The organism is Pontibacter sp. FD36, assembly GCF_015686655.1.
Classification (GTDB): domain Bacteria; phylum Bacteroidota; class Bacteroidia; order Cytophagales; family Hymenobacteraceae; genus Pontibacter.
Map to the genome: position 1 here is coordinate 1 of NZ_JADPMP010000002.1, position 230,686 is coordinate 230,686.

Sequence of the window (230,686 nt, forward strand, 5' to 3'; positions counted from 1 at the left end):
TTTTCGGCGCTCCACTGTTTGAGCGTTCAGCGAGTTTGGAGCGTCTTGATTTTTTTGCTTACTTTTTTCATCAAGGAAAAAAGTAAGGCCCGCCCAGCCAGGGCATAAGGTGCCCGCCGCACAGGCGAAGCTATGAAACAAATCAGGTTGCTATACCTGCAACAGCCACTGCTATACCTATACCTATACCTATACTTGGGCCAGAGGCCCCACCATAGTAGACACGAGTGTCGACGCTCGCGCCATAATCGCTTAACTAGCACAAGCCATAAAACAAAACGGCCCGTTACTTTGATGTAACGGGCCGTTCTCTTATTGTATCACTACGAAATTATCTATTCTCGATATCTACATAGTTACGCTCTGTTTCACCAGTGTAGATCTGACGCGGACGGCCAATCGGCTCTTTCTGCTCGCGCATCTCTTTCCACTGTGCGATCCAACCTGGCAGACGGCCCAGGGCGAACATCACCGTAAACATGTCGGTTGGGATACCAAGCGCACGGTAGATAATGCCTGAGTAGAAGTCTACGTTAGGGTACAGCTTACGCTCTACGAAATACGGATCGTTCAGGGCAGCTTCTTCCAGTTCCATCGCAATGGTCAGGATCGGGTCATTGATGCCAAGGGCAGTCAATACTTCGTCAGCCGCTTTCTTGATGATGCGGGCACGTGGGTCGAAGTTTTTGTACACACGGTGACCGAAGCCCATCAGACGGAAAGGATCGTCTTTGTCTTTAGCTTTCGCAATGTATTTTTTCGAGTCGCCTCCGTCAGCCTTAATGGCTTCGAGCATCTCAATTACAGCTTGGTTGGCACCACCGTGCAGCGGACCCCACAGGGCACTGATACCGGCAGATACAGAAGAGTACAAGCTTGCATTAGCTGAACCTACCAGACGCACAGTAGATGTAGAGCAGTTCTGCTCATGGTCAGCATGTAGGATAAGCAGCTTGTTGATCGCATCCACTACCACAGGGTTGATTTCGTAATCTTCCGTAGGGAAGGCGAACATCATGTGCAGGAAGTTAGAGCAGTAGTCCAGCTTGTTCTTAGGGTAGTTCACCGGATGACCTACAGAATTTTTGTAAGACCATGCAGCTATTGTAGAAATCTTAGCCATCAAACGGATGATAGAAAGATCCATCTCCTCTTTTGTCTGGTTCGGGTTAAGTGACTCCGGATAAAAAGCTGTCAGGGAGCTGATCATAGCAGACAGGATGCCCATCGGGTGCGCTGCAGACGGGAAGCCGTCTAGTATTTTGCGCATGTCCTCGTTCACGAGGGTGTGCATCTTGATCTTGCCGCTGAAATCATCGAGTTCCTGCTTTGTTGGCAGGGCACCGTAGATCAGCAGGTAAGCCACTTCAATGAAGTTTGACTTCTCAGCCAGTTGCTCAATCGGATAACCTCTGTAGTGCAGAATGCCCTGCTCTCCATCAAGGAAAGTGATCGCACTCTTGGTAGCACCTGTATTTTTATAACCTGAGTCCAGGGTGATGTAGCCTGACTCCGAGCGCAAAGCAGCTATATCAATTGCTTTCTCATTCTCAGTACCAGTTACAACCGGGAACTTGTAGGACTTCCCCTCTAAAATTATTTCAGCGTGTTCTGACATGCCTGTATTTTTTATGTGTCCGTGAATAGTCTCTTATCGAAGCGAAATTATGTAAAAATGTAATTAAAATGAAATGGAATAACGGGATATATGGTAAATTAACAATGTTTTAACCCGCAGACCATACTAACCATTGTATAAACGACAATCCGGTAAAAAGTTTGGCTCATTTGTACGTTATCTTATATATCTTCCGCCATTTTCATTACCAGGGACTGGAATTGTCTTCCTCCTCAGATGATCCGCCAAAACCGTAGCGCGGTGTATAGGGAGTGCCCCGGCCTTCCAGGTGGTTTTGCATATCGAGGTGCAGCTTGATGCGGTCCAGTCTTATAAACTCCGCCCACAGTTCCTGGTCACTTTCTGACATCCGGTCGATCAGGTCTCCCAACTGCAGACCACCTTCCGCTTTCTGAAGTTCCCGGATGTAAGGGTCAGAGTCAACCATGCCCTGTATTTTTATTCTGAAATAGGTATTCAGTTCTATATACCTCGCTTCATCCCAGCTTTCCATTTCCTGCTTCATGATCGCCCTCTTTTTTGGTTTATACTCATTCCTGTGCCATATGGCTGCATGCACTTCCTAAAAGCCGTCCAGTCCCCCATCCGGATCCGGGTCATCAGGCTGTACACCGGGCGGGTTGAACAGGCCCCAACGGTCCACGGCATAGTTCCAGGCGTCAAAGGTTTTCACCCATTCTATAAATAGCAGGCGGTACTCCTCCAGCGCTTCTTTGATTAGGTGCAGATAGTGAATGTGTTCAAAGCCAAACATGGTCAGCGTGTTGCAGTGGTTCTGCAGGTCGCGGGCTGCTTTACGGATCAGGGTAGCGCATTCCATCCGGATATCATACAGGTCAGTACCCTCAGCGCCTGCCACTTTTACGCTCAGCATAGCGGCATCCTCCAGCATAAAAGCTTTACTGCTGGCTAGGCGGCGGTCATCTTCAGGTATAAGGTCACTGATTTTTTGTGTCAGGTCATAGATCTCGCGTCCCTTCTGGAAAAGCGGCATCTGGCGTGGGTTCAGGTGTTCTTCGTGCATAGGTGTTGTATTGTTCTGCCATGCCTGGCCTGCAACAACAGGTATAGGGATAGACAAATTTGTACAAAATACGTATAGATGTGAAGTTATAAAATATTACCGATTTTGAATTTAAAATGAAAGTGTGCTGTTCTGCAAATAAAGAGGGGCCGCACCTAACCGCAAGGAGGTAAAATTCTTCGTATAACATAACATAGGGCACAGGGGACAGCCCATTTTGTCGCCAAGCCACTCTTCCCCTGTTCCGGGCAACGGAAAGCAGCGCCCTGCTTCATGCGTACGTGTACGCATTTCCTGCCCGCATACCTGTGCATAAGCACATAGCCTCATAATATCAAAGGCCTGGCCGATGCGCGGGTACCGGATATACAAACAAGCAAAGTGGCATTCTTTTAAGGGATGCAGACCATAACATACTCAAATGATGACACATTCAGCTGACAGGCAGTAAACGGGCTCTTCTTTTCGGTGCCACTGCTTATTGCTCTCAGGTATAAATGATTCTCTAAAAATACGCCCTATGAATATTTTAGAAAAGATCAAGACCAATTACAGTGCCTCCATGAACGAGATGACAGTAGCTGCCTATCTTGAGGAGTGCCGGAAAGACCCCAAAATGTACGCCAAGCCCGCTGAGCGTATTCTCGATGCCATCGGGGAGCCCGAGATGCTCGATACGCGTCAGGACCCTAAACTGAGCCGCATCTTCTCCAACAAAAAAATCAAGATCTACCCCGCCTTCCGCGATTTCTACGGGATGGAAAGCACCATCGAGCAGATCGTGTCGTACTTCCGCCACTCAGCGCAGGGCTTGGAGGAAAAGAAGCAGATCTTATACCTGATGGGTCCGGTTGGGGGCGGTAAAAGCTCCCTGGCTGAAAAGCTGAAGCACCTCATGCAACAGCACCCCATCTACGTGCTCAAAGCCGGTGAGCAGATCAGCCCGGTATTTGAGAGTCCGCTGGGGCTGTTTGCCGACTATGCCGAAGAGTTGGAAGAGGAGTATGGTATACCTGCCCGCTACATTCCGGGCTGCATGAGTCCCTGGGCCTCCAAGCGACTGCGGGAGTTCGACGGCGACATCAATCGCTTTAAAGTAGTTCGGCTGTTTCCTTCCATACAGGAGCAGATTGCTATTTCTAAAACGGAGCCAGGCGACGAAAACAACCAGGATATCTCAACATTGGTAGGTAAAGTGGACATCCGGAAACTGGCGGAGTACCAGCAAAGCGACCCGGATGCTTATTCTTATACCGGTGGACTTTGCCTTGCCAACCAGGGTTTGCTGGAATTTGTGGAGATGTTCAAAGCGCCGATCAAGGTGCTGAACCCGCTGCTCACGGCTACCCAGGAGAAGAACTACAAAGGCACCGAACCCATCGGCGCTATACCTTTCGACGGCATCATTCTGGCGCACTCCAACGAGTCAGAGTGGGCCAAATTCCTCAACGATAAAAAGAACGAAGCCTTCCTCGACCGCATTTACAAAGTGCAGGTTCCTTACTGCCTGCGCGTGAGCGAAGAGATCAAGATCTACGAAAAGCTGATCCGTGAAAGTTCTCTGAAGGAAGCGCCATGCGCACCAAAGACGATCGAGCTACTGGCTGAGTTTTCTGTGATGTCGCGCCTGAAGGAGCCGGAGAACTCCAGCATCTACTCCAAGATGCGGGTTTACAACGGCGAGACACTGCGCGAAACTGACCCGAATGCCAAGTCCATACAGGAGTACCGCGACGATGCCGGCATCAACGAAGGTATGCAGGGTATATCGACCCGATTTGCGTTCAAGATCCTGTCCAAGGTGTTCAACTTCGACAGCGAAGAGATTGCTGCCAACCCGGTGCACTTACTCTATGTGTTGGAGCAGGAGGTGATCAAGATGATGCTGCCGCCGGAGACAGAGAGCAAGTATTTACACCTTATCAAATCGGTACTGGCCAGCAAGTATGCCGAGTTTATATCTGACGAAATCCAGAAGGCCTACATCGAATCCTACAGCTCCTATGGGCAGAACATTTTCGAGAAGTATGTGGTGTACGCTGATCACTGGATGCAGAATAACGACTATCGCGATCCGGACTCAGGCGAGATCTTCGACCGTAGCATTCTGAACGATGAACTGGAGAAAATTGAGAAGCCCGCAGGTATAGCCAACCCGAAAGACTTCCGCTCTGAGGTAACGAACTTCTTTTTGCGTCACAAAGCCAACCACGGCGGTAAGAGCCCACGTTGGGATTCTTATGAGAAGATCAAGAATGTGATCGAGAAGAAGATATTCACCAACACCGAAGACCTGCTGCCGGTGGTATCCTTCAATGTCAAGACAAACGAGGAAGACGAGAAGAAGCACCGCGACTTCACCCGTCGCATGCGCGACCGCGGCTACACCGACAAGCAGATCCGCATCCTGGTAGACTGGTTCATGCGCGTGCGCAAGACAATGGCATAGGAGGGAAGCATGAGCCACATCATCGACAGACGGAAGAATGACAAGGGGAAGTCTACTGGCAACCGGCAGAAGTTTCTGAAGCGGGTGGAGAGCCAGATCAAGAAGGCTATACCTGACATCATCTCGCAGGAGAGCATCAAGGACAGCAGTACCGGCGGTAGTGTGAAGGTGCCTGTGCGCGGACTCGAGGAGCCGACTTTCCACCATGATCCCAAAACCGGTAAAAAGCAGACCGTGCGGCCCGGCAACGATAAGTATAGGGAAGGCGACCGCGTGCCCAAACCCAAGGGGGGAGGAGCCGGCTCGGGCAGTGGACGGGGCAAGGGCTCTAACAGTCCGGAGGTGACCGAGGACGAGTTTACCGTGGTGTTATCACGGGAGGAGTTTCTGAAGTACTTTTTTGATGACCTGGCGCTGCCCAACATGGTGAAGAAACTGATGGACAGCACCGAGAATTTTGAGATGCGACGAGCCGGTTATACCCGCGACAGCGTTCCTTCGCGCCTCAACATCAAGTCCAGCTACCAACAGTCGCTTGGGCGTCGACTGGCCCTTAAGGGCGTACTGGACAAGAAGTTGGCGCTGCTGGAGGAGCAGCTGTCGCTGGCGACCGACCCCGCAGAGAAGGCCGCCCTTGCTGAAGAGGTTGAGAAGGTACGGCGACAGGCCAATACCTTGCCTTTTTTCGAGGACATCGACCTGCGCTATAACAATTTTGAGCGGGTGCCTATACCTGTTACTTCAGCTGTGATGTTCTGCATCATGGACGTGTCGGCTTCGATGGGTCAGCATGAAAAGGACATTGCCAAGCGCTTTTTCACCTTGCTCTATATCTTCCTCACTCGGCAGTACAAGAACGTGGAGCTGGTCTTTATCCGGCACCATACCGAGGCCAAGGAGGTGAACGAAGATGAGTTTTTCAACTCGCGGGAGAGTGGGGGAACCGTGGTGGCTCCATCTCTTAAACTGATGGAGCAGATTATGCGCACGCGCTACGACGACAGTTGGAATGTGTACTGCTGCCAGGCCTCTGACGGGGATGTGTGGTCGAAGCAGGATGCCACCGAGTGTAAGCGACTTTTGCTCGAGGATATTCTGCCTTCCATCCAGTACATGGCCTACATCGAGATCAGCAACAATCCGCGCGAGAGTGACCTATGGCAAGCCTACAGCCGCATCAGCGATGATGACTCTTTCTCGATCCGGCAGGTATACGAACCCTTCGAGATCTGGCCTGTTTTCCAGGGGTTATTCCGAAAGCGGAGTGCCGTCTGAATCAGGATTTACAGGATTAAAGGATTTACAGGATTCAGATTGCACGAAATTAACTTTTAAGGACTTTTAGGGTTTCTGTGTCATTTCGAATGCAATGAGAAATCTGAAATACTGCGAATCTCAAAAATTGAACCTACTCTCCAACGCGCTTTTGCACTGCAAATCCGAAAGAGTAGATATTTTGAATTTAAATAGTCGAGTGAATTTTCTCTCCAGAAATCCTGAAAATCCTAAAATCCTGTAAATTCTTGGGGAAGGGGCCCTATAAAAAGATCCATGACAGAAAAAGAGAAATACCGGGCGATGTTTTGTGATCCGAACTGGGATTATGAAACGCTGCAGGCGGCCGATGAGGTGATCAGCCGGATAGGGAAGGAGTACCTCAAGCTGAAGACCTACCCGAATCAGATTGAGGTGGTGACCTCGGAGCAGATGCTCGATGCCTATGCGCTCACGGGATTGCCTACCTCTTACCCGCACTGGAAGTTTGGCAAGGACTTCGTGCTGAACCAGAACAACTATACCAAGGGCCGCATGGGGCTTTCGTACGAGCTGGTGATTAACTCCAACCCCTGCATCAGCTACAACATGGAGAACAACTCCACCTGCATGATGCTGCTCGTGATTGCCCATGCCTGCCAGGGCCACAATGCTTTTTTCGCGAACAACTACATGTTCCTCGACTGGACCTCAGCCGACTCTATCGTAGACTACATGGCCTTTGCGCGGGAGTATATCCTGAAGTGTGAGGAAGAGTATGGAGAGGAGGAAGTGGAGCGAGTACTCGATGCAGCACATGCGCTGATGAACTATGGCGTAGACAAGTATAAGAAGCCTACTAAACTATCGGCGCTGGAGGAGAACGAGCGCCTGAAGAAACTCACTGCCATCCGACACGAAAACTACAACGAGCTCTGGCGTACCTTGCCCCAGGGAACTGATGAACCAGATTTACTCACTTCAGAAGAAGGCCGCTTTCCGAAAGAACCCGAAGAGAATATCCTGTACTTTATAGAGAAGTATGCCCCCGCCATGCCACAATGGAAGCGTGAGATCGTGCGCATTGTCCGCAAAGTGTCGCAGTACTTCTACCCGCAGGGAGCTACCAAGGTCATGAACGAGGGCTTTGCCACCTTCGTGCACTACCACATCATCAACAAGATGTTCGAAGAGGGCTATCTCAACGATGGTTTCATGTTGGAGTTCATCAAAAGCCACAGCAGTGTGCTCTTTCAGCCGGAGTACAACAGCAAGTTTTATTCTGGGCTCAATCCCTATACCCTGGGCTTCAACATTTTCATGGACATCAAACGCATCTGCCAGGAGCCGACCGAAGAGGATCAGGCCTGGTTCCCCGACCTGATCGGCAAGGACTGGCTGGAGCAGGTGCTGTATGTGATGGAGAATTTCCGGGATGATAGTTTTATTCTGCAATACCTCTCCCCGAAGGTGATCCGCGACATGAAGCTCTTTACGATCATCGACAACGAAGGAGAGTCGGAGTTCCAGATCGGGGCCATCCACAACGAACGCGGCTACCGTCGGGTGCGGGAGCAGCTTGCCTCACAGTACGACCGCTCCAGCTACATCCCCAACATCCAGGTTACCCGCGTAGATCGCCACCAGACCAGCAAGCTATACCTGACGCACTACATGCAGAAGGATCGCAAGCTCGAGACCAAGAGCGCCCGTCAGACAATGGCGCATCTGCGCTACCTGTGGGGCTTTCCGGTGGAGCTGCACTCCAAGAATAAGCTGGGGATTAATGAGAGCTCTTTCGAAGTGAAGTAAGGGTAAATTTATCTCTTCACTTTCGTTTGAATAAACTCCTGCAAGCCCTGCTCAAACAGCGCCACTTCCTCCATGGTATTATAAGGTGCCAGCCCGATGCGCACCCAACCGCCCATTGGATTTACACCGAGTTTTTCGGCCATAGTCGAGGCGTAAAAATGGCCATCGGCGATGCACATGTTGTAGTGCTCGGCAAACCAGCTGGTTACTTCGCGGGCTTTTATGCCGGGGATTGTGAAAGCAAAAGTTGGGGTTTTGTATATACCTGCTGCTGCACGGTACAACTTCAGTTCCGGTGTCTGGCGCAGAAAACCGTCAAGCCGAGCAGTCAACCCCTGCTCGTGCTCCTCAACGCGCTGCATACCTGATGCAATTCGCGCTCGTCGGCTATCTCCTTCGCCCAATTGCTCTATAAATGTAATGGCACCGATCAGACCTGCAATCGCTTCGTGGTTTTGCGTGCCCGTCTCGAGCTTGTCTGGTATCTGCTGTGGGGCAGGGGCCAGCTTGTATACCTGCAGTTTCTCAAACAGCGAAGCAGCGATCACAGCAATGCCGATGTGCGGACCGAAAAACTTGTAGGCAGAACAAAACAGGATGTCGCAGCCCAGTTCCTGAAAGTCGATGGGCAGGTGCGGCGCGGCATGCACGGCATCAACCACCACGATCGCATTTACTTCCTTTGCTCTGGCAATCACCCGCCTTACATTCGTCACAGTACCCGTCACGTTCGACGACATGCCCACTGCCACCAGTTTTGTCTTCTCGGTGATCAGCTCTTCCAGCTTATCCAGATTCAGGGTATAGATATCCTGATTCAGTTCTATAAACCGAACTGTAGCGCCTTTGTCCTTGGCCAGCGTCACCCAGGGATCTACGTTGGCGCGGTGGTCCATCTCAGTCACGACCACTTCGTCATCGGAAGAGATAAAACTGCCCAGACTACGGGCGACGCTGAAAGCCAGGGTCGTCATGTTCTGCCCGAAAGCCACTTCCTCGGGAGCGCAGTGCAGCAAATCCGCTACCGCTTTACGACCTTCCAGCAGCAGGTTGTCGGTGCTCACACTGGTCGGGAAGGCACCGTGCAGGTTGGCCATACCACCCGTGATATAGGCCATCATGCCATCAATGGACTGCTGCGCCATCTGGGTGCCGCCAGGGCCGTCGAAATAGATGAACGGTTTTTTACCACCTGCTTCCTGTAAGGCTGGGAAGGCTGCGCGGAGCTTTTCTACTGCGAACTGACTCATAAGCTGTTTGTCTGGATGGCCTGCTGAAAGGCCGGTTAGTCGTTAAAATGATACAGGAACGTCACGATCCCATTATAAGCCGGTTTACGGCTGTTCTCGATTTCGAGGGTAACTTCGATCTGTGTTTTGGCGATGCCGCGCAGGTTTTTAACCGAAAGCATTTTGGCGCGCAGGCGTACCCGGCTGTTTACGGCTACTGCCTGGTTGAAGCGCAGACTTTCGATCTCGTAGTTTACCTGCATCTTCACATTCCCGATTTTTACGATCTGGCCCCACAGGTATGGCAGCAGCGACACCGTGAGGTAACCGTGCGCGATGGTTGATCTGAATGGCGTTTCGATGGTCGCGCGGTTCTCGTCGAGGTGGATCCACTGGTGATCGAGGGTCGCATCAGCAAAGTTTTTGATCTGCTCCTGCGTGATGGTGTGGTAATCGGATACGCCCAGTTCCTTGCCCTGGTATGATTCCAGTTCTTCGAGGCTGTTGATCGTGATTTGGCTCATGTTAGGTTTCGTGTTTGTGTTGGAGGTATAAACTTACGTTTTATTCTGGAAAATTAGTTGTTTCCTATGTTTAAGAATGTGGTGGTAGTGGTGTATTGTGTAAGTGTTGTCTGTAGTGAGGGCTTCTATTTGGTATAAGGTATAATCGGTTTTTAGGTATAGCTGGTGTCTTGTTGCATAGGGTGCCTTGGCCGGGTGGGATGCTTTTTCGCCTGTGCGGCGGGCAGGGTATGCCCTGGCCGGGCGGGCCTTACTTTTTGTCTTGACACAAAAAGTAAGCAAAAAGGTCAAGACTCCCCAAACTCGCTGAACGCTCGAACAGTGGGGAGTCATTTTGCGCACCTGGCACTGTGGTCTTTTTCATTGCCAGCGTGCGAGTTAGTCTTGCTATACCTGCCAGTGTTACGTGACAGATGCTACAAGACTTATACCTTTGAATTGTCAGTAGCAGAAGCCCCCCGCCTGGGGGTAGGGGCCCTCTTAAAGGATAAGGAGGGGCAGGGGTGGTTGGACTCGGTATAGCAATAGAACCACTTTATGTACGATACTTATACCTTCGAACTGGCAGTTACTCAAGTCCCCCTTCGAAGGGGGCAGGGGGATGTCAATCATTCCCAATCCCCCTCTGGGTGTAGTGCTTTTCATTCTGCTTTTTTGTCATCCCGTAGGGATCTTGGTGAAGAGGTCTCCCGCCCCCGCCAGTAGCAGCGGCTTATTACCCATACAACCAAGTTTCTTAACAGAATGACAGTGATACTGGGACAAGTTTTTGTGGAATGAAACGACCTTACTCTCAAGAGGGGCTGGGGGAGATGTAGTTCTCTCTTTTGTCGCGCCCTGTCCGAATCATGCACAACGTTACTATTTAACCAGAGCTCAACCTTCTCCCCCAAAGCACGCTATAGCAGATAAACCATGCATAACCCGACTACCATGAACTACAATCTACTCGGAAAATCTGACCTTCGCATCAGTGAGATCGCCTTTGGATGCATGTCGCTGGGCAGCGACCATACTGCCAATGCAAAACTCCTGCACCGGGCATTGGAGCAGGGGATAAACTTCTTCGATACGGCTGATCTCTATGACAAGGGAACAAACGAGGAAACAGTGGGGAAGGCTTTTGCAGGTATGCGAGAGCGGGTGATCATCGCGACGAAAGTCGGTAACCAGTGGCGACCGGATGGGAGTGGCTGGGACTGGAATCCAACAAAGAGCTACATCCTGCAGGCGGTGGAAGAAAGCCTCCGACGTTTGCAGACTGACTACATTGACCTGTACCAACTGCATGGCGGCACCATCGACGATCCGATTGACCAGACCATCGAGGCCTTTGAACTGCTCAAGCAACAGGGCAAGATCCGGCACTATGGCATTTCCTCTATCCGGCCCAATGTGATACGGGAGTATGTGAAGCGCTCCAATATTGCCAGCGTGATGCTGCAGTACAGTTTGCTCGACCGCAGACCCGAGGAAGAAGTGCTGGACCTGCTGCAGTCGCAAGGTATAGGGGTGCTGGCTCGTGGCAGTCTGGCGCAGGGGTTGCTGGCCGGAAAACCCGCCAAGCCTTACCTCGGCTATACCCTGGAGGAGGTGCAGCAGGCAGCTGAGGCGATACAGTCCGTGGCTGGCTCAGAACGCCCGGCAGCTGAAGTGGCGGTGCGCTATACCTTGCACCAACCGGCTGTCAGTGCGGCGGTGCTGGGAATCCGTACATACGAGCAGCTCGACGAGGCACTGCAGACCGGGAAGGTTGCATCCTTAACGACTGAAGAGATCAAGGCACTGCAGCAAACCCTGCAGGCTAATAGGTATGAGCAGCACCGTTGAGCGTCTACCGACTGATCGGAAAAGAAACGGATAGGTTTAGGCGAATACCGTTCCAGCTAGGTTCCAATTTATCGTTGTCACTGTTGCGCACCAGGTATTGGTCCGGTTCGCCAGGTACATGGAATGCACGGCTGCCACTGGCTAGGTAACCGAATGTCAGACGGGCAGGAATGGTCAGGATTGGGTACTGTAACCCAATAAAAGGTTTTAAACCAACGCCTTTGGAGCTAAAGGTGTCGCTGCTGGAATCGGATTCATTGTAAAGGCGACCGTAGGTTTCGATTCTGAGCCTGCTGATAAAAGCACTGGCTTCTATACCCGCCACAAAGCTTAACTGGCTGTTGAGGATGGGTTCGTGGGTATACAGCATGGCGCCCAGTGCCGTGTAGTTTACGGGGGTGTCGTAGCGAAGCTCACCGGAGTAATCCTCGTAGGCCACACGGCCACCTGTAGAACTACGCTCCACAAACAGGCCAACCCGGGTCTGCTCGTCCAGATCCATTACCGCATTAAGCCCCAACTGAAAGTATGGCCCGAAACTATCGGTGGCTTTCGCATTTACGTTCGATCGTGAGATCAGTGTCTGCTGGAACTCTTTCATCGATTTCATCCGGAAGGTGCCCAGCCCCAGCCTTGGCTCCAGGTATATCTTTTTCTGTGCTGCTACAGATCCTGCGGCCAGCAGGAGCACGGCCAACAGTGTTATTTTAAGTTTTCGCATGGCTTATAGGGAGATGTAGCGGTCAGGTGAAAATATTCTTTCCTTGAAAACAAAGGCCCCGGTATTTTTGGCGAGCTTCAGCTTCCGGACAAGCTGCCCGTTTGCGATGTTGTAGACATAGAATATATTGCCGTTATAGCCAAACAGGTTGCCCGATTCAGGATCTATCTCAGTTTCAAAAAGCTCCGTTTCCGTTTGCAGTGATTTCTCCAGTGCGTCAGTGGCAATAGAATAGAAGTAAATACCCTGCCCCCGCTTCACATAATACCAGGGATTGCTGGGGTGAAACGCCAGCGTGGTAACCTCCTGAGACGGTACAGACTGCAGCTGCCAGCTACCGTCGTTCTGCTCTTTGTATAATTCAGAGCTGATCCGCAATGCTTTGCCGTTGGCGCTGATAGTGACCTGACGCGGGAACACATTTGAGCTTTTTCGCTGCAGAATTTTTTTCTGCTCCATGTCAAAAACAAATACCGAGTCGCGGTAACTCCAGGTATTGTTACTGGCAATGACTAACCTGTTGCTGTTGCTTACGCCCTGCAGACTTATCGACCTGTGGCCATCCCCGGGGAGCACTTGCCCAAACGGGAAAGTTTCCAGTGTCTGGAGATTGGCAGGATTCAGCTTATGAATATTTTGATTGATGATCGCATAAACATGACGACCGTCTTCTGACGCTACATGGGTGTTGTACATAAAGCCATTGTACTGGATCTCCCGCTGGTGCTGTACCTGCAGTGTGGTGGCATCTATCGCTTTCAGCACATAGTTACTCAAAGCATAAATTCTGTTTACCTGCGGTCTCCGGAGCATCCCATGTAGTGCAAACGGCCCCCAGGAAGTACCATAGCCTTCAACCGTCACCTCCGAATACATCTCCCGCTCATACACATTAGGATAATAATTGAGTGGGTAGGCGACCAGCTTCAGGTTAAAATCGTTCCCAAAACCGGGGTTCGGGAAGGTGACAACGGTATCTGTCCTTTCGGCACTTTGGTAATAGAGGCCTTCGGGCGCCTGCAGCACGTACTCTTTAAAGTTTTTGTAAAACGGTGTAGCGCTGAAAGTTACGATCAGGTCTTTGGCCTCGTTAAAAGAACTGCTCAGGATTTGTGCAATCGGATAATGATAGCGCATGACAGGGCCAGCTGCTCCATTATAGAAACCATCTGTGAAAGTGCTAACATAATAGCGAACTGGCCCGCCCACGTATACATCGTCTGTCTAGGAGGTGGAGGTGATTTCCTGGAACGTGGCTACCCGTTCGTGTCCGCCTTCGCCGAGCACCCTGTATAGCTCATACCTATGGAAGCCCGGCCTTTTGTACTGCTGCCATTCCACTCTGAGCTGGCCTTTTACTGGCACTATGCTGGTGATGGCAACAGGCGATGGACCAGCGTTGTCGATCAGGATGACCCAGGTGCGATTAATCTCGAGCAGCTCGGCACCGTGTTTATCTGCCAGACTACCGGTACCGGAGTTGCTTACGGCCGAGAACTTCAAGGTATGATAGCCATCACGATACTGGGCTGACCGAAACAGCACACTTCCGGGATTGTTTCCTTCCGCTATTACCTGATTCCCGAGCTTGAGCTGAAAGCCATGATAAACCCTGCCGGGCAGCGACACACTGAAGTGCAGATTTTTGTTTCCACGGATCAGGATGGTGTCCTGGTGCTCGTGCAGCGTAATGTCCGCAACCACCTCCGGATTTGGATTTAAATCTTCATAGTGACTCCCCGAAGGGCTGTAGTCGCAGGCAAGAAAAAGGCACGGGATGATCCCGAGCAGTAGGCGTAAAAGTTGCTTCATAGGCTGGTAAGTACTAAAAATGGGCTGTTATCAGAAAGTCGCAAATATACAGGTTGTCTGACACTTACAGGTATAAAATCACATAATAATATACCTGATGTTAAGATTGATGAAGTGCATAGAATGACTCCCGTACCCGGAACAAAACAAAAAAAGCAGCAACCGCTGGGGCTGCTGCTTTTCCAAAATTCGTATGCTATACCTGCCGGCTGGGGCAGGGCATTTACGCTAATCGTAGCTTTTCTTTTTCTTTTCAAGTTTAGCCGCCTGCTTTTCCTTTGGAGTTTTGGCTGGCTTTTTCTTTACGTCCTTTTTTGCGTCTTGTGACTTTGCCATAGGTATAAGGTTAAGGTATAGCTAAAGGTACGTTATTTTTCTATTCGAAGTGCACCTCCAGCTCATCTTCTGCCAGACCAAAGGCAATGCCCCGCATCAGGATCTGGGCGTTGGGGTGGGAGAGGTCCTGCAGGTCCTGTTCTATCTCCCGGATGCTGACGCCCGCTGTATCACCTCCAAAAATGCGGATGCGCAGCGTCTGGACTACAAAATCGTCTTCTTCGCTTTCATCCCCGGCATCCGCCTGCAGCTGCAGTTCCATTTCCTGCAAACGCCCGATCAGGGTGTCGCGATCTATTTCCTGGTCCAGGAACTGGCCGAACAACTGCCGGGCCATAGGAGAGTAGTGAGGTTGGTGGGACATAGGAGTATGTTGTGCTAAGCGTAATTAAACGCAAGATAAGGGAAATGTATCTGAAATGCCGCAGCTATCTGCAGCGGTGCAGCAGCTAGCCCATGCTGATCAGGCCAGTTCCGATACTGCTTTTTTCAGATTTCCGGAGATGGTATGCAGCCACTTCAACTGATCCGAGATCAGGCGGGCCTCCTTCAGGTTCTTCAGAAAACCAGGGGCGATGGGCTTGTACGTGGCTCCTGCCAGTTCGCGGGTACGGATGGCTACCAACTCGTTATACCTGCCTTCCAGGTGATCGTAGGCCTCCACCAACTCTTCCCGGGCCACCGTTTCGGCCTGTGGTGTCTCCTCCTGCAGGGTTTGCAGGGCCTGTGCCAGGTTGGCGTCTATCGATTTGATGATCAGGTGCAGGTCTTCCGAGGCGGCCTCTGTCTTATTGTCCCGGATAAAGGTGCCCAGCGCAGCCGCAGCCGCCAGAAAGGTATGGTTCAGGCCGACGATCTCGTAAATCTCCATCAGTTGCTGCTGCGTGGACTTCGGCTCCTGGCTCATCCGCTGGAAAGCCGCGTTCAGGTTGCCCATCTGCAGAAAGGCTTCTTTTCGGGCGAGTTTGTAGTCCGTGGTATTCTGCGATGTGTGCTGGCTATACCTATCTATCTCGGCCAGGTAGCTGCGGTTGGCGTGAAGGGCCTTCACAATGTTGCCTTTAATGCTCAGCGACTCCCACGAAGGCCACAGAAAAGAAATAGCCCCCAGGGCAATGGCTGCTCCGGTCAGGGTATCGATCACCCGGAACTGGATCGCGTCGAAGGCATCCGGCGTGATGAGGGCATAGATAAAGATGACGCCGGTGGTCACAAAAATAGAGGAGGTGCGGTAGTTGCGCTGGATAAAAGCGAAGGAAAGGATCAGCGACACCAGGGCCAGCACGCCATACAGGTATACGTTCTGCACCAGGAGCACTACCAGTCCCGCAATCACGGCACCCAGCAAGGTACCGTACAGCCTGTGTTTCGACCGCTCCTTGGTCAGGGTATAGCCGGGCCGCATGATCACCACGATCGTGAGCAGAATCCAGTAAGCATTCTGTATCGGGAAGATGATGCCCAGCACGTAGCCCAATAACATCGCAAAAGTCAACCTGCCGGCATGTTTAAAAATGGGCGACTCCGGTGAGAAGCTATCCCGCAGGATCCGTACATCGTAATCCTGCTGGGTGATAAACTGCCGGCTCTCCCTGCTTTGCAAACCAATACTCTGCTGCTCTTCCAGGTTCAGGTATACCCGCTCGATGGAGGTGATTTTCTGCAGCAGCTTTTCCTCGTAATCCAGCAAATTGTGTAGCAAAAGCGCACCTTCGCGGGCCTGGGGCAGTTTCAGTTCTTCCACGTACTGCCGGATGCTGTCGTTACATTTCTGCAGCAGGGGCTCCAGGTCTTTTTCCGCTGAAAGGGCATGTCCCTGCTCCATACTGTCAGCCAGATCGTCCAGCTTGGCCGACAGCTCAAAGACCAGCTTGATGAAAGGCAGCAGCACCCTGACGGACTGCCCGAACAGTGCCCGGGCACGTTCATAATTGGCCGGGTTGGCAAGCGATAATTCCAGGATGTCGATCAACTCGATAAAGATCAGAAGCTGCTTGCGGCTGTAGTTGGAAGTGCCGGAGCTTTGCCTTTCGTGCAGGAGCACTTCGCGCAGGGCCTCGTGCGTCTCGTTCAGCTTCACCTGCAGGTTGTAGAGTTCTTTCTGGAGCGCCTCCTGTTCCGGGCTTTCCGTTGTGAGTTTCCCGCGCAAATGGATGTAGCGGGCCGTCTGGCGCAAACAGTTGATCAGGAGCGTCTCAGCTTGGCGTCTTTGCAGCAGCGAATGGAAAACAAGCGAAAGCAGCAGCGCCCACAAGCCCCCAGCCCCCAGCAGCAGGCCGTGTATAAAAATATCGGCTCCTGTGTGTGCGTGTATAAAGCTCAGCACGATGGCCATCAGTCCGGCAAAAGATACCAGCGAAGCCCGGAAGCCATACACAGAAATAAAGGAGATGCCGAACACCAGCACAGCCAGTACCGGCAGTAATAGATATAGACTGCCCGATGCCAGGCCAATGGCGATACTGGCCAGCATGGCGATGGCAGCCGATACGAGGATGCCGATGGTTTTATGCTGTCTGCTACCCGGCACATCACTCCCCGAAGCCAGCACCACACCCATCGCGACGCTCAGAAAGTAAGGCACCTGCCCGAGCCATAGCCCCAGCGAAACAGGCACAGCGGCACCAAAGGTGATCACCAGCGCTTTTACAAAGTCGGTACTCCTGAAAAATTGTCTCAGCTCCTGCAGCATACCGCAAATGTACGGGAAGTGTGGGAGGGAAGCTGTGTGTGGAGGGAAGTTTTAGAAACTGGTATAGCTTACCGGATAAGCTTCCGTTCTTTCAGCCAGTCGAAGATGATCTGGTCGACGGGTGATACGGCCTCTCTGTCCTGATAGGTTAGCCACACTACTTCTTCAATTTCACTGGCCGCGGCGATGGTGCCGGTGTAGGAGCCGGTATAGCAGGTCATTTGCACCTGCACCCCATCCGGATGGCTGTCGGCCTGCGCCTGAAATACACCTAGGAATCGGGTACTGTCCTCGATCAGGGAAATACTGAGCTCTTCGTTTATCTCCCTCGATAAAGCTTCAAAATCACTTTCTCCCAATTCCCGCTTTCCACCTGGAAAATAGTATTTGGTTCTGCCCTTGCTGCGGGTGCTCAGTATTTTACCGTCCTGGATTTCGATCCAGGCTAGTTTGTCGATCAGCTTCAAGACTATGATATTATTAAGTTTGGTTTAGAAAAATTACCCCACAGCCATTTTAGCTACGCCCTTCCATAAGAAGGCAGGCATTGGTTCTTGTAACTCCCAATTTATACTCATAGGTTTTGAGCCTTTATGAGAGATATAATCTACAGAGCCTAAGAAGTAATATGGACTTGTAAATCCATGATTATCTTTCTTCTCTTCACGCACAAAAAGCAGCAAGTTTTTATTGATTTCTCTGTGTTTGATGTAGGATATACCTATAGAGCTTTCAGGGGCTGTTTTGTTCTGAGACTGCCAGTGGAATATCTTTTCGCTAATTGCATAATCTTCATACTGTGTGCTAGGAGAGAAGTCTTTGTCTGATTTGTTTAAGGTAACGAGTAGTAACTCTGTATTTAGTTTGGGAATATTGATAACTCCTTCTTGAGAAGGAAATGGTCTTTCGGGAGTTGTTTTACCGAAGGCACACAAAATTTCATCTCTCGAATAGCGCGCATGTACTTCCAGCGCTAAGGGGAATTCTAAATCAACCGCCTTAGTAGTATGCTCAATTCGGCTTTGCAAATGTGAGATGATCTCGTGCAGTTCTTCCTTGAGCACCGGATACTTTGCTAGTTCCTTCAGTCCCTGTTGTATACTTGTAAAGCCATATTCCCTGATGCCTTTTTGCCAGATGTCATAATAGAACATCAGCGCAAACTGTTCATCTAATGTATTCGTGCAGGCATAATTAAAATCATGCGCCATAAGTTTTGCGATGAAGGCAAGATAAGAGGGAGAGTCGATTTGAACTATTCGCTTCAGGCCCTTTGCTATCTGGGCATGTAAGCCCTTAGCTTCATATATTACAAGCCCTGCATCCTGCTTCAATTCAGACCAGGTACTGGTACTGTATATGGTGCGGATATCTAATTGATGAAACTGCAGGAAGTTTGTAAGCGTCAGTTGCTGATGAGCAATATGTTGAAAATTAGTTACCTCTCTTCGGAGTCTACGGAGGTTGAAAACGGCATTCTTGATATTTTCGAGTATATACTCTTTCGCTTGTTTCTCCATGCGGATGTTACAACCAGCGGGGAGATGGGGGAAGTTGTTTTCAATTTCTTTCTGAATACTAAATCTGGACTTGCCAGCGAGTGCTCTAAACTTATCGGAGAAGTTATAGTTAACATGTGCCTGGCTTACAAAATCGAGTACAGTCAGGCATTCCTTGCCTTCAGAAATTCTAAGTCCGCGGCCAAGTTGCTGCAGAAATATTGTTAAACTCTCGGTAGGGCGCAGGAACAGGACGGTATCAATCTCAGGGATGTCTACTCCTTCGTTGAATATGTCGACCACGAAAACAAAGTTGACTTCGCCCTTTATCAGCCGTTGCCTGATGGTCGTTCGTTCGGTGTCATTGCCATTGCCGCTAACTAAAGAAACAGCTTTGTAGCCAGCCGCATTAAAGGCATCGCTCATGAACTGGGCATGCGCCTTTGAGGTACAGAACCCCAGCGTTTTCGATTCGAAAGGATCTGTCAAGTAGTGCTCTACTGATTCTATAATCAAAGCCGCTCTTTGCCTGGTAGATAGTATCGCTGTCAGATCAGTAGTATTATACCTTCCGGCTTCCCACTTAACGTTCTTCAGGTTAACACTTTTTTCATCAGAGATACAGAAGTACTGGAATGGGCTGAGCAGTTTTAAGGTAAGCGCATCTGCTAATCTTATCTCAGCCGATATTTTGTTATTGAAATCTGGCAGCAGACTTTTGCCGTCCATTCGCTCCGGAGTGGCTGTAAGTCCGAGCAGAATTTTTGGCTCGAACAGCTCAAAGATGCTACGGTATGTATCGGCTTGGCTGTGGTGTGCTTCGTCTATGACTATATAATCATAATAATCTTTCGAGAACCTTTCCTGAAAGAGCTCTTTCTGTGAATTAAAAGTTTGAATGGAAACAAAGAGGTGCTTTAAATCCCCATCCTGAGGGGTGTAGTTCCCTACCCAGAGCTGTCCAAAATCATTGAACCCTGATCCGAGCACTGCTCTGAAAGAGGCAATAGCCTGCTCCAAAATCTCCTTTCGGTGCGCTATAAAAAGCAGGTTGGCTTTGCCCTTCTTCGACAGGAAAAATCGTTGGTAATCGAAGGCGGAAATAATGGTTTTACCCGTGCCTGTGGCTGCTACCACAAGATTTCGGGAGTTGTTGTACAACTCCCGTTCTACCTGCAGTTTTTCCAGCACTTCCTTCTGAAATGGGAAGGGGTTAATTTTAAAATAGTCCGTTAGGGAAACTACATTTTCACGTTGTTTTTCTTGCTGTATGGCTTCTTTAAATTTAGCTATACCACCGATGGTTAGATCCTCAAAATCGATGCTGTTCCAGTAATGATCGAAAGTGGCTTTCGCCTTTTCTATGATGTGAGGATTCTCCTGGCTGGTTACGCGCAAATTCCACTCCAGGCCTTTTGTTAAAGCCGATTTAGATAAGTTGGATGAACCAATAAACGCAGTATTGAAATTGGTATTTCTTTCAAAGATGTATGCTTTGGCGTGCAGTCGCTCGATCTTGGTCTGGTATGAGATCTTGATGTGCGTATTTGGAAGCTTTGATAAAAAATCCAACGCTCTTGCCTCTGTAGCACCCATATAAGAAGTTGTGATAATCCGAAGCTCGGCACCTTCACGGGCTGTAAATTCTCTCAGGGCACGTTCAAAAATTCGCAGGCCAGACCATCTGATAAAGGAGACGATCCAATAGATTTTGTCCGCCGATACTATGTCGCGTTCGATTTCCGTATCAATTGAAATATCCGAGTTACTTCCTGTAAATAGACTGCTAACGGATAAGCCAGTTTGAGGAATTTTCCGGTTCAGATCATCCTGTAGTTGTTTGTCCGTTTTACCAATCTTAGACAAAACAGCTGTCAGAATTTGGCCTTCATAGTAAATTAGACTATCGCTAGCCTCTAGGTTTAGCCTTTCATCCACAAATTGAATGATCTCATTGCAGAATTTAACCTGTTGCTGAATGTTCTCTTTCTTAAGCTCTCTTAAAGCTAATTGAAGCAGATTTATCAGATAGTCAGAAAGAATACTGGCAGCTTCCTCTTTATCAATCTGGGCTTGCGCTATGAAGAACTTGTCTGAAGGAATACTATTGATCTTGTCTTTCAGCGAAGCTGTGATTAACTGTTCATAGATTCCTTCTTTGAGCATGAAGTAGTGATATGGCTGACTAAATTAAGAAGAATTTTTTAACTCGTTTAGCCTTTAAATACATGTTCCCGATGCCAAGCTAGATTAAATGTGTTCGGAGGATGTCAATCAGTTTGCAGGCAATGCGTTTATTACCTCAACACCTATTTTTTTAGCGCCTTTAATACCGTAGGACTTTAGCTTATACTTTACTTTGGCGCCCGGTCTGAAATAGTCATAAACGGTCTGCCGCTCAGTGCCCAAAAGTGTCTCAGTTTTGCTGTAATAACTGATCGCAAGCTCCACATCCTTGTAGGTGGCAACACTGGCTGTACTTTTTACAGTCCCTTCCATAACCCATTCCCCAAGCAGGTTTTTACGATGCGTACCGTCTGTTGATAAAAAATTGGAAGGGTACATTCTTTCCTGTTCTTCCAGTGTAAGCTTAGCCTCTTCGTAAGAAGTATGACTATTGGAGTAGCCGGAATCGCAGCCGCTAAGGCTACTTAGTAAAACAGGGGAGAAAGTCAGTAGGAATAAAAGTTTTGTTCTCATAAGGTAAGTTAAATTCACACAATACATCCATAGCACAATACACTTATCAATGCCGCTATGGAAGTTTACTAGGTAATAATAGGGATCTTTTGCTTTATTTCAAAAATAGTATATATTTAAATAAAAATATTCAAATGGCTGATATGTTAATAAAACAAGCGTTACTGGTTCTATTCCTGCTCTTTACAGTAGTGTGTCAGGCACAGACGGTTTACAAAACAAGAACGGGTGCCAAGTACCACGTTCAGACCTGCCGTTACCTCAAAAGCTCTTTCGAAACTACGGTAGCAGAGGCTAAGGCCGAGGGGCTAGTGGCCTGTAGTGTGTGCAAGCCTTCGGCAGGTTCAGCTGGGAATGCAATTGCCCCCTCATCGTTTCAAAGTACCCGTGATAGCAATAGTAGTTCCTCGTCAGGCAGTAGGCAATGCTCCGGTACTACCAAGGCAGGAGCGAGGTGCAAGCGCATGACGACTAGTGCGAATGGGAGGTGTTATCAGCATTAAGAAAATATATGAAACATAAAGACAAGCATACGGATGCTCTGATTCTCCCAAGCGGAGAAGGACGAGTTTATAACTGTGGCAATATGACAGCTATATTTAAAGCCGATGAAAATGAAACGAATGAGAAATACAGTATTTCGGAATGGTGATTAGAGCCTAACTCTAATAGTCCTGGTCAGCACCAACACGAAGATAATGACAAAGTATTTTATGTACTGGAAGGAACAGCCTCAATATTCATTGGCGACAAATGGATTGACGCTGATAGAGGAGCTTTTATCAGAATTCCGTCAAAGACAGTGCACGGCTTTAAAAACCAAACAGACAAGCGAATAGGCCTGCTGAATTTCTTTATCCCTGGTGGATTTGAAAGAAACATGCCCTCTATTGTGAAATGGTTTGAAGAGAATGAATAAATCAGTTTACAATGGATAGTATAGGCAAATACATAGCGCAATTTAAATCTGAGCCCATTATGGCATATTACTCGGCTACTAAATTATACTTGCGCAATTAATAATAAGGGTTAATTTCATGAAGTATATACTTCTTTTCTTCTTGCTCACTCAATCGGTACTGGGTTATTCTCAATTCTTCGTCGGCGACTCAAGAGAGTTTGCAAAAACTGTTTTGAAGAAGAAAGAGATCAAGTTTACGGAAGACATTGTAACAGACACCACAAGTCGAATATCGTGGATAATTGAAAACGAATACCAAATGATTTTGGTATTAAATCCTAATGGTGTTGTAATTCAACAGACACTAATTCCAGAAAAAGAAAATGGAGTTAATGAATTTGTTAGGTGGTTTAATGAGGATTTTGTCAGGATATCAGATACTGAATGGAGAAACGATACAGACGGAAGAATCTATAAAATCGAGTTAAAACATATACTTCGCGAACCATTCTTTTCAATTACCCTTGCTGCTGAGTCTAAATAAATGACAAGCTACCTACTCGATCTAGTCAAAAAGAACTGAAGTAAGCTATGTGCAGGAGCAAAGTGCGATAGGTAAAAAAGTCATTTTACAAACTCATTTAATACGGCTTAATATATCTTCCAAGTCTTTTATGACTGAGTGAAAAGACTGCATTTTAACTCTGCATTCTACTAGTTCCAGAATATCGCCATGGTTACCACCAACATTGATATAGATGTTATCGCTATTGATGACATCTAATTTTGTTTTAATAATCGTTTCGTTCAGATGAATGTAGTGCTTGTATCGGCTAATCAATTCCTCTAATTCCTGTCTTGTAATATTTTCCATAGTTAATCAAAATGCTCTCCCCAACTTGTCAAGAATTAGATAAAATAAAAAATGGAGGAAACAATCGAGAAAAGCATACGCCAACTAAAACAATAAGATATGTAAATTTCTTTTGCAAACTCTCCGCTCAGGCATTTATTGCTACTCTAAGCCTATTAAGTGATAACTTGTAACCAGTTAATTTCGGTTTGCTTAAAGGTGAACCCGCTCTTGAGTACTGGCAGCGTTTAAAGTTGAAAGCGACTCTTTTAGCTACTTCTTAAACACATGTTCCCGATGCCAGGCCAGGTTGTAGGCATTTGGGAAATGCTTCTCTCCAAAGGGCAGGGTGAGCGGCTTGCCTCTTAGATGTAAGAGTGCATAGGCATTTGTCAGGTCTTCTGCTATTGCGTCTGATACTAGCACTTTGAGCTTTTCATCTACGGAAATCAGACCACGATCAAAGGCTCGGTGAAGGTTGGGGCAGAGAGCCAATCCATTGTTGATTTTGTCATCCTTACTTAAACTGAATGGCACAATATGGCAAGCATCGATCATAGAAAATCCGTGGTTTGACACAAGCCGCATACCAGAAATGCAACAGGTATGGTTGTATACCTGCGGCACAAGTTTTTTGAACATTCCACTCCGGATAAATTGCTCTTCCTCGTCTGTTTCGTTCAAAGCCAAGGTATAGCTTGCCGGACTTTCGTTGAGTAGGTAGCTCTGCAGGTTCTGGATGTAGCCTCCTTGTTTAGTTTTAACGAATTCAGCCTTTGTATCTGGGAAATAATGGTCAAGCAGTGCGGTTTTTAAAATACTACGGGACTCTGAGTCTAGTAGAAGTTGATAGAGCTCGTCAGAAAAATAACCGAAGTCAACCACTTCACTCAATGTATGAATGCTTCTGATATGGACCTGTAGAGGGGGACCTAGCTTTGTTTTTACATGCCAAAAACCTTCTGCTGCTAAATGGTAAAAAGGTAAGGAAAAGTCAGAAGTATGAGCCGTTCTCACAAGCAGAGCAAAGGTCTCTTTAAACTGCGCTACCAGTTCCGGTGATATGTAGACCTTGTTATCAGTCAGTCCAGCTTTTTCAAATAGTTCGATGAGCGTGAGTAGTAGAACTGGCTTATGAGGTGCTTTGCCATACCTGGTTACACCCTGACGTAATTTAATAAATCTCTTCAGGTATGCGGGAAGGGTAGAAGGTATACTGGCAGAACTTCTCTTTTTCATACCGACAATATAGTGATTTCCTTATTTATCTGAATTCTTTAGGTTGTCAATTTTCGCATACATATAGTAAACAGACAATCATAAAGCTTGCTTTTGAAACATCACTAAATTCAAACTATTTCGTTTTCACCCTCCCACACCAACAACCAAAAACTTAATTTCATACTTTTATTTTCATAGTCGGGCAACGCTTCTGAAACACCTCCTGTCTTACCCACAGAAGCTAATAATGACTCTATGAAAAACGATATGAATCTCCGCAAAACCTTTTCGCTGGTGCTGGTTGCTGGCCTGTTGTCGCTTTGGGGTTGTGAGCAGGTATACGAGGACGTGGCGCCCATTTCCTTTACCAATTTCAAGCTCAACGACGATTTGCTGTATGTCTATAACACCAAAGACAGCAGGGTGTATAGCGCCGTGAATGATACTGTAGTCGTTTATGATAAGATAACCTACAACCAGCCCGTGCACGGCGAGCTTTATCCTAACTATGCCAACGACAATCCGGATATCATGGGTTATAAGCCCAAGCCAGGGTATGTGGGGCTGGACAGTGCTACTTATGAAGTTTGCAGTGGAGGCGTTTGTAAAACCGCTACCATACGGTTTGTCGTCGAGGCCCCGCAGTTCAGCGACCCCAATGACTGCGAGACAATACTAGTGGAAGATGTACTGGAGACCACAGTAAACACCCCGAAAGAAATCCGGATTTTTCTGAATGATGTTATTTGCTATTACCCCAACGAAAACTGGACTGTCAAGTTTTGGGGTCCTAACAACGGTACCATGCAGGTGATGAATTATTGGGAAGGCGTGAAGAATGACGTCCTCATCTACCGCCCGAATAAGAATTTTGTAGGAGAAGACATCTATACCTATCGGGTGTATCCGCGAGGCGACGTTGGCATTCATGCTGATGATTACCAAGAGGTGAATGTGAAGATAACAGTAAAGTCCAGATAGAGCCGCTTGGGTTCTAAGAGGATAATGTGCTTGATAATAAATAGTGTACCATTGTATTGAAGCAAATTTTACGTGCTGTCAGAAGAGGAAATCATAGCTGGGTGCAAGCAGGGCAAGGCATCGTCGCAGGAGAAGCTGTACCAGCTTTACTCCCGACGGATGATGGCCGTATGCATGCGCTATACCAGTTCCCGGTTTGAGGCAGAAGATATCTTTCATGAGGCCTTCGTGAAGGTATTCAAGCACATGGATTCGTATAGTGGCGGCTCTTTTGAAGGGTGGGTGAGGCGCATCTTCGTGAACACGGCTATCAACCATTACCACAAAAACCGCAAGTACCTGGAGCAGCTGGACTATAGCTCCATCGAAGAGAGCACACCTTCTTCCGAAGACATCATCAGCCAGATTTCGGGGCAGGAATTACTGGCGCTCATCAACCAGTTGCCGGAAGGGTACAGGTTGGTGTTTAATCTCCACGTGATAGAGGGCTTCAACCATCTCGAAATAGCCGAGGCGCTCAACATCGCAGAGGGCACGTCGAAGTCGCAGCTGGCAAAGGCGAAAAGCTCGCTTAAAAAGATCCTTTTGAAACAGAAAATCTCAGAGGCATGCTAACAGAAAAAGAACTTGAAGAGATAAGGCGCAAAATGCTGGAGCTCGAAGAGGAGCCTCCTGTAGGAAGCTGGAAGAGTATACAAGCCGAAGTAAAACCAAAGCAGGACTGGTCGTGGCTGAAGTGGTTGTTACCGCTACTGCTGCTGGTAGGTATAGGTACGCATCAGCTAAAACAAACTGAGCCATCCGGCAGCCAGGTTGAGCAAAGCGCCCATGCCACCACAAAAACGCAAGATGCTGCCATGATACCTGTGCCTGATAGTCAACCTGGAGAGCAGCAGAATCAAAATAAAGCAGAAGCAAAGCTACCAACAGAGCAGCCAGGTCAACAAAACAGCACACGTCTGCCTGCCAGCGTTTCTGTAGCGAAAGCCACACTGCCTGCACCGTCAGGTATAGCGCATCGTCCTGAGGCAGAAGCTATACCTTTCCTATCTTCCAATACACCACATATCACCACTTGGGCTGATAGCGCAGAAAGAAATCACCGTTACCTGGCCAAAAAGCGCTTAGCTCCTGTTGCGCTTCAGCTTCCGGTAGCAGCGAAGCGAAAAAGGGTGGATCATGAGACTGCCACAGGTATAGCCAAGGTGCTGGCAGGAGAAGCGGCTACTTCTGAAAAAGAAGGAGCAGAGGTTAATGCAGAAGAGGAAAAGCCTGAAAAAGCAGCTATACCTGAAAAAAAACTGGACGAGCAACCAAAACCAGCGAAGCCTGCTCCGCAGGAAAAGCAACAAGCCAGCAGAAACGAATGGACGGCAGGTGTATACTTTGCCCCACGCTATGCTTTCCGGAAATTTTTACCCAATGCTACGGATGATGTGCTTATTACAAAGGTGAGCAGTGCCAATCAGCTGGACCCGGAGCGGATGGGCTTTGAGTTTGGCGCAAATTATAGCCGGGTATTAACGCCCAGGCTTTTTGGCGAAGCAGGTCTGAGCTGGATGCAGCTGAAGGAAAACGTTGCCTATACCTTGACCACAGGTGAACTGGAAAATACGAATGTAAGAGAGTCAGGCAGCGGGCAGATCGTAGTGGAGTCAACACTCAAAACAGAAGAGCGCCAGCTAATCAGTTCCTATGCCTATGCCGGGCTTCGGTTGGGCACTACGTATTACTTTATGGAGCGTGGAAAAAGCAGGCTGAACATAACGGTGGGAGGTGGCGCCAATTTGCTGGTGAAAGGCAGAACCCAACGCTACAGCAACGGTGTTTGGACCGAGACAGTGGAGTTTCCGTCTGTAGAGAACATTCTGGAGCAGTCTAACTATAATCTGCAGCTCGGGGTTGGCTACAATTCAACAATGTTGGAGAACTATGAAGTAACGCTGATGCCGGCCATCAATTACTTCCTGGGTTCCACTTTTAAAGAGCGGGAGCCACTGGGGCTCAAGCCATATTCGCTGGGGCTGACCCTTCAGCTAAAGAAGCGCTTTAACCGGTAAGTTGTTCGGTTGGACTGGTAGTAACCTGAGCCTATACCTGCCCATGTGTAGCAGCTGCCTTGCTGCTAGTCAGGTATTAGGATTGTCCCAAAAGGAATAAGAAGAGGGGGTAGCTGACGCTATTCCCTCTTTTGTTTTTATGCACGTTCAGTGGTTTCCATTCAGTACCGGAGCAAATAAATAATCTGCGAAATTATTATAATATTTTTTAACGGCAGGCAACGGTCGGGTGGTGCCGCTTGTCTTATGACTAAATAAAACTATACAGAATACCGTCATGAAATCAAATCATTTAGTGCTGTTGGCTGGGCTGGTTGTGTCCACCTTCATGTTCTCTTCCTGCGAAGAAGAGACGATCTTACCTGCGCCGACAGGCAAACCTTCGACAGGTACACCAACCACTACGCCGCCTACGACCACACCGCCCAACAACCAGGGCCAGCCGCCCGTGACGACCAACAGTTTGCTGAAGCAGCTTGGTACCCGTGTGTTCCGTTACGATGCGCAAAACAGGTTGGTAGAGTTGAGCTATACCGATCAGCATTGGCATGGCTATACCGTGATCTGGGAGGGAAACAAGCCGGTGCGACTCAACTTCAAGGGAGGGGAGCATTACCTGCTCTATACCTATGAGGGCGACAAGGTGATCGAAGCCATCACTTATTCCCGCGATCAGCAGCCGATCTACCACTATACCTATGCCTACGAGGGCGACAGGCTGGTAAAGGAGGTCAACATCAGCTATGCGACTTCAGCGGAAGGCAGGCTCCATGTGACCGACTATAAGTATGACGGGAATGGCAACCTGACCGAGCTGGTGCAGGCCTGGTCGACCGACAGCAAAGCTGAAAACCTGGGCAGACCTGTGACTATCGCATGGGGAGCTTACGACGACAAGCCGAACCCGCTGCCTTATGTTCAGAGCACCATGTTTTTGCCTGGCGTGAAATTGTTCCAAAATAACCCGGGCTTCCGGGACGAAGAGCTCTATACCTACAGCTACCACGAGTCCGGTATGCCAAAGCAGCGCTTCTCCAAACTGAAGGCCTACCCGCACGTGCCGGCTATCAGCGAAAGCTATCAATACGAGTAACATACAGTCAAGCTATGAAAGTAAAAGAGCCGCCTTTCCGAGTGGAAGGAGCGGCTCTTTTTGCTATATACACAGGCCTCCTCTTGCTGTGTTATTCTGAGAAAGCTAATGAATTAGCTTTTCGTAAATGACCTGAGTTTTATACTGGGCGAGAAGTCCTTGTCCGATTTGTGATGGTAACGAGTAGCGGATCTATGTTTAGCACAGGTCTAGCGATAACCCATTCTTAAGAGTAAGTTCAAAAAATGATAGAGCTATTCTCTAATTACTATGGCTCCCCCTTCAAAAATATCCCAAAGTCCTTCCTCCCGTAAAACAAGGCACTGGCATCCGGTTATGCCTTTCACCTTTTCCCCGAATAGAAACGATTTATGTCAGAACCAGCTACGCCCGGCAAGGGCCGGAAAGCCTTGAGAATTACAGCTATCGTGCTTGTGAGTTTCGCGGGTTTGCTGCTGCTGGCGCTCTTTGTCCTCTTCCTTTTTGCCGAACCCCTGGTGGAGCGATTTCTCAAAAAGCAGGTAGCTGAGCAAACACAGGGGCTTTATCAACTCGAGCTGGACGAATTGGATCTGAGTCTGCGCAACTGGGGCCTTACCGTGCATGGGCTGCAACTGACCCCTGATACCGCTGTGCACCGACAGCAAAAGGAGAAGGGGCAGGCCAGTCCCAGTTTGTTCGAAGTGAAAAGCCCGAAGCTGGAAATCACGGGTATCAACCTCCGTGCGCTCATCTTCAACGACCGCTTAGCGTTGGGCAAGGTCACGGCAGAACGACCAGAGATCACACACCTGCACGATGCGTCTGTCACGAAGAAGGGCCAGCAGGACTCCCAAGGAAACGGCGGTCTGGAGGAGTTGCGCATCCGTGAAATAGACCTGCAGGAGGGGAGTTACCGCTACCAGCTGCTGGGGGGGCAGGGGAGGCCGCAGCATGACATCCCGGAACTGTCGCTGCAGGTGCAAGAGCTGCAACTGGATCTGCAGGCGCAAGGTGATATCAGCCGTATGGTGCAGGCAGATGCCCTTGACCTCGACATCCGGCGCTATACCTACCAGGCACCCGACAGCGTGTACACCATCCGTGTTGGGCAGTTTACCTACGCTTCGGGACAACAGGAACTGAAAGCGCAGCACATTGCCGTGCAGCCAAACCTGCAGGCCAATGCCGCACTCCCCCAAGAACAGGCCAATCGCAGCCTGTACCAGTTCAGTTCGCCACTGCTCGAAATAAATGGACTGGATGTGGCTACAGCCTGGGAAACAAAAGACCTACAGCTCGACCAGCTGCTTTTAGAGAGCGGGAGTCTGCAAATACACGAAAACTCCAACGTGCCTGAAGACCCGGAAAGCCCCAGTCTGGAAGAGCAGTATGCGCAGCTGTCGCCTTACCTGCGGGCGCTGGGAATAAAAGAGCTTCGCCTGAGAAATGGCAGTTTTTCTTATCACCTGGGAGCAGATACGGCGCAGTCCATTCATCGCCTGACCGAGGCTAACCTGCACCTGGAAGACCTGCAGCTCGACTCGGTTTCGCTATTTGCCCCCAATGAAAAAGCCTTTGCAGATGCGGTCAGTATCACGACGGGCCGTTATACCTACAACCCTGTACAGAGTCCCTATACCTTGCAGGCAGGCGGCATGCAGCTGTCCACCCGCGACAAGCTGCTCGAGGCAAAGGCCCTGCACCTGGCCGGCGACTGGAACAAAAACGACAGGTTGAAAAGTAAGGACCTGGCAAAGCACACGCTATTCGACGTCCGGCTGCCGCAGCTGCGTTTTGAGGAAATGGACTTACTGGAGGCGATCCAAACCTCACGCCTAACGATTGGCAGTATAAAAGTTGAACAGCCACTGATCGATGTGCGCACCGACCAGCGTGTGCCGAAGTCAGACGAAGGGCCTGATCTGCAGGAGCTGTACGGGCAGGTGTCGGATGTGGTGAGCAGCCTGCAGGTAGGGGAGATCCGCATACGCGATGCCGCCCTTACACAGCACAGCAAGAATAGAAACATACAGCGCCTGCAGTATCTGGAACATGCTTCACTTTTGGCCACTGGCCTGGAACTCGATTCTGCCTTTGTTTTCAGCTCCGATACTACCATCCCTCTGCAGGACCTGGTGGTGTCGGCCCGGAACTACCGCTACCGAATGCCCGACAATACCTATACCTTCACCCTGGGCGGACTTCGCTATTCTACCCGGCAGCAGGAGTTCACGGCCCGGTCCATTGACGTAAACTCGAACCTGCAGGCCAATGACCGGCAGAAGCGATACAATAATGCCAGCCGCAAGCTGATGGACCTGTCGGCACATGCCTTGCAGATCACCGGACTGGACCTGATCAGAGCGGTGAACACCAGGCGGCTGGAGGCAGACCAGCTTGTGCTCCGGCAACCGGAAGTGGCCATGCTGCTCGACCGGCAGGTGGCAGAGTCTTCCAGTTCAGGGCAGCAGGACGCGGGAAAGGCGCTTTTTGAGAGGCTCGATCTGATTTCGGTGAACACCATCCGGCTGGAGGACGGCTCCTTTACCTTCAGCGAAAAACTCCGGCGGGTAATGCGCACCCATCAGTTGGAGCATGCCACTACCACCATATCCGGTTTTCAGCTCACCCCGGAAAGTTTTGCCAACCTGAATGACACACTGCCGATGGAAGAACTGACCCTGCTGGCAACAGACTATACCTACCGCTCCACTGACAGCCTGTATACCTTCTACCTGGACAGTCTGCACTACTCCAGCAGGCAGCAGGAGCTGGTAGCCCGTACCCTGCAGGTGAATGCCGACAGGGAGGTGAACGAGCGCCTGAAAGTCTCCGAGCCGGATCTGGCCAGCCACAACCTGATCAACATTTCCGCCCGAAGATCGCGCATTTCAGGCTTTAACCTGATTCATGCCTATGCCACGGGTCAGTACCACATGGATAGGCTGCTGCTTGCCGGCCCTGAGGTGAACATACTGCAGAACCAGGATGTGCCCACTGGAGGGAGCTTTGCCCTGGCCGAGCAGGATACTGCCTCCGACAACGGCGCTGCTGAGCAGGTTGAAGAACTGGTCTCTACTTTGCGGATAGGGCGGATAGATGTGACAGACGGAGAATTTGACTTTGGAATATTACGGGACGATACCATCCGAAGCAGCCATACCATGGCCCATGTGGCGCTGGGCATCGATCAGCTTCGGCTTGTGTCGCTGGAGGAAAACGACCCACTGGATATCTTTGATGTCGACGATATTGAGGTGCTGATAAAAGGCTATTCCTACTACATGCCCGACAGCCTGTATGCGCTGGAGATCAATGAAATCACGGCTTCAATGCAGCATCATTCTCTGCTGGTTGACAGCCTTCGGTTGCGGCCTCTTTTCAGCAAAGAAGAATATGCCGACCTGTTTGAATATGCCCGCGACCGCGTGGACCTGGCCGTACCTGAAATTGAGTTGGTGAACGTCAGTTTGCGTGCCCTGTTCAACAGCCAGGATCTGATCGCGCACAAAATGCTCATCCGCAACCCGGATGTGGAGGTCTATCGCGACAACAGCATCGGCCTCGATCCGGACCAAAAGCCACCGACCCTGCAACAAATGCTGCGCGATGCGGAGCTCTACATCCGGCTCGACACGGTCATCGTAGACAGGAAAGACCTCGTACATCCGGTGATCGCCATCAATGCAGACAAACCGGGTGTGTTCCGGTTGGAAGATGTCCATTTAGAGCTGTTCAACGTCACGAACGACTCGACATTCATTAGCCATAACAACATCATTACAGCAGACGTGTCGGCCCAATTGATGGGGGCAAGCACCCTGCAGGGGCGCTATAAATTTGAGATGAATCATCCGGATGACCGCTATACCTACGAGGGCACCCTGGACCCGATGGATTTTACGGCGCTGAACCCTTTGTTTGAGAACATGATGTTTCTCCGGATCAGCAGCGGGCAGATCGGCAAGGCCACTTTTTCGATTGAGTCGACGGCAACGGCATCCACAGGGCAAATGCATTTTCCGTATTCCAACCTGAAGATACAGCTCCTGAGCAAAGACGATCCGGAGAACCCCGGCCTGCTGCTACGGGTCGGCAACCGGCTCATCAATACGCTGATCGTGAAGACCAACAACCCCTCCACGCTGGGTAAATTCAGAAAGGGAGAAGTGGAAGAAGAGCGGGACATGCAGCGGGCAGTTACCCATCATATGGGCCAGTCCCTGCTCGATGGTGTTACCACCAGCCTGATGGTTGGCTGGGTGGAGCGGATCGTTTCAATTTTCGTGGATCTGTAAAAGTCAACTGTTGCCTTTTGCCACGAGTGGACAGCTCCTGTCCACTCGTGAACACTCTACTTCACTTCCCATACGCTAACCCCATCTTTTACCAGCACTTTTCTGCCTTTAGCCCGAAATATTAGCCTTTGCTAATTTTTGGCATATATCTTGATATCGGTATTTTAAATATACCACTAATAAAACTATGAAAAGTTCTAGCGTAAAACCCCGTTTACTCTTGCTGTTGGCCGGATTTGGATTTTCCCTGCTAACGCTCACTTCCTGCGATAAAGAGGAAGTCCTGCCTGCCGCACCAACCAAACCTTCGACAGGTACCCCGACCACCACGCCGCCTACGACTACACCACCTGTCACGGCGAATAGCCTGCTGCAGCAATTTGAGACACAGCGCTATAAGTATGATGCACAAAACAGGTTGATCGAGTTAAGCTTCACAAACCAAGGGGACATAGGCTATACCGTAGCTTATGAAAATGATAAACCTGTTCGACTGAACTACAGGAATGGTAATCATCTGTTGTATACCTATGCAGGTGAAAAGGTAGTGGAGGCAGTGCAGTACACCCCGGACAACAAGGTTCTTTTTCGCTTCCTGTTTGAGTACAGCGGCGATAAGCTTGTAAAAGAAACGACTTTGACTTACCTGTCAAATGAAACAGAACACCTGAGCATAAAAGACTATGTATATGATGCGAACAGCAATCTAACGGATATCGTGATTACCTGGTCGCCGAGTAATAGCCCGGATGATATGCGTGGTCCGGGGGTTGTGAAGTTTGGCAACTATGACAATAAGATTAATCCTGAACCTTATGCGAACATGTTCTTTTACTTGCCAAACGTAAAGCTGTACAGAAACAATCCGGGTTTCAGAGACCCTGGTATTAATAAGACACTGTATACCTACACCTATCATGCCTCAGGTATGCCAGTGAAACGCTCTACCCAGATACAGGATTATCCGGAGTTGCCTCCCGCCGTAGAGGAGTATACCTACTAGCAATAACTTCAGTCTCAAATTAAAAAGAGCCGCCTTCCTGAAAAGAAAAAGCGGCTCTTTTGATTCTAGGATCCGGTTTCGCACATTTCCTTTATTTTCTGTAGTGCCTTAGGCCAGGTCTCTGAAAAGAAGGATTCGAACTCCTGATTCGAATCCACATCAACGCTCAGCTGTGTTTTTCCCTGCGCTTCGGTAAAGGTATAGTTCTCCAGGGCGCCGGCCCAGCCAGCTACTTCCGGACCGCTCGTGATTTCGTTGCCGTCCTGCACCAGGCCCAGGTGCTCGATGCTGATAAACTGGTTCGGAACATTCTCTTTTATCCGGCTCACCATGCCGCCCACTTTGCCGTCTTCCTCTATTCCCAAAAACTGGATTTTGGCGCCTTTTTCCCAGGAACCTTTGTAGTGTGAAGTCGGGTGAAACACAGCGGTCCAGGCTTTGTACTGTTCCGGGTCGAGCATGGTGCGGTATACCTTGTCGGCGGGAGCTTCAATGCTGATGTCGTAGTGCAGGGTAACGGGTTTTGAAGATTCCTCCACGTACTTTTTGAAGTTGTCCAGAATGGCCTGCCAGCCCGCCTGCTGCATTTCTGCCGAGTGGCTGGAGTCTGCTTCAAAAGATTCTGTGACACGGGTTTCATCGCCTTCGGACTCAAATCTGATCTCTACTTTGCGGCCATCCTCCAGGGTATAGGCAATGCGCTTGTGCTCCTGCACATCGGTGTAAGTGCCGTTGAAGTCGAAGCCCATGCTGCCGTCTTTGGCTTCCATGCGGGAGTTGAACTTGCCACCTACCTGGAGGTCGTTTTCTGCCTGTGGGGTATGCCAGTCATCGGAGGCATTATTCCACTTGGTGATGTGTTGGGGCTCGGTCCAGAACTGCCATACTTTTTCAACCGGCGCCTGTATGCTGGTACCGATTGTGATGGGGCTTGTTTTTGCTGTGTTTTCCATAGTAATGCGTTTATTTAAAGATGATTATGTTCTGATGTGTACAAGTAAGCGCTCGTATGAAATTACATATAAATTCGTTTGAGCGTATTACTTCTTTGTTAACTTTTATTTAAAAATAGGCAATCGAACGCCACAAGCTAGAGCGGGAGTAAATAGGTCAAAAGGAGGTGGATTTTCGGCAAAAGAATGAGCTTAGGACTTGCCGTGGGTTGGCTTGTAGATAATGCCTTTCTACGTTCTCTGTTTATAAAGGCAAAGCTAAACTGTTGTCATTCAAAGCTTTTTGGCGTAATTTAAGTATTCTGCAACTACGCTATATCTACTATGATAAAAGTCTACTCCATTATTATCTTCCTGGCCATACTCAACTTTTCGTCGCAGGCCCAGACCATCACACGGCTCGACGGCAGCAAGACCTCTGCAAAAGCCATGGACCAACAGATACAGCAGTTGATGCAGGCAGCCGACGTGCATGGGCTGGCGGTGACGATCTTTAACAAGCGGCAGCCTGTTTATCAAAAGACCTTTGGCTACAAACGGCTTGACACCAAAGCGCCCATCCGTGCCAGCACCAACTTTTATGGGGCTTCCCTGAGCAAAGCGGTGTTTGCAGTTCTGGTGATGAAGCTGGTAGAGGAGGGAACGCTCGATCTGGACAAGCCGCTGCAGGAGTATCTGCCCAAACCCATCTATACCTATACACCACAAACCAAGTGGCACGACAACTTCAGCGACCTGAAAGAGGATACGCTCTACCAGCGCATCACGGCCCGCATGTGCCTGGCACATACGTCTGGATTCCCGAACTGGCGCTGGTTTGAAGAAGATAAAATGCTGCGGGTAAAGTTTGAGCCCGGCACCAGGTACAGCTACTCCGGCGAAGGGCTGGTATACCTGCAGGTGGTGCTCGAAAAGATGACCGGCAAATCCCTCGAAACGATGATGCAGGAAAAGATCTTCCGGCCCTTGGGCATGAAAAACTCTTCCTATACCTGGCAACCGGCTTTTGAGCAGGATTATGTGCTGGGCCACAAAACAGACGGCAGCCTTTACGAAAAAGATAAAGACAACGAAGCCCGTTCGGCCAGCACCCTCGAAACCACCCTCGACGACTATACCTTGTTTCTGAGAGCGGTGCTGCAAAACAAGTTGCTGCAGCCAGCTACTACCCGTGAGATGTTCAGTCCTCAGATCCGTATCCGATCTGAGGCGCAGTTCGGTCCGCTCAGCCAGCGTGAGACCACCGTCAACGATGACATTGAACTGAGCTACGGACTGGGCTGGGGGCTGCTGACTTCGCCTTATGGCCGGGGTGCTTTCAAGGAGGGGCATGGCGACGGATTTCAGCACTATTCGATCATTTTCCCGGAGCAGGGCACCGGTATTCTTATCCTCAGCAACAGCGACAATGCCGAGAGCATTTTCAAGGAATTGCTCGAGATCACGATCGGCGATATCTATACCCCCTGGGAGTGGGAAAACTATATACCGTATGATCAGGTGAAAGAGTAAATGGTACCCGATCAGGTCTGATTACTCAAAAATACACTATCTTCAGCAGAGCTAAAAAATTTCAGAGCCTATGACCACGCACAACACCCTGCGAGCTGATACCAACCTGGAAGCCTTCTCCACCCTGGTGGGTACGCGCTATGAAATGTATAACAGCCTGTTCTCTTCGCTGCCCTTCCACCGGGTGGAGAAAACGGGTGTGCTGCTCTCGCTACTGGTACTGCACTGTGAGGACGGCTACCAGCGTCAGCAGAGTCCGGAGGAGATCATCCAAAGCTTCTTTGCGCAGTATACCCACTACCGCACCGAGCAGGAGCAGCACGATCTGCTGTTTCGTTTTGTGCAATATGCCGAGCGGCAGGTGGTGCTGTTCGATGCCCTGGAAGAGGCCGCTTTCCGCGACACCCACGACATGCACGGGGCCGGCACCCTGAACCAGCTCAGCATTGCGGTGCTGCACGAGCAGGCGCAGGAGCAGCTGGCCCGTAAGCTGCAGGACTTTGCCGTGCGCATGGTCCTCACGGCGCACCCCACGCAGTTCTACCCGAGCAACGTACTGGGCATTATTAATGACCTGTCACAGGCCCTGGCAACAGACAACACGTCGCAGGCGCACTCATACCTGCGGCAGCTGGGCAAGACGCCTTTTTTCAAGAAAGAAAAACCCACACCCTACGAAGAGGCCATCAGCCTGATCTGGTTTCTGGAAAATGTGTTTTACCGCGCTGCCGGTGACATCATCTCGTACCTGGACGCGCAGTTTCCGGGTGTGATCCGGCCAAGTTTTAAACTGATCCGGATGGGTTTCTGGCCGGGAGGAGACCGCGACGGCAATCCGTTTGTAAAAGCAGACACCACCCTGCAGGTGGCCGATGCGTTGCGGGTTGCGGCCATACGGGCCTACTACGCCGACGTGCGCAGGCTCAGGCGCCGCCTGACTTTCAGGGGCGTGGAAGATCTGCTCAAGGAGTTGGAGGCAAAACTTTACAATCACCTGTTTGTGCCCGGCTATACCCTGGACCTGAAGCAAGAGACGATACTGGAATCGTTGCGGGAGATTGGCAGGCTGCTGCTGCAGGAGCACAACAGTTTGTTTTTAAAACAGGTGGCGGCGCTGATTACCAAAGTGGAGCTTTTTGGCCTGTTCTTCGCCACACTCGACATCCGGCAGGACTCCTCGGTACACACCCATCTTTATGAAGAATTGGCACAAAAAACCGACCTGCTGCCAAAAGACTATGCGCAGCTCCCGGAGGAGAAGAAAATAGATGCCCTGACAGGTATAGCAGGCAGCTTGAAAGACACCGATTTGTTTGCGGACGATGAGCTGCTTCATGACACCCTACAGACGGTAGCCGCGATCCGAACCATACAGGAGCGCAACGGGGAGGAGGGATGCCATCGCTACATCATCAGCCACTGCACCAGCGCCCTCAATGTGCTGGAGGTCTATACCTTATTCCGCCTGCATGGCTGGCAGCCCGAAGCACTAACCGTGGACATTGTACCGCTTTTCGAGACGATCACGGACCTGCGGCAGGCGGCTGCTGTGATGCGGCAGCTCTACGAGCACCCGGTGTACCGGGAGCACCTGCAGCGGCGGAGCAACACCCAGACCATTATGCTCGGCTTTTCGGACGGCACCAAAGACGGTGGCTACCTGATGGCCAACTGGAGCATCTACAAAGCTAAGGAAGCACTGACGCAGGTAAGCCGGGAGTATGGCATAGAAGTGATTTTCTTCGACGGGCGGGGAGGTCCGCCGGCACGTGGAGGCGGCAAGACGCAGCAGTTCTATGCTTCCATGGGCAACAACATCGCCAACAAAGAGATCCAGCTGACCATACAGGGACAGACGGTGAGCTCCAACTTCGGCTCCGTGGATGCGGCCCGTTTCAACCTGGAGCAGCTCCTTCACGCCGGCATCAGTAACAGTCTCTTCGACCGCAGGAAACCCACCCTGAGCCAGGAAGATGATCAGCTGTTGCAGGAGTTGGCAGAGGTAAGCTTTGCAGCCTATGCCGAGTTGAAGAACAACCCGGTTTTCCTGGAGTACCTGACGTATGTGAGCCCGCTGCGCTACTATGGGGAGGCAAACATAGGCAGTCGTCCTTCCAAGCGCAAAGCCGGCAAGCTGAACCTGGATGACCTGCGGGCCGTGCCTTATGTGGGTGCCTGGAGTCAACTGAAGCAGAACCTGCCGGGTTACTATGGCGTGGGCAAAGCACTAGAGGCGCTGCATGCCAAAGGCGACTGGCCGAAGCTGCAGCAGCTTTACAAGCACTCGCTCTTCTTCAAGACCCTGCTCGATAACTGCGAGATGGCCATGAAGAAATGCTTTTTCCCGGTCACGGCCTACCTGGCGGAACATCCCACCTATGGAGAACTTTGGAAGCAGATCTACGATGAATTTGAGCGAACTAAAAAGTATGTGCTCATGCTGGCGGGAGCCGACACGCTGATGGCCGACAAACCAATGGACGAACTCTCGATTCAGCTGCGGCAGCGCATCGAGCTGCCCCTGATCACGATACAGCAGTACGCCCTGGCCCGCATCCGCACCTTGGAAGAGCAGGACCCGCAGCAGCAGGCAAAACAGGTATATGAGAAGCTGGTAGTGCGCTGCTCATTCGGTATCATTAATGCTGAACGGAACTCCGCCTAAATTTAAAGTCACTTTTAACACAAAATAAACGTACAAAGACTACCAGATTTTTTTCGAACAAAAACACTTTGGTGATGGTAGTCAGCAATTACCGTCCCACCCACACGGCCAGTAGAGAGAATAAAAAGCGTGGGACCATCCTCAAATGGATGCTCTTTGGCACCACACTCATCATAATTGGAGTTGTCGTCGCGGCCGTGCTTTATGAAACCCGTACATCCCGTTTGCAGTCGCGCGAATTAGCGCGTTATGCCGCCACATTGACCTATCAGGTGGAACCTGGCCGGAGCGATGCGATCGTATACCCCAAACCCGGTCCATTTGACAGACGCCTCGGCTACGCCCACTTGCCTCAGCTGCTCGACCGGGCAGAAGAGCGGGGGATGGAAGTAGTGCAGCAGGCGCGTTTTTCAGATGCCTTGATGCAGTATACCTCCCGGGGCTACTTTGCACCTTATCCCGAAAAAACACAGGCCGGACTGCGCATCGTCGATTTCCAGGGCAGACCGGTGTATGATTTCAAATACCCGCGCCGCCTGTATGCCAGTTACGAGGCCATCCCTTCCCTGATCACCTCATCGCTTTTATTTATCGAGAACCGGGAGCTGTTGAACCCCGAGAAGCCTTACATGAATCCGGCGGTGGACTGGCTGCGCTTTACAAAAGCTGGTCTGCACCTGGCGGCCAGCCGCGTGGGATTGGAGTACCAGACCATGGGAGCCAGTACCCTCGCCACCCAGCTTGAAAAATTCCGACACTCCCCGGCAGGCATCACGGTGAGTCCGCGTGCCAAGCTGCAGCAGATGGTTTCGGCCAGCGTACGCGCTTACCAGTCAGGACCCGAGACCATGCCGGCCCGGCAGGCCCTGGTGCTGTCGTACCTGAACAACTTGCCACTTTATGGAGCACCGGGCTATGGCGAAGTGCACGGTCTGGGCGATGGCTTGTGGGTTTGGTTTGGAAGCGATCCGGAGAAAGTCAACCGCCTGCTGAGTTTACCGGCGGCAGCGGGCGATAGTCTGCAGGCACAGGGACAGGCGCTGCGGCAGGTACTGTCGCTGTTCATTGCCCAGCGCCGCCCTGCCTACTACCTGAACGAAGGCGGACGCCAGGCGCTGAACGAGCTCACCAGCAGTTACCTTCGGCTGCTCGCTGACAACGGGCACATCAGTGCCGAGCTGCGGGACGCAGGTCTTTCACAGGATGTCGCCTTCCGGGATTTCAGCGCAGAGCCGATCACGGTGCCAGCCGAAACAAACAAAGGGTCGCTGATGGTGCGTACCCACCTGGCAGGTATGCTGGGCAAAACCCTCTACGACCTCGACCGCATGGATGTAGGTGCCACCACCACACTGGAGCACGCCTTGCAGTGCGAGGTAAGCACCTACCTGCAGCGCCTGAGCGATCCTGCTTTTGCCCGGAGCGTAGGCCTGTATGGCAAGCGACTGCTCAGTCCTAAACAGGCAGCTGAAATCAGGTATAGCTTTACGCTGTATGAACGCAGTCCGCAGGGAAACCTGGTGCGTGTGCAAACCGACAACACCGACCAGCCGCTGGACCTGAACGAAGGCAGCAAACTGGAGTTGGGCTCCACGGCCAAGCTTCGCATGCTCGTCACATACCTCGATATGATCGAAGCGCTGCATACCCGCTATGCCGGGGAGTCGGCAGGGGAACTGCGCCATGCGCTGGCAGCTTCGCAGGACAACCTGAGCCGCTGGGTGCTGCGCTACCTGCTGCAGGCCAAAGACAAAAGCCTGGCCGCCACCCTCGAAGCCGCCATGGAACGCCGCTATTCGGCGAGTCCGCATGAGCGCTTCTACACTGGCGGTGGCATGCATACCTTCCACAACTTCAGCGATACTGACAATGGCCGCAACCCGACCGTACGGGAAGCCTTCCTCAAATCCATTAACATGCCTTTTGTCAGGCTGACACGGGACGTGGTGCGGCACAGCATACAGCAGCAGACAGGAGGCAGCGGCAGTCTGCTCGGCAGCGATGCCGATCCGCGCCGCAAGGAATATCTCACCCGCTTTGCCAATCGGGAAGGGGAAACCTATTTGCTTCGCTACTGGCACAAGTACAAGGGCAAAACAGAAGAAGAGCGTTTTGAAGTGCTACTCAAAGGTATGCGCCTCAACTCCGTCCGACTGGCGACTGTGCACCGCTTCTTTTATCCGGATACCGACTCCCTCAGCTTCACCCGTATGATGCGGGAGCGGCTGCCATGGGAGAAGAAGCTTAAAAACAAGCGCATCATGGAGCTCTACCACCAGTTCGGACCGGAAGCTTTCGACCTGAACGACCAGGGCTACATTTCGCGGGTGCATCCGCTGGAACTGTGGCTGCTGCAATACCTGCAGCAGCACCCCGAGGCTACTTGGCCGGAAGTGGCGGAGGCGAGTATGGACACCCGGCAGGAGGTATACAAGTGGTTGTTCCGCTCGCGCCACAAGAGCGCCCGCGACTCCCGCATCCGCACCATGCTCGAGCTTGATGCCTTCGCCGACCTGCAGCAACGCTGGCAGAAGCTGGGCTATCCGTTTCAGCAACTCGTGCCTTCCCTGGCGACGGCTCTCGGCTCTTCCAGTGACCGCCCCGAAGCGCTGGCGGAGCTAATGGGCATCATCCTGAACGATGGCGTGCGCCACCGCACCCGCCGCATTGAGGAACTGCACTTTGCCCGACAGACACCTTACGAAACCGGCCTGAAATGGCAGGAGGGAGAAGGAGAGCAAGTGCTGGCGCCGGAAGTAGCTGCGCTCGTGCGGGAAACTTTGCTGGACGTGGTGGATACCGGCACTGCCCGCCGTTTGCAGGGCGGTATACCGGGTACGGACGGTAACAGTCTCCGGCTCGGCGGCAAAACCGGCACTGGCGACAACCGGGTGGTGACCATGAACAAAAGAGGACAGCGGCTGTCTTCCCGCAGCGTCAACCGCACGGCCACTTTCGTGTTCTTCATCGGCGATAACCATTTTGGTACACTGACCGCTTTTGTGCCTGGTCGTGAGGCGGCAGGTTTTCATTTCACCTCCTCGCTGCCTGTGCAGGTGCTTCGGGGAATGGCCCCGATTCTAGCGCCCTACCTGGAGCAAAACAATAGCATAGAGCAGCCTACTCCTCCAGATTCCGTTTTTATGTCGACCAATATACCTGAAAATCAGTATACTGTACATTAGGCTTTAAACGATGAACCGTCCGGTTCCTAAGCCCTGACATTGTGTACAGGGCTTGACAGATATAGCCGGGCAGGATAATTGACGAGAGATGAGATATTCTTACCGGAGAGGTTTTTCCTGGCTGTTACTATTTACTATACTTGCCCTGGTGCCGCTGGGCCTTGCCCTGGTAGGGCCTATACCTGCCGTCCGTGATTTCTGGACAGAACTGGGCGTAGCCCTGGGTTTCATTGTACTCGCCATTTTCGGTTTGCAGTTCCTGTTCTCTGGCCGCTTTCGCTGGGTCGCGCCTACTTTCGGCATGGACAATATCGTGCACTTTCACCGTAAGATGGGACTGGTCGCATTCTTTTTCATCCTGGCGCATCCCGTCATCCTGATCCTGAACAACACAGAATTTCTTTCTTACTTCGACCCGGGTGTTAACCTGCTGCGGGCCATTGCGCTTTCCTACGTGTCGGTGGCGCTGATCGCCATTACCGTCACGAGCATTTGGCGACTGGCTTTCAAACTGAGTTATGAAAAGTGGCGGTTGCTCCATGGTTTTCTGGCACTCTCGATCGTGTTTGTGGGGGTAGTGCACTCCATACAGGTGTCGCATTACCTGGACCCGCTCTGGAAAAAGATCACTCTCGGGCTGCTGCTGGGCGCCTGCATGTACCTGGTGCTGCATACCCGCCTTGTGCGGCCCTGGCTCAACCGCAAAAAGCCATACCGGGTGACAGAGGTAAAAGACGAACGTGACGAGTGCTGGACGCTCACCCTCCAACCTGAGTCTGGAAAAAAGATGCAATTCAGGCCCGGGCAGTTTGCCTGGATCACCGTGAACGATAGCCCCTTCACCTTGCAGCAGCATCCCTTCTCCTTTGCCTCCAGCGCTCGCGACAGCACAATCAGCTTTACAGCCAAGGAGTCAGGCGATTTCACTTCCACTTTCAAAGACATACCCAAGGGCGTTCAGGTATACCTGGAGGGGCCATTCGGTTCTTTTACACCGGAGCCGGACAGTCATTTGTTTTTGGTGATGGGCGGCATCGGCATCACCCCCGGCATGAGTATGCTGCGTACCATGCGCGACGACAAGGATCCCCGCAAAGCCATCCTGCTTTATGCCAGCAAGAAATGGAAAGACGTGACCTTTCGGGAGGAGCTCACCGAGATCAGCAAAGTGATCGACCTGCGCATCATTCATGTGATTGAAGATGTGCCGGACGAGGAGGATCTGCCCGAGGACATCGACGGGGAAGGTGGTCGGATCGATGAGGAGATGCTGGCCAAATACCTGCCCGACAAGCCGGAAACTTTCATGTACTTCATCTGCGGTCCGGGTCCCTTAATGGATGTGGTTGAGATCGGGCTGCACAATCTGGGCGTAGACTGGCGGCGTATCTATTCGGAGCGCTTCGAAATTGTGTAATCAAGCTGAAAGCCGATGCAAGACAAATACAAAAAACTACTTTACAAGATCATCAGCCGACTGGGCGAACTGGTAGGACTTGTGCTGCTGCTGGCAGCAGTGTTGTTTGCCGCACGGGCATGGTGATCGATTTGTTTAACCTATAACACAAGGCAAGATGATAAAGAAGATAGACATTGGCCACGACCAGGTACTGGCCTTCCGGGTAGAGGGGGAACTGGATGTGCAGGACATGAAAGCCTCGCAAAAAGTCATCAAACCGGAACTGGAGTCTGCGGCACCTTTTAACTTATACCTGGAGATGGCCGCTACGGAAGGAGTGGAGCCTGCCGCTGTACAGGAGCGGGTAAGCTTTATCTTATCTAACTTCAGTGACGTGCTGGATAAGGTGAAGAAGATTGCACTCGTCACGGACAAAGACTGGCTGCAGCACCTGATGTCCGGCGTGTTCACAATGGTGCCTTCCATTGAGCAGCGGTCTTTCTCATTTGACGAAAAAGAAGCAGCCCGCCGGTGGGTTGCTTAGACAGGAACCTGTTGCAGAACTGTAGCTCTTGTTACGGCTTAAACCCGGGCGATCTTACAGCCCATCCGCGCATCAAACTCCTCTTCGGAGCTTGTGCCTGTCAGAGCGAGCGCTTTCAGCGATAACCTGGCACAGGCATCGGCATCGGAGGCAGCCCGGTGGTGCAGAAAATCAATGCGGTGCATGTTACAGAGCGTTTTGAGGTCATACTTGTGCATGCCCTTCCATATATTCTTCGAGAATTTGAGGCTGCAGGTATAGCGGGCCTCCGGAAGCGGGATATTATAAGTTGCCAGCGTTTTGCGGAGCACGCTCATATCAAAACTGGCATTGTGGGCGATTAGCAGCTGTCCTTCCAGGTATGGCTTTAACTCCGGCCACAACTCAGCAAAATCAGGCTGGTTTTTTACGTCAGCAGGCCGGATGCCATGCACGGCTATATTAAAAGAATTGAAATGAGGGTAGTACAAAGGCTTGATCAGCCAGGATTTTGTTTCTACAATCTTCCTTTCCCGCACCACGGTTATTCCTATCTCACAAGGGCTGTCACGCTGTGGCGTGGCCGTTTCGAAATCAAGGGCAATAAAATTCATAAGAAGGGGTGTTTAAATGCAGGGAATACCAATCAATTAAGGTGCAATTTAGTCAATTTGCTGCGAAAACTTCCGAATGCTTCTGCTGACAGGTTAAAGACAGGTTTTTTCAGTTTAAGAAGGTGAATTTCATTGCCTGCAACAGGTAGCTGATTGAAAGCTATGTTTTTAAAAATAAGCTTTAACTTTAAGCTATCCTTAAAATCCGATTCTCCACAAACAGCTCGCCTTATGAGAAGTATCGCCCTATCAGTTTTATTGCTTATACCTTGCCTGACTTTTGCTCAAAAGAAGGCAGCACCTGACCTGGTTAAGTACGTCAACCCGATGATCGGCACTGCCAAAATGGGCCATACCTATCCGGGTGCCACTGTGCCTTTTGGCATGGTGCAGCTGAGTCCCGATACCGATACCATCCCTTACGAGGTGAACGGCAAGTACAACAAGGACGTGTACAAGTACTGCGCCGGCTACCAGTACGACGACAAAACGATTGTCGGCTTCAGCCATACCCACTTCAGTGGCACCGGCCACTCCGACCTGGGCGACTTCCTGATTGCGCCGACCACCGGCAGACTGCAACTGAATCCTGGTACGGCTGACAAACCCGAAAGTGGTTACCGCTCTGCTTTTTCACATCAAAACGAAGTAGCCGAACCGGCCTATTACAAAGTAAAGCTCGATGACCACAACATCATGGCGGAGCTCACGGCCAGTAATCGCGTGGGTATGCACCAGTACACCTTCCCGAAGTCAGACGAGGCGCACATCATCCTGGATTTGATGTCAGGGATTTACAACTACGACGGCAAAACTACCTGGACTTTTGTGCGGGTGGAGAATGATACGTTGATTACCGGTTACCGCCAGACCAACGGTTGGGCCCGCACCCGCACAGTCTACTTTGCCATGTCCTTTAGCAAGCCTTTCCACCAATATGGCAACCAGGATTACTCGGAGGCACAGGCATACAAAGGCTTCTGGCGCAAGTTCGACCAGACCAAAAACTTCCCGGAGTTTGCTGGTAAAAAGATCCGTGCTTACTTCGATTTCAAAACAGAAGAAGGAGAGAAGATCAAGATCAAATTTGCCTTGTCACCGGTTAGTACGGAGGGTGCACTGGCTAACATGAAGGCCGAAATTCCGCACTGGGACTTTGAGCAGGTAAAGCGCGAAGGACAAGCCGCCTGGAACAAAGAACTGGGCAAAGTAGTAGTCGACGCAGGCAAGGATGATCTCGTGAATTTCTATACAGCCATGTACCATTCCTTCCTTGGACCGACTACTTATATGGATGTGGACGGCAGGTATAGAGGGCTGGATATGAACGTGCATCAGGCCGATGGTTTTACGAACTACACCAGCTTTTCGCTCTGGGATACCTACCGGGCGCTGCACCCGCTGTTCAACATCCTGCAGCCAACCCGCAACAACGACATGATCAAATCCATGCTGGCGCACTACGACCAGAGCGTGCACAAGATGCTGCCGGTGTGGTCGCATTATGCGAACGAAAACTGGTGCATGATTGGCTACCATTCTGTGCCAGTGATCGCCGACGCGGTGCTGAAAGGCAACAGTAATTTCGATGCAAACCGCGCCCTGGATGCCTGTGTGCAGACCGCCCGCACCCGCTATTACGATGGACTGGAATACTACATGGACATGGGTTATGTGCCGGAGGACAAGAACGGTTCGTCTGTATCGAAAACGCTGGAGTACGCCTACGACGATTGGTGTATCGCGCAGATGGCAAAAAAGTTGAACCGGCAGGACATCTACGAGGAGTTCAGCAAGCGAGCCCAGAATTATAAGAACGTGTTCGATGCCAAGTCTGGCTTTATGCGCCCTAAGTTGAGCGACCGTACCTGGAAAAAAGAGTTTGACCCGCTGGACACGCACGGTCAGGGCTTTATCGAAGGCAATTCCTGGAATTACAGTCTCTACGTTCCCCACGATCCGGCCCAAATGATCGCGATGATGGGAGGGAAGACCCGCTTCGCTCAACACCTGGACTCGCTCTTCACCATGGAGCTGCCGGACAAGTACTTTGAGAACACCGAAGACATTTCCCGGGAGGGCATCATCGGGAACTACGTGCACGGCAACGAGCCTTCGCACCACGTGCCTTTCCTCTACAACTGGACCGACCAGCCCTGGAAAACACAGGAGCGCACCCGCATGGTACTCAAAGCCATGTACAAACCTACAGTTGATGGTTTAGGCGGTAACGATGACTTTGGGCAGATGAGTGCCTGGTACATTTTCAGCGCCCTGGGCTTTTACCCGGTAGCGCCTGGTTCTGACCAGTACGCTATTACCAGCCCGGCTGTGAAATCAGCTACGATCAATCTGGAGAATGGCAAGAGCTTTTCGATTGACGTGAAAGGGCAGAGTGACAAGAATGTCTATGTGCAGAAAATGGAGCTGAACGGGAAGCCGCTTCAGCGCACTTACCTGACGCATGACGAGATTATGAAGGGCGGGAAGATTACTTTCTACTTGGGAAGCAGGCCGAATAAGAAGCTTTTTGCTATGGCACCTTGATCAGGTGTAGAAAATTACTGTTTCGTGAGTTTTAGTTTGTGATATAGCTATTGGAGGTATAACAACTAGTACTGTTTCATTGCTTCGCCTGTGCGGCGGGCACTGTTTGCCCTGGCCGGGCGGGCCTTACTTTTTTCCTTGATGAAAAAAGTAATCAAAAAAATCAAGACTCCCCAAACTCGCTGAACGCTCGAACAGTGGGTAGTCATTTGGGCGCACCTGGCACCAGTGTTTGCTGCGTAGGTTAAGTGCAAATTAGTTTTGCTATACCTGCCAGTGTTACGTGACAGTAGCCACAAAGCTTATACCTGTGGACTGGCAGCTACAGAAGAGTCCCCCTTGGAAGGGGGCAGGGGGATGTCAATCAATCACGACAACTCTCGCTATAACACTTTTACCTGACAACAGCAATACCTAATTCCCCTCTGGGGGTAGGGGCCGTATTTAAAGGGAGGGGCAGAGGTGGGTTAATCGTACCTGAAAATCCTTGGGAAAAGGGACTCTTTATAAAGATTCAGCCAAAAAAAGACCGTAGGTAAGCCTACGGTCTTTTTTCAATATACGTCAGTCCAGCAACTATACCTAAACCTGCCTCACTCTATACCCCACAAAGCCATAATAAACGATATAGGCGTAGCAGATCATCGGGATGATAAAGGAGAGTTGCAGGTCACCACTCAGGTCGGCAAATAGACCCTGCAGCGGCGGCACGATGGCACCGCCCACAATTGCCATGACCAACAGCGATGAGCCTTGACTGGTGTGGCGGCCGAGTCCCTTTATCGCCAGGTCAAAGATTGTTGGGAACATGATGGAGTTGAACAGGCCGATGGCGATGATGGCCCACATGGCTAGTGAACCCTCAGCCAGCACACCGATCAATAGCAGTCCGATTACAGCCATGGCAAACAGACCCACAGTGCGGTTAGGTATAAAACGTGCCAGGAGCAATACGACCACGTTCAGTGCGATCAGACCCAAAATGATCAGTGCCTGGTTAAGGTCATAAAGCACGTATACCGTTAGAAAAGTAATAAGTGCTATAAGTGCAATTACAGCAAATTTGCCCGTGCGCTTGAAGGTGCTCAGCGCCACTGCACCGAAAAAGCGACCGATCATGGCTCCACCCCAATAGAAAGCCAGGTAATGCTTCGCCTCTGACTCTGACAATCCTGTGATCTGCGGAAGTTTGATGTAGTTAATCAAGGCACTGCCAATACTCACCTCGCCACCTACATACATGAAAATACAGATGATACCCAGTACTAGGTGCGGATACTTTGTGGCCCCAGCACCCCGTTCAATTTTACCGCCTCCTTCCAAACGCGGCAGCTTCGCCACTTTAATTAGAACGGCCAGTAACAACAGCAAAGCAGCCAGCCCCAGGTAGGGGAGTTTGACAGAATCTGCAGTATCTATCTCAGCAGATGCCACCTGGTCGAAAATGAGGTAGCCACCGATGATGGGAGCGATCGTAGTACCAAAGGAGTTAAGCGCCTGCGACAGGTTCATGCGGCTGGAAGACGTTTCAGGCGAACCCAGAATAGCTACATAAGGGTTGGCTGTGATCTGCAGCACTGTAATGCCGGATGCCAGCACAAACAAAGCCATCAGGAAGAAGCCGTAGCTATGAAACACGGCCGCCGGGTAAAACAAGGTACAGCCCAGTGCCGCCACGATCAAACCGATGATGATGCCATTTTTATATCCGATTTTCTGAATAGGGTCTCCTTTGCTGACTGAAAGCAAGAAGTAGAGGAACGAAACAATGAAATAAGCACCAAAGAAGGCAGTTTGTATCAGCATAGCCTGCCAGAGCTGCAGCGTGAATACCTCCTGCAGCTTAGGTATCAAGATGTCGTTCATGCAGGTGATGAAGCCCCACATGAAAAACAGGAGGGTTACGACAATAAGCGGAGAGGTATAGTTCTTATAGTCCCGCGAAGACTCTTTTGGCTGAGAAGCTACTTCTTCAGTTGCAATAGGCGTGATGGATGGCATCAGGTATAGTTTAATGTTTATAAGGTTTTATTTCAGGTGCTGCGTTGCAGTTTTGTCGTTGGTGAAAGAATAGGGTGCTGCACTTTCCTGGGTGCCACGGCTCGTGTCAGGCTTAGCTCCCATCTCAAATTTAAGTTTGCCGCCCTTCAGGATGTCTTCGTGGGAGATCCAGTTCTGCTCGTGCTTTTTTCCGTTGAGGGTGGCCTTCTGCACATACAGATTTTCCCTGCTGTTAGACGGAGCTTCAATCACGAACGTTTTGCCATTTTCGAGTTTTATCGTTGTTTTTTTGAACAAGGGCGCACCGATCACATACTGGTTCACGGCTGGGGTAACCGGATAGAAGCCCATGGCTGAGAACACATACCAGGCAGAGGTCTGTCCGTTGTCTTCATCGCCGCAGTAGCCGTCGGGAGTGGGTTGGTACATGCGATTCATGGTCTCGCGTACCCAATACTGCGCCTTCCAGGGTGCTCCGGCATAGTTGTAGAGGTAGATCATGTGCTGGATGGGCTGGTTGCCATGAGCATACTGTCCCATGTTAACGATCTGCATTTCGCGTATTTCGTGAATCACACTGCCATAGTAGCTCTCGTCGTAGACCGGTGGTAGCGTGAACACCGAGTCAAGTTTGGCTACGAAGTGTTGCCGGCCACCCATGAGGTCAATCAGCCCCTGCACATCATGGAACACGGACCAGCTGTAGTGCCAGCTGTTTCCCTCGGTAAAAGCATCACCCCACTTGAAGGGGTTGAAGGGAGACTGAAACGTGCCGTCCTGATTCTTGCCGCGTATGAGTCCGGTGGCAGGATCGAACAGATTCCGGTAGTTCTGGCTTCGCTTCGCATAGAGGTTGATTTCTTCCTGTGGCCTGTTGAGCGCTTTGGCGAGTTGATAGATGGCAAAGTCATCGTAGGCATACTCCAGGGTACGGGCCGCATTCTCGTTTATCTTTACATCGTAAGGCACATAACCCAGTTTGTTGTAGTATGGTGCACCAGCGCGACCGATGGCCGTGATCGGTCCCTCGTTGTTGGCACCGTGCAGCAGCGCTTCGTACAGTTTATCGATGTCATAGCCACGCAGGCCTTTCAAATAAGCATCGGCCACCACAGAGGCGGAGTTATTACCGATCATGATGTTGGCATATCCCGGGCTGGACCATTCCGGCAGCCAGCCGCCTTCTTTGTAGTCGTTTACCAGACCAGCCTGCATCTCTTTGTTGATGCTCGGATAAGCCAGGTTCAGGAAAGGGTAAAGAGCCCGGAAGGTGTCCCAAAAGCCGGTGCCCGCAAAGCGATAACCCGGGTATACCTTACCGTCATAAGGACTGTAGTGCACCGGGTTGCCGCTAGCATCGAGCTCGTACATTTTGTGCGGGAAGAACAGCGTACGATAAAGGCAACTGTAGAAAGTGCGCATCTGCTCGTCCGTGCCACCCTCTACCGTGATGCGGCTCATGGCTTCGTTCCAAAGTGATTTGGCTTTCCGTTTGGTCGCTTCAAAGTTGTCGTTAGCGAGTTCACGCTTCAGGTTCAATTCAGCTTGCTCCAGACTGATAAAGGAAGAAGCTACCCGCAGGTTCACCTGCTCGCCTTTCACTGTTTTGAACCCTACAATAGCACCCGCATGATTGGCGTTCATCTCCAGTTTGTCTTTCACCAGTGTTGAGTCGTGCCAGGTATAAGCTATTGTAAAAGGCTTATCGGCATAGATGACAAAGTGGTTCTTGAAATCAACCGGATTGCTGCGGGCATTCTTAGTGGTATAGCCCACAATTTTGTTTTCACCAGGTATAACCTTCACATAAGAGCCTTTGTCTAGCGCATCGATCACGATAAAGGAGCTGTCAGATTTGGGATAGGTGATGCGGAACTGGGCGGCACGCTCCGTAGGCGTAAACTCAGTGGTGACGTCGTGGTCGGCTAGGTATACGCTGTAATAGTAAGGCTTGGCTACCTCCGATTTGTGTGAGAACCAACTGGCCCGTGCATCCTGATCGAAGCGCAATTTGCCTGTCACCGGCATGATCACAAACTGACCGTAGTCGTTCATCCAGGGCGAAGGTTGGTGCGTCTGTTTGAATCCCCGAATCTTGTCCGCATCATAGGTATAGGCCCAGCCGTTTCCTATCTTGCCGGTTTGTGGCGTCCACAGGTTCATGCCCCAGGGCACAGCCACGGCAGGGTAGGTGTTGCCATTCGACAGGCTTACCTTGGAGTCGGTGCCCATCAGCGGATTGGCCAGCTCTTCGGGCTCAAACTTCTGCTTTGCTTGTTGCGCTAGTAGCGTAAAAGGTGAGCAGAGCAGAATAACCAGAACAATGGAGCGTATTCGTTTTTTCATAAAGATGCGATGCTGGTTTAGTAGCCAGTTAGTTGACTGAAACAATTTACAGGTTGTGCTTTCAGCTAGTAATTGATCAAGACTCCCAATATAGTAAAATATAGAATGTGTGTTGGTGCTACCATGGCTGGTTGTAACAGTATAATGCACAGGCTTTTTTGTTGATGTGTTATCAGGAAGAAATGAAGGTATAGAAAGTGTTGGACGGCCTAGGGCGAAATCTGGTCTTTCCCAGATTATAATAGCTGAAAATTTTCCTATATTAGAGTTAGTGTAAAGTGAAGCTATTAAGCCCTAAGAGCGTATACTTACTGCAGTAGGTGGGCTTATGCATGTATTTTCTAATGCAGACCAATCATATTTTGGGAGAATACAAAGAATAATTGAAGATGAAATCTATGAGTAGTGAGGAAAAGGAAAATCAGGGTTCAGTACTATTCTATCATGGTACGAAAGCTAACCTGAAGTCAGGAGATTTGATCGAATCCGGTTTCAATTCGAACTACGGGAAGAGGAAGAAAGCAGCTTATGTTTACCTGACTGCCACCATGGATGCCGCTATTTGGGGAGCTGAACTTTCCTATGGAGATGGCCCCGGTAGAATTTATACCGTGGAACCGACCGGTACGATAGAAGACGACCCCAACTTAACGGACAAGAAATATCCTGGAAATCCGACCAAATCATACCGCTCCCGTAGTCCGCTTCGGGTAACTGGAGAAGTGACGGAATGGCAGGGGCATCCCGCTGAGCAACTAAAGGCAATGAAAGACCTCCTGGAGCAACTAAAGCAACAAGGTATAGAAGCCATAGAAGATTGATTTGCTGCAGCCTATAGAAACTTCACGGTGATATAACTATCCGTGTTCCTTCCCTGGTCATCGGTGCAGGAGATCTTATACCTGCCGGCCTTTTGCGGCTCAAAAAATACCTTTTCGTTGGCGGCTGTGGCTTTGAGAAATTTGTCGTTGATGTACCAGTATACCTGTTTCACCTCATTGTGGGGATTGCTGTGCAGCATCAGTTGCTGACGCTCTTCCTGTTCCAATAAGTACTCCATACCAGCGGTGGGAGAGGTGATAAGGGGGGCAAACTCTTTGAAAACACGGCTGCAGTGTGGGTTGTGTGCCGGAATTGGCATGTAGGGAATCCGCTCTGCATCGAAAAAGGTAAGCAGTTCTGGAGCATGGTTCGGGTATAACTGCTGCACAAAACCTGTTGCTGGCTGGCAGCTTGTGCAATAGCTATGACTTTTGTCTGCAGAAACAGCAATGCGTTTCAGGTGGTTGCACTTTTGGGTAGAGGAGATACCGGGGATGAACGTATCCAGCACCTGGTTTCGGCAGAAACTGTTGGCAGGACTGCCGCTTTCGGCACACACCGCTCTTAAACCAATGCCTTTGGGTTGCTGAAACCATCCGTCAGTGGAGTTATAGTCGATGCTGTTGAAGATGTCGAAAAGCAGGGGAGTAGCCGAGTCGGTGCCGTTGAGTTCAGGTACACCTTCACCGGAGAAATTACCGACCCACACACCCACCGTGTAGTTCTTGTTGTAGCCGATGCTCCAGGCATCTTTGCGGCCATACGAGGTACCGGTTTTCCATGCGATCTTGGGTAGGTTCGGGCTGTTATGCGCATTGTGTGGTAGGTCGGGGCGAGTAAGCTGGGTCAGGATCTGATTCGTCATGTAAGCTGCTCCCGGCGAAAGCAGCTGTGTTTCCTGTTCTGTCGTGTCCTGTTGCAGCCATCGGATGGGGCTATACCTGCCCTGGTTGGCAAAAGCGGAATAGAGTAGCGTCAACTCCTCCAGTTTCACATCACAGCCACCTAAAATCATCGACAGACCGAGCTGATTGCCCTTGCGCTTCATCTCCGAAAATTCTGCCTGCTTGAGCTTCTGCACAAAGGTATAAACGCCCAACTGGTCGAGCACCTTTACTGCCGGCACGTTGAGCGAAGTAGCCAGTGCATGCGCTATGGTCACATTGCCATTGTAGTTGCCAAAGTAGTTCTGCGGACGGTACCCTGCATAGTCTACAGGCACATCGGTGATGACCGTTTTAGGTGTAAGCAGGCCTTTGTCGAAAGCCGCGGCGTAGAGGAAAGGCTTTAAGGTACTGCCCGGGGAACGAACAGCTCGCACGCCATCCACCTGCCCGTGGTGTGCAAAGTCATTGAAATCGGCAGACCCCAGGTAGGCCTCTACAGCCCGGGTCTGGTTGTTAATCACCAGTACGGCTGCATTGTGAATATTCTGGTGACGCAGCCGCTGTATGTAGTTGTAAGCCAGTTGCTCTACTTTTTCCTGTACCTGCCGGTTGAGTGTAGTTTTGATGATCGGCTGGTTTTTATACCTGCGGAACATGCGGTAGGCAAAGTGTGGGGCCACCTTGGGAGCCTGTTGCCTGCGAGCTTCCAGTGGCTCCAACAAAGCATCCTCAATTTCCGCTACCGGGAAAGCCTCCTGTTCCTGGTAGAAGCGTAACCATTTGTTTCGGAACTCCACGATTTGTTCGTTCTGCTCGCCTATGCGCAGCGAGGAAGGTTTGTTCGGAATCACCGTCAGCGTGACCGCCTGCGCCAGACTCAGCTGCCTGGGCGACTGCTGAAAATAAAGCACAGATGCTGCCTTCACGCCTTCAATGTTTCCACCGAATGGCACCAGATTCAGGTATAGCTGCAGGATCTCGTCTTTGCTGTAATACCATTCTAACTGCAGTGCCCGAAACATCTCGTACAGCTTGTTGACATAGGTGCGTTTTTGCGGGTAAAGCAGCCGTGCAACCTGCATGGTAATGGTGGAAGCGCCGGAGGTCTTTTTATTTTGCAGCAGATTATTGGCAAAGGCTCTGCTAATGGCAAAGGGGTTGATGCCGGGGTGGTAGTAAAAATACCTGTCCTCCTTCAGCAGCACCGCTTTTTTCAGAACTGGGCTTATTTCATCCGCCTCCAGCTGCATCCGCCACTTGTCATCCCGGCTCAAAAAGGCGTTGATCACGCTGCCGTCGGAAGCGGTAATTATGGGGGAGTAGGAGATGTTTACTTTGAGTGGGTAGAGGTAGTTGAGGAGGGTGAAGGTCAGGCATAGTAGCAACACAAGGGATAAAGTATACCTTAGCCAGGGCTTGCTGTAAGTGAGCAGCCTGCGGCTTGGGTTATAAGTTGATTTTGGTGCCTGCATTTTAGTTTGTGAATTTATTCAGACAACTTTTTGTAGGTTGAATAATAAATTACGACTGATGATATTTCACAATTACTTTATATACATTCTAACTAATCCGAAGAAAACTACTTTATACATCGGTGTAACGAATGATATAGCCCGTCGACTGGAGGAGCATTCTGAAAATGCAGGTAATCCTGCGACATTTGCCGGAAAATACTTTTGCCACCTCCTGATGTATTACGAACGTTTCAGCTCCATTGAGCACGCAATAGCACGTGAAAAAGAGTTGAAAAAATGGAGTAGAGATAAGAAAGAAGCTTTGATAAAAACAATAAATCCACATTGGTTACCACTTAATACAGAAGTTCAGGAAGAATGACTACCCATATTGTCATTTCGAACGCAGTGAGAAATCTGGAGTAGTTCATGACCCCCAACTATTTCAGATTTCTCACTGCGTTCGAAATGACAGTAGAATTACTTACCTTACCTTCACAACACCACCGCCCGAGTAGCTATGATACTCCGCATTATACATGGCATCAGCCCCAATCGGGCCTAACTGAAACGTACCCTTTGATACCGCTCTTACCTGATAGAAGAAATACTGCTGCTCCGGTTTTGCTGTGGCGTAGAGGTTAATCCTATCATCGCGGATATCAATATGATCCGGCGTAGCGGGCTTCTGCGCTTCTATCCAGCCGAACTCACGGGCGGTCATCAGGCGTGGGTTTTCTATTTCGAAGCCGGCTGGTAGCATGTCGGTAATGGCCACATTCGGTATACTTCTGCCGTCCAATGCTTGCAGCTCTACCCGCACGACTACCAGGTCATTTTGCCGGAAGGTATTGTCAGTGATCTCCCTGCCGTTCCGGTCAAAGAAGGTTTTGCGCACCTTCAGGTAGTTATCTTCTTTTTTCACATCGCCGCTCTGGCTGATGCCTTCCAGCTCCCAGAAATAGTAGAGCGTGCCTGTTCCTTTGCCTCGAATACTGATCGGGCCGCTACCGATGTTGTTGGTGAGCGTCAGGTCGTTACCAGAGAAGGTGTCGATCTGCTTTCCGTTCTGGTATACCTGCGCCGTTTGGTTGCCCTGGTTTCTGCTCGAAAGCTTGCCCAAAGCCATTAAAGCAAAGGCACGTTCCTGGGTGTTGTACCAGCGTTTGGAGCGCAGTTCATCGGATAAATGCCGTGCCAGCGTACCGATCTGTGGGTTATCGGGGTCGGCTTCAATCAAACTGTTCAGCGAAATGGCCATGTCGCGTATCGGGGAGTAGAAGCTGCCACCGAGGGCACGGACTGATGTTTCGCCGGAAAAGGAGCGGGGCAGAATCTGGTTGAAGCTCTCGCGGCTGCCGTTCATCGCATAGGTGCTGGCCAGCAGATAGCGGGCATCAATGGAGAGCAGCTCCGGCTTGGCCTTGTAGTAGTTCATGGTTGACCAATCTACTGTGCCGGCAATGCTGAGCACGTAGAGTGAGTAAGTGGTTTCGCGGGCAGCGATGTATTTGCTTTGCACCTGGCGGCTGGCATCGTAGTAGCGGTACTCTTCCATGGCCTTGCCTTTTACTTTTTGCTGCAGGTAGCGCACGGCTTTATCCAGCACCTCCTGCGTTACCGGGAAACCGGCTTTCTTGGCTTCCAGCAAAAAGTGAGTGGCGTAGGTGCTGCTCCACCAGTCGGTGTAGGTGGCCCCTGGCCAGTAAGTAAAGCCACCGTCGTACTGTTGCATCAGCTCAATTTTGGTGATAGCCTCCTGCACGAGGTAGTTCGGGTTAAAGCTGCGGCTCTTGTTGTCCTGCTGCAGCGAACGGGCCAGGTCGGTATAGTATAGCAGCGGGAAGGCCGTGGAAGTGGTTTGCTCCAGGCATCCGTGCGGGTAGCGCAGCAGGAAGGTAATGTCATCCGTAAACTGGGCCAACGGCGAACGGCTCACCACCAGCTTCGCCGACACAGACGAAGGTATAAAGTCGTTGGCCAGTTTGATGTCAGCGGTAGCTCCATCTTTTACACTGCCGGCCTCTGTCACTTTGGTCAACGGTGCGATCGGGCGTACCGTGATATCGGTGTTGCTGACAAAAGACTCGTTCAGCGCATTAACCGTCACCTTTACCGTTGCCTGCCCAATGGCAGGTGTGGCCACAAGCTTATAAGTTACCTGCGCCTCTGTGTTCGGATTTATACCTGCTGATTTCCTGGTTTCGCCCACTACACGCAAAGGACCTGTCACCGAAATAGTACTGGCTGCTGTAGCTTTGGTAGTGGTCGTATTGCTGAGTGTTACTGGCACCAGTAGCGTATCCCTTGGACTCACAAAACGAGGCAACGCTGTACTGATCACGACCGGATCTGAGACACGCATCATCTTTTCAGAAGAGCCAAAGGCATTGTCTTTATAAGCCACGGCCATAATGCGCACGGCACCTGAGAACTCAGGTATACGCACGTTTACGATTGCTTCGCCGCTCGCATTTGCCTTTAACTGCCCGCTCCATAGCGATACCAGTTTTACCCGTTTGTTGGTCAGCGGATTGATTCGCTTCGCCAGATCGTAGCCGTCGCCACCAGTGCTGGAGCGTGCACCCAGTTCCGGGAACAGGAAAGGATACAGGTCATAGCCCGTTACCTCCAGCGCCCGCTTTTGGTAGAAAAAACCGTGCGGGTCCGGGGTCTGGTAATCCTTGATCTGCAGGATACCTTCGTCTACCACAGCCAGCGTCACTTCTGCATTTGGAGCAGTTTTTACCTTCACCTGCTGCACTCTGCTGGAGCGGGATGCCTCGGGTGCCTGTATGGCGACAGCTAGCTGTGTGCTCATTTTCGTCACCGTCATTGGCTTAAACCCGCGGGCAATGGTCAGTGGCATCTGGCTATCTTTTACCTGGCGCAATGCAATAGCGGTGATGTAAGCCGTTGGCAGGTGCTCGTCTTTGATCGGGAGTGTCAGCGAAGCAGCTTTCTTGTCTGTTTTGAGGTAGTAGTAGCTCAGTACTTTGTTCTGCTCCACCGTCACCAGAATCTTCCCGGCAAAAGGAGACTTGAACAAAACCCTGGCTTGGTCACCTACTTCGTACTTTTCTTTGTCCAAGGAGATATCTACTTCTCCCTCGGTATTCACGGCAAAAGAGGTGCTTTCAGTATCGCCCCAGCCGTAGGCATAGAACTCCTGTGCCACGTAGTTGTAGGCTCCCGGACGCATCACACGAATTTCATACTGACCAGAAGTAACAGGCGTGAAGTTGAAAACAGCACCACTTGCAGGTATTTGCATATCCTGATTAATGATTACCTGCTCTCTGCGCTGCGATCTGTAGCTGTACTCGTCGCTATGACGTGCAATCACCGATTCGTAGGTATAGCGCACGAGTTGCACTCTAGCCGTAGTCGTAATCGGTGATCCAGTGCGATCGAGGGCGATAAGCGGAATGTTAAGTGAGCTGCGGGTGCTCACATAGTCATCAAAGTTCCGGATACCGAAAAAAGCCTGCTGTGTGCTCACGTCAAACTTACTGAGGCGGTTAACCGGTCGGCCGGTTTCATCAAAAACAGTAGTGTAAAGTGAGCCGTCCAGTAAGCCGATGTCTTTGAAATTTTCCAGTTCAAAAGTTTCCTGTCCTTTGCCCTGCGCATCCGTCTGCCCCTGGCGGGTACTGGTCTGGATGTTGATGGAGCCGGAAGTATGGATATCAAAGGTGTAGTCGGGGAAGCGTTTGGCCTCGAAGCTTTTCTTTTTGAGGCTGAGCTGGGTTTCGTAATTGCGGTTAGCGGCCGGCGGACCGAACAGGTTCTGCGCCGTGAGGTTCAGTATTAGTTTTTCACCAGCATTGTATGTTTTCTTGTTCAGTTCAGCCGTCACCTTCAGGCGGTCGGGCATAAACTCTTCTACACCTATTTTCCTTGAGTTCAGCAACACATCGTTACCAGAGTACACCTCCAGAGTATAGGTACCCGTGACAGCGGCTCCGTTCAGGATGAAGCTGGTTTCGCTGGCGCCTTGGTTATTCAGTTTGCCTTTGGTGCTGCGGTACTCTTTGCCATTGGGTAGCAGTAGTTTCGTTTTGATCGGTAACCCAGCCACCGTTTTCCAGTCCGGCGTTCGCACCACCGTGTTGACATGAATGGTGTCGCCGGGGCGGTAGAGGTCACGGTCGCCGTAGATGAAGGCATCGTAGTTAAGGTCTGTCAGGCGTTTGCCACCCACTTCGAAACGGGAGGTATTCACCTGTGTCTGGCTGTAAGGCATGTAGTTAAAGTCGTCGCCTTTCTGGGCCGTGATCATGCCGATCTTGAAGTCCGGTGCTGCTGTGCCGGTGTTGCTGAACCGGGCCACACCGTCCTTGTCAGTCGTAGCCTTGTGCACCACCTGGTTGTTGGTGCTGATAAAGCGAATTTCAACCCCGTCCAAGGTGCTGGCCTCGCGAATAGAATTGGCAAAGACCACCACTTCGTCCTTACCCTGCTTGGCGATCAAACCGATATCCGACACCGACACGATTTTGGAATCCTTCAGCCAGTTTTTGTCGGTGCTGGCAACGGTGATGACATACAGGCCTTTGAACTGACTATCGAAGTCCAGGTCGTGCAGATTAAGATTGAGCAGGTGAGAGCTGCCTTGCTTACGGAGGCTTTCGGTGTTGAACTCGCGCTCGAAAAGCGTATTGCCGTTGGTTTCGTTCACATCGTAGTAGGAGCTGGAGTAATATTCTTCCGTTTCCTCGTCGTAGTAGCCGTCGTACATTTTGCCCTCACGCAGGTAGTGTAGAATGTTGTTTTCGTATACCTTGCTGATGCTTACTTTTATGCGCGGTACGTTGCTCAGGTTGAGGGCGATGTTGCGGGCACCCTGGCTGCTGAGGTATATACTCTTTCCGTTGGCAAAACTGATGCTTGGTTGTGTTGTGGCAAAGGTCACACTGTGGCGATAAGGCTGGCCCATCGGCTTTCCGGCCATACCTACCAGATCACCGGAGAGGGAGAGGGTATAGGTGCTATTCTGGTTGAAGTTTCCTTTCAGTACCAAACCGTTTTGCAGTCGCTCCACCGTATACTCCCGACGAGGGCTAACTTCGATCAGGTTGCTGATGTTGCTATTAGTAACAGGCTGCGTGGTAAGGATATAAATGCGCTCCTGGCCTTCTTCCAATGCGGTCACCACCTCAGCTACCATCATACGCTGGCGGCTTGGCAGCAAAATATCCCGCTCTATGGTCTGGTCAGTCTGAGAGGTGCTTCCTGCTACACTTAGGCCCTTGGCGATGTGCAGTCGCAGCGGGATTTCTTTATCCTCTTGTCCTGCCACATTTTTAACCCGGATGGTGACGTTGTCCCGGTTACCGCTGGCCAGCTCTATGGGCAGTTCTTTATTTCCTGCATATACCTTTAGATGCTCCCGCAATTCCTGGAAAAGCACCGGATAGTTAAAGTCCAGCTGTAAACTGGCCTCGAGCTGATTCGGGTTGTTCTCGTTTGCCACCCAATAGCTTTTTACCTGCTGCAGCCGGAGGTAGGGAGTATGGAAAGTAAGGCCCTGACCGGCGGGTATCTTATACTTTACAGTCGTGTGCCGTAGCAGATTTTCGGTTAGCTCCGCTTTGTAATTGGTAGTAGGGGCAAAGGGATTGTCTGGAGAGAAGACAAGTTCGTTCGGAGCCGTCCATTTATACTTGCCGGCCACCCTTGGCGTGATAGCCAGGTATGGAATTGTATCCCACTGGTTCAAAAGCGAATCGCCCACCAGGTCTTTGTCAAATTGGAATACCAGGTTTTGCTCCCGCGCAATTTCCTGCTCAAAATTCTTGCTTTGTAGCCGCAACTCATCGCTTTTGCTGCGGCAACTGAACATGCAAAGTATACATAGACAAATACTCAGCTGAAACAGGTGCTGAAGTGGTGTGGAATGGGGGTATCTTCTATTCATAGCATAGGTAAAAGAAGGGCAAAACCAGGGTAGTTGGAATACACCTTTAAAAAGGCTCCTTGTGCATTGATTTTAAAGAAAAAATGCTACGTAATGATATGAATTTTTGCACTATAAGCAAAGCAAGCTATACCTAAATTAGCATGTTTCGGATGGTTAAAAAGAATCTATACCCTTTAGCGTTTTTCTTAAGTTTGCCGTTCTGCCATGTGAGCTAGTAAATGACAGGCCAGGTAGCTTGAAAGACTGAATCGTTGAAATAAAAATGCCTGATTAGCAGCTGTAATCAGGCATTCATGGATTGGTGAAAATATTTCTATTATGTTGGCGAACGGCTATTTAATTATGATTTCAGCATCACAGGAAACACTAGTCTTTAGAATCTCGCAATACTTTGTAGAAAGCATCTGCATATGTACTACTAATCGGGATAATTTGATCAGCAATATTTATCCTGTTTTTTTCAATGTGGTCAATTTTATCGATCGCGACCATAAAGGATTTATGCACACGGGGAAATTTCTTGTCAGGAAGCAGTTCCTGTAACTTAGCGAAACTCATCAAGGTCATCACCTTTTCTTTGTTGGTATGGATTCGGAGATAATCTTTCATTCCCTCAACGAATAAAATGTCACGGATAGCAACCTTTTGAATACGGGTACCTGCTTTTATAAAAACGTATTCCTGTTCGCTTTTTTGCGTCGCGGTTGCTTCTATTTGCTCTGGTTGGTGCTGGGGGTTTAACTCCTGGTAGATGCGTAGTACTCCTTTATAAAAGCGTTCAAAAGAAATGGGCTTTAACAGGTAATCTTTCACTTCCAGATCAAAGGCTTTAAGGGCATACTGATCATAGGCAGTAGTCAGGATGATCATCGGCTTGGGATTTAGCATGGGAATAAAACTCAGTCCATCCAGGTCAGGCATATTTATGTCTAGAAACAGCAGGTCAGGCTTGTCTTCGTCCATTCGGTCAACTGCATCCAGCGGACTCTCAAAGCTTCCTTTCAGCTCCAGAAAGGAAACTTTTGCTACATACTTTTCCAGTATTCTCTGAGCCAGGTGCTCATCATCAATTATATAACAACTGAGCTTTTTTCTCATGGATCTGTGTGTGAAGATTCGTGATTTTTAATTCTGCTGTGAAAATTTCATCATTTTTATTGATTGCCAGGCTATGCTGATTCGGGTAAAGTAATTGCAGGCGTTTTTGAATATTCGAGAACCCAATGCCACCTGGTTCTTCCAGTAAGGAACCTGATTTTTTTCCGATCGGATTCTGGAAAGTGGCAGTAAGTTGATTCTCTTTTACCGCTATCCTCACCTTTATGGAGCCTGGTTTTAATCGGGACGGACTATGTTTGTAGGTATTCTCCAGGAGATGAATGAATAACAGCGGTGCAACCTGGAAGGTATCTGTATTTCCCTCCACCTGAAAGTCTACAATGGGGGATGCCTTGTACCGTAGCTGCTGCAGGCTTATGTAGTCTTTTAGATAATCTATTTCTATGGAAAGAGGGACAGTAGACGCATTGGATTCATAGATCATATAGCGCATTAGGGACGACAGACGCATCATGGCCTCCGGTGCTGCGGGATCCTGCGTGTAAACTAAGGTATGAATGTTATTGAGTGTGTTGAACAGGAAATGCGGATTGATCTGTGACTTCAAATAAACAAGTTCGCTATTGATGACCTGTTTCTCCAGCTGCTCTTTTTTTACTGTATTGATAATAAGGTTCTGAATAATTCCGACAATAGTGCTGGCAACTATAAAGATAATAACGATCGATAAAGAGTCACCATAGTAATTCAGAAAACCCATCCAAGTGTTAAACTTTCCACCTATTAAGAAAGCAAACAGTAAAAAGGGAAGGGGGCCCGTCAAAAAGATCAAGGTCAGGTGCCAGAGATAGGTTTTAAACTTCCTCTTATTCAGGCATTTTGTAAAGGTGTATAGATGGGCATAAAAAACATAGAGTCCTATCAAAAGTGCCTGCGGCCTGAAGGGCCTGTCATTCACCAAGACCTCCAAGGTAAAATTTACCAAGATGAAAGTCCAGATAATGACATGAGCAAGCGCTAAAACTTTTTTGATTCTATTCATAAGACAAAGATATTTTATCCTGCCATTCATCTCTCGTCTAATCGACCAGCGCCAGTTATAATCTACAAAATCAGCCTTTCCATCTGCAAGTGATTTGGCAGAAGTATAAGATCTGTTTGTCGACTTTTCCCAGCATTAGTATATCGCATTTTGCTTTCTGCGTCGGTACCTGCTCCTTTGTTCTGTCATCAAGGTACTTAGAATTATGAAAGATCAAATTTCTTTAAGTATACGGAACGTGTCTAAATCCTATGCTAATGGTGTAAAGGCGCTTCAGAATATCTCACTCACGATACCACCTGGCATGTATGGCTTGCTGGGTCCAAATGGTGCTGGTAAATCTACCCTGATGCGAACCTTGGCTACCCTGCAGGATCCTGATGAAGGGACTATTCATTTTGGTGACATCGATGTAGTGAAGCAGAAAGAGCGGGTGCAACAAACGCTGGGGTATCTTCCACAGGAATTTGGGCTACATCCTAAAGCAAGAGCAGAAGAACTACTAAACTATTTTGCCGTGCTCAAAGGGATAAAGGAAAAAAAGGCCAGGAGAGAAGTGGTAAAGGCACTACTTCGGCAAACCAATTTGTGGGATGTGCGCAATCAGAAGCTTGGAGGCTTCTCAGGAGGGATGCGACAACGCTTTGGTGTGGCTGTTGCTATGCTGGGAAACCCAAAGTTGATCATTGTAGACGAACCGACAGCGGGGCTTGACCCCGCCGAGCGGGTACGGTTTCTCAATCTGCTCAGTGAAATGGGGGAGAACAGCGTTGTCATTCTCTCTACGCACATCGTGGAGGATGTCTCGGAACTTTGCACGCGCATGGCCGTGATCAATAAAGGACAGATATTGCTGGAAGGTGAACCCCAGCAGGCAATTGAAGACTTAAAGGGGAAAGTATGGTGGCGGGTGATAGAAAGGAGGGAACTGCCAGAGCTAGAGCAAGCGCATCATATCATTTCCACAAAACTGCTTGGTGGGCGGACTGTGGTACATATCTTTAGCGAAACATGCCCTGGCAGCGACTTCGAATCTATAACCCCCGATCTGGAGGATGTCTATTTTACCGTAATCGCTCAGGACTTCCGAAAGAACCTGGTTCAAGAGACAAAGGAGGTGCTGGTATGAAACTTTGGGAAACTTTTCGCTACGAGGTTGCTTATCAGTTGCGCAGCATCTCGACCTGGTTCTTTTTCCTGCTTCTGCTCGTAGTTTCTTTCTTTATGGCTCGTGACATCTTTATCGAAGAGATGCTCATTGGTGGCTATACCCGAAATTCACCTTATTTTATTTCCAAGATTACCGTGATAGGCTTCATTTTGGGGGTTTGGATCCTGGCTCCACTTGCTGGCAATGCAGCGGCCAGGGACCTTGCAACTAGGATGCATCCGCTGCTTTATGCCGCACCTGTCAGCAAGCTAGTATACCTGGGAGGCCGTTACCTCGCCGCCTTTGCCCTTGGCGCATTCGTCATGACCGCCATACCGCTTGGCCTATTGGTAGCTTCTTTTCTTCCTAGTGAGCATGTGGGACTTCCAGGACCATTTAATCCAGCCGCTTATATCAGTGCTTATGTGTTACTTCTGCTGCCAACCACTTTTGTTGCCGTAGCACTCATGTTTGCTGTGGCTGTTTTGAGCCGACGAGGTATTTCAAGCTTCCTTGTGGGAATATTTATGGTGTTTACAGCGCTTGCCACCTGGCAGTTACTGGCCGTGGAGCTGAAGAATTGGAATCTCGCGAAGCTGATGGATCCACTGGGAATCACTTTAATTCAGGAGCTCAAGAGTTTATGGACACCATTAGAGAAGAACACGCGCATGCCAGCTACACAAACCTGGACGCTACTAAACCGCCTTTTATGGTGCGCAGTCGCGTTGGGTTTTCTTACGCTCACCTATTTCCGTTTTACTGTTCAGCCTGCCTTTAAGGCTGATAAGAAAAATCGCCCATGGCACCGCTTATTTTCCTTCTTTACGATTGCTGAGAACCAACAGCGTGCGCAAAATGCGCCTGTTGTAGTGCCGCAGGCTAAACGAACTTTTGGGTATGCAACCCGCATACTACAGGTTCTAACTATCACCCAGGAGTCGTTTAAAGTAATAATGGATAGGGGATGGATCATTTTTGTCTGCTTCTCCATTTTTGTGGTGGTCACCAGCCCTTCCTGGTTCAATGAATATCACTTCGTACCCGAATTACCTGTTACAGGGCATCTTTCAATTCTATTGGAAAACATTCAATACAATGCCATGTGGTTTTTGGTCCCGCTCCTCATCCTGTACTATGCGGGGGAGCTCGTGTGGCGGGAGCGGGAGACAAGGCTGAACGAAATTGTCGGAGCGGCACCCATGCCGGTGTGGATTTTATTCGCAGGCAAATTCGCTGGTCTCTCCATAGCACTGGTTGTGTTGCAGTTACTCATGATATTTTCAGGGATGGTGGTCCAGATGCGATTGGGGTACTACAACTTTGAGGTAGGCCTATACCTGAAAATTTTGTTCGGGATTCGGTTTGTTGAATATGTCTTACTGGCGCTACTCTCATTTGCGATCCATATAATAGTCAACCAGAAGTACATAGCTCACCTGATCACACTAGTGTTTCTTATAGTTCTATATTTTGGACCTGCCATAGGTATAGAACCTGGATTGCTTGTGTATGGGTCTGACCCAGGCTGGACTTATTCAGAAATACGAGGACTAGAGCCATACCTGGGTCCCTTGCTTCTTTTTAAGCTTTATTGGGCGGCCTGGGCGCTGCTATTAGCTGTAGTTGCAACACTTCTTTGGCCACGAGGCGCAGAAAGTGGTCTGAGGCAGAGAATTCTCGAAGGGAGTCGCCGCCTGACGCGTCCAACAAAAGCAATTGCTGCTTTCGCTGGGTTACTTGTTCTAATCCTGGGGGGTGTCATCTTTTATAACACCAGTATCCTGTACCCACTGACTGCTGCTCCCAAAGGAGAGGCGTGGAAAGCAGCATACGAGAAGTTATATAGGAAGTATATGAATAGCCCACAGCCTTGGTTGACCGCAACAAATCTTCATGTAGAGATTTATCCTGAAAGTCGGGCAGTAGAGATGCGCGGTAGTTCTCATTTTGTAAACAGGACCACCTCCATGATTGATACGATACATTTGGCGACTGCGCCAGGTATAGAAAGTCATGCGTTACACTTCAATCCAGCGGCCAGAGCAGTGTTGGTGGACAGTAAGCTTGGTCATCATATTTATGTGCTGCAACAGCCTCTTGCTCCCGGGGAGTCGTTGCAACTAGACTTCCAAGTGCGGGTTAGCCCTAAGGGCTTCCCGAACTATGGTATTGATGCTTCACTCGTGGAGAATGGCTCATACTTCGACAATGCCTGGATCCCCTCCATTGGCTATCGAAGAGAACGGGAAATTGACGATCCAATAGAACGAGCCGTGCAAGGACTCGAAGCACATCAAGGTTTCTGGCTAAATGATGATGAAGCACGCAAGGGCATACCCGGACAGGAACGTATTCATTTTGAAGCTGTGGTGGGCACAGAAAAAGGGCAGATTGCAGTGACCCAGGGAAAACTGCAGGGGAGCTGGGTGGAAAACGGGCGTAGTTATTTTCACTATGCCGCTGAGACACCCATCACGAATAGGTATGCTTTTTTCTCGGCCGAATATGAAGTGCTCAAAGGGCAATGGAAACACCCGGATTCTTCCCAGACGGTCAATATAGAAATTCTCTATCACCCTGGCCACTCGCAAAACACTGAACGGATGATGCGTGGCGTACAGGCATCCTTAAGCTATCTTAGTCAACATTTGGGTCCTTATCCGCACAGTGAAATTCGTTTCATAGAAAATTCGGGTTACAACAAAGGGATGTATGCGCATCCAACTAATGTTTGGTACAGGACAGGCATCGCGCTGCTTAACCCTGAGGAGGATCCACGGGAGATTGACCTGATCTTTTCCATTGTCGCACATGAAGTAGCGCACCAATGGTGGGCACATCAACTGTTCCCAGCCTTTGTTAAAGGGAAGGGATTGCTGACTGAATCGCTCGCCTGGTTTTACGCTCTGGAGATCATAGAGGAGGTCGAGGGGAAGGAAAAGTTCCTCGGGTTTTTGCGCATGATTCAGCAAGAATACTTTAGCCCACAATCAAGAGCTGTTCAACCCTTGTTGCTGGCAAGCGATCATGATCTGATCTACCAAAAGGCACCCTTAGCGCTATATGCCCTGCGTGAATATGTTGGGAAGGAGCAAATAGGTATGGCGCTGCGAAAACTATTCAGGGAAAATGCTTCTGGGGCTCCTCCACTTCCTACCCCCCAGGATCTTTACAGCGAGCTTCAACATGTTACCCCGGATTCCATGCAATATCTTTTACACGATCTATTCGCAGCCAACACATTCTGGGATCTGAAAACAGAAAAATCTACAGCCAGAAAAAACAGAGCAGGCAACTGGGAGGTGAGCCTGGATTTGCAGGCAAGAAAATACACCGTGGATACATTGGGTGTAGAAGCAAATGTGCCAATGGGTGACTGGATTCAAATAGGCGTTTATAAACCTGCTGACGGGCAGAAGGAAGAACGAGAAATGCTCTACTTAAAATGGCACCGCATTCGCTCGGGGAAGCAGACTATTGTGGTGGAGTTGCCCCACAAGCCCGCTTATGCCGGTATTGATCCAAATCATCTGCTAATGGACCAGAAAAGGATGGATAATAGCAAGGAGGTGAGCCTTCAGAAGCAAGAATAATGAAAAAAAGGATGGAATGTATTGAAGCAGCTTTTAGTAGCTGCTGCCAATTGAAACAGAAATACTTAAGACTATGAAATACATAAATCTTTTATCGATTTGCTCGCTGCTAATCATCTTTACCAATTGCTCTTCCAACAGTGAATCTGAAGTTGATCATGACACAGTCAGATTATCAGTTGGTGACACTGTGCGCGATTACAAATTGGAGAAAGTGATCAAATTTTCAGAGCTCCAGGAATATATGGTGACACGAACTGACACGAAAGTAAAGGTTATCAATTTCTGGGCTACCTGGTGTCAGCCTTGTGTGAAGGAGTTGCCTTTCATAGATTCTCTGCGCTTTGCATATGACCCAGATAAAATTGAGGTACTGCTAGTGAACCTTGATTTTCCAGATGAACGAACCAAGGTTAACGCGTTCCTTCAGCGCAAAAAAATAGGCGCTCCCGTTTGGTTATTGGACGAATCTGACCCCAATCTTTTTATTGATCAGGTGGATCCTTCTTGGTCTGGAGCCATCCCTGCAACCCTCCTTATCCAAAATGCAACTGCTCAAAGGGTATTACTTGAAGGAGAACTCACAAAAGCTGAGCTTGAAGAACATATTAATAAACTCTTAAAAGATTAATTCTATGAAAAATGTAAACCTAATGGCGATCTTATTGCTGCTCATCTTTTTTGCCTGTTCATCTTCTGAAGCAGATAATGAATATGGAGGCGTTACCGGCGGATATGCAGTTGGTGACACTGCACGTGACTTCCGGTTAAAAAATGTGAATGGACAAATGGTATCATTGGCCGATTACCAGGAAGCTAAAGGATACATCGTTATTTTCACCTGCAATACATGCCCTTTTTCAAAAATGTACGAGGATCGGATTAAAGCACTGCATACCAAATTCGCAGCTAAAGGCTATCCTGTGATTGCTATTAATCCCAATGACGCTCGGAAAAAGTGGGGCGATTCATTTGACAATATGATTGAACGTGCCCAAGAAAAGGGGTTTAAATTCCCTTACGTACAAGATAAGACACAGGAAATTGCCAGGGCATATGGCGCTACAAATACGCCTCATGTTTATGTGTTAAATAAGGATCGCGAGGTCGTATATATTGGCTCTATTGATAATAACGCCAGGGATGCGGCAAGTGCGGATAAGCTTTATGTAGAGGATGCCATTGAGGTACTCGAGAACAACAAATCACCGGAGATCACTAAAACTAAAGCGATCGGCTGCACAATTAAATGGGCATCCTAAAACTCTAATTTTTTTGTAAAAAACATTTTAAAAGATGGCCTATACTATCTCAGAACAGGTAAATAAGATAATTTAGTAAAGAAGTGAAAAGGCATCTACCAGATAGTATGGTAGATGCCTTTTTATAAAGTTAAGCCATGCATTAAGTTTACTTATCTCAAAATATGGTTTCCTTATTTTGAAACTTTATACAGTCAACTCACAGACATATTTTACTTGCCGATGCAGAAAGTAATATACCATTGATTGTCAGATATTTATATTGTTTCGTAACAGGAATAATAACAAATTTATCTTTTGTGTTCAGCCTAAATTTATCTAAATTCTGTTGTTTGTCAAAGTTTATAAGCTGACGATTCACTATTTAAAAAATTAGTATTTTTCAAAGTTTATTACTTTCCATCCAGAAAAGTAACAGTTCATCACCATCATTTTAAACCAGTAGGGGCTGTATATAAGCAAGTCTGAGTGCTTTATAAATGGAAAAACAGATAGCCATTTTATAGCTATCTGTTCTAACTTCATTTAAGCACATTACCTGAGATTTAAAACTGTATTTACTTGACCTCTACTTTAGGAGATGGTAAACATAATTTAGCAAAGGTATCTTCTATCAAATACGTAAACAAAGACGTATCGCAGGGCTTTACATAAAAAGCATCATGAACCGTTATAAACGGTGCTGCACCTTGCTGAATGGCTTCTAACGCTACCATATCCAGGTAAATCCTGCTTTCCAGAGTTTGCAAAATTTTTGGCAGTGTATATCTTCCATGTGTATTTATAGTTTCGCATAACTCCACTACATTTGGGTAGAACCACATTAGCTTCTCCTTGCTCTTCACGCATTGCTCTTCCGCACTGAAAAGTGCTTTGAAACAAAGGTCTTTGACGAACTTCTTTTTCTTACTGTACTGGCACATCATTACCTGGTAAATTGAGTTATCCGCAGAAGCATCCAAGAATGTTCTTACGTCTTCATACCTGTCATAGAAGTCCTGTATTAGACTCAAAGTTTTTTCTAAGGATAGATTATCCTTGCCTGGATTAGCTGCTGTCAGACCTTTCAAAATAGGCTTAACCTCGTTGCTGTGACTACGCAACAGACTGAACAGAAAGAACTGGCTGTTCTTGATGTCTATTTCTATCGCTGGCTCCCCATCTATGCGTATGAAGTTCCTGACACACCTTCTTCTGTAGGTAAAAGGGGAGTGGAACCTGCCAGAGTAATCGTCACACGGATTGATGGTGAAAATTCCCTGTTTCATCTGCTCCACCGTTACAACCATTCTGTTCGCTTCCTCTAATCCATTTTTTTTCTTAGTCTTAAATTTTTTAGGATTAGACAAAGCCCAAGTAGTGAATGCATCTGATGCCAATTGTTCAGTGATTTTATAAACATTTTCTACCAGTTCTGTTCTTACCTGTTGTTGAAGTAACGTCAGCTTATAGTTCTGCTTATAGCTAAACACCTTAACAAGCATTTTAGATGTCGTATAGGGAACCTTGTAGAACATCCTGGCATCTCCATCTTTTTTTAGCCTGTAATCTGCAATCTTGTACATGCATGGCATCTGACCATGGATGAAGGACTTAGTGTCTAACGCTGTCCTAAACGTCCTTATGTATACCCTATCCTCTAAGAATTGAAGGTAGTCAGGGTATTTGTGATGGTCAACCCACTTTCGGAAATCATCAGAGTGAATTCCCACATAGCCTTCACCAAAGTAGTAATTCTGCTTCTTCAACTCTGCTAATTTGCACCGTTTTACAATAATTAGGGTAAAGACTGCTACCGCTTTGTCTATATCAAAGGGGTGAGTATAGTTCCAGTATTGAGCAGCATCTGCCACTAAGTCATTTATATCTACTTGGATGGGTAGCCAGCCGAAACTTCTGTAGGAGTTTGGGTTTGTTTGTTTAATGATATTCAGTTTCCTATCGTAAGTACTTCCTTTTGCTTTTCCTTTGGCTGTTTCTCGAAGTCTTTTTACCCATTTTCCTGTTTTGCTATTCCATGACTTACCAGTTATTAAATCTTTTTGTGTATGTGTAATCATCTTGTTTTAGTTTAATTTTTAATCTATCAGATGTTTATTATACACTGCAAAATGAATAAGTTTAAGAATTGGACAAAAAAATGTGAGAGTATATTGATAGTATAATGTATGTATATGATATGTAATTGATTAAGGTTTTTTTGTTGTTTATATAAATTATAAATAATTAAAAAATATAAAAAATATTTAAACTAATTCATTTTTGAATCTATAATGATTGAAACTAAAGAATAATTAAAATGAAAAATTTATTAAAATATCATTATAAGATAAGAAAGAATAGAAACGATAAGCACAAGAGCATAACCTTGTATTACAACTACACGATTGATAAAACTTGTAACAATGGAATAGGAAGTTATACCAATCATGAACCTATCGCTATCACAGGTGACAGATTAGCACTTGTTACTTTTGAAGATGAAATGTTTACTTATGATTTGGTGTACACCTACGCTATCTATGATATCAATGAAAATGGAGAGTATATACTTAATGAGAAGGAAGAACTCAGAATCGAACATGAACTTGCAACTGGTAAACGTGTTGGTATTTTGATTAGACCAACAGTAACTACGGCTGTGATTAAAAGGGAGGTGGCAGAAATGCTGAAGGATACATATCGGGGGGTATATCCATGGGATTATTCCTATTACCATACTTCAAAGTAATAGCAAGTTCAAAAGGGTGTATCAGTACAACAAAAGGCGTATCACATTAGATGCGCCTTTTTTATTTTGTTTAACAACATGCTCATCATTTACTGCTCTTTTGAATTCCTAATGAGTAATACCATGGAAGTATGGAAGCAGCATTCCCACTTCCATACTTCCACTTCCGTTATAAAAGTTCTACTGTTCAGCACCGTTCAAAGACACCAGTTCCACTTCCACTGTATAGCTGTAGAGAAAGTGTATCGCAGTATCAAACATTACTGTTGTGTCAAACACAGTTACTTTTAAATCCAGGTTATCTAAATGCTGAGGTTCTTTACATTGGTCAAGCGTTGAAAGCACTTCTGTTACGAGGTCTTTTTTTGCGCACAATACGCAGCATCGTGTGAATATTTTAGGCTCTGTTCTGAATGTTAGCTGATATGTTGCTATTTGATTTTTGTACTCATATACTTCACCTTCTAATAGGATTTCACCTTTAAGCTTTTCATTTATTTCCATCTGTTTACTCCTGATTGTTTAAAGTATATATCAAGTAGATGGGTTCTCAGAGAAACTTTGATTTGTGATGAATATAAGAGGTTATGATATATACCTTTAAATTAGAATAGAAGACATTATGCCCAAATTTAGCGAAGAAGAAGTAGAGAAATACCTGGATGATTTCTTCCACTCACTACCAGACAATCAAAAGTACCAGCAAAGAGAAGTTGGTGCTGTTTATTTTGCGCTGCTGGACGACCAGTTTAGACAAGAGATTGCAGAGCAGATGGAAGACGTTAAACAAATACTGAAGCAAGCGGAAGAGTTTATAACTCTAAAAATCCAAGGGAATAAGATTTAAAATTACTTTGAAAAAAGTGTTTTGACAACTGTTACTCCCTGACTTAATTTCTTTTCGTTGATTAAGCTGATAAAATCTCTTTTGTTAGAAGTTATTAATCTATTTATTAACTCAATTTTTCTAACGTCATAGATAGCAGAAACATCTGATGCTGTGTATCTGCATAGAAGATTGCCATGTGTAGCAAAATCATCTGATAAACAGTTGTGTAGCTTTCTTCCCCTAATCTTTCTGTCTTCATCTTCAGTGACTATAACCGCTCTGGCATATTTTGATATAGTTTCAGCTATGGCGTCTGGCTTATCTTTTATTATCTGTACAATCAAGTTTATCGGCATTGAATGCTCATGCCTAAGACTCTTGAAGCGGCTCGGGAAGTCAAACAGCTTCTTTTCGAGATAAAGTAGTATGGCAGCTTCCGACCAGTATGGCTGACCAACATATTTATTCGAAGAGCCTTCATCAGAGTACTCAGTAGCATTCCATATAAACTGCCTAAGCAGCTTGTTTAATGTCTTATTGAGTTTTTCATCCCCATTATTACCTATTTCTATCAATGGTTTCAGCAACTTGGCAATTCTCGCCTGTTCTTCGGCATTGAATGCTACATCGTCTTTCAAGGTAGACAATGGCGTGGATTCCTTTAATGTTTGTTTGATGTTGGGGATGAATTTACTCATAAGTTGTAAAGTGTTGTACCTCTCTGCTTTGAAAGTCTAAACACAGAATTATTGTCCTGCCACCCACAATATCCCAAATTTCATTTAATATTCTAAATCTTATATTTTATCTTGTGAGACAAAGACAAGCGAGATTAAGAATAACAAATCATGATAAATTTTAGAGAGTACGCCAACTTCATCTGGTCGGTGGCTGATTTGCTACGTGGAGACTACAAGCAGGCGGAGTATGGCAAAGTGATTCTGCCATTCACCATTTTGAGGAGACTGGACTGTGTGCTGGATAAGACCAAGCCGAATGTGCTGAGCAGATACGAGTCGTTAAAGCACTCGAACATCCAGAATATTGACCCTATCCTCAATACTGAGGCTGGTCTTAGTTTCCATAATCGCAGCAAGTATGATTTTGAAAAGCTGATAGCTGACCCGAACAACCTGGCGGCTAACCTACGAAATTACATCAACGGCTTCTCCGAGGGCGCACGGGAGATAATGGAGTACTTCAAGTTCGAAGAGCAGGTGAACCGACTGGAAGAAGCTGACCTGCTGTTTCTGGTGGTGAAGCGTTTCCAGGAGATAAATTTGCACCCGAGCAAAATCAGCAGCATGGAGATGGGCTACATCTTCGAAGAGTTGATTCGAAAGTTCGCTGAAATCTCGAACGAAACCGCAGGGGAGCATTTCACCCCTCGTGAGGTTATCAAACTGATGGTGAATCTGCTGTTCCTGAATGATAGGCAAATCCTAACACAGGAAGGTATCGTGAAGACCTTGTACGATGTATGCGCAGGTACAGGCGGTATGTTATCGGTGGCAGAAGAATACCTGAAAGAACTTAACCCGAAGGCGAGGTTGGAAGTGTTCGGTCAGGAGTTAAACCCTGAGTCCTATGCCATCTGCCGAGCCGACATGCTCATTAAAAGCCAGAACCCGACCAACATCAAATTTGGTAACTCGCTGTCTAACGATGGGCTTGATAATCATCATTTTGATTATTGTCTCACCAATCCACCTTTTGGTGTGGAATGGAAAAAAGCTGAAAAGGTAGTTAAAGACGAACACCAGAAGAAAGGTTTTGGTGGTCGCTTTGGTGCTGGTCTGCCACGTATTTCGGATGGCTCCTTGCTGTTCCTGCAACACTTGGTCAGCAAGATGAAGCAGAATGAAGAAGGAAGCCGCATTGGTATCGTGTTCAACGGTTCTCCGCTGTTCTCGGGTAGTGCTGGCTCTGGCGAGTCCGAAATCCGCAAATGGATTATCGAGAATGACATGCTCGAAGCTATCATTGCGCTTCCAGACCAGTTGTTCTACAACACAGGTATCTACACTTACATCTGGATGCTCACTAACCGCAAGACAAAAGAGCGTAAGGGCAAGGTGCAGCTTATTAATGCTGTTGATTTCTCCGAGAAAATGTCAAAGAGCCTTGGCAACAAGCGCAACGAGATTAGCCCTAAACAGATTGAAAATATCACCAAAATATACGGTGAGTTCGTAGCTGATGACTACTGCAAGATATTCAACAACGAAGATTTCGGGTACAGTCGAATCACAATTGAAAGACCGCTGCGTGACGAGAACGGCAAGATTATAACCGACAAGAAAGGAAATCCGAAAGCGGATGCATCGCTGCGTGACAACGAGAACGTGCCTTTAACAGAGGATATAGAAGCTTATTTTGAGCGTGAGGTGCTTCCGCATGTACCAGACGCCTGGATAGACCATAGCAAAACCAAAGTGGGCTATGAAATCAACTTTACCAAGTACTTCTACCAGTACAAGCCTCTGCGCTCACTGGACGAAATACGTGCCGACATCATGAAGTTGGAAGAAGAGGTGTATGACGAGGTAGCTAATGTTATTTCTTAAACCAGAGTAATATGATGAAGAGATACGATAGCTATAAGGACTCTGGTGTAGAGTGGATTGGAGAGGTGCCAGAGCATTGGGGGCAGCAGAAATTAAAGTATGTAGCAAGAGTTCAACCAAGTAATGTAGATAAGAAATCTTACGATAACGAACAGCCTACTCTTCTTTGTAATTATGTAGATGTTTATAAAAATGAATTCATAGTTGCAGACATGAACTTCATGGAAGCGACTGCTACACCAGATGAAATAAAGAAGTTTAGGGTTGACGAAGGAGATGTATTAGTAACAAAAGACTCAGAATCCGCAGATGATATAGCTGTTCCTGCTTATGTGAAAGAAAGTTTAGAAGGAGTTACGTGCGGATACCATTTAACCCAAATAAAACCAGATAAAAAGAATTTGTTGGGAGGATATCTTTTCCGATTGTTACAAACGCCAAGATATAACAACCAGTTTAAGGTCTTTGCAAATGGCGTTACAAGGTATGGATTAAGTATTTACTACTTTGAGAATGCAGTGATTCCTTTACCATCTGTTGATGAACAGAAAGTCATTGCTAATTTCTTAGACGACAAAACCTTCCAAATCGATATCCTAATCCAGAAGAAGCAGCAGATGATTGCTTTGCTGGAAGAGGAAAAGACAGCGGTTATCAACGAGGTTGTTACCAAAGGTCTGAACCCTGATGTTCCGATGAAAGAAAGTGGCATCGAGTGGTTGGGTGTGGTGCCAGCGCATTGGGAGGTGAAGAAACTGAAGTATCTGGTAAAAGACCGTTTAATGTACGGTGCAAATGAATCTGCAGAACTTGAAGACAGGAGCCTACCAAGGTACATTAGGATTACCGATTTCGGGAACAATGGTAGATTGAGAGAAGAAACATTTAAATCTTTGCCACAAGAAGTTGCAGAGAATTACCTGCTATCAGAAAGCGATATTCTTTTCGCAAGAAGCGGTGCTACTGTTGGAAAGACATTTCAATTCAAGGGTTTTGAAGGTATAGCTTGTTTTGCTGGCTACTTAATTAAGGCTAAACCAGATACAGATAAGATTCTGTCTGATTTGCTGTACTTCTATACAAAGTCAGCAGCATATGAAGCTTGGAAGGATAGCATATTTATTCAGGCTACTATCCAAAACATAGGAGCAGATAAGTATAACCAACTAATGGTTCCAGTACCTCCAATGACTGAACAGGATGAAATTGTAAGTTTTATAACAAAGCTGAATAACAATACTGAAAGGTTAAATACGAGAATACAACAAGAAATAGACCTTCTTCAAGAATATCGCACAGCCCTTATCTCCGAAGCGGTAACGGGCAAGATAGACGTGCGAGATTACCAACCAGAACCCATCATTTCCACAGCGTTAGCATAACCACAGACCAGCTATGGCAACAGGCATACACACCGAGCAGACCTTCGAAGAAGCCATCGAAGACTTCCTGATAGAAGAAGGTGGTTACACCAAAGGCGACAGGCACAACTTCAACAAAGACCTGGCTCTTGACGAGTCGGTAGTCCTATCTTTCCTGCAAACTACGCAGCCCAAAGAATGGGCGAAGCTGAGCCAGATGCACGGTGCGGAAATGGAGAAGAAGCTGCTCCAACGACTATATAAGGAGCTGGAACTACGGGGAACGCTGGATGTGCTGCGCAACGGCATCACCGATTTGGGTGTGAAGTTCAGGATGGCATACTTCAAGCCCGAGAGCAGCCTGAATCCTGAGGCAGAAGCACTGTATGACCTGAACCAGCTAACGGTAACACGGCAGGTGAAGTACAGCAACCACAACGAGAACTCGCTTGACCTGGTGCTGAGCGTAAACGGTCTGCCTGTGGCTACGGCTGAACTCAAAAACCAATTCACTAACCAAACGGTGGAGCATGCAAAGCACCAGTACATGCATGACCGTGACCCGAAGGAACTGCTGTTTCAGGGGAAGAGGCGTGCGCTGGTGCATTTTGCCGTTGATAAGGACGAAGCATACATGACCACGAAACTGGATGGCAAAAGCACACGCTTCCTTCCATTTAACTTAGGCTATAATAATGGAGCTGGAAATCCGCATAATCCTGATGGTTATAAAACCGCCTATCTATGGGAAGAGGTATGGAGGAAGGATAGCTGGATGGACATACTTGGCAAGTTTGTTCACTTACAAATAGAAGAGTTCGAGAATAACGGCAAGAAGTATAAAAAGGAAACAATCATCTTCCCACGCTACCACCAGTTGGATGTGGTGCGCAAAGTAGCCAAACATGCAAGGGAGCATGGCGCAGGCAAGAACTACCTGATACAGCACTCAGCTGGCTCAGGCAAGTCTAATTCCATCGCATGGCTTGCCTACCGACTATCCAGCTTACACAACACCAACGATGAAAGGGTATTTGACTCTGTGATTGTAATTACAGACCGCAAGGTACTTGACCAGCAGTTGCAGAACACTATCTTCCAGTTCGAGCATAAGCAGGGCGTGGTGCAGAAGATAGACAAGAACTCGGCTCAGTTGGCGGATGCGCTCAACGCTGGCTCCAACATCATCATCACGACCTTACAGAAGTTTCCTTTCATACTGGACAAGGTGGCTGAACTGCCAGCCCGCAGGTATGCCATCATACAGGACGAGGCGCATAGTTCAGCGCACGGTGAATCATCCAAGAAGATAAAAGAGATACTGGCAGCAAAGTCATTGGAAGAAGCGGAGAAAAGCGAAGACGACACAGACGATGATAACGATGCCGAGGATGCTATCCGCAAATCCATGCTGGCTCGTGGCATGCAGCCGAACCTCAGCTTCTTTGCCTTTACCGCTACACCAAAGGAGAAGACACTGAAAGTTTTCGGTCAGGTGGATGTTGATGGTAAACCGAAGCCTTTCCACCTCTACTCGATGCGACAGGCGATACAGGAGGGCTTTATCCATGACGTGCTAAAGAACTACACTACATACAAGACTTTCTTCCAGCTTACCAAAGCCATAGAGGACGACCCTGCCCTGAACAAGAAGAAAGCGAACAAAGCAATTGGCAAGTACGTGTCGCTGCACCCTCATAATCTGGCTCAGAAGTCCGAGATAATGATAGAACATTTCCGCCAGGTGACGAGCAAGAAGATAGGTGGCTTAGCCAAGGCGATGGTAGTAACAGGCTCACGTCTTCATGCAGTTCGCTACTACATGGAGTTCCAACGCTACATTAAAGACAAGGGCTATACAGATATCAAAGCACTGGTGGCGTTTTCGGGAAAGGTGCTGGACAACGGCAGCGAGTACACCGAAGAGCAGTTAACAGGATTTAAGGAAAAGGAACTACCAGAGAAATTCAATACCACCGACTATCAGGTTCTGCTGGTGGCGGATAAGTACCAGACAGGTTTCGACCAGCCGTTGCTGCATACCATGTACGTGGACAAGAAGCTGTCGGGCGTAAAAGCGGTCCAGACCCTATCAAGACTGAACAGAACCGCCAAAGGCAAGGAAGATACATTCGTGCTGGACTTTGCCAACGAGCAGGACGATATCCTCAACTCGTTCCAGCCCTACTACGAACTGACTACGGTAGACACGCCTACAGACCCGAACCTACTCTCTGACCTGAAATACAAGTTAGAGTCAGCGCAGATAATCTGGAAGTCCGAAGTGGATGCCTTCTGCGAGGTATACTTCAAGTCAACCGATAGGGTAAACGCCAAACTACAGAAAAAGCTGGATGCTGCCATTGACCCTGCCGTGCAGCGTTTCAAGTGCATGCCAAACGAAGAAGAGAAGGAAGATTTCAAGCACACGCTTATCACTTACATTCGACTGTATTCGTTCCTGACGCAGATTATGCCTTTTCACGACATGGAAATGGAGAAGTTGTTTGCCTACGGTAGACTGCTGTACAACAAACTACCACGAGAAAGAGGTGGCGGTAACATCCATCTGGATGACGAGGTTGCGTTGGAATATTACCGAATCCAGAAGATAAGCGAAGGAAGTATCGTGCTGGAAGAGCAAGGTGAATACGGATTAACGGGTACTACCCAAGCTGGTATGCGTGGCGGAAAGGAAGAGCAAGCGCAGCTATCGGAAATCATCAAGGTGCTGAACGATAGGTTTGGTACGGACTTCACCGAAGCGGATAAGCTATTCTTCGACCAGATAGAAGCTGAATTGATGCAGGATGAGGAACTGTCTCTACAAGCCAGAAGCAACTCAATGGAGAACTTCAAGTACGGCTTCGAAGACAGGTTTTTAACCAAGGTTATCCAGCGTATGGAGTTGAACCAAGATATCTTCACCAAGATTATGGACAACGATGAGTTCTCCCAACTGGTGAAAAACTGGATGCTCAAGAAAGTCTATAAGAAGCTGAATGAGTAACATTTATCAAGCTTAGATAATGAAGCCTAAAAAAATTTGGTCCTTCAAAGAAGAGTTGCTAATCAAATCACGAGAGGCAATGCTATGTGCTGTTCAGATATTCAACAACCCAAACATGAAGTTTAAATCAGAAAGCTTCATTGTATTGTCGAACATTGCATGGATGTACCTATTACACGCTTACTACAAAGAAAAAAAAGTAGAATACAGATATCATAAAGTAGTAAATGGTAAAAGAAGGTTTGATAGAACAAAGAAAGGGGCATATAAGTGTTGGGAACTTGAGAGATGTTTAGATGACGATGCTTGCCCAATCGACCCTATTGCAAAATCTAACCTTAAATTCTTGATAGGTCTTCGACATGAGATAGAGCATCAAATGAGCCGAAGGATAGATGATTATCTAAGTGCGAGATTCCAAGCATGTTGCTTAAACTATAACACACACATTAAAAATTTATTTGCTGAAAGCTATGGCATTGATAAGTATCTCTCATTTTCATTGCAGTTTTCAACTATAAATGAAGACCATGCGACACAGCTTCGTCAGTTTTCAGACCTGCCAAAAAACATAGCATCATATATCAATGCATTCGATGAGTCATTATCAGATGAAGAATACAATGATATTAGGTTTTCATATAGAGTTCTATATGTACCTAAGTTAGTAAATCATAAAGGGCAAGCAGATAAAGTAATTGAATTTATAAAGGCAGATTCACCCGAAGCAGAGTCCTTGAACAAAGAGTATGTAGTAATCAAAGAAAGGGAGAGAAAGAAGTATTTACCAGCAGAAGTATGGTCTCTGATGCAAAGCAAAGGGTTTCCTAAATTTGGGCAGCACCAGCATACTATGCTATGGAAAGAACTGGATGCTAAAGCAAGTGGGAAAAATTATGGTAGCATGGTTGCTAAACATTGGTACTGGTATGACACTTGGTTAGAAGAAGTAGAACGCCATTGTAATTCTGAAGGAGACCGCTACAAAAGAGTTTAAATTGTAGTAAGTGTAGTAACTACAGTTTCAATCCCTTACTACAAGATATCTATCTCTATTAGCTGTAAATGCATATTGTAGTAAGTAGTAAGTGTAGTAGTTAAATCTATAGAGATAGAAAAGTATATTTGATAGTAGGTACATGATAGATGTACATTGTATAGTTTATGAAATCTTACCTACTACACCTACTACTTACTGCCATTCATCGAAAAACCTGTTCTATTGCCTCTAAATCGGCTTTTCGATGTAGTAAGCTGAATTATATCAGCCACTACATGAAACGACACCCTACTACAATCGTGATAGTAGGGTATGATTTCAATAGGCGACTTACCTGGTAGAAGTGAATCATGTTACTTCCCACTACTTATTATAGGGAAAATCGTCAAATCCAAGCACTATCCTGTCTTTTGATATATCCATCAGAATAGAGGTATCGATGAAGTCAATTTTAACAGCGTAAAGAGTAAGTTGCACGGCTACATTGCCATCCAAATACTCGTAAACACACACATTTAGATTGTACTTATGTTCTCCTTTGAGCAGTTCATAGGAGTCGATAGTCCATCTAAGCTGCTGCTCAACCTCTGCTGCTTCCCACTTATAGTCAAACAACAGATTACTTGTAGCATCGCTTTTAGTCAGCGTGATTCTGTAAGTGTTATCTCGGGTATCATACTCGTAAATGGTTTTATCCGAAGATAGGCTTACAGTTTTGAAGTTAAGAGTGTTAAAGATGCTGCCAGCCTCGCAGATGGTGCAGTCCAAAATAGTGCCATCATCTAAGCAATTGCACTTAGAATTGGCAGGAACGCAACAAGCCCAAAGCCACTTATCCTTTTGCAACATTGGCTCTTCTTCCAATTCCAGGTTTATCCAGACAAATTCGTTATCAGCTTTTATTGCAGGAGCCAGTTCATCTGGTGTGTAAGGGAAGATGTGAAGGTAATTAGCTGCTAATCTTTTGCCATCTGAACAGTACAATCCATACCTATCAGATGTCTTGTCATAGGTCTTCTTTATCTCTAAGCTATTGCTTCTAAATAGCACCTCATTATTTAGTAAAATTTCCATCATTTTAGTTTTTAAAGTATATATCTGAAAAGTCTTTTCTGGTAGAGGAGTAGAGAAGTCCCGTTTTTTGATATATATTCTAAAAGTTAAGAATCGTGAAAACAGTCAAAATAAGTGAAGCAGTAAACTATGAGTTAGATGTGTTAAAAGTACTGACATCGAGGAAGTATAAAACCCATTTTACCAAAGGCAAATTGATTGCGATTGCACTCAAGAACCTTCATAAAATTATGAGTGAGAAAGATGAACAGTAGCAGCTATCAAAACCCGATGCTTTTCAACCTGGATAAAGATGTATATGAGTTAGACATTCCTGCTCCCCTCAGAGTCCATACTAATGATGGAGTCTATGAAATTGTTCCAGTGGGTATAATTGAAGATAATAAAAATCTCTTCAATTGTATTACCAGCTTCGAGGACTTCGACTACGTTGTAGAGCAGTACGTGAAGAATCAAATGAACATCTTCTCTTCTTCAATAAAAGTATTGGTGCTGTACTATGACCAAGAACTGGCTTTGTACTCCACTTTGCCATTGAGGGTGCATATCGACAGACTTGAGGAAAAAGCATCTCGTCATGGCGTATCCTATACTGTAAATAGGAGGGTTCAGGCATATTATGACTGGTTGATGGAAAAGTGAGATAGATATATGGAAAGCAGTAAAGTGGAAAGTGAAAGTTTTGCTCGGGAATTCTTGAGTGTAATATCAGAGACGTTTTTCTTGGAAAGTGGAAAGTGGAAAGTAGGAGGCACAATTTCCTACTTTCCACTTTCCTGAGTTACCAAAGGTATTTCTAACTTCCATAAGTTGTAAGGCTTGTTAGACAAACAATCAAAACGACCTGCTCCTTAGCCTCCCATCTTTATCTTGGCTATTGTTTTAGATGAAACACCAAAGGCAGCTTCAATCTCCTTGTAGCGGATGTTTTGTTTCAGCATGTCAAGGATTTCTTCTTTGTATGGATGCTGCACTTTCTGTTTACCATTGGCTATTGTTTGTTGTACCACCATTGCGTTCAATTTATAGTGTTCGGTAAGCTGAATCGCCCCCTTAACTGCTCGCATGCCGATTTCATCCTTGCCTTCTTCCTGCGCTGCCCAATAGAGTAGCTGCAAAATAAGCGCAAACCTTAGACTGTAGTTTTCCAGCTTCTTCACGATGCTTTCCTCAGCACTGTCGCCTGGTGTGAAGCTTTTTTTGAAAGAAGTCCTCCACGTCTGGTAGTATGTGCTTGCTTCAAGGTTTAGGTGCAACACCTGTGGCGTTCTCCTGTTAAGGCTATCTACCTCTACATCTAAGGACATTAGCCTGTCAATGATACTGTTATAATTGTCCAGCAATATGCTATCTATCTTCTTGATAGTATTATACTGAGGCTCGTCATAGTTGGCAAAAAGAAACCTGTAGATGAAGCCGTTTTGGTTCCTGTTCCCCTGTGAGAAGTTTGGCAGCACGGATGGCTGAATACCTCCAAGGATATTCAGGAAAGGCTTGTTCACGAATTCGTGACCACGGCTCCTTGTTTTGTACTTAATGTCTTTGTTATCCCATGTCGTAATCAGCCTCTTTTCTATTCGTGTCTGCAAGCCAGTCACTATTCCTATTAACTCGTCTTGTTCGAAAACCAGTGACTTATGGTTGTTGGCAAGCGAGTCAATCAAACCCTCGGATGTGATATCTTCGAGTATTATCTCAGCGAATTTCGGCTTAGGCGGTTCGTTATGTGGTCCTCTTTCTCTTGCGGGCAACTGCTTCCATTCTGCCAACTCTAAATGGTATTCCTGCAACCGAGCAGCATAGTCATCTTGGTTCAGCTTCTCCTGATGATAGACTTGCCCCATCGCCAGGTTGATGGCAGGCGACTTACCACTGCTGGAATTACCTACCAGTCCAGCGTAGATAATGGGGGCGACCCTGATAATTTCATCCACGTTATAGGAGTTGCCTATGGCGGTAGAAGATGCGGACAGAATTGTGAGACCTAAGAAGTTCTTAGAGATATCTTGCTTCTCGGCAGCTTCCATTAACTGCTGTATACCCTTAGGATATACGGCAGTCGGGAATAGGTTAGAGGGTGCTTGGTTTACATTTGCAGCTACTGAGCCGCTGGTCGTGTTTGTGTTTGCGTTTTGCATCATTTTATATTTTTGTTTTAAAAATTTGATGATGCAAAGATGGGGAGCCAGGAGCAGGAAATTAAGTCGAGCAAGGTAGCTACCTCTGATTATCAATTACCTATCACTTCTGTCTTCTACCTCAGCAGTGCTTATATCTTCTTTTATTTGTCTGGCGAGTACGTCTGCATCTACATCACGTCTTCTCAATTTGCTTAACGTTGTGGAGACTGCCTTCATCTTTTTGTAGGTAATTTCCCCATCACTTCCTTTTTCCTGCCACAGCACATATTTCTCAAGAAACCATTCCATTGGCTTTGACCCAATATTATTTTCTAATAAACCTGCGCCTTCCAAAAGCATGAAGAGTGTTATGACATCTTGCTTAGGCATATTGAACTTCAGTTGAAATCCATCACCGCTTTCCTTATCAGGATTAACTTCCCACAGCATATCATCTATGTAGTCTGCGGTTCTTTTGATAAACTTCTTTTGCTGTTCAGCCATTGTCTGAAAGAAGCTTACCTTGCTGGTGGGCATGGTAGGATGTGCGTTCAGGTTTTTTTCTTCTTTTTCCCGATTAGAGTTGAATAGGCTCTCAGCCTCATCGAACTTCCGCTTCAGGTTTCTCATGTAGATTATAGGATTCGGCTTATCATTCAAATCCCTCTCCACTTCATTAGTGAACAGTCTGTACTGTTTTTCCAGAGAAGCTTCGGATTCGCCTTCTTGACCAGGGTAATAGTCGTCATAGTAAAGTTCTGATACTTCATCATCTATGAAAGCGTGCTTCTGTATATTAATATTGAGAGTAGCCAGTGTCTTGAAGAAGTTTTCTGTTGCTGATTTTTTGCTCATTGTAAATGTTGGTTGTAGTAGTTAAGAAAAGTAAATTATAATCTATTATACTTAATGATTCTAATCAGGAAAGTGGAAAGCGGAAAGTGCAAACATACTTTCCGCTTTCCACTTTCCTGATTTTGTAGAAGTGCTTTTAACCAGTTATAACTTCTTATGAGATGTCCATTGCTTTATTTAGTCTCACAATAGTAGACGCCCCCTTTGTCATAGCACTTCCAGTTGCTAAGTTACTTACATTATCCCAATCATTTTACTCCCGTTAAAAGGTTACTCCCAAAATATCGCCAGAGCCTGGTATATGTAGGAAATTAGATATAGATTTACTCTTGTTATAACACTTGCTATTTTAGGAGTGCTAAGTATAATAAGACATATACTATGAAAGCGGTTATCTATACACGAGTAAGCACACAGGAGCAATCGACACTACGCCAGGTGAACGACCTGAAAAAAGTTGAGGGCTTTGAAGTAGTTAAAGTCTTTTCCGAAAAAATATCAGGATTTTCGAAGAAGATGGAAGAGCGAAAACAGTTGCAGGCAATGTTGAAGTATGTAGCAGAGAGTGATGCCGAAGCTATCATGGTAAGCGAACTGTCCAGGGTGGGAAGAAATACCCATGAAACGCTGACCTTACTAAAGCAACTGGAAGAACAGCGGATAAAACTATACATTCACAATCTGAACATCACCCTCAATGCAGGCGACCCCAAGGACGATATTTTTTCGAAGTTGATTGTAACGATTGTGAGTGACTTGGCACGTCTGGAATCTGAACAACTATCGAGCAGAATAAAAAGTGGCATCCAGGAGCGGAAGAGGCAAGGCTTTCACACTGGAAGGCTGGTCGGCACGGTGGAGAGCAGAGAGAAGTTTCTGGCTAAGCACAAAGACATCCAGAAGTACTTAAAGCAGGGGATGAGTTACAGCGAAATCAAAAGGCTGTGTCGTTGCGGTATGTCTACGATTAGTAAAGTAAAGGAGTATGTCAGTAGCGTAGACTAACTAATTTATATTTCTGGTATTGTCGATATTTCAGGTATTTATTGGTGACATTTAGCTAATTACGTGGATGTCTAACGCACTTACCACGAAGCATCTGAATTTTAACTAAGGTCATATTATTTGTACATATAGTGAACCGAATGACGAATAAGAACAACCTGATAATGACTCTTACCAGGTTGTTCTTAAGCCTATTTCGCCAATTTAAGTATCCTGAACGCTCCCCTGATAACGATTACAAAGACAACAGCACCTACAATCAGGTCAGGTAAGGCTGAATCCGTTAACAGAACCAGTACACCAGCCAGGATAACGCCACCGTTGATGATGATGTCATTCGATGTGAAAATCATGGAAGCCTGCATGTGCGCTTCTTTGCTCTTGCCTTTTTGCAACAGGTAAAGGCAGAACGCATTTGCAGCAAGAGCAAGAATGGACACCACTATCATAGTACCGAAGTCTGGCATCGGTTCATCTCCGATTACCCTGCGCACTACCTCTATAAACCCGACCGCAGCCAGCGTAAGCTGAAAGTAACCGCTTGCCTTTGCTATGCCTTTCTTCCTGGTGACAGTACTGCCTACCGCAAACAGGCTCAACCCGTACACCAGTGCATCTGCAAGCATGTCCAGGCTATCAGCGACCAGCCCCATGGATTTGGAGATGATACCCGTGGTCATTTCCACTACGAAGAACCCGAAGTTAATCAGCAGTACAGTCCACAGAAGCTTCCTCTGACCCTGTGCATCCTCTGCCACAAAATCCTCTTCTGTGCTTTCGGTTGAGAGCAGGGAAGAGCCTAAGCCGAGTTCATTGATATGGGCTTCTATGGTTTCAAGTTCACCAGAATGAAAAATGGTTACCTCTCGCTTCTGCAAGTCGAAGTCCATGCTTTTAACTGCGGTTACGCCATCAAGCTTCATGCGCACCATGTTCTCTTCGGAGGCGCAGTCCATGTGCTGTATTTTAAAAGTAGATTTTTCCATAGCGGTAACTATAAAATGTTCAGTTTAATGCCACCGTTTATTACCCTGCCATCCACGGGCGCATAAATTTCATTGAAATCAGGGTTTCTCATGCTGCCAGTATAGATGCTGCCGAACCTGCTTTGCCTGGTGTCGAAGATGTTTTCGAAATTGAGGAACAGGGAAAACCTCTCGAACATTTTCTCTATCATCACTCCGTTTATCCAGTAATCACGCCCTCTGCTGCCATCTGTCAACCGCTGTGGGGAGAAGTAGTAGGCTTCCAGACCGATGCGGAAGTTGTCCTCCTTTTCCAGCATCAGCACCGTGTTCACCCGATGCTTGGGCGTAAGCGGCATGTCATTCACTTCTCCGTTGTAGTGCTGTCTGGCATCGGTGTAGGTGTAGCCAAGGAACAGCTTCGCCCACTCGTAGCCGAACTTCATGTTGGTCTCCACGCCTTTGGTGTCCACGTACCCGTTGGCGTTCTGAAACTCATACAGGTTGTCTGGTCGCAGCGTGAGGATGAGCGGACTGTTCAGATAAGTATAAAAGAACATGTGGTTGATGCTGAAGGTGACCTCTTCCCCGATGAAGGTGTTGAAGTTGATGTCAGCGTTACCACCTATGGAGGTTTCAGCCTCTGTCTGGCTGATGTTCAGCGGAAGAATATTGCGGAAGGTAACATCCTCTGCCTCCTGCGTAAATATGGTTGGTGTCTTATAGCCCATGCCACCACCGATACGGGAGGTAAGCCTGTCGCTTAGCTTGAACAGAGCCGAAACCCGTGGCAGCACAAAAAGCCCCCTGGTCTTGTTGGCTGGCGAAGGGGTGACATAGTCGGCTCTCAGACCAGATTCCAGTACAAACCATTTCGCTGGCGTAAACGTGTTCTGTGCAAAAGCACCGATTGTGGTGAGGTCGTAGTCTCTCGCCCCAATGGCATCGGCATTCCGCTCGGAGAAGTTGTCAGTCCAGAGGTTTGCGCCTATCACCCAATCATTTTTTTCGCAGTTGAGGCTATATGCCACTTCGCTGAAACTGGCAGTCTGCTCTCCATCAAAGCCATAGTCAGGCACTGCGATGTTTCTGTTGAAGAAACTCAGGCTATTCTTCACCGACAGCAGAGACTGCTCTGACAAACGATGCTCCAAATTAAACTGCGTGGACAGGCGTTCCGTGTTGTTTTGCTCAAAGTAGAACTCACCTTCCTCTCTGTCGATAAAGCGCATATCGCCTCCCAAACGGTCTTCCTGCGATGCGTTTACACCCAACGAAAGCGTTGTGCGGTCGCTTGGGTAATAATAGAGTGTGGGGTTTGCCGTGTAACGCTTAAACTCTGGTATAGCGGAAAAACCGATGTCGGCAGGGGCATAGGCTTGGTTAGCGTTTCTGGAAGCAAACACGGTGACACCGAATTTACCTAACTTCTTGCCGTAGAAACCGCTCAGGTCAAGCCCGTTGGCACTGGTAACGTTTGCCATCAGGCTCAGTTCCCCTTCCTCGGTTGGCTTCTTTATTATCAGGTTGACAAGACCAGCTATCGCACCCCCACCGTATAGGGTGGAAGAACTACCTTTGATAACTTCTACCTGGTAGAGATTGAGCGGTGGAATCTGCATGATGCTCAGACCGCTTGAAAAGCCAGAGTAGAGCGGAAACCCATCCTGTAGTATCTGTGTGTAGCGACCATCCAAGCCCTGGATACGGATGTTGGCATTGGCACTTGTAGCTGATGTCTGCTGTGTCTGGATGCCAGTACTTTCACTCAACAGCATCCTGATATCTCCTGGTTTCATGTTCGCCTTCTCACCAAGTTCTTCCAGTGTGATGGCTTCCACACGGGTCGGAATGTCCTCTATTGTTCGGCTGCTACGGGTAGTGGTGACCACTACTTCCTCAAGTTCTTCACCACCTGGCTCCAACAACACTATAAGCGGAGTTGACTGAGTGAGCGGAAAGTTAAGGGTGTCCACCCTGTCCTCATACCCGATATAGCCGAACCTGATTACCTGCTTTCCATCAGGGATGTTCCTTAGTTCAAGTTCTCCATTGGCATCGGCACTGGCACCTATTGCTGTTCCCTGAACGGCAGCGGTCGCCCCGACTAACGGTTGATTTGTTTCGCTATCCCTTAGGACAGCTTTCAATGTATTCTGGCTATACGCCATCGTGCTGCTCAATAAACTGAGCAGTACAAAGATGTACTTCTTCATTCTTTTTTGTCTAATGCTTTGATAGGAGTTAGGTACGATACATAAGGGTACCGCATGTCAGGTGACAAGGTCACTTTTATGGCATTAGCTTAATTTTGGTGGCTGCCAGATGGAATGGTAGTACTTATGGAAGAACTCTTGCCTGTATTCCGTAAAGAGGTTGTGGCTCGGGGTAGAAAGCGAAACTGGCTCTGCTGTAAAGCATGTCAGTGTAAAACCGATGCAGGACGAGCAACTGTAGAAGGGCGAACAGACATCGGCTTCATCTTCATTACTATCGGTTTTCTCAGTCTTAACTTCAGTGGCGCAGTTGTCGGTGATGCAGCAAGGCGAAACCGAGAGCGTTACGATTAACAAGGTTAATATGATAGTAAAGACTTTCACGCTGCAAAGATACAGATTCTGAAATTCAGTTTCAACGTGTTGCTTCTACTCGTTGGCTTCCACCTAACGGAAGCATCCTGACTCTGAGGGAGCGAACTTCAGGAGTTGGTTCCGTTTTCGATTAAGTTAACAAGTAAACATAGTTTGTGCTGATACTTCTGAATCAGCGACATCAAATAAGATACGCAGCTTACAAGAAACGATATCTGTTTACAGTATCTGCGCAATCTTCTCCTTTCTTCGACCTTTCATCAACGTTTTAAAGCCACTGAGCGAGTTTTATTAGCCTAAGCTTATATTTGTGCCTAAGGTGGTATTAAGCTGCTCCTGGTTCGTGACTCCTGTAACTCATGATTGTAGTTATAAAGTAGTAAGATTACTCGTCCAGTTTCACCAGAACATGGCATAGATTGTTTAACTGACTTCATTTACTGACATACTCCATCCATGTATGGGTGAATCATCATCGGGGGTAGCTGTCAAGTAACCATTTGTTTTCCTGCATGTACAATAAGCCACAATGCTACTGTCCTGCCTCTTGTATAGTATGTCCGTTGGAAGTTCAGCGTAAAAGGGTAGACTGTGAAAAAAGGATTATTGCAGTAACTTTAACTCTCGCATGAACCGCATTTTTAGCAACAGCGAACACTTTATGAGTCTTCTAAACAAACTCCACACCCTTATCATTCTGGTAGCGGTGCTGCTTGGGTTGCTGCTTACGCAGATACCTCTTGTAGAAGCGCATGCAGCCTCTTTCATCATCCCGTTCCTGATGCTTTACGGCTTGTTCTTAGCCATGTCGCTAAGAGGGCTAAAGCAAGGATTCCTGCATAAGAGGTTCGTAACCATAAGCCTTCTTATCAACTTCGTCTGGACACCGCTGCTGGCGTGATTGGACCTCTGGTGGAGGTGCCTGCGCTGATACTGCTGGTTAATGTAGCCTTCTGGTTCAAGCGGAAATTGTATAGCAAGGAGAAGGAACTGACAACTACATAAAATTGAAGATTGAATACGAAAAAAGAGTTGCCTGATACTAAGCAACTCTTTTTGTTTTTGCATTCATAGCAACTTTGAGAGCAGTTTCTCGCTCATTGGTTATTAACCAGCGCAACAACTCATTTTCTTCACGTCTTTTGTAAAAGACATGGCTGCCAGCTTTACGCCCTCAGCCAGTGTCAGGTACGGGTGGAGTGCCGAGGCGAGTTCCTTCACCGTTATACCATACCTGATGGCAAGGCTCAACTCCATCGTCAGTTCGCTCCCCTCTGGTGCCACTATCCTTGCGCCTATTAACTGGTCGGTCTCGCTGTTGCGAATCAGTTTGATGAAGCCACGGGTGTCCAATGCCGCAATGCTTCGTGGAACCTCCGACAATGGCATCACGCTTGCCTCATAGGGTACACCTTTTTGCTTAGCCTGTTCTTCGTCCATGCCCACGCCAGCAACCTGTGGGTCAGTAAAGACCACCCAAGGCAATACACTATAGTCTACCTTGTGGCTTGCGCCCTGGAAGGCATTGCCCACCGCTGTCGTACCTTCATAAGCTGCTGTATAGACGAACGGTGGGTGCGTGTTCACGTCTCCGATGGCATAAATATTAGGCACGTTCGTTTCAAGGTACTCATTCACCATCACATGTCCTTTCCTACCTGTTTCCACACCTGCTTTATCCAAACCTAAGCTATCGGTGTTTGCTTTCCTTCCAGTAGCAACAACAAGATGGGAGGCTTCAAGGGTCTGGTTTTGACCGTTTACCTCAACATCAGCTTTGACCATACCGCTTTCCTGCCACACTCGCCTGATGGCAGCACCAGTCCTGATATCCACGCCTTCGGCACTCAGGTGCCTTGTCAGTTCATCCGTTACGTCTGTTTCCTCCGTTGCCAGCACACGGTCTAACGCCTCGACAACAGTGACCCTTGTGCCTAAGCGGTTGTAAAGCTGCGCCATTTCTAAGCCGATGTAGCCTCCACCCACGATGAGAAGCGAGTCAGGCTGCTCTTCCATGTCAAAGAGGGTGTCGTTGGTAAGGTAGGGAGTATCCGAAAGACCATCAATGGGTGGGATGAAAGTGGTGGAGCCTGTGGCAATGGCTATTTTTATTCCTTTATATGATTCACCGTTAACTGTAACAGTGTTCTTGTCTGCAAACTCCGCATGCCCTTCCAGCACGGTCAGGTTTTTCAGGTCAGCCAGCAGGTCCAGGTACTTACGGCTCTGCATCTCTGAGACGAGTGCCTTCTTTTGCTGGATGATACTTTTAAAATTAACCTCGGCACCCTTGGGCTGCACTCCATCAAAAGGGGAGTGCATGGAATGCCGCACGCTCTCGGCAGCCCTGATAAGGAACTTGGAAGGCACGCAGCCCACGTTTACGCACGTGCCACCCAAAGGCAAGCCACCGTTAACCATAAGCGTGGAGAGTTGCAGGTCATTGGCTCTGATGGCTGCGGCAAAGGCAGCGGAGCCACCCCCGATGATGATTAAGTCAAACTGTTGTTCCATAGCTATCTTTCTTTTTGTTTTGTTACCTTGTAAGCAGTTCTCAATACGGCTTCCCTGATGGCTGACACATTGGTTTTGGTGCTGTCGAACTCCACCACGGCATTACCGCTGTCATAGGATGCCTTCGCATTCACGATGCCGCTCAGCGCATTCACCTCCTGCTCCACGTGCGCCTCGCATCCGCTGCACGTCATGCCGCTGATGCTGAACTCCACGGTTCTGGTGGTGTTGATGCCTGCTGCTGGTGTCTGCGCTCCCTGCTTCGGGCTTGGGTAGAACACATGGGAGAATGAGGGGAAGGCGAGCATCACGGCTGCGAAGACCGTGACCAGCAACAGAAAGGGCTTTGACTGGAAGAAGCCTGGCTTATCTGCCTCACAGTCGCAGTCGGTTTGGGAGGGCGTGCGAAGCTTCTGATACCACGCCACCCCGAGAGTCAGCACTGTCGCCCCTATCAGCACGTATCGGTACGGTTCCAAAAATGAAAACGATGATGCCAGACCGCTCGTGCCAGCAAGCAATGCCAGCAGGGGGGTGATACAGCACAGGGAGGCTGCGACTGCGCTCAGCACGCCCAATCCGATGAATCTGCTTTCTGTTCTCATGCCAGTTCAAATATTTTGTTGCCTTCCAGTAGCTTGAAGAATGGTCTGAGCAGTTGCTCGTACTGCGGAGTGAGGGAGTAGAAGATGGTCTTGCCCTCTTTTTTGGGTTTGATGAGGTCTCGGTCTTTGAGTTTGCGCAGGTGCTGCGAAACGGCAGAGACAGTGATGCCAAGCACATCGCTCAGGTCGCACACGCACAGCCTCTGTTCTTCGTAGAGCAGAAAGAGAATCTTCATCCTTACGTTGTTGCCAGCCAGTTCAAGTCCTTGTGACAGTTCCTCAAAGGAGCCGCTGAGTTCTGTTACACGTTCTCTGCACCGCTTTATCTGGCTTTCGTCCGCTTCTTCTCTTATACAGGTGATTTCCATTTTATCAGTTTATCATTTAAGCAACTGCTAAAATAACGAAAAACTTTTGAAACTGCTACCAAGTATTAAGACTTACATGTTGGTCTTCTTCAGATAGTACCTGCGCAATCTTCTCTTTTCTTCGACCTTTCATCCAGCTTTTAAAGCCATTAAGCGAGTTTTCTAAGCCCAAACTTATGCTCGTGCCTAATGTCGTATTAAGCTGCTCTTGGGCTTTAATTTCGTCAATTATCCAAGCTTTCGTAATGACATCGACTCCGTGAAGAAGTTGGCAATCAGTACAATAAGTTAGTAGCTGGCGTAGATTTGATTATTTACGCCAGCTACTCTTTGGAACTTAATCATCCAATGATTCTACTGCGCTCCTGAGTTTTCCAGAAGTTGATTTAGCATAAATCTCTGTAGTCTTGATGCTCCTGTGTCCAAGCAGGTTTTTGATATGGACGATATTTGTGTTGTTATTCAGTAGGTTACACGCAAAGCTGTGGCGTGAATTGTGAAACGTTATATGCTTATTTATACCTGCCTCTTTAATCCAGTTATTGATGATTACATTTGACTGGCTGTAGCGTAGCCCTTTGAAAACTTTATCATTAGGTTTACCATTAAACTCATCTTTGATATAGTCCATGGTTTTCTTAGTAATAGGTATTGCAACATATTCACCAGTTTTACCCATTCTGATTGAGCATTCATATGCTTCACCATCAATAGAGTAAATGTCTTTGATTCTTAGACTAAGTACATCTCCAAAACGAAGACCTGTGAAGCAACTAAAGATGAATGCTTTCTTCAACATCGTATGCTTTTCAAATGATGTTGCTTTAAGTTTGTCTATCTCCTGCTTTGATAAGAAACTCCGTTGAGGTTGTTTATATTTTCCTCTTCCTTTTATATGATGTGCTGGATTTGATGTGATTATCTTATCCTCAATACCAGCGTTAATCACAGCAGAAAATTTTTCAAAATAAGCTAAAGCAGAATTGTTGCTAAGTCGCTGGTGCTTTCGTGATAATGCTTTATTAAAGAGATAATCATGGTAGCTTTTGACTAAGTCTACTGTCAAATCACTGAACTTTATTGCCATTGAACCAATGAAATTTTTGAAGTGGTTGTAGGAAGAGATGTATTGCTGTTGACCTACATCCCGTTTTTGTTCCGCATAAAGTTTAAAGTATTCTGCAAAATCAGAACTTAGTGTTAAGTTCGATTTCGCACCAAATGCGTGTGGGTTGTTGCCTTTGAGAAAATCATCAACAAACTTCATAGCTTTTGCCTTGGCTTCATCATTCATCTGTTTAACTTGAGGATTGCTTTCTTCTGGATATAGTTTTCCCAATTTGACATATTCTCTTTGTTTAAAGCCATAGTAGATATCTGCATAAATGCTTGTGAATTTTTTATTCTTGCGTAGTCTTAATTTTATATTCATGGTAAATTATAATTATAGGTAACTGTTAAATAATTTCTCTGTACTGCTTGTATTTGCTGTGTTAAATCTTTCTGATGTTGTGAGTGCTTCACGTAATTGTTTAGTAGAGTAATAAATTTTGTTGCCATCTCTTATCTGCTTGTATCGAATGCCTCTTTCACGAAGAGTTTCTTTGCTGATGTCCAATAGGTATGCAGCATCATCCTGAGTAATAATATCTGTTTCCCAAAGTGTCTTTTTAGTCATGCTTTTCAGATGAAGTAATTGCAATTCATACAGTGCTTGTTGTTGTTTATCTGTGGTATTCTTTTCCATTTTAATAGAGTAAAAAATTTCAAAATCCTCCATTATGGAATCGAGAAAAGGAAATGTTTAAAATATTTTTAATTTTCTTAAAAGTTCTTCCTTTTGTAATATTATTCTATTGTTAAATCTAATTATTGGTAGTTTTTTGCTTGCTATCATCCTGCTTATTGTTCTTGTAGATATCCCGAAAAGGGTGGCAGCCTCCTTTATGGACAGGTATGCCTTTTCGTGAAGGTTATTCTCAATTACTTGGAAGGTGGCACCAGTTTCTAATTCAGTCGTTGTAATCTTGTGTTCTTTTAACCTCTGTTTGTAGGCTCTTTTGGCGCAGTAATCAGAACAGTTTTTAGTAACAGTAGTCTTTGCTATGAACTGTTTCCCGCAGTATTGGCATTTGCGTGTGATTCTGATATTGCTGCTCATGTTAATGGACCATGAAGGTCTATGGATGTCAGCAACGGACAGGTGTGGACTGTAGTGGACATAATTTCGCCACTAAGCTGCGTTAAAATGAAAAAGGAAGAATTCGTAACAAAAACGTCACAAATTCTTCCTTTAAAACAGGTTGGGAGCCTGTCGAATTCTTCTAAAATCGTGTCATACGCTCTAAAAAAGCGGTTTTTGAGTCGACCTATTTGCCGATGCAGAATTTCGTGAAAATATTATCCAACAGATCATCCGTTGTGATCTCGCCCGTAATCTGGCCAAGGCTGTAAAGCGCACGCCGTATATCAGCTGCCACCAGGTCACCGCTCATACCTAAGGCTAGTCCGTTCAGCACATCATCCAAGGCTTGGTAAGTTTTGTTCAAGCTGTCAACATGGCGTAGGTTGGTCACGATGGTTTGCTGCTGCGTATTCAGTTTGCCCAGGTTTACTTTGTTAACGAGTGCCAGTTTCAGGTCTTCCAGGTGGGCACCCTCCGCTGCAGAGATTTGCACCAGCCCTTCTATACCTGCAAAAGCAGCCAGTTTTTCGGGTGAGGCCTGATCAATCTTATTCGCGACAGGCAGGAAAGGTAACTTCTTCGGGTTAAGTATTTCCAGTTCCGATTGCAGTTCTTCAGGCGTCGTGTCAGTGATGTCGAACAGATAAATAATCAGGGAGGACTGGCTCAGCTTCTGCATGGTGCGCTCCACGCCAATAGCTTCTACTTTGTCTGTCGTTTCGCGCAATCCAGCTGTATCGATAAAGCGGAACGTGACACCGCCGATGTTAATCTCGTCTTCGATGAAGTCGCGGGTCGTACCCGGCACATCTGAAACAATGGCTTTTTCTTCGTTGAGCAGTTTGTTGAGCAGGGTGGACTTGCCCGCATTTGGCTTACCCACGATTACAGTCGGGACTCCATTTTTGATCACATTGCCCAATTCAAATGACTTGAGCAACTCACGAATGATCTGCTGTATGTTCAGGATCAGGGTGCGCAACTGGTCACGATCAGCAAATTCCACGTCTTCCTCGCCAAAGTCAAGCTCTAACTCGATCATGGAGGCAAAGTGCACTAGTTCGGCCCGCAGTCGCTTGATCTCCTGCGAAAAACCACCGCGCATCTGCTTCATGGCCACTTCATGCGAAAGAGCGGAGTCCGAAGCGATCAGGTCGGCCACGGCCTCGGCCTGGGCCAGGTCAAATTGTCCGTTGAGGAAAGCGCGTTTTGTAAACTCCCCGGCATTGGCCAGGCGAGCCCCTTTTTTCAGGAGCAGCTGCATAATCTGCTGCACGATGAAGTCGGAGCCGTGGCAGGAAATCTCCACCACATTCTCTTTGGTGTAGGAGTGAGGGGCCACAAACAGCGAAACGAGTACTTCATCAACGATTTTTTCGCCATCGCGGAGGGTTCCAAAATGGATGGTATGGCTGGCTTGTCTAGTGAGATCTTTTCCTTTGAAAACTGAATTGGTGATGGTAATGGCCTCCGGGCCTGAAAGGCGGATCACTGCGATGGCGCCTGTTCCGGACGCTGTAGCTACCGCTGTAATGGTATCGGTATGTATGAGCTGATTGGTCAAGGTATAGCTGCTTGTTATAACCGTAAAATTACGCATTTATCAGGAATGAAGCGTGATATCTGAAGAGCTGTCTGACTTGCTCTATGGATTTCCTTAGGCTTCACTGATTCTAAGCTCGGTTAAATCAGGCTCAAAATCGACTCTCATGCTGTAATGCTGCGTATTTGAAATAGGGAGATTCTACCCCCGCATGAAACGTGGGTTCCACCTTCAGAATTTACTTCTTAGTATATTCTTCCCAGGTTTTACTCTTGTGATGGTTGTCCCCAAAATAGGTTAGGATCTGGTGGAAAGTGGTTGCATCGAGGTACCCGGGCACTGGTGTGAGCATGTTAAACTTTTCGTCCAGGTATACGGTAGTCGGGTAACTCATCTGTCCCTGTAGCAGGGCTACAGCCAACTCGTGGGCACGGTATTGCTCTTTGAAGGTATAGGTATGACCATTGAGGGTGATCGGCTTTTTGCCCTCAGCGTCAAGCTTCACGGCGTAATAGTTCTTGTTAATGTAAGCCACCACCGCAGGATCAGTGAAGGTAGACTTATCCATCTTCTTGCACCACCCACACCAATCGGTGTAGACGTCAACCACAACTTTGCGAGGCTGCTTCTTGATCTTTTCAGCGGCTTCTTCTATACTGATCCAGTTAATTGTAGCGCCTTTCTGAGTGATAGGCTCAGCCGTCACTGCCTTGTGCCAAGTATAGCCTGACAGTATAAGCATGAGCAAAGGCAAAAGTAGGATTTTCTGTAGCATAGTGGGTTATCTTTGAATCAGAACGCCTAAAGAGTTGCTTTCCATATACATTGCTTTATACCTTATCTTCAGTCTAGTGTCCGACAGTCTGTACTCGTTTTTGTCTACGCAGTTTGCCATGGCTTGGCGAGAACAGGAAGGCCAGGAGGAACTCTAAACCTGTCACAGTAGCGATGGCGCCGGCAATAGACCCATCGAGCCAAACCGCCAGATAGTACCCGGCAAATGAGGCGATAATCCCCAGGAGTACCGAGGTTCCCAGCATGGTCTTGAAATCGTCGGTAAGCAGGTAAGCCGTGGCAGGAGGAGCAACCAGAAAGGCCACCACCAGAATAGCACCTACCGACTCAAATGAAGCCACCGTCGTAAGTGATACGGCACCCATCAGCAGGTAGTACCAGAGGGTAGTGGAAATGCCTATGGCTGCCGCAAAAGCCGGGTCAAAGGTGGTTAGGAAAAGCTCCTTATATCCTAGTACAATAAATAAGCCGATCAGCAGCGTGACTACCGCCAGCATCCAGACTGTGCGCGGTCCCATGCTCAGGCCTCCTTCGGTGATGATCAGGTCGAGCGGTACATAGGCTATCTCGCCATAAAGTACGCAGTCCTGGTCAAGGTCCACCTGACCGGCAAATACGGAAATCAGGATGATGCCGATGGCAAACAGCCAGGTGAATGTAACGCCAATGGCCGCATCGGCCTGTACCCGCGCAAAGCGGTGGAAGAACTCGATCAGGAAAGTAGTGAGCACGCCCAGCAGTCCGGCCCCGATTAGCATTGGAATTGTGTCACGCGAGCCCGTAAACATAAAAGCGATCACAATGCCCGGCAGCACGGCATGCGAAATAGCATCGCCCACCATGGCCATCCGCCGCAGTATCAGGAAACAACCCAACAGACTACAGCATGTTGCTACCAGACTTCCCGTCAATATGATCCAGAATGCGTTCATGTTTTTTTATTTAGCGAATGCGTGATGGAGCGAATGAGTGGTTTAAATGATTTGAAGATTCCGAAATGAAACAGTTGTAAATATCAGCTACCTGATTATCTCGGGACGAGAGAAAGGTTAAGATTTGCTGCTTCAAAAATTTTACGAATCATCTTATTGCCAATTTTTTCATATCCTCTTTCGTTACGAACTAATCTTACACCTCATCATATCTAAAAGCCCCAACCCCTTAAACGCCAGAATATCACTCAACCACTCATTCATTAATTACTAAATCCCTTAAGGTATTCTCGCACTATGCGGATCGAGATCAGGGTAATTAAGCTCTTCGATGAGGCGCTGCTCCAGTTCCGGCGTGATAATGTGTTCGATGGTTTCGGCGTCTTCATGCACGTGGTCGGAGGCCAGGTTAAGATACTGGGTCAGGTATAGCTCCCAGAGGCGGTGAAGTCGCACGACACGGCGACCGCGTTTTTCGCCTTCAGGCGTCAGCAACCAGCGCTTGTTCTCTTGTTGGAGATAACCTTGCCGCTTTAGCTTCTGTAATCCGCTTATGGCTTCTTTCCTGGGTATGTTGCGCCTTTCCAGTAATTCTTCCAAACTGCGGGCACTGTCATAGTCCTGCCGGAGTTCACCTAGCTGGTAGAGCAGTTTGAGGAGGTTTTCTTCCAGAATGCGCGTCTTATTGCGCCGCTGCCGCAGGATGCGGGCAATCCAGCCGCGACCGGGAGCAAGGGCAAACGACAGGATCGCGATCATCGATACGATCAGCACAATCCAGGGGCCTGTTGGCATTGAAGGAGCTGTATAAGAGACAAAGGCTCCTGCTATACCTGAAAATGCCCCAATCAGAGCGGCCAGTATCAGCATGACTTTCAGATTCTCTGTCCAGAAGCGCGCAGCAGCAGCAGGTGTGATCAGCATGGCAGCCATCAGCACAACGCCCACTGCCTGTATGCCGACTACCACCGCAAAAACTGTGAGCGTCGTGAGCAGTAGCTCCAGTCCGCGCACCGGAAAGCCGATGGTGCGGGCATAGGCCTGGTCGAAACAGAGCAGGGTAAGTTCTTTGTAAAAGAGCACCACCGCTACCAGAAGCAGCACAGCTACTACACCAAAAGCGATCAGGTCTTCGCCGATGAGCGAAGCGGCACTGCCAAACAGGAACTTGTCAAGTCCGCTCTGAGCGGCGTTGCCGGTCTGCTGTATGGCGGTGAGCAAGAGGATTCCGATACCAAAAAAGACCGAGAGCACAAGTCCAATGGCCGTGTCTTCTTTAATCCGTGAACGGGAGGTAATAAAATCGATCACCACTAGCGAGAGCCAGCCTGTCACGAATGCGCCGATCAGCAGTATGAACGGATTTTTGGTACCAGACAGGATAAAGGCCAAGCAGACACCTGGCAGTACGGCATGTGCCACAGCATCACCTACCAGCGCTCGCTTGCGCAGCAGCGTGAAGCAGCCTACCACTGCCGAACTCGCAGCCAGCAGCACCGAGCCCAGCGCCACGTACCGTATGTTGGCATCAGTGAAGGAGAAAAATTCTAGGAAGTCCTGCATCACAACTATTAACAATCAACAATTTAACTCTTCTCCCTTGCCGGAAATTCCTGCTTACGGAGGAGGTCGCCTACCTTGCTGAGCAGGGTGAGTTTACCGCCGTAGGTTTGTTCCAACAGTTCCTGGTTTAACACTTGTTCGGTAGGGCCGGAGGCTACCAGGCGCATGTTGAGCAGCACCACCCAGTCAAAATATTCAGAGGCGGACTGCAGATCATGGTGCACCACAATCACGGTCTTACCCTGATCACGCATCTGGCGAAGCAGTTGGATGATGGCCGTTTCGGTTGCTATGTCAACGCCGGCAAAGGGCTCGTCCATAAAATAGATGTCTGCATTCTGGGCCAGTGCCCGAGCCAGGAACACCCGCTGCTGCTGACCACCGGAAAGTTGCGAGATCTGCCGGTTGGCAAAACCCTGCATCCCCACTTTCTCGAGCGCCTCCATGGCAGCATCTTTGTCAGCTTTGCGCGGACGCTTGAACAGCCCCAATTGTCCATACCTGCCCATGAGCACCACATCAAATACCGAAGCCGGAAAATCCCAGTCCACTGACTCCCGCTGCGGAACATAGCTGATGCGGCTGTATACCTGCTTCAGCGGTTGGTCAAAGATGCGTACATAGCCGCTGCTCACCGGAAGCAGGTTCATCATGGCCTTAATCAGGGTAGACTTGCCTGCACCGTTCGGGCCAATCACACCCACGAGCGCACCGGCCGGCAAGGTGAGGTCAATGCCCCACAGCACCGGTTTGCGGTCGTAACTCACCGTCAGGTCGTGTACTTCTACAACTGGATTTTTTACTTGAAGTATCATATGCTAGACTTCTTATTTTAAAGAAGTTACAATCGTGTTCGTGTTATGTCGCACCATTCCTGTATAGGTGCCTTCAGGTGTTCCCTCTTCGCCCATGGCGTCCGAGAACAGCGTGCCGCCAATACGCACGGTATGCCCGCGTTTGCTAGCGCCCTGTACCACCGCCTCAATGGCCTTAGGTGACACAGAAGACTCCACAAACACTGCTTTGATCTTGTTAGCTACAATGAACTTGACCAGGGATGACACATCCTGCAGTCCGAACTCAGATAAGGTGGAGATGCCCTGCAGACCGCGCACCTCTATGCCGTAAGCTTCGCCATAGTAGCCAAAAGCGTCGTGCGCCGTAATCAGGATGCGTTGCTGCTCAGGTATAGAAGCAATGGCGGCTTTGGTTTCATTGTGCAGTGCTGAGAGTTCACGCAGGTAGGCTGCTGTCTGTGCCTGATATACCGTCGCATGCTGAGGGTCTTTTTTCTGCAGCTCGCTGCTTAGGTGTCCAACGACCTGCATCCAGAGCGACACATCGAACCACACATGCGGGTCATGGCTGTCGGCGTACTCAGCAGACTTTAAAAGATGGCTTTCAGGTATACCTGCCGTTGCGGCCAATACCGTTTTATAACGGCTCAGTTTCTCCAGCACTTCTCCCATTTTGCCTTCCAAGTGCAGCCCGTTGTAGATGATGACATCCGCCTCGGTCAGCTTGTTCAGGTCGCCTTGCGTAGCCTTGTATAAGTGCGGATCTACGCCGCTGCCCATGATCGCTTCTACATCAGCCGCGTCGCCTACTATATTCACAACGGCGTCCTTCAGTATACCTGTCGTGGTCACGACTCGCATCCGCTTTCCGGCCGGCACTTCGCCTCGGGTATCAACCTGGGTGCAGGCCGTACCCAACAGCAGAACCAACAGCAGATTCAGTAATAGAGCAGTGGTTTTCATGCTAGGCAGACAGGAAAATATTTCGGGCTACTTCACTGGAGATGACCAGGTTCTTTTTGTTTTCCAGGTTTATTTCCAGTGAGTTGTCGTAAGGTATTTTATCTATCACTTTAATCTTGGCTCCCAGGAATATCCCCATTTTGTCAAGGTACTGCAGGAAGAGCGGCTGTGAGTCATTGACGCCTACTACGGTTCCGGAGCTGTTCACTTCCAGTTCAGCGAGCAGGCGCTGCTGCTTGGTATTCATCTCGCCGTCTTCCGTAGGAATCGGGTCGCCGTGGGGGTCAAATTTTGGATAACCCAGGAACTCATCGAGCCGCCTGATGAGCAGATCGGAGTTGATGTGCTCCAGTTCCTCCGCCATATCGTGCACTTCATCCCAGTTGAACTTCAGCTTCTCGACCAGAAAGACCTCCCATAATCTGTGTTTGCGGATGATCTGTAAAGCCACCCGTTCGCCTTTTCCGGTCAGCGTCACGCCACGGTACTTCACATAGTCGGCTATACCTTTGGCGCTGAGCTTCCGCAGCATATCGGTTACCGACGCAGCCTTGGTGTCCAGCGCATCGGCTATGGCATTGGTGTTCACCTCTCGGTTGCCGCCATCCGAAAGTTTGTATATGGCTTTGATGTAGTTTTCTTCAGTAAAACTATGCACAGGTATGGGTTTTATTGAGTGAGTGATTGAGTGGATGAGTGAGTTTTTAATTGTTGGATGATTAAATTGTTGATTGTGGTTTTGTACCGATTCGAACGGATATCTGAACGATTTTAAGTACATGATTTGTAAGGTAGAGATGTGCTCAAAAACATACATTTACTTTCCATCTTCCAAACCTTCCAATCTTTTAATCACTCATTCGCTAACTCACTCATTCACTAAATCAGAAACTACCAACGGATAAGCGCAGAGGCCCAGGTGAAGCCAGAGCCGAAAGCTGCCATACATACCAGGTCTCCCTCTTTGATGCGCCCTTCCTGCACGGCTTCGCTCAAAGCGATCGGTACAGAAGCTGCGGTGGTATTGCCATACTTGTGAATGTTGCTCATCACTTTTTCGGCTGGCAGCCCCATCTTCTGCTGTATGTAAGACGTGATGCGCAGGTTGGCCTGGTGAGGTATAAGCATGTCTACATCAGATGCCTTATAGCCATTTTTGTTAAGTGCTTCTTCAATTACTTCGGGGAAGCGTGTCACGGCATGTTTGAACACCTGGTTGCCGTTCATGTAAGGGTAAATCGTGCCTTCATCGATCATCTCATGCGTCAGGCGGTCCTTTTTGGTACTGCCCGGATCAATCACAGCCAGCTCTTCAGCAAACTCGCCATCGGAGTGCAGGTGCGTGGACAAGATGCCGCGCTCGTTGCTTTCAGAAGGAGTGAGGACCACTGCACCTGCACCGTCACCGAAGATCACCGATACGTTACGGCCGCGGGTAGAGAAGTCGAGGCCGTTCGAGTGAATCTCGGAGCCCACCACCAGGATATTGTCATACATGCCGGTTTTGATGAACTGATCGGCTACTGAGAGGGCATACACAAAACCAGAGCACTGGTTACGCACATCTAGTGCTGGAATCTCTTTCAGACCCATTTCACGTTGCATGAGCACCCCGGAGCCAGGGAACACATAGTCCGGGCTGAGGGTGGCAAACACGATCATGTCTACGTCTTCAGGCTTCAGGCCTGCCATTTCAAGTGCTTTCATGGAGGCCTTGGCTCCCATATTGGAGGTGGTATCTACTCCTTCCTGGAAGTAGCGACGTTCCTGTATACCTGTTCGCTCACGGATCCATTCGTCAGAAGTTTCCATGAGTTTTTCCAGATCAAAATTGGTGACCACCTTCTCAGGTACATAATGGCCTACGCCAGCTATCTTTGAATTTCGCATAATATAAGGTTTAGCTTTACAAATATACTGATTCTATTTCAATTTAGATTCGTCTAAAAATTATTTTTAATTCTGTCTATACCTGAGATAGTAGTTGGTTGATGACATGCAACAGTTTTACTTCTTCGCTTTCCCAGTAAATGGAAGCAGGTATACCTGACCGATAAAAGGCGCTAGTGTTCAATTGTCTGGTAAGCCCGTCTACGTTTATTTGGCTAAAGTCAACAGATATACCGGCGTCGTTTCCCTCTACTATACCTTTCCACAAAGGGTTTTCCTGGATCAGAATAGGTAGTCCGAAGGCCATGTATTCATATAGCTTAGTAGGGATGCACCGGAATGTGCTGGCATTGGGTCGATAGGGCAACAAGCCAATGTGGCTACATTGTACCTGCTGCAGAATGTCTTGGTGCGGTACCAGTTTGTCACCGCCTATTAGCTCCACGTAGGGCAGCGCCTGGCAGGCTTTTCTGAGTTTTGTCAAGGTATGGCTGCTGGCACAGTAACCGATAATGGTCAGCTTCACATTGCCCCGAACCGCCTGCAGTTGCTTTGCCAGCCCAATGGCTTCCCATACCCCGTACTCCTCCGCTATAGTGCCACTGTAGATCAGGCGCAACTGCCTGGCAGGTGGCAGGCTGACTGGTGTTGCAGGCTGTACCGGATTGCCTTTGTACTTGTTCTGGATAAAGGTATAGCGGTTGCTGATAAAGGGTAGTTCATCGGCATAGCTGGTCTCAGCCAGCAGGAAGTGATCAGTGTGGCTGGCTGCTATCTTTTCAACACTCCGTACCGCCAAGGCCAGCAGGTGCTTGAGAGGCCAGCTGTAGTTGTGCTGCGCACGCAAGTTGAGGCTATAATTTTCCTGTATGTCATAAATGATCCGGGTGCCATACCTGGCTTTATACAGCAGAGTAGGTAGCAACAGTTCGTGTGTGCCTACAATGACTAACTGTGGTCTGATGTGCTGCAGCAGACGGTAGTAGTCACGCTGGGCAGCCATACGGCCGGCACTCAGCCTGCGAAACCGGAAGATCGGGTAGAAGTGCATGTTGGCGGGTGCCCCGGCAGGTATAGGCGCTGCGTAACCGGCTAAATGGATGCTCACGTCTGCTAATTTGCTTAGTGACGAGCCCAGCTTTTCATAAAGTCGGGTATCATTTATAGGTTTCAGGAGCGAGGCCAGCAGGATTCTCTTTTCAGACATCGCCTAAATTTAATACTTTTACGCATTCATTCTCTAAAAACGAAAAATAGCATGGCATTACAGCAGATAATAGAGCAGGCCTGGGAAAACCGTGACTTGCTGAAAGAACAGAATACGATTGAGGCGATTCGCGCTGTCATAGAAGAGCTTGACAAAGGACGTCTGCGTGTGGCAGAGCCGGCAGGTGACGACTGGAAAGTAAACGAGTGGGTGAAGAAGGCGGTGCTGATGTACTTCCCGATCCAGGCCATGAAAACGATCGAAGTGGGGCCGTTTGAGTTTCATGACAAGATCGCTCTGAAGAAGAATTATGCTGAGTTGGGTGTGCGTGTCGTACCGCATGCTGTGGCCCGTTATGGTGCCTATCTAGCCAAAGGTGTGATCATGATGCCATCTTACGTGAACATTGGCGCCTACGTAGAAGAGGGAACGATGGTGGATACCTGGGCGACTGTAGGCAGCTGCGCGCAGGTAGGCAAGCATGTGCACCTGAGTGGTGGTGTTGGATTGGGCGGCGTGCTGGAGCCAGTACAGGCAGCCCCGGTGATTATTGAAGACGGAGCCTTCATCGGATCGCGCAGCATCCTGGTTGAAGGTTGCCGCATTGGCAAAGAAGCAGTGATCGGTGCGGGTGTAACTATCACAGGCAGCTCCAAAATCATTGACGTGACTGGCAGCGAGCCGAAGGAATACAAAGGCTATGTGCCGCCGCGTGCCGTGGTAATACCTGGTTCTTATACCAAGAAATTCCCTGCAGGCGACTTCCAGGTGCCTTGCGCCCTGATTATTGGCCAGCGCAAGGAGAGTACTGATCTGAAAACTTCGCTCAACGATGCACTTCGTGAAAACGCAGTAGCCGTTTAGTTTCTATACTTCCCTTTATTTAACAGAAATCCCCCAGCTGATACAGCTGGGGGATTTCTGTTTTTTTAAGGTGACCCTTCAATTTAGCCTCTTGAATGCAGGGCAATACGGTTGCCTTCGGTGTCGAGGAACAAGGCCATGAAGCCAATGTCTTCTGCTATCAGGGTTTTGTCCTGCAGTACTTTTCCACCCGCCTGCCCCACCTTCGCCAGTTCATTAGCCAGATCGCCTGAAGGGGAGGAGAAGTATACTAGTGTGCCTTCGGTTGATGGAGTATAGTGCTTTTCGCTCTTTACCAAAGAACCGGGAGCACCGGCGCCTTCATCTGACCAGGGGAACCAAGCCATTTCCTCTACGCCCATCGGTTGGTATTGCAAGGTATAGCCGAGTACAGATTCGTAAAAACGAATGGCCCGTGGCATGTCTGTCACCGGTATCTCAAACCAGCCCACTACATTAAAGGTCTGTGCCATACTATTGAGCGAAATGCTTTTTCTTGAAACGGTCCGCCACAAGAAGCTCTTTCGTGCCGTGTGTCCAGGAATAGAAGCCTTGTCCTGACTTCACGCCCTTGTGGCCGGCCTGCACCATGTTCACGAGCAGTGGGCAAGGTGCGTATTTAGGATTGCCGAAGCCATCGTGCAGCACGTTCAGGATAGAAAGGCATACGTCCAGCCCAATGAAGTCTGCCAGTTGCAGTGGTCCCATCGGATGCGCCATACCTAGCTTCATGATCGTGTCGATCTCTTCTACGCCAGCCACACTTTCATAGAGGGAGTAAATGGCCTCGTTGATCATCGGCATCAGGATGCGGTTGGCCACAAAGCCAGGGTAGTCGTTGCACTCAGTAGGCACTTTGCCCAGCTGCAGCGACATGTCCATTACCCGGCTGGTCACTTCGTCAGAAGTTGAGTAGCCGCGGATGATCTCCACCAGTTTCATCACCGGCACCGGATTCATGAAGTGCATGCCAATCACTTTGTCAGGGCGGTTGGTTACCGAAGCGATTTTAGTAATGGAGATAGAGGAGGTGTTGCTGGCCAGTATCGCCTCTGGCTTGGCAAACGCATCCAGGTCTCTGAAAATCTTCAGTTTCAGGTCCACATTTTCGGTGGCTGCCTCTACAATCAGGTCGGCCCCCTGAACACCCTTTCTAAGGTCGGTAGAAGTGCTGATGCGATCCAGTGTCTGGCTTTTTTGCTCTTCCGTCAGGTTGCCTTTGGCCATGATGCGGTCGAGGTTTTTGGTAATAGTGGCGAGTGCCTTATTGAGCGCCTCCTCCGAAATGTCAACCAATGAAACTGAGAAACCATTCTGGGCAAACACGTGGGCGATGCCGTTGCCCATAGTGCCCGAACCAATGACTGCTATTTTCTTCATAGTACTATATGCGTGTAGTTAAAAATCTATTACAAAGCTAACAGAATTCGGACAAACATCGGTTTTAAAAACATTTCTCTTGGAAGACTTCAATTTTTAAGGTCGTGTAAAGCCAGATGGGGTACCTTTAGGTACCAGGTATAGTTAATATTCTATACAAAATTATGTCAGGCAATTTTATTTGTAACCGATGCGTCGATTTAACTGTAAATCAAAGGAATATCGACCTATTTTAAGTGGTCTTTTATAATTGATAAATAAAATATTGGTTTAAAGTATACAAAAAAATGCGATTATATACATCCTTTAAAGTATAGGGCTCGTAAAAAGCTTAAAACAAAAAAATGCAAAGCTGGTTAATAGGCCGGTTTTGAAAACAAAGCAGACGGTTTTGCTTTCAATGCATTGAAAAGGAGAAATTAAAACTTAACAACTATGGGAAATTTACTGTATATCATAGCCGTTGTGCTAGTTATCTTTTGGCTGATCGGATTCCTCGGATTCCCTGACGCTGTAGGTGGTATTATCCACGTACTATTAGTGCTGGCTGTTATCGCAGTACTGCTGCGACTGATACGAGGCGCTTAACCTATATAGCGGAACTACGTTAGATAGGATAACAGACTATATTTTCGAAATTAAAATATTTAAAACTATGGGAAATTTATTGTATATCATAGCCGTTGTGCTAGTTATCTTTTGGCTGATCGGATTCCTCGGATTCCCTGATGCTGTAGGTGGATTGATTCACATCTTATTGGTGATCGCCGTGATCGTGGTACTGCTACGACTCATAAGGGGCTGATAATACTAACTCAAAAACAGAAAAGGCTGCAAGCAATTGCAGCCTTTTCTGTTTTATAGCTTTGTTTGGGATTACTTTCTGAAAGGAAAGCTAAAACCAGCCCTGATAACCGGGTTTGAGTAAGGGGAGGCATATGAGTCGTTGAAGTTGTAAAGTAGCAATATATCCGCTGCACCCCGTTCGCCAATTTTTTGCCGGTAGCCGAGTCCGGCCATAGGTATACCTATAAAGCGCCTGCTGAATTCGTAAACTCCTGTATTGTAATTCATCAGAGGAAGTTCCACGCTCAGTTGCTCAAATTCACCATGAATCACGAAGTTTTCAAATACCTGCTGCTGCGCAAATACGCGGCCGCCATAGTTGTGCATGCTGTCGCCCCTAAACCTCCTGTAATGATAAACTCCGCCTATACCTAGCCAAAAGGTTTCAGTAGCCCGATAGCCCAGTACAGGAAGTAGTGATATATTGGTGAAGGTTCCAAACTGCAGGCCGAAGCTGCCACCCCAGAACATGCGATCGATCAGCGCCTGTGGTGCTTCTTCGCCCGGGCGAACCACCTGCGGGCGGATTACCTCTGGCTGGGTTTGTGGCTGTGTTACACGGGGCTGTCGCTGCTGTTGCTGCGGTTCAACCGTAGGGCCTGTGGGCAACTCGCGTTTGCGGCGCACTGTGTCTGGTTCAACTTGGGCCATGGCCGCTGTGCTGCCCAGCAGGCAGCACAGGATCAGTACCAGTAGTTTGTAGCTATAGCGTAGCGGCATATCTTGCTTTATTACAGGTTGTCGCAGGTATATACGCTATACCTTGGCTGTGGCGTACATTTTTTTGCGGAGCTCCTTGATGTTGTCATCTGACAGGTACTCCTCGTAGCCCATGCGCTTGTCGATGATGCCACCAGGTGTCAGCTCAATGATGCGGTTGGCGATCGTGTCCACAAACTGCAAATCGTGTGAGGAGAACAGGATGGTGCCGTCGAAATCACGCAGAGAGTTGTTCAGTGCCGTGATCGACTCCAGGTCCAGGTGGTTGGTAGGCTCGTCAAACACGAGCACGTTGCCCGACTGAAGCATCATGCGCGAGAACATGCAACGCACTTTTTCACCTCCCGACAGCACGTTGGCTTTCTTAAGCGACTCTTCGCCCGAGAACAGCATGCGGCCCAGGAAACCACGAATAAAGCTTTCGTCTTTCTCGGTAGAGTATTGACGCAGCCAATCCACCAGGTTCAAGTCGGTAGCGAAAAACACCTGGTTGTCTTTCGGGAAGAATGAAGCTGTGATCGTTGTGCCCCACTTAAACTCACCCGAATCAGGCTGCTCTTCTTCAAATAGAATCTTGAAGAATGTAGAAGCGGCAATATCGTTTCGGCCAATCACGGCAATTTTATCACCCTTGTCTACCATGAATGAGATATCAGTGAAGATCGGTTGTCCGTCAACTGATTTGCTCAGGTTCTCTACATGCAGGATCTGGTTACCTGCTTCGCGCTCTGGTTTGAAGGCGATGTATGGGTACTTGCGTGATGAAGGCTGAATGTCTTCTACGGTCAGTTTCTCGAGCAACTTAGCACGTGAGGTCGCCTGCTTCGACTTGGAAGCATTGGCGCTGAAGCGACGGATGAATTCCTCCAGTTCTTTACGCTTGTCTTCTGTCTTCTTGTTGGCATCGGCACGCTGTTTCAGAGCCAGCTGGCTTGACTGGTACCAGAAGCCATAGTTACCTGCAAACATCTTGATCTTGCCAAAGTCGATGTCGGCTACGTGCGTACACACAGCATCCAGGAAGTGACGGTCGTGCGACACAACAATCACTGTGTTTTGGAAATTGTCCAGGAAATTCTCCAGCCACATGATCGACTCAGCGTCCAGGTGGTTGGTAGGTTCGTCCAGAAGCAGGATGTCCGGGTTGCCGAAGAGGGCCTGCGCCAGGAGCACACGTACTTTCTCGCTACCGCTCAGGTCCTTCATTAATGAGTAGTGCAGGTCTTCGCTAATGCCAAGACCGCTCAGGAGCTCTGCTGCCTCATACTCAGCGTTCCAGCCTTCAAGGTCAGCAAACTCGCCTTCGAGCTCAGCCGCACGTTCGCCGTCAGCTTCTGTAAAGTCTGCCTTGGCATAGATGGCGTCTTTCTCCTGCATGATATCAAACAGGCGCTTGTGGCCCATGATAACCGTCTGCAAGACCGGGAATTCGTCGTACTCGAAGTGGTTCTGCTTCAGTACTGCCAGACGAGCGTTGGCTGGTATCTCTACAGTCCCGGTGTTGGGATCAATTTCACCGGAAAGTATTTTCAGAAAGGTAGACTTGCCCGCGCCGTTAGCCCCGATAAGGCCATAGCAGTTGCCAGGCAAAAACTTGATGGTTACGTCTTCAAACAGGGTACGCTTGCCATAAGACAGGCTTACATTGTTGGTGCTGATCATAGATAGCTTAAAATGAGTATATGAAACGATTGCGGTGCAAAATTACGAAATAAAAACCGTCTTTTTTTCAAATTGCTGTAAACCAATGGGCTAAGGCGTAGCTACGGGTTGGTTAATTGCTTTTAAATGAAGCGATTCGGGCTATATTCTGAAAAATTTATGGCTTAAATCACAACGCCACGCCACTTTCTCTAGTATATTGATTTAATTATATACGGCAGATTGCACCTGCTTTGAAGAGCATTGCGCAAGGCAAGCTCTGTTTTATAACCAATCGTGCAACTAATCTGTTCATTTTAAAAACTTAGGATTTATATCAAAATAGTATTCATATGGCACTATCAAAAATCACATATCAAAAGGTATCGCTTAAATATGGTATTTTCGTGGGTATAGCGCACGTGCTCTTTTTTCTGATCATGCGCCTGCTTAACCTGCAAAACAGAATAGAGCTCTCCTTCCTTAGCTCCATCTTCCTGATCATCGGTATAGCAGTGGCTATTTCTCAATTTAAGAAAGCGAAAGGAGGGAACATCAACTATTTCCAGGGCTTGGCCATAGGAGCGACCACAGGTGTGGTTTCCTCTACCATACTGGCTCTTTTCCTGGTGCTGTATGTTACCGGGCTGGATACAGCATACCTGGCTAACCTACAGTCAAGTTCACTTTTCCCGGTAAGTTTGTCAGTGCTTTCACTATTTGTACTAACCATTATCTACGGTACAATTCCGGGATTTATCATCGCGTTTGTCGCCATGCAGTGGTTTAAACGTGCAGACCATGCCGTACCAGAGCGTATTTAATGAGCGGCTTTCACTTTAATAATTTGAATAAGACACCCGATACACCACTATGGAAAAAATTGGCCTCAAATACGGCCTGTTCACGGCACTGGGACTGATCGTTTACTTTTTGCTGATGAAGCTTGTTGGCCTGGAGCAGGTCATTGAGCTGCGCTTTCTGAACGGTGTGATCATGGCAATAGGTGTTACCATGGCCATTCGTGCTTATAAGATAAGCCGACAAGGCAACATCGGATATTTCTCTGGGCTTGGTACAGGCATTATCACATCCGCCCTGGCAACGGTACTGTTCGCAGTATTTATGGTCATCTACATCAAAGCTTTTGATGATGCGCTGCTAAATGTGCTGGCCGGCGAGCAGTTCTTCGGTGGGCGTATGGCCATCACACCTGGTATTGTGATCTTCATGGTCTTGATGCTGGAGGGTGTGATATCCGGCTTTATGGTGGCCTTCATTGCCATGCAATGGTTTAAGCGCCGCGACCACAAAGTACCCGGCAGCCCGTGATAGATGTAAGCTTATAGCAGACAAGATATTTCCAAAAAGAGAGGCGGCCCGGAAAATTCCGGGCCGCCTCTCTTTTTGGATTTTACTGCCGTCTCAACTTACCAGGTTGTCGGGCCGCTGTATAATTTGTACAACTACTTCATGTAAATCGCCTTCCTCATCTTTTAGTTTATAAATGACCATCGGGTTGTCTGCATCATGTATGGGGGTGATATTGACAACTTTACCCGCGTCCAGCTTGTCTTCGAGCTGTTGCGTCAGGTCTTGAAATGCTTTTGCGAAGTTAACCTCAAGCGAACTGGGATTATAATATTTGGTTTTCATGGTTATTTCACTTTATATGGAGGGAGCCGCCTTTGCGGAACCGGGAGCCACTGTTAAAAATACTATTTCGAGGGTTTTTCTTTTTATACTGTTATCGGGTGGCTTAGTTACGGTATAGCTGATTTTGAATACAAGTTGTTTTTATAGTTTAAAATCATTTTGAAATCTTGCTATTTATGTAATATTTGCACTAAGCTATGCTATTAGAAAAATATAAAAAATATGCCTTTTTGAGCTGAACTAATGTAATGTAATTCCGTTCATAACACTAAACAACTGAGAGTAGCCGTTTGCCGGCGAAATACCCGAATACCATGAAAAGAATTATACCCATACTGATTATACTAGGACTCACCCTTAGCACTGCACAAGCGCAGCGGCTTAAGGAATCGGACGACGATCTGGACAAAAAGGTACTGGCTATCAACCTGACTGGCCCCCAGATGGCGATCCTGGAAATGAAGCGCGAACTGAATCTGAGCGAAGAGCAACTGATGCAGGTAGAACTGTTACATGAGGAGCGTTACCAGCGGATGGCTGAAGCTGAAATGAATCTGGAAGACCCACTGAAACTGCAACGTACTTACAGAGAGATACAGATCCAGCTGGACAAGGTTTTGGCTGGCATCTTGACCGAAAAACAGTTGAAACAGTTTTTGGAACTGGAAGGACGTCAACACGTTAATTTACTGACTGGTAATGAAGAGGAAGAATAACTGTCTCTGCTCCTGAAAAAAACAAAGCCCACCATATGGTGGGCTTTTTCATTAGTTTGAAACAGGTAGCGGTCGCAGGTAGGTGATTTCACTCACCTTGCTGAGCGCATTAAAACGAACCTCAGCCCGGTTTGCCTCGGAGAGCTTGTTTCGCTCACTGCAATGTGATCCCGGTTCAAAATAGTAAATGAATACACGCTGCCCACGGCGCATCAGCTGCTCCGCATCGGGTTTCCCAAGTATATCTTTGACTTCCTCCTCCGGGCGTCCGTAAAGCTCGCGGCGTATTCCATCAAACTCTTTTACCATCGTACTGCGTTGCCCCTGGCAACCTCTCTTGTCCTGCTGCCATTTATCGCTGTCAAAGCCTTCAATGCGGGTCGGGTCAGCGCAACCCAACAGCAGCATCAGTAATAGGGTATAGAAGTAGTACGTTTTCATCTGTGATTCTCTTACCTCAAAATTGCAGCATCCGACTTTGGCATACAAGTAAAAGCACCAATTTATAAAACAGAAAACGGCTTAAGCCGAAATAATATACTTGCCATACATACTAAGCTGCAGGTCCACATGCGTTTAGCATATATGTGGAGCCGGCGAGCTTTACAATAGACCGCATATGGGATATAAACAAGGTAAAAGGGAACAATTGTTGTGTTTTTCCCTGTTAGTACTGTAATTGCGTAAAACCCTATAAGTAGAATAACCCTATGATAAGAGCTATTGTCACCTCTTTTGCCCTTAGTTTCATGCTTGTTGCCACTCCTGGTGGGGCCCGACACGATGAGTCGGAGCCGAAGGAACGCACGGCTGAAACCGTTCTGACTTCCACTTCACTTGCCCGCTTGTCCTTAGCCGAGAAAAAACTTGCCTTCGATGAGCATGTGCAGGAGGTGTACAACAGATCGGGTTTAAAGACGGCCGGACTTTCTTTCAGTGTGTTTGAGCGGGCTTATACCGGTTACCATAACTTTAAGCAGGACGGTCTGACGGCAACTGACAGGCAGATACTCACAGTTGTTGACTTCACCAAGCCGAGCAATCTGAAGCGCATGTGGATTATTGATCTGGATGCAAATAAAGTACTTTATAACAACCTGGTGGCCCATGGCCGCAATACAGGCAATGTAAGAGCAGAGAAGTTTTCGAACGAGCCTAACTCCAACATGAGCAGCATGGGCTTCTACCTCACCAATAAGACTTACTATGGCAAGCATGGGCTTTCCCTGCGCTTATCAGGTATGGATGAGCAGTATAACTCCAAAGCCATGGAGCGTGCCATCGTGCTGCACGGTGCTGACTACGTAAGCGATGATTTTGTAAAGCAGTATGGCCGGTTAGGTCGTAGCCTGGGATGCCCGGCTGTGCCACGGGCTATTTCGGGTGACGTGATCGAGCTGATCAAGGACAATACCGTGCTGTACATTCACAGTGCAGACAAGGCCTATACCTCGGACTATCTGAACTTAGAGCGAGCCGTTGAGGGCTTCGCAGCGCTACAGGGTACATCGCCCGTTAGTGCATAGCAAGTAAGCCATCCAAATAAAACAGAAAATGCCACGCCGATAATCCGGCGTGGCATTTTCTGTTTTATTCGTTTAGATATTTAGGTCTGGTCCTTCGTCGTTTTAACCAGGTTGATACCCGCAAAGAAAAAGATCAGGCCTACTACAAAGGGTACTGCGGCCGTGTACTGGCCAATAGCCGCACCATCGCCTCCCATCACAAAAGCATATGCCCCCCAGATGATGCCGATTATACCTAGTATGGTCAGAATGGCACCGAATGTTCGTTTCATATTCATGATATTTCGTTTTAGTTGAAGCTGCTTTCGCAGCAATTTTAATGTATTACGAATTTCATATAAAATAGGGTAGCTATTTATACTCCTTCTACCTATACCTGTCCTCTTCTGCTCGTTTTTTTCCGCGCGATTGCGTATACTTTTTAGTGCAATAAAAGTATATGATGAGGCAGCATACCCGACTGACTCAGATACTTTTGTGCGATTGGCTAAGGATTTGAATGGTAGTTAAAAAATTAAGGAGAAGCGAAAGATGAGAGCAGTCATGAAGTTGATCGTCGCCGTTCTGATCGCGGCGGTATCACTGGTCACTTACTGGTGCAACAGGCAGGAAAATGAGCATACCGGCCAGATGCAGCACGTAGACATGACCGTAGAGCAAGAGATCGCCCTGGGACTGCAGACCGCTCCCAAAATGGCATCTCAATACGGTGGGTTGCACCCTGACGAACAGGCGAGAGCGCAGGTAATTGAAATAGGGCAGCGCCTTGTTCAAAGTACCCGTGTCAGAGAAACACCTTATAAGTTCGATTTTCACCTGCTGGCTGATGAAAATACAGTAAATGCCTTCGCCTTGCCCGGTGGGCAGATCTTTATAACGGCTGGCCTGCTACGTCGCCTCAGCTCAGAAGCGCAACTAGCAGGAGTGCTGGGTCATGAAATAGGGCATGTAGTTGGGCGGCACTCTGCCCAGCAACTGGCCAAGGCAAAGCTCACCCAGGGCCTTACCGGCGCTGCTGCCATTGCCACTTATGATCCGAATAATCCTGCCTCGCAAACCGGTGCCGTGGCAGCTGCTATGATTGGGAAACTAATGAACATGCGCTATGGCCGGGAGGATGAGTTGGAGTCGGACAAGCTGGCGGTGCGCCTGACAGGTGAGGCTGGTTATGACCCGCGAGCCATGATAGAGGTGATGCGAATTTTGGAGGAGGCTAGCGGTGGAGCCAGTGGTCCTGAGTTCACTCAAACCCACCCAAACCCAGGTAACCGTATAGCTGAAATAGAGCGTGCCATCCAACAGGAATATCCAAACGGCTTGCCCGCTGGTTTGATCGAATAAGCCATCAGACTGAAACCATCCAAAGACACCACAACAGCAGCATGCAACAAGAGGATAAAATCAATAACCTGCTATTTGTTATCAACCCCATCGCAGGCGACATAGACAAAAGTGAGCTGGAGGAAGAGATAAGGACTACCTGTGCCGAGCATCAGCTGAACTGCACTATTTACCGGACCACTGGTGCAGGAGATCAGGATCATGTAAAGAAACAAATCGAGCACCATCATTACGATGCGGTGTTTGCTGTTGGCGGCGATGGTACCGTTAGTCTGGTAGGGGCTCTGCTAATAGGTAGTAAGACGCCCCTGGGCATCATCCCACTTGGCTCAGGCAACGGACTCTCAAAGGACCTGGGTATACCGCAGGACACAGAGGAGGCGCTGCAGCTGATTCATGAACACGTGGTACGCAACATTGACACCATTGACCTGAACGGCCAGCCTTCCATTCACCTGAGTGACCTGGGGTTCAATGCGCTCGTCGTAAAGCGATTCTGCGAGGGCGATAAGCGAGGTCCGGGAGCCTATGCCTGGATAGCCTTGCAGGAATACATGAACTACGAACCAAAGTACTACCGCATTGAAACGGACACGGAGAATTTTGAGGGAGAGGCTTTTATGGTTACGATTGCCAATGCCAATGCCTTTGGGAGTAATGCCGCCATCAACCCGAGTGGAATTCTGAACGACGGCCGTTTTGAGATCTGCCTGATCGAGCCTTTTCCAAAGGCGGCAGCCCCGGCGCTGCTGTTCCGCATGTACACTGACAATATCGACGGATCGGTCTATACCCGCCGTATCAGCTGCCACAAAGCTACTGTGTACAACATCGACCATGAAGTAGTGCACATCGATGGGGAGCCGGCTGAGTTGGGAGAGGAGATCAAAGTAACGATGCACCCCAAAAGTCTGAAAGTCATTCTGCCTATACCTGAGGAGGAGGTATAATAGAAAATTATACCTCCTGCGTCTGCTCTTTGGGCTGCAAGACGGAGCCAAGCTCTTTCCTGAAAACTACGGCTCCGGGTTTTGAGACATTTTCCCCCTCTGTCACCGCTAGGGCTTCTATCCATACCTCACCGGTATCATAATAGTTTAGTACAAAAAAGCCCCGCTGCTCCAGCGTAAAGGTAGCTTTGCCGCCCTTCTTCACGAATGATGTTTTACTCCCTGACCCGCTGACGATGTAATGGTTGTCCCGTACCTCAAAGTGCTGCAGGTTATGGTCATGCCCGGCCACATACACGATGTTGCTGTACTGATGGAAGATACGAAGCAGGCGTTTGCGCATTTTGCGGTATTTGCGGTGCGACATGTCTTCATAGGCCCCGAACATTTTGCGGTAAAAAGGATATAGCGAGCCAAAGATCGGCAGCGGAATGTAAAAGCGCTTGTGGGCAGCTGTCAGCGGGAATATGTGCTGCTTGATCGTGAACTTGCCACCATGAAGGGCATTGCTGTAAAGTGGATGATGCGCGGCCACCACAATACGCTGGTGTCTGTTTCTTCTTAAGATCTTATTCAATCGCAGGAAGAAATCCTCGATATCATCATAGGGACAGCCTTGTTTGCGACCCATGGGCTTTTCGCCGCGCTGCACCCACCACTGTGTGTTGATGATCACCAGCAGCAGCCCGTCGGCTAATTGTATGGCATCCGGGCCCGGACAACCATGGCGTGGCAGGTAACTGCATTCATCCTGCAGCGTATCCACCACATACTTTTCCTGTCGCAGCACATATTCCAGTCCTTTTTTGCGCCCTTTGTTCCAGTCATGGTTACCGCTCAGAAAGATCTTGCGTCCTGCATACGCTCCCATTTGGTGCAACAGAAAGTCCAGGCGCTCTTTGGCGGCAGGGTAGTGGCGGTGGGTTTCAGCAGGAAGCCCTACTGGGTACAGGTTATCGCCCAGAAACAGGACGCTTCCGTCTGGTCCAATAGTATCCTGCCATTCACCTAATAGCTTCATTACAGGGTCGGTGCCATCGGTCGCCACATAGCCAACGTCCCCCATAAAAGCGATGCTGTGCACCAACCGGGCCTCGGGTTTGGGCAGGCACTTGCGCCAGCCTACATCCGATAGTTTGTAGAAGGGCTTGTTCCGGTATTTAAGCTCCTGCCAGTAGCTGAAAAGCCCAAATACCAAAAATAGCACAGTAGGTATGAGAATAAAGTATAGCAGCATCAGAAGTTGGGTGGTGTGAGGTTTTTGAAATGCCCATTGAGCTTGACACGTTCCTTCAGCTTTTCAGTTTCGGCTACAATAGGTAATACCTGTTCAAGGTGCTGCAGAATCATCTCTTGCCGCAGAGCCTCACTGTTACACTGCAATAAGGTATATTCCTGTTCTGTATTAAGGCCTAAATGGTGGGCCACGTCAAAAGAACTGAAGTTTTCAGGTAGATCCATCAGGATACTGCTTATACCTAAGGCGGTATACAGTTCCTGTAGCTTCTCTCGTATCTTCAACTTCGTCACGATATCCTCATCCTCCAGGTTCTCTACTTCCTCTACTTTGCCCCCTGCATACAGCCTGCCTGGCGCCTGTCTGTCAAACTCCAGTATCTTGAATATGCCCAGTCCCTGGGTACGTATATCCATCTCCCCGGTGTCGTATTTTTTCTCGACGTGCAGCAGTTTGATCTCCGTGCCATAAAGTCCTACACCATTGTTGATGAAGGCGGGTATCCCAAAAGTGCCCTCGTTTTCGATGCAGTCGTGGACCAGCTGCTTGTAGCGTGGCTCGAAGATGTGCAGGTTCAGCTTCTCGCCCGGAAACACCACGATATTCAACGGAAACAATGGCAGATACTTTTGCATGGTCTATTCTTTAGCTTAATAACAGGCAAGTAGAGGTTTTGTATATGGAATACGGGTATGATCAGAGCCGTGTTAAGTATCTTAATTCAGTCAGGTTGCTTTTGTTGCATTATAAGCCAAAACACTTAGCTTTGCGCACTTATTTTCAACCTCTTAAAATGAAAAAGAAACGGCTGGGCTTTCGCGAGATCAGGCTCGTCACTACAAAGCTTTTGCTGAGCCTCGTGCTCCTGAGTGTGCTGTGGGTGTTGGTATACCGTTGGGTGGCTCCACCTGTAACGCTGCACATGATTCAACGCCGTGCCGAAGCAGGAACAGCGGGCAAGGATGAGCCTGCGATCAGGTATAAGTTCGTTTCTCTGGAAGAGATGTCGGATCAGCTGCCGCTTGCCGTAGTGGCGTCTGAAGATCAGCTTTTCCTGGAGCACCATGGCTTCGACTTCAACGCCATAGCTGATGCGTTCAAGCGCAACCAGAAGGGAACCAACATCAGGGGCGGCAGCACGATCAGCCAACAGGTTGCCAAGAATGTGTTTCTGTGGCATGGCCGGAGTTACCTGCGCAAAGGAGTAGAGGCTTACTTCACTTTTCTGATCGAACTGCTTTGGGGCAAACAGCGCATCATGGAGGTATACCTGAACATAGCAGAGATGGGAGACGGGGTGTTCGGTGTGGAGGCTGCTTCCCAGAAATACTTTAAGAAACCTGCCTCTGAGGTTGGTCGGCAGCAGGCGGCACGACTGGCAGCGGTTCTTCCAAACCCGATCCGGTATTCTGCCGGGCGACCATCGGCCTACGTAATGGGTCGGCAGTACCGCATAGCCCGTGCCATGGGCCGACTGGGCGGAACAACTTACATCAAAACCATACTTCCCGAAAAAGATGAGAAGAAATAAGTTTATCTGCGCACTGGTCTTATGTATAAGCCTAGCAGGCACAGCCTGTCAGCAGGAGGAAAAGCAGGTGGAGCTTACCACAGATTCTCCAGTTACACAGGACAAAGCGGTAGCTGAAGCTCAGGTACGTGACATGCTGGCCTCGCAGTCGGCTTGCTGGAGCCAGGGTGACCTTGACTGTTTCATGCGGGACTACTGGAAATCAGACTCCCTGCTGTTTGTAGGTAAGAGCGGCCTGACTTACGGCTGGCAAAAGACCCTTGACAACTACCGCAAGAGCTACCCTGATTCGACAGCTATGGGCAAGCTGACCTTCGACTTGAAAGAGATGCGCCACCTGGCTGTCGACCACATGCTGGTAGTAGGTAAGTGGCACCTCCAGCGCGAAGCCGAACTAGGCGACCTGCAAGGTCATTTTTCCATCATTATTAAACGCTTTCCGGAGGGCTGGAAGATCGTAGCGGACCATTCCAGTTAGGAATTTAGTGCATGAGTGAGTTAGTGGATAAGTGATTTATTTATTGAGTTGATAATTGATCAATTTAAGTGTCACTCGTCGAATTCAAATAGATATTTTGTTCGAATTCTATTCAATCAACAATTAACCTTTCATCCCCAAATCACTAACTCACTCAACCACACATTCACTCAATCAATTTACTCATCTCCCGCAGCGTCCACTTCTGTTTCTCGGGCGATTTCGGAGAGTTCCTCATTGAAGATATAGCCACACTGGGCGGCGTGTTTGGCGGCTTCCAGGGTTTCCTTCACAAGTACCATCTCCACTTCTTTACTGTCCTTGAATTCGTCAAAGATTGTAACCACTTTTTTAGTGTGCTTTTCGATGTTTACATCCCGAATGTAAATGGCCAGAACCCGGCCCGGATGGTTACGCACGACCTCGGTGTAAATCTCGGCATCCTGCTGTCCGCTGTCGCCGATCAGGATAAATTTGAGTTCCGGGTAGGTGATCAGTATATTTTCGATTTCCTTGTACTTGTGGCTCATGTGATCGGAGGCCCCGAGCTTGCTTTCATCCATCCCAAAGTCACGCAGTAGGAGCGGACCTTGCGGGATCTCGTTCAGCTCCAGGAAATGATAGAGCAGGTCATAGGTATTCCAGGGGCTGCTGGAGACGTAGAAAAAGGGATTGTTGCGTTTCCCGTTTCGCCCCAGTTGGAGCGACTTGTAAAAGGACGACACGCCGTGAAAAGGTATACGGGAGTGGGCATTGTTAAGCAGTACGTTCCGGCCAGTCTGCAGCATGCTCGTGGCGCCGGTTCGCACAATGGTGTCATCTATATCACTGATGATGCCATACTCTGCATCAGGGGGCGGTACCAGCACATGCGCCTGCGCCTTTACCGGACCATCAAACGCCACTGGGGAATCTGTCAGGTTTATATCGATTGTATGCCAGATGTCTTCCAGCTGCAGTGGCTTTTCGGGGGCGAGGTTCATCACAAAATAACCTTCAATATCCGTCGTGATCTCGTGTTTCTGGTCTTCGAGACATAGCTCAACGCGTGCTCCCGGTATTTCCCGGCTGTTGAATCGCTTGTACATGTTCAGGATGTTCTCCCAGAGCGTATCATTTGCTTCTGACTCCGTGATGCCTTTGTCAACCAGCACGCGGCCCTTTACATACAGGCGGGTGGGAGTACCATAGCTGCGGTAAGTCATGATATGCAGCGGACCAAACATATTGAGTTTGCGACGCAGGTTAAAAGTCAGGGTGTCAAACTTCTCTTCAACTTTTAAGACAGCTTTCGCAGCAGTGTTCTTTATTTTTTTCATAGTGCTTAGGTATGGTGCTTAAACAGAAAGGCCTGCCCTGCGGCAGACCTTTGCTGGTTATAAGTTCAGGCTTCTTTTCAGTTCATTAAAGTCCGTGTTTGTGGCCCCGTCCGTGGAGCAGCCGCGCTGCCGCGCCTGCTGCTGTATGTTTTCAATGCGGTTGTCCGGGTTCGGGTGCGTGCTCAGGAACTCTGGCGGGTTGCTGCCCTGCGCCTGGTCGTTCAGCTTCACAAAAAAGCCGGCTGCTCCGTCACAGGCGTAATAATCGGTGCCGTCCAGGTATACCACAGAGGCGTTGTCGGCCTCGGTTTCGGCTCCGCGGCTGAAACGCAGACCTGCCAGTGTGCCCGCCAACTGACCGGCTATTTGCTGCAGGGTGCCCGCATTGTTGCCCAGTGCTACCGAGAGCAAAATAGCGATGCCGTACTCACGCTGTAATTGCTGTATACTGTGGCGCTTGTCGGCATGGGCAATTTCATGGGCTAATACGCCAGCAAAGTGGTCCTCGTCGTCCAGAAACTTCATCAGGCCGGTATACACATAAATGTGTCCTCCCGGTGCTGCAAAGGCATTCAGAGTCTCGCGGTCATCGATGATTTTCACAGACCAGACAAATTCGTTTCGATACTTGATCTCCCCGGAGTTAAGCACTCGGTTCACGATGCGGTCGAGGTGGGTATAGGCTTTCTGCACATTGGCGTTATTAGAGTTGCGCTCCAGCAGCTTGCCCTGTGCACGAAAAGTGGAGTCTACTTGCCGTGATACCTGCTCACCCAACCGGATGTCATCCTGGGTGGAGAAGATCACTCCTTCATTGTCTTTGCAGCTGCTCATGAAAAACACGCTGACGAAAACAAGTAGCCAGGGTGCCATACGATTGATATACTTCATTATGTAATTAAATTGAAACTATGTGTTTAAGCTGTGCAGGTATAAGCTCTGAAAAGGTACCCTGCGATTTGCTTAAAACTAACGATATTAGATTTTAGTATGCGCTTACGGATTAAAATTAGCCTTGGTTTGAGGGTGGGAGTAGAGGGGTGGCGGTTCAAAACAGTGCAAATAAAAAAGCCCCTGAATTTCAGGGGCTTTTTCCAAGTGTAGTATGGTCTATTTTACGGATGAGGTACCTACGGGGTTGCCGTTGGTATCCAGCTCCACCACATCGTAGCTCAACTTCTGCAGCTCAGGCAACACGGTTTTCTTGTCGCCTACAACTACGATGTGCATTTTGTCTGACGGCAGGTGCTTGGCAGCCAGTGCGTCGATCTCCTGCTTCGTGATGTTGTTCAGTATCTGCGTCTGCTTGCTTACGTAGTCCTTCTTCAGGTCGTAGCGCAGGATGCGGCCCAGGAAGTTCGCCTTCTGAGCAGGCGTCTCGTACTGGCGTGCATCTGACTGACCGATGGAGTTCTTCATGAACTGAAGCTCCTCTTCTGTGATACCCTTTGTTCTGTAATCGTTGATCTCTTTCATGAATTCAACTACTGAAGCGGCAGTGGCATCGGCGCGAACGCCGGCAGATGCCGTGTAAGGACCTGCGAAGCGGCTACCACCGAAGCCTGAACGGGCACCGTAGGTATAGCCTTTGTCTTCACGCAGGTTCAGGTTGATGCGGCTGTTGAAAGCACCACCCAACACAAAGTTCATCAGTGATGTTCTGTAGTACTCACCGGTCGCGTCATAAGGCTGGGCCACGTAACCAATTCTGATCTCTGACTGTGCTGCATCTGGCTTGTCTACGAAGTAGATTTTAGTACCCGCAATGGCTGGAGCTTTCACATCAGCAGGGATGCTCACGTTTTTCTTCTTCCAGTTTTTAAGGAATCCCAGTTTGCCTACAATCTCCTTTTCATCGATATCACCCACGATGACCAACTCAGCTCCTGTAGGCGTGAAGTTGGCAGTGTAGAACTGCTTCACATCGTCCAGGGTAATGCTGCTCACTGACTCCGTAGTTCCTGAAGTAGGTATGGCCATGATGTGGTTTTCGCCATAAAGCAGTTTGTTATATACGCTGCTGGCGATGGCCGTAGGCTGCGTCGACTGGTTGGCTATACCTTCCAGCTGCTGCTTTTTCAAACGCTCAAAGTCATCAGAGGCGAACTTCGGACGGAACAGGCGCTCTTCGAGCAACACAAGTGTTTTGTCCAGGTTCTTCTTCAGCGACTGTACCGTTATATAGGTGTCTTCAGTACCAGAACCGATGCGGATAGAGCTACCCAGTTTGTCGAGCTCGTTGGTGAATGCTTCTGACGAGTAGTTCTCAGTGTCCTCGTTCAACAGGGACGCTGTAAGTGAAGCTATACCTGCTTTTCCAGGATTGTTAGCCAGTAAGCGGTGCCCGCCAGGTATAGTCAGCTGCAGCGTTACAGTTGGAATCTCGTCAGACTTGGTTCCGATCACCTTCATGCCGTTCTTAAACTTCGAGGTATAGAAGTTCGGTACGCTCACCGCTTTGGCCTGGCTTGCTACCGGACGCTTGCTGCGGTCAAACGAGTCAACTGCCTTGGTATAGCTCAGACCGCTGTAATCCTGCGGCTGTGCTACAGACGTGTTGGTGTCAACCGTATAGTTGTCAGCTTTCGCCACCATCTCCGGCTTGCCTTTTGGCACCACGCTCAGGATAACGGCATGCTTGCCTTTGATGTACTGGTTGTACACACGCTTCACGTCGTCTTTGGTCAGCGCGTTGATGCGGCGAATTTCCTCCTGCAGGTAATTCGGGTTGTTGCGGAAGGTCTCGTAAGCAGCCAGTTGTGATACTTTGCCGCTCACGCTTGCCATGCGGTTGATCAGGCTCGACTCGGCTGAGGCTTTGTAGCGCTGCAGGTCTTCGTCAGTTACACCGCGGGTTTCAAACTCAGCGATCGACTTGCGAAGGAGTTCTTCCATCTGAGCCAGCGTGCTGTTTGGATAGGCCATGATGGTGATGCCAAATTCGCCTGCCAGCTCCGAAGTGGAGTTGAAGGCAGAAGCCTGCATCGCTTTCTGCTCTTTTACAAAGTTTTTGTAGAAGATAGAGTTACGCCCCTGTCCCAGGATCTCTGCCAGTACGTCCAGCGCATGCTCGTCTTTGTGACCAGCTTCAGGCACTGGGTACGTCATGCGCAGCATCGGGAAGCGTATGTTGTCCTCGTAAGAGATGTAGCGGTCAGCAGTAAGAGAGGCCAGCATTGGCTTCATGTCCTGCACAGCCGGGCCGGCAGGTATAGAGCCAAAGTATTTCTCCACGAGTTTCACTACATCAGCAGGGTTCACGTCACCACCCACCGTTACAGTGGCGTTGTTTGGTCCGTACCAGCGCAGGAAGAAGTTCTTGAGGTCGTCTACATTCACGCGGTTCAGGTCTTCGATGTAACCAATCGTAGTCCAGGAGTAAGGGTGGCCGTGCGGGTACAGGTGCTGCGAGGTTTTCTCGTACACCAGACCGTAAGGGCGGTTGTCGTAGTTCTGACCACGCTCGTTCTTCACAGTTTCGCGTTGTACCTCAAATTTCTTCTGGGTTACGGCGTCGAGCAAGAAGCCCATGCGGTCAGCCTCTAGCCACAGGGCTGTTTCCAGCTGGTTGCTTGGCACGGTCTCGAAATAGTTGGTGCGGTCGCGGTTGGTCGTACCGTTCAGGGTACCACCGGCGTCAGATACGATCTTGAAGTGCTCTTCATCGGCCACGTTGTCAGAGCCCTGGAACATCATGTGTTCAAAGAAGTGGGCGAAACCAGATTTGCCTACTTCTTCGCGGGCGGAGCCTACGTGGTAAGTTACGTCCACATGCACTACCGGATCGGAGTGATCTTCGTGCACGATCAGGGTCAGGCCATTGGCCAGTTTATACTTTTCGTAAGGTATAACCAGCTCATCGCTTTTCTTGGTTACCTTTTCTACGAGTTTTGTCTGCGCCTCGGCTGCACTGACCACACTGGCCGTGAGCACGATACTCAAACCGATTTTCTGAAGCATATTAGTCTTTTTAGGTGAACGATTGGTCTTATGTTAGGACCAATATAACACATAAAGGTTTAATGCTATAGAAAAATATAGACGAACGCCTATTTTGTCTCGGCAAACACTTGCTTAGCGAACATAACAGACACAGCCAGAGTCAAAAGCGCGACTACCAGCATGGCCGTAGTGAGCAGAAAAGCCATACCTGCCGTTTGGGTGGAGTTAGGCTCCGGGGCTTCCTGTACCATCTCAAGCAGGCGGATAAAATAGGTGCCGGATCGCCATCCGAGTAGCAACGTCAGCAGACCAGCCTCACCAGTACCCAGCAAAAAAGCCCAGCGCTGACGGCGGTTCAGAAAGTGCCCGGCCACCAGCGCCAGCAAACCACCGGCTATACCTGTGATCAGCGCAGTCCGGGCCTGCTCGCCAGCCACGTCTACGGCCACAGCGCCACAGCCCAGCATGAACACGCCAAAGAAGGCGTAGAGGTAAGAGATCTGTTTATGTATGGTCATGGGTATATCATTATCCGAGGCAAATATAAGGGTAAATGTTGAGGAGGTATAAGTAAAAGCTGTTGCACGGTCTGTAAGGCGAATAACTTTTGCACAAGTTTAAAGTATTATGGGCAGGAGGCGCCTAATGCCTCAGCAGATGACTAAGAAAGAACTACACAATTTATATAAAGACCCGGCTCTCTCGGCAGAGTGGGCGGGGCTGCGCTATACCTCTGACGAAAAGCCGGGCATCACCCGCAAAAAAGCCGGTACCGGTTTCTATTACCTCAATAACAAGGGAGAGAAAGTAACAGATGAAAAAACACTTGAGCGCATCAAAAAACTGGTAATACCACCAGCCTGGACTGAAGTCTGGATTGCCACCACACCCCGCGGACATTTGCAGGCGACCGGCCGTGATGATAAGGGCCGGAAGCAGTACATCTATCATCCGGAGTGGCAAACAGCCCGCAACCTGACTAAATTTGGTCGTATGATCACGTTTGGCAAGTCAATGCCAGCCCTACGTCAACAGGTGCAGCAGGACATTCAATCCCGCAAGCTGGACAAGCGTAAGGTGACAGCGTTGGTGGTGTCGATCATGGATAATGCGCTCATCCGGATCGGGAACCGTGCCTACGCCAAGTCCAACAAGTCTTACGGCCTCACCACACTGCGCGACCGGCACGTGACCTTTAATGGCAGTACTGTCACTTTTTCGTTTGTGGGCAAGAAAGGGGTGGAGCAGAAGATTGATCTGAAAGACCGGCGTCTGGCGCAGTTGGTGAAGAAGTGCAAGGATATTCCGGGCTACGATCTTTTTCAATATTACGACGAAGACGGGGAGCGGCAAACACTTGAGTCCGGCGACGTGAACGAATACCTGCGAGACGTGACCGCACACGATTTTACGGCAAAGGATTTCAGGACCTGGGGTGGCACCGTGCGTATGGTGGAGTGCTTGGAGCGGGTGATTGAGGAGGACCCGGAGATCGACAAGGAGAAGGGTATAAAAGAGGCCGTGAAAGAAGTGGCGAAGGGCTTGGGAAACACACCGACTGTTTGCAGCAAATACTATATCCATCCAGAGGTTGTCAATCTCTTTCGGGAGGACAAGCTAATGGGCTTCCTCAAAAAGCATGATCCTACAAAATCCAAAGTCCAACACCTCAGCAGCATGGAAGAGTTTGTGCTGAAAATGCTCGAGAAGAGTTTGAAAGTTTAGGAGTTGAAGAGTCGGGGCTTTTAGTTTGTAGGAATAGTTTTTAGTCCAATTTTGCTGATTTAATGGGTAATAGTCCTTGTTTGCTATCTTGGCAGAAAGGAGAAATTTGGATTTTTAACACAAAGGCAACTCTTCAGATTTCTCCCTTAGGTCGAAATGACACTGAAACGCCTAAGTTAATTCGATTGGATGATTGTCTGTTACAACAGATATACACTCCTAAACTCTCAAACTCCCCAACTCTTAAACTTTAATTTCCTTCCCGGTCGTAGGCGTGCACTCTCACGTCTCGGGTGGTGCGGTCTTTGGCTTCTGTACCGAAATCGATTTCGTTGCCGCGCTCGGTGTCGTAGACGTGGGTCATTTTGCGCCAACCTTTTACAGACGATCTGTCTGTGATTTCGTCTTCTCCTAATCCTCCGTATACTTCCACCAGTATACCTTCTGCTACACCGCCCTCCAACAAAAATTCGTCTTCTCCGTTAAGGCCGTGCAGCGTGATCTTTTCAGTCTCTTTTCTATAGAATATGCGCTGGTACAGCACTCTCTCAGGTATACCGTTTCGGGCAGGACGAATTAAGATGACTTCTGTGCGATCATCATCCAGCCGTTTAACATGAAACCTGTCGTTCTCATCTGTGCCGGCAATGGTCACATGGCTGGCAAGGATTTCGTACATTTCTTCGGCTACCTCCGGTAATTGATCGCGGCGGTTTTTCAGGCTCTGGATGGTGCTTTCTCCCCTGAGGGCGAAAATGGGAGGTGGCAGATTTCTGACTGCTTTTTCGATGGTTTGATCTGTGAGCCTACGCTCTAAATCTTCTGCTATTGCTACCCAATCCGTGCGGGTAAGCTCATGGAGCAGGCGCTCATCTATAAACTCGGCATTGATCATCAGAGCTTTCACATCTTTGATCTTGGACCCAAAAGAGTTGAACTTGCGGGCCATCAGTTTGCTGGTGGCGATAAAAGGTATAGCCCCGTCGTTCATTTTCAGGAATACCTGGTCGCGGTCTTTGGGTATGGGTTTATACCTGATATCCGCCGGTCCTTCCTGATAAGCCGCCCAATCCCACTGGCCCTTATGGCGGTCCCAGTCACCAACTAGCACATCCAGCAGTCGGGCGCGGGCAAAGGCCTTCTGGTCGAAGTGGTGTGTGTTGGTTTCATAACGGTTGCGCAGGGCATCGTCAGAGCCTTCAAAACCTGCCACGTCTCCGAACATACCCAGCGTGTCGGCTATACCTTCAAACTTCTCTTCGAGCATGTATACCTTGCCCTGCACCGCCCCGGCATGTTCTCCAAACAAAGTATCATTGGTGGGTACATAGTAGAGGGTAGGGGATGTATGGTAGATCCCGGCGGCGCTGGCTAAGTCAGGTATGATCAGGGCACCGTAGGGAGTGGCAGAGGAGGTTTGATCGCGCAGTATATTGGTGACAAATGTGGGACGCCAGAACTTAGCCAGCACCAGCACCGGGTCTTTGTCGATGGAGCGGAAAGCGTAAATACGGCCGAGGCTGTCCTGAAGGTGAAAGCTGCTGGTCTGGTAGCCGCCCCCTTTTTTAATGACCTCCATCCCGCCGTTGACGCGTGACAGATCGAACACGGGAAGTTTTACAGGAGTAGTCCAGCTGTCGCGATGGTGGCGACCCCAGAAGAGGCGGTGCAGCCAGCCGCGTTCGTAATGGCGACCTGCCACGACCCATACGCTGTCAGTGCCAGCCGGGGGCAGATCATACTCTCCCGGCTGCACTAACGCGTCTTTTTGGTAAAAATCATTGTCGGCGCAACTGCTCAGCATTAGAGTAAGAAGCAGCAGGAGCGCCATTTTAAGGTATAGATGCTGCATAAGGTGTGAATTCACTCTTTAAACGCAGCACCGTTACAAGGTTTTCGCTATTTTCGTTTTTGTCTGTAGTAGCTGATCAGACCGGCGGTGGAGCTGTCATGCTTAGCCTCCTTGTTGCCCAGTATTTCCTCTTCAATCGTACCGGCCAGTTGCTTACCCAGTTCCACACCCCACTGATCGAAGCTGTACACGTTCCAGATCACGCCTTGTACAAAGGTCTTGTGCTCGTACATGGCGATCAGGCTGCCAAGTGCGTACGGCGTGAGCAGGTCGAACATAATGGAGGTAGAAGGTTTGTTGCCTTCGAATACCTTGTGCGGCACCAGTTGCTCGAGATCTTCACCAGTCATACCTTTCTTTTCCAGCTCGGCACGTACTTCTTGCTCAGTTTTGCCTTTCATGAGGGCCTCGGTCTGGGCAAAGAAGTTGGAAAGCAGCATCGGGTGGTGCTCACTAATCGGGTTGTGGCTGTTGACTGGAGCCAGGAAATCAGAAGGTATAAGAACCGTGCCCTGGTGGATCAATTGGAAGAAAGAGTGCTGTCCGTTGGTGCCAGCCGCACCCCAGATCACAGGCTGCGTCTGGAAGTTCACAAACTTACCGTTGCGCATGGCGGTCTTGCCGTTGCTTTCCATCTGTAGTTGCTGCAGGTACTCTGGCAACAGGCGCAGGTACTGGTCGTAAGGCAGCACCGCATGTGATTGCGCTTCAAAGAAATTCGTGTACCAAACGCTCAGCAAAGCCATCAGCACGGGTATGTTCTGGCGCATCGGTGTATTTTTCAGGTGCTTGTCCATGGCTTCGGCACCACGGAGCAGTTCCTCGAACCTGTCATAGCCCAAGGCGCAGGCCACCGACAAACCAATGGCCGACCAAAGCGAGAAACGTCCGCCCACCCAATCCCAGAAGCGGAAGGTGTTCTCAGGGGCAATGCCGAACTTAGAAACCGCCTCGGTGTTAGTGGAGAGCGCCACGAAGTGTTTGCTCACATGCGCTTCGTCCTTGGCGGTCTCCAAAAACCAGCTGCGAGCCGTATGGGCGTTGGCGATGGTTTCTTTCGTCGTAAACGTTTTGGAAGCGATGATGAAAAGTGTCGTCTCGGGGTCTACTTTGCGTAGCACCTCTGCAGCATCGGTGCCGTCCACATTAGAGATGAAGTGTACCTCAATGTCCGGCTTCTGGTACTTCTTCAGCGCTTCTGTTACCATCTGGGGGCCTAAGTGAGAACCGCCTATACCTATATTCACCACATGCCGCACTTTTTTACCGGTATAGCCCGTCCACTCGCCGCTGTGCAGGCGGTCACAAAAGTCCTTCATCTGGCGCTGCACATCCCGCACTTCCTCCAGCACATTTTCACCATCAACCAGCAGCTCCTGATCGGTGAAGTTTCGCAGGGCGGTATGCAGCACGGCGCGGCCCTCAGTGGCGTTGATCTTCTCGCCACGCAGCATGCTTTCGATGGCGGTGGGCACCTTTGTTTCCTCAGCCAGCTGGGCAAGCAGGTCCAGCGTTTCTTCGGTAATGAGGTTTTTGGAGAAGTCATACAGTGTGCCGTCCACTTCAAAGGAAAACTTTTCGAAGCGCTGCGGATCAGCTTTAAACAGATCGCGCAGGTGCTGATCTTTTAGCTGGGCGAAGTGATCTTCCAGTTTTTTCCAGGCATCGGTGGTGGTCGGGTTATCGGTGTGTAGCATGTTTTATTTTGTATGATGGTTACGGCTGAAACTACTCTGAAAGCTCCTGCAAGGTTGTTTGAATGAGCAGGATTTAAGGCTTAAAGATACAGTATTTTGGGAGCTGGGCTCGCAATCGGCATCATTTAACTTGTAGCTGCGTAGGTTTAAGATTGAAAAGACTGATGCGGGGCTTTATAGTTTTCACACCAGGTTTATCTGAATTACACATTTTAACTTACAGATTATGAAAGAGGAAAAGGATCAACCCATTGATAAAAATTCCCCTAAAGCAAAGATACTGCGCGAGGATGACGGTAAAAGGACGCCGCCCACCCATGCGAAGTATGTAACCGGCGGACAGCATCTCTCGACCCGGCCGGAGCAGGGCCCGGACGTACCACCACATGAACGCACAGAAGGTATTCCGTAGGGGGTAAAAATTCTGCCTGATCTGAATTGTTCACGTACCGGTTTCAGCTTGTCAATGGAGCAATTCAGTTCAGGCAGCTTATCACTTCCCTGGTATTCTTTCTTTTAAACTAACCAATGAATTATGAGTACCCTCCAGCAATTACTTCAGGACAAAAATATAAAAGCGCTGATTCTGGATCTCGATGGTGTCATTACACAAACAGCCCGGGTACATGCCCAAGCCTGGAAGCGAATGTTTGATTCGTACCTGAAACAGCGCGGCGAGAAAGAAGGAAAACGTTACGAACCCCTCGATATTGAAACCGACTACAGGGAACACATTGATGGCATCCCCCGCTACGATGGGGTGCGCAATTTTCTGACCTCCCGCGGTATTACTTTACCGGAGGGCACACCAGAAGACGAAGAAGGCGATGAGACGATTGGAGGGCTTGGGAATCTGAAAAATATGTACTTTCAGGAATTGCTGAAGCAGGAAGGAGTGGATGTATATGAAGACACCATTGCCTGGCTGAAGCGACAGAAGCAACAAGGCATGCGGACGGCTGTGATATCGGCGAGCAAAAACTGTGTGGATGTGCTCCATGCCGCAGGTATAGAGCGGCTTTTTGAAGAGCATGTGGATGGACTGCAGTCGGCTGAGCTGGGACTGAAAGGCAAACCGGCACCCGATATTTTTTTAGAGGCGGCCCGCCGGCTAGGTATAGCGCCCGAGGAGGCGGCTGTGTTTGAAGACGCCCGCAAAGGTGTAAAAGCTGGTAAAGCCGGTGGCTTTGCGCTGGTGGTAGGTATAGACCGTCACCACGATGCTGAAGGCCTGCAGGCAAATGGCGCTGATATTGTCATCAAAGAATTCCCCAAGGTATAAACCGCATTTTCGATATCCCTAATCCAACACTATGATACAGAAACGTGAGGCCCACGAACTTCCCTCGGCCCTCAACCAACTGAATGAACTCAAAGCACAGTTTCAGGGCAAAACGCCCGCAATATTCCTTGACTACGACGGCTGTCTGACACCCATTGTGCAGCGCCCTGAAATGGCTGTTTTGTCCGGCGACATGCGGCAGGCCCTGCAGGAGCTGGCTACTGTCACGAAGGTAGCCGTGGTTAGCGGCCGCGACCGGCAGAATGTGGCGGAACTCGTGCAGCTTGACAACTTGTACTTTGCCGGCTCGCACGGTTTTGATATAACTGGTCCGGGAGGTATGGCCTCAGAGCCGGGTGGAGCCAAAGCCGCTCTGTCCGCTCTTGACAAAGCGGATACCATGCTTCAGGAGAAGCTCAGACAAGTGGAAGGAAGTCAGGTCGAACGCAAGCGCTACGCCATAGCGGTGCACTACCGAAACGTAGCCGACGATCAGGTAGAGATGGTGCGAAAAGCTGTGGATGAGGTGCTAGACTCCATGCCGGAGCTGAAAATTGGCTTAGGGAAAAAAATCTACGAACTCAAACCGAATATTGACTGGCACAAAGGAAAAGCGGTGATGTGGCTGATGGAGGAACTAGGCCTGAACAAGGGCAACTATATCCCGCTCTACATTGGCGACGATATAACCGACGAGGATGCTTTTGCTGAGCTGCAGGGACAAGGTATAGGGATACTGGTAGGGGAGCATGATGACAAGACGGCTGCTACCTACCGCCTGGAAAGTGTGGATGAAGTGCGTGTTTTTTTGGAAGACCTGACAGACTCTATCAAAAAGATAAATCATGGCTGACTGGAGCATCATTTACGATAAGTGGGTCCCCAAAGAGCAAAGCCTGCGCGAAGCACTCTGCACCTTAGGTAACGGCTACATTGCCACCCGTGGCGCATTTGAAGAAGCCCGTGCCGAAGCAGACATTTATTACCCCGGTACCTATCTGGCCGGTGGCTATAACAGACTTACCTCCGAAGTGGCCGGAAAGGAGATCGAAAACGAAGATCTTGTGAACTGGCCTAACTGGCTTCCGGTTTCCTTCCGGCAGTCCGGTGAAGAGTGGTTTCATATGAGTAATGTGGAGGTGCTGGATTTCAAACAGGAGCTGGATATGAAACACGGCACACTTTGTCGCACGGTGCATTTCCGCGACAGCAAAGGCCGTGAGTCCAAACTGAATACCCGCCGCATCGTCAGCATGGCTAACCCACACCTCGCCGCGCTGGAGTGGCAAATGACCCCCATCAACTGGTCGGGAGAAGTGGAGTTGCGTGCCGCTCTGGACGGACGGGTCATCAACAGCGGCGTAGCCCGTTATCGCGAACTCGCTAGTCAGCACCTGGAAACCTTGGATCAGGGGCAGTATGATGAAGAGTGCATGTACCTGGTGGTGCAAACAGTGCAGTCTAAAACGCGTATGGCGCAGGTGGCCCGCACTCGGGTATACCTGAATGGCAACGCCAGCGGTATTATGCCTCAGACCAGGATCGAGCAGGGCTATGTGGAGCATCAATTTAAGCTGCAGGCTACTGAAGGCCAGCCGCTTCGCCTCGAAAAGTGCGTGCTGCTTTATACCTCACGCGACTGGGCCACCTCCGAACCTTTGCTGGATGCCTGTGTCAACATCACCAGGCAAGGGAACTTTGAGGAAGCAATGGAGGTGCACAAGCGGGCATGGCAGCGGCTCTGGAACCGCTGCGACCTCGATACGGCCTGCAACACGAAGGTGCAGTCTGTTTTGCGGCTGCACGTATTTCATCTGCTACAAACTGTTTCCGGCCATACCGTCGACCTCGACGTAGGCGTACCTGCCCGTGGGTGGCACGGAGAGGCTTACAGAGGACACATTTTCTGGGACGAACTGTTTATTTTCCCTTTCCTCAACCTGCACCTGCCTGCCATCACGCGAGAACTGCTCATGTACCGTTACCGCCGCCTGAACGAAGCCCGAAGCGCCGCGAAAGAGTCAGGGTACAAAGGGGCGATGTTTCCGTGGCAAAGTGGCAGCAATGGCCGTGAGGAAAGTCAGGTCATTCACCTCAATCCGCAATCCGGGCGGTGGCTGCCAGACAACACTTACCTGCAGCGGCACATCAGTTCGGCAGTGGCATACAATGTGTGGAATTACTACCAGGCTACTGAAGACATCGATTTCCTCAGCTATCACGGCGCTGAGCTTTTACTGGACATCGCACAGTTCTGGTCAACCATCGCCACACCGAATAAACAAACCGGGCGCTACGAAATCCTGCATGTGGTAGGGCCTGACGAATACCATACCGAGTATCCTGATTCAGATGAAATCGGCCTCAACAACAATGCCTATACCAATGTGCTGGCTGTATGGGTGATTCAGAAGGCGCTGCAACTGAAGGATGTGATCGATGACTCGCGCTTCGAAGAGCTGCTAACCAAACTGCACCTCAGCCCGGATGATCTGACACGCTGGGAGGAGATCAGCAGGCGGATGTATGTTCCTTTTCTGGAAGACACAAAGATCATAGCACAGTTTGATGGCTACGATCAGCTGCAGGAGTTCGACTGGGAGACATACAGAGCCAAACATGGTGAGGCCATGCGCCTCGACCGCATTCTGGAAAGCGAAGGTGACAACGTGAATAAGTACAAAGCCAGCAAACAGGCAGATGTGCTGATGCTTTTTTATCTGTTTTCATCTGAAGAATTGCTTTCCATCTTCAAGCAGCTGGACTACGACTTCAAGCCTGAAAGCATACCGGATAACATTGCCTACTACGAACAGCGCACTTCCCACGGATCCACATTAAGCAAGATCGTGCACGCATGGGTGTTGGCCCGTTCAGACCGCAAGCGTTCCTGGGCTAATTTTGAAATGGCTCTGATGAGCGACCTGGAGGATATACAGGGTGGCACTACGGCCGAAGGTATACACCTCGGTGCCATGGCGGGTACGGTAGACTTAGCGCAACGCGCCTATACCGGCCTTGAGATCCGTGATGATGTGCTGTGGCTGAATCCGGTGCTTCCAGATGAGATGCCCTGCCTCAACATGCAGCTGCGCTATCGGGGACATTGGCTGCAGCTGAATATTACCACTAGGAAAATGATCATCACTTTTGACAAAGGTTGGTCCAAAGAAGTAAAAATAGGTGTTCAAGGCAAAGTCTATACCTTCCAGACAGGTGATCAGAAGGAGTTTGATATTCAGCGATAAAGTCATTCAGAGCCCAACACTATACCTACACCCTCGCCGGAACCCATTATACCTGAAGAAGCATGCACAAAATTCTAACTATCACGATCAATCCTGCCTTAGACAAGAGCACCCATGTGAAGCGGGTGCTGCCTGAGAAGAAGCTCCGCTGCGACGAGCCCGTATACGAGCCGGGGGGAGGAGGCATCAATGTTTCGCGCGCTATCCATAAACTTGGTGGAAGCTCCTGGGCCTGGTTGCTCTCCGGAGGACCAGCCGGTGAAAAGCTGTGTGACCTGCTAAAGGAAGAAGGTGTGGAATATTGGTCTGGCCAAACCAAAAGCTGGACCAGGGAGAACCTGATGGTGATGGAGGACAGCACGGGCGACCAGTTCCGCTTTGGCATGCCAGGTCCCTACATCGAGGAGTCGGAGTGGCAGCAGGTGCTGGATAAACTAGAGAAGCTGGAGCAGGTGCCCGAGTATGTGGTAGCCAGCGGCAGTCTACCTCCAGGTGTGCCCGATGACTTTTACCTCCGGATGGCGGTGATCGCGCACAAGCGCAATTTCAAGTTGATCGTGGATACTTCGGGAGAGGCTTTGGTGAAGGCGGCAGGAGAGGGGCTATACCTGATCAAACCAAATCTGGGTGAGTTAGCCAAACTGGCCGGAAAAGACCACATATCAGCAATGGAACAGGAAGAGTTCGCCATGCAGGTGCTAAACGAGGGCAAGTGTAAAGTGTTGGTAGTATCGCTCGGTCCACGTGGCGCCATGCTGGCGTCTAAAGAATCAGGTATACACTATGTGGTACCACCTACCGTAAAGCAACAGAGCGCCGTAGGCGCCGGTGATAGCATGGTCGCTGGAATTGTGATGAGTTTGCTCAGAGGGTGTTCACTGGAGGAGGTGGTGCGTTACGGCGTAGCCGCCGGCACCGCCGCTACTATGACACCGGGATCGGAGCTGTGTCGCAAAGAAGATACTGAGGAGATTTACCAGTGGTTAATGGAGCATAGGTAGTAAATAGAAAGGGTGAAGCTCTCGCCTCACCCTTTCTATTATAATCAATACTGATTAAGCATTGCGATTTACGCAGTTCAGGTCCTCAAAGGCCTCTTTCAGTCTGGCGATGAAGTTTTCTTCACCTTTACGCAGCCATACGCGTGGGTCGTAGTACTTCTTGTTTGGAGAGTCAGCACCATCCGGATTGCCGAGCTGGCCTTGCAGGTAGTCCTTTTTCGACTCGTAGTAGTTCTTCACGCCGTCCCAGAAGGCCCACTGCATGTCGGTGTCGATGTTCATTTTGATGGCACCGTAACCGATCGCTTCCGTGATCTTGGCTTTCTCAGAACCTGAACCACCGTGGAATACGAAGTTCACCGGGTTATCACCAGTTCCGAATTTCTCTTTGATGAAGTCCTGTGAGTTTTTCAGGATCTCAGGGCGCAACTCTACGTTACCCGGCTTGTATACGCCGTGCACGTTACCGAAAGCCGCTGCAATGGTGAAGCGATCGCTTACATTCTTCAGTTCCTCATAAGCATAGGCTACTTCGTCAGGCTGGGTATAGAGACGAGAGCTGTCCACGCCTGTGTTGTCCACGCCGTCTTCTTCGCCACCGGTGACGCCGAGCTCGATCTCTACGGTCATGCCGATCTTGTTCATGCGCTTCAGGTAGCTGGCGCAGGTCTCGATGTTTTCTTTGATCTCTTCCTCAGAAAGGTCGAGCATGTGGGAGCTGTAAAGCGGCTTGCCGTGTTGCTCATAGTATTTCTCACCGGCGTCCAACAGACCGTCGATCCATGGAAGCAATTTCTTGGCAGCGTGGTCAGTGTGCAGCACTACCGGTACGCCGTAGGCTTCGGCCATCAGGTGCACGTGCTGGGCACCGGAAACAGCGCCAGCAATGGCGGCTTTCTGGTTGTCGTTCTCAAGGCCTTTGCCAGCGAAGAATGTGGCGCCACCGTGCGAGAACTGAATGATAACAGGTGAATTAAGCGACTTGGCTGTTTCCAGCACAGCGTTGATAGAGTTGGTGCCAATCACGTTAACGGCTGGCAGTGCAAAGTTATTCTCATTGGCATACTTGAACAGCTCTGTAACTTCATCGCCGAACAAAACCCCTGATCTGAAACGTTTTTCCATGAATGTTTAAGTTTTATTTCGATTTGAAATTAAACATAAATATGTTCTAAACCGAAAATAGATGGCAGGAGCTTCAGAAAAGCAGGTCTATACCTGGCCAAAGCCTTAATCAAACACAAGTACTTTGTCTTTATTCTTGCCGCGCATATGGCCGCGTATGATCTGCTGTATGTCCTTGTTGTCGTTGTAGCGCTGGATTTCTGATTTAAAGTCTTCCAATGAGTTGGCTGAGAAATACTCATCCACGAAGCCAAAGCCCAGGTAGGTGCCATGCTCCACTACTACAATAGACTTCTCGCCCAGTTCGCGGCCTTTCCCCACAATTACAAAGCTGTTGTGCTCGTAAGTGAAAGACTCAATAGCGGCATCCACACGGGCATTGTACTCCTCTGGTGTCTCTGCACCAATACAGGCGCCTTTGCAGATGTGTACCTGGTAATCGAAACAAGCACCCGGCGTTTTGTACAGGTCGCACAGCTTCTGACACAGGTTATACTTGGATACTTTATGGAAGAGGAAACCTTTCGCCTTGAACTGATTTGAAAGCGCAATGATCGGGGTCATGTTCACGTCATCGGCTTTGTTAATGCTGCCAAAGGTCAGACGCTTATAGCCTTTGTCGTCTTCGTAGGTGAAGATGCCGGTATTGAAAACGCTGCGCCTTTGCTGACGGTTGTAGTGCGGCTTCATGCGCTTGATCTCCGCCGACTCAAACAACAACGCCACCAGTTCGTTGCCCATCAGTTCGTAAGTGATGTCGGCTATCTGGTTTTTGAATTCAATGGATTTGCGGCTCTTGTAGTCGATGTTGAAGTGCTGGATAATGCGCTTCTTAATGTTGATACTCTTGCCCACATAGATGACTTCACCCGCTTCGTTGTAGAAGTAGTATACCCCCGGGACTGTCGGCAAGGCGTCTACCTGTTCTTTGCTGATAGCCGGAGGAAGGAGGGAAGCCTTAATTTCATTCTTCAACTGCTCGGCCGGGTCCGCCACATGGTGCGTCCCGTCGATAACCGGACGATTGATTTTGATCAGTTTGTCGAACAGCTTGGCCGTCGCCTCTGCGTCGCCAATGGCGCGGTGGCGCATTTGTAGCGGAATGTCAATACTCTTGCAAAGCTTACCCAAAGAGTAAGACGGCAAGCCAGGTATAAGCGAACGGCTCAGGCGTACGGTACAAAGGGTTTTTCGCTGGAAGGTAAAGCCCAAGTCGGCAAACTCTTTCTTGATAAAGGAGTAGTCGAAGCGCACGTTGTGGGCTACGAATACCATTCCCTCTGTGAACTGCACGATCTCCTTGGCCACCTCGTAGAACTTCGGTGCGTCCTGCACCATGTCGTCAGTAATGCCGGTGAGTTGGGAGATATAGTAAGGTATAGGCCGCTGCGGATTGATCAGGGTGCTATACTTGTCAACGATCTCTTTGCCATCATGTATGAAAATGGCAATCTCTGTGATCCTGTCCTGCGTGGGTTGGCTACCCGTCGTCTCAATGTCGATGATGGCGTACAAGCTGATTCTTTTTTATGGCTTTTTGAAGCAGCCTCTGGTCTGTTCCAGAGGGTTATCCTGTAAACCAATATTCTTAGCAATACGTTTCAAATCACGCTTATGCCATACCTTGTGCAAATAGATTTAGCAAAGGCCCTCTATTGCTCAGCCTCCTGATCATCCTCGTAGCGCTCTCTTTTCGCCTTCTCCCGCAACTTGTCGAACATCTTCCGGAACCGCCCTGACTTCTTTTCCTTCACCTCATCTATATCAGCCAGCAAAAAACCAAAAGGACGCAGTGGTTCATAGGCGTCGAAAAGCACTTTCAGAATGGCGATCATCGGTATGGAGATGATCATACCCGCCGCTCCCCAGATCTCACCGCCAATGAGTAAGGCAATAATGGCGGCAAAAGGGTTGATACTCACCTTTGAACCAACGACATAGGGTGTAATGAAGTTGCCTTCCAGAAACTGCACAAACATGAATACCAACACCACCAGTACCGCGTCAATCAGGCGACCCGTAGTGGCTAGTGTGAAGAGCGCCGGGAGCATGGCCCCGATCAGGATACCAATGTAAGGTATGATGGTCAGGATAGAGGCAAACACGCCGAAGAAGATCGCATACTTCACCCCCAGCAAGAGCAAGCCTGCTGAGTTGAGCAAGGCCACGATCACAATCACGATCATCAGACCTGAAATATAGCTCTGTGCGACTACCTGTATGTTGTCGATGGTGTGGTTCAAACTACCACGGCGTTCCTTGGAAACAAACTTGTACATGAACTGCTCGAGGTGGTTGCGGTAGTAAAGAAAACAGAATACGAAAATTGGTACGATGGTGATGACGGTGAGCGCTCCTGTGGTCAGTGAGATGGTGCTGCCAACAAAAGTAGTAGACATCTCCCGCAGTCCGCCTACCATATTGCGGAACAGTTCACTTTTGTTGGCCGGCTGTATGCCAAAATTATGATAGAGGTAGTCCTGCACTTTCATCAGCAGGGCGTCAAAGTTTTTGCCGATCGTGTCCAGTTCTGACGTCAGACTCATTACCTGCATGGAAAGAAACCAAACCACAAGTCCGAGTACGATCACCACCATCACAATGCTACAGAGAATAGCCAGCGCCCTTGGGATACGAAACTTTTCGAGGTCACGGGTGAGGGGCAGCAGGAGCAGGGCAAACAGAAGTGCAAATACCAGCGGCATAAGGATTGCCTTGAAAGTCTGCAAAACCCAGATCGCCAGAAAGAATCCCAGTAAGATCATCACGTACTTGACGTACTGGGGTAATTTAATTTCCATAGGGTGTGTTTGTGTAAGAGAATACTGGCCGTTTAGTCACATGCAATTAAGCAAATGTTGTGCTCAAGTATAGTTAAATCTAAATATTTTTATGCTAATAAAATTAGCCAAATAAAACCTGGTGATTTCTTCTTATTTTGTGAACTGTAAGCATCGTGTAATGGTTGTATAGATTAGTTGACAGATCCGATAATATTGGCTATATTTGCTGACTAAAAATATTAGCAATATCTTCTTTTGAAAGATGAATCGATCGGGCGCCGGAACTATTTGTAGCGTCTGATTTCTTTTATTTTTCTATATTTCCGAGTGATTCCACTAAATCAAATACACTTACGCTTACAGAATGGCAGAGTTAGAGCATAATTACAACGAAGACAGCATTCGCTCGCTGGAGCCCCGCGAACACATCAGGCTACGCCCCGGTATGTACATCGGCAAACTGGGAGACGGTTCTTCGGCCGATGATGGTATTTACATTTTGGTGAAAGAGGTGATCGACAACTCCATCGACGAACACGTGATGGGTTTCGGCAAGACCATCGACATCAAGATATCAGACCACAAGGTGCAGGTGCGCGACTATGGCCGCGGTATTCCGCTGGGCAAGGTTATTGACTGTGTGAGCAAAATCAACACCGGTGGTAAGTACGACAGCAAGGCTTTCCAGAAGTCGGTTGGTCTGAACGGTGTGGGTACGAAGGCAGTAAACGCCCTTTCAAGCCATTTCCGAATTCAGTCCGTGCGCGACGGGCAGGTGAAAGCCGCTGAGTTTGAGCGTGGCGTTTTAACAAACGATCTTCCGTTGGAAGCTACTTCGCAGCGCAACGGTACGCTCACGGTGTTTACACCAGACGATACCATTTTCAAGAACTACCAGTTCAACCCGGACTATCTGGAAAACCAGATCTGGAACTATGTATACCTGAACGCTGGTCTGACGATCAACTTCAACGGCAAGAAATTCTACTCTGAGAACGGCCTGCTGGATTTGCTCCGCAACAAAGCCGACGAGGAGAGCATGCGTTACCCGATCATTCACCTGAAAGGCAATGACATCGAGCTGGCCCTAACACATGGTAACGACTATGGTGAGGAGTACTACTCTTTTGTGAACGGTCAGTACACGACCATGGGCGGTACGCACCTGGCGGCTTTCCGTGAGGCGATCGTGAAAACGGTGCGTGACTTCTATAAGAAAGACTACGACGCGGCTGATATCCGTGGCTCGATTGTAGGAGCTATCTCGCTGCGTGTGCAGGAACCAGTTTTTGAATCGCAGACCAAAACCAAGTTGGGTTCCATTGAAATGGGGCCTGATGGTCCGGCTGTACGTGCTTACATTAACGAGTTTGTAAAAGAGGCGCTCGACAACTACCTACACAAGAACCCGACGACGGCTGAAGCGCTGAAAAAGCGCATTGAGCAAAGTGAGCGGGAGCGCAAGGACATGGCGGGCGTGAAGAAACTGGCCAACCAGCGCGCCAAGAAAGCCAACCTGCACAACCGCAAGCTACGCGACTGCCGCCTACACTTCAACGAGGACAAGCACGAAAACTCACTGCTATCCACGCTGTTCATCACGGAGGGTGACTCGGCAAGTGGTTCCATTACGAAATCCCGCAACGTGGATACAGAGGCGGTATTCAGTTTGAGAGGTAAACCCCTGAACTGCTTTGGCCTGAAGAAAAAGGTGGTATACGAAAACGAGGAGTTTAACCTGTTGCAACATGCCCTTAACATTGAAGAAGGGCTGGAAGGCTTGCGCTACAACCGTGTGGTAATCGCAACGGATGCCGACGTGGATGGTATGCACATCCGACTGCTGCTGCTCACCTTCTTCCTGCAGTTCTTCCCGGATCTAGTGAAAAACGGCCACGTGTACATTCTGGAAACGCCGCTGTTCCGGGTGCGCAATAAGAAAGAAACGATCTACTGTTACAACGAAACCGAAAAACAGGCTGCGATCGAGAAACTGGGCAAACGTCCTGAGATCACCCGATTTAAGGGTCTTGGTGAGATCTCGCCAGACGAGTTTGGCAAGTTTATCGGCGATAACATCAAGCTGAAACCGGTGTTCCTGCAGAAGGATACGACCATACAGAAAATGCTGAGCTATTACATGGGCAAAAACACGCCGGAACGTCAGTCATTTATTATTGAGAACCTGAAGATTGAGAAAGACATAGTTGAGGAAGTATATGCATAACGACGAACTGAACAACGAAGGTATAGAAAGAGAAGAAGAGCTAGAGGTTGCATTTACAGACGGTGATGAAGAAGTGATCCATAATGTGACGCCGGTGTCCGGTCTGTACGAAAACTGGTTCCTCGACTATGCTTCTTATGTAATTTTAGAGCGTGCCGTTCCTGCCATCGAGGACGGTCTGAAGCCTGTGCAGCGCCGTATCCTGCACGCGATGAAGGAGATGGACGATGGTCGCTTTAACAAAGTGGCCAACGTGATCGGTCAGACCATGCAGTACCACCCGCACGGTGATGCCTCGATTGGCGATGCCATGGTGAACCTGGGTCAGAAGGATCTTCTGATCGAGACGCAGGGTAACTGGGGTGATGTGCGTACCGGTGACAGTGCCGCTGCGCCTCGTTACATTGAAGCCCGTCTGTCTAAGTTTGCGCTCGATGTGGTTTTCAACCCGCAAACGACACTCTGGCAGCTGAGCTATGACGGCCGTAAAAATGAGCCGGTAACGCTTCCGGTAAAATTCCCGCTGCTGCTTGCGCAGGGCGTGGAAGGTATAGCCGTTGGTCTTTCGACCAAAATCATGCCGCACAACTTCAAGGAGCTGATCAAAGGGTCTATTGATGTACTCAAAGGTCGCAAGACCACACTGCTGCCTGATTTCCCGAACGGGGGTATGGTAGACGTCACCAACTACAACAATGGTATGCGCGGCGGTAAGATCCGGGTGCGTGCCACGATTGAGAAGGTGGACAAGACGATGCTGATCATCCGTGACGTGCCTTACGGTATCACGACCACGGGTCTGATGGAGTCGATCGTGAAGGCGAGCGAGAACAACAAGATCAAGATCAAGAAGGTGATTGACAATACGGCTGCTGATGTAGAGATACAGGTACAGCTGCCGCCGGGCGTATCACCTGACCTGACCATGGATGCGCTGTATGCCTTCACGGACTGCGAAGTGTCTATCTCGCCGAATACCTGCGTGATTATCGACGACAAGCCCCACTTCCTGAGTGTGGACGAGTTGCTGCGCATTTCTACGTTCAAGACAGTGGACCTACTTAAGCGTGAGCTCGAGATCCGCAAAGGTGAGTTGGAAGACAGGTGGCATTATTCATCGCTGGAGAAGATCTTCATCGAAAATCGCATTTACCGTGACATCGAGGAATGCGAGACCTGGGAAGCTGTACTCGAAGCGATCGATAAGGGCTTGAACCCATTCAAGAAACTATTGCGCCGTGAAGTTACACAAGACGATATCATTCGCCTGACGGAAATCAAGATCAAGCGTATCTCCAAGTTCGACTCTTTCAAAGCCGACGAGTACATCAAGAAGCTGGAAGAGGAGATGGCTGAGGTGGATGATAACCTCGCCAACCTGATTCGTTACGCAATTGCTTACTTCGAAGGATTGCTGAAGAAATACGGACAAGGACGTGATCGCAAGACGCAGGTGAAGACCTTCGATGTGATTACTGCACAGAAAGTTGCGATCGCTAACCAGAAGCTTTACATGAACGCCAAAGATGGCTTTATCGGTACCGGCCTTCGCAAAGATGAGTTTGTGTGCGACTGCTCTGACATGGATGACATCATCGTGTTCCGTAAGGATGGCAAGTTTACGGTGACCAAAGTAGCTGAGAAGACGTTCGTGGGCAAAGACATCATCATGGCTGGTGTTTATAACAAGAACGATGAGCACATGGTCTACAACATGATCTATGTGGATGGTAAGACAGGCGTGTCCTTCGCGAAGCGCTTCTCTGTGAAGTCGATTACACGTGATAAGGAATACGACCTTACTAAAGGCAACAAAGGTTCTAAGGTGCATTACCTGACCGCTAACCCGAATTCAGAGTCGGAGGTAGTGAATATTACACTTGCTCCACAAGCCTCTGCCCGCATCAAACAGTTCGACTATGACTTTGCTGAACTGATGATAAAAGGCAAAGGATCAAACGGTAATATCGTGACGAAGTACCCGGTTAAGAAGGTGGTGCAGAAGAGCCTGGGCGAGTCTACCTTGGGTGGACGCGAAATCTTCTACGACGAAGTAATTGGTCGTCTGAACACTGAAAGCCGCGGCCGTTACCTGGGTTCGTTTAATACCGATGATACTATCCTGGTGGTTTACGAAGACGGTACTTACGAGCAGACCACCTTTGATCTGGCCAATCACTATACTGTCGAGAAAATCAAGGTGCTGCAGAAGTTTGATCCGGAGTTGGTTGTATCCGCTATCTATTACGAAGGCGAAAACAAAATATACTATGTGAAGCGATTCAAGATCGAGACTTCCACAGTAGGTAAGAAGTTCAGCTTTATACCTGAAACCAAAAACTCCAGGCTTGAGGCTGTATCTACACATTCACTTCCGATGGCCACTATTAGCTTCAAACGTTCGCTCCGAGGCGAGAAGGAAACGGAGAAACTGCTGCTGAGTGAATTCATTGATGTGAAGGGTTGGAAGGCCATGGGCAACAAGCTGAGCTACTTCAAAATCTTCGATGTGAAAGTGCCGAAACAAGAGGAAGTGGAGCAGGAAGAAAAGCCTAAAACTAAGAAAGTTACCACCAAGCGTGAGCCCGTAACACTGCCTTCCGAACTGAAGGAGTTAGCAGAGGAGGCAGCCAAAGTGAGTGGGGCTCAACTTGATGCGCTCGAAACCGTAGAAGAACTTACAGAAGACGGCAGTGCAAGAGAGGCTTTGAAGAAAAAGAAACAGCTGGATTTGTTCTAAATTAAATCCTTTTTTGCATAAGTCGTTTTAAAGCAATATATTAGGTTGCTTATTACAGATTATGCGAATACTTTTCAAAGTCATACCCATTTTGTTCATCATGCTCGGTTTCCTGATAACTCCTCTGGAGGTACTGGGAGATTCCGGGCATGATGTGCTTTTAAAGAAGGCCTACGAGCTGAAAGAGCAGTACAAGGAAACAGAAGCACTGGCGGTATATGAGCAGATCTTAGCTGCTGATGAGTTAAATTATGAAGCACTGTGTCAGGCCAGTGTGCTACATAATTTGATGGGTCATCGTTTTACAGATGACAGCCGCAAGCTGAATCACTTTAGCACTGCAAAGTCTTATGCCCAGCGCGCCTATCAGATGGATTCCACCGATGCCCGATCAAATTATGCCATGGCACTTTCGCTGGCCTCATTGGCAACAATCTCAGGACCGAAGCAGCGACTGGCGACTTTCAGCCAGTTAAAGCCCTATCTGGATGGAGCCCTGGCGGCAGATTTCAGGCATGCAGATGCCTGGCACTTGCTGGGACGCTGGTATTTCAAAATGGCGAACCTCAATTTTGCCGAGATCACAGCTTACAAAGTGATGCTGGGCGGTATGGCAGATAAACCTGCTACCAACAAGGATGCTATTTACGCTATGGAGATGGCCATCCTGCACAACCCGAATAACCTGCGCTATTACTTTGATCTGGCCAACATTTATCAGGAAATGAAAAACAAAGATGCTTGTGTCTATACGCTACAGCGTGCCATGGCCCAGAACCTTGACTTGCAAACGAAGGAGGAGCTGGAGTTGAGCAGGCGCTGTAAAATTATGCTGCAAGAGTATCAGAAGTAACTTGATAGAACTGCAACGCAAAGGGCCTGCTTCCGGATGGTGGCAGGCCCTTTGCGTTGCTTGAAAACTATATGGCAGGCGAATTGTCGGTATTTAGGCAAATTATCTATAATTTAGCGCCATTCAAGCTTGTAAGAAAAGACAGCACATGATGTCTCGTTGGGTCTTAAGTTGGGTAGTGTTGGGGATGTTGACTCTTTCCGGTTGCGGTAAAGAAGAAGGTACCCGGGAGCAGATGGTAGACCTGGAGGCTGTGGCTGTTGAGGACCCGGCCAAACAGCTGGTAAGCCTGAGCGAAGCGATCGATCGATCAAAGCGCGACGGCAGCTTGTACGCACGCAGAGCTATGGTGCTGCTGCGACAGGGGGAACTGGACAGAGCCTTAAGTGATGTAAACGAAGCGATTAAGCTGTCGAAGGAGCCTGCTAACTTTTTTGTAAAAGCGCAGGTGCTATACCTGATGGGGCGTCATGAAGAAGCCCTGCCGCTGGCGTTACAGGCGGAGCGTAACTCGTATGAAAGTTCATCACTTTACGTGCTCTTAACGGAGCTATACCTTGACAGAGGAGCGTATGCAAAGGCTTCTCATTTTGCGCGACAGGCGCTTGAGTTGTCACCGGATGATCCGCATGCGATCTACTTCAAGGGTAGAGTGCTGGAAGTGACCGGTGATACAGCTGTTGCCATCAGGCATTACCAGCAGGCCTTGGAGCTGAAGCCTGACTTTGCGGAGACGCACCGATCATTGGCAGGGCTATACCTGGCGCAGCAGGACCTGGCACAGGCCAGAAAGCATACGCAACAGGGATTGCGCCAGTCACCGGAGGATCCACAACTGTGGCATTACAAAGGAATACTACAGTTGCAGTCGGCAAGAAAGGACAGCGCCCTGGCTAGTTTTGAAAAGGTACTGTCTTTAGCAGACACGATGCAGGCAGCCCATTTTCAGATGGCGCAGCTGCAGCATGGCATGGGAGCCTACGAGCTGGCCTTGCAACACCTGGAGAGTGCTCCAAGGTATAGCAATGTGCTCAAGTACCTGTCTGTGCGGGCAAGTAGCCTGGAACGACTAGGAGAGAACCTGGCAGCACTGCGAACTTACGAACGCATGCTGACGATTGAGCCGAAGCATACGTATGCGCAGCAGAGCGTTGCCAGGTTGAGATACAGATTGGAAAGACCCAGACCCCAGCTCGACAGTATGGCTGTCAGGCAGCGGGGCTTTTAACTCGATACTAAGAAGAAAACATGATCAACATCACTTTGCCAGACGGCTCTGTACGCCAGTACCAGAAAGGTGTAACAGGCCTCGAGATCGCCAGCAGCATTAGCGAGGGCCTTGCCCGCAATGTTTTGGCCGTAAAGGTGAACGATTCCGTTTGGGATCTGTCTCGCCCCATTGAAGAAGATGCCAATGTGCAGCTGCTCACCTGGAACGACGATCTGGGCAAAAATACGTTCTGGCACTCTTCCGCCCACTTGTTGGCCGAAGCACTGGAAGAGCTATACCCAGGTATAAAATTCGGTATAGGTCCTCCTGTTGAGAACGGCTTTTACTATGACGTGGACCTGGGTGAGGGCAGAACTTTCTCGCAGGATGACTTCGCCAAAGTAGAGCAGAAAATGCTGGAACTGGCACGCGCCAAAAATGAATACAAGCGTGAGGAAGTATCAAAGGCCGACGCCATAAAGTATTTCACTGAGAAAGGTGACCAGTACAAGCTGGACCTGATCAAGGATCTGGAAGACGGTTCTATTACCTTCTATACCCAAGGCAATTTCGTAGACCTTTGCCGTGGACCGCATATTCCGAACACCGGCTTCATCAAGGCAGCCAAGCTGATGAACGTAGCCGGTGCTTATTGGAGAGGCGACGAGAAAAGCAAGCAGCTGACTCGTATTTACGGTGTCACTTTCCCGAAGCAGAAAGAGCTCACCGAATACCTGGAGCGCCTGGAAGAAGCCAAGAAACGTGACCACCGCAAGCTGGGTAAGGAGCTGGAGCTATTCGCTTTCTCTGAGAAAGTAGGTATGGGCTTGCCATTATGGTTGCCGAAAGGAACGCTGCTGCGTGAGCGCCTTGAGCAGTTCATGCGCAAAGCACAGGTGAAAGCCGGTTACCAGCCAGTAGTAACGCCACACATTGGCAGCAAGGAACTGTACATCACTTCCGGTCACTATGAGAAGTATGGAGCTGACTCGTTCCAGCCGATCAAAACGCCGAATGAAGGGGAGGAGTTCTTCCTGAAGCCAATGAACTGTCCGCACCACTGCGAGATCTACAAGACACGTCCGCGTTCCTATAAGGAGTTGCCGGTGCGTCTGGCTGAGTTCGGTACGGTATACCGCTACGAGCAAAGTGGTGAGCTACACGGCTTAACTCGTGTGCGTGGCTTTACGCAGGATGATGCCCATATCTTCTGCCGTCCGGACCAGGTAAAGGATGAGTTCAAAAAAGTAATTGACCTGGTGCTGTACGTGTTCAATGCCCTTGGTTTTGAAGACTATACTGCTCAGATATCCTTGCGTGATCCCGAGAACAAGCAGAAGTACATAGGTGGCGACGAGGCTTGGGAAAAGGCTGAGAGCGCGATCATAGAGGCTGCTGAGGAGAAAGGATTGCGCACTGTAACCGAACTGGGAGAGGCTGCGTTTTACGGACCAAAGCTCGACTTTATGGTACGCGACGCCTTGGGCCGCAAGTGGCAGCTTGGAACTATTCAGGTAGATTATCAGTTACCGGAACGCTTCCAATTGGAATACATTGGTGCTGATAACCAGAAACATCGCCCTGTGATGATCCACCGTGCGCCTTTTGGTTCACTGGAGCGTTTCGTAGCCGTTCTGATCGAGCACTGCGGTGGTAACTTCCCGCTGTGGCTGAGCCCGGAGCAGTTTGCCATCCTGCCAATCTCAGAGAAGTACCAGGACTTTGCACAGCAGGTATATGACCGACTGCAGCAGGAAGATATCCGTGGCTTCGTGGACAACCGCGATGAGAAGATCGGGCGTAAGATCCGTGACGCAGAAGTGAGCAAAGTGCCTTATATGCTGATCGTTGGAGAGAAAGAGCAGGAAAACGGAGCAGTCTCTGTTCGCAAACATGGAGAAGGTGATCTAGGCACGATGACAGTGGAGGAGTTCATCTCTAGCTTTCAGTCAAAAGTTGCTGAGATGCTGAACAATTAAAGAAAGATATTTTTTTCTTGATATAAAAAGTGCGATATTCGCACCCTGATTGTAGAAACTAAATTTAAGGAGGTAAAACTATAGCTACGCCAAACAAGCGCTACATCCCACGCGGAAAAGTGGAAGAGCCATACAAAGTCAATGATAAAATAACTGCCAGAGAGGTCCGGTTAGTTGGTGACAATGTAGAGCAGGGGGTATTCTCGACCAGAGATGCTCAGAAAATAGCGAATGAGCAGAATCTTGACCTGGTTGAGATTTCGCCAACTGCTAATCCACCGGTATGCCGAATCATCGACTACTCGAAATTCAAGTACGAGCAGAAGAAGAAGACCCGTGAGATGAAAGCGAAGGCTCAGAAAGTTGTCATCAAGGAGATCCGTTTCGGCCCTAACACAGATGACCACGACTTTGAGTTCAAGCTGAAGCACGCCAAGTCCTTCCTTGAAAGCGGTTTCAAGATCAAGTCCTATGTTCATTTCGTCGGTCGTACGATCGTGTTCAAGGAAAGAGGTGAGATCCTTTTGCTGAAGTTCGCGCAAGCGCTTGAGGACATTGCCAAGGTGGAGCAACTGCCTAAACTGGAAGGAAAGAGAATGTTTTTGATTCTTTCTCCGAAAGTAGCACCTCCTGCTAAAAAGTAATTTGTTTCATTAATTATATACACATGCCAAAAGTTAAAACAAAATCTGGTGCAAAGAAGCGTTTTTCTTTGACAGGTACTGGCAAGATTAAGCGTAAGCACGCTTACAAAAGCCACATCCTGACCAAGAAGACGACTAAGCAGAAGCGTAACTTGACACACACTGGCCTTGTAAGCTCAGCTGACATGGACAGAGTGAAGCTGATGCTTCAAATCTAATTCTCCGGAGTTAGAACGGTTAATTATTTAGTACGAACCCGGTATCTGGTCTTTTGAAGATTAAAATTTAATCACCAGCCGCCAAAACTTTTTAGAAATGCCTAGATCGGTAAACGTTGTCGCAGCGCGACACAGAAGAAAAAAAATGATGAAAATGGCCAAAGGTTACTTTGGCCGTCGCAAGAATGTCTGGACAGTTGCGAAAAACGCAATTGAAAAAGGTTTGCTTTATGCTTACCGTGACAGAAAAGCGAAAAAGAGAGATTTCCGCGCCCTTTGGATCCAGCGTATCAACGCAGGTGCACGTGAGCATGGCATGTCTTACTCTCAGCTAATGGGCGCTTTGAAAAAGGCGAACATCGACCTGAACCGCAAAGTACTTGCTGACCTGGCGATGAACCATCCGGAAGCTTTCAAGAGCATCGTTGACAAAGTAAAGTAATTTACTTTAGATATATTACAAAAGAGGGCCTGGCGCAAGTCAGGCCCTCTTTGCGTTTATACCTGTCTGCAAACTAACTAAAGTCATCTTTGCGTATGACTGCTGTCATCGCGCATGGGTAGGAAGTTGCGCTACTTCGCATCATAGCGGTCAAACACATATGATCAGGTCAGTTGTACTAGCCTGGCGTACGTTGACCCGTTTATCTCACCTTCCAAATCGATGCGGACATGGAAAAGAGTTTTACCCGAAAACTGCTGCTGTTAGCAGCTTTTATCTGGCTGCCCCTGCAAGCAGCCTGGGCTCAGCTATACCTGACACCCCAGGTCAGGCCAAGAGCTGAGTGGCGCAATGGCTACCAAAGCTTGCCTGATGGTCAGAATGGAGCCTTCTTTGTGAACCAGCGCTCCCGGCTCACACTTGATTACAAGCAAGACAAGGTGCAGATGAAGTTTAGTTTGCAAGATGTCAGGGTATGGGGCGATGAGCTACACCTGAAAGACGTACCATCCACGGCCATGCATGAGGCCTGGGGGGAATTTGCCTTGTCAGATAAGTTCGCAGTCAGGCTAGGCCGTCAGGAGTTCGTTTACAACAACGATCGCCTGCTTGGCAATGTGGACTGGGTACAGCAGGCTCGAAGTCATGACGGGGTGCTGCTCAAAGCAAGGTGGCAGGGGATAAGCCTTGATGCAGGTGGTGCTTTTAACCAGGAGAGAGAAGCGCTGTTTGATACCCATTACAGTATGAACAACTATAAAGTGCTTGGCTTCCTATGGGCACAGAAACAGCTGAATGACCAGTTCACGGTGTCCGCTATGCACATTAGCGACGGCTTTCAGCGACCTGATACAGTAGGGGGTGTTTACTTCCGTCATACCTACGGACTGGACCTGAACTACCAGCAAGAACGTGCGCAGTTCAATGGCGCCCTGTACAGACAGTCAGGCGAGCATGGCAGTGGCAAGCGGATCTCAGCTTACCTGGCGGTGGCAGAAGCATCCTATACCTTACAGCATTTGCGCTTCACCATCGGCACCACTTATCTGTCCGGTATGGCAGGTCACGACAGCAAAGTGCGTTCCTTTAACACACTGTATGCGACTAACCATAAGTTCTATGGCTTCATGGATTACTTTATCAATGTTCCGGCCGACTCGCGACAGGGTGGATTGCATAACAGCTACTTTAAAACCAGCTATAATCTAAAGGGTAAGTATAGCCTTTCATTGGACTACCACTATTTTGCACTGGCCAAAAACCTGGGCGCTTCGGAGACACTTCCCGGCACCAGCGATCGTTATTTGGGATCAGAGCTGGATGCAGTAGTCCACTACAAGCACTCTGATCAAATTCAGTTTTTTATTGGGTACAGTACATTGTTTGCGGGCAGCTCCATGGAAGCGATAAAGCCGGGCAGTGCTGCTGCCTATGCCGATTGGGGGTGGGTGATAGTCAACATCCAGCCGCGTGTCCTGCTAAAGTCGTTTGAGAAAGATAGATAAGTTATAAAAAAGGCCCCTGCCAAATTCTGGCAAGGGCCTTTCGTCTGCTGGTATCAGCTCTATTTCGCCATCAGTTCGTGTACTTTTGCCTTCACGGCTTCGTCCTGCTGGTAGACCGTCACGATCTCTCTGTATTTGTCTTCGGTAAGGCCTTCTTCTTCAAGAGCCTTTTTTACATTTTCCTTTACAGTAGGCTGTATCTCTACAATCTGCTGCGCAGCTTTGTCAAAAGCGGCCAGTTGCTCGGGGCTTGCACCTGATTCTGCGAGTTTCTGCTCACGCTGTGCCTGTGCGTACTTATTGAACTGCTCTACATCCATACCTGCTTCTTGAATAATATTGAGCATGTTCTGTTGACCTTCCTTCTGGATAGCCGTCACCTTTGCGTTTGCCTGCAAAAACTTTTTGAGTTCCTCTTCAGAGAACCTGTCCTGCTGAAGCTGTTCCTGCTGAGTTACTTCATATGCCTGCTGTGCTGATGCGGATTGAGCGTACCCAAGGGCGAAGAGAACGAGAGCACCTGACAAAATCTTTTTCATTTTCATGATCGGTTGTTTTAAGGGATTAGGTTAAAAAAAGAGTCACAAAAAACTCCTGGCAGGTCGACTGCAGGAGCCCATAAATTTTAAGATAGTAAAAAGAGAAGCCAGTGCCAAAAGAAAAAGAAATCTCTTCTGAGAGGTCAACACAATTGCCGGATTATGCAAAAGGCGTGAGGGATGGGGAGTATAAGCAAGAGGGCATAAAAAAAGCCCCAGACATAGTCTGGGGCTTTGTAGCGGGGAGCAGAATCGAACTGCCGACCTCAGGGTTATGAATCCTGCGCTCTAACCATCTGAGCTACCCCGCCGAATTGTGGTGCAAATATAAGGGGTAACTTTTTAAAAAAGCAACAATTGATGCACAAAAAAATATTTTATTTTCTGTATATTTAGCAAATCAGAAATTAATACTATACTTACTCAGTCACTTACAATACCAGACAATGAAAGCTACAAAGACGAAATTTGTGCATGAGTACCCAATAAATGCATCTGCCCGCTTGCTATACCCATACCTGAGCACTCCAAGTGGTCTGGCCCAGTGGTTTTCTGACGATGTTTCGGTAAACGAAGACAAAGTGTTCAACTTCTTTTGGGATGGTCGCAATCATTATGCTGAAATGACAAACCATCGCACGAATCGCTCTGTGCGCTTCTTGTTTCTCAACGAGGACAAATCACACGCTTCCGATCCATCTTATATCGACTTCTCAATCGAAACAAGTGAACTGACGCAGGAGCAGTATCTGAAAGTAGTGGACTACTCAGAGGAAAATGACGAAGAAGAGCTGGAAGAGTTATGGGAGCACTTGCTGCAGAAACTTCGTGAAATAGTGGGAGGGTAGCACATCTTAGCTTCAAAGGCTTATCTTTGCACGATTTTTGAAAGTCCGGTGTTAAAGAAAAAAACTGGGATTTTTGATGCCCGCATGCCAATTGGCCCACATGAAGAAACTAGATAAGCTAATACTTAAATCATTTGCCGGACCATTCTTGCTCACGTTTGCCATCGTGGAGTTTATCCTGCTTACGCAGTATATGCTCAAATACCTCGATGAGTTAGTGGGCAAAGACCTTGGGTACGACGTTTTTGCAGAACTGCTGTTTTATTTCAGCATCAATATGGCACCTGTGGCTCTGCCATTGGCGGTGCTGCTTTCGGCGCTTATGACGTTTGGTACGCTGGGAGAGCACCATGAGCTCACAGCTATTAAAACGTCAGGTATAGCGCTGCCGCGTATTTTGCGTCCGGTTGCCTTTTTTGTGGTTTCGCTTTCTATTGGAGCCTTCTTCTTCAACAACTACGTGGTTCCGAAAGCCAACCTGAAGGCTTATAGTCTGCTATGGGATATCAGACAGAAAAAGCCTGCCATGAACTTTAAAGAGGGCGCTTTTTACAATGGATTGCCCGGCTACAGCATCAAGATTAACGAGAAGCTAAATGATGGCCGCTCACTGCGTGACATCATGATCTATGATCACTCGAAGGGGGGCAACAATACCACCGTTATACTGGCCGACTCGGGGCAGATGTATACCGAGCATGATGACAATTACCTGATTCTGGAGCTTTTCAGGGGGAATACCTATGTGGATCAGAACAACGGTGGATTCCGTAATTCGTCTGAGCAGTTCGTGCGGGAGAAGTTTGATGCCACTAAAATCATCTTCAGCCTTGCTTCTTTTGAGTTGGGGCGTACCCGTGAAGAACTCTTCTCTGACAACAAGATGATGAAGAACATTGGGCAGCTGACATCGGTAACGGACTCCTTGCGTCGCTCGGGGGTACGGGAGCGGCAGATGTACGCGCCAAATGTGGACCCGTTCTATATGTACTTTAAAGCCGATACAGGGCAGGTGAAAAATGGACTGCCGGTGACCAAGGTACTGCCTGACTCGGTACACGAGCGGAAAGATCTGTCACCGATTACGGCTGATGTGATGCTGGCAGCAGCAAATAAAGCCCGTAACGTGAAAAGCTTTACAGGTAGCTACAAAGAGCGGGTGACAACACTTAGTCGTGATGCTAACAACTATGAGATTGAGATCTGGCGCAAGTATACGCAGTCATTTGCCATCCTGATCATGTTCCTGATCGGAGCCCCATTAGGAGCTATCATTAAGAAAGGTGGTCTGGGAGTACCTGTGATCATCTCGATCATGTTTTTTATCGTGATGTATGTGCTGGGCATACTAGGGGAGAAATGGGCCAGAGAGGGGCTCGTCTCTGTAGAGGCGGGGATGTGGGGAGCAAACGCTATCCTGCTGCCAATCGGCATGTTTTTCCTGTATCAGGCACAGAATGACTCCAGCCTGCTGGAGGTAGACTTCTGGCGCAAACTCATGACCCGACTAAAGCGCAGCAAAATATAGCCCTGCGTTAAAATAACTCGACGCAAATAGTTTTTTAATATAGATATTTTATTTAACTTTGCGGCTTATACGGGAAACTATCCACTGAATATAACAGATTGATATTTTTTATACGCAATGAAATTAACTACTGAAGCGAAACAAGAAATTTTTGAGAAGTACAGCCTGACCAAGTCTAAGACTGACACTGGTTCTGCAGAAGGCCAGATCGCGCTGTTCACTACGCGCATTGCTGATCTGACAGAGCACCTGAAAGTTCATAGAAAAGACTTCGGCACTCGCCTTGGACTTCTTAAGCTGGTAGGTAAGAGAAGAAGACTTCTGAACTACCTGCAGAAAAATGACATTGAAAGATACAGAGCGATCATCGCCGAGCTTGGTATCCGTAAATAAGCTTATATTGAGTTAGGGAATTTCTTACAGGGATTCCCTAATTTTTTCTGCCCCCTTTTGTATTTCCCCCTTCCTCTTTGCCAGTACCCCAGCAGCGGCTGCAAACGGTAGCCCTGTTCTATTTGATGCTAAAAACAATAATTGAAGATGTCACAAAACGCGATCACTAAAACAATCATTCTTCCGGATGGCCGGGAGATCATAATCGAAACTGGTAAATTAGCCAAGCAGGCTGACGGATCTGTGGTAGTAAAGATGGGTAACACCATGCTATTGGCAGCCGTTGTTTCTAACAAAGAAGCCCGCGAAGGAGTTGACTTTTTGCCTCTATCTGTAGACTATCAGGAGAAATTCGCTTCTTCTGGCAAGATACCTGGAGGCTTCCTGAAAAGAGAGGCTCGCCTTTCTGACTACGAAATTCTGATTTCGCGCCTGGTAGACCGCATTCTGCGCCCTATGTTCCCGGGTGACTACCATGCCGAAACGCAAATGACTATACATATGATCTCTGCTGATACAGAGATCCTGCCTGATGCGCTTGCTGCCTTGGCTGCCTCTGCCGCACTGGCAGTTTCTGATATCCCTTTCAACGGCCCGATCTCTGAGGTTCGTGTTGCCCGTATCGACGGTCAGCTGGTGATCAACCCGCTGGCGTCTGATCTGCAGCGCGCCGACATTGACATGATCGTAGGTGCTTCTATGGACAGCGTAGCCATGGTGGAAGGTGAAATGAACGAAGTGTCTGAAGAAGAGATGCTCGAAGCAATTGCCTTTGCACACGAAGCGATCAAAGTGCAGTGCCAGGCACAGCTGGAGCTGGCCGAAATGGTTGGAAAACTGCAGAAGCGTGAGTACTCACACGAAACGCACAACGACGAGTTGCGCCAGAAGGTATACGATGCCACTTACGAGAAAGCTTACGAAGTTGCAAAGCGTGGCCGTGCAAACAAATCTGAACGTAAAGAAGGATTTGCTTCTGTATTGAATGAATTTATCGAATCGCTGGGTGAGGAGCACGAGTTTGACCTTGGCCTGATCAAGACTTACTACCACGATGTGGAGAAAGAAGCGGTTCGCAACATGATCCTGAACGACCGCGTTCGTCTGGATGGTCGTCAGCTGAACGAGATTCGTCAAATCTGGTCAGAAGTAAACTATCTGCCAGCTACACACGGTTCTGCTGTATTTACCCGCGGTGAAACACAGTCGCTGACAACTGTGACACTTGGTACCAAACTGGATGAGCAGATGATCGACAGTGCCATGGTATCAGGTTCAAACAAATTCCTGTTGCACTATAACTTCCCTGCCTTTTCTACTGGTGAGGTGAAGCCAAACAGAGGCCCTGGACGTCGTGAGATTGGTCACGGTAACCTGGCACTGCGTGCACTTAAGAAAGTACTTCCAGCTGACGCTGAGAACCCATATACAATCCGTATCGTTTCCGATATCCTGGAATCTAACGGTTCTTCTTCTATGGCTACCGTATGTGCCGGCTCCCTGGCACTGATGGATGCAGGTGTTCCTGTAAAGGATGCCGTATCAGGTATAGCAATGGGTCTGATCACGGATGAGCGCACTGGTAACTTTGCCGTTCTTTCTGATATCCTGGGTGATGAAGACCACCTTGGTGATATGGACTTCAAAGTAGCTGGTACCAGCAAAGGTATCACGGCCTGCCAGATGGACATCAAAGTACAGGGCTTGTCACATGAAGTGCTAAGCCAGGCTTTGGCTCAGGCAAAAGACGGTCGTCTGCACATTCTCGGTGAGATGAACAAGACAATCTCAGCTCCAGCTGCAGACTACAAGCCGCATACGCCACGTTCATTCAACATGGTGATCGACAAGGAGTTCATTGGTGCAGTAATCGGACCAGGTGGTAAAGTGATCCAGCAGATCCAGAAAGACACTGGAGCTACGATCATCATCGAGGAGAAGAACGAGAAAGGCCATGTAAACATTTTCGCCAGCAACCAGGATTCTATGAACAGTGCCGTGAGCAAGGTCAAAGCGATCGTGGCGCAACCTGAGATAGGAGAGGTGTACATTGGTAAAGTGAAATCGATTCAGCCTTACGGTGCATTCGTTGAGTTCATGGCCGGCAAAGATGGTTTGCTGCACATTTCAGAGATCAAGCACGAACGCCTCGAAACGATGGACGGCGTGTTGGAGATCGGCGAAGAAGTGAAAGTGAAACTCATCGACGTCGATAAGAAAACAGGTAAATTTAAGCTTTCCCGTAAGGCTATTTTACCAAAGCCGGGCGCTGAAGCGCAACAATAATCAAACAATTTAATACTCCTGATGCCCGTTCCGTATAAGGCGGAGTGGTGTCAGGAGTATTATGTTTTGCTGTCGCGTACTAGCTTCTTGATTTTATTCTTAAAATGTAAGAACTTTGCGCGATTTTCTGATGTTACCACTCCGAGCCCGGAATTAAGATTTTCACATTTTTTGTAATAACAACATACTCTGATGAGACAACTCAAGATAAGCAAACAGATCACCAACCGCGAAAGCCAGTCGCTGGACAAGTACCTTCAGGAGATTGGTAAAGTTGATTTGCTTACACCAGATGAGGAGGTATCGCTTGCTCAGAGAATCAAAGAGGGAGATCAGTTTGCACTTGAGAAATTGACGAAAGCCAACTTGCGTTTCGTTGTGTCGGTTGCCAAGCAGTACCAGAACCAAGGCCTTTCACTAGGCGACCTTATCAACGAAGGTAACCTGGGTCTGATCAAAGCTGCCAAGCGCTTCGACGAAACAAGAGGTTTCAAATTCATCTCTTATGCAGTTTGGTGGATCCGTCAGTCTATTCTGCAGGCATTGGCCGAGCAGTCTCGTATTGTGCGTCTGCCGCTGAACCGTGTTGGTTCTCTTAACAAGATCTCTAAGTCTTTCTCTGAACTGGAGCAGAAATTTGAGCGTGAGCCTTCTCCGGAAGAGATCGCGGAGGTGCTGGAGCTGACAACCGCTGAGGTTGTGGATACGCTTAAGATCTCTGGACGCCACGTATCTGTAGATGCTCCGTTCGTGCAGGGCGAGGAAAACCGCCTGCTGGACGTGCTGGAGAATGAAGACGAAGAGTCACCTGACACTGGTTTGATGAACGACTCGCTTCGTAAAGAAGTGCAGCGCGCACTTTCGACCCTTACCAAGCGTGAGGCCGATGTGATTACGCTTTACTTCGGCCTGAACGGTGAGCATTCACTGACACTGGAGGAGATCGGGGAGAAGTTCAACCTGACCCGTGAGCGTGTACGCCAGATCAAGGAAAAAGCCATTCGCAGACTGCGTCATACATCTAGGAGCAAGGCACTGAAGCCTTATCTGGGTTAAGCAATAGGAACATGACAAAGAGCCCTGTCCGTAAGGTCAGGGCTCTTTGCATTTCAGGCTATGCAGGTACGCTGTCTGCCGTGTTCAGGCTAATTAACATAGGAAGTATGCAGGCAGAGCATGAGAAATTTTGTATACTTGCAACCAATTTCGATAAAGCGCTACATAAACATGGAAATAGAAAAAGTAAAATGCCTGATCATCGGTTCAGGTCCCGCTGGGTATACAGCAGCCATCTATGCTTCCCGTGCCGGATTGAACCCTGTATTGTATCAGGGATTGCAGCCAGGCGGACAGCTGACCATTACCAATGATGTAGAAAACTACCCCGGCTACCCCGACGGCATCAACGGCCCTCAGATGATGGAGGACTTTAAGCGACAGGCGGAGCGTTTCGGCACCGATGTCAGGTATGGCATCGCAACTGCCGTGGATTTTTCGTCGCAGCCCCACAAAGTGACCATTGACGACCAGAAGGTAATTGAGGCGCATACCGTGATCATATCAACCGGTGCGTCTGCCAAGTGGCTGGGCATGGAGTCAGAAGCCCGCCTGAACGGCAGTGGCGTGAGTGCCTGTGCCGTTTGCGACGGTTTCTTTTACCGCGGACAGGACGTGGCCATTGTAGGCGCCGGAGACACGGCGGCTGAAGAGGCAACCTACCTTTCCAACATCTGCAACAAGGTATACATGATCGTGCGCCGTGACGAAATGCGTGCCTCCACCATCATGCAGGAGCGGGTGAAGAAAACCAAAAATATCGAGATTCTCTGGAACTCTGTAACCGACGAGATCCTGGGCGAGGAGGTAGTAGAGGCTGTGCGCGTGCGAAACGTGCTGACAGACGAGCTGCGCGAGATTCCCGTGAAGGGCTTTTTCGTGGCGATCGGTCACAAGCCCAACTCCGACATTTTCGCTGATTACCTGAACCTGGACGAGAACGGCTATATCCGCACCATTCCGGGGACAAGCAAAACCAACATCGACGGCGTGTTTGCCTGCGGCGATGTGCAGGACTTCACCTACCGCCAGGCTGTGACAGCGGCTGGATCAGGTTGTATGGCTGCCCTGGATGCGGAACGCTATCTGGCTGCTCAGGATTTGCACTAAAAATCACCTATAAGTCAAGCCTGCCAGGCATATTCTTTTTAGTTTGGTAAGGACTGACCACAATAAAATGGCGTTGCTTTAGTTAGTTTTGCGTGAATTAGCCCTACTGATACTGCTCCGCCTAATATCCAATATAATGCTAAAGTATAAAGCACCCCTTACGATTGCACTCTTTTTGCTCTGTCTTATAGCCGGGACTGACAGTGCCTTTGCTCAGGGTAAGGTCAAGGATCTATTTAAGGTAAAGTCACCTAAGATAGATTATGTTCGGCCTGACACCACTATCTTGATTAAGTACGAGGAGTTTCCGGAAGATGAATCGGATGCTGGCAAATCGATCTTTTTTAATCCGAAGAGAGAGCTTTCGATTGTTAGTGAAGATACCTCAGAGCTTGATCTAGGAGAGCAGCACATTGTAGAAGTATCGGAAGAGGTGCTGATCGACTCGGCCTGGATTAAGATAGCAGGTTACTATGCCATCTGGGATACGCGGAATATCAACCCGTACCGGATGGATGGGCGTCAGCTCAAGGACACAGTGGATATTACCCTGTATGACCCAAGGTCTAACCGCGATTACAAAATGCCACTAGAGAAAACGCCTGTTACAAGCCGTTTCGGACACAGGGGTTATCGCTGGCATTATGGTACTGACATTGACCTGAACACCGGCGACTCCATTTATGCTGCTTTTGACGGGGTTGTACGCATCAATAAGTGGGATGGCGGAGGTTATGGTAACTACATTGTGCTGCGCCACTACAACGGCTTAGAGACCCTTTACGGGCATATGAGCAGAACCATCGCAGAGACGGGACAGTTTGTAAAAGCCGGCGAAGTGATTGGTTTAGGTGGCAGCACCGGACGAAGTTCAGGTCCTCACCTGCACTATGAAGTACGTTACCAGGGCAATCCGCTTGATCCGGAGCTGATGTATGATTTCCCTGACTATTTGCTCAAAGGACAAAGCTTCGTTATCACCTCTGCCTTGTTCAACTATTATAACAGGGCAAAGGGCAGTAGCAGCAGCGGCTCCCGCAAAGCCTCTTACCACAAAGTGCGAAGCGGAGATACCCTGTCAGGTATAGCAAAGCGCTATGGTGTGTCTGTGAGCCAGATCACTAAACTGAACGGCATCAGCACGCGTACCACCCTGAAGGTTGGGCGTTCGCTCAGAATCAAATAAGAATTAATTGAAAATGAAGTTAGATATACTTGCCTTTGCCTCACACCCGGATGATGTAGAGCTTGGCTGTGCGGGTACACTGATAGCCCATATCGCCGCAGGCAAAAAGGCTGGGGTAGTGGACCTGACACGTGGTGAACTCGGAACGAGAGGCACACCTGCTGAGCGAGTGGAAGAAGCAGAGGAAGCCGCCAGGATCATGGGGCTTTCAGTGCGTGACAACCTTGGCTTTGCAGATGGTTTCTTTGCTAACGACAAAGAACATCAGTTGCAGATCGTACGCAAGGTGCGCCAGTATCAACCTGATATCGTACTAATGAATGCGCTGCACGACAGGCACCCGGACCATGGTCGCGGAGCGGCTGTAGTAGCTGAGGCTTGCTTCCTTGCTGGTTTGAAGATGATCAAGACTTTGGGTGATGACGGGCTGGAACAGCAGGCCTGGAGACCGAAGGCGATGTACAACTTCATTCAGGACCGCTACATCAAGCCTGACTTTGTGATGGATGTGACGCCTCATTGGGAAAAGAAAATTGAAACCATCCGGGCCTTCAGAACACAGTTCTATAATCCTGATGATAACTCTCCGAATACCTACATCTCGTCGCCGGAGTTTCTGGATTTCATCGAAGCCAGAGCCCGCGAGTATGGGCATGCAATTGGGGTAACCTTTGGGGAGGGCTTTACCTCGGCTAAGCAGGTAGGGGTACGTAACCTTTTCGATCTGATTTAATAACCAGACGAGTATACAAACAGAAGGGGCCGGTCATTTGACCGGCCCCTTCTGTTATTTTAGAATAGGCTATACCTTATTTCACTCTGTTTTTGCGCCAGTTGGAAACTGTGCCGTTTTGTGTGCCGGTGCTCGGCGTACTTACTTTAGGCTTGTTGTTTCCTAACAGCATAGCGGCCAGTACTGCAGCTATTTCATCTGCGTCTTCGGTTGATTTTGGCTCCAGTACGCTTGGGCTAAAGTAGCGTTCAATGAATTTGGTGTCGAAGTTACCTGAAACAAAAGCTTCGTGCTGGAGCACAAATGTGCCGAAAGGAAGGGTAGTCTCTATACCTGTGATCTTGTATTCATCAATGGCGCGCAGCATTTTCTCAATGGCTTCCTGGCGGTCTTTTCCGAAGGTAACCAGTTTTGCGATCATCGGGTCATAGTAGATCGGAATGTCCATACCTTGCTCAAAACCATCATCTACGCGCACACCAAGCCCTTGTGGACGAACGTATGTTTCCAAACGTCCGATGTCCGGCAGGAAGTTATTAGCAGGGTCTTCGGCGTATACCCGCAATTCCAGTGCATGGCCGTTTATGGTCAGGTCTTCCTGGCGGAAGCTAAGCGGATTGCCTTCTGCAATTAATATCTGCTCTTTCACCAGGTCCAAACCTGTGATCTGCTCTGTTACCGGATGTTCTACCTGCAGACGGGTGTTCATTTCCAGGAAGTAGAAGTTGAGGTTCTCATCCACTAGGAACTCCACTGTACCAGCACCCACATAGTCGCAGGCCTTGGCTACGTCCACGGCGCATCGGCCCATTTCATCACGAAGCTCAGGAGTTAAGACAGCAGAAGGGGCTTCCTCGATCACTTTCTGATGACGACGCTGAATAGAACACTCTCGCTCAAAAAGATGGACGATGTTGCCATGCGTATCGCCCAGTACCTGTATTTCGATGTGACGGGGAGAACCAATATATTTTTCAATGAAGACAGAGCCGTCGCCAAAGGCAGATGTTGCTTCGCTCACAGCCAGTTTCATTTGCTCTTCAAATACATCCACGCTTTCCACTACGCGCATACCCTTACCGCCACCACCGGCACTGGCCTTGATCAGGATCGGGAAACCTACATTTGAGGCAATTTCCTTGGCTTCTTCCACATCCGAAATAGCCTCTTCGGTGCCAGGCACCATCGGGATCTTATACTTGGATACAGCGGCTTTGGCGGCCAGCTTACTACCCATCAGCTCGATGGCTTCAGGTGAGGGACCGATAAAGATCAGACCCGCCTCCTGCACTTTACGTGCAAAATTTGCGTTCTCAGAAAGGAAGCCATAGCCTGGATGGATCGCATCTACCTGTAGGCGCTTGCAGACATCAATGATCACATCACCCCGCAGGTATGATTCATTTGACTTGGGTCCACCTACGCAAACAGCCTCGTCAGCGTAGCGCACATGCAGGGCGTTACGGTCAGCCTCGCTGTAGATGGCTACTGTGCTGATACCCATTTCTTTGGCGGAGCGCATCACACGAAGCGCGATTTCACCACGGTTTGCTACCAGTATCTTCTTGATTTTTCTCATGCAGGAGCTAAGCTTTATTTTCTTCAAAGAAACAGTATAACAGGCAAACTTAAAAATGAGCACCCGAAAAAGGAGCAGTAGGAGTATTAGAAATTGTTTATGAATCTATAAAATCATAAATTTGCAGGCATTATACTTAGAACTGAATATATAGTATAACTAGCTATATAAGAACCTTAAATTATCCCGAAACTTAATTAAACACAAGGTGGATTTATTTGAAAAGTTGTTGACCAACAGAGGTCCGTTAGGCAGCCACTCACATTATGCGCATGGCTATTTCACGTTTCCAAAGCTTGAGGGGGAGATCGCTCCGCGCATGAAGTTCAGGGGCAAGGAGGTACTTACCTGGAGCCTTAACAACTACCTGGGTCTGGCTAATCACCCGGAAGTGCGTAAAGCTGATGCTGAAGCCGCTGCTGAGTGGGGTATGGCCTACCCGATGGGTGCCCGTATTATGTCTGGAAACTCAAACATGCATGAAAAGCTGGAGTCTGATCTGGCTGAATTTGTGCAGAAACCTGACGCCCTGTTGTTGAACTTCGGTTACCAAGGTGTTGTGTCGATCATTGATGCGCTGGTAGATCGCCATGATGTGATCGTGTACGACGCAGAATCACACGCTTGTATCATTGACGGGGTGCGTCTGCACCAGGGTAAGCGCTTTGTATACGGCCACAACGACATGGCCAGCCTTGAGAAGCAATTGGAGCGTGCTACACGCTGGGCTGAGAACACGGGTGGCGCCATTTTGGTGATCACGGAAGGTGTATTCGGTATGTCTGGTAACCTGGGCAAACTGAAAGAAGTGGTGGAGCTGAAGAAGAAATTCCAGTTCAGACTGTTGGTTGACGATGCGCATGGTTTCGGTACAATGGGTAAGACCGGTGCCGGTACAGGTGAGCACCTGGGTGTGCAGGACGGTATCGACGTATACTTTTCTACTTTTGCCAAGTCTATGGCCAGCATTGGTGCCTTTGTAGCTGCCGACGAGCAGGTGGTAGAGTACCTGCGCTATAACATGCGTTCGCAGATTTTTGCCAAGTCGCTTCCAATGCCTTTGACAGTTGGTGCCATTAAGCGTCTGGAGTTGCTGCGCACACAGCCAGAGTTGAAAGACAAACTGTGGGAGGTGGTAAACGCACTGCAGACTGGTCTGCGCGAAAAAGGCTTCAATATCGGTACAACTGAGTCGCCTGTTACGCCAGTATTCCTGAACGGTCAGATTCCGGATGCGACCCAGCTGACGCTCGATCTGCGTGAGAACTACAACATCTTCTGCTCTATCGTGGTGTATCCAGTAGTGCCGAAGGATGTGATCATGCTACGTCTTATTCCAACAGCCGTGCACACGCTCGACGATGTGAAGGAGACGATCGACGCTTTCGAAAAGATTGCACAAAAACTAGATAAAGGTCTATACTCAAAGGCCTCTGTGTCCGCTTAATTTGCTCTAAAGGCATATATTAAAGTTTGCTAATCTTTGCATGTTATCATTTAATGTGTATATTGGAGCAGTAAAAACAAATGTTTCACTATAATAAACACCTCAAATGAACAACAACTTTGGCAAACTCAAGGACCTAGTAATGTCTCTTGAAGCTGACTTCGAGAAATTCTACGACAAGAACAATGCAGCTGCCGGTACTCGCGTACGTAAAGGCATGCAGGACCTGAAAAACATGGCTCAGGACATCCGTAAGGAAGTTCAGGACATGAAAAACAGCGCTACAGAGACTAAATAAGTAACTCTTTAAGCAATAGCAACAAAAAAGGTGATCTGAAAAGATCACCTTTTTTGTTTTTAAGTAACTGTATATTAGTTAATTAACTGATACCAGGAAATAATTTTTCTTTCCTTTCTGCACCACCAGGTATTTCTCCTGCAGTAGCTCGTAGTTGACCGGCTCTTCCGTACCCTGTACCTTCTGGCGGTTGATGCTCACGCCTCCATTCTTGATCATGCGCTTAGCTTCCCCCTTCGATTCGAAAATAAGCCCTCCAGTTACGTCAGAAAGCAAATCGCTTACCGTAGCTGCTTCTTCGTAGTTGCCTTTGCTTACTTCTATTTGCGGCACGCCCTCAAACACAGATAGCAAAACATCCTCTTTTAGGCCTTTTAGCGTCTCTAAATCGCCTTTTCCAAATAAAATTTCAGATGCATCTACTGCTGATTTGTAATCTTCTTCGGAATGAACGCGAATTGTAACATCTTTAGCCAGGGCTTTCTGCAGTATACGCAGGTGAGGAGCCTGTTTGTGCTCTTCTGTCAGGCGTTCAATCTCATCCTGTGGCAATAGGGTGTATACCTTGATCAGCTTTTCTGCCTCTTCATCCGACAGGTTGAGCCAGAACTGGTAAAACTTGTAAGGTGAGGTATAAGCTGGGTCGAGCCATACGTTGCCACCTTCAGACTTGCCAAATTTAGTACCATCCGATTTGGTTACCAGTTTGCCTACCAGGGCGAAGGCTTTGCCATCGTCTATACGGCGGATCAGCTCAGTACCCGTGGTGATATTTCCCCACTGGTCTGATGCGCCCATTTGCAGACGCACGTTCTTGTTCTTGTACAGATGATAGAAGTCGTAGCCCTGAATAAGCTGGTATGAGAACTCAGTGAAAGAAAGTCCTTCGGCACGATTGCCATCCTCGTCTGCGCTGATGCGCTTCTTCACCGAGTCCTTGGCCATCATGTAGTTCACCGTAAGGTGTTTGCCCACTTCACGCAGGAAGCCCAGGAAGCTGAACTCTTTGAACCAGTCGTAGTTGTTCACGATCTCGGCTGAGTTTTCGCCGCAATTGAAGTCAAGGAATTTCTCAAGCTGCTTGCGTATACCTGCTTGGTTTGCCAATAGGGTGTTTTCGTCCAGCAGGTTCCGCTCTGCTGATTTGCCCGATGGGTCGCCGATCATACCGGTGGCGCCGCCTACCAGTGCTACGGGCTTGTGACCGGCACGCTGTAGGTGCACGAGCAGCATGATCGTTGCCAGGTTGCCGATGTGCAGGGAGGACGCAGTCGGGTCAAAACCAATATAACCCGTGGTCATACCAGAAGCAAGTTGCTCTTCTGTACCAGGCATGAAATCGTGGAGCATGCCTCTCCATCTTAATTCTTCTATCAGATTCATGTAAGCCTAAAAAATCATCAGTTCAGAGCAAATATAGGAAAGAGTTGGCAGAATAGTGGTCTGTCCTGGCTTAACGGCTTAACCAAATGGAGGCTACTTCAAAGGTATAGGGTTGTCCATAAGCTGCAGGCGCTATACCTTCCCCTATGGAGACTTCTATTTTCTCAACCTGACTCAGATCAAATTGGCCAGCAGAAGCGTATTTAGAACGGAATGGATGAAAGCCAGGGTAAGGCCTTGGCAGCAAAATAAAACTGTCCGGCTGGAGCGACTTAAGTGGGATTTCAATCCCCTGTAACTGCTGGTTAAGCTCTACAGTAGCGGAATAGGCGGCTGCATCTTTTGTAATCAAGGTGACTTTCATTTGTAATGGCACCTTATTCTCTGTTCGTGCTTTGACAATGATGCGTTTGTAATCTGCTAACTCAGTCTGTCTGTTTTGCAGCTTACTGCCGACGAAGTGCTGCCATGCGATAATGGGTTCACCTTCTTTAAGATTTGGCCGGCTGAGCTTTAAGGCCATCTGACCAGGCGTTTGGGTTGTGATCAACTGTCTTTCTTCGCTCCGCCAGAGGTTGGGGTATACGGTAAGGTTTCTGTCGTGCGCTGCATTAAACAGCTCGAGTGCACTATTTTCAGCGCCTACTCTCATTTGCCAATAATCCTGCTGCGTATAGTCCCAGGCATGGGGGTTGCCTTTGTGTCCGCCGGGGAAGGTGGTAAAATCGTTCTGTCCTTTCTGTACCAGAATGCGGTACTGTACCAGACCTGGCGTCAAGATATCGGCAGGTACTTCGGCTTGCCAGGTATAAGCCACTTTCTCTTGCATGTCAATCGTTTTCCATACCCCTGAAAAGTTGTTCATTAGCAGTGTCACCTTGTCGCTAGGCTCTATACCTGCTATTACTGCACTGATAGATAAGGATTTGTTAGCAGTTACTTCCTGTTTTGGTTGATGATAAACAGTAGGCTCAGCAGACTGCGGCTGCGGGGCTACAAATTCACTGAGCTGCAGGTTGTGAAGACTGCTTTGGCTGCGTTTATACCTTTTGCCGTTTCTGATGAGCAGGTAGGTGCCCGGTTGAATCGTAATACTTCCTTGGCTGGCTCTCGTGCTATACCTGTTACCCTCGTTCAATGCTTCAACTGTAAAGGCATCACCCAATTCAGGAAGTCTAACCTGTATGGTATGGGCACGCCATTGTATGCGCACGACCTCTTGCTGGGGTGAGGCTTTCGCAAAGGGATCGCTGACAGGTATAGCATCCGGCATTACTTCAAGGCGCCACACCCCGTTTTCGAGTTTGTCAAGAAAGTATGCACCGCGACCGGCATAACGCACAACTGGTGAGTTGCCTACACCGGCCAGACGCTCGAGTTTGCTTAAGTTCGTAGGTCTGGTGCTGGTTGTGTTAGCGTAATAAAACTCCTGAGGGGTGTTCATTTCGCTCAACTGCTGCCGGTGGCTCACACGAAATACATCAAATACACTATCGGTTGGGTAAGTGCCATAGTTTTTCAGGCGGGAGAGTTTCTGAAATGCTTTGGATGCGATCAGCAGGCTAATGGCTTTCTCGGGTGTATGGGCAAGGTTAACGTAATGGGTCTGGTATTCGGTGTTGGCATAGGCTGTCGCCATAGGATCGTAAGCAAATTGCGTAGCCCACTGAAAACCCGCTTCCCGGAAACTTCGGGCCATAGCGGGATACATAGTGGGAGAGGCGATATCACCCGCATCGAACTCATACACCATGCGTGCTTTGCCTGCAAAGGCAGGTATGGTGTCGAAAGGGATGCTATACTTGTTCACGTGAGGCAGGTAATTGCCCTGAAGTGTACGATTTGCAACCAGTCCGGTCGGGTACCATTGGAAGCTAACCCCGTCGATATTCGCGTTGGCAACCGCATCGGCATAGCGCGGCGATTCGCTGATGTTGTAAAAGATCGGCTTGGTCCAGCCTGTGCTCCTGATGGACTTCACCATGCGGTTGACATATTCGGTAGCGCGTGCTTTAGGCCCTGTGTGGTGTGGCTCGTTGTTTACCTCAGCTGCAATTACATCCGGGTCATTCTGGTAAGAAACCTTAGTATACGAGTTGACATGTTTAAAAAATTGCGTCAGGTAGCACTCCTGCGCCTGGAAAGCAGCCTCTTCCGTTACGGCCTGCTGCTTGTTGTAAATGCTCGAAAAGCCACCGGTTTTATAATCCGGTTCCGGGTAGCCAGGTCCCCAAAAGGCGATGGGAGTGATTAGAATTTTGATATTCCGCTCTTTCAGTTTGTAGATCAGGTAGTCAAACAAGCGCAGGTGTTCGTTCTCCAATAAGTTGCCCAGCGAGTCACTGATCTCAGTGTCCCAGACATGCACCCGAAAAGCATTAAAACCAAGTCTAGCCATATGGTAAACATCCTGGTCTATAGCTTTTTCAATGTCTATACCTAAAGCTTCGTGTGAACGGTAGCCATAGGCGAAAGGTACTGTATAATTGACTCCAAAAAAATTGGCTTCGGTCTTGTCTTTCTGCCAGCGCAGTACACCTTGTTTATCTACAAACACGGCATTGCTGTTCTGGCTGTTGGCCCTCAGCGTACTTCCTATCCAGAGTATGAACACTAGCGCTATACCTATCCACAGGCTGTTTCGCATATTTTCTTTCTTAGAGTCTAACTTATTTTAGTAAAGTGTTTCCATGAAGCTGACCCGTATTTTGGTCTGGAAGTCGCTGATAACCTTGAAGATTTCTTTCAGCGTTACCTGTTCAATTTTAGTCAGTGTCCTGGGGTCAAGCAAGTTGTCGGGTTCTTTACGGTCATCGATGATCTGGATAGCCTGTTTCTTCAGGCGCATCCCCATCAGGTAATAATAAGCTTGCAGTAATTCCTGGCGCTCCTTTTCAGTGAAGATACCCACGTTGGCAAGGGCTTCCATTCTTTCCCCCGTATTGGTCAGGAATATACGGTTACGCAGCGCATAGGCCCTGACAAGATCTACAATTGGTGTCATGGTTTTTTTCAGGTTAAACACTTGCTGGCTTCCCTTGCTGAACGTTTTGATGTTGTTGAAGAAGGTAAGTGGCGGCTCATATTGCAGGGCGTTCTGCGCCATGTGATGCAAAAACTTATACCTGGGGCGCTCCAACTCTTCATGCAGAAAGCCTTTGAGGTCACCCATAATGCTTTGTTCCCCATACAGGAAGCGACAATCAAAGAAGGTGGCTACTTTAAGCACCGCCTCCGGGTCAGATTCCTGCAGCCAGTTGCTGTAATTACGCTTCCAGTGGGAGAGGGAGTGTGTCCACTTTGAGTTTTTGGCCATAAAGCCGCCTTCACAGAAACTGAAGCCAATATGATCAAGGCGCTCGGATACAGTAGAGGCGAAGGCTAGAAAATACTCCCGCACCATCTCCCGTTGCTCATTAGCCTTGTCTTCGTAAATGATGGCATTGTCCTGGTCGGTGCGTAAGGTTTGCTCTTTTCGTCCCTCGCTGCCCAGCACCATGAACACAAATTTGGCGGGAGGTGGCCCCATTTCTTCGATGACGCCCTCAATCACATTAATGGCAATCGTATCAGCCACTGTTGTAATGACCTGGTTCACGATCTCGGACTTGACGCCCCTGTTAAGCAACTGGTATACCTGCTCCGGCACTTTCTGCCAGCGCTGTTTCAGCTCGGGTACGCTACGGGCAAGTTTCACTGACTGTATGAACATGAAGGGAGACTGCGCCAGACTGCTCAGTAACTTGTTTCGACTGATAAAACCAATATAGCCAGCGCCGTCTGTGATCAGTAGGTAGCGGGCTCGGGTCTGAAACATCAGCAGAACCGCTTCATAAATATAAGCCTGAGATCCAATAGAGATAATAGGCTGATCCATAATATCATACACTGGCTGGGTATAGGGCACCTGCCTGGCCACCACGTTGTTGCGCAGCGTGAGGTCCGTTACATAGCCCTTGATCTGGCTGTGCTCGTCCTGTACAAAGAGGCAACTCACTTTTTGGCTGATCATCAGTTGAGCGGCTTCGGCAATAGAGGTACTACCGGGGCAGGCTGCTATGGTGCGCGGCTCTATGGTTTCGAGCTTGCGGGAGTAAAGTTGGTCGACGGCTATGTTGTTTTCGGGCTGAATGCGCGATGGCCTTATAAAATGGGCGTACTCCTCGTCCAGCATCCGGCGACCGTATTCGGCCGTGAAGTAATGAAAGAAAGCTTCATATGCCTGACAAAGCGCTAAAAACTCCTTGCGGTGTAAGGTATAGACCACAGTGCCTTTGCGCGAAATAACAGTTCGGAACGATCGGCGCCGGTTGAGTAGGAGTGAGGCTCCCCCGTAGCAAGTGCCACTAATGTAGTTTGTTACCAGCCGCTTGTTTTGTTCGCTGTCGTAAAAAAATACTTCATAAGCGCCCCGCACGATCAGATCCACCCCGCGTAACTTAGACTCATCTTGCAGGTATAGGATGCTTTCTTTTGGATGCTGCACCTGCTGAAGCAGCTCTGCTACCCCATGCAACACTTCATCAGGCAGCACATCAAAAGGCCTGACGGTTTTTAGAAATTCATATTTAGCATTCATGTTAGCAGTAGGGCGATTAGGTATAAGAGGATGATCAATAGCAGAAATCCGACGAAGTACATCAATCTGCGCTGGTGACTGCGGGGCTTTCGTCGAAGCGGCTGTGGAGGAGGAGGTTCCTGCTGTAGTTTCACAGATTGTTCGTCAATGTCGCCTCTGCGCCACAGCTCAAAGAAACAGCGTGCCGTGGCATGGGCATCGTTGCGTGCATCATGTTCGTTTTGCAGGGGGTCGCCGAACAGGCGCATGTACAGCTCTCCCAGACGCATATGCCGGTGCCTTGCTTCCCGTACAAAGTGATTGGTGGCGAGCATCGTACAGAAAGCAGGCAAATGCTCCAATGGATTGTCAAGACCCGCTCTATAGAAGCCCAAGCCCAGCATTTTGTAGTCAAGCTGCATGAAGTGTCCCACAACCAGTGGCTGATACTGAACCAGGTCATGCTGCAAAAGGTGTAAGGCTTCGTGGCGACCTGTTCCATTCTTTTCCAGAAAGTCCATGCTGATTCCATGTATGCGTTCCGAAACAGCATTCATTTCGTAGTCTGATGGCTTTATATAAAAGTTTTCAGACTTTATGAACTCGCCTTGTCGGGTATAGACTTCCCAGGCGACCTGTACGATATGGGGCCAGTTGTCGCGGGCAGAATAAGGCATGCTCCAGTCCTTGGGCAAACCCGAGGTTTCGGTGTCGACAAAGAGCAGATACGTGTTCACTGTATAAAATTAGACAATATTCAGGACAGTCAGAATATATTGGATTTTATTCTTTTTTTGGCCCTCCAGCCTTTCATTTGCAGTGCAGATACCAGTATATTTGATGTCTGTATACCTGATCGATCACCAATCTATACCTTTCAAATAGCATGTCGTATACCCCAGAGGGCATCATGGAACAATTAAAGAAGAGGCAGTTCGCCCCTGTGTATTTTCTGCAGGGGGAGGAGCCTTTTTACATTGACCAGATTGCCGATTTTATAGAGGCACACGCCCTGCAGGAGCACGAAAAGGGTTTCAACCAGGTTGTGATATACGGTAAGGATGTAGATGTGGCCACAGTGTTGCTGCAAGCCAAACGTTTCCCGATGATGGCGGAGCGCCAGGTGGTGATCGTGAAGGAGGCGCAGAGCATTGTGGACCTGGAGCGAGAAGAAGGCATGAAGCAATTGGAGGCATACCTGCAAAACCCGTTGCCTTCTACCATAATGGTATTTTGTCACAAGCACAAAACCCTTGATGGGCGCAAGGCACTGGGCAAAGCTGTGCAGAAGCATGCCGTGCTACTGACTACCAAAAAGCTGTATGATAACCAGATACCTGCCTGGATCACGGGCTATGTGAAGAGCAAAGGTGTGCAGATCAGCCCCAAAGCGGTGCTGCTGCTAAGTGAGTTTATCGGGGCTGACCTATCGCGGCAAGCAAACGAGATCGATAAGCTGCTGATTAACCTGAAGCCCGGACAGGCGATAGACGAGCGGGTAGTGCAGGAGAACGTGGGCATCAGCAAGGAATACAATATTTTCGAGCTACAGTCAGCCTTGATAGCCCAGGATGCGCTCAAGGCCAACCGGATCATCCAGTATTTTGAGGCCAATCCTAAAAACAATCCGCTTATACCTAACCTGAGCCTGCTCTTTACGTTTTTCACCAAGCTTTTGACCTTGCACCAGTCAGCTGACAAGTCAGAATCCGGTGTGAGAAAGAGCCTGGGCAACCGGGGCTTCCTGGTGAAGGAGTACATGCAGGCGCTTCGGGTGTTCCCACTGGTGCGTGTCGTTGATATCATTCACCATATCCGGGTGGCCGATCTGCAGGTGAAAGGCATAAGCGGTGGTGATATGAGCGAATCTGAAATTTTAAAGGAGCTGGTATTCAAGATATTGCATCCTGTTCCGCGAGCTTTGGCCTATCAATAAGTACAATTTTGCACGATCAGCACAATATTTGCTATTGCTGCTGCATTGTATAAAGGTGTGGGGCGTGCGTCAGGCCTTTTCGGCAGGATGTTTATCGCCTTTGGTTCGTGCGGTTATCGAATTTTAACTAACTTTGAATTTGCCTGTAAGGCATGGCGCCGTCTGGTGCATATACCTGTTTTCTAAGATATAAGTCATAAGAATAGCTCAAACGAGCAGTAAGATACATATGAAGATAGCCTATAAAGTAGCGCTGGCATCGGTTTTGGCTGGAGGAAGCCATATAACGGTGGCTCAGCACACACAGGTGTTCACCGCAAAAGACAAGCACTACCATGAAGGCGTGGAGTTGTTTGACCGAGCCAAGTACGGAGCGGCACAGGAGGCCTTCCGCAAGTACATCAACCTGATCGGTGACGATGCCAAGACGGCGGACGCACAGTATTACTATGCATTGAGCGGGCTATACCTGTTGCACCCGGACGCCGAGCAGCTGATCCTCAACTTCACCCGCAAATTCCCGACCCACCCGAAAACGGCCCTGGCATATTACGAGTTGGGTCTGTACTACTTCGAGAACAAGGATTACAAGAAGGCGGTAGAGAAGCTCGAGAGTGCGCCGACGCATCTTCTTAGTATCAAGCAAAACAAAGAACTGGAGTTTAAACTCGGCTATTCTTATTTCGCCAACAAGGATTTCAAAAACGCCAAGATCTGGTTTGACAAGAACAAGACGACAGGCTTTAGAGAAGACGAACACCGGTTTGCCTATGCATCGAACTACTACGCGGGCTATATAGCTTACCGCGAAGGTGATTATGATGCAGCGAAAGCGGATCTGTTGATCGCCGAGAAAAACGAAGCCTACGCCCAGATCGTGCCTTACATGATCACCGAGATCCTGTATAAGGAAAACGATATCTTCGAAGTGATCCGATACGGGGAGGCAGCACTTGCTAAAACCCCTAAGGTACAGCAGGCCGACGAAATTGCCCTGTTGGTGGGCGACGCCTATTACCAGCGTGCTGAGTACAAGACTGCAGAGCAGTACTTCAGCCAATATGCACAGGGGAAGCGCAAGCTGGATCCGGTAATTCAGTATAAGATTGCCTATACCGACTACAAGAACGGTAACTATAAAAATGCGATTGCCAATTTTAAAGAAGTAGCCAGTAAGAAAGACGCCCTCGGTCAGAATGCCGCTTATTACCTGGGTATGAGTTACCTGCGCGAGGATAATAAGCAGTATGCCCTTACTGCTTTTGATCAGGCCCGCAAAAATGACCAGGACAAAACAATCACAGAAGCGGCAACCGTTAAGTTTGCACAGGTAAGCTATGAGCTTGGTAACTTCCGCGACGTATTCAACTCGCTGCAGAACTTCAACCAGGAATTTCCTAAATCAGCACATGCCGCCGATGTCGACAACCTGCTGACAGAGGCTTACTTCAACTCTAATAACTATTCGGAGGCTATTCGTCACATCGAGAGCATGCCGAACAAGAGCTATAAGATGCTGGAAACCTACCAGCGCGTTACGCACTTGTATGGTGTAAACCTTTTCAACGAAGGCAAGTTCCCGACGGCAGTTTCCCTGCTGGACAAATCCCTGCAATACCCTTACGACAAAGAAATCACAGCAGCCAGCCACTTTGTGAAAGGTGAAGCTTACTCTATGGGACAGCGTTACGTGGATGCCATCAACAGCTACGCAGCTGTGTTCCGTAACAGTGAGGCCCGTAAGTCGGAGTACTACATGAAGTCGCGATATGGTATAGGCTATGCTTACTATAACAACAAGGAGTACGACAAGGCGATGCCGCACTTCAAGGCTTATGTGGACGGCACCAGCCCAAGCGACCCGAATCACTACGATGCCATGATGCGACTAGCGGACCTGCACTACGTGAACAAGCAGTATGCACCTGCTCTGGCACTTTATGACAAAGTACTGGCTTCTAATTCCAATGACAAAGACTATGTATACTTCCAGAAAGGTATCGTGCTGAGTCTGATGGGCAATAAAGAAGCCGCGAAGCAGAATCTTCAAACCGTGTACAGCCAGTACCAGAAATCGCGTTACGTAGAACCTGCTATTTATCAACGTGCTATCATTGAGTTCGAGTCAGGCAATTACGAATCAGCTGTATCAGGTTTTACGGCGCTTATTCAGGGAAAACCTCAAAGCCGCCTGGTGCCGAATGCACTCGAGAAAAGAGGTATAGCTTATGCTAACCTGGGCAAAAACGCTGAAGCTGCCGCTGACTACAAGCGCGTACTCGACGAGTTCCCGAACTCACGTTCTGCGAGTGGATCACTTTACAGTCTGCAGGAGGTACTGGCTACACAGAACCGCAGCAGTGAATTTGACACCTACGCGGAGAAATTCAGAACAGCTAACCCGGAAAGTAACGCTCTGGAAAGCATTGAATTCGAAGCATCTAAAACGCTTTATTTCAACGAGAAATACGATCAGGCTCTGACTAAACTGGAGAGTTATCTGAAGACGTATCCAAGCAGTCCGTTTGTAAGTGATGCCCGTTACTTCCTGGCTGATTCGTATTTGCGCACCAACCAGACGGAACAGGGCTTGCAGCGCATGAAAGCCGTTGTAGAAGAAAACAAGAGCGAGTATGTGAACCGTGCCATCCAGAAAGTGGCTGATGCGGAGTTTGAGAATAAGAACTACGCGGAAGCGATCAAGTACTACAGCCGTCTGCGCGACACGGCCATTAACCGTCGTGAGCAGCAAACTGCCTTGACTGGTCTGATGAAGAGCCACTTCCTGTCGAAAGACTATGCGGCATCGAAGCGAATTGCAAACGAACTGATCAGCCAGGGTAATTCCGCGCTTTATGTCTTCAACACAGCTCAGCTGTACAAAGGCAAAGCCACCTATGCTGAAGGTAATCTGGAGCAGGCCCTGAAAGAGCTGCGTGAAGCAGCCTCTTCTGCAACCGATGAAAACGGAGCGGAGGCACATTACCTGGTTGCCGAGATTCTATACAAGCAGAAGAAGTTTGCCGAGTCGATCGATGTGGCCTTTGACTTCAACACGAAGTTCTCCAGCTACGATTTCTGGCTGGGCAAATCCTTCCTGATCATCGCTGACAACTATGTGGCGCAAAACGAAACTTTCCAGGCCACTTCAACACTGAACTCCATTATTGAGCACTCGCCAGTTCCGGAGATTGTAGCAGAAGCGAAGCAAAAGCTGGCTAAGTTGGGTGGTTCACCGAGTACGGCCCCAGCTGACACAGTGAAGAGAAGAAAAAGATAATGCATCAGATCAAGCTGAAGAGAAACATCAACATGAAGAATAGATTGAAAAAAGCTTCCTTAGCAGCTATTGTGCTGTGTGCTGGATACAGCTTTCTGAACAGTGCTCAGGCACAGACAACAGGCTGGGGCGAAGGTGCCAAACTACAGGATGCGGAAGTAGTGGTAGAAAAGGATCGTAAGATCGAGTTGCCGAGAGCTTCACGCAACTACCAAAAATTTGCGGTGGTGCAGCCAGAGCCGGGCGAACGAAATGTGCGCTACCGATTCAACGATTACCGCCTGGAGGACCAGGATGTAGACCTGCAAGTGCGTGTACTTACCATCAAGCAGGACGAACTGACCAAACTGTACGGCAATTATGTAAAGGCAGGTATAGGCAACTACGGTACACTTTACCTGAAAGGCTACTTCCACAACAAGCGCAGCAATGTGGCCTCCTATGGAGCGGATGTCAGCCATATCACTTCTGCCAGAGGTCCGGTGGACGGCCGAAATTCTGCCGTAACCAATTCGGCGATCAACCTGAACGGCGAGAGTTACCTGCAAGGCCTCACTTTAGGCGGCAAGCTGGGTTACGGACGCGACAAGTATCATTTCTATGGATACAGCCCGGTGCAGGAAACGACCGTGGACCGCGATACCATCAGCCAGGTATTCAACCGCGTGAATGCCGAAGGCTATATGCATAATCACGGTGCTGGTATGCCACTTCTGTTCAAAGCCGGTTTGAACGTGAACTACCTGAACGACCGCTACGACATGCGGGAGACAAACATTGCAGCAAAGTTGAACACCGAGTATGGCCTGGATGATGTGTCAGCTTTCAAAGTTGATGCAGACCTGTCAGTGGTGTCGCATAAAGACTCTGCTTCTGTAGGCCGTACTATGTTTAAACTGCATCCGCAGTACGAGCGTCAGCTGAATGCGATCCGTCTATCGATTGGAGCCAACGTGGCTTACACGGGCGACACCGTAAATGATGCACGCAAGTTTAATGTATACCCAACGGTACGTGTAGGAGTTGAGCCTATTAAGGATAACTTGTTGATCTATGCAGGTATAGGGGGCGATTTGCAAAGAGTTACTTTATATCAGCTGACACAGGAGAATCCATTCCTGGCGCCTAATATACGAGTAGCTGATCAGAACAAAGGACTAGAGGTATACGGCGGTATGCAGGCCAACATTGCAAACTTTGTGCACCTGACAGGGCGAGTGGCCTACCAGAACTTCCGCAACATGTACTTCTACAACAACTCGGCACTTGACTCAACTAAGTTTGACCTGGTGTATGATGACGGCGTGACAAATGTTTTGAATATTTATGGAGAAGCCACTTTTAATTATTCAGACGAACTGCGCATCGGGTTAAAGGCTGATTATAACAAATATAGCACAGCTACCTTAGAGCAGCCGTTTCACCGTCCGGAGTTGATGGCGAGTGTTTTTGCCACCTACAACTTCTATGATAAGATTCTCTTTAATTCAGAACTTTACTATATTGGGAGTTCTTTCGGGCGCATTACCCGTCCTGACGGCACATTTGTGCTGCGGGAGACAGATACGATCGTGGACCTGAACCTGAAGGCGGATTATAGATTCTCCAACAGATTCACGACTTTTCTGATGGTAAATAATTTGTTTGCGCAGAAGTACGAAAGGTTTGTAAATTACCCGAACAAAAGTATAAACCTGATAGGAGGCGTCTCTTATTCATTCTAAGTGCCTATGGTAGAAAAGCACATCAAGCACCTGCTCTACAATCACGACTGCGTGATCATCCCTGATTTTGGCGGGTTGATCACACGCTATGTGCCTGCCCGGATCAACCCGGTAAAGCATTCGCTGGTGCCACCGTCCAAAAAAATCGCTTTCAACGAGAAACTCGTGCTAAACGATGGACTGCTGATCAGTACCATCGCCTATGCCAACAACATCACAAAAGAAGAGGCCAGACAACAGGTGATGGCTTTTGTGCATGAAGTTCGCAATAGGCTGGATAATGAGCAGCGGTTTGAGCTGACTGATATCGGCGTGTTCAAGTACAACCACGAACGAAAGTTGGTGTTTGACTATACTGAAGGCGATAACTTGTTGGAGGCAAGCTTTGGCCTGCCTGAGATAGTTGCCAGACCGATTCGTCATGAAGAACCGGCAGTCCTGCGCACCCTGATCAAGGAGCGTCAGGCAGCAGAGGCTGTACCTGCCAGAAAGCCTTTCAAAGCCCGTCTGAAGCGCGCCTACCACGTAGCTGCAGGACTGGCCTTAACTGGTTTGGTCGGCGCAACACTTTACATGCTCTCCCTGCAAACGGACTATAACCTCAGCAGCCTGAACCCGATATCGCTGATTAGTGGCGATAAGCAGGCGGCGGCTGAGCAGACAGCAACTACAGTTCCTGTTCAGAACAAAGCCGCCTTAGGACAAAATGTCGGAATCGCTGGATTTGATGCAACAGATGCAGGTATGGAAAGTGAAGCTGACGCCTGGGGTGATGCTTCTAGCAGTACTACTAGCTCCGATACCCAATATGCTACAGATGAATTCGTTAATGAGAAAGACGAGTCTGTTGCGGAAGTAGCTGCACCAGCTGTGGCCAGCACTACGGTGAGCAGTAAGGACGGACGCTTTTATATTATCACGGGCGGATATGCCCGCATGCTGAATGCGGAGTTTAGCCGTCAGGAAATTGCGGAGTTTGGCCACGAGGCCAAAGTTTTGGAGCCTGGCAAAGGCAGCAGGCTCTTTAAAGTATCTGTTGCTGACTTTGCATCTGCAGAGGAGGCACAGGCTGCCATGGACACTTACAGACAAACATTCGGAGAAAATATTTGGGTTTTTAATAATTAACATGACATCTCTCTTCTTACAAATTACGACAACTCCTGCTGACACGACTTCTATGTTGGCTGATGGAGCAGAAACAGCGGAAAGCTCGGTATCCTTACTGGACTTGGCGATGGCGGGTGGTTGGGCCATGATCCCACTGCTGCTTTTGTCGCTGGCTGCCGTTTACATCTTCTTTGAGCGCTACCTGACGCTTAAGAAGGCTGCCAAAAACCCGGATGGTTTCAGTGATCGCATCAAGAGCATGGTATTAGCCGGTGACATCAATGGTGCCCGTATGCTGTGCGCACAGACCAACACGCCAGTATCCCGCATGCTGGGCAAGGGTGTTAGCCGTATCGGTAACCCACTCAAAAACATTGAAACTTCAATCGAGAACGTTGGTAAAATCGAGATCAGCCGTTTGGAGCGTAACCTGGCTGCCTTGGCAACTATTGCCGGTGCTGCTCCGATGCTGGGCTTCCTGGGTACGGTAACAGGTATGATCCAAGCCTTCATCGCGATTGCCCAAGCTGAAGGTTCTGTGAGCCCGCAGTTGCTGTCAGCTGGTATCTATCAGGCGATGGTAACAACAGCTACAGGTCTGATGATCGGTCTGCCAGCTTACGTAGGGTACAATTACCTGGTGTCTAAGATCGATAACATCGTGCATGCCATGGAGTACTCTTCTATTGAATTCATTGATCTGTTACAAGAACCACAACTTTAAGCATGAATTTACGCTCTAAAAACAGGATCAACCCCGATTTCAACATGTCCTCTATGACGGACATCATCTTCCTGTTGCTTATTTTCTTCATGCTTACCTCGAACTTTGTGACGCCAACCGGTTTACCGGTTAGCTTACCTTCCAGCAAGGTGTCTAACATCGTGATGGAAAAGGTAAATATCACGATTACGAAAGACATACAGTATTTTCTGAACGGTAAGCAAATTGACGAGTCGCAGCTGGAGTCACAGTTGGCAGCACTTTTGCAGGGAACAGAAGAAGGTGTGGTGGTGTTGAACGTAGACAAGACCGTGCCGGTGGAGTATCTGGCTAAGGTGGCAGGTATAGCTGCCAGCCTGAAAGCGAAAGTAACTTTGGCCACTGAGCCTACAAAGTAGCATTGAATTACACATGGAGATAGCATTATCACAGGAAGAGGAAAAGAATAAGAAGATTGCTGCAGGGATCAGTATCACCCTGCACATCATCATTCTATTGCTGCTCTTTTTCCTGCTGGCCTGGAATGGTGCCCCTGGCAACCCGGACGAGGAGATTGGCATTGAGATAAACTATGGCACTGACGCCATGGGCAGCGGCGACGTGCAGTCGAAGGCTACTCCGAACGAGTCGAAGAACGTGCAGGACAGCAAGCCAGCACCCACGCAGCCGGATCCGCTTCCTGAACCTAAGCCTGTTGCAGCTGCTACTCCAACACCGCCTACTCCAGTAGAAACGCCAAAGGTGGTAACAACCCCTGTGGAGTCGCCAGTGTCGGTTAAAGAGGAAGTAAAGCCGCAGCCTAAGCCTACGCCTAAAGTAGAAGAGGTAAAGAAGCCGGTAGAGCAGCCGAAGGAAGAGGTGAAGAAGCCTGAACCTGAGAAGCCACGTACGCTGTACCCTGGCAAGCCTACTGAAAGCACGGGTACTGGTAAAGCTGGCACATCAAACGAGGCTACTGGCAACAACAATGGTGATGACGCCAATAAAGTAGGGGATAAAGGTGACCCACGCGGTCAGATGACTGCCAAGAACTATGAAGGTACGCCGGGCGGTGGCGGCGGCGGTGACGGTCTGGATATGGCCGGCTGGCGCTACGACATCTCTCCAAAGCGTGACCCTTACGAGAATGAAACAGGTTTTGTGAAGTTCCGCATCCGTATCGACGCTGACGGCAACCTAATCGGCATTGACCGCTTGGAAAGCACCGTGTCGCCGCATGTAGAGAAGTGGTACCGCGAGCAGCTTCAGAAAACAACCTTTAGCCGCACCGGTGGAGGCAGAAGCACTACAGGCGCTACGGGTACCGTTACTTTTGTGATCAGATCACGCTAATTTCTATTGATTTCATGACTTATCAAGAGTGTCTTGATTACCTATACCAGCAATTGCCGATGTATCAACACATCGGCAATGCTGCTTTTAAGAAGAGCCTCGACAACATAATAGCTCTTTGCGACGCACTTGGGCAGCCACAGCATAAGTTCAAGACCGTGCATGTGGCTGGTACAAACGGCAAAGGCAGCAGTTCACACATGCTGGCTGCCGTACTGCAGAGCGCAGGCTATAAAACCGGCCTCTATACCTCACCACACCTCAAGTCATTTACTGAAAGGGTGCGTGTGAACGGAGCAGAGCTGCCACAGGATTACCTGATTTCTTTTGTAGAGCGGCATAAGGAGCTGTTCGAACAGGTAAAGCCATCCTTTTTTGAAATGACGGTGGCGCTGGCTTTCCAGTATTTTGCTGACAAGCAGGTGGATGTCGCTGTGATCGAGGTGGGGCTGGGCGGAAGGCTCGATTCTACCAATATCATTACCCCGGAACTGTCGCTGATCACCAACATTGGTTTTGACCACCAGGCTTTGCTGGGCGATACCTTGGTAGAGATAGCAGGAGAGAAGGCCGGGATTATTAAACCCCATATACCTGCTTTAGTCAGTACCAAGCAGTCAGAGATCACACACGTGTTTGAGCAAAAGGCTGCTGCTGAGCATTCACCGCTTTATTTTGCTACCGACAGCATAACCGTACAGGTGCTGGACCAGCATCTTGAGGGGCAGGTATACAATGTATACCTGGATGGCAAGCCTTGGCTGCAGTCATTGCAGTCTGATCTGGCCGGGGTATACCAGCAGTTTAATCTGCCCGGTGTACTCAAATCTCTGTTATTACTTCGTGGGCAGGGCTTTACTATCTCAGAAGAAGCCATCCGCCAAGGTATAGCTCAAACCAAAACGGTTACAGGTCTGAAAGGACGTTGGCAGGTATTGGGTAATCAACCTTTAACAATTTGTGATACAGGTCATAATGTTGATGGTGTTAAACAAATACTTACTCAGTTAACTGCCCTAGCACCCAAGCAAGTACACTTTGTTTTTGGCGCCGTGAATGACAAGGATATTACGACTATTCTGCAGCTACTGCCAAAGCGTTATACCTATTACTTCTGTCAGGCGCAGATACCACGCGCTTTGCCTGTGGAAGAGCTCCAGGAAAAAGCAAAACTGGTCGGGTTGAAAGGGGATTCCTATCTAACTGTAAGCGAAGCCATCGCTGCTGCCAGGGGAAATGCAAAGCCGGATGAGGTAATTTTTATTGGAGGTAGTACCTTTGTGGTCGCAGAGATTGACGAACTATAAAAATGGGAAGAAGTAAATTAGCAAAGTTTGCCGCTATAGCGGAGCGTGAGAATGTAATAGAACCAGAAGGAGAGCTTTATGGTCAGTTGAAAGGCAGATGGCGTGATGAGTTTTTTGAGAATGAGAAGCCTTTGATCCTGGAGATCGGTTGTGGCCGCGGGGAATATACGGTAGGTATGGCGCGGCTTTTTCCGGACAAAAACTTTCTGGGACTCGATATCAAAGGAGCACGCATCTGGAAAGGAAGCTCTCTGGCGGAAGAGGAAGACCTGCACAATGTGGCTTTTCTGCGCACTTTCATTGAGAATCTGGAAGATAACTTTGCTGAAGGGGAAGTTGACGAGATTTGGGTTACTTTCCCGGATCCTCGACCAAAGGACCGTGACATCAAGCGTCGCCTCACATCGCCGCGTTTCCTGGACCTGTATGCAAAAATTCTAAAGCCGGGCGGGATTCTGCACCTCAAGACTGACAACCAGATGCTATTTGACTATACCTTGGAAGTGCTTCAAGAGCGTAACCCGAAAGACCTGCTCTTTACGCACGACCTTTACCAGTCTGATCTGCAAGATCACACGATGGGTATCTACACCACCTACGAGAAGCGCTACCTGTCCGAAGGAATCACTATTAAATACCTGCAGTTTAAGGTATAAGCCATCAGATACAAATGTATCTTACACTTAAATCAAGACGGTCCGCCATACCCAGGTATGGCGGACCGTTTATATTATTGCTTATTCGAGGTCGATTGCAGGTATAGCCAGTTTAATCTGAGAAGTATTTCAAGTTTTGTATGACTCAATCCACAGAATGGAACGGTTCAAAAAAGCTTAAAACGAAACAACGCTACCCTTTAACTCTCTAACTCCTTAGTTTTCCTCGATTTCCTCGAAGATCTCCTGCAGTTCGTCAAAGTCCTTCAGCCCTGGTTTGATCTCGTGACCACCACGTAAGCCAATGCCAGCGGGTTTGATGTCCTTCAGCACCGCGTTGATGTTGTGGCGGTGTACGCCGAAGCCCAGGTATATCTGAAAACGCTTTGCCAGGTTTTTGAGAAACTTGGTGTTGGTGTCGTCAATGTTTTCGAAATCTGATGAGTAGATCAGGAAACTGTCAACAGAAGGACCGTACAGCTCCATCATCTCCAGCAGCTCGCTCTCTACGGTGTCCTTATTGATAAATACCTTCTGAATAACCGGGCGGTTGATCTCTTCGATCTCGTCGATCAGGTAGGGTGTATCCAGTTGAATGTAATCCAGACCGAAGTCATCAGCATACTGGTTGATAATATCGGGCTTGGCACGCTCGAACTCACCTGCCAGCTTAACGCCAGATACCCAGCCTACGATTTCCTTCAGCGTATCGGAAGACATACGCTCCTTATCGTCCAGTTTCAGGTTGAAGCTGATAATATCTACGCCCATGCCAGCGCAGTAACGCGCATCACTCAAATTGTTAATACCATTTACTATTACAGAGGTACGTAAGCCCATAGCAATCTATCTTTTAAAAACCGGTTCGGTTCAGTTAATCCTATTGAATTCCAAAGTAAGTTCCTTATCGGGTACGATGCCATATTTTTTAATGTTTTTTTTAATGCGACAGCATCTTTTAAACAGTTGTTGTTACAATATTTGCCCGGCTGAATCTTTATTAGTGCCCCGATGTTACTATCTTTGTAGAAAAATTATAGCATTTCGAATTACAATTCTGAAAATAAATGAGTAAGTTAGGAAGGGTATTGGTAGCCATGAGCGGCGGCATAGATAGCTCCGTAGCGGCTGTGATGTTGCACGAGCAAGGCTATGAAGTGGTGGGTATGACCATGAAGACTTGGGATTATGCATCGAGCGGCGCCAGCAAGAAAGAGACCGGCTGCTGCAGCCTCGACTCCATCAACGATGCCCGAAACATAGCGGTACAGCTCGGCTTCCCGCACTACATTATAGACATACGCGAAGAGTTTGGTGACTATGTGATCAACCACTTCACAGACGAATACATTGCAGGCCGCACGCCAAACCCATGTGTGTTGTGTAATACGCACATCAAGTGGGATGCTTTATTGCGTCGTGCCGACCAGTTGGGTTGCGATTTTATCGCGACCGGGCACTATGCTAACATCCGGGAAGAAAATGGCCGCTTTGTGATATCGAAAGGTCTGGACGAAAACAAAGACCAGTCCTATGCGCTGTGGGGTATTTCGCAGGAGAGCCTGAGCCGTACGATGTTCCCACTTGGGAAATTGCGTAAAACAGAGATTCGTCAGATGGCAATGGACCGCGGCTTCACGGAACTGGTGAATAAGCCTGAGTCTTATGAAATCTGCTTTATACCTGACAACGACTACCGTGGCTTCCTGAAGCGCCGAGTTGAGGGACTGGAGGAGCAGGTAGCCGGTGGTGAGTTTGTGCTGGAAGACGGTACGGTAGTGGGCAAGCATGAAGGTTATCCATTCTATACCATTGGGCAGCGTAAGGGTCTGGGTATAGCACTTGGTTTCCCGGCTTATGTGACCCGTATTGAGAAAGACACTAACCGTGTAATTTTGGGTAACTACGAAGATCTGGCCAAAAATGCCATGACCGTAGGAAAGCTTAACATGGTAAAGTATGATAACCTGATTGGTCAGCCTATACCTACCATTACGAAAGTTAGGTATAACGACCCGGGAACAGAGGCTATAATCGAGCAAGAAGGAGATAAGATGAAAGTACACTTCCTGAGTGGTGTGCATGCGATCGCTCCTGGTCAGGCTGCCGTATTCTATGAAGGCAACGACGTAGTGGGTGGCGGCTGGATCGAGTCAAACTATAACTCAGACTATTACCTGAACGTGTTGCAATAATGAGAAGAGCCCTTTTGCTTCTGGTTGTGCTGGCTGCTTTTGTAGCCGGCTGCGAAAATAAATACAAGGATCCTGATCCTGTTGCGATGGGCTACGACTATTATCCGCTGGAAGTAGGGCAGTACCGGGTGTATGATGTGAAGGAAACGCTTTACTTCAGCGAAACACCTTCCGAGCGCAATTACCAGTTGAGGGAGCGGATTGATACCAGCTTTCAAGACCAGACCGGTAAGCTTGTTTATAAAATTGTGCGGTCTATCCGCTCAAACGCAACTGTAGAATGGCTCGATGATTCGGTTATGACTGTGACTAGGCATGAACAAAAGGTTGTGCTTACAAGAGATAATACTCGTTATATTAAGCTTGTCTTCCCAGTTAAGAATGGATTAGAGTTTGTTGGGGATTTGTACAATACGTGGCAAGTGACTGATGGTAAGACACGAGATAATAAAGAAGTTTATACCTATGAAAATGTAGGGTTGAGCTACGAAGTGGCTGGAGAATCTTATCCGTCTACAGCCACTGTAATTCAGAAGTTCTTAACAAACAGTACAAGACTCGATGACCGTTATGAAGTTTATGCAGAAGGTATAGGTCTGGTGCATCGTGTTTCCGATCGATTGAACTACGAGAATTGTGCAAGTGGTGTGGGTTGCGTTGATGGGTTTAAAATCATAAGTGGCCACGAACGAGAAGAAATCTTAATCGAGCACGGTAAACTCTAAAGCTTATGCGGTATCTGTTTCTGCTTGTCTTACTCCTGACGATGGCCCTTCATGCAAGGGCGCAGGGAAGCGACGGCGCAGAGCAGAAGCATCTGATCTACTTTACTGACAAGAACAATTCTCCCTATACAATAGCAGAACCAGCGCTATACCTTTCAGCCAAGGCGATCGAACGCCGCAGCAAGCAGGGTATAGCGCTTTCTGTTCGTGACTTGCCGGTCAATCCTGCTTATGTGAGCGACCTCAAGGCAACAGGTGCCACAGTACTCTATACCTCACGCTGGTTCAATGCGGCCATTGTGCAGTGCTCTCCTCAAAAGCTGACGGAACTGCAGACGCTTGCCTTTGTAAAGGGGACGCAACAACTCAATCGCCTGCCTGCCTCCACTAAAAAAGCTACGCAATCAAACGATAGTCTGGGGGTTGCTAAGGTTTCGTTCGATCCCTCTTATTTTGGGCCATCCTATCACCAGTCCAACATGCTGGGTATACCTGAGTTACATGCGGCCGGCTACCAGGGCGAAGGCATCACTATTGCCGTGTTCGATGCAGGTTTCCCAGGAGTGAATAGTATCGGTGCTTTCTCACACCTTTTCCAGAATAGCCAGATCAAAGGAACTTACGACTTTGTTAGCAAAAAGACAGATGTCTATGGCCACAGCCAGCACGGCACCTCCGTGCTTTCTACGATGGCCGCCTACGATCCGGGCCGCATCATAGGCACGGCTCCCAAAGCAAACTATTACCTGTTCCGCACGGAAGACGCTGCCACTGAGCATAACATTGAAGAGGTGAACTGGCTGTTGGCCGCTGAATTTGCCGATAGCGCCGGGGTAGATGTGATAAATTCTTCGCTTGGCTATACCTTGTTCGATGCGCCTTCTTACAGCTATACCTACAGCGAACTCAACGGCAATACCACCATAGTCACCCGAGCTGCTGACCTGGCTGCTGCCACCGGCATGCTGGTCGTGACGAGTGCAGGTAACGAAGGCAACAAAGCTTGGCGCTATATCTCGGCACCCGCCGATGCTGACTCTGTGCTAACGGTGGGGGCGGTGGACTCGCTTGCCGTGCATTCCCTGTTCAGCTCGATTGGCCCTACCGCCGATCAAAGGCTTAAACCGGATGTGGTAGCAATGGGACAGCAGGTATACGTGCTGTCTTCTTCAGGTGCTCTTGGCCGGTCAAGCGGTACTTCTTTCTCGGGACCCATCATGGCAGGTATGGTCGCCTGTATCTGGCAGGCCCGTCCGAAGCTTACCAACATGCAGTTGCTGGAACTGATGCGCCAACTGGGCAGTAATTACAACAACCCGAACAATACAACCGGGTATGGTTTACCTAGCTACAGCCGACTTGTTACAAGCCTGACCGATGATCAGACAGCAGGAATAAGCATCACCAATCCAGTAGCAGAGGAGCCTATAGTGCTGCGCATGGACGAGAACTGGCAAAAGGAGCATGCGCTGGTACAACTCTATGATACTTCCGGAAAACTGGTACATACTCAATTATTGCCTGCCCAACAAGCGGTCCACACACTCAAAATCAGACCATCAACGCTCAAGAAAGGCATATACCTTTGCCAGGTGAGCTCCAACAGTAAAAACGTTACTTTGCGCTTTGTCAGACTCTGATGCCGCGCGAATGATTTTCAAACGAAGGATTCTATCTTAATTTCTATATTTGCTTCATGAAACCAATTATCGCCCCCTCTGTACTAGCTTCTGATTTTGCCAACCTGCAGTCTGAAGTAGAAATGCTGAACGAAAGCCAGGCCGACTGGCTGCATATCGACATCATGGACGGCCGCTTTGTGCCGAACATATCCTTCGGTTTTCCGGTGCTGCAAGCCATTCAGCGCCACGCCAAGAAGCCACTGGATGTGCACTTGATGATCGTGGAGCCAGAGCTTTACATCGAGCAGTTCAGAGAAGCAGGAGCCGAGATTATTTCTGTTCACCTGGAGGCCTGCAACCACCTGCACCGCACTATTCAGCAAATAAAAGCAACAGGAGCCAAGGCAGGTATAGCCCTTAACCCGCATACTTCCGTACAACTGCTCGACGATGTGATCGCTGACGTGGATCTAGTATGTGTGATGTCGGTAAATCCGGGTTTTGGTGGACAGAAGTTCATCGAAAACACCTACCGCAAGATAGAAGCGCTGAAGAACCTGATCATTTCCCGCAACTCTAATGCACTGATCGAGATAGACGGCGGTGTGAATCAGCAGAATGCACCCTTGCTGTTGGAGAAAGGAGCTGATGCTTTGGTAGCCGGTAGCTTTGTGTTCAACTCGGCTAATCCGTTGCAGACCATCGCTAATCTGAAAAACCAGGCTTAATTCATAACCTAAACACCCTCTATGCTCCGATATCTTGCGGTATGGCTTGTAATGCTGCTGCCAGCAGGTGTCTTCGCACAGCAGGGTATTGTGAAGGGTACGGTTCAGGACTCCAATCGCCAGCCACTTGAGATGGCGACGGTCGGGGTGCAGGGCCGTACCCTTGGCGTTCAAACAGATGCCCAAGGCAGGTATAGCCTGAAAGTGCCTGCCGCTGAGGAGCTGGTTTTAGTCGTCCGTTACCTCGGCTATAAGCAGCAGGAGCGAAGCGTGAGGATAGAAGCAGGGCAGGAGCTAGTGCTCGACTTTGTACTAGAGGCCGATCCGCAGCAGTTGCGGCAGGTGGATGTTCGGGGCAAACGCGAAGACGATACCCGGGAGCAGGTCAGCGTGACCCGCCTTGACCCGACACTCACCAAAACACTTCCATCTGCATTTGGTGATTTCAATATGATACTGGCTACGCTGCCCGGCGTGACCAGCAACAACGAACTATCCTCGACCTACTCCGTGCGCGGTGGTAATTATGACGAGAACCTCGTCTATGTCAATGGCATCGAGATATACCGCCCTTTTCTGATTTCAGCGGCCCAGCAGGAAGGCCTGAGTTTTGTCAACCCTGATCTGGTGGCCAATGTTGAGTTCTCTTCTGGCGGCTGGCAACCCAAGTATGGCGATAAACTGTCGTCGGTGTTGAACATCCAGTATAAGCGACCTACTTCATTTGCTGGCTCTGTAACTGGTAGTCTGACAGGCGGTGCAATACATTTGGAGGAAGCCTCTAAGAACAAACGTATATCCTACCTGATGGGCCTGCGCCATAAGAATAGTCAGTACATGCTGCAGGGACTTCAGGTTGACGGTCAGTACCGGCCCGTGTTTACAGACGGACAGGTATACCTGAGTTTCGACTTGGGTAAACAACCAGAGCGCACCACATTGGGCTTACTTGGCAGCTATGCCCGCAACAATTTCAGAGTAGAGCCCGAAACCCGCACCACCACGTTCGGAACCCGCCAGGCACCGCTTCGGCTTTTGGTAGCCTACGATGGGCAAGAGAACATGGAGTACGATACCTACCAGATGGGAGCCCATCTAAGCCATCAGGTATCTGATAATCTATTGACTGAGTTTATCGTATCGGGCGTACACTCACTGGAGCGGGAGTTCCGTGATATAGAGGCATTGTACCGTCTCTGCGACGTCAACACCCTGGGACGCAATGATATGGGTGAGTGCCTGCGTGACCGGGGCATTGGAAGTCAGTTTGATCATGCACGCAATTCTCTGAAAGCGCTCGTTCTGGCAGCGGAGAGCCGTAATACCTGGCGCCTTAGTTCGCGTAGCACTGTGCTGACCGGTGCCAAAGCGAGTCTGGAGCGCATCAACGACCGTTTGTCTGAATACGGCTTTGTCGATTCTTCTGACTTCGTAACGATGACTTACAACCTTAATTCGGAGCTTGACCTGCACACACAGCGCTACAATGGCTATGTGCAGCATACCTATGAACTGGATTCCCTCAAAACGATCACCTATGGCATCCGGGCCAGCTATTGGAGCTATAATAATGAACTGACCATCACGCCGCGGGTACAGTACTCTTTCATCACCAGTCAAAACCCTGACCTTTCTTTTAAAGCCGCTATCGGACTCTATTACCAACCGCCTTTCTATAGAGAGTTGCGCAACTTTCAGGGGGAGCTAAACCCGAATCTGAAGGCACAGCGCTCCCTACATGCTGTCATCGGAAGTGACTACCTTTTCAAAGCATGGGACCGTGATTTTAAACTGACCACAGAGGCCTATTACAAGCACATGACCAATGTTGTGCCTTATGATTTGGACAACGTGCGACTGCGCTATTACGGACAGAACAATGCGAAAGCTTATGCAGCCGGTTTGGATGTGCGGGTAAACGGGGAGTTTATACAAGGAGCCGAGTCCTGGCTGAGTTTAGGCCTGATGCAGACAAGAGAAAATGTGCAGGGGGACTCGACACTGGTATACAGCAGTTCTGGCGAGATAATTGGGAGCAAGGATCGAGGCTATTTGCGGCGTCCGACCGACCAATTAGTGAACATTGGCGTATTTTTCCAAGACCATTTGCCTGATAACCCTACCATCCGGATGTATTTGAACGCTGTGTATGGCAGTGGTTTACCTTTCGGTCCGCCTAACCGTCCGGAGTTTCGCAACGCTTTCTCGGGTAAATCTTATAAAAGGGTAGATATTGGCTTTTCGAAGCTCATTGCCTTAGGAGACGACCTGACGGATCGTAAGAAAGTGTCGCTGGAAAGCCTGTGGATTGGCTTGGAAGTGCTCAACATTATTGATGCCCAGAACCGCATTTCTTACAGCTATCTGACCGACGTAAATGAACTGACTTACGCTATACCTAACTTCCTGACAGGTCGCCGAGTTAACCTACGTTTTATTGCCCGTTTTTAGGTATAAAAGAGGAGCGGGGCTTCAGTTTTTCAACCGAAGCCCCGCTTATGAATTGTGATTTTTTACTACCTCCGTTTCTTCCACTCATTATAAGCCGACTCAATTTCACGGGCATAGGTCTGGTACGATTCCGGTTCTTTAGGTCCCAGCTGCATCGCCTTTGCACTTAGGTTGGCTGCTACCTGGTACTCTCTGTTCAGCGCATAGAGCCTGGCCTTTACCCAGTTATTGTAGAAATTCTCTTTGATGGCAATGGACTTGTTGATGTATTCCAGCGCCTTCTCGTGCTGATCTCTGCGTGCCAGCAGGTAGTTGGCTGCCTGCGCCCATGTATACCAATCGTCCGGAGCAGCGGCTTTGATCGCTTTATTGATATTAGCCAAAGCCTTTTTTTCAATCTCAGTTTCAATGTTGATCGACACTTGTGAATTCTCCCAGGCCAGGTTTAGCGTACCCTTGTTGGTGCTGATATCACTGAATGAAAATTGTAGCGTCTCATGGAAAGGCACCTTCTTAGGTGTCACACGCAGGTAAGCCACATCGTTTAGTTCGCTATACCCTTCGAGACCCCACAGGGTCGTGTCTTTGTTCAGGACAATGTTCCACTCCGTTTCATTTTCTGGCAAAATAAAGAAAGAGTAAGTCCCAGCCGGCACACGTTCGTGGTTCAGGAATAGATCATCTTCGAAGGTAATCAAAGTAGCCTCGTTAGCACCAGCCCTCCATAGCGTGCCATACGGTACAAGTGATCCGAAGATCTGGCGCCCTTTAACACCAGGTGCATGATAGCGCACTTTTATCTCTGTTAGCCCAATGGTTTGTTTCACCATTGCTTCCGGGCTGGCCTGTGGCAGTTTGATCTGTGCAGCGGCGTGCTGCTGACTGAGCGCAAAGCAAAAAGCCAGTGTCAATAAGCTAAGCAGATACTTCTTCATGATCATTATACGTGTGATGCGTCTTTGATAGTATAGGCAGATACTGAAAAAACTATGCCAGACTCAAAAAAAATTTTATCAAAATTCTGATACAAAGTTAGTTAAAAATTATTTTTTTGATCTAACGGCTCTTGTTGTTTAGTATTGATATTGCGACTTGTTACAAATGTATTACTTTGTAAATTTAATATAGTATTATACTAATTAAACTGTCTTAATAAAATTCAATACAATTGACTTCTTTAAGTCAGCATTCTGTAGATTGTGTAGTATTGATTCATATTTACTATTAAACATTATCAGTTGAAACTTGTATAAACCAAAATCAACTGTACCTTTGCAGCAGCAGATGAGCAAAACCACGCTACATATCATTTCTTTCATTCCTACGGCAGCGCCTGTTGCCTGTGGTTCTGCTGCGCATCATCATCATTTCCATCATTCCTCGTAAGAGGAATCATAGCACCATATAGCCCCCTGTAGGGTCATCGTACCCTTATTATACTTTGCCAGCAGCAAGGTTATTCTTATTTGTACCTATTTAATCCATTCAACTCATATGCTACGTTTAGCAATCCAGAAATCCGGTAGGCTGAGTGAAGACTCGCTTAAACTGATCCGTGAGTGCGGTATCTCTTTCATTACCAGCTCTCTAAAACTCAAAACTGAATCCACTAATTTCCCGCTCGAGATCCTATACCTGCGCGATGATGATATACCTGGCTATGTAGCCGATGGGGTAGCCGATATTGGTATCGTAGGAGAAAATGTACTGGTAGAAGAAGGCATGCAGCAGTTGGCTGTAGAGCAGCTTGGTTTTTCGAAATGCCGCTTGTCGCTGGCTGTGCCGAAGGGTGATCAGTACGAAGACATCAGCGACCTGCAGGGGAAGAACATTGCAACATCTTATCCCAAATTACTGCAGGCTTATCTCGAAGATAAAGGGGTTCAGGCCAATATTCATACCATCAGTGGTTCTGTAGAGATAGCGCCTAGTATCGGCCTCGCTGATGCTATCTGCGATATTGTGAGTTCGGGCAGCACTTTGATCAGCAATGGTTTGCGTGAAGTGGAGCGCGTGTTCAAGTCACAGGCGGTGCTCATTGCAAATGGTGGCCTGAATGATGAAAAGCAGGAGATACTGAACAAATTACTGTTCCGTATACATGCCGTGCAACGCGCCCAGAAAGCCAAGTATATTCTACTTAATGCGCCGAATGATAAGATAGCAGAAATCAGCGAGTTACTGCCTGGCGCTAAATCACCCTCGATTTTGCCCCTGGCCGAAGAGGGTTGGAGCTCGCTGCACTCTGTTGTAAACGAAGATGATTTCTGGGAGATAATTGAGAAACTGAAGGCTGCCGGAGCACAAGGTATATTGGTAGTACCGATTGAAAAGATGATCGTATGATGCGCAGAATAGAATACCCCGCCCAATCTGACTGGAAGGAACTGGTGAAGCGGCCTACCCAGAATTACGAAGATTTGGAAGCAGGTATAGCCCGGACTCTTGGGTTGGTACAGGAGCAAGGCGATGCCGCTTTGCTGGAGCTAACACAGAAGTATGACGGCGTAAAACTGGATGACCTTTTTGCTTCTCAGGAGGAGATAGTGACAGCAGAAACTGAACTGGCAGCTGAACTGAAAGATGCCATTCTGCAGGCCTATAGCAACATCCAGCTTTTTCATGCGCAGCAGGCGGAGCAGCCGAAGCAGGTGGAGACGATGCCTGGCGTGACTTGCTGGCGAAAAAGTGTACCTATAGACCGGGTTGGCCTGTATATACCCGGAGGTACGGCACCGTTGTTCTCAACTTTGCTCATGCTAGGTGTACCCACTAAACTCGCCGGTTGTCCGGAAGTGATTTTATGTACGCCTCCGGCCAAAGATGGCTCTATTCACCCAGCCATTCGCTATACGGCATCACTGCTAGGTATTGATAAGATTGCCAAGGTGGGCGGTGCGCAGGCTATTGCTGCAATGGCATTTGGTACAGAGTCTATACCTGCCGTGAATAAAATTTTCGGCCCGGGTAACCAGTATGTTACAGTCGCGAAGCAGATGCTGAGTAAGACTGGCGTGGCCATTGACTTACCGGCTGGTCCATCAGAGGTGCTGGTGATAGCAGATGACTCAGCGAATCCGGCTTTTGTGGCAGCTGATCTGCTGTCACAGGCGGAGCACGGTGCAGATTCGCAGGTAGTGCTGCTGACGACATCTGTCGAAATGCTAAAAAGGGTAGAGCAGGAGCTACAGGTACAGTTGAGCAACTTGCCGCGCAAAGAATTTGCGGCTAAAGCACTGGAGAACAGCTTAGGTATTCTGCTCAATAGTGTAGAAGAAATGCTGCACTTTTCGAACCTGTATGCACCGGAGCACCTGATCCTCTCTATCCAGAATTTTGAAGGAGTGCTGGATAAGATCACCAATGCAGGTTCGGTTTTCCTGGGCAACTACAGTCCGGAGTCAGCGGGTGACTACGCCTCTGGCACCAACCATACCTTGCCTACCAATGGCTATGCCCGTGCCTACAGTGGGGTTTCTCTTGATAGCTTTGTCAAGAAAATCACTTTTCAGCACATCACGCCGACAGGATTGCAAATCATCGGGAAAACCATTGAAGTAATGGCCGCCGCTGAGGGGCTCGAAGCGCACAAAAATGCGGTAAGTATCAGATTGAAGGAGGTGCAGAATGTTTAACCTGGAAAGTATAGTACGACCGAACGTACTTAAAATGAAAGCCTATTCATCAGCCCGTGATGAGTTCAAGGGTGCAGCTAGTGTCTTTATCGACGCAAACGAGAACAACCTGGGCAGTTTGGCAGGCGAAGGGTATAACCGCTACCCGGACCCGCACCAGAAAAAGCTGAAGCAGAAAATAGCGGCTATCAAAGGATTATCTCCCAATCAGATTTTCCTGGGCAACGGTTCCGACGAGGCAATTGACCTGCTGTTCCGCATGGTATGCCGACCGGGACAGGACAGCATGCTGCATCTGCCGCCTACTTATGGTATGTATGAAGTATCTGCCAACCTGAACGAGGTGCAACTGGATGCGGTGCAGCTGACGCCCGATTTTCAGATTCCGGTACAGGATGTGCTGCGCCAGGTGAAAGACACAACCAAGCTGATCTTTGTCTGCTCGCCCAATAACCCAACCGGTAATCTGATCGAAGCGGAAAGCATTGAAACTCTCTTGGATAATTTTGACGGGCTAGTAGTGGTTGATGAAGCCTACATCGACTTTGCTGATGCGCCGGGCTGGTCTACCCGACTGGCCGAGTACCCGAACCTGGTTATCCTGCAGACACTCTCCAAAGCCTGGGGTATGGCAGGTTTAAGGCTGGGGATGGCCTTTGCCTCAGAAGAGATCATTGCATTACTCGATAAGATCAAACCGCCTTATAATATAAACGAAGCGACCCAGGAACTGGCACTCAAAGCATTGGAGCAGACTGAACAACTGGCTTACATGATCGAGGAGATCGTGCAGGAAAGGGAAATGCTTGTAGGGGCGCTCCCAACGCTGGATGCTGTTGAAAAGGTATACCCATCAAATGCAAACTTCCTGCTGGTGAAAGTGAAAGACGCCAATCGGCTGTACAGCTATCTGCTGGAGCAGGGCATTGTGGTCCGAAACCGCTCCAGTCTGCCTGGATGTGAGGGCTGCCTGCGCATATCCATCGGAACAGTGGACGAGAACCAGCAGCTGTTCCAGGCCATTTCTAATTTTAAATAAAAAGCGACTTACGAGGTTGAAAGGATAGTTTTAACACCTTGCCTGATACACGCTACGAGATACATTATTGAAAATGAAAAAAGCATTGTTTATAGACCGTGACGGCACTATTTTGATCGAGCCGAAAACGGATTTTCAGGTAGATTCTTTCGAGAAGTTCGAGTTTCTGCCAAAGGTGATTCGCAATCTCTACAAGATCTATTCTGAGCTGGATTACGAACTGGTAATGGTTACCAATCAGGACGGACTTGGCACCGACTCCTATCCGGAGGACACTTTCTGGCCCTACCAGAATAAGATGCTCGATATACTAAAGAGCGAGGGGATCATATTTGATGATATCCTGATCGACCGGAGCTTTGAACATGAAGGCCTGGAGACCCGCAAACCAGGTATAGGCATGATGAAAAAATACTTGTCCGGTGAGTATGACCTGGAAAACTCTTATGTGATAGGCGACAGACTGACGGACGTGCAACTTGCCAAGAACTTAGGCGCTCAGGCCATTTTCATCGGGGAGAACCAGGTAGAAGACGCAGTCCTGAGCACGAATGACTGGGATGAAATCTATACCTTCCTGAAACTGCCCGCCAGACGCGCTACTATCAGACGCCAGACAAACGAGACCGACATTGCCATTGATCTCAACCTGGATGGTACGGGGCAGATGAACATCCATACTGGCCTTGGTTTTTTTGATCACATGCTGGAGCAGCTGGCCAAGCATGGGAAACTGGATCTGAACATACAGGTTAAAGGGGACCTGCACATTGACGAGCACCACACCATTGAAGACACCGGATTGGCGTTGGGAGAAGCTTTCCTGGCAGCACTGGGTGACAAGAAAGGCATCAGCCGCTATGGTTTCCTGCTTCCAATGGATGATGTGCTGGCACAGGTAGCCATAGACTTTAGCGGCAGACCCTGGACGGTTTGGGAAGCTGAATTCAAGCGTGAAAAAGTAGGGGATATGCCGTCTGAAATGTTCTTTCATTTCTTCAAGTCATTTAGCGACACATCTAAATGCAACCTCAATGTAAAAGCGGAGGGACAGAACGAACACCATAAGATCGAAGCAATCTTCAAGGCATTTGCCAAAGCGATTCAGATGGCAGTGAAACGCAATCCGAAGGATAACTCTATACCTAGTACAAAGGGAACACTATAGGGAAGAGCATTTGCCTTAACAAAAAGGGCTGACTGTAATAAAACAGTCAGCCTTTTTATCTGGTTGATTAAGCGGTTGGTTGTTGTTCAGCAGGCGCGCAACCAGTCGCTGGCTGCCTCAATATCATCAAATGTCTTAATAAAGCTCTGGTCTTGTGTATGCTGCAGGGACTTGTCTGCTGATAGTCTACTAAAGGCGCTAGGGGAATATACCCAGGCAAAGCATTCCAGTCCGGCAGCCTGCATCCTTGGAAGCCAATCCTGGCCCACCCATTTAGATGCGCCAGACCAGATTCCTTCCACGTTAGTGTTGTCATTCAGCACCTTGGTACAGTTGGTTTCCAGCAGAAACTCGAGAATTTTCTCACAACCCTCCACCACCGTGTCATAGTTCTGGTACCCACGCCAATTCACATAGAGCCAACCCTCTGCGTGATTGAATTCTATCAGAATATTGCTTTGCCTATGTAAAATTTCGTTTCTAACCAGTTTCATACAGCTATTTCAAGTACATTCAGCTTTATCGATCTTGTTCACACTGATTATGTCGCAAACCAGTGAGACCAGGTAAATAAATGCTGGCGAGTTAAAGACTTCTCAAAAATCAGACCTAATCACTGCTAGTCTTGTAAGATGTCTTAAATGCTTGGTAAACAACAGGTAAGTAAAAGAGAACATTCCTGTAAATTCCGACCAAATTCCCAATTATGGAAACTCTTATCCCAAAGTCAGTCGCTTTGATTTTATACTGGCAACACACAGCTTTTGTTATGAAAACGAAGGCATGAATCCCTTATCAATTATTTAAAATTTATTTCAAAAGAATTTGCATTCCTCAGTTTAGCCTTTACCTTTGCAGCAGAGGGTTGAGCTGTTTTGACCCCTTTAAAGAGAACATGATCCAAAATCTTCTTCATACTGCATGGTGGTGGCACGTTACGCAAGGTATCGTGAACAGACCCGCTATGTTGTATATTAGAAGCTAATACAATCTATAGCCAAAGGTATAAAAGCCTGCTGTTCACCTGAACAGCAGGCTTTTTTTGTTTTTAACACTCTCCGAATCGATGAAGAAATATAAAATCACGACTACACATAAGCGCCTGCTGGCCGACACGCTCACGCCAGTAAGTGTATACCTGAAGCTGCGCGACCGTTTTCCTAGCAGCATTTTATTGGAAAGCTCTGACTATCATGGCGCAGAGAACAGCTTCTCCTATATCTGTTGCAGTCCGATGGCAAATATCAAGGCTGAAAATGAAATGCTGACGGAGAGTTTCCCGGATGGCTACAAACTACAGTCTGCCATCACCAAAGACCTAAATGTGCCCGCCAGACTATCGGAGTTTGCCAGCAGATTTGAGACGGAGCAAAATAGCTTCAACTTTATCAGCAATGGTTTGTTTGGCTACATGAACTACGATGCGGTGCGTTATTTTGAGGACATTGACTTGGAGCTGCGCAGCGACCGCCAGCAGATGCCGGACCTTTATTATGCCGTTTACCGCTATATTATCGCGATCAACCACTTCACAAACGAGGCTTATATTTTCTCACATAGTTATGGCCCAGCAGACAACGACGGAATAGCTCAACTGGAAGCGTTGCTTAACAGCCGCAACATACCGAGCTATACCTTTAAGTCGATTGGCGAAGAGGCTTGTAATATTGGACGTGAGGCATTCCTGCAGAACATCAAGAGAGCGAAAGAGCACTGTTTCCGAGGCGATGTGTTTCAGCTGGTGCTTTCCCGCCGCTTTGAACAGGCCTTTCAGGGAGATGATTTTAACGTGTACCGGGCGCTTCGCTCTGTCAACCCATCGCCCTACCTGTTCTACTTCGACTATGGCAGCTTCAAGATCTTCGGTTCTTCACCGGAGGCGCAGTTGGTGATCAAGGACGGCAAAGCCAGCATTTTCCCGATTGCGGGCACTTTCCGCAGAACGGGTGATGATACAGCCGATGCCGCTCTGGCTGAAAAATTACTGGCTGACCCGAAAGAGAACGCCGAGCACGTGATGCTGGTAGACTTGGCCCGCAACGACCTGAGCCGCAATGGTCACAGTGTAGAGGTGGAGACTTTCCGGGAGATACAATTCTACTCGCACGTCATTCACTTAGTATCAAAAGTTTCAGGACAGCTGCATGATCAGGAAAGCTCCCTGCAAATGGTGGCCAGCACGTTCCCGGCCGGTACGCTTTCAGGCGCCCCCAAGTACAAGGCCATGCAACTGATCGATCAATACGAAACAACCAACCGCTCTTTCTACGGGGGCTGCATCGGCTTCATGGACTTCAACGGCAATTTCAACAGCGCCATCATGATCCGCTCCTTTTTGAGCAAGGATTACAAACTCTTCTACCAAGCTGGGGCAGGTATAGTGGCCGCCTCTGACGATAACAGCGAACTGCAGGAAGTGGACAACAAACTTATGGCTTTGCGTAAAGCCCTCACCTTAGCACAGGAGATCAATTAATATGGAAGTTCTGGTAATTGACAATTACGACTCGTTCACCTACAACCTCGTGCACTTGCTGCAGGAGTTGGGGGCTAAGGTAACGGTGCGTCGAAACGATAAAACAAGCCTAGAGGAGGTGTCTAAGTTTGATAAGATCATGCTGTCGCCGGGGCCGGGTATACCTGAGGAGGCTGGCATGTTAAAGGAGATTATACGCGAATTCGGCCCAAGCAAAAGTCTTTTCGGGGTATGCCTTGGACATCAGGCAATAGGTGAGGTATACGGGGGCAAGTTGTTTAACAGCAACGAGGTATGGCACGGCATCGCCACCCCGATAGCGGTTGTTTGTGAGGAAGAAGCTCTCTTCCGAAACCTGCCGCAAAAATTCAACACGGGCCGCTATCATTCTTGGCTTGTCGAGCAAACTTTACCTGACTGTCTGGTGCCAACGGCAGTGGATGAAACCGGTCATATCATGGCGCTGCGCCACCGGGATTATAATGTACGCGGCGTGCAGTTTCACCCGGAATCGGTGCTGACGGAGCATGGGCGGGAGTTGATCAAAAACTGGTTAACACACTAACTGTCATCTCGACGATAGGAGAGATCTGAATTTAAAATGTAGTTGATTACTCGCTGTGCCCGAGAAGACAAAAAATAGCAACCATGAAAGAAATACTGAATAACTTATTTGAACATAAAACGCTGAGCCGGGAGCAGGCGAGGGAGGTGCTGAAGAATATAGCGGCGGGCAGGTATAACCAAAGCCAGATCTCCAGCTTTCTAACGGTATATATGATGCGCAGCATCACCGTGGAGGAATTAGAAGGTTTTCGCAACGCCTTACTGGAGCTTTGCCACCGCGTAGAACTGGATGCTTATGACCCAATAGACCTTTGTGGCACGGGCGGTGATGGAAAGGATACCTTCAACATTTCCACGCTATCTTCTTTTGTAGTAGCGGCCAATGGCATTGCCGTGGCCAAGCACGGTAACTATGGCGTGTCTTCTTCCTGCGGCTCGTCCAATGTCTTGGAGGCATTGGGTATACAGTTCACGACAGACAAAGACAAACTGGAGCGTAGCATCGCCGAGTATAACATTTGCTTTCTGCATGCGCCACTCTTCCACCCGGCTATGAAAAGTGTCGGGCCGATCCGCAAGGATTTAGGTGTGAAAACTTTCTTCAACATGCTCGGCCCGATGGTGAATCCGGCTTTCCCAAAAAAACAGCTGGTAGGGGTCTTCAGTCTGGAATTGGCCCGCATGTACGGTTATCTCTACCAACAGCAACCCGACATCCGATATAGCATCCTCCATACCTTGGACGGTTATGACGAGGTCTCTCTGACCAGTCCTTTTAAAGTGATTGCCGACAGCAAAGAGCAATTACTCGATGCCTCTGATCTGGGCCTTGGTCGTCTGGAGCACAGTCAGATAAAAGGCGGCGAAGGTATAGCAGAGTCCGCAGAGATTTTCCTGAAGGTACTGAAAGGCGAAGGCACAGCTGCCCAGACCGACGTAGTTGCCGCTAATGCCGGCATGGCCATCAACTGCGCCCGGCCTGAAACCGCTATACCTGATGCTGTTGCTTTGGCTAAAGAAACACTCCAGTCAGGCAAGGCTTATGCCTTATTTAACAAACTGATAAATTACAATAAGCTGGTGACAGCCTAATCATTTTTAAATGTATAAATCTTCAAATCCAAAGACATGAATATACTCGACCAGATCATCGCCCATAAATACAAGGAAGTAGAAGAACGCAAGGCGCTATACCCAGTGAAGCTATTGGAGAAAAGCCTTTACTTCGAGACACCTTGTCTGTCGCTGGAACACTATCTGTTGCGACCCGATAAAAGCGGCATCATTGCCGAGATCAAGCGCAAGTCACCTTCCAAAGGCGACATCAATCCTTATGTTTCGGTGGAGCGCACCTCCATTGGCTATATGCAGGCGGGCGCTTCGGCCTTGTCGATCCTAACGGACTCACACTATTTCGGAGGCAAAAACGAAGACCTGATGGTTGCCCGCAAGTATAATTACTGCCCGATCCTTAGAAAAGACTTTATAGTGGACGAGTACCAGATCGTGGAAGCCAAGTCGATCGGGGCGGATGCCATTTTGCTGATCGCCGCCGCGCTTGAGCCGCAACGACTGAAACAGTTGGCTACTTTCGCCCGATCTTTTGGACTGGAGGTTCTGTTGGAAGTGCACAGCCAAGAAGAGCTGGAAGCTACGCTTTGTGAGGATGTGACGATTGTTGGCGTGAATAACCGCAATCTGCAAACTTTCCAGACGAATATTGCTTTGTCATTGGAGCTGGCACAGCACATTCCGGCAGGTATGACCAAAGTGTCAGAAAGCGGACTGAAGTCGCCGAAAACTTTGGTTGAGTTGCAACAGGCAGGTTACAATGGCTTCCTGATCGGGGAAACCTTTATGACAGATGGCCGACCGGAACGTTCCGCCGCTGAGTTTATACGTGAGCTGCGTCAACTGCAGCAAGACCTTATACCGGCTCAGTCACAGGCCTAAGTGCAAATGACAAGCTTTCTATTAAAGCATGACGAAGAGATGAAAGACTTGAAAATCAAAGTATGTGGTATGCGTGAACCGGAAAATATTCGGCAAGTCGCTGCGCTGCAACCCGACTACATGGGCTTTATTTTTTATGAAGGCTCTAAGCGCTACTGTGAAGGTTATATCACACCAGAGTTTTTAGCTGAGCTGCCGGCAGGTATTCAGAAAGTAGGCGTTTTCGTGAACGAAACCACTGTCGTTATTCAGGAGATTGTTAAGAAATATGGTTTGGATCTGGTACAGTTGCACGGTCGCGAAACGCCGGGGCAGTGCCGGGAGCTGCAGGAGGCAGGTATACGCCTGATCAAGGCCTTTTCGGTTGACGATCGTTTTTCTTTCGAAAACACCTTGCTCTACGAACGCTACTGTGAGTTCTTCCTCTTCGACACCCGCGGCAACAACTACGGTGGCAACGGCACTGTTTTCGACTGGGAAATGCTGAAAGGCTATTATTCACCTATACCTTATTTCCTGAGCGGCGGCCTGAATCTGGAAAACCTGCAGAGTAAGGAATTTGAGAAGCTTCGCCCCAAACCCTTTGCGATTGATGTTAATAGCGGTTTTGAGATGGAGCCGGGATTGAAAGATGTAGGGAAGGTGAAGGAGTTGATTAGCTTGATAAAGAATAAGAATTGACTCAACTGTCATCTCGACGATAGGAGAGATCTGAATTGTAAGTGTACCAGATTTCTCGCTGCACTCGAAATGACAATAAAATAAAACCATATGAAATACCAAGTAGACTATAACGGGTTTTATGGCAAGTTCGGAGGGGCTTATGTTCCTGAAATGCTATACCCCAATGTGGAGGAACTGCGCCAGAACTACCTGAAGATTATGGCAGAGCCGGATTTTCAGGAAGAGCTGCAGGCTTTGCTGAAAGACTATGTAGGACGGCCGACGCCCTTATACTTTGCCAAGCGCCTTTCCGAGAAATACAACACGAACATCTACCTCAAACGAGAGGACCTGAACCATACAGGGGCGCACAAGATCAACAATACCATAGGGCAAATCTTGCTCGCCAAACGACTAGGCAAGACCCGCATCATCGCGGAGACAGGTGCTGGTCAGCATGGCGTAGCCACGGCTACCGTTTGCGCACTGATGAACCTCGAGTGTATCGTGTACATGGGTGAAGTAGACATTGAAAGACAGGCCCCTAATGTAGCCCGCATGAAGATGTTAGGTGCTACCGTAGTGCCTGCAACCAGCGGCAGCCGCACCCTGAAAGACGCGACAAACGAAGCCATCCGCGACTGGATCAACAATCCGGAAGATACTTATTACATCATCGGTTCGGTAGTAGGGCCGCACCCATACCCGGACATGGTCGCCCGTTTTCAGGCGGTGATCTCAGAAGAAATGAAAGCGCAGTTGCTGGAGAAAACTGGTAGCGAGAACCCGGATTTTGTCGTGGCCTGTGTGGGAGGTGGCAGCAATGCGGCAGGTGCTTTTTACCACTATCTCGATACGGCGGAAGTGAAGTTGGTAGCCGTGGAGGCTGCCGGACTAGGTATAGATTCTGGTGAATCCGCCGCAACTTCGGTGTTGGGCAAAGAGGGCATCATCCACGGCAGCCGCACGCTGTTAATGCAGACCGAAGACGGACAGGTGACTGAGCCCTATTCTATTTCAGCAGGACTGGACTATCCGGGTGTGGGGCCGCTGCATGCGCACCTGCACCAATCGGGCCGTGCTATTTTTGAGAGCATCACCGACGAAGAAGCCTTGCAAGCTGTGCTGGAGCTGACCCGACTCGAAGGCATTATACCTGCGCTAGAAACAGCCCATGCGCTGGCCGCGATCGGCAGACTGGGCGCGCAGCCGGAAGAGGTGGTGGTCATTAACCTTTCCGGACGCGGTGACAAAGATTTGGCAACTTACTTAGACAGATTCGACTTCAATGACAAATAGAATAAAGCAACTATTCGCACAAAAGCCAAAGGGTTTACTCTCAGTCTACTTCACGGCAGGCTTCCCGAATTTAGAAGACACTGTGCCGATCATACTGGAGCTGGAGAAAAACGGAGTAGACCTGATCGAAATAGGCATGCCCTTCTCAGACCCGCTGGCAGACGGCCCGACCATACAGCAGAGCAGTGAAGCCGCGATACGCAACGGCATGACCATTCCGAAACTGTTTGAGCAGTTAAAGGATATTCGCCAGCATACCCAGATTCCCTTAGTGCTGATGGGCTACCTGAACCCGGTGATGCAATACGGCGCGGAGCGCTTTCTGCAAAAAGCCAGTGAACTAGGTATAGACGGCCTTATCCTGCCAGACTTGCCGCTATCGGATTATGTTCGGGAGTATAAAGCATTGTTCGAGCAGTACGGACTTAGCAATATATTCCTGATCACGCCCCAGACACCGGAGCAGCGCATTCGGGAGATTGACACCCATACCAACGGCTTCATCTATATGGTGTCATCGGCTTCGGTAACAGGCAGCACGACGGGCCAGTCGGTAGTTAACACAGCTTATTTTGAGCGGGTGAACGGACTGGGCCTGCGCAACCCCGGTGTCATAGGTTTCGGCATTCACAATAATGAAACTTTCACGCAAGCCTGCAACCACGCCAGTGGCGCTATCATTGGTAGTGCTTTTATCAAAGCATTAAGTAAAGAGGGCAGCCTGAAGGAGAACATCAGCACATTTATTCAAAGCATCAGACAGAAAGAAACAGCATGATCATACAATTGCAACAAGGTATACCTACTGAACTGAAGGAGGCCATACTGAAGGAAGTGAAGCAAGTTGGTTTTAATGCCAACGAAGTAAAGACGCAGGAGGCACACTACATTGTAGGCATCGGCAAAAAGGATTTTGACATCCGTACGCTGGGCCAGTTGCCGGGTGTGGCGGACATTCACCGTGTATCGGACGAGTACAAACTGATCTCCCGCAAGTGGCGCGTAAATCCGACGCTGATCGACTTGGGTGATGATGTGGTGATAGGGGAGGGTAACTTTAGTATCATGGCCGGTCCGTGCTCTATCGAGAGCGAACGGCAAATCGAGCTGGTTGTGGAGCACCTGAAAGCCAACAATGTGAAGATCATGCGCGGTGGTGTGTTCAAGCCACGGAGTTCGCCTTATGCCTTTCGGGGTATGGGACTGGAAGGCTTGCGCATGTTCCATCAGCTGTGCAGCGAAAACGGCATCAAGATCATTACCGAGGTGATGCAGGTGTCACAAATCGAAGACATGGTAGACTACGTGGATGTGTTTCAGGTGGGAGCCCGCAACAGCCAGAACTTTAATTTGCTTGATGCGCTGGGTGAGGCTCAAAAGCCGGTGTTGTTGAAGCGTGGCATTTCCGGCACATTGGAAGAGTTGCTACAGGCGGCAGAATATATTTTCTCCAACGGTAACGAAAAGATCATGCTCTGCGAACGCGGTATTCGATCCTACGAAAACGCCTACCGCAATGTGCTCGATTTAAATGCTGTGCCAGTGCTTAAAGCCAAGACCCATCTGCCAGTTATTGTGGATCCATCGCACGGCATCGGTTTGCGTGACTATGTAGAGCCTATGTCGCTGGCTGCAGTCATGGCCGGTGCCGACGGCGTGATCTACGAAACGCATCAGAAGCCGGAAGAAGCCTTTTCCGATGGACAACAGACGGTTAATTTTCAGGAATCTGAGCGTCTGATCAAGCGTATGCGACAGGCCTTTGCGTTGCGGGAGAGTTTTTAAGGTATAGTTGTCTGAATCTTAATATAGGGCCCCTTCCCCAAGAATTTTCAGGATTATAGGATTGACAAAATTTTGAGAGTATTGGGTTCATTTAGGCTTTTGTCATTTTGACTGGGGGTAGGGGGCCACTATTGTTCGGAACATGTGAAAGAATTATTTCTGGCTATTAAGGCTGAATACAGGAATCGAAGCTGTCCTCTTGAGGGGACTATAGGGGTGAAAAGGCTGCTGTTTTGCAGGTTTCTAACAGTAGCGGGTAGGGGTCCTCTATTTGGGAGAAATCTGAAGTATTGAAAAAACTCTGAAATAACCAGATCTCTCACTTTGTTCGAGATGACAGTTTGGGCGCAGTGGTTCTTAAATTGACTGAATTGGCGCTACCATTACAATCAATAAGAATTACTATTCTTCTCAATATTTAAGTTACAAAAGCCTGATGCGGCAGCGTCAGGCTTTTGCACTTCAAGCTATAACCAACCCCGCATTTTGCGTACTAAAGCATACAACAACCGCTTATGCAGAAACTATACCTATCGATAATATCTAAAATCTTACTCCCGGTGCTTTCAGCTACGCTGTTTTTCACCAGTTGCACGTCCCTTCAGGAATCCTCTAAGTATTCATTTTCGGAAGGGGTCTACAAGGCGAATATTTCAAGAGAACCGGCAGCCAAGGTATACGTGGATATGGGAGAAGAATCACTCAGACTATATCCCGCGCAAGATTACAGAAGAGGACAGGCGGTACAGCTTGACACGACTACCAATATTACTCTTGCTATACCTGAGGAATTAGATGCGGCGCCAGGCCATACCTATACCTTCTCAAAGCCCTCTTTTGATCTGGATGTACTCACCATTCCGTTTAAATACCGTCCCGGCACAGCAGGTATACCTAATCAACTCAATACCACGTTTCAGGGAGCCTTATTCATTGGCGCGCGTAGCGATGTTTTTCGTATCAATTACAAAGCGACACCATTAGGTAACCATCGTCGTTTTGTGAACCACTTCGGCTATAGCGTCGGATTTTTTTCAGGTATAGGTGCTACAACGGTAAACGAAGCTGTAACAGGCGGTCAGGTGGGCTATGAATACGAAGGGGTGGTGCTGTTGAACGGCATTGCAGGCATTGTCGGCATCAATAATTTCACCTTCGGTCTGGCGCTGGGCTTCGATCATCTCCTCGATAAGTACCGCCACGACTGGATTTATCAGCGCAAGCCGTGGTTAGGTTTGGCTTTTGGATTGAACCTAAACTAGTGGGCTGCGCCCAATTAGAAATTATGAATTCAAAATTAGAAATGCTTTGAAGCTTAATCTTCTTCATTAGCCAGCCAAAAGCTTTTTCCAAAAATATGATTAGTGAAACACCCTTTACATACCTTTAAAAGAACTTAAGGCAAGGAACAACTGAATGAAATGACAATCTTCTTAATTAAGATAAGACTTCGGTTTTCAAGTTAAGTAATGTGTAAAAAAAGCCCGGTACTGAATGGTACCGGGCTTTCTATTTTAGTTTACTTTCGAATCCAGGGTTTCATCTAACCACTTGAAGAACTCACGCTGCCATACCATGGCGTTCTGCGGCTGCAGTACCCAGTGGTTTTCATCCGGCAGGTATAGCAAGCGGCTCTTGATGCCTTTGAGCTGGGCTAGTTGGAAAGCTTGTAAGCCTTGCTCTATACCTACCCGGAAGTCCTGCCCGCCCTGCACGATCAGGATCGGCGTGTCCCACTTATTAAAAAGCTCGATCGGGTTGTACTCCTTATAGCTCTGAGGTGACTTCGTATCCCAATAAGGACCCTTCAATTCGTTGTTGGCAAAGAACATTTCTTCGGTGGTGCCATACCAGCTGCGCATATCAAACAGACCATCATGCGCGATGAAAGTCTTGAAGCGTCCTTCATGTAAACCAGCCAGCATAAACACAGAGTAGCCTCCATAGCTCGCTCCAATCGCTCCCAGTCGGTCTTTGTCTACATAAGCCTCCTTGGCTACATCGTCGATGGCAGACAGGTAGTCGCGGATAGGCTGACCACCCCAGTCACCGCTGATCTGACGGTTCCATTCTTCTCCATGTCCTGGCATACCGCGGCGGTTCGGTGCCACTACGATGTAACCCTGTGCTGCGATCAGCTGTAGGTTCCAGCGGTAAGAGTAGAACTGCGTAAGGGCCGATTGCGGACCGCCCTGGCAGTAAAGTAGTGTCGGGTATTTTTTGTTCGGGTCGAAGTCCGGCGGGTATACCACCCACGAGAACAGGTCCTTACCATCACTGGCTTTGGTCACACGCGGCTCCACTTTGCTCTTCGCCAATGTGCCGTATATTTCGTCATTTACCGTGGTGAGTTGCGTAAGCTTGCCCGATTTGGTATCCAAACGGTAAAGCTCCGGGGCGCGGTTCATGTCGTTTCGCGTCACGATCAGGTTATTGCCGGCTTGTCCCACAATGCCGTTCACATCGAACTGTCCTTTGGTAACCTGGCGTATTCCTTTGGCTGTGAACTTGTCGAGACTTTTCGGAAGCGCAATTTCGTATACCTGAATCGTGCCTTTGGTTGGGGCCACGAACCAGATTTTGCTGCCGTCGTTGCTCCACTCAAATCCGTTGATGGTCTCGTCCCAGTCTTTGGTCAGATTGTGCTTTATGCCAGACTTGGTGTCCATCACGATCAGTTCGTTCTGGTCGGCTTCGTTACCGTCTTCGTCCATTGCCAGCCAAGCCAGTTTAGAGCCATCGGCGCTGTAGATCGGATGGGTATCGTAACCTAGATTGCCTTCGGTGAGGTTGGTGGTTTTGCCGCTGGCGATGTCGTAGCGATAGATATCGGTGTTGGTGCTCACGGCGTAGTCCTTGCCGAACTTTTTCTTGCTCACATACAGGATCGCCTTGCTGTCCGGACTCCAGATCATGTCTTCCTTGCCACCGAAAGGCTTTTGCGGCGCATCAAACGGCTCACCTTTCATCAGGTCAACCGGATTACCTATCTGACCGTTGTTGTAGCTGGCGTAGAAAATGTGCTGGAACTTGCCGTCTTCCCACGCATCCCAGTGACGATAATTCAGGTCATCATACACGTAAGCATTGGACTTTTTTAGCTCCGGGTACATGTCGGTGCTGTGCATCTTTTTCACTTCTACTTCGCGGGAGAACAGTAAATGTTTTCCGTCCGGAGAGAAGCGCACGTTGCTCAGGCCGCCTTCCACGTTGGTTAGTTGCTTGGGCTCACCTTTGCCGCCGTTTAGCTGCCACAGCTGACCTTTGTGCAGGTATACTACGTTGCCTGTGGCCTTGTCAATGTGTACCACGCTTTCGCCGCCTTTGGTAGAGGTGAGCTGCGTTGCCTGGCCGCCGCTTACAGGTATAGCATAGAGGTTACGCTCGCTGTTGTTTTCCTGTACATTCGGATAGCTCACGCCGTAGATCACCGATTTGCCGTCAGGAGTAACGGTTTCGGCAGAAACACGGCCCAGTTGCCAGAGTATTTCCGGGGTCATACGCTGTTGTGCCTGCACCATCGTTGCAGCAAACACACCAGCCAGTATCATTATCTTTTTCATGCTCCAAAAATAACCGAAAACCCGACATTCTGAAATGACAATCGTATAGTGTGTGAAAAAGAATCAGGTATAGTTATGGTATTACGCTGGACGAATCCTATATTTGTCACAATGAAAGGCACAATGGCACATCTGCATCATCATCATGCACGAAACAAAAGTTTCGGAGCCGCTAGCCTATGGATTTGATTTAGCTTGCTAAAAATATATTTTCCAAAAGCCTGACTCCGAACAGAGTCAGGCTTTTTTTGTTGTCTGAATCTATGTATAGGGGCCCTACCCCAAGGATTTACAGGATTAAAGGATTGACAGGAATTATTAATCATTAGTCACTATTCATTACACATTAAAAATAATGGATCTAGTTATAGTTGATTACAAAGCGGGTAATGTGCAGTCGGTGCAGTTTGCGCTAGAACGGCTGGGCGTTCAGGCTTCATTGAGCTGCGATTTTGAGACGATCAAGGCCGCAGATAAGGTAATTTTCCCGGGCGTGGGGGAGGCCTCGTCGGCCATGGCACAGTTGCGAGCCCGCAATCTTGATAAGCTGCTGCCGACACTCGAGCAGCCCTTTTTTGGCGTTTGCTTGGGTATGCAGTTGCTCTGCGAGCATTCTGAAGAAGGTGATACGGATTTACTCGGCATCATACCTTTACCGGTGAAGCGTTTCGAGACAGACCTGAAAGTGCCACACATGGGCTGGAACCAGTTGGAGAAGCTGCAATCGCCTTTGTTTGAAGGTATAGCCGAAGGGGAATACGCTTATTACGTGCACAGCTACTACGTGCCGCTGAGTGAGTACACCATCGCCCAGACTTCTTATCCGGAGCCATTCTCGGCCGCTTTGCATTACAAAAACTTTTACGCTGCGCAGTTTCACCCCGAAAAAAGCGGACCTGCCGGTTCTCAGATCCTTAAAAACTTCCTTGCCTTATGATGGAAATCATCCCAGCCATAGACCTGATCGGCGGCCAATGCGTGCGCCTCACCGAGGGCGACTTCGCTCAGCAAACCACCTACGACAGCAATCCACTGGAAGTAGCCAAACGCTTCGAAGCGCACGGCATCAAACGTCTACACCTGGTAGACCTCGACGGGGCCCGTGCCCGCAAACCGGTGAATTTGTCCGTGCTCGAAAACATTGCCGCTAACACCAACCTGACCATCGACTTTGGCGGCGGTTTACAGTCCGACGAGGCCGTAAAGCAGGCTTTTGATGCGGGTGCAGCACAGATTACGGCTGGCAGTATAGCAGTGCGTGAGCCGGAGAAAGTGAAAAACTGGCTGTTGCAGTACGGAGCCGACAAAATCATCATCGGGGCCGATTTCAAAGGCACCAACATCGCCATTAGTGCCTGGACCGAAGAGAGCAAATACCCGCTGCAGGATTTTATGTCGGGTTATCTCAAGACGGGGGCCAAACTTTTCATCTGCACCGATGTTAGCAAAGACGGCAAGTTGCAGGGACCATCGACCAACACATATCGACATCTCAAGTTAACCTTGCCTGAAGCCCAGGTGATTGCCAGTGGCGGCGTAACAACCGTACAGGATCTGGAGGAACTACAAGAGATCGGGGTGACCGGTGCTATTATCGGAAAGGCGATTTACGAAGGGACGATTACTTTAAAGGACTTAGCGCGATTCTTATGTTAACTAAACGCATTATACCTTGTCTGGACATCAAAAACGGACGCACTGTAAAAGGCATTCGATTTGAGAATATCCGCGATGCCGGCGACCCGGTGGAGCTGGCCAAGTGGTATGCCGAACAGGGGGCCGACGAACTGGTGTTTCTGGACATCACCGCCACGAACGAGGAGCGCAAGACCTTTGCAGAGCTCGTCCGCGATATTGCCCGACACATCGATATACCTTTCACAGTGGGTGGCGGCATCAGTGCCGTGGCTGATGTGGAGGTGTTGTTACAGGCCGGTGCCGATAAAGTGTCGATTAACTCAGCAGCTATACGTAACCCACAGCTGGTGCAGGACTTGGCCCGTCGCTTTGGCAGTCAGTGTGTGACCGTAGCCATCGACACCAAGTATACTGAAGCGACTGGCTGGAAGGTATACGCCCGCGCCGGAACCGTAGAGACAGAACACGCCACCGTGGACTGGGCAAAAAATGTGGTGGAGTTGGGTGCAGGCGAGATCCTGCTGACCAGCATGAACAACGACGGCACCAAAGCTGGATTTGCGCTGGATATTACCAAGGCCGTTTCAGAAGCCGTTTCCGTACCGGTAATTGCCTCAGGCGGTGCCGGGACCATGCAGCACTTCGCCGACGCTTTCCAGGAAGCCCACGCAGATGCTGCCCTCGCTGCCAGCCTCTTTCACTTCCGCGAGCTTGATATTCCGGACTTGAAGGCATACCTGAAAACGGAAGGTATAGCAGTGAGGATCTGATAATTTTGAACGAGTGATGGAGTGAGTGTGTGGAATTTTATAAAACACTTCACTCATAAATTTAACGCTTAACGTGCTCAACGTGAAAATTGACTTTGATAAAATGGGTGGGCTAGTGCCTGCTGTGATACAGGACGCTGCTACGAGCCAGGTGCTGATGCTGGGGTACATGAACCAGGAGGCGCTGGACAAGACGCAAAAAGAAGGGCTGGTGACATTTTTCTCCCGCTCTAAAAACCGCCTCTGGATGAAAGGTGAAACTTCTGGCCATACTTTGCAGGTGGTTAGCATCGTCGATGACTGTGACAATGATTCGCTTTTGATCAAGGTAAACCCCAACGGGCCTACCTGCCATACCGGCGACACGAGTTGCTTTGGTGAAGATCCATCGGCTAAACGCTTGGCGGCAATTCAGTTCATCGCCAGACTGGAAGAGGTGATTCAGCAACGCAAGGCGAACCCGACAGAGGCGTCCTATACCAATTTCCTGTTTGACAAAGGCGTGAACAAGATCGCCCAAAAAGTAGGAGAGGAAGCCGTGGAAACTGTAATTGACGCAGTAGCAGGTAAAACTGATACGATGAAAGGCGAGGCTGCCGACTTGCTTTACCACCTGCTGGTGCTGCTGGCAGCCACGGGTCTGGAGCTAGCCGATGTAGTGGCTGTATTGGAAGAACGTCATAAAAAGTAAAAACCAGTCGCGGTGGCGACTGATCTTCAAAATACTTTTTTCTACTTATGCTTAGGCGTTAGCCAGCTTCAGATTATTAAATTTCCCCTTCAGGGTAATGTTGCACTTGCGGGGCTTTTCCTGGTTTTTACCGTAGGAAGTAGGATCGGTGACATTCGTTATCGTTACTTCAAAGCTGCCGCTTGCAAGGCCGGTCGTAGCATTGTAAGCCTTGATCTCAATCTGCCCCTCCATGCGGTTTCCGCTGCTAAACAAGGCACTTTTGCTGGTCTTGTTGTAGTAGTGGTAGTAGGTCAGGTCAGCACGCCCTGTTTTGTTATTTGAAAGGGAACGCACCGTATAAGTACCGATATAGCCGTGCAGCAGGTCCGCTTGCTTGATGTTAAATACCAGCGCGTCGATGGTAGCGGGCTGTGACGGCGCAAAATTCAGCTGCAGCTTTTCTTCATCTGACACAAGTTGCATCTCTTTCAGACTAAGGCTATAGACAGCCTTTTCCTCTTCCGCAGATTCCAGGTAATTAAAAGATCTTTCCATTGTAGCCTCCACCTTCGGCATGATCGAGGTGCTTTCATCCTTCTCTTTATCGCACGATACAGAGAGAAATGTAATGACTAAAAGCCATGTAGAAAGTATGATCTTTTTCATAGTTTTAATTTGACTATAAAGGTATGAAAAAGATTACTTTAGCTGCAATAAATATTAAAAATTCTTTATATAAAATCTTTGATGGCGTCAGCGATTTCGCCTCCCTTTTCCTCCTGCACAAAATGACCAGCCTCTAATCGCTTGACTTTTGCTTCCGGGAATGTGTTCTGCCACTGTTCAAGCAGGCTTAACGGAAGCAGTTTGTCTTTTTCTCCCCACAGAATCAGTTTAGGTATAGCACGAAGCTTTTCATGCTGCTCCCAAAGGCTGGCAAACCAAGGGCCCGATTCTTTGAGTGAAATTGCAAAGTGCCAGGTGCCCATGCGGCTGCGGCTGTTACTGAGGGGTTTTAGGTAGTGCTGGTGCACATCCTTACTTAGGTGGCGTTTCTGGTGATAGCCCCTAGGCAGGAGCAGGCGGGGTGAAAAGCCCAGGTTCAGGTATAGGAACCGTCCTATGCCGCTATTGAGGAAACCGCTGATTTTCATTATTTGTGCTTCATCCTCCAGCGACCACATCCAGGTGTTCAGTATGACCAGCCGCTTAACATTTTCCGGATGCTTCAGGGCATAACTCAAACCAATGGGGCCTCCAAAATCATGTACCACAAGGGTAATATCTCTCAGCTGCAGATGATCGATCAGCTGCTCCAGGTTATGCGCGTGAGCTTCGGGTGTATAGGCAAAGTCATCTGGCTTGTCGGAAAGGCCAAAGCCCAGATGGTCAGGAGCAATGCAGCGGTGTGTCCGGCTAAGTGCCTTTATTTGCTGCCGCCATACAAAAGACCAGGTGGGGGTGCCGTGCACAAAAACGATCGGTTCGCCCTGCCCTTCGTCTACATAGTGCATCTGTCCGGCTTGCAGCTCCAGCGTGTGGTGCGCAAAGGGGTATAAAATGCGGTCAAGCCATTTGGGGGATTTCATCCTGTGTTTTTTTAACGATCAACAATCATTTCTTATACTTCATGATTAGGAGGGAGGCCACGTCATCGATAGGGTAATTGTCGTAAAATAAAAAGTGGCTGGCCATACCATCGATGGAAGCGAAGAGAAGTTTGGCTTCAAGTTCAGGGAATGGAATACCCGCCTCCATCAGATTCTGTCGGATGCGCTCTTCGATGTAAGCAGTCTCCTCCTGCATCTCGTACAGCAACTGCCTGACGACCTCGGACTGCATCCGGATGCCGTGCAGCAATTTCCAGAAGTCTTTCTTTTCTTTCAGCAGTTTCACTGTCTGCTGAATATGCTGCGCTATACCTGAGCCAGCCTGTCCAGAAGCGGGCTCAAAGGAAGCATGGATGTCTTCTACGCCGCGGCGGAAGATTTCTGCCAGCAACTCGTTTTTGCTTTTAAAGTAGTTGTAAAGCAATCCGAGTGACATGCCTGCCTCACTGGCAATACTGCGGATCGAGGTGGCTTCATAGCCTTGAGATGCAAATAGCCTCAATGCTACCTCAACTAGCTTATTAATACTGTGCTCTCTTTTTTCCTGAAACCGGGTCATGGGAGGGTGAACGTTTGCTCAAATATATTATGATTGAACGTCCGTTCAAAGATTTAGTTGAGTTTTCACCTGCACTATTTTATCTAAACGCATAATTTAACAAAAGCGTATACCTGGCGCCTACAGGGGCAATATGTGGTAACTATACACATTTGGTCAGAACATATAACTGATAGCAAGGTTATAAACACATAATGCCGGTGCCCGTATTCATCTCAAACTGACTCTACGTGGAAATTAAAACGCTCTTTCAAAAATGGTGGGTATGGCTACTCTTCATACTCGCCTCTCTTTTTATAATCATCGCTATTCTGACATCTCAGTATTTTAACCCCTGGTTGCAGCGTGAGTTGGAGTCGCGGGTACGAGAAGAATCAAACGGCCTCTATACCTTGAAGCTGAACGGGCTTGATGCATCCCTGCTAAGCGGGCGCATCACAGCAGTCTCCATCCACCTGTTACCTAACTTTGATGCCTGGGAAAAGCAACATGAAATCAGTCAGCAGGATACTGCTGCTGCAGCGGCGCCTCGTACACTAATGGTTCTCAAAACAAACAGACTGTTGTTGGCAGGCATTAACTTCATTGGTATCTTAAGAGGTAAGCCGCTCGATCTGAACAAGCTTAGGGTGCTTCAGCCTACTGTGCTGATCACCGAAATGCGTCAGGATACGACAGAGAGCCACGAACCACTGCACAAGTCTGTTGACGGGATTATGAAAAGCCTGCAGATCGGTACGATTGAGGTAGAGAAGGCGACGCTGCGTATCCGTGAAGGCCGGGATGCAGAGACAGACCGCATCTCCTTACGGGACTTTACCATAGAGGTGAAAGATCTTCAGCTCGACAGTACCGCTTTTGAAAATGAGGAGCGAGCCTATTATGCTCGACTTATTGCGTTAGAATCTGGAAAAGCTGAATTCACCCTTCCTGACGGAACGTATCGCTTGCAGGCTGCAGCCCTCAAAGCCAATACGGAAGATGGGACGCTTAACATTGGCAACCTGCAACTCATCCCGCTTCTGGACAATGCGGCACTTGCCCGCCAGAAAGGCAAGGCCGTGTCGACCATGCGGCTGGAGGTACCGGAGATCAATTTAAGCGGCGTAGACTTTGCATCGCACTCCCGGCACAACAACATGGTGGCTAAGCATGTGGTGATCAAGAACCCGTCTCTGAGCGCGTATATGGATCGGAAAAACTTTACGGCCAAAGGAAACAAACCATTGCCGCATGACATCATTCAGCAATTGAAAACCGGCCTGACCCTTCCAAAAATAGAGGTGCAGGGCATGCACATCCGCTACGAAGAACTGGCAGAGGAAGCGACCGAGAAAGGCATCATTACCTTTGAGAATTTGTATGCCACCATCACGAATGTGACCAATGACAAGAACCGCATGTCGGCTGACAACCCGGCCGTTATTGATGCCAAAGCGCAACTATATGGAAAGGCGCCTATAGCCGTTACCATCCGGCTCGACCTGCTGGATCCCAATGCCTACCATACTATACAGGGCACTGCGGGACCAGCCGACCCGGCTGTGCTGAACCCTATACTGGAACCTACGACTTTCATTAGTGTGAAGGAAGGCAGTCTGCAGAAAAGTGATTTCAGCATGGAGTTGTACCGCAACAAGGCTACTGGTAACCTGAATGCCCGTTACCAAAACTTTAAAGTGGATGTACTGACCAAAGATGAAGACAAGCGCCAATCATTCGGAAAGAAGATACTCTCGAAAGTAGCCAACAAAATAGTGATCACCTCTGACAATCCGAAGAAAGGCGAAGAGCTGCGACCCGGAGACATTCAGGTGGTACGCGCCAAAAGCCGCTCTGTCTTCAACTTCTGGAAAGACTGCCTTGTCAGCGGCTTCAGAACAGCTGCCGGTATCGAAGGTATTGGCGCAGACCTTAGCGACCCAAACAGGTAAACGTCCGCTCAGTTCCCAGTCGTTTTGATCAGCAGTTTGCGGTACTTGGTAAAGATGCTTGACTTGGAAACGAAGCCCAGGTATAGCTCACCTTTGAGGACGGGCAGGTTCCAGGCACCTGTCTCGTCAAATTTTTTCATCACTTCAGCCATGGTGTCGTTATGGCGGACCACAGCCGGCGGAGCCGACATCAGTTCGGTTACCAGCACCTTGTCATATTTTTCCTGCTTGAACATGATCTCCCGCACATCTTCGAGCAGGATGATACCTCTTAGTTTCTGTTGCTCGTCCACCACCGGGTATAAATTTCGGCGGCTGTGGGCGATCACCTCTACCAGTTCACGCAGTGTGGCGCTATACCTGACAGGTTGAAAGTCGGTCTCGACCAGGTGGCGGATCTGCATAATGCGCAGCACTGTGCGGTCTTTATTAGCGGTAAGCAGTTCTCCTTTCTGAGCCAGCTTCTTGGTATCGAGCGAGAAGGGTTCAAAGTACTTCACCATAGCATAAGCAGAGGCCGATACGATCATCAGCGGGATCATCAGGGTATAGCCGCCAGATATTTCGGCAATTAGGAAAACGGCGGTCAGCGGAGCATGCATCACACCGCTCAGGATACCGGCCATCCCGACTACGGTAAAGCTGCCTTCCGGTAATTTGTGGATCTGTAGCATGTTGGCGAGCCGGCTAAAAAAGAAACCCACGTGCGCCCCCACAAACATGGAAGGAGCGAAGTTGCCTCCGTTACCGCCACCGGCAATGGTGAAGGTAGTTGCCGCAACTTTTACCAGCGCTAGCATCCCGACAAAGCCCAGCACCAGCCATTCATTCGTACCAAAGAACGAAAGCCAGCTGTCTTGCAGCAGTGCTTCGGGCTTGCCGCTTTCGAGGAGCTTGACGGCACCATAGCCTTCCCCAAAAAGCGGAGGAAACAACATGATCAGCAACCCGAGCAAAATACCACCAACCAGGGCGCGGCGATAGGGCTGGTCCTGGAAGGGCTCAAAAAGTGCTTCGACACGCCAGGCTGCGCGGCTGTAGTACACAGACATCAATCCGGTGAGGACACCCAGCAGGATATAGAAAGGCACATGCGAAGCAGCGAAAACGCCTAGTTGATCTGCAAAGAAAAGCAGCTCTTCCCGCAGGATGATGCGTGAGCAAAGCGCCCCCACAACCGCCGAAATGATCAAAGGTATGAAGGCCGAAATGCTGATGTCGGTCAGTAGGACTTCGATGGCAAAAAGCACACCGGCAATAGGCGCATTAAAAACAGCTGCTATACCTGCCGCGGCGCCACATGCCAGTAGCAGGGTACGGTCGCGGTAATTCAAGTGATACTCCCGTCCGAAATTGGAGCCGATGGCAGATCCTGTCACCACAATCGGGGACTCCAGACCGGCCGAGCCTCCAAAGCCAGCCGTAATGCCACTAGTGAGCACATGCGAATACATTTTATGCGTCTCCACCATGCTGGACTTCTGCGAAATGCTATGCAGGATACTGGCCGTGCCACGCCCCAACTGTCCGTTGAACATGACCCGCACCAGGAACACCACCAGCAGTATACCCACCAGCGGGAACACCACCAGCCAGACAGGCTCCTCAAGCAGGCGGTTGCCATACGCCAGCAGCTGCTGAATGTAATGCACCAGGGTTTTGAGCACCACGGCGGCAAGGCCTGCAGTTAGGCCGACCAGCACACTGGAGATCAGGATGAAGTTACGGGTGGAAGTATGGCGACGAAGCCATAGAAGAGGTATTTTATACTTGCGGAACTGTGGCATGGGGGACTATACGCGAAAGGTCTGCCGGGTTTACGGAAAATACAATCAAAGGTCCGGTCTTAAAAAAACCTTGCGCATAAAAGTATAAACTCTAGCCCGTTAGAAAAAAAATAACATTGGAAATCTAACCTGCAGGGCCGTTTTTTAGTTAATATAGTGGTTAAGACCTAGCAGAAAACATTACAAAACAGCCTATGCATCACGAGCCAGACAGAAGCGGAAACCTGATACTGAAAGACTTGCACGGCCATTTCCATGTCATTGGAGATGTGCACGGCTGTTTTGATGAATTGGTGCTCCTCCTCGAGAAGCTTGGATACACGATAGACGATGACAAAGCTGCTGGCAGGTACCGCGTGACGCCGCCTGATGGCTGCATGGCTGTGTTTGTAGGCGATCTGGTGGATCGTGGGCCTAACTCACCGGAAGTGCTGCGCCTGGTAATGGACATGCTGGAGCAGGATGTGGCGCTTTGTGTAAGCGGCAACCATGACGACAAGTTGTACCGCAAACTGATGGGCCGCAATGTGCAGGTGCGTCACGGACTGGAACTGACCATGGCGCAGCTTGAAAATTACAACAAAGCCTTCATTGACAGGGTACGAGAGTTTTTGGGCCACCTGCCGCACCACATCATACTGGACGAGGGCCGTCTGGTGGTAGCGCATGCCGGCCTGGAGGAGCGCCTGCATGGGCGGCACAGCAAGTCAGTGCGCGACCTTTGTCTCTATGGCCCCACAACAGGAGAGCTGGATGCCCAGGGCCTGCCTGTCCGCCTCGACTGGGCCGCTGACTACTCCGGCGTAGCTGTCGTGGTATACGGTCACACGCCGGTTCGCGAGCCCCGCTGGAAAAACAATACCATCAACATTGACACGGGCTGCGTTTTTGGAGGAAAACTAACCGCGCTGACCTATCCCGATCATATCCTGACTACCGTCGACGCCCTCGATACCTATGCCGAGTCTATCCGGCCCTTTCTTCATCACCCCACGCACTAAGTCTGCTATACCTGTTTGTTGTCACGCTCATGGTCGCGGTGAACATTGTGTTCCTTGTGCAGGTAATCCTTGAACTCATCGAGATTAGTTCGGTCCCAGAACGGGATCTTGTTTCGCACAGCTGTCCGCCCGATCACGTGTGCCGCCACCGGCGAAGTCAGGAACGTAAAGCCGATGATCAGCACTACTTTCAAAAACATATCGGGCTCGTTGAAGTAGATGCCCATACCTGACAGAATGAGCCCCAGCCCTAATGTGGCCCCTTTGGTGATTGCTGACATGCGGATGTAGAAGTCTGGGAAACGTAAGAGGCCGATCGTGGATATCAGCATAAACATTACACCGATGATGATGAGCACCGAGCTGATAATCTCGCGGATGAGTAGAAAATTAATGTCTTCAAGCATAGGCTAACGGGTTGATTTCATGAGGTAATAGGCAAAAGATATGGAGCCCAGAAAACCGAACAGGGATAAGATGATGGCAACATCAATGAAGTCTTCGTTGCCAGTAAGCTCAGTATAAATAGCCACGATGCCGATCACATTGGCCACGAACAGGTCGAAGGCCGTGATGCGGTCAGGCAGCGAAGGGCCAATGGCAAACCGGATACCGGTCATGATCAGGCAGAGGCTCAGGGCAGCCATGGCAAATATCAGTGTGAAAGAGAAAAAACTCATCTTGTAAGTTGTAATAGTCTGCGTTCAAAACCGTGTTTTATAGTCTGCTTGGCCAGCTCCAGATCATTGTGCTTGATGTATAGCGTATGTACGTACAACACCTTCCGGTCAGCACTCACATCAATGGAAAGTGAGCCGGGCGTGAGCGTAATGATACCGGACAGCAGGGTAATCTCCATATCGGTTGAGGCTGCCAGTGGCAGTGCAATCACCGTCGGTTTCATACGGTAGTTGGGCGTAAGGATGTCATAGGCTACCTTGAGATTGGCCACAACCAGCTCCTTCAGAAAATACACGATAAAGGAGATAGCCTTTGGTAGTTTATGGAAGTAGGAGCGATGGTAGGAGGGCGTGGTCAGCCATAGGATAAACATGATGAACACGGCCACCACGACCGCCCAGATCGCATTGTACGGAAACATCGGCTGGCCATATTCGAAGTAGATGTAGCTGCCAAAGAAAGCGATCAGGAAGTGTATGATAAATGTTTTCATGCTATTTCTTCAATACGGCGTTGATGTATAATTCGCTGTTCAGGAGCTGCTCGGCTGCCAGTTGCGCCATCGATACCACCGGCTCGGCATACACCCCGATAAACAGAATGAACATTACCAGAAACAGTACCGGTAAATGGAGCAGGCGGTTGTCTTTTTTCTCGCGTGCTGTCACCACGTCATCCAGCGGATCTGTCTCGGGTTTATTTTTCCAGAAAACCTCATTCCAGATCTTAGTCATCGAAAAGATAGTGATCAGGCTGACGGCCAGGGAAACGAGCACAATAACAAAGCTGTCGATCTCAAAGCCTGCCTTGGCCAGCATGAACTTGCCCCAGAAACCTGAAAAAGGCGGTATGCCGGCCAGTGAGAAAGCCGAGATAAAGAAAAGCACCGACAGAAAAGGATGCTGAAGGTATACGCCACCCAGCTTTTTGAGCGCGAAGGTGCCCCGGTTATGCGCCACCACACCACTGATCAGGAACAGATTGGTTTTGACCAGAATGTTGTGGATGATAAAGTACACACTTCCTGCAATCGCCAGTGGCGTGAATAGTGCAAGCCCCATCAGCATATACCCGATCTGGCTGACGATGTGGAATGATAGGATCTTGCGGAAGTCATTTTGGGAGGCCGCTCCAAACACCCCGATCACCATCGTGAAGCCGGCCAGCACGGTGAAAAGTGGAATGGTCAGTTCCTGGTCGGTGACAAAAACCAGCGTGAAGAGGCGAATCAGTGCATACATTCCTACCTTGGTGAGCATGCCCGCAATGAAGGCTGAAATGGCAATGGGCGGCGTGTGGTAAGAAGCCGGCAGCCAAAAGAACAGCGGAAATATGGCTGCCTTGATACCGAAAGCGATCAGGAAAAACATGCCCGCCATGGTAATGAGGGCCGGGTGCGATACCGGCGTACGAACGAGAACAGCCAGTTCCGCCAGATTGAGGGAGCCGAGTATACCGTACACCACGCCTATACCTGTGAGCAGAAAACCAGATGCCAGAAAGTTGATCGTCACATATTTGATAGCCCCTTCCAGCTGCGGTTTGGTGCCACCCAGCGCGATCAGCACAAAGCAACAGATCAGCAGCACCTCAAACCACACGAAGAGGTTGAACAGGTCACCGGTCAGACAGGCGCCGGACACACCCATCTGCAGAATGAGCAGCACCGGGTAGTAGCCAAAGGTCTGGCGGGCTTTATCGAGTCCTTTGATGGAAAACAGGTAGATGGCCATGCCGATGATCGAGCTGGTGATCACCATCATGGAGCTAAACAGATCCGCCACCAGGGAAATACCGAAAGGCGCGGGCCAGCTCCCCATCTGGGTTGTCCGGATGCCATTGTCGTTCACATCAAAGAGAAGCAGAAAGGAGGCAATCAGCATAAAGGCTTGTGCCAGAATGCCGATAACTTGTTGCGCTCGCACATACCGCCAAGAGAAGAGGCTCAGGATAGCCCCAAACAGCGGAATGAGCAGCGGCAACATGATAAGCAGGTGGTTCATAGGGTGTGCTTAGTGTTTTTCTTCTATCTGGTCGGTGGTGTTCATGTCGTCGAGGTCGGTGGTGCCGAACGACTGGTATACCCGCTTGATCAGCACGATGGCGAAGGCCTGAATACCGAAGCCGATCACGATGGCCGTGAGCAGCAGGGCCTGCGGCACGGGATCGGCAAAAGGTTCTGTGGCCACACGCTCATCCTGCCCGATGATGGCTGAGCCCCCGCGGGTGAGACGCCCAATCACAAACAGAAACAGATTGGTGGCAAGTCCGAACAAAATAAGCCCCAGAATAAGCTTAAAAAAATGCCGGTGCAGAATCAGGTATAGACTCGCTGAAAAAAGGATACCGATCAAAAAGGGTAGTATGAGTTCCATGGTTTTATTCTTCTGACATCACAAAAGTTATTTTGAGCACCACCCCGATCACCAGCAGGTAAACGCCAATATCGAACAGGATCGGAGTGCCCGGCTTGCCGATGATCGGGATGTAAAAGTCAGCCCAGTAGGCATGCATGAACGGCTGGCCAAATACCAAACCCACGACCCCGCTGCCAGCCGCCAGGAGCAGACCGGTGGCAATGATGTAGATGGGCTCGACGCGAATCATACGCTCTTTAATTTCCGGATGGTAAGCCATTTTTCTGCGGCGCCATACATTGACCCGCATCATGCGCATCAGGTAGAGGGACCGGCTCTGGTTGGGCTGTCTCGGGTAGCCGTAGAGATTTATCTTCAGGAAGGTATCCACGGTTTGCTGCGGCCCATGCGTCATGGTATGAAATACAAAGGCAATGGCCCCGATCAGTCCCCCGATAAAGCCACCGCCGGGGTGGTTGTGGCCCCGAAACAGGGTATAGACTGAAAAGATGATGAAGATCGGTATGAGGATGCGGATGGCGACCGCGAGAATGACGGTTTTCATGGTTTGTCTCCTTTCTGCATGCGTAGTTTCAGCATCGCCAGTATACCTATCGCCGCTACGGCCAGCACCACGATCTCACCCAGCGTATCCAGTGCCCGGAAGTCTACTAGGATCACGTTCACGATGTTGCGCCCCTGCCCGAGCAGGTAGCTGTTCTCACCATAGTAGGCTTTCAGTTGCGAGTCGAGCGGGTACTGCTTCACGATCAGGATCACATAAGTCATCATGGCTCCGAAGGCCAGCGAAAGCAGCACATACTTGTAGCGCTCTGAGGCATGTGAGAGGTAGCGGAAAGCCGGTAGTTTGTGAAGTATAAGTACGAAGATCACGACGGTCAGCGTTTCGATGAGCAGCTGCGTGGCAGCCACGTCCGGCGCGCCGAAGAGGATGTAAAACAGCGCCATGGAATAACCAATGATACCCATTACGGCAATAGAGGTAAGGCGGGAGCGTGACTTAAACAGGAAGATCAGCGCTGGCACGATCATCAGTAGCAAGACCACCTCGTACATGCGCAATTGCGAGAGCTCCTGTAGCCGGTTCGTGAGCTCCAGGCGTGGTCCGTCTTTCCAGAGGGAGAGCACGATCAGGGCGATATGTGCCGTGATGATGGCAGCAATGTAACTGCGCAGGTAACCGTTCTGAATGGCGGCTGTAATTTTGGTGGCGCCGGCCAGGAAACCTTTGAGCGAGAGCTGGTACAGGTTAGCCGGACCTAAGCGATAGATTCCGTTGAAACGGTTGGCGTAGCTAAGCAGTCGGTTTGAAAAGCGGTAAACGACATAGCCCAGCGCCACCGTGAGCAGACTCAGGCCCAGCACCAGGTTGAAACCATGCCACAGCGCCAGTTCAAACACCTGCTCCACACCCAGCATTGCCTCGGCGGCGCGGCGCAGCAGCGGCGTTACAAAAAAGCCCGGCAGCAGGCCAAATACCAGCCCGGTGCTGGCCAGGATGACCGGTGGCAGGTAGAGCATGGCTTTGTCGGGATGCTGCAAGGGAGTAGCCTTGACGGCACGACGCCAGAATACGCCATACCCAATGGCAATCGCCACGGCTACAAACACCATCCCCGAAAAGAAACTAACCGCAAAGAGCATCCAGCGAAAAGGACTTTCCTCGAGCGTGGCCTCATACACGAGCTCTTTGCCAATGAAGCCAAAGAAGGGCAGCAGGCCAGCCATGGACATACCGGCAAGCAGTGCCGCAATAGCCGTGAAGCGCATGGAGCCGGACAAACCGGTAAGCTGGGTCAGGTCGCGGGTGCCGGTGGCGTGGTCTACGTTGCCGGCCACCAGGAAGAAGGTGCCCTTGTAGAGCGCGTGCGCCAGCAGAAAAACGACCATCGCCTCCAGCGCAGGAGCGGTGCCGATACCGGTCATGGTCACCAGCAGGCCCAGTGCGCTGATGGTGGTGTAGGCAAGAATCGCTTTGAGATCAACATGCTGGGTGGCGAGCAGGGCACCCAGTATGGTCGTGACGCCACCGATCAGCATTAAGGTATACTGCCATTCGTCGGTACCTCCCATTACGGGGGTAAGTCGGGCCAGCAGGTATACGCCTGCCTTCACCATCGTGGCCGAGTGCAGGTAGGCACTGACAGGTGTGGGTGCCGCCATGGCATTTGGCAGCCAGAAATGAAATGGAAACTGGGCCGACTTGGTAAAAGCACCCAGCAGGATCAGCACGAGTGCCGGCAGGTATAGCGCATGCTGTGTCACCACATGCCCCCGCTCCAGCAGTTCACTCAAGGTATAGGTTTCGCCGGCCATGCCCACCAAGATCAGGCCAGCCATCAGGGCCAGCCCCCCAAGCCCGGTAACAAGGAGTGCCTGCAGGGCTGAGCTGCGGGATGTTTCCTTGTCATGCCCGAAGCCGATAAGCAGGTAAGAGCTGATACTGGTGAGCTCCCAGAAAATGAAAAGCGAGATGATATTGCCTGCGAGTACCAGTCCCAGCATTGCCGTCATGAACAGCGTCAGGTACAGGTAGAAACGCCCAAGCAGGGGATGACCTTTCAGGTAGCCGCCCGCGTATATCATAATGAGTGTACCGAAGCCCGTGATCAGCAGAGCAAAGAGCAGGCTGAGTCCATCAAGAAAGAAGTGCAGGTTGACATTGAGAGAGGGAGCCCATTGTTGCACTTCGCCTAAATTGTTGCCTCCCAGCACGGCAGGAGCCAGTGTGAGCAGGTAAATAAAAATAGATAAGGGCAGCAGGGCCATGGGCACGTATACCCATTTGCCGAGCCAGCGGTAGAGCATAGGCGCGGCAAATGCCAACAGGAAACCTGCGAGTATAGCTAAAAACATCAAAAATGCTTAGTTTGTAAATGTATCCTTGTTAATTTCGTAGCTGATTTAACACTTAGTACCAATCTGCGCATTTATTGTTACGTCAGGGTCGAAATTGAGAGGGAGAGCAGGAAAAGGACAAGCGCAGCAAACGATAACCCAAAACCAAAACATCATCATGAACACGCTGAAACGTATTATGGTGGGGCTCGACCTGTCGGAAATGGACGATACCCTGATCTCCTACACCGCATTTCTTTGCTCCATTTCTGAAATAGAGAAAGTATACTTCATCCATGCCGAGAAAAGCCTCGATATACCTGCAGAAGTGCTGAAGGGAATTCCGAACGGCATGGCCGCCGACGAGAAGATCCGTGTGGCCATGGAGGAGAAGATTTACAGTTACTTCGGACCGGAGCAACGTTCGAAAGTTGAAGTGCAGGTAGTGGAGGGATCTCCGCTGAAGGAGCTGCTGCACTGGTCGAAAGAAAAGCAGATCGACATGGTGGTTGTAGGCCGCAAGTTCCATTTGCGCGGAAGTGGCGTACTGGCCCAGAAGATCCTGCGCAGTGGTCGCGTGAGCGTACTGTTTGTGCCTGAGAATGAAGATCCGATCCTGAACCACATCATGGTCAGCGTTGACTTCTCTGAGTACTCATTGATGGCGCTCGATCGCATCCTGCACTCAGCGCTTACAAGACCGGAAGTGCGCATTACCTGTCTGCATGTTTACGAAGTGCCAACCGGCTACATTACGCTGGGCATCAGCTACGAGGACTTTGACGAACGCATGCAAGGCTTCGCCCGCGACAAGTTTGAGCAGGTGCTGGCCCGTTTCCCTGAGCTGCGTGACCGTGCCACATTGCGACTTGTGAAGCAGGAAAATGAGGATGATGTGGGAGAACTGATCGTAGTGGAAGCAAAGCGCGCCAGAGCCGACATGCTGGTGATTGGTGCCAAGGGAAAGTCAGCCGCCGCTCTCTTTGTGTTGGGCAGTGTGACAGAGAAAATCCTGCGCCACAACGACGACATGCCTATGATTGTCTACAAGAAGGAAAAAGAAGAGCTTGGTTTCCTGGATGCTCTCCTGGGCAACGATTAATACCTGCTTCTAAAGCGGAAATATTATAGCGTTTAAAGACCTGCTATACCTGAGGGTGTGGCAGGTCTTTTTGCTTGCCAGCTACTGCCAGTACCAACATTCCGAACACACCAGCCAGTGCTGAGGCCGCATAAATACTGATCTTGACAAGCGTGAGCTGCTCCAAGGTAGCAAAGGCCTGCTGCGCCTGGAAAAGCGACAGTATAAAACCAGCACCCAGCAGTAAGGCGCCGCCTGTCAGTTGCCCCCAATGCAGCCCGGGAGGTTTATGTGCTATACCTGTGAGTGAAAGCAGCCAGACAAAAAGCAGCATACCGATTGGTTTGCCGAGGACCAGGGCGAGGAATACACCCATTGGTACGGGGCCAAGCAAGTCACGCCAGGCAAAGCTGTTGTAGGCGAAGGGCACAAAAGCCAGCGCAAAAAGGGGCAGGGCCAGGTAGGCAGCCCAGGGCAGGAGCCTTTGCTGCAAACGCCGCAGCGGTGACAGTGCTTTTGTGCAGTTAGCACGCAGGGTATGCGCAGCCGCCTGGAAATCTTCCTCCATCTCTTCGCCGGGTTCCGGGCGCTTCATCATGCGCAGGGCATGGAGCTGCCCCATTACAGTATCAGTGGTGGTTACAAAGTCTTCTTCTCTCACCCGCGAGTGGATCGGTATGACCAGCGCCAGTAATACACCCGCCACGGCTCCCTGCACACCCGCCAGCAGAAAACTCACCAGCATGAAAAGCCCCAGCAACAGGTATAGCCACATGGAACGGTTGCGAAGCGCCCGCAGCACCACGAGCAGGCCAAACACACCGGTGGCAACCGAAAGCGCCAGCAGGTTTTGGATGGAGGTATAAAGCACCTGACTAAGCAACAAACTGCCTATACCTTGCATGATCGCGATGGAAGACAGGAACACACGTAGGGAAAGCGGCAGGGAATTACTTGCCAGCGCCAAAAGTGCCAGAACTGCCGCCGCATCGGCAGTGGCCACCACCGGCCAGCCTGCCTGCGCATTAGGGGGAACCAGGTATAGGTAAATCGCAACTGGGATAAGCATGCCTCCCAAAGCGGCTGTCAAGGCAAAAATCATGGAGGACCTTTCCTTCAGCTCACCCACACGCAGCCCCCGTTTCAGTTCCATGCCAAGTATAAGGTACACCAGGGGCAATAAAACCTGCTGCACCCAATAGCCGATCGGTTTGGCTATGGTGTAGTTTCCAAAAGAAATGGTCAGCGGATTCTCCCACAGGTATAGCCAGGAGGCACCCCAGGGGGAGTTGAGCCAGGACAGAGCCAGTAGCGCAACAACCAGTGTCAGGGTACCTCCACGTACCAGCACCTGTTCGAACTTTTCGAAGGAGTAGGTTATGCGAGTGAGCAAAGTAGGTTCAGCAGCCAAGGTATAAAGGAATAGCGATATTCAGATTCACCTTAGAGACGTAGCAAGTCCTGAAAGGTTTTGACGCTGCTATACCTTGTTCTGCTATTCTACCACTTCTTTGGCGATGTAGCGGGAGTTCATGATGCTAAGTGCCCCCATGTACTTCAGGTTAAAGTTCAGCACATCGCCCACCCTGTAGTTCTGTTCGTTTACGCCAAGCTCCACCACCAGCATGTCAGAGCTGGCACCCACCACGCTCATACCCTCGTCTTTGGGTATAAGGTACTTCGGGTTGATGTCCAGCAGGCCAACATCCAGGATAGCACGGTGTGAGGTTTTGCCGTAAAGACTCTCGTCAATTTCGAAACTCTCACCACTTGGGTTCTCCGCCAGCATACCGATCGGGATCATGGGCTTTTCGTTCAGCTCAATGATTTCGGCGCTGAGCTCAAACACATCGTCGTGCATGCCTTCAAAGGTTTCGCCGGTGAACAGGTTGAGTCCGAAAAACAAGGCCTCGCCAATCCGGAAATGGTTGATGCCCTTTGGCATCTGATGGTTAAAGAGCAACGGAATGGTAACCGAGGTGCCACCCGACACCCAGGGAATTTCGATGTTGAACTTCGCTTCGATGATCTGCTTGTACAGGCTCAACTGTATCAGCTTGTCCTGTGTGGGCATCACGCCGTGCAGGCAGTTGAAGTTCGCACCCAGCCCAATCACAGAAATTCCGGGCAGGTTGAAGATCTGCTCATAGAAGTCCACCAGGTCGTCGCCCATTACGCCTTCCCGCAGGTCGCCCATCTCGATCATGATGATGATCTTATGCGTTCTGTTCTGTCGCTCTGCCTCTTCAGACAGCAGCCGGATAATATCGAGCTCTGTCTCAAAGCTCACGTCGGCATATTTGATGATGTCGGGAATACTTTGTTTCGGAGCGGGTTTGATGTAGACGGTTTGTACATCAGGCGCCATGTTCTTGATCGCGATCAGATTGGTCACCCTGGAGTCGTGCACCTCCTTTACGCCAAGGTCAAGCACCTCCTTCAGGAAAGTCTCTTCGCCGCAAAGCAGTTTGGTGACAATGCCCCAATCGATGTTCCTTTCGCGGAGCACCTGGTCAATGTGGTTGTAATTGTGTATGAGTTTGGAGCGGCACAGTTTTAAGACTGCCATTGTATTATCTGATAAGTCTGTATTCTAAATATTTGTTGGTGAAGCCCATTTTTTCATACAGGTGGCGGGCCGGATTGTCGGGCTCCACGTGTAATGCAATGCTGCCATCGGCAGTTTCGGAGGCCAGTTGCACCAGCTTTTTGCCAACACCTTTGCCGCGCTGGTTGCCATGCACGGCTACGTATACGAGTATGTTCTCCGGTATATACCCGCTCATGCCGGTATTGTTCAGAATCAGCGCGCCCACTACCTTGCCAGCTTCACGGGCTACGATCACCGAACCGCCTTTGCCCTCTGCATCCGAAAGCGCATAGTCCATGCACTTGGCAATGTCTTCGCGGGCGTCGCCGTACTGGTCCAGGTGCTCAAAGAGGAAGTCAAGTACTTCGTCGCGTTTTAGTTGCTGGTGATTGGTTGGGGTGTAGATCTCGTATTGGACGGAGTTGTTTTCTGCCATTTTTCTTTTCCAGTTTTATTGGGGTATAGTATAGTTAACGTAATGTAAAGCACAAGGGAAGCCGTGAGGCCAAATAAATTGGGGTCGAGGCCATAAGGCAAGCCAAAGCTCAGGTCGAGCCACGGCATGTGTACGATGCCTTCGGTATTTATGGTTACCTGCAGCAGGATGGTGGTGAAGCCACCCACCAGCATCGCCCAGAATGCGGCCACACTGCTGCGGCGTTTCCAGAACAAAGCACCGATGATCGGCACAAACAGGCCTGACACCATAAAGGCGTAGGAGTAGAGCATCAGGTCGAGCACGTTGGTCATGGTAGTGGCCAGCCAAAGTGCAAAGGCTCCCACCAGCAGCGTGATCAGTTGTGACAGGCGCAGCATTTTAGGGGAATCTGGATCTGACTTAGTAAAGTGCCCGATCACGTCCGTCACAATATTGCCAGACGAAGCCATCAGGCAGCTGTCAGCGGTAGACAGGATGGCTGAGAAATAAGCTGAGAGCATCAATCCCATCAGACCAACCGGCAATACTGAGCGCAGGAGCATGGGCAGTCCTGATTCAGGGTCAACATCCGCGCCTACGCCGAGTGCTTCAAACATACCTTGCTCCGCGGCCACTCTTGCCAGTATACCCAGGCTTACGCCCATAAATGCCATGATCGGCCATTCGAACAGGCCGGCCAGGTACCAGGCACGCTTGGCGGTCTTTTCGTCGCGGCAAGCGTAGATGCGCTGGTAGAGCGTCATGCCCACAAACCAGATCGGAATGATGGTGATGGCCCAGTTCACGATCTGCTGCCAGGTGATGTTGGTAAGCGTCAGAAACTCTGCCGGCAGTGTGTTGCGGATGGCTTCCATGCTGCGACCGGACTGTTCAGAAACCCAGGCAAAATCTGTGAGCTGCTCAAAGCCGATCTGCTCCACACCGCCGCCGACTGCCAGAAAGGAAACAGGTATACCGATGAAGATAAGTCCGCCCATCAGGATCGCCCACTGCACGGTATCAGTGTAGATTACCGCTTTGAGGCCTCCCATGACAGTATAGACCACTGCAATGATACCCATGATCAGCAGGGCCGTGTTGAGGTCGAGGTTAACGAATGTGCCACTTGCCAGCTTTGCCCCGGCCAATATTTGAGAACTGGTGAAGCCGGTATAGCCGATGGCCGAGATGATGCCGGCCAGCAGTGCCACGCGAGCGTTGAAGTAGTGGCCAAAAATCTGTGGGAAGGTGAGGAATTTGTCGAATGCCGGGTTGCGCTTCACTTTAGGTATAAGAAAAACTGCCGCCAGCCAGGCACCGAGCAGTCCTGTGAACAGCATCCATGCGCCGGAAAGGCCCATCACAAAACCTAGTCCGCCCAAGCCGATGGAGAAGCCGCCGCCCACATCCGTTGCCACTACCGACAGACCAATGTGTCCGCTGCCCATGCCTCTGCCACCCACATAATAATCGTCTGCACCCTGGTTCTTTTTGAGGAAGTAAAATCCAACGCCCAACATGGCCAGCATGTAGAGCACAAAGATGGTGAGGTCGAGAATGTGCATGTATTAGAATAGTATAAGTTTGAGTATTGGCTATTAGTATCGTCGATTATGAATATACTCAAAATTGTGCTGAAAAGCTTGTTTTAGTTGTTAAAAGTGGCCTCAAAGACGAAGATCAGCTAAAATGGTGTGTGGTTTTTATGCAAATTGTTTGAAGAGGTAAGGCAGAGAGAGTATGAGCAAAAAAGGTATGAAAGGGTAAATTTTGTTAGGATAATAATATTTAGGAGGAGTTGCTGGAGTGCGTAATCAGGTTAATGATACAGACCGTTAATGGAAGCGTATTTTCCATAAAAATGATAAAAACTGAAGTATAATTTCAAGGTATTTTTTATATTGGGTAGGTGCTATATTTATGTGAGCTAGGTTTTAGGGAGAGGGGGTAGATGGGGTTCACCAGATAAGTGCAGATAGTGGGAGTAGGTACTCCTGCTATACACTAGTTGGCATTAATGTATAATTGAAAGAAAGGAATGATTTAAGATTGACTGGACAAGAAGATAGTACAAAACTCCTAAAAATAAGAAGAAAGTTAGCTTATGTACTAATTGGGCTGAGCCTATTAAACTTTTTGACATATTATGTTAATACAGGCTTAGGTGGGAATTATACAGACTTTGTCGATTCGATTGCGCACTGGACAGTTCCTCTTATGAGTCTTTTATGGGGACTTATTTTGGGTACTCTAATAAGTTGTATCCCATATAATAACTATACTTATAAAAATAAATTTTTGGTAACTGTGTTTTGCATTTCGATTCTTTTCAATCTGCTCTTCTTAGTTATAGGAGTTTCTTTACTGTTCGGTTAAAAATGAAGTAACACTTATGCCAACCACGCCTATAATTTAGCAACGCCACATTATAGTCAAGACCGTTCCCATAAAGACAACCCTCCCACATAAATCACATGAAGCTAAAACACTACCTCATTCCCATCGCTTTCCTGGCAATATCTTGCAGCGCCTCCAAAAATACCGGCTCCACTTCAAATACTGCCTCCGCTAAAGGTATGATTGACTACGGTAGTCCGATGCATGAGCAAATGTTACTTAATGAAATTACTTTCGTGATAGCAGAAGTCAGCGAGGACAAAACTTACGGCTATGACAGCATAAATCCGATCATGGTCGGAGGTGCTGATAAATCGGAGGGACCACTTAATGAAAGACGTTTCCTGAACGCGCTGGCAGGTCCTGACGGGGAGGTCATCAGTTATCACCGGCTTGGGAGCTGCTGCAGTTTCCAGTCAAAAAACGGCATGATGGGTGGCGGTCTGCT

At 48.9% G+C, this 230,686-nt stretch carries 193 protein-coding genes, 1 tRNA gene and 1 pseudogene (1 of these 195 cut by a window edge); 104 read left to right on the forward strand and 91 right to left on the reverse strand.

What is annotated here, in order from left to right; genetic code table 11:
* Positions 1-331: 331 nt before the first annotated feature.
* From I0P70_RS02465 to I0P70_RS02475, 3 genes are all read right to left on the reverse strand, one after another.
* Positions 332-1,618 (reverse strand): citrate synthase, encoded by a 1,287-nt coding sequence (locus I0P70_RS02465; protein ID WP_007658151.1) that lies wholly within the window; start codon positions 1,616-1,618, stop codon positions 332-334.
* Positions 1,619-1,823: 205 nt separating this feature from the next.
* On the reverse strand, positions 1,824-2,144 hold the full coding sequence (locus I0P70_RS02470; RefSeq protein WP_196114625.1) for a hypothetical protein: 321 nt from the start codon (positions 2,142-2,144) through the stop codon (positions 1,824-1,826).
* A 57-nt stretch (positions 2,145-2,201) separates the two neighbouring features.
* Complete coding sequence (locus tag I0P70_RS02475) at positions 2,202-2,663, reverse strand: hypothetical protein (protein ID WP_196114626.1); 462 nt, start codon at positions 2,661-2,663, stop codon at positions 2,202-2,204.
* Between the two features lie 520 nt (positions 2,664-3,183).
* Here I0P70_RS02475 and I0P70_RS02480 point away from each other — a divergent pair.
* The 3 genes from I0P70_RS02480 (at position 3,184) to I0P70_RS02490 (ending at position 8,178) form a co-directional block, all read left to right on the forward strand.
* Positions 3,184-5,112: a PrkA family serine protein kinase gene (locus tag I0P70_RS02480; RefSeq protein WP_196114627.1), complete on the forward strand. Its 1,929-nt coding sequence runs from the start codon at positions 3,184-3,186 to the stop codon at positions 5,110-5,112.
* Between the two features lie 9 nt (positions 5,113-5,121).
* Positions 5,122-6,387, forward strand: coding sequence for a YeaH/YhbH family protein (locus I0P70_RS02485; RefSeq protein ID WP_196114628.1), 1,266 nt, complete (start codon positions 5,122-5,124; stop codon positions 6,385-6,387).
* Between the two features lie 276 nt (positions 6,388-6,663).
* Positions 6,664-8,178, forward strand: a complete 1,515-nt coding sequence (locus I0P70_RS02490) for a SpoVR family protein (protein WP_196114629.1) — start codon at positions 6,664-6,666, stop codon at positions 8,176-8,178.
* An 8-nt stretch (positions 8,179-8,186) separates the two neighbouring features.
* On the opposite strand, the gene I0P70_RS02495 is transcribed toward I0P70_RS02490, so the two are convergent.
* Both I0P70_RS02495 and I0P70_RS02500 read right to left on the reverse strand, forming a co-directional pair.
* Entirely contained in the window at positions 8,187-9,428 is a 1,242-nt protein-coding gene (locus I0P70_RS02495) for a cysteine desulfurase-like protein (protein WP_196114630.1), read from the reverse strand.
* A gap of 35 nt (positions 9,429-9,463) precedes the next feature.
* The gene (locus I0P70_RS02500; RefSeq protein ID WP_196114631.1) at positions 9,464-9,931 is read right to left on the reverse strand and encodes a MaoC family dehydratase; all 468 of its coding nucleotides are present in this window, start codon (positions 9,929-9,931) and stop codon (positions 9,464-9,466) included.
* A 933-nt stretch (positions 9,932-10,864) separates the two neighbouring features.
* On the opposite strand from I0P70_RS02500, the gene I0P70_RS02505 reads away from it, so the two are divergent.
* On the forward strand, positions 10,865-11,761 hold the full coding sequence (locus tag I0P70_RS02505; protein ID WP_196114632.1) for an aldo/keto reductase: 897 nt from the start codon (positions 10,865-10,867) through the stop codon (positions 11,759-11,761).
* A gap of 4 nt (positions 11,762-11,765) precedes the next feature.
* Here I0P70_RS02505 and I0P70_RS02510 read toward each other — a convergent pair whose 3' ends face one another.
* From I0P70_RS02510 to I0P70_RS02545, 8 genes are all read right to left on the reverse strand, one after another.
* A complete protein-coding gene (locus I0P70_RS02510) occupies positions 11,766-12,482 on the reverse strand; it encodes a hypothetical protein (RefSeq protein ID WP_230391951.1) in 717 nt (238 codons plus the stop codon).
* Positions 12,483-12,485: 3 nt separating this feature from the next.
* Complete coding sequence (locus I0P70_RS02515; protein WP_196114633.1) at positions 12,486-13,619, reverse strand: YncE family protein; 1,134 nt, start codon at positions 13,617-13,619, stop codon at positions 12,486-12,488.
* An 87-nt stretch (positions 13,620-13,706) separates the two neighbouring features.
* On the reverse strand, positions 13,707-14,294 hold the full coding sequence (locus tag I0P70_RS02520; protein ID WP_196114634.1) for a hypothetical protein: 588 nt from the start codon (positions 14,292-14,294) through the stop codon (positions 13,707-13,709).
* 376 nt (positions 14,295-14,670) lie between these two features.
* The gene (locus tag I0P70_RS02525) at positions 14,671-14,994 is read right to left on the reverse strand and encodes a hypothetical protein (protein ID WP_230391952.1); all 324 of its coding nucleotides are present in this window, start codon (positions 14,992-14,994) and stop codon (positions 14,671-14,673) included.
* Between the two features lie 99 nt (positions 14,995-15,093).
* Complete coding sequence (locus I0P70_RS02530; RefSeq protein ID WP_196114635.1) at positions 15,094-17,322, reverse strand: FUSC family membrane protein; 2,229 nt, start codon at positions 17,320-17,322, stop codon at positions 15,094-15,096.
* A 68-nt stretch (positions 17,323-17,390) separates the two neighbouring features.
* A complete protein-coding gene (locus I0P70_RS02535) occupies positions 17,391-17,789 on the reverse strand; it encodes an NUDIX domain-containing protein (RefSeq protein ID WP_196114636.1) in 399 nt (132 codons plus the stop codon).
* Positions 17,790-17,822: 33 nt separating this feature from the next.
* Positions 17,823-20,987 (reverse strand): DEAD/DEAH box helicase, encoded by a 3,165-nt coding sequence (locus I0P70_RS02540; RefSeq protein WP_196114637.1) that lies wholly within the window; start codon positions 20,985-20,987, stop codon positions 17,823-17,825.
* 108 nt (positions 20,988-21,095) lie between these two features.
* Positions 21,096-21,521, reverse strand: a complete 426-nt coding sequence (locus I0P70_RS02545; RefSeq protein ID WP_196114638.1) for a hypothetical protein — start codon at positions 21,519-21,521, stop codon at positions 21,096-21,098.
* Between the two features lie 664 nt (positions 21,522-22,185).
* On the opposite strand from I0P70_RS02545, the pseudogene I0P70_RS21290 reads away from it, so the two are divergent.
* Positions 22,186-22,440: pseudogene (locus tag I0P70_RS21290) on the forward strand (cupin domain-containing protein); the annotation flags it as partial.
* A gap of 214 nt (positions 22,441-22,654) precedes the next feature.
* Positions 22,655-22,966, forward strand: coding sequence for a hypothetical protein (locus tag I0P70_RS02555; protein ID WP_196114639.1), 312 nt, complete (start codon positions 22,655-22,657; stop codon positions 22,964-22,966).
* Between the two features lie 93 nt (positions 22,967-23,059).
* On the opposite strand, the gene I0P70_RS02560 is transcribed toward I0P70_RS02555, so the two are convergent.
* Positions 23,060-23,296, reverse strand: coding sequence for a hypothetical protein (locus I0P70_RS02560; protein WP_196114640.1), 237 nt, complete (start codon positions 23,294-23,296; stop codon positions 23,060-23,062).
* A 252-nt stretch (positions 23,297-23,548) separates the two neighbouring features.
* Complete coding sequence (locus I0P70_RS02565) at positions 23,549-24,514, reverse strand: HNH endonuclease (protein WP_196114641.1); 966 nt, start codon at positions 24,512-24,514, stop codon at positions 23,549-23,551.
* Positions 24,515-24,763: 249 nt separating this feature from the next.
* On the opposite strand from I0P70_RS02565, the gene I0P70_RS02570 reads away from it, so the two are divergent.
* The 6 genes from I0P70_RS02570 to I0P70_RS02595 all read left to right on the forward strand — a co-directional run bounded on the left by I0P70_RS02570 (position 24,764) and on the right by I0P70_RS02595 (position 33,913).
* Positions 24,764-25,477: a hypothetical protein gene (locus I0P70_RS02570; RefSeq protein ID WP_196114642.1), complete on the forward strand. Its 714-nt coding sequence runs from the start codon at positions 24,764-24,766 to the stop codon at positions 25,475-25,477.
* A gap of 72 nt (positions 25,478-25,549) precedes the next feature.
* A complete protein-coding gene (locus I0P70_RS02575) occupies positions 25,550-26,092 on the forward strand; it encodes an RNA polymerase sigma factor (RefSeq protein WP_196114643.1) in 543 nt (180 codons plus the stop codon).
* Complete coding sequence (locus tag I0P70_RS02580; RefSeq protein WP_196114644.1) at positions 26,086-27,537, forward strand: hypothetical protein; 1,452 nt, start codon at positions 26,086-26,088, stop codon at positions 27,535-27,537. The genes I0P70_RS02575 and I0P70_RS02580 overlap by 7 nt, the downstream gene beginning before the upstream one ends.
* A gap of 277 nt (positions 27,538-27,814) precedes the next feature.
* Entirely contained in the window at positions 27,815-28,630 is an 816-nt protein-coding gene (locus I0P70_RS02585) for a hypothetical protein (protein WP_230391953.1), read from the forward strand.
* A 371-nt stretch (positions 28,631-29,001) separates the two neighbouring features.
* Positions 29,002-32,910 carry a hypothetical protein gene (locus I0P70_RS02590; RefSeq protein ID WP_196114645.1) on the forward strand — a complete coding sequence of 1,303 codons (3,909 nt, stop codon included), beginning with the start codon at positions 29,002-29,004 and terminating at the stop codon, positions 32,908-32,910.
* Between the two features lie 187 nt (positions 32,911-33,097).
* Positions 33,098-33,913 (forward strand): hypothetical protein, encoded by an 816-nt coding sequence (locus tag I0P70_RS02595; protein WP_230391954.1) that lies wholly within the window; start codon positions 33,098-33,100, stop codon positions 33,911-33,913.
* A gap of 65 nt (positions 33,914-33,978) precedes the next feature.
* On the opposite strand, the gene I0P70_RS21560 is transcribed toward I0P70_RS02595, so the two are convergent.
* Positions 33,979-34,866, reverse strand: a complete 888-nt coding sequence (locus I0P70_RS21560; protein WP_196114646.1) for an SRPBCC family protein — start codon at positions 34,864-34,866, stop codon at positions 33,979-33,981.
* A 324-nt stretch (positions 34,867-35,190) separates the two neighbouring features.
* Here I0P70_RS21560 and I0P70_RS02605 point away from each other — a divergent pair, with 324 nt between their 5' ends.
* The 5 genes from I0P70_RS02605 (at position 35,191) to I0P70_RS02625 (ending at position 44,171) form a co-directional block, all read left to right on the forward strand.
* Positions 35,191-36,378, forward strand: a complete 1,188-nt coding sequence (locus I0P70_RS02605; protein ID WP_196114647.1) for a serine hydrolase — start codon at positions 35,191-35,193, stop codon at positions 36,376-36,378.
* Between the two features lie 70 nt (positions 36,379-36,448).
* Positions 36,449-39,043: a phosphoenolpyruvate carboxylase gene (locus I0P70_RS02610; RefSeq protein ID WP_196114648.1), complete on the forward strand. Its 2,595-nt coding sequence runs from the start codon at positions 36,449-36,451 to the stop codon at positions 39,041-39,043.
* Between the two features lie 74 nt (positions 39,044-39,117).
* Positions 39,118-42,228: a transglycosylase domain-containing protein gene (locus I0P70_RS02615; protein ID WP_230391955.1), complete on the forward strand. Its 3,111-nt coding sequence runs from the start codon at positions 39,118-39,120 to the stop codon at positions 42,226-42,228.
* Between the two features lie 88 nt (positions 42,229-42,316).
* Positions 42,317-43,645 (forward strand): ferric reductase-like transmembrane domain-containing protein, encoded by a 1,329-nt coding sequence (locus I0P70_RS02620; RefSeq protein ID WP_230391956.1) that lies wholly within the window; start codon positions 42,317-42,319, stop codon positions 43,643-43,645.
* 157 nt (positions 43,646-43,802) lie between these two features.
* Positions 43,803-44,171 carry an STAS/SEC14 domain-containing protein gene (locus I0P70_RS02625; RefSeq protein WP_196114649.1) on the forward strand — a complete coding sequence of 123 codons (369 nt, stop codon included), beginning with the start codon at positions 43,803-43,805 and terminating at the stop codon, positions 44,169-44,171.
* A 38-nt stretch (positions 44,172-44,209) separates the two neighbouring features.
* On the opposite strand, the gene I0P70_RS02630 is transcribed toward I0P70_RS02625, so the two are convergent.
* Positions 44,210-44,764: a 3'-5' exonuclease gene (locus I0P70_RS02630; RefSeq protein ID WP_196114650.1), complete on the reverse strand. Its 555-nt coding sequence runs from the start codon at positions 44,762-44,764 to the stop codon at positions 44,210-44,212.
* Positions 44,765-44,995: 231 nt separating this feature from the next.
* Between I0P70_RS02630 and I0P70_RS02635 the strand changes: the two genes are divergently transcribed.
* Positions 44,996-47,311 carry a GH92 family glycosyl hydrolase gene (locus I0P70_RS02635; protein WP_196114651.1) on the forward strand — a complete coding sequence of 772 codons (2,316 nt, stop codon included), beginning with the start codon at positions 44,996-44,998 and terminating at the stop codon, positions 47,309-47,311.
* 582 nt (positions 47,312-47,893) lie between these two features.
* Here I0P70_RS02635 and I0P70_RS02640 read toward each other — a convergent pair.
* Together I0P70_RS02640 and I0P70_RS02645 are read right to left on the reverse strand one after the other, a co-directional pair.
* Positions 47,894-49,312 carry a sugar MFS transporter gene (locus I0P70_RS02640; RefSeq protein ID WP_196114652.1) on the reverse strand — a complete coding sequence of 473 codons (1,419 nt, stop codon included), beginning with the start codon at positions 49,310-49,312 and terminating at the stop codon, positions 47,894-47,896.
* A 27-nt stretch (positions 49,313-49,339) separates the two neighbouring features.
* A complete protein-coding gene (locus I0P70_RS02645) occupies positions 49,340-51,658 on the reverse strand; it encodes a GH92 family glycosyl hydrolase (protein ID WP_196114653.1) in 2,319 nt (772 codons plus the stop codon).
* Positions 51,659-52,047: 389 nt separating this feature from the next.
* Between I0P70_RS02645 and arr the strand changes: the two genes are divergently transcribed.
* The gene (gene arr / locus I0P70_RS02650) at positions 52,048-52,479 is read left to right on the forward strand and encodes an NAD(+)--rifampin ADP-ribosyltransferase (protein WP_196114654.1); all 432 of its coding nucleotides are present in this window, start codon (positions 52,048-52,050) and stop codon (positions 52,477-52,479) included.
* An 11-nt stretch (positions 52,480-52,490) separates the two neighbouring features.
* Here arr and pbpC read toward each other — a convergent pair whose 3' ends face one another.
* On the reverse strand, positions 52,491-54,839 hold the full coding sequence (pbpC, locus tag I0P70_RS02655; protein WP_196114655.1) for a penicillin-binding protein 1C: 2,349 nt from the start codon (positions 54,837-54,839) through the stop codon (positions 52,491-52,493).
* Positions 54,840-54,897: 58 nt separating this feature from the next.
* On the opposite strand from pbpC, the gene I0P70_RS02660 reads away from it, so the two are divergent.
* Positions 54,898-55,203: a GIY-YIG nuclease family protein gene (locus I0P70_RS02660; RefSeq protein WP_196114656.1), complete on the forward strand. Its 306-nt coding sequence runs from the start codon at positions 54,898-54,900 to the stop codon at positions 55,201-55,203.
* Between the two features lie 102 nt (positions 55,204-55,305).
* Here I0P70_RS02660 and I0P70_RS02665 read toward each other — a convergent pair whose 3' ends face one another.
* From I0P70_RS02665 to I0P70_RS02675, 3 genes are all read right to left on the reverse strand, one after another.
* Positions 55,306-60,636: an alpha-2-macroglobulin gene (locus I0P70_RS02665; protein WP_196114657.1), complete on the reverse strand. Its 5,331-nt coding sequence runs from the start codon at positions 60,634-60,636 to the stop codon at positions 55,306-55,308.
* A 474-nt stretch (positions 60,637-61,110) separates the two neighbouring features.
* Positions 61,111-61,842 (reverse strand): LytTR family DNA-binding domain-containing protein, encoded by a 732-nt coding sequence (locus I0P70_RS02670; protein WP_196114658.1) that lies wholly within the window; start codon positions 61,840-61,842, stop codon positions 61,111-61,113.
* A complete protein-coding gene (locus tag I0P70_RS02675) occupies positions 61,811-62,845 on the reverse strand; it encodes a sensor histidine kinase (protein WP_196114659.1) in 1,035 nt (344 codons plus the stop codon). The genes I0P70_RS02670 and I0P70_RS02675 overlap by 32 nt, the downstream gene beginning before the upstream one ends.
* Before the next feature lie 217 nt (positions 62,846-63,062).
* Here I0P70_RS02675 and I0P70_RS02680 point away from each other — a divergent pair, with 217 nt between their 5' ends.
* From I0P70_RS02680 to I0P70_RS02695, 4 genes are all read left to right on the forward strand, one after another.
* Positions 63,063-63,974: an ABC transporter ATP-binding protein gene (locus tag I0P70_RS02680; protein ID WP_196115024.1), complete on the forward strand. Its 912-nt coding sequence runs from the start codon at positions 63,063-63,065 to the stop codon at positions 63,972-63,974.
* Positions 63,971-67,591 carry an ABC transporter permease gene (locus I0P70_RS02685; protein ID WP_196114660.1) on the forward strand — a complete coding sequence of 1,207 codons (3,621 nt, stop codon included), beginning with the start codon at positions 63,971-63,973 and terminating at the stop codon, positions 67,589-67,591. Before I0P70_RS02680 ends, I0P70_RS02685 begins: the two co-directional genes overlap by 4 nt.
* 73 nt (positions 67,592-67,664) lie before the next feature.
* Positions 67,665-68,222: a TlpA disulfide reductase family protein gene (locus I0P70_RS02690; RefSeq protein ID WP_196114661.1), complete on the forward strand. Its 558-nt coding sequence runs from the start codon at positions 67,665-67,667 to the stop codon at positions 68,220-68,222.
* 4 nt (positions 68,223-68,226) lie between these two features.
* Positions 68,227-68,853 carry a thioredoxin family protein gene (locus tag I0P70_RS02695; protein ID WP_196114662.1) on the forward strand — a complete coding sequence of 209 codons (627 nt, stop codon included), beginning with the start codon at positions 68,227-68,229 and terminating at the stop codon, positions 68,851-68,853.
* A gap of 557 nt (positions 68,854-69,410) precedes the next feature.
* Here the strand turns inward: I0P70_RS02695 and I0P70_RS02700 are convergent.
* Complete coding sequence (locus I0P70_RS02700; protein ID WP_196114663.1) at positions 69,411-70,913, reverse strand: hypothetical protein; 1,503 nt, start codon at positions 70,911-70,913, stop codon at positions 69,411-69,413.
* A 239-nt stretch (positions 70,914-71,152) separates the two neighbouring features.
* Between I0P70_RS02700 and I0P70_RS02705 the strand changes: the two genes are divergently transcribed.
* On the forward strand, positions 71,153-71,584 hold the full coding sequence (locus I0P70_RS02705) for a hypothetical protein (RefSeq protein ID WP_196114664.1): 432 nt from the start codon (positions 71,153-71,155) through the stop codon (positions 71,582-71,584).
* Between the two features lie 180 nt (positions 71,585-71,764).
* Here the strand turns inward: I0P70_RS02705 and I0P70_RS02710 are convergent, their stop codons facing one another.
* Positions 71,765-72,088, reverse strand: a complete 324-nt coding sequence (locus I0P70_RS02710; RefSeq protein ID WP_196114665.1) for a hypothetical protein — start codon at positions 72,086-72,088, stop codon at positions 71,765-71,767.
* Positions 72,089-72,206: 118 nt separating this feature from the next.
* Here I0P70_RS02710 and I0P70_RS02715 point away from each other — a divergent pair, with 118 nt between their 5' ends.
* Positions 72,207-72,431 (forward strand): hypothetical protein, encoded by a 225-nt coding sequence (locus I0P70_RS02715; RefSeq protein ID WP_196114666.1) that lies wholly within the window; start codon positions 72,207-72,209, stop codon positions 72,429-72,431.
* Between the two features lie 2 nt (positions 72,432-72,433).
* Here I0P70_RS02715 and I0P70_RS02720 read toward each other — a convergent pair whose 3' ends face one another.
* Positions 72,434-73,111 (reverse strand): hypothetical protein, encoded by a 678-nt coding sequence (locus tag I0P70_RS02720; RefSeq protein WP_196114667.1) that lies wholly within the window; start codon positions 73,109-73,111, stop codon positions 72,434-72,436.
* 150 nt (positions 73,112-73,261) lie between these two features.
* On the opposite strand from I0P70_RS02720, the gene I0P70_RS02725 reads away from it, so the two are divergent.
* Genes I0P70_RS02725 through I0P70_RS02740 form a run of 4 tightly spaced genes read left to right on the forward strand, consistent with a single transcriptional unit; the run spans position 73,262 to position 80,348 of the window.
* Entirely contained in the window at positions 73,262-74,980 is a 1,719-nt protein-coding gene (locus I0P70_RS02725; RefSeq protein WP_196114668.1) for a class I SAM-dependent DNA methyltransferase, read from the forward strand.
* An 11-nt stretch (positions 74,981-74,991) separates the two neighbouring features.
* The gene (locus I0P70_RS02730; RefSeq protein ID WP_196114669.1) at positions 74,992-76,362 is read left to right on the forward strand and encodes a restriction endonuclease subunit S; all 1,371 of its coding nucleotides are present in this window, start codon (positions 74,992-74,994) and stop codon (positions 76,360-76,362) included.
* A 13-nt stretch (positions 76,363-76,375) separates the two neighbouring features.
* Entirely contained in the window at positions 76,376-79,351 is a 2,976-nt protein-coding gene (locus I0P70_RS02735; RefSeq protein ID WP_196114670.1) for a type I restriction endonuclease subunit R, read from the forward strand.
* Between the two features lie 19 nt (positions 79,352-79,370).
* Positions 79,371-80,348 carry a DUF3644 domain-containing protein gene (locus I0P70_RS02740; protein ID WP_196114671.1) on the forward strand — a complete coding sequence of 326 codons (978 nt, stop codon included), beginning with the start codon at positions 79,371-79,373 and terminating at the stop codon, positions 80,346-80,348.
* 366 nt (positions 80,349-80,714) lie between these two features.
* On the opposite strand, the gene I0P70_RS02745 is transcribed toward I0P70_RS02740, so the two are convergent.
* Positions 80,715-81,428 carry a hypothetical protein gene (locus I0P70_RS02745; protein WP_196114672.1) on the reverse strand — a complete coding sequence of 238 codons (714 nt, stop codon included), beginning with the start codon at positions 81,426-81,428 and terminating at the stop codon, positions 80,715-80,717.
* Positions 81,429-81,659: 231 nt separating this feature from the next.
* Between I0P70_RS02745 and I0P70_RS02750 the strand changes: the two genes are divergently transcribed.
* Positions 81,660-82,067: a hypothetical protein gene (locus I0P70_RS02750; protein WP_196114673.1), complete on the forward strand. Its 408-nt coding sequence runs from the start codon at positions 81,660-81,662 to the stop codon at positions 82,065-82,067.
* Positions 82,068-82,276: 209 nt separating this feature from the next.
* On the opposite strand, the gene I0P70_RS02755 is transcribed toward I0P70_RS02750, so the two are convergent.
* Together I0P70_RS02755 and I0P70_RS02760 are read right to left on the reverse strand one after the other, a co-directional pair.
* Positions 82,277-83,566, reverse strand: coding sequence for a DUF3987 domain-containing protein (locus I0P70_RS02755; protein ID WP_196114674.1), 1,290 nt, complete (start codon positions 83,564-83,566; stop codon positions 82,277-82,279).
* A gap of 93 nt (positions 83,567-83,659) precedes the next feature.
* On the reverse strand, positions 83,660-84,400 hold the full coding sequence (locus I0P70_RS02760; RefSeq protein ID WP_196114675.1) for a hypothetical protein: 741 nt from the start codon (positions 84,398-84,400) through the stop codon (positions 83,660-83,662).
* A 381-nt stretch (positions 84,401-84,781) separates the two neighbouring features.
* Between I0P70_RS02760 and I0P70_RS02765 the strand changes: the two genes are divergently transcribed.
* Positions 84,782-85,405, forward strand: a complete 624-nt coding sequence (locus I0P70_RS02765) for a recombinase family protein (protein WP_196114676.1) — start codon at positions 84,782-84,784, stop codon at positions 85,403-85,405.
* A 191-nt stretch (positions 85,406-85,596) separates the two neighbouring features.
* Here the strand turns inward: I0P70_RS02765 and I0P70_RS02770 are convergent, their stop codons facing one another.
* From I0P70_RS02770 to I0P70_RS02780, 3 genes are all read right to left on the reverse strand, one after another.
* Entirely contained in the window at positions 85,597-86,391 is a 795-nt protein-coding gene (locus tag I0P70_RS02770) for a cation transporter (RefSeq protein WP_196114677.1), read from the reverse strand.
* 8 nt (positions 86,392-86,399) lie between these two features.
* The gene (locus tag I0P70_RS02775; RefSeq protein WP_196114678.1) at positions 86,400-88,586 is read right to left on the reverse strand and encodes a TonB-dependent receptor domain-containing protein; all 2,187 of its coding nucleotides are present in this window, start codon (positions 88,584-88,586) and stop codon (positions 86,400-86,402) included.
* A gap of 84 nt (positions 88,587-88,670) precedes the next feature.
* Positions 88,671-88,970 (reverse strand): DUF6660 family protein, encoded by a 300-nt coding sequence (locus I0P70_RS02780; protein WP_370583172.1) that lies wholly within the window; start codon positions 88,968-88,970, stop codon positions 88,671-88,673.
* A gap of 652 nt (positions 88,971-89,622) precedes the next feature.
* Between I0P70_RS02780 and I0P70_RS02785 the strand changes: the two genes are divergently transcribed.
* Positions 89,623-89,862 (forward strand): hypothetical protein, encoded by a 240-nt coding sequence (locus I0P70_RS02785; RefSeq protein ID WP_230391958.1) that lies wholly within the window; start codon positions 89,623-89,625, stop codon positions 89,860-89,862.
* 206 nt (positions 89,863-90,068) lie between these two features.
* On the opposite strand, the gene merA is transcribed toward I0P70_RS02785, so the two are convergent.
* The 15 genes from merA to I0P70_RS02860 all read right to left on the reverse strand — a co-directional run bounded on the left by merA (position 90,069) and on the right by I0P70_RS02860 (position 104,323).
* Positions 90,069-91,475, reverse strand: coding sequence for a mercury(II) reductase (gene merA, locus I0P70_RS02790; protein ID WP_196114681.1), 1,407 nt, complete (start codon positions 91,473-91,475; stop codon positions 90,069-90,071).
* Positions 91,476-91,477: 2 nt separating this feature from the next.
* Positions 91,478-92,080: a mercuric transport protein MerTP gene (merTP, locus tag I0P70_RS02795; RefSeq protein WP_196114682.1), complete on the reverse strand. Its 603-nt coding sequence runs from the start codon at positions 92,078-92,080 to the stop codon at positions 91,478-91,480.
* Positions 92,077-92,448, reverse strand: a complete 372-nt coding sequence (locus tag I0P70_RS02800; RefSeq protein WP_196114683.1) for a metalloregulator ArsR/SmtB family transcription factor — start codon at positions 92,446-92,448, stop codon at positions 92,077-92,079. Before I0P70_RS02800 ends, merTP begins: the two co-directional genes overlap by 4 nt.
* Before the next feature lie 337 nt (positions 92,449-92,785).
* Positions 92,786-93,880: a site-specific integrase gene (locus tag I0P70_RS02805; RefSeq protein ID WP_196114684.1), complete on the reverse strand. Its 1,095-nt coding sequence runs from the start codon at positions 93,878-93,880 to the stop codon at positions 92,786-92,788.
* Positions 93,881-93,892: 12 nt separating this feature from the next.
* On the reverse strand, positions 93,893-94,195 hold the full coding sequence (locus I0P70_RS02810) for a hypothetical protein (protein WP_196114685.1): 303 nt from the start codon (positions 94,193-94,195) through the stop codon (positions 93,893-93,895).
* A 57-nt stretch (positions 94,196-94,252) separates the two neighbouring features.
* Positions 94,253-94,609 (reverse strand): helix-turn-helix domain-containing protein, encoded by a 357-nt coding sequence (locus I0P70_RS02815; protein ID WP_196114686.1) that lies wholly within the window; start codon positions 94,607-94,609, stop codon positions 94,253-94,255.
* Between the two features lie 208 nt (positions 94,610-94,817).
* Entirely contained in the window at positions 94,818-96,233 is a 1,416-nt protein-coding gene (mnmE, locus tag I0P70_RS02820; RefSeq protein WP_196114687.1) for a tRNA uridine-5-carboxymethylaminomethyl(34) synthesis GTPase MnmE, read from the reverse strand.
* A gap of 181 nt (positions 96,234-96,414) precedes the next feature.
* A complete protein-coding gene (locus I0P70_RS02825) occupies positions 96,415-96,951 on the reverse strand; it encodes a thioredoxin fold domain-containing protein (RefSeq protein WP_196114688.1) in 537 nt (178 codons plus the stop codon).
* A gap of 73 nt (positions 96,952-97,024) precedes the next feature.
* Positions 97,025-97,903 carry a metal ABC transporter permease gene (locus I0P70_RS02830; RefSeq protein ID WP_196114689.1) on the reverse strand — a complete coding sequence of 293 codons (879 nt, stop codon included), beginning with the start codon at positions 97,901-97,903 and terminating at the stop codon, positions 97,025-97,027.
* Positions 97,904-98,182: 279 nt separating this feature from the next.
* Positions 98,183-99,466: an iron chelate uptake ABC transporter family permease subunit gene (locus I0P70_RS02835; protein WP_196114690.1), complete on the reverse strand. Its 1,284-nt coding sequence runs from the start codon at positions 99,464-99,466 to the stop codon at positions 98,183-98,185.
* Between the two features lie 23 nt (positions 99,467-99,489).
* A complete protein-coding gene (locus I0P70_RS02840) occupies positions 99,490-100,281 on the reverse strand; it encodes a metal ABC transporter ATP-binding protein (RefSeq protein WP_196114691.1) in 792 nt (263 codons plus the stop codon).
* Between the two features lie 12 nt (positions 100,282-100,293).
* Complete coding sequence (locus I0P70_RS02845) at positions 100,294-101,226, reverse strand: metal ABC transporter solute-binding protein, Zn/Mn family (protein WP_196114692.1); 933 nt, start codon at positions 101,224-101,226, stop codon at positions 100,294-100,296.
* Position 101,227: 1 nt separating this feature from the next.
* On the reverse strand, positions 101,228-101,884 hold the full coding sequence (locus I0P70_RS02850) for a metal-dependent transcriptional regulator (protein ID WP_196114693.1): 657 nt from the start codon (positions 101,882-101,884) through the stop codon (positions 101,228-101,230).
* Between the two features lie 233 nt (positions 101,885-102,117).
* Positions 102,118-103,116 (reverse strand): 3-oxoacyl-ACP synthase III family protein, encoded by a 999-nt coding sequence (locus I0P70_RS02855; protein WP_007658843.1) that lies wholly within the window; start codon positions 103,114-103,116, stop codon positions 102,118-102,120.
* Between the two features lie 76 nt (positions 103,117-103,192).
* On the reverse strand, positions 103,193-104,323 hold the full coding sequence (locus I0P70_RS02860; protein WP_196114694.1) for a glycosyltransferase: 1,131 nt from the start codon (positions 104,321-104,323) through the stop codon (positions 103,193-103,195).
* 51 nt (positions 104,324-104,374) lie between these two features.
* Between I0P70_RS02860 and I0P70_RS02865 the strand changes: the two genes are divergently transcribed.
* Entirely contained in the window at positions 104,375-105,187 is an 813-nt protein-coding gene (locus tag I0P70_RS02865) for a 2,3,4,5-tetrahydropyridine-2,6-dicarboxylate N-succinyltransferase (protein ID WP_196114695.1), read from the forward strand.
* A gap of 83 nt (positions 105,188-105,270) precedes the next feature.
* Here the strand turns inward: I0P70_RS02865 and I0P70_RS02870 are convergent, their stop codons facing one another.
* Both I0P70_RS02870 and I0P70_RS02875 read right to left on the reverse strand, forming a co-directional pair.
* Entirely contained in the window at positions 105,271-105,660 is a 390-nt protein-coding gene (locus I0P70_RS02870) for a VOC family protein (protein ID WP_196114696.1), read from the reverse strand.
* 1 nt (position 105,661) lies between these two features.
* The gene (locus I0P70_RS02875) at positions 105,662-106,567 is read right to left on the reverse strand and encodes a 3-hydroxybutyryl-CoA dehydrogenase (protein WP_196114697.1); all 906 of its coding nucleotides are present in this window, start codon (positions 106,565-106,567) and stop codon (positions 105,662-105,664) included.
* Between the two features lie 435 nt (positions 106,568-107,002).
* On the opposite strand from I0P70_RS02875, the gene I0P70_RS02880 reads away from it, so the two are divergent.
* Positions 107,003-107,155, forward strand: a complete 153-nt coding sequence (locus I0P70_RS02880; protein ID WP_007660459.1) for a lmo0937 family membrane protein — start codon at positions 107,003-107,005, stop codon at positions 107,153-107,155.
* 67 nt (positions 107,156-107,222) lie between these two features.
* Complete coding sequence (locus I0P70_RS02885) at positions 107,223-107,372, forward strand: lmo0937 family membrane protein (RefSeq protein ID WP_007660460.1); 150 nt, start codon at positions 107,223-107,225, stop codon at positions 107,370-107,372.
* Between the two features lie 71 nt (positions 107,373-107,443).
* Here the strand turns inward: I0P70_RS02885 and I0P70_RS02890 are convergent, their stop codons facing one another.
* On the reverse strand, positions 107,444-108,133 hold the full coding sequence (locus I0P70_RS02890) for a hypothetical protein (protein WP_196114698.1): 690 nt from the start codon (positions 108,131-108,133) through the stop codon (positions 107,444-107,446).
* A gap of 36 nt (positions 108,134-108,169) precedes the next feature.
* Entirely contained in the window at positions 108,170-109,795 is a 1,626-nt protein-coding gene (locus tag I0P70_RS02895) for an ABC-F family ATP-binding cassette domain-containing protein (RefSeq protein ID WP_196114699.1), read from the reverse strand.
* Between the two features lie 332 nt (positions 109,796-110,127).
* Here I0P70_RS02895 and I0P70_RS02900 point away from each other — a divergent pair, with 332 nt between their 5' ends.
* Both I0P70_RS02900 and I0P70_RS02905 read left to right on the forward strand, forming a co-directional pair.
* Positions 110,128-110,598, forward strand: coding sequence for a DUF4199 domain-containing protein (locus I0P70_RS02900; RefSeq protein ID WP_196114700.1), 471 nt, complete (start codon positions 110,128-110,130; stop codon positions 110,596-110,598).
* A 49-nt stretch (positions 110,599-110,647) separates the two neighbouring features.
* The gene (locus I0P70_RS02905) at positions 110,648-111,106 is read left to right on the forward strand and encodes a DUF4199 domain-containing protein (RefSeq protein WP_196114701.1); all 459 of its coding nucleotides are present in this window, start codon (positions 110,648-110,650) and stop codon (positions 111,104-111,106) included.
* Between the two features lie 93 nt (positions 111,107-111,199).
* Here I0P70_RS02905 and I0P70_RS02910 read toward each other — a convergent pair whose 3' ends face one another.
* Positions 111,200-111,430: a hypothetical protein gene (locus tag I0P70_RS02910; RefSeq protein ID WP_196114702.1), complete on the reverse strand. Its 231-nt coding sequence runs from the start codon at positions 111,428-111,430 to the stop codon at positions 111,200-111,202.
* Between the two features lie 314 nt (positions 111,431-111,744).
* On the opposite strand from I0P70_RS02910, the gene I0P70_RS02915 reads away from it, so the two are divergent.
* Complete coding sequence (locus I0P70_RS02915; RefSeq protein ID WP_196114703.1) at positions 111,745-112,146, forward strand: hypothetical protein; 402 nt, start codon at positions 111,745-111,747, stop codon at positions 112,144-112,146.
* A gap of 51 nt (positions 112,147-112,197) precedes the next feature.
* Here I0P70_RS02915 and I0P70_RS02920 read toward each other — a convergent pair whose 3' ends face one another.
* Positions 112,198-112,587 (reverse strand): hypothetical protein, encoded by a 390-nt coding sequence (locus tag I0P70_RS02920; protein WP_196114704.1) that lies wholly within the window; start codon positions 112,585-112,587, stop codon positions 112,198-112,200.
* Between the two features lie 269 nt (positions 112,588-112,856).
* Between I0P70_RS02920 and I0P70_RS02925 the strand changes: the two genes are divergently transcribed.
* Positions 112,857-113,672 (forward strand): murein L,D-transpeptidase catalytic domain family protein, encoded by an 816-nt coding sequence (locus tag I0P70_RS02925; protein WP_196114705.1) that lies wholly within the window; start codon positions 112,857-112,859, stop codon positions 113,670-113,672.
* Positions 113,673-113,752: 80 nt separating this feature from the next.
* Here I0P70_RS02925 and I0P70_RS02930 read toward each other — a convergent pair whose 3' ends face one another.
* Entirely contained in the window at positions 113,753-113,944 is a 192-nt protein-coding gene (locus I0P70_RS02930) for a hypothetical protein (protein ID WP_200805479.1), read from the reverse strand.
* A gap of 259 nt (positions 113,945-114,203) precedes the next feature.
* On the opposite strand from I0P70_RS02930, the gene I0P70_RS02935 reads away from it, so the two are divergent.
* Positions 114,204-115,013: a M48 family metalloprotease gene (locus I0P70_RS02935; RefSeq protein ID WP_196114706.1), complete on the forward strand. Its 810-nt coding sequence runs from the start codon at positions 114,204-114,206 to the stop codon at positions 115,011-115,013.
* A 41-nt stretch (positions 115,014-115,054) separates the two neighbouring features.
* On the forward strand, positions 115,055-115,963 hold the full coding sequence (locus I0P70_RS02940; protein ID WP_196114707.1) for a diacylglycerol kinase family protein: 909 nt from the start codon (positions 115,055-115,057) through the stop codon (positions 115,961-115,963).
* Positions 115,964-115,970: 7 nt separating this feature from the next.
* Here the strand turns inward: I0P70_RS02940 and I0P70_RS02945 are convergent, their stop codons facing one another.
* Both I0P70_RS02945 and I0P70_RS02950 read right to left on the reverse strand, forming a co-directional pair.
* Entirely contained in the window at positions 115,971-117,200 is a 1,230-nt protein-coding gene (locus I0P70_RS02945; protein WP_196114708.1) for a metallophosphoesterase, read from the reverse strand.
* Positions 117,200-117,835, reverse strand: coding sequence for an LON peptidase substrate-binding domain-containing protein (locus tag I0P70_RS02950; protein ID WP_196114709.1), 636 nt, complete (start codon positions 117,833-117,835; stop codon positions 117,200-117,202). The genes I0P70_RS02945 and I0P70_RS02950 overlap by 1 nt, the downstream gene beginning before the upstream one ends.
* A gap of 158 nt (positions 117,836-117,993) precedes the next feature.
* Here I0P70_RS02950 and mtgA point away from each other — a divergent pair, with 158 nt between their 5' ends.
* Together mtgA and I0P70_RS02960 are read left to right on the forward strand one after the other, a co-directional pair.
* A complete protein-coding gene (gene mtgA / locus I0P70_RS02955; RefSeq protein WP_196114710.1) occupies positions 117,994-118,731 on the forward strand; it encodes a monofunctional biosynthetic peptidoglycan transglycosylase in 738 nt (245 codons plus the stop codon).
* A complete protein-coding gene (locus tag I0P70_RS02960) occupies positions 118,718-119,209 on the forward strand; it encodes a DUF4440 domain-containing protein (RefSeq protein ID WP_196114711.1) in 492 nt (163 codons plus the stop codon). The genes mtgA and I0P70_RS02960 overlap by 14 nt, the downstream gene beginning before the upstream one ends.
* Positions 119,210-119,388: 179 nt before the next feature.
* Here the strand turns inward: I0P70_RS02960 and I0P70_RS02965 are convergent, their stop codons facing one another.
* The 4 genes from I0P70_RS02965 to I0P70_RS02980 form a co-directional block, all read right to left on the reverse strand.
* The gene (locus tag I0P70_RS02965) at positions 119,389-120,528 is read right to left on the reverse strand and encodes an App1 family protein (protein ID WP_196114712.1); all 1,140 of its coding nucleotides are present in this window, start codon (positions 120,526-120,528) and stop codon (positions 119,389-119,391) included.
* 57 nt (positions 120,529-120,585) lie between these two features.
* The gene (locus tag I0P70_RS02970; RefSeq protein WP_230391959.1) at positions 120,586-121,419 is read right to left on the reverse strand and encodes a M48 family metalloprotease; all 834 of its coding nucleotides are present in this window, start codon (positions 121,417-121,419) and stop codon (positions 120,586-120,588) included.
* Between the two features lie 219 nt (positions 121,420-121,638).
* Complete coding sequence (locus tag I0P70_RS02975; RefSeq protein ID WP_196114713.1) at positions 121,639-124,488, reverse strand: pitrilysin family protein; 2,850 nt, start codon at positions 124,486-124,488, stop codon at positions 121,639-121,641.
* An 89-nt stretch (positions 124,489-124,577) separates the two neighbouring features.
* On the reverse strand, positions 124,578-124,988 hold the full coding sequence (locus tag I0P70_RS02980) for a hypothetical protein (RefSeq protein ID WP_196114714.1): 411 nt from the start codon (positions 124,986-124,988) through the stop codon (positions 124,578-124,580).
* Positions 124,989-125,127: 139 nt separating this feature from the next.
* Here I0P70_RS02980 and I0P70_RS02985 point away from each other — a divergent pair, with 139 nt between their 5' ends.
* Positions 125,128-126,195: a DNA topoisomerase IB gene (locus tag I0P70_RS02985; protein ID WP_196114715.1), complete on the forward strand. Its 1,068-nt coding sequence runs from the start codon at positions 125,128-125,130 to the stop codon at positions 126,193-126,195.
* A 250-nt stretch (positions 126,196-126,445) separates the two neighbouring features.
* On the opposite strand, the gene I0P70_RS02990 is transcribed toward I0P70_RS02985, so the two are convergent.
* Both I0P70_RS02990 and pgi read right to left on the reverse strand, forming a co-directional pair.
* Positions 126,446-128,047, reverse strand: coding sequence for a hypothetical protein (locus I0P70_RS02990; protein WP_196114716.1), 1,602 nt, complete (start codon positions 128,045-128,047; stop codon positions 126,446-126,448).
* A 47-nt stretch (positions 128,048-128,094) separates the two neighbouring features.
* Complete coding sequence (gene pgi, locus I0P70_RS02995) at positions 128,095-129,744, reverse strand: glucose-6-phosphate isomerase (RefSeq protein WP_196114717.1); 1,650 nt, start codon at positions 129,742-129,744, stop codon at positions 128,095-128,097.
* 226 nt (positions 129,745-129,970) lie between these two features.
* Here pgi and I0P70_RS03000 point away from each other — a divergent pair, with 226 nt between their 5' ends.
* The 5 genes from I0P70_RS03000 (at position 129,971) to I0P70_RS03020 (ending at position 135,275) form a co-directional block, all read left to right on the forward strand.
* On the forward strand, positions 129,971-130,156 hold the full coding sequence (locus I0P70_RS03000) for a hypothetical protein (RefSeq protein ID WP_196114718.1): 186 nt from the start codon (positions 129,971-129,973) through the stop codon (positions 130,154-130,156).
* 123 nt (positions 130,157-130,279) lie between these two features.
* Entirely contained in the window at positions 130,280-131,026 is a 747-nt protein-coding gene (locus tag I0P70_RS03005) for an HAD family phosphatase (RefSeq protein ID WP_196114719.1), read from the forward strand.
* A gap of 31 nt (positions 131,027-131,057) precedes the next feature.
* Positions 131,058-131,879: a trehalose-phosphatase gene (gene otsB, locus I0P70_RS03010; RefSeq protein WP_196114720.1), complete on the forward strand. Its 822-nt coding sequence runs from the start codon at positions 131,058-131,060 to the stop codon at positions 131,877-131,879.
* Positions 131,872-134,274 carry a glycoside hydrolase family 65 protein gene (locus I0P70_RS03015; protein WP_196114721.1) on the forward strand — a complete coding sequence of 801 codons (2,403 nt, stop codon included), beginning with the start codon at positions 131,872-131,874 and terminating at the stop codon, positions 134,272-134,274. The genes otsB and I0P70_RS03015 overlap by 8 nt, the downstream gene beginning before the upstream one ends.
* Positions 134,275-134,336: 62 nt before the next feature.
* A complete protein-coding gene (locus I0P70_RS03020; protein WP_196114722.1) occupies positions 134,337-135,275 on the forward strand; it encodes a 1-phosphofructokinase family hexose kinase in 939 nt (312 codons plus the stop codon).
* 54 nt (positions 135,276-135,329) lie between these two features.
* On the opposite strand, the gene fbaA is transcribed toward I0P70_RS03020, so the two are convergent.
* The 3 genes from fbaA to I0P70_RS03035 all read right to left on the reverse strand — a co-directional run bounded on the left by fbaA (position 135,330) and on the right by I0P70_RS03035 (position 139,201).
* Positions 135,330-136,400, reverse strand: a complete 1,071-nt coding sequence (gene fbaA, locus I0P70_RS03025) for a class II fructose-bisphosphate aldolase (protein ID WP_196114723.1) — start codon at positions 136,398-136,400, stop codon at positions 135,330-135,332.
* Positions 136,401-136,505: 105 nt separating this feature from the next.
* Complete coding sequence (locus tag I0P70_RS03030; protein WP_196114724.1) at positions 136,506-137,915, reverse strand: exonuclease domain-containing protein; 1,410 nt, start codon at positions 137,913-137,915, stop codon at positions 136,506-136,508.
* A 137-nt stretch (positions 137,916-138,052) separates the two neighbouring features.
* Positions 138,053-139,201, reverse strand: a complete 1,149-nt coding sequence (locus tag I0P70_RS03035; protein ID WP_196114725.1) for an AI-2E family transporter — start codon at positions 139,199-139,201, stop codon at positions 138,053-138,055.
* A gap of 346 nt (positions 139,202-139,547) precedes the next feature.
* Between I0P70_RS03035 and I0P70_RS03040 the strand changes: the two genes are divergently transcribed.
* From I0P70_RS03040 to I0P70_RS03080, 9 genes are all read left to right on the forward strand, one after another.
* Positions 139,548-141,410, forward strand: coding sequence for a DNA topoisomerase IV subunit B (locus tag I0P70_RS03040; RefSeq protein WP_196114726.1), 1,863 nt, complete (start codon positions 139,548-139,550; stop codon positions 141,408-141,410).
* On the forward strand, positions 141,403-144,150 hold the full coding sequence (locus I0P70_RS03045; RefSeq protein ID WP_196114727.1) for a DNA gyrase/topoisomerase IV subunit A: 2,748 nt from the start codon (positions 141,403-141,405) through the stop codon (positions 144,148-144,150). Before I0P70_RS03040 ends, I0P70_RS03045 begins: the two co-directional genes overlap by 8 nt.
* 61 nt (positions 144,151-144,211) lie before the next feature.
* Positions 144,212-145,003 (forward strand): hypothetical protein, encoded by a 792-nt coding sequence (locus I0P70_RS03050; protein WP_196114728.1) that lies wholly within the window; start codon positions 144,212-144,214, stop codon positions 145,001-145,003.
* 148 nt (positions 145,004-145,151) lie between these two features.
* Positions 145,152-146,231, forward strand: a complete 1,080-nt coding sequence (locus I0P70_RS03055; protein WP_196114729.1) for a tetratricopeptide repeat protein — start codon at positions 145,152-145,154, stop codon at positions 146,229-146,231.
* A gap of 20 nt (positions 146,232-146,251) precedes the next feature.
* A complete protein-coding gene (gene thrS, locus I0P70_RS03060; protein ID WP_196114730.1) occupies positions 146,252-148,192 on the forward strand; it encodes a threonine--tRNA ligase in 1,941 nt (646 codons plus the stop codon).
* A gap of 119 nt (positions 148,193-148,311) precedes the next feature.
* Positions 148,312-148,836: a translation initiation factor IF-3 gene (gene infC / locus I0P70_RS03065; protein ID WP_007656418.1), complete on the forward strand. Its 525-nt coding sequence runs from the start codon at positions 148,312-148,314 to the stop codon at positions 148,834-148,836.
* A 23-nt stretch (positions 148,837-148,859) separates the two neighbouring features.
* Positions 148,860-149,054, forward strand: a complete 195-nt coding sequence (gene rpmI / locus I0P70_RS03070; protein ID WP_007656420.1) for a 50S ribosomal protein L35 — start codon at positions 148,860-148,862, stop codon at positions 149,052-149,054.
* A 97-nt stretch (positions 149,055-149,151) separates the two neighbouring features.
* Positions 149,152-149,496: a 50S ribosomal protein L20 gene (gene rplT / locus I0P70_RS03075; RefSeq protein WP_007656428.1), complete on the forward strand. Its 345-nt coding sequence runs from the start codon at positions 149,152-149,154 to the stop codon at positions 149,494-149,496.
* Positions 149,497-149,726: 230 nt separating this feature from the next.
* A complete protein-coding gene (locus I0P70_RS03080; RefSeq protein WP_196114731.1) occupies positions 149,727-151,001 on the forward strand; it encodes an alginate export family protein in 1,275 nt (424 codons plus the stop codon).
* 59 nt (positions 151,002-151,060) lie between these two features.
* Here I0P70_RS03080 and I0P70_RS03085 read toward each other — a convergent pair whose 3' ends face one another.
* Together I0P70_RS03085 and I0P70_RS03090 are read right to left on the reverse strand one after the other, a co-directional pair.
* The gene (locus I0P70_RS03085; RefSeq protein ID WP_196114732.1) at positions 151,061-151,546 is read right to left on the reverse strand and encodes a DUF4168 domain-containing protein; all 486 of its coding nucleotides are present in this window, start codon (positions 151,544-151,546) and stop codon (positions 151,061-151,063) included.
* A 231-nt stretch (positions 151,547-151,777) separates the two neighbouring features.
* Positions 151,778-151,851: transfer RNA gene (locus tag I0P70_RS03090), tRNA-Met, on the reverse strand.
* Between the two features lie 135 nt (positions 151,852-151,986).
* On the opposite strand from I0P70_RS03090, the gene I0P70_RS03095 reads away from it, so the two are divergent.
* From I0P70_RS03095 to bshB1, 8 genes are all read left to right on the forward strand, one after another.
* A complete protein-coding gene (locus tag I0P70_RS03095) occupies positions 151,987-152,388 on the forward strand; it encodes an START-like domain-containing protein (RefSeq protein WP_196114733.1) in 402 nt (133 codons plus the stop codon).
* 100 nt (positions 152,389-152,488) lie between these two features.
* Positions 152,489-153,916, forward strand: coding sequence for an LptF/LptG family permease (locus I0P70_RS03100; RefSeq protein WP_196114734.1), 1,428 nt, complete (start codon positions 152,489-152,491; stop codon positions 153,914-153,916).
* A gap of 117 nt (positions 153,917-154,033) precedes the next feature.
* Positions 154,034-154,309, forward strand: a complete 276-nt coding sequence (gene rpsO / locus I0P70_RS03105) for a 30S ribosomal protein S15 (protein ID WP_007656434.1) — start codon at positions 154,034-154,036, stop codon at positions 154,307-154,309.
* A gap of 147 nt (positions 154,310-154,456) precedes the next feature.
* On the forward strand, positions 154,457-156,595 hold the full coding sequence (locus tag I0P70_RS03110; RefSeq protein WP_196114735.1) for a polyribonucleotide nucleotidyltransferase: 2,139 nt from the start codon (positions 154,457-154,459) through the stop codon (positions 156,593-156,595).
* Positions 156,596-156,787: 192 nt separating this feature from the next.
* Positions 156,788-157,651 carry an RNA polymerase sigma factor RpoD/SigA gene (locus tag I0P70_RS03115; RefSeq protein ID WP_007656436.1) on the forward strand — a complete coding sequence of 288 codons (864 nt, stop codon included), beginning with the start codon at positions 156,788-156,790 and terminating at the stop codon, positions 157,649-157,651.
* 171 nt (positions 157,652-157,822) lie between these two features.
* Positions 157,823-158,761: a thioredoxin-disulfide reductase gene (gene trxB / locus I0P70_RS03120; protein ID WP_196114736.1), complete on the forward strand. Its 939-nt coding sequence runs from the start codon at positions 157,823-157,825 to the stop codon at positions 158,759-158,761.
* A 286-nt stretch (positions 158,762-159,047) separates the two neighbouring features.
* Positions 159,048-159,947 carry a M23 family metallopeptidase gene (locus tag I0P70_RS03125; protein ID WP_230391960.1) on the forward strand — a complete coding sequence of 300 codons (900 nt, stop codon included), beginning with the start codon at positions 159,048-159,050 and terminating at the stop codon, positions 159,945-159,947.
* 13 nt (positions 159,948-159,960) lie between these two features.
* Positions 159,961-160,680 carry a bacillithiol biosynthesis deacetylase BshB1 gene (bshB1, locus tag I0P70_RS03130; RefSeq protein WP_196114738.1) on the forward strand — a complete coding sequence of 240 codons (720 nt, stop codon included), beginning with the start codon at positions 159,961-159,963 and terminating at the stop codon, positions 160,678-160,680.
* 76 nt (positions 160,681-160,756) lie between these two features.
* Here bshB1 and accC read toward each other — a convergent pair whose 3' ends face one another.
* The gene (gene accC / locus I0P70_RS03135; protein WP_196114739.1) at positions 160,757-162,259 is read right to left on the reverse strand and encodes an acetyl-CoA carboxylase biotin carboxylase subunit; all 1,503 of its coding nucleotides are present in this window, start codon (positions 162,257-162,259) and stop codon (positions 160,757-160,759) included.
* A 208-nt stretch (positions 162,260-162,467) separates the two neighbouring features.
* On the opposite strand from accC, the gene I0P70_RS03140 reads away from it, so the two are divergent.
* Complete coding sequence (locus I0P70_RS03140) at positions 162,468-163,706, forward strand: pyridoxal phosphate-dependent aminotransferase family protein (protein WP_196114740.1); 1,239 nt, start codon at positions 162,468-162,470, stop codon at positions 163,704-163,706.
* Between the two features lie 106 nt (positions 163,707-163,812).
* The gene (locus I0P70_RS03145) at positions 163,813-164,004 is read left to right on the forward strand and encodes a histone H1 (protein ID WP_196114741.1); all 192 of its coding nucleotides are present in this window, start codon (positions 163,813-163,815) and stop codon (positions 164,002-164,004) included.
* Between the two features lie 78 nt (positions 164,005-164,082).
* On the opposite strand, the gene tyrS is transcribed toward I0P70_RS03145, so the two are convergent.
* The 4 genes from tyrS to I0P70_RS03165 form a co-directional block, all read right to left on the reverse strand.
* The gene (tyrS, locus tag I0P70_RS03150) at positions 164,083-165,387 is read right to left on the reverse strand and encodes a tyrosine--tRNA ligase (protein WP_196114742.1); all 1,305 of its coding nucleotides are present in this window, start codon (positions 165,385-165,387) and stop codon (positions 164,083-164,085) included.
* Between the two features lie 70 nt (positions 165,388-165,457).
* On the reverse strand, positions 165,458-168,034 hold the full coding sequence (locus I0P70_RS03155; RefSeq protein WP_196114743.1) for a cellulase family glycosylhydrolase: 2,577 nt from the start codon (positions 168,032-168,034) through the stop codon (positions 165,458-165,460).
* 27 nt (positions 168,035-168,061) lie between these two features.
* Entirely contained in the window at positions 168,062-169,966 is a 1,905-nt protein-coding gene (locus I0P70_RS03160) for a DUF294 nucleotidyltransferase-like domain-containing protein (protein WP_196114744.1), read from the reverse strand.
* Entirely contained in the window at positions 169,963-170,682 is a 720-nt protein-coding gene (locus tag I0P70_RS03165) for a 3'-5' exonuclease (protein WP_196114745.1), read from the reverse strand. The genes I0P70_RS03160 and I0P70_RS03165 overlap by 4 nt, the downstream gene beginning before the upstream one ends.
* Positions 170,683-170,831: 149 nt before the next feature.
* On the opposite strand from I0P70_RS03165, the gene holA reads away from it, so the two are divergent.
* The 9 genes from holA to trmB all read left to right on the forward strand — a co-directional run bounded on the left by holA (position 170,832) and on the right by trmB (position 182,014).
* Positions 170,832-171,881, forward strand: coding sequence for a DNA polymerase III subunit delta (gene holA, locus I0P70_RS03170; RefSeq protein WP_196114746.1), 1,050 nt, complete (start codon positions 170,832-170,834; stop codon positions 171,879-171,881).
* Between the two features lie 229 nt (positions 171,882-172,110).
* Complete coding sequence (locus tag I0P70_RS03175) at positions 172,111-175,161, forward strand: tetratricopeptide repeat protein (RefSeq protein WP_196114747.1); 3,051 nt, start codon at positions 172,111-172,113, stop codon at positions 175,159-175,161.
* On the forward strand, positions 175,161-176,885 hold the full coding sequence (locus I0P70_RS03180; RefSeq protein ID WP_230391961.1) for a hypothetical protein: 1,725 nt from the start codon (positions 175,161-175,163) through the stop codon (positions 176,883-176,885). Before I0P70_RS03175 ends, I0P70_RS03180 begins: the two co-directional genes overlap by 1 nt.
* 6 nt (positions 176,886-176,891) lie before the next feature.
* The gene (locus tag I0P70_RS03185; RefSeq protein WP_230391962.1) at positions 176,892-178,013 is read left to right on the forward strand and encodes an HU family DNA-binding protein; all 1,122 of its coding nucleotides are present in this window, start codon (positions 176,892-176,894) and stop codon (positions 178,011-178,013) included.
* A 52-nt stretch (positions 178,014-178,065) separates the two neighbouring features.
* Positions 178,066-178,719 (forward strand): MotA/TolQ/ExbB proton channel family protein, encoded by a 654-nt coding sequence (locus tag I0P70_RS03190; protein ID WP_007656466.1) that lies wholly within the window; start codon positions 178,066-178,068, stop codon positions 178,717-178,719.
* 2 nt (positions 178,720-178,721) lie between these two features.
* Positions 178,722-179,117 (forward strand): biopolymer transporter ExbD, encoded by a 396-nt coding sequence (locus I0P70_RS03195; protein ID WP_007656468.1) that lies wholly within the window; start codon positions 178,722-178,724, stop codon positions 179,115-179,117.
* 13 nt (positions 179,118-179,130) lie between these two features.
* Positions 179,131-180,051: a hypothetical protein gene (locus tag I0P70_RS03200; RefSeq protein ID WP_196114749.1), complete on the forward strand. Its 921-nt coding sequence runs from the start codon at positions 179,131-179,133 to the stop codon at positions 180,049-180,051.
* Positions 180,052-180,065: 14 nt separating this feature from the next.
* Positions 180,066-181,358, forward strand: coding sequence for a folylpolyglutamate synthase/dihydrofolate synthase family protein (locus I0P70_RS03205; protein ID WP_196114750.1), 1,293 nt, complete (start codon positions 180,066-180,068; stop codon positions 181,356-181,358).
* Positions 181,359-181,360: 2 nt separating this feature from the next.
* Positions 181,361-182,014 (forward strand): tRNA (guanosine(46)-N7)-methyltransferase TrmB, encoded by a 654-nt coding sequence (trmB, locus tag I0P70_RS03210; protein ID WP_196114751.1) that lies wholly within the window; start codon positions 181,361-181,363, stop codon positions 182,012-182,014.
* A gap of 216 nt (positions 182,015-182,230) precedes the next feature.
* Here trmB and I0P70_RS03215 read toward each other — a convergent pair whose 3' ends face one another.
* Complete coding sequence (locus I0P70_RS03215) at positions 182,231-182,854, reverse strand: hypothetical protein (protein ID WP_007656473.1); 624 nt, start codon at positions 182,852-182,854, stop codon at positions 182,231-182,233.
* 227 nt (positions 182,855-183,081) lie between these two features.
* On the opposite strand from I0P70_RS03215, the gene mnmA reads away from it, so the two are divergent.
* Genes mnmA through I0P70_RS03240 form a run of 5 tightly spaced genes read left to right on the forward strand, consistent with a single transcriptional unit; the run spans position 183,082 to position 189,735 of the window.
* Positions 183,082-184,209, forward strand: coding sequence for a tRNA 2-thiouridine(34) synthase MnmA (gene mnmA, locus I0P70_RS03220; RefSeq protein ID WP_196114752.1), 1,128 nt, complete (start codon positions 183,082-183,084; stop codon positions 184,207-184,209).
* On the forward strand, positions 184,209-184,934 hold the full coding sequence (locus tag I0P70_RS03225) for a hypothetical protein (protein WP_196114753.1): 726 nt from the start codon (positions 184,209-184,211) through the stop codon (positions 184,932-184,934). The genes mnmA and I0P70_RS03225 overlap by 1 nt, the downstream gene beginning before the upstream one ends.
* Positions 184,935-184,939: 5 nt before the next feature.
* A complete protein-coding gene (locus I0P70_RS03230; protein WP_196114754.1) occupies positions 184,940-186,574 on the forward strand; it encodes a S8 family serine peptidase in 1,635 nt (544 codons plus the stop codon).
* A gap of 56 nt (positions 186,575-186,630) precedes the next feature.
* Entirely contained in the window at positions 186,631-187,284 is a 654-nt protein-coding gene (gene rpe / locus I0P70_RS03235; protein ID WP_196114755.1) for a ribulose-phosphate 3-epimerase, read from the forward strand.
* 21 nt (positions 187,285-187,305) lie between these two features.
* Positions 187,306-189,735: a TonB-dependent receptor gene (locus I0P70_RS03240; protein ID WP_196114756.1), complete on the forward strand. Its 2,430-nt coding sequence runs from the start codon at positions 187,306-187,308 to the stop codon at positions 189,733-189,735.
* A 65-nt stretch (positions 189,736-189,800) separates the two neighbouring features.
* Here the strand turns inward: I0P70_RS03240 and I0P70_RS03245 are convergent, their stop codons facing one another.
* Positions 189,801-190,670, reverse strand: coding sequence for a DUF2911 domain-containing protein (locus I0P70_RS03245; RefSeq protein WP_196114757.1), 870 nt, complete (start codon positions 190,668-190,670; stop codon positions 189,801-189,803).
* A 559-nt stretch (positions 190,671-191,229) separates the two neighbouring features.
* Between I0P70_RS03245 and hisG the strand changes: the two genes are divergently transcribed.
* From hisG to hisB, 4 genes are all read left to right on the forward strand, one after another.
* Complete coding sequence (hisG, locus tag I0P70_RS03250; RefSeq protein ID WP_196114758.1) at positions 191,230-192,081, forward strand: ATP phosphoribosyltransferase; 852 nt, start codon at positions 191,230-191,232, stop codon at positions 192,079-192,081.
* Entirely contained in the window at positions 192,081-193,370 is a 1,290-nt protein-coding gene (gene hisD / locus I0P70_RS03255; protein WP_196115027.1) for a histidinol dehydrogenase, read from the forward strand. Before hisG ends, hisD begins: the two co-directional genes overlap by 1 nt.
* Positions 193,363-194,409: a histidinol-phosphate transaminase gene (hisC, locus tag I0P70_RS03260; RefSeq protein ID WP_196114759.1), complete on the forward strand. Its 1,047-nt coding sequence runs from the start codon at positions 193,363-193,365 to the stop codon at positions 194,407-194,409. Before hisD ends, hisC begins: the two co-directional genes overlap by 8 nt.
* Positions 194,410-194,482: 73 nt before the next feature.
* Positions 194,483-195,577: a bifunctional histidinol-phosphatase/imidazoleglycerol-phosphate dehydratase HisB gene (hisB, locus tag I0P70_RS03265; protein WP_196114760.1), complete on the forward strand. Its 1,095-nt coding sequence runs from the start codon at positions 194,483-194,485 to the stop codon at positions 195,575-195,577.
* 86 nt (positions 195,578-195,663) lie between these two features.
* Here the strand turns inward: hisB and I0P70_RS03270 are convergent, their stop codons facing one another.
* Complete coding sequence (locus tag I0P70_RS03270; RefSeq protein ID WP_196114761.1) at positions 195,664-196,071, reverse strand: hypothetical protein; 408 nt, start codon at positions 196,069-196,071, stop codon at positions 195,664-195,666.
* 572 nt (positions 196,072-196,643) lie between these two features.
* Between I0P70_RS03270 and I0P70_RS03275 the strand changes: the two genes are divergently transcribed.
* The 9 genes from I0P70_RS03275 (at position 196,644) to I0P70_RS03315 (ending at position 205,582) form a co-directional block, all read left to right on the forward strand.
* Positions 196,644-198,053: an anthranilate synthase component I family protein gene (locus I0P70_RS03275; RefSeq protein WP_196114762.1), complete on the forward strand. Its 1,410-nt coding sequence runs from the start codon at positions 196,644-196,646 to the stop codon at positions 198,051-198,053.
* Position 198,054: 1 nt separating this feature from the next.
* On the forward strand, positions 198,055-198,618 hold the full coding sequence (locus I0P70_RS03280) for an aminodeoxychorismate/anthranilate synthase component II (protein ID WP_196114763.1): 564 nt from the start codon (positions 198,055-198,057) through the stop codon (positions 198,616-198,618).
* Positions 198,619-198,701: 83 nt separating this feature from the next.
* Complete coding sequence (trpD, locus tag I0P70_RS03285; protein ID WP_196114764.1) at positions 198,702-199,712, forward strand: anthranilate phosphoribosyltransferase; 1,011 nt, start codon at positions 198,702-198,704, stop codon at positions 199,710-199,712.
* 36 nt (positions 199,713-199,748) lie between these two features.
* A complete protein-coding gene (trpC, locus tag I0P70_RS03290) occupies positions 199,749-200,573 on the forward strand; it encodes an indole-3-glycerol phosphate synthase TrpC (protein WP_196114765.1) in 825 nt (274 codons plus the stop codon).
* A gap of 39 nt (positions 200,574-200,612) precedes the next feature.
* Entirely contained in the window at positions 200,613-201,254 is a 642-nt protein-coding gene (locus tag I0P70_RS03295; protein WP_230391964.1) for a phosphoribosylanthranilate isomerase, read from the forward strand.
* A gap of 90 nt (positions 201,255-201,344) precedes the next feature.
* Complete coding sequence (trpB, locus tag I0P70_RS03300) at positions 201,345-202,535, forward strand: tryptophan synthase subunit beta (protein ID WP_196114766.1); 1,191 nt, start codon at positions 201,345-201,347, stop codon at positions 202,533-202,535.
* A complete protein-coding gene (trpA, locus tag I0P70_RS03305) occupies positions 202,525-203,313 on the forward strand; it encodes a tryptophan synthase subunit alpha (RefSeq protein ID WP_196114767.1) in 789 nt (262 codons plus the stop codon). The genes trpB and trpA overlap by 11 nt, the downstream gene beginning before the upstream one ends.
* A complete protein-coding gene (locus I0P70_RS03310; protein ID WP_196114768.1) occupies positions 203,310-204,320 on the forward strand; it encodes a bifunctional 3-deoxy-7-phosphoheptulonate synthase/chorismate mutase in 1,011 nt (336 codons plus the stop codon). Before trpA ends, I0P70_RS03310 begins: the two co-directional genes overlap by 4 nt.
* A gap of 515 nt (positions 204,321-204,835) precedes the next feature.
* Positions 204,836-205,582: a hypothetical protein gene (locus tag I0P70_RS03315; protein WP_196114769.1), complete on the forward strand. Its 747-nt coding sequence runs from the start codon at positions 204,836-204,838 to the stop codon at positions 205,580-205,582.
* Between the two features lie 252 nt (positions 205,583-205,834).
* Here the strand turns inward: I0P70_RS03315 and I0P70_RS03320 are convergent, their stop codons facing one another.
* A complete protein-coding gene (locus I0P70_RS03320; RefSeq protein WP_196114770.1) occupies positions 205,835-207,883 on the reverse strand; it encodes a S9 family peptidase in 2,049 nt (682 codons plus the stop codon).
* Positions 207,884-208,238: 355 nt separating this feature from the next.
* Between I0P70_RS03320 and hisH the strand changes: the two genes are divergently transcribed.
* The 4 genes from hisH (at position 208,239) to hisIE (ending at position 210,982) form a co-directional block, all read left to right on the forward strand.
* Entirely contained in the window at positions 208,239-208,820 is a 582-nt protein-coding gene (gene hisH, locus I0P70_RS03325; RefSeq protein WP_196114771.1) for an imidazole glycerol phosphate synthase subunit HisH, read from the forward strand.
* Entirely contained in the window at positions 208,817-209,539 is a 723-nt protein-coding gene (gene hisA, locus I0P70_RS03330) for a 1-(5-phosphoribosyl)-5-[(5-phosphoribosylamino)methylideneamino]imidazole-4-carboxamide isomerase (protein ID WP_196114772.1), read from the forward strand. Before hisH ends, hisA begins: the two co-directional genes overlap by 4 nt.
* On the forward strand, positions 209,533-210,291 hold the full coding sequence (gene hisF / locus I0P70_RS03335; protein WP_196114773.1) for an imidazole glycerol phosphate synthase subunit HisF: 759 nt from the start codon (positions 209,533-209,535) through the stop codon (positions 210,289-210,291). The genes hisA and hisF overlap by 7 nt, the downstream gene beginning before the upstream one ends.
* Positions 210,292-210,373: 82 nt before the next feature.
* A complete protein-coding gene (gene hisIE / locus I0P70_RS03340; protein WP_196115029.1) occupies positions 210,374-210,982 on the forward strand; it encodes a bifunctional phosphoribosyl-AMP cyclohydrolase/phosphoribosyl-ATP diphosphatase HisIE in 609 nt (202 codons plus the stop codon).
* Between the two features lie 51 nt (positions 210,983-211,033).
* Here the strand turns inward: hisIE and I0P70_RS03345 are convergent, their stop codons facing one another.
* The 3 genes from I0P70_RS03345 to I0P70_RS03355 form a co-directional block, all read right to left on the reverse strand.
* The gene (locus I0P70_RS03345) at positions 211,034-211,630 is read right to left on the reverse strand and encodes a hypothetical protein (protein ID WP_196114774.1); all 597 of its coding nucleotides are present in this window, start codon (positions 211,628-211,630) and stop codon (positions 211,034-211,036) included.
* 65 nt (positions 211,631-211,695) lie between these two features.
* Positions 211,696-212,553 (reverse strand): alpha/beta fold hydrolase, encoded by an 858-nt coding sequence (locus I0P70_RS03350; RefSeq protein WP_196114775.1) that lies wholly within the window; start codon positions 212,551-212,553, stop codon positions 211,696-211,698.
* Between the two features lie 25 nt (positions 212,554-212,578).
* A complete protein-coding gene (locus I0P70_RS03355) occupies positions 212,579-213,133 on the reverse strand; it encodes a TetR/AcrR family transcriptional regulator (protein ID WP_196114776.1) in 555 nt (184 codons plus the stop codon).
* Positions 213,134-213,363: 230 nt separating this feature from the next.
* Here I0P70_RS03355 and I0P70_RS03360 point away from each other — a divergent pair, with 230 nt between their 5' ends.
* A complete protein-coding gene (locus tag I0P70_RS03360; protein ID WP_196114777.1) occupies positions 213,364-215,067 on the forward strand; it encodes a hypothetical protein in 1,704 nt (567 codons plus the stop codon).
* 8 nt (positions 215,068-215,075) lie between these two features.
* Here the strand turns inward: I0P70_RS03360 and I0P70_RS03365 are convergent, their stop codons facing one another.
* Positions 215,076-216,854, reverse strand: a complete 1,779-nt coding sequence (locus tag I0P70_RS03365; RefSeq protein WP_196114778.1) for a chloride channel protein — start codon at positions 216,852-216,854, stop codon at positions 215,076-215,078.
* 194 nt (positions 216,855-217,048) lie between these two features.
* Here I0P70_RS03365 and I0P70_RS03370 point away from each other — a divergent pair, with 194 nt between their 5' ends.
* Complete coding sequence (locus I0P70_RS03370) at positions 217,049-217,855, forward strand: metallophosphoesterase (RefSeq protein ID WP_196114779.1); 807 nt, start codon at positions 217,049-217,051, stop codon at positions 217,853-217,855.
* 5 nt (positions 217,856-217,860) lie between these two features.
* Here the strand turns inward: I0P70_RS03370 and mnhG are convergent, their stop codons facing one another.
* Genes mnhG through I0P70_RS03405 form a run of 7 tightly spaced genes read right to left on the reverse strand, consistent with a single transcriptional unit; the run spans position 217,861 to position 223,770 of the window.
* Positions 217,861-218,262, reverse strand: coding sequence for a monovalent cation/H(+) antiporter subunit G (gene mnhG / locus I0P70_RS03375; protein WP_196114780.1), 402 nt, complete (start codon positions 218,260-218,262; stop codon positions 217,861-217,863).
* Positions 218,263-218,265: 3 nt separating this feature from the next.
* Entirely contained in the window at positions 218,266-218,535 is a 270-nt protein-coding gene (locus tag I0P70_RS03380; protein ID WP_076421763.1) for a monovalent cation/H+ antiporter complex subunit F, read from the reverse strand.
* Entirely contained in the window at positions 218,532-219,029 is a 498-nt protein-coding gene (locus tag I0P70_RS03385) for a Na+/H+ antiporter subunit E (RefSeq protein WP_196114781.1), read from the reverse strand. Before I0P70_RS03385 ends, I0P70_RS03380 begins: the two co-directional genes overlap by 4 nt.
* Position 219,030: 1 nt before the next feature.
* Positions 219,031-220,539 (reverse strand): proton-conducting transporter membrane subunit, encoded by a 1,509-nt coding sequence (locus I0P70_RS03390; RefSeq protein WP_196114782.1) that lies wholly within the window; start codon positions 220,537-220,539, stop codon positions 219,031-219,033.
* A 9-nt stretch (positions 220,540-220,548) separates the two neighbouring features.
* Positions 220,549-220,911 carry a Na+/H+ antiporter subunit C gene (locus tag I0P70_RS03395; protein ID WP_007661047.1) on the reverse strand — a complete coding sequence of 121 codons (363 nt, stop codon included), beginning with the start codon at positions 220,909-220,911 and terminating at the stop codon, positions 220,549-220,551.
* A 4-nt stretch (positions 220,912-220,915) separates the two neighbouring features.
* Complete coding sequence (locus tag I0P70_RS03400; RefSeq protein ID WP_196114783.1) at positions 220,916-221,458, reverse strand: MnhB domain-containing protein; 543 nt, start codon at positions 221,456-221,458, stop codon at positions 220,916-220,918.
* Positions 221,455-223,770: a putative monovalent cation/H+ antiporter subunit A gene (locus tag I0P70_RS03405; RefSeq protein WP_196114784.1), complete on the reverse strand. Its 2,316-nt coding sequence runs from the start codon at positions 223,768-223,770 to the stop codon at positions 221,455-221,457. The genes I0P70_RS03400 and I0P70_RS03405 overlap by 4 nt, the downstream gene beginning before the upstream one ends.
* A 160-nt stretch (positions 223,771-223,930) precedes the next feature.
* Between I0P70_RS03405 and I0P70_RS03410 the strand changes: the two genes are divergently transcribed.
* Positions 223,931-224,854, forward strand: a complete 924-nt coding sequence (locus I0P70_RS03410; RefSeq protein WP_196114785.1) for a universal stress protein — start codon at positions 223,931-223,933, stop codon at positions 224,852-224,854.
* A 43-nt stretch (positions 224,855-224,897) separates the two neighbouring features.
* Here I0P70_RS03410 and I0P70_RS03415 read toward each other — a convergent pair whose 3' ends face one another.
* The 4 genes from I0P70_RS03415 to I0P70_RS03430 form a co-directional block, all read right to left on the reverse strand.
* Positions 224,898-226,226, reverse strand: coding sequence for a Na+/H+ antiporter NhaA (locus I0P70_RS03415; RefSeq protein ID WP_196114786.1), 1,329 nt, complete (start codon positions 226,224-226,226; stop codon positions 224,898-224,900).
* A gap of 102 nt (positions 226,227-226,328) precedes the next feature.
* Positions 226,329-227,402, reverse strand: coding sequence for an alanine racemase (locus tag I0P70_RS03420; protein ID WP_196114787.1), 1,074 nt, complete (start codon positions 227,400-227,402; stop codon positions 226,329-226,331).
* 4 nt (positions 227,403-227,406) lie between these two features.
* A complete protein-coding gene (locus I0P70_RS03425) occupies positions 227,407-227,859 on the reverse strand; it encodes a GNAT family N-acetyltransferase (protein ID WP_196114788.1) in 453 nt (150 codons plus the stop codon).
* Positions 227,799-229,406, reverse strand: a complete 1,608-nt coding sequence (locus I0P70_RS03430; protein WP_196114789.1) for a sodium:solute symporter — start codon at positions 229,404-229,406, stop codon at positions 227,799-227,801. The genes I0P70_RS03425 and I0P70_RS03430 overlap by 61 nt, the downstream gene beginning before the upstream one ends.
* 909 nt (positions 229,407-230,315) lie before the next feature.
* Between I0P70_RS03430 and I0P70_RS03435 the strand changes: the two genes are divergently transcribed.
* Positions 230,316-230,686, forward strand: partial view of a 2-dehydro-3-deoxyphosphooctonate aldolase gene (locus I0P70_RS03435; protein WP_196114790.1) — the 5' portion only. The gene runs 115 nt beyond the window's last position; only the first 371 of its 486 coding nucleotides appear in the window; its start codon is at positions 230,316-230,318; its stop codon lies off the right edge, out of view.

Excerpts from the sequence above, each read along its gene's own strand:
- I0P70_RS02835 (WP_196114690.1), bottom strand. The coding sequence starts at position 99,466 with ATGCAGGACTTCCTAGAATTTTTCTCCTTCACTGATGCCAACATACGG.
- I0P70_RS02540 (WP_196114637.1), bottom strand. The coding sequence starts at position 20,987 with ATGCTCAAAGAAGGAATCTATGAACAGTTAATCACAGCTTCGCTGAAA.
- I0P70_RS03370 (WP_196114779.1), top strand. The coding sequence starts at position 217,049 with ATGCATCACGAGCCAGACAGAAGCGGAAACCTGATACTGAAAGACTTG.
- hisC (WP_196114759.1), top strand. The coding sequence starts at position 193,363 with ATGTTTAACCTGGAAAGTATAGTACGACCGAACGTACTTAAAATGAAA.
- I0P70_RS02525 (WP_230391952.1), bottom strand. The coding sequence starts at position 14,994 with ATGTCCCACCAACCTCACTACTCTCCTATGGCCCGGCAGTTGTTCGGC.
- I0P70_RS03015 (WP_196114721.1), top strand. The coding sequence starts at position 131,872 with ATGGCTGACTGGAGCATCATTTACGATAAGTGGGTCCCCAAAGAGCAA.
- I0P70_RS03275 (WP_196114762.1), top strand. The coding sequence starts at position 196,644 with ATGAAGAAATATAAAATCACGACTACACATAAGCGCCTGCTGGCCGAC.
- I0P70_RS03355 (WP_196114776.1), bottom strand. The coding sequence starts at position 213,133 with ATGACCCGGTTTCAGGAAAAAAGAGAGCACAGTATTAATAAGCTAGTT.
- I0P70_RS02840 (WP_196114691.1), bottom strand. The coding sequence starts at position 100,281 with ATGATACTTCAAGTAAAAAATCCAGTTGTAGAAGTACACGACCTGACG.
- trpD (WP_196114764.1), top strand. The coding sequence starts at position 198,702 with ATGAAAGAAATACTGAATAACTTATTTGAACATAAAACGCTGAGCCGG.
- I0P70_RS03195 (WP_007656468.1), top strand. The coding sequence starts at position 178,722 with ATGAATTTACGCTCTAAAAACAGGATCAACCCCGATTTCAACATGTCC.
- I0P70_RS02620 (WP_230391956.1), top strand. The coding sequence starts at position 42,317 with ATGAGATATTCTTACCGGAGAGGTTTTTCCTGGCTGTTACTATTTACT.
- I0P70_RS02610 (WP_196114648.1), top strand. The coding sequence starts at position 36,449 with ATGACCACGCACAACACCCTGCGAGCTGATACCAACCTGGAAGCCTTC.
- I0P70_RS03180 (WP_230391961.1), top strand. The coding sequence starts at position 175,161 with ATGCATCAGATCAAGCTGAAGAGAAACATCAACATGAAGAATAGATTG.
- I0P70_RS02675 (WP_196114659.1), bottom strand. The coding sequence starts at position 62,845 with ATGAATAGAATCAAAAAAGTTTTAGCGCTTGCTCATGTCATTATCTGG.
- I0P70_RS03320 (WP_196114770.1), bottom strand. The coding sequence starts at position 207,883 with ATGAAAAAGATAATGATACTGGCTGGTGTGTTTGCTGCAACGATGGTG.
- I0P70_RS03380 (WP_076421763.1), bottom strand. The coding sequence starts at position 218,535 with ATGAGTTTTTTCTCTTTCACACTGATATTTGCCATGGCTGCCCTGAGC.
- I0P70_RS02990 (WP_196114716.1), bottom strand. The coding sequence starts at position 128,047 with ATGCAGCATCTATACCTTAAAATGGCGCTCCTGCTGCTTCTTACTCTA.
- I0P70_RS02985 (WP_196114715.1), top strand. The coding sequence starts at position 125,128 with ATGACTAAGAAAGAACTACACAATTTATATAAAGACCCGGCTCTCTCG.
- I0P70_RS02635 (WP_196114651.1), top strand. The coding sequence starts at position 44,996 with ATGAGAAGTATCGCCCTATCAGTTTTATTGCTTATACCTTGCCTGACT.
- I0P70_RS03430 (WP_196114789.1), bottom strand. The coding sequence starts at position 229,406 with ATGCACATTCTCGACCTCACCATCTTTGTGCTCTACATGCTGGCCATG.
- I0P70_RS03200 (WP_196114749.1), top strand. The coding sequence starts at position 179,131 with ATGGAGATAGCATTATCACAGGAAGAGGAAAAGAATAAGAAGATTGCT.
- pbpC (WP_196114655.1), bottom strand. The coding sequence starts at position 54,839 with ATGCAGGCACCAAAATCAACTTATAACCCAAGCCGCAGGCTGCTCACT.
- I0P70_RS02770 (WP_196114677.1), bottom strand. The coding sequence starts at position 86,391 with ATGGAAAAATCTACTTTTAAAATACAGCACATGGACTGCGCCTCCGAA.
- rpe (WP_196114755.1), top strand. The coding sequence starts at position 186,631 with ATGAAACCAATTATCGCCCCCTCTGTACTAGCTTCTGATTTTGCCAAC.
- I0P70_RS02745 (WP_196114672.1), bottom strand. The coding sequence starts at position 81,428 with ATGATGGAAATTTTACTAAATAATGAGGTGCTATTTAGAAGCAATAGC.
- I0P70_RS02700 (WP_196114663.1), bottom strand. The coding sequence starts at position 70,913 with ATGATTACACATACACAAAAAGATTTAATAACTGGTAAGTCATGGAAT.
- I0P70_RS02465 (WP_007658151.1), bottom strand. The coding sequence starts at position 1,618 with ATGTCAGAACACGCTGAAATAATTTTAGAGGGGAAGTCCTACAAGTTC.
- tyrS (WP_196114742.1), bottom strand. The coding sequence starts at position 165,387 with ATGAATCTGATAGAAGAATTAAGATGGAGAGGCATGCTCCACGATTTC.
- I0P70_RS03365 (WP_196114778.1), bottom strand. The coding sequence starts at position 216,854 with ATGCCACAGTTCCGCAAGTATAAAATACCTCTTCTATGGCTTCGTCGC.
- I0P70_RS02975 (WP_196114713.1), bottom strand. The coding sequence starts at position 124,488 with ATGCTTCAGAAAATCGGTTTGAGTATCGTGCTCACGGCCAGTGTGGTC.
- I0P70_RS02880 (WP_007660459.1), top strand. The coding sequence starts at position 107,003 with ATGGGAAATTTACTGTATATCATAGCCGTTGTGCTAGTTATCTTTTGG.
- I0P70_RS02910 (WP_196114702.1), bottom strand. The coding sequence starts at position 111,430 with ATGAAAACCAAATATTATAATCCCAGTTCGCTTGAGGTTAACTTCGCA.
- trpB (WP_196114766.1), top strand. The coding sequence starts at position 201,345 with ATGAAATACCAAGTAGACTATAACGGGTTTTATGGCAAGTTCGGAGGG.
- hisA (WP_196114772.1), top strand. The coding sequence starts at position 208,817 with ATGATGGAAATCATCCCAGCCATAGACCTGATCGGCGGCCAATGCGTG.
- trxB (WP_196114736.1), top strand. The coding sequence starts at position 157,823 with ATGGAAATAGAAAAAGTAAAATGCCTGATCATCGGTTCAGGTCCCGCT.
- I0P70_RS02685 (WP_196114660.1), top strand. The coding sequence starts at position 63,971 with ATGAAACTTTGGGAAACTTTTCGCTACGAGGTTGCTTATCAGTTGCGC.
- I0P70_RS02940 (WP_196114707.1), top strand. The coding sequence starts at position 115,055 with ATGCAACAAGAGGATAAAATCAATAACCTGCTATTTGTTATCAACCCC.
- I0P70_RS02500 (WP_196114631.1), bottom strand. The coding sequence starts at position 9,931 with ATGAGCCAAATCACGATCAACAGCCTCGAAGAACTGGAATCATACCAG.
- I0P70_RS02825 (WP_196114688.1), bottom strand. The coding sequence starts at position 96,951 with ATGCTACAGAAAATCCTACTTTTGCCTTTGCTCATGCTTATACTGTCA.
- I0P70_RS02885 (WP_007660460.1), top strand. The coding sequence starts at position 107,223 with ATGGGAAATTTATTGTATATCATAGCCGTTGTGCTAGTTATCTTTTGG.
- I0P70_RS03240 (WP_196114756.1), top strand. The coding sequence starts at position 187,306 with ATGCTCCGATATCTTGCGGTATGGCTTGTAATGCTGCTGCCAGCAGGT.
- I0P70_RS21560 (WP_196114646.1), bottom strand. The coding sequence starts at position 34,866 with ATGGAAAACACAGCAAAAACAAGCCCCATCACAATCGGTACCAGCATA.
- I0P70_RS03385 (WP_196114781.1), bottom strand. The coding sequence starts at position 219,029 with ATGAAAACATTTATCATACACTTCCTGATCGCTTTCTTTGGCAGCTAC.
- I0P70_RS02515 (WP_196114633.1), bottom strand. The coding sequence starts at position 13,619 with ATGCGCTATCATTATCCGATTGCACAAATCCTGAGCAGTTCTTTTAAC.
- I0P70_RS02965 (WP_196114712.1), bottom strand. The coding sequence starts at position 120,528 with ATGAAAAAAATAAAGAACACTGCTGCGAAAGCTGTCTTAAAAGTTGAA.
- I0P70_RS02935 (WP_196114706.1), top strand. The coding sequence starts at position 114,204 with ATGAGAGCAGTCATGAAGTTGATCGTCGCCGTTCTGATCGCGGCGGTA.
- I0P70_RS02785 (WP_230391958.1), top strand. The coding sequence starts at position 89,623 with ATGAGTCTTCTAAACAAACTCCACACCCTTATCATTCTGGTAGCGGTG.
- I0P70_RS03085 (WP_196114732.1), bottom strand. The coding sequence starts at position 151,546 with ATGAAAATGAAAAAGATTTTGTCAGGTGCTCTCGTTCTCTTCGCCCTT.
- I0P70_RS03035 (WP_196114725.1), bottom strand. The coding sequence starts at position 139,201 with ATGGAAATTAAATTACCCCAGTACGTCAAGTACGTGATGATCTTACTG.
- I0P70_RS02690 (WP_196114661.1), top strand. The coding sequence starts at position 67,665 with ATGAAATACATAAATCTTTTATCGATTTGCTCGCTGCTAATCATCTTT.
- I0P70_RS03005 (WP_196114719.1), top strand. The coding sequence starts at position 130,280 with ATGAGTACCCTCCAGCAATTACTTCAGGACAAAAATATAAAAGCGCTG.
- I0P70_RS02765 (WP_196114676.1), top strand. The coding sequence starts at position 84,782 with ATGAAAGCGGTTATCTATACACGAGTAAGCACACAGGAGCAATCGACA.
- I0P70_RS02510 (WP_230391951.1), bottom strand. The coding sequence starts at position 12,482 with ATGCGAAAACTTAAAATAACACTGTTGGCCGTGCTCCTGCTGGCCGCA.
- I0P70_RS02725 (WP_196114668.1), top strand. The coding sequence starts at position 73,262 with ATGATAAATTTTAGAGAGTACGCCAACTTCATCTGGTCGGTGGCTGAT.
- accC (WP_196114739.1), bottom strand. The coding sequence starts at position 162,259 with ATGAGAAAAATCAAGAAGATACTGGTAGCAAACCGTGGTGAAATCGCG.
- mnmA (WP_196114752.1), top strand. The coding sequence starts at position 183,082 with ATGAGTAAGTTAGGAAGGGTATTGGTAGCCATGAGCGGCGGCATAGAT.
- I0P70_RS03225 (WP_196114753.1), top strand. The coding sequence starts at position 184,209 with ATGAGAAGAGCCCTTTTGCTTCTGGTTGTGCTGGCTGCTTTTGTAGCC.
- mnhG (WP_196114780.1), bottom strand. The coding sequence starts at position 218,262 with ATGCTTGAAGACATTAATTTTCTACTCATCCGCGAGATTATCAGCTCG.
- mnmE (WP_196114687.1), bottom strand. The coding sequence starts at position 96,233 with ATGCGTAATTTTACGGTTATAACAAGCAGCTATACCTTGACCAATCAG.
- I0P70_RS02915 (WP_196114703.1), top strand. The coding sequence starts at position 111,745 with ATGAAAAGAATTATACCCATACTGATTATACTAGGACTCACCCTTAGC.
- I0P70_RS03055 (WP_196114729.1), top strand. The coding sequence starts at position 145,152 with ATGATGTCTCGTTGGGTCTTAAGTTGGGTAGTGTTGGGGATGTTGACT.
- I0P70_RS03295 (WP_230391964.1), top strand. The coding sequence starts at position 200,613 with ATGAAAGACTTGAAAATCAAAGTATGTGGTATGCGTGAACCGGAAAAT.
- I0P70_RS02480 (WP_196114627.1), top strand. The coding sequence starts at position 3,184 with ATGAATATTTTAGAAAAGATCAAGACCAATTACAGTGCCTCCATGAAC.
- I0P70_RS02875 (WP_196114697.1), bottom strand. The coding sequence starts at position 106,567 with ATGAAGAAAATAGCAGTCATTGGTTCGGGCACTATGGGCAACGGCATC.
- arr (WP_196114654.1), top strand. The coding sequence starts at position 52,048 with ATGAAATCTATGAGTAGTGAGGAAAAGGAAAATCAGGGTTCAGTACTA.
- I0P70_RS02860 (WP_196114694.1), bottom strand. The coding sequence starts at position 104,323 with ATGTCTGAAAAGAGAATCCTGCTGGCCTCGCTCCTGAAACCTATAAAT.
- I0P70_RS02760 (WP_196114675.1), bottom strand. The coding sequence starts at position 84,400 with ATGAGCAAAAAATCAGCAACAGAAAACTTCTTCAAGACACTGGCTACT.
- I0P70_RS02920 (WP_196114704.1), bottom strand. The coding sequence starts at position 112,587 with ATGAAAACGTACTACTTCTATACCCTATTACTGATGCTGCTGTTGGGT.
- I0P70_RS02495 (WP_196114630.1), bottom strand. The coding sequence starts at position 9,428 with ATGAGTCAGTTCGCAGTAGAAAAGCTCCGCGCAGCCTTCCCAGCCTTA.
- I0P70_RS03045 (WP_196114727.1), top strand. The coding sequence starts at position 141,403 with ATGCATAACGACGAACTGAACAACGAAGGTATAGAAAGAGAAGAAGAG.
- merA (WP_196114681.1), bottom strand. The coding sequence starts at position 91,475 with ATGGAACAACAGTTTGACTTAATCATCATCGGGGGTGGCTCCGCTGCC.
- I0P70_RS03345 (WP_196114774.1), bottom strand. The coding sequence starts at position 211,630 with ATGAAAAAGATCATACTTTCTACATGGCTTTTAGTCATTACATTTCTC.
- bshB1 (WP_196114738.1), top strand. The coding sequence starts at position 159,961 with ATGAAGTTAGATATACTTGCCTTTGCCTCACACCCGGATGATGTAGAG.
- I0P70_RS02735 (WP_196114670.1), top strand. The coding sequence starts at position 76,376 with ATGGCAACAGGCATACACACCGAGCAGACCTTCGAAGAAGCCATCGAA.
- I0P70_RS03095 (WP_196114733.1), top strand. The coding sequence starts at position 151,987 with ATGAAAGCTACAAAGACGAAATTTGTGCATGAGTACCCAATAAATGCA.
- I0P70_RS02615 (WP_230391955.1), top strand. The coding sequence starts at position 39,118 with ATGGTAGTCAGCAATTACCGTCCCACCCACACGGCCAGTAGAGAGAAT.
- I0P70_RS03245 (WP_196114757.1), bottom strand. The coding sequence starts at position 190,670 with ATGAAGAAGTATCTGCTTAGCTTATTGACACTGGCTTTTTGCTTTGCG.
- I0P70_RS02560 (WP_196114640.1), bottom strand. The coding sequence starts at position 23,296 with ATGGAAAATATTACAAGACAGGAATTAGAGGAATTGATTAGCCGATAC.
- I0P70_RS02595 (WP_230391954.1), top strand. The coding sequence starts at position 33,098 with ATGAAAAGTTCTAGCGTAAAACCCCGTTTACTCTTGCTGTTGGCCGGA.
- I0P70_RS03080 (WP_196114731.1), top strand. The coding sequence starts at position 149,727 with ATGGAAAAGAGTTTTACCCGAAAACTGCTGCTGTTAGCAGCTTTTATC.
- I0P70_RS02530 (WP_196114635.1), bottom strand. The coding sequence starts at position 17,322 with ATGCTGCAGGAGCTGAGACAATTTTTCAGGAGTACCGACTTTGTAAAA.
- I0P70_RS02590 (WP_196114645.1), top strand. The coding sequence starts at position 29,002 with ATGTCAGAACCAGCTACGCCCGGCAAGGGCCGGAAAGCCTTGAGAATT.
- hisG (WP_196114758.1), top strand. The coding sequence starts at position 191,230 with ATGCTACGTTTAGCAATCCAGAAATCCGGTAGGCTGAGTGAAGACTCG.
- I0P70_RS02740 (WP_196114671.1), top strand. The coding sequence starts at position 79,371 with ATGAAGCCTAAAAAAATTTGGTCCTTCAAAGAAGAGTTGCTAATCAAA.
- fbaA (WP_196114723.1), bottom strand. The coding sequence starts at position 136,400 with ATGGAAAAACGTTTCAGATCAGGGGTTTTGTTCGGCGATGAAGTTACA.
- I0P70_RS03175 (WP_196114747.1), top strand. The coding sequence starts at position 172,111 with ATGAAGATAGCCTATAAAGTAGCGCTGGCATCGGTTTTGGCTGGAGGA.
- thrS (WP_196114730.1), top strand. The coding sequence starts at position 146,252 with ATGATCAACATCACTTTGCCAGACGGCTCTGTACGCCAGTACCAGAAA.
- I0P70_RS02930 (WP_200805479.1), bottom strand. The coding sequence starts at position 113,944 with ATGAAACGAACATTCGGTGCCATTCTGACCATACTAGGTATAATCGGC.
- I0P70_RS02720 (WP_196114667.1), bottom strand. The coding sequence starts at position 73,111 with ATGAGTAAATTCATCCCCAACATCAAACAAACATTAAAGGAATCCACG.
- I0P70_RS03310 (WP_196114768.1), top strand. The coding sequence starts at position 203,310 with ATGATCATACAATTGCAACAAGGTATACCTACTGAACTGAAGGAGGCC.
- pgi (WP_196114717.1), bottom strand. The coding sequence starts at position 129,744 with ATGCTACACACCGATAACCCGACCACCACCGATGCCTGGAAAAAACTG.
- I0P70_RS02625 (WP_196114649.1), top strand. The coding sequence starts at position 43,803 with ATGATAAAGAAGATAGACATTGGCCACGACCAGGTACTGGCCTTCCGG.
- I0P70_RS03190 (WP_007656466.1), top strand. The coding sequence starts at position 178,066 with ATGTTGGCTGATGGAGCAGAAACAGCGGAAAGCTCGGTATCCTTACTG.
- I0P70_RS02830 (WP_196114689.1), bottom strand. The coding sequence starts at position 97,903 with ATGAACGCATTCTGGATCATATTGACGGGAAGTCTGGTAGCAACATGC.
- I0P70_RS03400 (WP_196114783.1), bottom strand. The coding sequence starts at position 221,458 with ATGAAAACCGTCATTCTCGCGGTCGCCATCCGCATCCTCATACCGATC.
- I0P70_RS02490 (WP_196114629.1), top strand. The coding sequence starts at position 6,664 with ATGACAGAAAAAGAGAAATACCGGGCGATGTTTTGTGATCCGAACTGG.
- I0P70_RS02730 (WP_196114669.1), top strand. The coding sequence starts at position 74,992 with ATGATGAAGAGATACGATAGCTATAAGGACTCTGGTGTAGAGTGGATT.
- I0P70_RS02580 (WP_196114644.1), top strand. The coding sequence starts at position 26,086 with ATGCTAACAGAAAAAGAACTTGAAGAGATAAGGCGCAAAATGCTGGAG.
- I0P70_RS02900 (WP_196114700.1), top strand. The coding sequence starts at position 110,128 with ATGGCACTATCAAAAATCACATATCAAAAGGTATCGCTTAAATATGGT.
- I0P70_RS02960 (WP_196114711.1), top strand. The coding sequence starts at position 118,718 with ATGAGAAGAAATAAGTTTATCTGCGCACTGGTCTTATGTATAAGCCTA.
- I0P70_RS03100 (WP_196114734.1), top strand. The coding sequence starts at position 152,489 with ATGAAGAAACTAGATAAGCTAATACTTAAATCATTTGCCGGACCATTC.
- rplT (WP_007656428.1), top strand. The coding sequence starts at position 149,152 with ATGCCTAGATCGGTAAACGTTGTCGCAGCGCGACACAGAAGAAAAAAA.
- otsB (WP_196114720.1), top strand. The coding sequence starts at position 131,058 with ATGATACAGAAACGTGAGGCCCACGAACTTCCCTCGGCCCTCAACCAA.
- I0P70_RS02905 (WP_196114701.1), top strand. The coding sequence starts at position 110,648 with ATGGAAAAAATTGGCCTCAAATACGGCCTGTTCACGGCACTGGGACTG.
- hisF (WP_196114773.1), top strand. The coding sequence starts at position 209,533 with ATGTTAACTAAACGCATTATACCTTGTCTGGACATCAAAAACGGACGC.
- I0P70_RS03205 (WP_196114750.1), top strand. The coding sequence starts at position 180,066 with ATGACTTATCAAGAGTGTCTTGATTACCTATACCAGCAATTGCCGATG.
- I0P70_RS03040 (WP_196114726.1), top strand. The coding sequence starts at position 139,548 with ATGGCAGAGTTAGAGCATAATTACAACGAAGACAGCATTCGCTCGCTG.
- I0P70_RS02475 (WP_196114626.1), bottom strand. The coding sequence starts at position 2,663 with ATGCACGAAGAACACCTGAACCCACGCCAGATGCCGCTTTTCCAGAAG.
- I0P70_RS03000 (WP_196114718.1), top strand. The coding sequence starts at position 129,971 with ATGAAAGAGGAAAAGGATCAACCCATTGATAAAAATTCCCCTAAAGCA.
- I0P70_RS02845 (WP_196114692.1), bottom strand. The coding sequence starts at position 101,226 with ATGAAAACCACTGCTCTATTACTGAATCTGCTGTTGGTTCTGCTGTTG.
- I0P70_RS02670 (WP_196114658.1), bottom strand. The coding sequence starts at position 61,842 with ATGAGAAAAAAGCTCAGTTGTTATATAATTGATGATGAGCACCTGGCT.
- I0P70_RS02890 (WP_196114698.1), bottom strand. The coding sequence starts at position 108,133 with ATGCCGCTACGCTATAGCTACAAACTACTGGTACTGATCCTGTGCTGC.
- I0P70_RS03215 (WP_007656473.1), bottom strand. The coding sequence starts at position 182,854 with ATGGGCTTACGTACCTCTGTAATAGTAAATGGTATTAACAATTTGAGT.
- I0P70_RS03425 (WP_196114788.1), bottom strand. The coding sequence starts at position 227,859 with ATGGCAGAAAACAACTCCGTCCAATACGAGATCTACACCCCAACCAAT.
- I0P70_RS02520 (WP_196114634.1), bottom strand. The coding sequence starts at position 14,294 with ATGAAGCAACTTTTACGCCTACTGCTCGGGATCATCCCGTGCCTTTTT.
- I0P70_RS02945 (WP_196114708.1), bottom strand. The coding sequence starts at position 117,200 with ATGCTGCTATACTTTATTCTCATACCTACTGTGCTATTTTTGGTATTT.
- rpmI (WP_007656420.1), top strand. The coding sequence starts at position 148,860 with ATGCCAAAAGTTAAAACAAAATCTGGTGCAAAGAAGCGTTTTTCTTTG.
- hisD (WP_196115027.1), top strand. The coding sequence starts at position 192,081 with ATGCGCAGAATAGAATACCCCGCCCAATCTGACTGGAAGGAACTGGTG.
- trmB (WP_196114751.1), top strand. The coding sequence starts at position 181,361 with ATGGGAAGAAGTAAATTAGCAAAGTTTGCCGCTATAGCGGAGCGTGAG.
- I0P70_RS03395 (WP_007661047.1), bottom strand. The coding sequence starts at position 220,911 with ATGGAACTCATACTACCCTTTTTGATCGGTATCCTTTTTTCAGCGAGT.
- I0P70_RS03270 (WP_196114761.1), bottom strand. The coding sequence starts at position 196,071 with ATGAAACTGGTTAGAAACGAAATTTTACATAGGCAAAGCAATATTCTG.
- I0P70_RS02660 (WP_196114656.1), top strand. The coding sequence starts at position 54,898 with ATGATATTTCACAATTACTTTATATACATTCTAACTAATCCGAAGAAA.
- I0P70_RS02980 (WP_196114714.1), bottom strand. The coding sequence starts at position 124,988 with ATGACCATACATAAACAGATCTCTTACCTCTACGCCTTCTTTGGCGTG.
- merTP (WP_196114682.1), bottom strand. The coding sequence starts at position 92,080 with ATGAGAACAGAAAGCAGATTCATCGGATTGGGCGTGCTGAGCGCAGTC.
- holA (WP_196114746.1), top strand. The coding sequence starts at position 170,832 with ATGTCGTATACCCCAGAGGGCATCATGGAACAATTAAAGAAGAGGCAG.
- hisB (WP_196114760.1), top strand. The coding sequence starts at position 194,483 with ATGAAAAAAGCATTGTTTATAGACCGTGACGGCACTATTTTGATCGAG.
- I0P70_RS02695 (WP_196114662.1), top strand. The coding sequence starts at position 68,227 with ATGAAAAATGTAAACCTAATGGCGATCTTATTGCTGCTCATCTTTTTT.
- I0P70_RS02485 (WP_196114628.1), top strand. The coding sequence starts at position 5,122 with ATGAGCCACATCATCGACAGACGGAAGAATGACAAGGGGAAGTCTACT.
- I0P70_RS02505 (WP_196114632.1), top strand. The coding sequence starts at position 10,865 with ATGAACTACAATCTACTCGGAAAATCTGACCTTCGCATCAGTGAGATC.
- I0P70_RS02810 (WP_196114685.1), bottom strand. The coding sequence starts at position 94,195 with ATGGAAAAGAATACCACAGATAAACAACAACAAGCACTGTATGAATTG.
- I0P70_RS02645 (WP_196114653.1), bottom strand. The coding sequence starts at position 51,658 with ATGAAAAAACGAATACGCTCCATTGTTCTGGTTATTCTGCTCTGCTCA.
- I0P70_RS02640 (WP_196114652.1), bottom strand. The coding sequence starts at position 49,312 with ATGCCATCCATCACGCCTATTGCAACTGAAGAAGTAGCTTCTCAGCCA.
- I0P70_RS02950 (WP_196114709.1), bottom strand. The coding sequence starts at position 117,835 with ATGCAAAAGTATCTGCCATTGTTTCCGTTGAATATCGTGGTGTTTCCG.
- hisH (WP_196114771.1), top strand. The coding sequence starts at position 208,239 with ATGGATCTAGTTATAGTTGATTACAAAGCGGGTAATGTGCAGTCGGTG.
- I0P70_RS02605 (WP_196114647.1), top strand. The coding sequence starts at position 35,191 with ATGATAAAAGTCTACTCCATTATTATCTTCCTGGCCATACTCAACTTT.
- I0P70_RS03160 (WP_196114744.1), bottom strand. The coding sequence starts at position 169,966 with ATGAATGCTAAATATGAATTTCTAAAAACCGTCAGGCCTTTTGATGTG.
- I0P70_RS03185 (WP_230391962.1), top strand. The coding sequence starts at position 176,892 with ATGGTAGAAAAGCACATCAAGCACCTGCTCTACAATCACGACTGCGTG.
- I0P70_RS02545 (WP_196114638.1), bottom strand. The coding sequence starts at position 21,521 with ATGAGAACAAAACTTTTATTCCTACTGACTTTCTCCCCTGTTTTACTA.
- I0P70_RS02755 (WP_196114674.1), bottom strand. The coding sequence starts at position 83,566 with ATGATGCAAAACGCAAACACAAACACGACCAGCGGCTCAGTAGCTGCA.
- I0P70_RS02800 (WP_196114683.1), bottom strand. The coding sequence starts at position 92,448 with ATGGAAATCACCTGTATAAGAGAAGAAGCGGACGAAAGCCAGATAAAG.
- I0P70_RS03110 (WP_196114735.1), top strand. The coding sequence starts at position 154,457 with ATGTCACAAAACGCGATCACTAAAACAATCATTCTTCCGGATGGCCGG.
- I0P70_RS03390 (WP_196114782.1), bottom strand. The coding sequence starts at position 220,539 with ATGAACCACCTGCTTATCATGTTGCCGCTGCTCATTCCGCTGTTTGGG.
- I0P70_RS03315 (WP_196114769.1), top strand. The coding sequence starts at position 204,836 with ATGCAGAAACTATACCTATCGATAATATCTAAAATCTTACTCCCGGTG.
- trpA (WP_196114767.1), top strand. The coding sequence starts at position 202,525 with ATGACAAATAGAATAAAGCAACTATTCGCACAAAAGCCAAAGGGTTTA.
- I0P70_RS02970 (WP_230391959.1), bottom strand. The coding sequence starts at position 121,419 with ATGAAGTATATCAATCGTATGGCACCCTGGCTACTTGTTTTCGTCAGC.
- I0P70_RS02925 (WP_196114705.1), top strand. The coding sequence starts at position 112,857 with ATGATAAGAGCTATTGTCACCTCTTTTGCCCTTAGTTTCATGCTTGTT.
- I0P70_RS03280 (WP_196114763.1), top strand. The coding sequence starts at position 198,055 with ATGGAAGTTCTGGTAATTGACAATTACGACTCGTTCACCTACAACCTC.
- I0P70_RS02715 (WP_196114666.1), top strand. The coding sequence starts at position 72,207 with ATGCCCAAATTTAGCGAAGAAGAAGTAGAGAAATACCTGGATGATTTC.
- I0P70_RS03050 (WP_196114728.1), top strand. The coding sequence starts at position 144,212 with ATGCGAATACTTTTCAAAGTCATACCCATTTTGTTCATCATGCTCGGT.
- I0P70_RS03350 (WP_196114775.1), bottom strand. The coding sequence starts at position 212,553 with ATGAAATCCCCCAAATGGCTTGACCGCATTTTATACCCCTTTGCGCAC.
- I0P70_RS02705 (WP_196114664.1), top strand. The coding sequence starts at position 71,153 with ATGAAAAATTTATTAAAATATCATTATAAGATAAGAAAGAATAGAAAC.
- rpsO (WP_007656434.1), top strand. The coding sequence starts at position 154,034 with ATGAAATTAACTACTGAAGCGAAACAAGAAATTTTTGAGAAGTACAGC.
- I0P70_RS02815 (WP_196114686.1), bottom strand. The coding sequence starts at position 94,609 with ATGAGCAGCAATATCAGAATCACACGCAAATGCCAATACTGCGGGAAA.
- I0P70_RS03410 (WP_196114785.1), top strand. The coding sequence starts at position 223,931 with ATGAACACGCTGAAACGTATTATGGTGGGGCTCGACCTGTCGGAAATG.
- I0P70_RS02585 (WP_230391953.1), top strand. The coding sequence starts at position 27,815 with ATGAAATCAAATCATTTAGTGCTGTTGGCTGGGCTGGTTGTGTCCACC.
- I0P70_RS02775 (WP_196114678.1), bottom strand. The coding sequence starts at position 88,586 with ATGAAGAAGTACATCTTTGTACTGCTCAGTTTATTGAGCAGCACGATG.
- I0P70_RS03405 (WP_196114784.1), bottom strand. The coding sequence starts at position 223,770 with ATGTTTTTAGCTATACTCGCAGGTTTCCTGTTGGCATTTGCCGCGCCT.
- I0P70_RS02865 (WP_196114695.1), top strand. The coding sequence starts at position 104,375 with ATGGCATTACAGCAGATAATAGAGCAGGCCTGGGAAAACCGTGACTTG.
- I0P70_RS03230 (WP_196114754.1), top strand. The coding sequence starts at position 184,940 with ATGCGGTATCTGTTTCTGCTTGTCTTACTCCTGACGATGGCCCTTCAT.
- I0P70_RS02805 (WP_196114684.1), bottom strand. The coding sequence starts at position 93,880 with ATGAATATAAAATTAAGACTACGCAAGAATAAAAAATTCACAAGCATT.
- I0P70_RS03155 (WP_196114743.1), bottom strand. The coding sequence starts at position 168,034 with ATGCGAAACAGCCTGTGGATAGGTATAGCGCTAGTGTTCATACTCTGG.
- mtgA (WP_196114710.1), top strand. The coding sequence starts at position 117,994 with ATGAAAAAGAAACGGCTGGGCTTTCGCGAGATCAGGCTCGTCACTACA.
- I0P70_RS03020 (WP_196114722.1), top strand. The coding sequence starts at position 134,337 with ATGCACAAAATTCTAACTATCACGATCAATCCTGCCTTAGACAAGAGC.
- I0P70_RS03145 (WP_196114741.1), top strand. The coding sequence starts at position 163,813 with ATGAACAACAACTTTGGCAAACTCAAGGACCTAGTAATGTCTCTTGAA.
- I0P70_RS02630 (WP_196114650.1), bottom strand. The coding sequence starts at position 44,764 with ATGAATTTTATTGCCCTTGATTTCGAAACGGCCACGCCACAGCGTGAC.
- trpC (WP_196114765.1), top strand. The coding sequence starts at position 199,749 with ATGAATATACTCGACCAGATCATCGCCCATAAATACAAGGAAGTAGAA.
- I0P70_RS02855 (WP_007658843.1), bottom strand. The coding sequence starts at position 103,116 with ATGCGAAATTCAAAGATAGCTGGCGTAGGCCATTATGTACCTGAGAAG.
- I0P70_RS02570 (WP_196114642.1), top strand. The coding sequence starts at position 24,764 with ATGAATCTCCGCAAAACCTTTTCGCTGGTGCTGGTTGCTGGCCTGTTG.
- I0P70_RS03115 (WP_007656436.1), top strand. The coding sequence starts at position 156,788 with ATGAGACAACTCAAGATAAGCAAACAGATCACCAACCGCGAAAGCCAG.
- I0P70_RS03420 (WP_196114787.1), bottom strand. The coding sequence starts at position 227,402 with ATGGCAGTCTTAAAACTGTGCCGCTCCAAACTCATACACAATTACAAC.
- I0P70_RS02470 (WP_196114625.1), bottom strand. The coding sequence starts at position 2,144 with ATGAAGCAGGAAATGGAAAGCTGGGATGAAGCGAGGTATATAGAACTG.
- I0P70_RS02895 (WP_196114699.1), bottom strand. The coding sequence starts at position 109,795 with ATGATCAGCACCAACAATGTAAGCCTGTCTTATGGCAAGCGTACCCTG.
- I0P70_RS02565 (WP_196114641.1), bottom strand. The coding sequence starts at position 24,514 with ATGAAAAAGAGAAGTTCTGCCAGTATACCTTCTACCCTTCCCGCATAC.
- I0P70_RS02710 (WP_196114665.1), bottom strand. The coding sequence starts at position 72,088 with ATGGAAATAAATGAAAAGCTTAAAGGTGAAATCCTATTAGAAGGTGAA.
- I0P70_RS02870 (WP_196114696.1), bottom strand. The coding sequence starts at position 105,660 with ATGGCACAGACCTTTAATGTAGTGGGCTGGTTTGAGATACCGGTGACA.